Raw genomic sequence first — 229360 nt, 5'->3', positions numbered from 1 at the left:
CGCGCGATGCGGCTCTTCACCACCACCGCCGTCGAGGTCCTGGTCACCGGCGTCGTCCACCACCGCCAGTTCGCGCCGATGGTGCGGCGCGTCGAGAAGCGCTGCCTGCGCCACCTGAAGAAGCAGGTCAAGGACCCGCTGGTGCGGGAGGAGCTCACGCCGCGGTACGGCTTCGGCTGCAAGCGGCCCTCGTTCTCCAACGACTACCTGCGCACGTTCAACCGCGCCAACGTCGCGCTGCGCACCGAGCCGATCGAGCGGATCACCAAGACCGGGATCCGTACCAAGGACGGCCGCGAGCACGAGATCGACACGCTCATCCTCGCCACCGGCTTCAAGGTCTTCGACATCTCGTTCCCGATCGTCGGCCGCGAGGGCACCGAGCTCACCGAGTTCTGGCGGGCCGAACGCCGCCAGTCCTACGAGGGCGCGAGCGTGCCGCGCTTCCCGAACCTGTTCCTGGTGCCCGGCCCGTACGGCAACATCGGCCTGTCCTGGTTCCAGATGATCGACGCGCAGATCCGGCACGCGCTGCGCGTCATCACCGAGACCCGCCGCCGGGGCGCCACCCGCGCCGAGGTCCGCCCGCAGGCGCACGACCGCTACATGAGCTGGGTGACCCGCCGGATGCCCGACACCGTCTTCCTGAACGGCAACTGCGCGACCGCCAACAGCTACTACTTCGACGAGCACGGCGACGCCCCCTGGCAGCGGCCCTCCACCGTCATCGCCGCCCGCCGCCGCAGCCGCACCTTCCCGCTGGAGGACTACGAGTACACCGCCTGACCATGCGGGCACCAAGAGTCGGCCGCCTCGTCCTGGGAGGACTGACGGCGCGGGACGCGGGTGCTTCAGTGACGATGACCGGCGTGAACCGGCATCGTGAACTGGAGGCCCGCAGGTGCTCGAGCAGGACATGTACGCCGTGGACGACCCGGAGGCGCTGCGCGCCCTGATCGACGCCAACGGCTGGGCGACGATGGTCAGCGTCGGCGACGACGGCCGGCCCGTCGTCTCGCACCTGCCGATCCTCCCCGACCCCGCCCACCCCGGGGTCGCGATCGTCGGCCACCTCGCCAGGCAGGACGGCGACCACCACCGGCTCGGGACCCGCGAGATCACCATCATCGTCCAGGGCGTGAACGGCTACATCCCGGCGAGCTTCTACCAGGACGGCCCGTACGTCTCGACGTGGGACTTCGTGGTCGCCCACCTGTCGGGCACGCCCGAGATCCTCGGCGCCGAGGACACCTACCAGGTGCTGTCGGACACGATCGACCACTTCGAGGCGCCGCGGCCCCACCCGTTCAAGCTCAGCAGCGTCGAGGACTACGCGCGCGAGATCATGCCCGGTACGGTCGGATTCCGGCTCGTTCCCACCCGGATCGTGGGGAAGGCCAAGCTCAGCCAGGACAAGCCCGCCGAGATCGTCGACCGGATCGTCGACGCGTTGAAGACCGACGCCACCCACGGCGATCCCGACCTCGCCGAGGCGATCCGCGCCGCCAACGCCTGATCCGGCTCGGCGGCCGCGCTTGACCTTCACCAAGGGGCAAGCCGCAGGCTCGTCGACAACCGAACGATGAGGAGCGGTCATGGAGTTGCTGACGATCGGGGCCTTCGCCAAGGCGTCCCGCCTGTCCCCGAAGGCGCTGCGGCTCTATGACGAACTCGGCCTGGTCGTGCCCGCCAAGGTCGACCCGGCGACGGGCTACCGCCTCTATGACCCCAAGCAGCTGGAACGCGCCCGCCTCGTGGCGTGGCTGCGCCGCCTCGGCATGCCGCTGACCCGCATCCGCGCGGTCTGCGACCAGCCGCCGGCGGGCGCCGCGCAGGAGGTGCGGGCGTTCTGGGCGCGGGTCGAGGCCGAGACCGCCGAGAGGCGCGAGCTGGCCGGCTTCCTCATCGATCACCTGTCGAGAAGGGAGCCGATCATGCCTCAGAAGCTGGAGATCCGTTACGCCACCCGTTCGGAGAACGGCCTGGTCCGCGAGAGCAACCAGGACGCCGCCTACGCCGACTCGCACCTGCTCGCCGTCGCCGACGGCTACGGGCCGAGCGGGGCCTCCGCCAGCGCCGCCGCGATCGAGGCGCTGAAGGGCATCGAGTCGCTGCCCGCCGGCGACCTGCTGAACGTTCTGGACGAGGCCGTCGACCAGGCGGGCCGGGCCGTCACCGGCGTCGGCGGCGCCGACGAGTCCGGGACGACGCTGACCGCGATGCTGTGGACCGGCTCGCGGCTCGGCCTGGTCCACATCGGCGACTCGCGCGCCTACCTGAGAACCGCGAGCGGCGACATCTTCCAGGTCACCACCGACCACACCCTGGTCCAGTCGATGGTCGACGACGGCCGTCTCACCCCCGAGGAGGCGATCGTTCACCCGCAGCGCGCCCTGCTGCTCCGGGCGCTGTGGGGGAACGGCGAGGACCGGCCCGACGTCCGCCTGCACGACGCCGAGGCCGGTGACCGGTACCTGCTCTGCTCCGACGGCCTGTCCGCCGTCGTTCCGCCCGAGGACCTGCGGCGCGTCATCCTCACGGTCGGCGAGCCGGAGGACGCCGTACGGGAGCTGGTCGACCTCGCCATCGCGCAGGGCGGGCCCGACAACGTCAGCTGCGTCGTCGCGGACGTGTCGGCGGCCGGCTGAACGGCTACTGAACGGCGATTGAACCCGGCCCCTCATGCGTGGAATCTGGACAGCATGAGCAAGGTCAAGCGGATGCCGCGCGAGCTGTACGAGAAGGAGCTGTTCCGCCTCCAGGCGGAGCTGGTCGAGCTGCAGGAATGGGTGCGCGCCGAGGGCGCCCGCATCGTCGTGGTCTTCGAGGGCCGCGACGCCGCAGGGAAGGGCGGCGCGATCAAACGGGTCACCACCTACCTCAACCCGCGCGTCGCCCGCATCGTCGCGCTGCCCGCGCCCACCGAGCGCGAACGCACCGAGTGGTACTTCCAGCGCTATGTCGAGCACCTGCCCGCCGCGGGCGAGATCGTGCTGTTCGACCGGTCCTGGTACAACCGGGCGGGCGTCGAACGGGTGATGGGGTTCTGCACCAAGCAGGAGTACATGCGCTTCCTCCACCAGTGCCCGATCTTCGAACGGCTGCTGGTGGAGGACGGCATCCTGCTGCGCAAGTACTGGTTCTCGGTCAGCGACGCCGAGCAGGAGCGCCGGTTCCGCGGCCGGCGCGACGATCCGATGCGGCGCTGGAAGCTGTCGGCGATGGACCTGGAGTCGATCACCCGCTGGGAGGACTACTCCAGGGCCAAGGACGAGATGATGGTCTACACCGACATCCCCGAGGCGCCCTGGTACGTCGTGGAGAGCGACGACAAGCGGCGGGCCCGCATCAACATGATCGCCCACCTGCTGTCGACCGTCGACTACAAGGCGCCTCCGCCGAAGACGCTGGAGTTCCCCAAGCGCCCGGCGCCGAAGGGCTACGAGCGGTCGCCGCGTGACATGCAGACCTACGTCCCGGATCACGCGGCGACCCTGTCGTCGCCCTCGGCTCAGTAGCGGCCGTCGGCTCAGTAGCGGAGGCCGTGCCCGTAGGCGTACCGGCCCGCGATCGTCACCGGCAGCCTGCCGCCCGGCTGGGCGCCGAACACGACGTCGGCGGTCGCCCGCAGCATGGTCAGGTCGACCCGCTGCACGCGCGCGGTGGTGGCGTAGGAGGCGATGTAGGCCTTCACGTCCGGGTAGGAGCCGATGTCGTACGGCAGGCCGGTCGCGATCGCGGCGACCGGCTTGCCGGTGGCCTGCAGGGCGCGGACGAGCCTGGCCTGCCCGGCGGGCAGCGGGCCCTTGGCGTACGTGCCGACGATGATCCGGTCGGCGCCGCCCGCCTGCCGGACGGCCTCGGCGATCTCGGCGTCGGTCGGGTCGGGGGTGGCGGGCTGCCAGTGCGTCACCGGGCCCCGGCTCGCCTCGTCCACCGCCTGCGCCAGCTCGTTCGCCTGGGCCGCGGCGGCCACGAAGGTGCGCTGGTTCGAACGCGGGTCATAGGGCAGGACGTGATCGTCGTTCTTCACCAGCGTGACCCCGGCCTGCGCGATGCGCCGCGCCTGCTTGAGGAACGCCGGGTTGCCCGAGACGCGCTCGGCCCGTTCGGGGCTGACGAACCGGTGGTCGAACGCCCCGTACCGGCACTTGAGGTCCAGCACGCGCCTGACCGACTCGTCGATCCGCGCACGCGGCAGGTCGCCCGAGCGCACGGCGTCCAGGAGCGCGCCGACCGCGTCCACGTGGGTCTTGTACTCGCCGCTGGACATGATGACGTCCGCGCCCGCCTTGACCGCCATCACGGTGGCCTCGCGGGTTCCCCAGTTCTTGGCGATGGCGTCCATGTCCATGCCGTCGGTGACGATCAGGCCCGTGAAGCCGAGCTGCTCGCGGAGCAGGCCGGTCAGGATCTTCGGCGAGAGCGTCGCGGGCAGGTCCGGGTCGATCGCCTTGACCACCACGTGCGCCGTCATGATCGCGGGCACACCGGCCTTGATGGCGGCCTGGAACGAGGGCAGGTGAACCCGTTCCAACGTCGCCCTGTCGTAGTCCACCGACGGCAGCTGCAGATGGCTGTCGTCCTTGGTGTCGCCGTGGCCGGGGAAGTGCTTGGGCGTGGCGATCATCCCGGCCTTCTCGTACGCCCGCGCCTGCGTCTCGACCAGCTTGCTGACCAGGTCGGTCCGTTCACCGAACGACCGGACCCCGATGATCGGGTTGGTCGGGTTGGTGTTCACATCGGCGACAGGGGCGTAGTTCCATTGGAACCCCATCGCCTTGGCCTCGGCCGCCGTGATGTAGGCGGCCTCCCGGGCGAGCGCCGGGTCCCGCGCCGCGCCGAGCCCCATCGCGTTCGGCAGCGGCGTCGTGCCCTCGCGAACGTTGTGCGTCGTGCCGAACTCGAAGTCGCCCGACACCAGCAAGGGCAGCCCCAGCCGCGTGTCCTTCGACCACTGCTGGATCCTGTTGGAGTACCTCGCGGCCAGCCCCGGATTCTCCGGCTCGGAGGTGAGCACCGATCCGATCTTGAGGTCCTGGATCGACTGCCGGGTCTCGTCGTTCGGCATCCCGTCGGGCCCGTCATGGGTGATCGCCATGACCATCTGCCCGACCTTCTCCTCGTCGGTCATCTTGGCGACGTACGCGGCCGGATCGCATTGACGGGCGGCGGGCGCGGCCGACGCCGCCGGCGCCGGAACGACGGCGGCCCCGGCGGCGGTGACGGCGAACAGCGCGGCGAAAGCGGTCTTCAGCATCGGGGGGAGCTCCTCTGAACCAGGATCAGAAGCGGGGAAGGACGCAAACAGGTGCCGGAGTCTTGAGGATCGCGCCGGGCTTCAGGTGTGCGCCGTCCACATGGAACGAGGTCACGTCGCCCGACTTCTGGTTGGACACGTACATCAGCCGCCCCCGGTCGGCGAGGGTCATGTGGCGCGGCCACACACCCCCGCACGGCACGGTCCCGGTGAGCGTCAGCGACCGCCCGCCCGACCCTGTGGTGAAGACGGCCACGCTGTCGTGACCTCGGTTGGTCCCGTACACGAACCGTCCGTCGCCCGACACCAGGATCTCGCCCGGGTAGTTGTCCCCGGCTCCCTCCGGAACGGTCGACAGGACCTGTCCCGCCTCAAGCCGTCCGTGCGCCCCGTCGTAGTCGAGCACCACCACGGTCGAGTCCAGCTCACAGATCACATACAGCGTCCGCCCGTTCGGGTGGAAGGCCATGTGCCGAGGCCCGGCGCCGGGGGTCAGCTTCACGGTCGAGTGCTCGTGCAGCCGCCCGTCCTCAAGCCGGTAGACGTACACGGTGTCGTTGCCGAGGTCGGTCACCAGGATGAAGCGCCCGGCCGGGTCGGTGATGATCTGGTGCGGATGCGGAGCCTTCTGGTCGGGCCTGGGCCCCGACCCCTCATGCGCGACCACATCGCTGGCGGCCCCGAGCGACCCGTCCTCCCGGATCGGGTGCACCGCGATGTCGCTGCCGAAGAAGTTGGCGCTCAGCAGATGACGCCCGCTCGGATGCACCGACAGATGCGCGGGCGAGTCCCCATGTGTCGGCTGATGATTCAGCACGTTCAGCGAACCGTCGCGCGCCACGTCCAGCGCGTACACCTGGCCCTCGGCGACCTCGCTGACCGCGTACAGCCGCCGCCCGCGCGGTGGCGCCGCCAGGAACGAGGGCCGCTCGACATCACTCAGCGCCTTCTCGATCATCAGTGCGCCCGACTCGTCGGCCCGCGCCAGCAGAACGCCGCGTCCGCCCTCGTCCGTATAGGTGCCGATGTACGCGAGCCGTTCCTTCGTTCCGTCACTGGTCTTGGCGCTGGCCTGAGCCGACATCAAGGGGCCTCCCATCATCACCCCGCCCATCAGCCCGAGGAACCTTCGGCGGGTGGATCCGTTCGTGCCCATCGTGCCGCCTTCCATCGCCTTGACGATCGACAGACACGGTCACCCGAAGCGCCCTTGCGGCAAAGATCCGAGCCCGAAGATTCTGCATTGCACAATGTTGTGTTGCGAAGAGTTGGCGTTGCGGAGGAGCGGCCATGACGGGTGAGCGGAATCGGTCGGCGTCGTTGCGGCGGGCGCTGGGCGTGCTGGAGTACGTGCGGGCGAACGCGGGCGGCGGGCGGGGCGTTCCGCTGACGCGGATCGCCGAGGATCTGGAGCTGAGCAAGAGCACGGTGCTGCGGCTCACGGTGCCGCTCGTGGAGGCCGACCTGCTCGCGCGCGACCACGAAACGGGCCGGTTCAGGCTCGGCCCCGGGACGCTGTCGCTGAGCCAGGCTTATCTGGCTTCGCTCGACCTGCGGACGGTGGCTGCGGAGCCGTTGCGGCGGTTGCAGCATGAGGTGGGGGAGACCTGCCACCTGGTGGTGCACGACCTGCCGGACGTGGTCTACATCGACAAGGTCGAGAACGAGCATCACGTGCGGATGGCGTCGCGGGTGGGGAGCCGGATGCCCGCCTACCGGACGGCGGTCGGCAAGGCGATGCTCGCGTGGCTGGACGAGGAGGCCGTTGAGGGCGTGATCGCCGCCGGGCTGCCTGCGGTGACCGAACGGACCATCACCGATCCGGCGCGGCTGCGGGCCGAGCTGGCCGAGGTACGGCGGATGGGGTACGCCGTTGATGATCGGGAGAACGAGCCCGAGGTGCGCTGCGTGGCGGCGGCGATCTTCGACCATGCGGAACGGGTGGCGGGCGCGCTGAGTGTCTCGGGGCTGACGTCGCGGATGCGGCCGGCGCGGGTGCGCGAGGTCGGGCCGCTCGTCACCCAGGCGTGCCGGGAGATTTCCCGGGTGCTCGGGGCGGGATCCGCCACTCGTGCCCGGCGAGGGTGACCAGGAGGGCATCGCCGTCCTCGATGGCCCGGACGCCGGGGAGGGGCAGCTGGTGCTCGTTGCTGAAATGCGCCGTTCCGGCGCCGTAGATGTAGCCGCGCTGGATCTCATCGTCGACGACGCGGATGTCGACCTGGTCACCGCAGTGGGCGCAGATCCAGGAGGACGCGTTGGCGGCGCGGTTGTAGGAACGGCAACAGGCCAGGAAGTCCGGGGCGGTGAAGACGGTCCGGCAGGAGAGGCAGTCCAGGTCCATGGTCAGGTCTCCCGGAGGGCGGACATCAGGGCGTTGAGGGCGTTGGTGAAGGTGTGCTCGGGCGGTGTGGCGTAGCCGATGACGATGCCGCAGGACGCGTGGGCCGGGCGGCGGTAGAAGCCGGACAGGCCTGCGACGTCTACGCCATGGCTGATGATGCGGGTGATGAGGGCCTGCTCGTCGATGTCGCCGGGGAGCTGGAGGACGGCGTGCAGGCCGGCGGCGATGCCTGAGAGGTGGGCGTTCGGGAGCTGCTCGGCGACGGCCTGGCCCAGGCGGTCGCGTCTGCGGCGGTAGCGGGCCCGGCAGCGGCGCAGGTGGCGGTCCAGGCCGCCGCTGCGGATCAGTTGCGCGAGTGCGAGCTGGTCGACGATGCCGACGTACGCGTCGTCCCAGCGCATCACGGCGCGGAGGCGGGGGACGAGGCTGGTGGGCACGACGAGCCAGGCGATGCGCAGGCCCGGGGCGATGGTCTTGCTGATCGTTCCGGCGTAGACGACGTCGTCGGGGGCCAGGCCCTGGAGCGCGCCGACGGGCTGGCGGTCGTAGCGGAACTCGCCGTCGTAGTCGTCCTCGACCAGGACCGCCCCGGTGCGGCGGGCCCAGGCGAGCAGGCCGTTGCGCCGGGCCGGGCTGAGGGTGACGCCCAGGGGGTATTGGTGGGCGGGCGTGACGATCGCGGCGGCCTCGGTGGTGAGGCCTTCGACCATGAGCCCGTCGTCGTCCACCGGGATCGGGCTGACCGTGAGGCCGAAGCCCTCGACCAGGGCGTGGTGCTCGGGGAGCGATGGGTCTTCGAACGCGATGTGGGAGGGGCCTAGGGCGTGGCAGAGGATGCGCAGGGCGTGGGTGTAGCCGGCGGTCACGATGACGTGGTTGGCGGTCGTTACTACGCCGCGGGCGCGTCCCAGGTAGTCGGCCAGGGCTTCGCGGAGTTCGGGGTGGCCGGTGGGGTCGCCGTAGCCGAAGTCGTCGTTCGGCATGGCCTGGAGTACGTGGCGGGTGGCGGCCAGCCATTCGGTGCGCGGGAAGAGCGAGAGGTCCGGGAGGCCGGGGCGGAGGTCCATGCCCTTGGGGGGTGGGATGGCGGGTCCGAAGGGTTGGAGAACGTCGGCCACGGGCGCGCCTGGCTGCTCGGCCACGGCTATGCCTGAACGCGGCGTCGAGCTGAGGAAGCCTTCCGCGGTCAGCTGTTCGTAGGCCTGGGTGACCGTTCCGCGTGCCACGCCCAGCTCGCGGGCCAGGGCGCGGGAGGAGGGGAGCTTGGTGCCCGGGGCCAGGCGGCCGGCTCGGACTGCCTCACGGAGGGCGTGCTCCAACCCGGACCGGAGTCCTTGTCCCCGGTCCAGGGGAAGGTGCAGGTCCAGGCTGGACCACTCTTCTGCCATTGATCTGGACTATAGCCGTGGGCCAGATTCTCCGTACGTTTCAGATATGAGACATCTCGCAGCAGCCACCGGCCAGACTCGCCACTACCTTTCTACGAGCCGTACCGAGCGGCGACGACCGAGGGGGTTTCCACGGGTTTTCCGGCGGCGATGGACTGCGCGAGCCGCACGTACTGAGCCTGAGCCCATGCCAGGGGAGCCGCCGAGCCCGTCGGCTTCCCGAACACGAAACCGAACTGGTCGGCCCGATCCCAGGCCTGCTCGGGGATGAGATAGCCCGCGTTGGCCGAGTTGGCCATCGCCTGCAGGTGGGGTGCGGCCGAACGGCCCGCGGCCAGCTCGTACTCGCCGCGTTCACCCGACAGCAGGGGCCAGACCCGGCCGGTCAGGTGGCCGTGGTTCGCGGGCCAGCCGGTGCCGTCGTCCTGGCTCTCGCCGTAGGAATCGTGGTTGTAGCGGTGCCAGTAGACGCTTCCGTTGGGCGCGGTGACGGAGTCGACCTGGTCCAGCTCGGGCAGGGACGCGGTCACCTTGCCGTAGGAGGCGGGGCGGACGCCCAGGCGGACCAGGTCCAGGAACCCGCCGTCCACGATGTCGCGCTCCCACCAGGTCCCGTCGTTGAACGTCCTGGAGTAGGTGTCGTTCGGGTCGGTGTCGTGCTCGATGCGTTCGTAGTACTGGTGGTCGCCGAAGTAGCCGGTCGTGGTGAACGTCCAGCCGTCCAGGCTGGTGCGCCAGGAGTCGGCCTTGGACTCGTACGACGCGGCGCCGGCGGTGTCGCCGTTGCGGCGGGCGATGTCCCCCGCGCAGACCAGGCCGGCGATCTCGGCGGCGACCGTGGACGGCGAGATGCCGCCCTGCTCCTCCCAGCGCTCGCCCGGGGTGGACGGGCCGATCGAGACGATGTGGTCGGCGGTCAGCTTGATCTTGTTCCAGGTGGTGGCGTCGGTGAGGCCGGTCTGCCATGCGAGGACGATCGCGAACGCGTCCTGGTCGAGCTGCTCGCAGCAGCCGAGTTGCTGGGGTGACGCGCCGCTCGTTCCGGAGACGGGGGAGTAGCGGGGGAACGCGCCGGGCCCGTACCAGACGCCGTCGCCCTGGGTCCACGCGGTGATCTGCTGCTTGTTCCACAGCCACTGGGCCATCCGCTTGGCCTGCGCGGTGTCGCCGGTCGACTGCAGGGCCGTCGCCTGCTGGTAGAGGTCGCGCCCCCAGACGCGGTGATAACCGTCGTTGAGGGCGTTGCCGTCCACGTAACCGCCCCATGGCGTGGACAGGGAGGCCACATTGGCGCCGGGGAAGGTCTTGTCCTCCATGGCGTGAAGACCCATGGCGCTCACGTAGTAGGTGCGCCGTCGCAGGGTGTCGCCCGAGACGCTCGCGGGGGCCGCCTTCAGGCCGTTCACATAGCCGTTCCAGCCGGAACGGTAGGACGACTCGGCGGATGCGAACCCGGTCGTGAGGGAGGCCGATGCCGTGGCGGCCGCCGATGCCCGGTCCGCGCCGAAGCCGAGCGCCAGGGTGAACGTGGTGTCGGCCGCGACGGGGACCTGCGCGGTCTGGACGATGTTGCCCGCCGTGCTCGCGTCGTAGTCGGCCGTCAGCCGGTGATTGGCTTGAAGGTCCTTGTAGCCGTCGCTGGCGCTGCCGCTGTAGCCGCTGGAATGGGTGGTGAAGCCGGTCGAGGCCTTGAGCGCCGAGGCGACCGTGCTGCCGAAGACGGGCTGGGAGTCGCTGGCCACCATCGCCGCGTTGCCCGCGTCCCACGCGCCGGTGTCGTTGCCGCCGCCGCCCGCAAGAGACGGGTTGTACAGGACGTAGAGCTTGTAGGAGCCGCCGTCCAGGGACTGGAAGCGGGTCCTGACGAGCAGGGAGGAACGCCCAGGGTCGGTGACGTAGGTGTTGGTGATGCGGTAACGGCCGCTGCGCGCCGTATTGGTCACGGTGTACTCGAGCGCCTTCTCGTCCGGCATCGACACCGCGTGCGTGGTCGCGTCCCTCTCCAACTCGGTGAACGACGAGCCGTCGGTGACCACGTACTGCATGTCCTGGACGTTCGGCACGTCCACCCGGGGATAGAACACCTCGGAGGGCACGCCGCCCGCGACGGTGAACCACACCTTGGACTGGGCGGCCGTCGCCGTGCCGAGCGCGACCTTCTCCCCGGTCGTCCATGACGAACCGCCGCCGGGCGCCTCGCCCGCGTACGCCTTCCCTGGCATCAGGCACAGGACCGCCGAGCACAGCACCGCGACGGCCGACCGGATCGAACGTTGCCTCATCGCAACCTCCCAAGCGCCACCCCATGCTGGGAGCAGAGATCGCAGCCGTCAATCCTGCCGAGTCATTCCGGAGCCGCCGAGTCATTCCGGAGCCTCGGCGTGTGTAACCCCCCGCCCTATCTCTTTCTGAGGGCTCGCGAAGCGGGCCGTACCGGGATGGGGGCAGTGATGGGGTTGAGCACAGGAAGGTCTGCGCGTGCGCGGTGGGGCGCGGCCGCGGTGGTCGTGGGTGCGGCGATGACCGCCCTGGCCGCCTGCGGGGGATCGGGGCACGCGGCGACACCGGCGACGTCGATGCCAGGGATGTCGATGCCGGCCTCCACACCACCCGCCCCGGCCGCTCCCGTTGCGGGGAACGCGGTCGAAATCAAGAACTTCGGCTTCTCGCCCGGGGCACTGACCGTCAAGGCGGGCACCACGGTCACCTGGACCAACGGCGACGAGGACCCGCACACGGTTTCGGCCACCGGCGGACCCTTCCACTCGCCCACGCTCACCAACGGCGGCACGTTCCACTACACGTTCACCAAGCCGGGCCGGTACGCCTACATCTGCACCATCCACCCGTTCATGCACGGCACCGTGGTGGTGACCAAGTGACGGGCACCGAACAGGAGGGCATGAGCCGCAGGCAGCTGATGCGGCACGGCTCCTGGTTCGGGGCCGCCGTGGTGCTCGCGGTATCGGGCGGCGCGGTCTACAGCAAGGTCGCGGGGGACGACCATGCCGACCCCATCCCGGGCGACGCGGCACTGCGGTTCGTTCAGCTGAGCGACAGCCACCTGGGCTTCAAGGGAACGGCCAACACCGACGTGACCGGCTCGTTCTCGCGCGCCATCGCGCAGGTGAACGCGCTGCCGCACCGGCCCGACTTCGTCGTCCACACCGGTGACCTGACGCATCTGGCGACGCCGGCGCAGTTCGACCAGGTCAAGCAGATGATGACGCCGCTCAAGACCGGCAAGGTGCTCACCGTTCCCGGCGAGCACGACTCGGTCGACGACGCGGGCCAGAAGTACCGGCAGGCGTTCGGCGCGGGCACCCGGGGCGACGGCTGGTACAGCTTCGACGCGGCCGGCGTGCACTTCATCGGGGTGGTCAACACCCTGCACCTGCAGAAGCTCGGCCACCTCGGCAACGACCAGCTCGACTTCGTCCGCAAGGACGTCGCCGGGCTCGGCTCCGACACCCCCATCGTGGTCTTCAGCCACATCCCGCTGTTCGCGCTCTACCCGAACTGGGGCTGGGGCACCGACGACGCGCTGCAGCTGCTGAGCCTGCTGCGCCGCTTCTCGTCGGTGACCTGCCTGAACGGGCACATCCACCAGCTGTTCACCAAGACCGAGGGCAACGTGACCTTCCACAGCGCGACGACCACCGCCTACCCCCTTCCCGGCCCCGGCCAGGGCCCCGCCCCCGCGCCGGTCACGCTGCCCGCCGGGCGCCTCAAGCACGCCCTCGGCATACGCGAGGTCGGCTACGTCAAGGGCCGCCGTACGCTTGCGGTGCGCGAACGGGAGCTGGCGTGAGCCAGGCGGACGGAAGTGATGAGGGCCCGTCATGCGCCGATGGATCCCCGGAAACAGCAGGCGTTCCCCAGCGCCGCCGGACGCCCCGCGAGCGCCTGCGCGGCCTCGGCTCCACCTCGTCCAGGGCGAGACGTACGCGGACTGGGAGTCGGTCTATCTCGATAACGTGCACCGGATCTACCGCTTGATGTACGCCAAGGTCGGCAACAAGCCGGACGCCGAAGACCTCACCGCCGAGGTCTTCCTCACCGTGCTGAAGCCGATGCGGATGTCGGCCTCGGTCGGCGAGGTCCGCTCCTACCTGCTGGCGACGGCGCGCACCGTGCTGGCCTCGCACTGGCGCCGTACGCTCGGCCGGGAGGTCACCACGATCGACGTCGAGGACGTGGCGGCGGTGTACGAGGCCCCGCCCGCCGAGACGGGACGGACACCCGAGCATGTCGAACGCATCCTCGCCGGACTGCCCGAGCGCTACCGCAGGGTCCTCGAACTGCGCTTCCTGCGGTCCTACTCGATCCGGGAGACCGCTACCGAGCTGGGCGTCACGGTCGCCAACGCCAAGGTGCTCCAGCACCGCGCCCTCCGGCTCGCCGCCGATGTCGGCCGCGAGATAGGGAGGTCACCATGAACCGGCTGCGCCGCTACGTCGAGGGCCTCATCCAGGGGCACCGCCCCAAGCCGTTCCCCGCGGCCGAGGACGAGGCCGAGGCCGTGCGCGCGGCGATCGAGCTGCGGGCGGCCCGCCCCGGTGCCGACTCGCCCAGCGAGGAGTTCGTCGCCGGGCTGCACCGCTGGCTCGCCGAGGCGCGCGAGGAGGCCGACAAGCCCGCCCGGATTCCGGTCGGGCGCCGCCTGGTGCTCGGCGGCGCCGTCGCGGGGGCCGGCGTGGCCGCAGGGGTCTCCATCGACCGGGCGATCGTTCCGGACAAGGAAGGCGCTCCCACGGCGGGCGGCACGGTGTCGCCCGACAACGGCGTCTGGCATCGCGTCGCCGCCACCACCGACATCGCCGAAGGCGGCGTACGGGGCTTCGAGGCGGGCGGGGTCTTCGGCTTCGTCACCCGCGCCGGAGGCCGCGTACGGGCCGTGTCGGGCATCTGCACGCACCAGGGCTGCAAGCTGAACCTGGAGGCCGGGACCAAGCTGCGCTGCCCCTGCCATCGCGCGCTGTTCGCCCTGGACGGCGCCGTCATCCAGCACCGGCTCCCGATCGACCTCCCGGCCCTGCCCCGCTTGGCGGTGCGAGAGACGGGAGGCGCGATCGAGGTGTACGTGCCGGGCTCGTGACCCCAGGGGGTCAGCCGAGTGCGGGGTCGCTCAGGGAGGGGCGGCCGGTCTCGATGTGCCCGGCCATGCGCCGCACGAAGCCGTCCGAGGACGACACCGTCAGGTCGTACCACGAGGAGCTGTGGCGCAGGCTCACCGCGTGCCGGACCCGGCCGCCCACCTTGATGGTGTGCGTGGCGGCGGACTTGCGGCCGTAGGCGTCGGTGATGGAGACCTCGCGGACCTCCTTGCCGGGGTTGGCCACCACCACGTGCAGGTCGCCGCTGTTGCCGTCCCGGTCGATGATCACCTCGGGCTCGGCGTTCTTGGCGTTGCCGTGGAAGTACTGGAAGAAGCCGTTCGGCCCGTACACCAGCAGGTCGTAGACCCCGGCGGACCCGGAGGTGCTCCAGCTGTCGGAGATGGACTTGCCGCCCTCGACGGTGTAGGTCCACGGGTCGTCGGTGCGGTTGCCGGAGGTGATGTAGAACGCGGCGCCCGCCTTGCCCTTGCTGGCGAACGTGAGGTGGAAGCGGCCCGTCGCGGTGTCGGCCTTGCCCGTGACCGCCAGGTCGTAGGGGATGGGACGGGCGGGGCGCTGGCCGGGCTCCTGCTTGGGCATCGCGGGGGAGGGGAGCGCCGGCACGTAGTCGGGGTGGCGGTTCTTGTCCGGCGGGATGTAGTGGCTGGTGTCGGGAAGCGGCGCGGGCTTGGGGTCGGGCGTCGCGGAGAAGTCGAACGCCGTCGTCAGGTCGCCGCAGACCGCACGCCGCCACGGCGTGATGTTGGGCTCGGCCACCCCGAACCGCGCCTCCATGAAGCGGATGATCGAGGTGTGGTCGAACGTCTGCGAGTTGACCCAGCCGCCCTTGCTCCAGGGGGAGATGGCGAACATCGGCACGCGCGGCCCGAGCCCGTAAGGCCCGGCCGAGTAGCCGTTGCCCCCTGCGTAGATCTCGCCGGCCGTGGAGGCGGTGGAAAGGCCCTGCGCGGCAGAGGCCGGGGCGTACGGCGGAACGACGTGGTCGAAGAAGCCGTCGTTCTCGTCGTAGGTGACCAGCAGGACCGTCTTGCTCCACACGTCCGGGTTGGCGGTCAGGGCGTCCAGCACCTGGGCGATGTACCAGGCGCCGTAGTTGACCGGCCAGTTCGGGTGCTCGCTGTAGGCCTCGGGCGCCGCGATCCACGAGATCTGCGGCAGCTTGCCGGCGGCGACGTCCTTCTTCAGGACGTCGAAGTAGGTGCCGCCGTTCTTCACCGTCGTCCCGGTCCGGGCCTTGTCGAAGAGCGGGTTACCGGCCGTGGCGTTGCGGTAGTTGTTGAAGTACAGCAGCGAGTTGTCGCCGTAGTTGCCGATGAACGCGTCGTCGGTCCAGCCCCACGAACCGGGCCCGTCCAGCCCGATGCCGGAGTCCTGGTAGATCTTCCAGGAGACGCCCGCCTTCTCCAGCCGCTCGGGGTAGGTCGTCCAGCCGTACCCCTTCTCGTCGTTGCCCAGGACCGGGCCGCCGCCCTTGCCGTCGTTGCCCGTGTAACCGGTCCACATGTAGTACCGGTTCGGGTCGGTCGCCCCGATGAACGAGCAGTGGTAGGCGTCGCAGATCGTGAACGCGTCGGCCAGCGCGTAGTGGAACGGGATGTCGTTCCGCTCGAAGTAGGCCATCGTGTACTTGGTCTTGGCCGGGATCCAGTTATCGTACCGGCCGCCGTTCCAGGCGCTGTGACCGCCGTTCCAGTCGTGGTTCAGCCCGGTGAGGTACTTCATGCCGAGGTCGTCCACGTCCGGATGGAACGGCAGGACCTCGCCCGCGCCGTTCGGCTGGTGGAAGACCGTCTTGCCGCTCGGAATCGTGACCGGCCGCGGGTCGCCGAACCCGCGGACCCCCTTCATCGTGCCGAAGAAGTGGTCGAACGCGCGGTTCTCCTGCATCAGCACCACGATGTGCTCGACGTCCCGGATGGACCCGGTCCGGCGGCTCGCGGGGATCGCGGCCGCGCGGGCGATGCTCTCGGGCAGCACCGTCATCGCTGCGGTGCCGCCGGCCAGCTGCAGGAATCGTCGGCGATTCACAGAGGTCATACGGGTCTTCCTCTCGGGCGGGGCTCGGGCGGGACGCGCAAGCCTCATCTGGGGCGCAACGGCCCAGCAGATGATCGGGTGACCTGTTGACAGTGACGTTGACACAGAGGGGCCAGAACGTGAATTGGCACAAATCTCCGAAAGGGAGCGGTGAGGTGTTCGAGGGCTTTGAGGAGTTCGACGTCCCCACGGCGGACGGGTCCGTGCACGGGCGGCGCGGCGGGGAAGGGCCGCCGGTCCTGCTGCTGCACGGCATTCCGGAGACCCATCTGATGTGGCACGGCGTGGCGCCCAGGCTGGCCGAGGCCTTCACCGTCGTCGCCACCGACCTGCGGGGCTTCGGTGACAGCGCCGCCCCGCCGAGCGCGCCCGACCACGCGCCGTACAGCATGCGGGAGATCGCCCGCGAGCAGGTCGAGGTGATGAGGACGCTCGGGCACGACCGGTTCGCGGTGGTCGGGCACGATCGGGGTGCGCGCTGCGCCTACCGGATGGCGCTCGATCATCCGGAGGCCGTCGAACGGCTGGCCGTGCTCGACATCGTCCCGACCGGCGACGCCTACGCCCGCGCGGACGCCGAGTTCAGCCTCGGCTACTGGGTGTGGTCGTTCCTGGCGGCGCCTGCGCCCGTGCCCGAACGGCTGATCGCGGCCGATCCCGCCCTGGTCGTGAACCACATGCTGGACTCGTGGTCGGACGTCCCGGACGCCTTTCCGGCCGAGCTCCGGGCCGAGTACGTGCGGCCGTTCACCGATCCCGAGTCCGTGCACGCGATCTGCGAGGAGTACCGGGCGGCGGCCACGCTGGACGTCGCGCACGATGAGGCCGACCGGGGCCGCCGCAAGATCATGTGTCCGACCCTGGCGCTGTGGAGCGGCTCGGGCGCGGTCGCGCAGTGGTACGAGCCGCTGGAGATCTGGCGGGCGTGGTGCGACCGGGTGGAGGGCGGGCCGGTGGCGGCCGGGCACTTCCTGGCCGAGGAGGCGCCGGACGAGACGGCCCGCCACCTCTGGGATTTCCTCACTTCAGAGGCCTGATCGCCGGTGAAACTGTCGGAGGCGGCTGTCAGGATGGGGGCATGACCGACCGGCCGACCTTGCTGCTCCTGGACGGCCACTCGCTGGCCTACCGGGCGTTCTACGCGCTGCCCGTGGAGAACTTCAGCACCACCTCGGGACAGCCCACCAACGTGGTGTACGGCTTCGCCAACATGCTCGCCAACGCCCTGCGGGACGAGCAGCCGACGCATGTCGCGGTGGCGTTCGACGTGTCCCGGCAGACGTTCAGGGCCGAGGCGTTCCCGGAGTACAAGGCCGGGCGGACGCGGTCTCCGGACGAGTTCCACAGCCAGATGACGGTGCTGGACGACCTGCTGGCGGCGATGAGCATCGCGACGCTGCGGGTGCCGGGCTTCGAGGCCGACGACGTGATCGCGACGCTGGCCACGGCCGCGGCGGCGGACGGCTTCCGGGTACTGATCATCACCGGCGACCGGGACGTGCTCCAGCTGGTCAGCGACGACGTGACGGTCCTGTACTTCTACCGGACGGCGTCGGAGATGATCCGCTACACGCCGGAGGCCGTCCAGGCCAAGTACGACCTGACGCCCGCGCAGTATCCCGACTTCGCGGCGCTGCGCGGCGACCCGTCCGACAACCTGCCGAGCATCCCGGGCATCGGCGAGAAGACCGCCGCCAAGTGGATCCGCGAGTTCGGCTCGCTGGACGCGTTGGTGGAACGGGCCGACGAGGTGAAGGGCAAGGCGGGGGAGAAGCTCCGCGACGCGCTCGACCAGGTCCGGCTCAACCGGCGGCTGACCGAGCTGGTGCGGGACGTCGAGCTGCCGCTCGGGCTGGGCGATCTCGGGCGCGGTCCCTACGACCTGACGGCGTTCACCCGGTTGCTGGACGAGCTGGAGTTCCGCAACGCCAGCCTGCGGCAGCGGCTCTTCGCGGCCGATCCGGGCGGCGGGCGGGAAGAGGCCGCCGCGGATGAGACGGCGGCTCTGAGGGGGCGCGAGCTCGGAGCCGGTGAGCTGGCGGGCTGGCTCACCGGCAGGACCGGCGTGCTGGGCCTGGCCGCCGACTGCGTCTGGGTACGCGGCTCGGGCGGGGTGCGGCGGATCGCGCTGGCGAGTGAGGACATGGCGGTCAGCTTCGAGCCCGAGGCTTTGACCGAGGAGGACGATCGGGCGTTCGCCGCGTGGCTGGCCGATCCTGAGCGTCCCAAGGCCCTGCACGATGTGAAGTCGCTGCTGCACGTCTTTCCCGACCGCGGCTGGCGGATCGGGGGAGTGGCCGTCGACATCGCGGTGGCGGCCTACCTGCTGCTGCCCGGGCTGGCCGCGTACGGGATCGCCGACCTTTCCGCGCGGCATCTCGGCTACCGGCCGCCCGAGGAGGGCGCCGAGGGGCTGATGGTCCAGGCCCGCGCCGTGCTCGACCTGGCGGCCAAGTTCGGGCCCGAGCTCGCCGACACCGGAATGGACGCGGTGGCGCGCGAGGTGGAGCTGCCGCTGTCGGCGCTGCTGGCCCAGCTGGAACGGGACGGGGTGTTCGTCGACGACGCCCTGTTGCGCGAGCTGGAGAAGCAGTTCGAGAACGAGATGGAGCGCGCCACCGACCGGGCCGCCGAGATCGCGGGGCGCCGCTTCAACCCCGGTTCCACCAAGCAGCTCCAGGAGGTGCTGTTCGGCGACCTGGGCCTGCCCAAGACCAAGAAGATCAAGTCCGGGCACTCGACCGACGTGGACGCGCTGACCTGGCTCGCCACCCAGACCGAGAACGGCATGCCCGAGGTGCTGCTGCACCACCGCGACCAGTCCCGGCTGCGGATGACGGTGGCCGGGCTGATCCGTGAGATCGGCGCCGACGCCCGGATCCACACCTCGTTCCAGCAGACCGTCGCCGCCACCGGCCGGCTCACCTCCACCGAGCCCAACCTCCAGGTCATCCCGATCCGCACCGCCGAGGGCCGGCGGATCCGCCAGGCGTTCCTGCCGGGCGAGGGCTACGAGGCGCTGATGACCGCCGACTACGGCCAGCTCGAACTGCGGATCATGGCGCATCTGTCCAAGGACCCGACGCTGGTCGCCGCGTTCGAGTCCGGCGAGGACCTGCACACCACCATGGCCGCGCAGGTGTTCGGCGTCGCCCGCGACGCGGTCACCGCCGACATGCGGCGCAAGATCAAGGCGATGTCGTACGGGCTGGCCTACGGGCTGTCGGCGTTCGGCCTGGCCAAGCAGCTCGGCATCGCGGTCGCCGAGGCGCGCCCGCTGATGGACGCCTACTTCGCGCGGCTCGGCGGCGTCCGCGACTACCTCGAGCACGTCGTCGGCGAGGCGCGCGGCACCGGCTACACCGAGACGATTCTCGGCCGCCGCCGCTACCTGCCCCACCTGACCAGCGACAACCGCCAGCGCCGCGAGACCGCCGAGCGGATGGCGCTGAACGCCCCGATCCAGGGCTCCGCCGCCGACATCGTCAAGATCGCGATGCTGCGGGTGGACGAGGCGCTCCGCGAGGCGGGGCTGCGCAGCCGGTTGCTGCTCCAGGTCCACGACGAGGTCGTGCTGGAGGTGGCGCCGGGGGAACGGGACCGGGTGGAGGAGATCGTCCGCGACCGGATGACGACCGCATACCCCCTCAGCGTAGGCCTGGAGGTCGCGGTCGGCAGCGGCTCGGACTGGGACGCCGCCGCCCACTGAGTCCAGGCCGCTCGCGGTCGCCCGCACGCCGGTTTCCGGTGGTCAGGGCGCTGAACGCGGCCTGGAGGCCATAAATCGACGGGTTTGAGCCAGGCGTTTGACGGGCGTGGCCAGAACCTGGTCATGTTGGCCGAATGGGCCACCCACGCAAGCACATCGTCGCCGTCCTGGCTTTGGACGGAGTGGTCGCCACCGACCTCGCGCTGCCGCTCGACGCGTTCGACCGGGTCCGGCTGCCCGATGGTAGCCTCCCCTACCGGGTACGGGTGTGCGGGCCCGAGCGGGAGATCGCCGCCGAGATGTTCGGCATGACCGTCCCGTACGGCATGGACGCGCTCGCGGAGGCGGACACGATCGTCGTGCCCGGCCACGGCGCCGACCCCTCCGAGGCGCCGGCCGAGGTCCTGGAGGCCCTGCGCACGGCGGCCCGGCGTGGCGTGCGGATCCTGTCGATCTGCGTCGGCTCGTTCATCCTGGCCGAGGCCGGGATCCTGGACGGCAAGCGCGCGACCACGCACTGGATCGCGGCGAACGACATGGCCCGCCGCTACCCGGCCGTGCAGGTCGACCCGAACGTCCTCTACGTCGACAACGGCCAGATCCTCACCTCGGCGGGTGCCGCTGCCGGGCTCGACCTGTGCCTGTACGTGATCCGCCGCGACCACGGCCCGGCCGTGGCGGCCGACGCGGCGCGCCTGGCGGTCATGCCGCTGGAACGCGACGGCGGGCAGGCACAGTTCATCGTCCATGAGCACCCGGTGAAGGACGGCGCGAGCCTTGGCCCCCTGCTGCTCTGGCTGGAGGACAACAGCCACCGCGAACTGACCCTCAAGGACATCGCCGAACAGGCCTCGATGAGCACCCGCACGCTGTCGCGCCGCTTCCGCGAGCAGACCGGGACGACCCCGCTGCGCTGGCTGCACATCACCCGGCTGCGCCGCGCCCAGCACCTCCTGGAGACCACCGGCTGCTCGATCGACCACATCGCCCGGCAGGTCGGCTTCGGCTCCACCACCACGTTCCGGGAGTGGTTCCGCGAGGTCGTCGGGACCAGCCCGCAGAGCTACCGCCGCTCCTTCCGCGGCGCGAACGCCTGACCCTCACACGAGAGAAGCCTCCCCATGAACAAAGTGCTGCTCAGCGTCCACGTGCTGGCCGCCATCATCTTCATCGGCCCGGTGACCGTGGCCGCGAGCATGTTCCCGCCGCTGGCGCGCCGCGCCCTGGAGGGGGACGGCGATCTCGGGGTGCTGCGGACGCTGCACCGCATCAGCCTCGGGTACGCCTTCGGCGGGATCATCGTGCCGGTGTTCGGACTGGCCGTCGCCCTCGGCATGGGCGTGCTCGGCGACACCTGGCTGATCATTTCGATCGTGCTGACCCTGGTCGCCGCCCTCGTCCTGGCCCTGAAGGTGATCCCCGATCAAGCCGGTCTCCTCGCCGGCATGGACGGCGACGAGCAGGCCAGGGCCGCGCTGATGCCCAAGGCCAAGGCGCTGTCGATGGTCACCGGAATGTTCGCCCTCCTGTGGGCGGTGGTCGTCGTCCTGATGATCGTCCGGCCCGGTTCGAGCACGGGCGCCTGACTCCCCGGAATCGGCGGGTACCTCGCTCTGTGGAGCGAACCGGACACGAAGGGGGCCGGGATTCTCACGGAGCGCTAGACACGCGGTTGGCCTCTGGTGTCGGATGTGAACCGTCGGGGGCGACTGCCGCGTAGAGCGGGCGGTGACGCGTGCCGCCTGCGGATTGGGGTGCGTGCTGCGATGACGGCTCCGGACCCGGCGGACGAGCAATGGGCCTACCTGCTCGCCTCCCTCGAGACCCCGTGCGCGTCGTGCGGCGGGACGGGCGAGGTCGTTCCCGCCGACTGGCAGCGCTGGCAGGAACGTGCCGACGAGCTCATGGGCCTCGCCAAGGTCGCGCGCCAGACCGTGGACCGCATGCGGGGCGTCGAGGTGGGCCGCCCCGGCGGTGCCGCGGCGGCCCCCTTCACCGGCGAGCAGGGATCGCTCCACGAACCGGCCGTCGTCGCCGCCATCCAGCGGTCGATCGACGAGCACCTGAACTCACAGCCGCAGATGCCCAAGTACGTCCAGTGCGGCCGGTGCGACGGCAGTGGCAGGGCGCTGACGGCGGCCGGCGAGCGGTTCGTGGACTTCCTCGCGCGGCACGGCTTCGTCCGCAGGCGCGATCTCTGACCCTTGCGACCTCTGACCCCGGGCGACCTCTGACCCCGGGCGATCTCTGACCCCGAGGATGACTCCAGGGTTTAATTTAAGTTGTGATTGAAGCCCGTTCCACGAGGGCGGCACCGCCGCTGTCGAGCAGGTGCGCGAGCGGCAGGGTGGCGGCGCCCACCGCCACCGCCTCCGGGCCCAGGTGGCACAGCTCGATGGAGGCCTGGGCGAACGGCTGGCGCAGCGCGTACTGCGCGGCGGCCTCGCGGATCCGGCCGAGCATCCGGTCGCCGATCAGCAGCCCGGCCCAGCCGCCGATGATGATCTTTTCCGGGTTGAAGAGGTTGACCAGGTCGGCGATCCCGGCGCCGAGGTAGGCCACGATCTCGGCGCGGATCTCGGCGGCCGGCATCGCCGGGTCGTCGAGCAGCCGGCCGACCGCGTCCTCCTCGTCGTGGCCGGTCGTGCCGCCCGCCGCGCGGTAGCGCTCCAGCAGCGCGGCGGCGCCGACATAGGCCTCCAGGCAGCCGCGCGCGCCGCAGCGGCACAGCGCCCCGCCGACCCGCGCGGTGGTGTGGCCCCACTCGCCCGCGCTGCCGGTCGCCCCGCGGTACGGCGTGCCGTCGATGACCAGGCACGAGCCGACGCCCGAGCCGATGAGCGCGATCACGGCGTTGCGGTGCCCGCGGCCCGCGCCGAACCACATCTCGGCCTGGCCGAGGGCGGTCGCGCCGTTGTCCACGAAAAGCGGCAGGTCCGTCCCCGCGCGCAGCATCTTCTCCAGCGGCACCGCGTCCCAGCCGATCGTCTGGCCGTGCACGACCGCCTCCGGGCCGTGCTCGACGGTGCCCGGCACGCCGACGCCGACGCCGATGACCTCCGCCGGGTCGACGCCGCTCTCCTTGATGACCGACTCCAGGCCGGACAGGATGTGCTCGATCACGGCGCCCACGTCGTGGCCGCCGTCGCCGAGCGGCAGGTCGGCCTTGGCCAGGCGGGTGAGTTCCAGGTCGAACAGCTCGACCACCACGCGCGTCTCGCCCACGTCGACGCCGACCAGGTGGCCGTGCTCGGGCGAGGTCTTGAGCAGGATCCGCGGCCGGCCGCCGTCGGACTCCACGCTGCCCGCCTCGGTGATCAGGCCCGTCTCGAGCAGCTCGGCGACGACGTTGCTGACCGACGCCTGGCTCAGCCCCGTCTCACGGCTCAGCTCCTGGCGGGTCAGCGGACCCCCGAAATAGAGCCGCCGCAGCAGCGCGGAGCGATTGCCGCGCCGCAGGTCACGCACCGTGCGCCGGGAACCATCCGGCATCCGGGCCCCCTTTCCCGGCGGCCGGATCGGGCCGCACGTCCCCCAGATTCAGGTCTTGACCGCCCATTATGTCACTGCTTAGATCACGACATGAATAAAGATGTGATGTAAATCTCCCGTTCACCCCCGATTTCGTTCATCCACGAGGTCACCTCCGATGCGGAAGGCCGCGCAGATGCCCCACCCCTTCGTCAGACAGGCCACGGCTCTCGCGGCCGCAGGTCTTCTTCTCGCCGCCGCGTCCGCGTGCGGCGGCGGCACCTCCTCGGGCGGCGGCAACTCCGCCCCGAAGACGCTCACGTACTGGGCCAGCAACCAGGGCACCAGCCTGGAGAACGACAAGGAAGTCCTGAAGCCCGAGCTCGACAAGTTCGAGAAGCAGACGGGCATCAAGGTCCAGCTCGAGGTCGTCCCGTGGACCGACCTGCTGAACCGCATCCTCGCCGCGACCACGTCCGGTCAGGGGCCTGACGTGCTCAACATCGGCAACACCTGGTCGGCCTCGCTGCAGGCGACCGGCGGCCTGATGCAGTTCGACTCCAAGGCCATGGGCGAGATCGGCGGTGCGCAGCGCTTCATCCCGTCCGCGCTGGCCGCCGCGGGCGCCCAGGGCAAGCCTCCGACGGCCGTGCCGCTCTACTCCTCGGCGTACGGGCTCTACTACAACAAGAAGCAGTTCGCCGACGCCAAGCTGGAGCCGCCGAAGACCTGGCAGGAGCTGATCTCCGACGGGCACAAGCTCACCCACGGCAACAAGTACGGCATCGCGATCGAGGGCGCCAGCATCCCCGAGAACGTGCACAACGCGTTCATCCTCGGCCAGCAGCACGGCGCGGACTACTTCACCGCCGACGGCAAGCCCAGCTTCGACAGCCCGGGCGCGGTCGACGCGATCAAGTCCTACGTCGACCTGCTCGGCAAGGAGAAGATCGCCCCGGCGGGCAACGCCGAGTACTCGGCCAACCAGTCGCTGCGCGACTTCGCCACCGGCAGGTCCGCGATGATCATGTGGCAGTCCGCCGCCAGCAACCTGAAGAACCTCGGGATGAAGGAGGGGGAGTGGGGCGTCGTCCCGATCCCCGCGCCCTCGCCCCCGCCCGCAGGCGGACGGCCGATCTCCTCCATGGTCGCCGGCATCAACCTCGCGGTCTTCAAGAACACCGACAACCGCGACGGCGCGATGAAGTTCGTCAAGTTCATGACCAGTGACGACGAGCAGAAGCTCCTCAACAAGACCTACGGGTCGGTGCCGCCGGTGAAGGCCGCCCAGAGCGACCCGGCGTTCCAGACCGATGACATGAAGACGTTCAGGCAGATCCTGGAGAGCCAGTCCGCGCCGCTGCCGCAGGTGCCCAAGGAGAGCGAGTTCGAGACGCTCGTCGGCACGGCGGTCAAGGAGCTGTTCGCCGACGCGGCGGCCGGCCGCGCCGTGACGACCGAGTCGGTCAAGGCCAAGCTCACCACCGCCCAGCAGAAGATGGGCCAGTAAGGGTGAGTGTGACCACGCCCGGCACGACCAGGCGGGACCCCGCGGGACCGGCGCGGACGGGCGTGCTCGCCCGCCGCGCCGCCCGCCGGGGCCGCCCGCCCGGCCGCCTGGGCGGCCGGCTGCGGCGCGGCGGCCTGCCGTACCTGCTCCTGCTGCCGGCGGTCGTCGCCGAGCTGATCGTGCACCTGGTGCCGATGGTCACCGGGCTGTGGATGAGCTTCCGCGAGCTGACCCTGTTCTTCATCCGGGACTGGTCGAAGGCGCCGTCGGCCGGGCTGGACAACTACCGGGTCGCGGTCGACCTGCACGGCGCCGTCGGCAAGGACCTGCTGCGCTCGTTCGTGGTCACCGTCCTGGTCACGATCCTGGCCGTCGGGCTGTCGTGGCTGCTCGGAACGACCGCGGCGGTGCTCATGCAGGACCGCTTCCGCGGCCGGGGGCTGCTGCGCGCGCTGTTCCTGGTGCCGTACGCGCTGCCGGTCTACGCCGCCGTGATCACCTGGTCGTTCCTCTTCCAGCGCGACACCGGCATGGTCGACCACGTCCTGGTGGACCAGCTGCACGTGAGCTCGGACCGGCCGTTCTGGCTGATCGGCGACAACAGCTTCTGGGCGCTGATCACCGTCATCGTGTGGCGGTCCTGGCCGTTCGCGTTCCTGGTGCTGATGGCCGGGTTGCAGAACGTGCCGCGCGAGCAGTACGAGGCGGCCGCGATCGACGGTGCCGGGATCTGGAAGCAGGTCAGGCACATCACGATGCCCGCGCTGCGGCCGATCAACCAGGTGCTCGTGCTGGTCCTGTTCCTGTGGACCTTCAACGACTTCAACACGCCGTTCGTGCTGTTCGGCAAGGCCGCCCCCGACCGCGGCGACCTCATCTCGGTGCACATCTACCAGGAGTCGTTCGTCACCTGGAACTTCGGCGCCGGCGCCGCGATGTCGGTGCTGCTCCTGCTGTTCCTGCTGCTGGTCTCGGTGGTCTACCTCCTGGCCACCTCGCGACGGAGGGCCGCCCGTGTCTAGCCGCTCAAGGCGCACGCCCGATCGCCCGAGGCGATCCGCGCGATCGCCCATGGACCCGCCCCGCTCGTTCATCTGGACGCGGCGGATCGTGCTCACCCTGCTGACGGTCTTCACGCTGATCCCGGTGTACGCCATGGTCAGCTCGTCGCTGAAGCCGCTGCAGGACGTGCAGGGCGACTTCCGCTGGTTCCCGTCCCACCCGACCGTGCGGCCCTACATCGACATGTGGACGACCGTCCCGCTGGCCCGCTACTTCGTGAACAGCGTGATCATCGCGGGCGGTGCGACGGTCGCCTCGGTGGCGATCGCGATCCTCGCCGCGTACGCGGTCAGCCGCTACCGGTTCCCAGGCCGCCGGGTCTTCACGATCACCGTGCTGTCCACGCAGATGTTCCCGGGCATCCTGTTCCTGCTGCCGCTCTTCCTGATCTTCGTGAACGTGGGCAACGCGACGGGCCTGGCCCTCTACGGCAGCCGCGGCGCGCTGATCCTCACCTACCTGACGTTCTCGCTGCCGTTCTCCATCTGGATGCTGGCCGGCTACTTCGACTCGCTGCCGCGCGAGCTGGACGAGGCCGCCCAGGTCGACGGGTGCGGCGCGATGGGCGCGCTGTTCAAGGTGATCCTCCCGGCCGCCGTGCCCGGCCTCGTCGCCGTCACCGTGTACGCCTTCATGACCGCGTGGGGCGAGGTGCTGTTCGCCTCGGTCATGACCAACGAGACCACCCGCACGCTCTCGATCGGGCTGCGCGCCTACTCGACGCAGAACGAGGTCTTCTGGAACCAGGTGATGGCCGCCTCGCTCGTGGTCAGCGTGCCCGTCGTCGCCGGGTTCCTGCTGCTCCAGCGCTTCCTGATCACCGGCCTCACCGCGGGCGCCGTCAAGTAGCCCCGCTCTCCCGACCACCTCTCCGACCCGTGCGACCCGTGAAGTGAGGACAACTGTGCCCTTCGACGACTCCGCGCCCTTCGACGACATCGATCTGAGCGCGTTCCGGCCCGGCTTCACCTGGGGTGCGGCCACCTCCGCGTACCAGATCGAGGGGGCCGTGACCGAGGACGGCCGCGGCCCTTCGATCTGGGACACCTTCAGCCGGGTGCCCGGGGCCGTGGACAACGGCGACACCGGCGACGTGGCGTGCGACCACTACCACCGCTGGCCCGAGGACATCGCGTTGATGAGGGACCTGGGCCTCGGCGCCTACCGCTTCTCCATCGCCTGGCCTCGCGTACTGCCGCAGGGGGACGGGACGATCAACCATGCGGGCCTGGCGTTCTATGACCGGCTGGTCGACGCGCTCCTGGAGGCGGGCCTCACCCCGCACGCGACGATCTACCACTGGGACCTGCCGCAGGCGCTGCAGGACAGGGGAGGGTGGCCCGCCCGCGAGACCGCGATGCACTTCGCCGACTACGCCGCCGTCGTCGCCGAGACGCTCGGCGACCGGGTGAAGCACTGGGCCACGCTGAACGAGCCGCTCTGCTCCGCCTGGATCGGTCATCTGGAAGGCAAGATGGCGCCCGGCGCCACGGACCTGACCGCCGCCGTGCGCGCCTCCCATCATCTGCTGCTCGCCCACGGGCTGGGCGTTGGAGCGCTCCGGGCCGCGGTCCCGGACGCCAGGGTCGGCATCACCAACATCCTCACCTCGTGCGAGCCCGCGACCGAACGGGACGAGGACGTGGCGGCGGCGCGCCGCGACGACGGCCACAACAACCGCTGGTGGCTCGATCCGGTGCACGGTCTGGGCTACCCCGAGGACATGATCCGGGTGTACGGGACCGAGCCGCCCGTCGAGCCCGGCGACCTGGAGACGATCGGGGCGCCGCTGGACTGGCTGGGCGTCAACTACTACCGCCGCTCGGTCACCGTGAACGACCCGGACGGCCCCGCCCCGTACGCCCGCCCGATCACTCCCGCGGGCACGCCCCGTACCGGCATGGACTGGGAGGTGCACCCGGACCGCTTGGAGCGGGTGCTGGTGCGGGTGAACGAGGACTACGCGCCGCGCTCGGTGATGGTGACCGAGAACGGGTCGGCCTACCCCGACCTGGTGACCGCCGACGGGCACGTCCACGACGGCGAGCGCACCGCCTACCTGCGGTCGCACCTGGCGGCGTGCGCGCGGGCGGCCCGGCGGGGCGTGCCGATGGACGGCTACTTCGCCTGGTCCCTGCTGGACAACTTCGAGTGGGCCTACGGCTACGACAAGCGCTTCGGCCTCGTGCACGTCGACTTCGAGACCCAGGCCCGCACGGTCAAGGACAGCGGCCACCGCTACGCCGAGATCATCCGTGCCCACCGGCACGCGACGGCTTCCGGTGCGCCGGCCGCCGACCGGCACGCCACAGCTCCCGCGCCCACCGGCGCGGTTCCCACCCCCGAGTAAGGAGTCGCTGGTGAAACCCCTCATCCCAGTACCCCGTATCGTCGTACGGGCTGGGGCGCTCATGGTCCCCGCGGTGCTGGCGCTGGTCATGGCGCCCGGCCCGGCGACCGCGCGTTCCACGCCCACCTATCTCGACCCGGCCGCCTCCACCTCCAAACGCGTCTCCGACCTGCTGAAGCGCATGACCGTGGAGGAGAAGGTCGGCCAGACGGCCCAGCCCGCCGTCGTCAACATCCAGGGCGAGTGCGAGTGGTCGGGCGGCGAGCTCAACCAGGCCTGCATGAAGCACGTCCTCGCCGACCAGCACGTCGGGTCGATCCTGTCGGGCGGCGGCGAGACCCCGCCGCAGAACAAGCCCAGCGCGTGGGCCGAGATGGTCAACACGATCCAGAAGTACTCGATCGACAACAACCGGCTGCACATCCCGATCCTGTACGGCGTGGACGCCGTGCACGGGCACAACAACGTCCTCGGGGCGACCAAGTTCCCGCACCAGACCGGCGTCGGCGCGACCTGGGACCCGGCGGTGTCGGAGGCGATGGGCCAGTCGACGGCCAAGGCCGTCAAGGCGACCGGTCCGAACTGGGACTTCGCGCCGGTGCAGGACGTGGCGCGCGACACCCGCTGGGGCCGCTACTACGAGACCTACTCCGAGGACCCGCACCTGTCGGGCGCCATGGGATCGGCCTTCGTGAAGGGCATGCAGCAGAGCAGGCAGGTCGCGGCGACGGTCAAGCACTTCGCCGCCTACTCCGCGCCGCTGAACGGGCATGACCGGACCGCGTCGCAGCTGGACCTGCGCTACCTGCAGGACACCTTCTTCCCGTCCTACAAGGCCGCCGTCGACGCCGGGGCGCAGACCGTCATGGTCAACTCCGGCGCGATCAACGGCATCCCGGCGCACGCGAGCAAGTACCTGCTCACCGACGTGCTGCGCCGCCAGTGGGGCTTCAAGGGCGTGGTGATCAGCGACTGGAACGACGTGCAGTCGCTGCAGACCGCGTACAAGATCGCGGGCACCTACGCCGACGCGGCCGGCATCGCGATGAACGCCGGCGTGGACGTGGCGATGCTGCCGCCCGACACCGTCGACGGCTACATCGACGGCATGCTCGCCCAGGTGAAGAGCGGCAAGGTCTCGCGGTCGCGGCTGGACGACGCCGTGGCGCGCGTGCTGACGCTGAAGTTCCAGCTCGGCCTGTTCGAGCACCCCTACGTCGACCCGTCCAAGGCCGACGCGGCCGTGCTCGGCGCTGACAAGGACCTGGCGGTCAAGGCCGCCACCGAGTCGATGACGCTGCTGAAGAACGACGGGAACGCGCTGCCGCTGTCCACCGGGCTCGGCAAGGTCGTCGTCGCCGGTCCCGCCGGCGACTCGGTGCCGTGGCAGGACGGCGGCTGGACCATCGGCTGGCAGGGGATCCCCGACAACGTCACCGACCCGGGCGTCACGATCTACCAGGGCGTGAAGAAGCTCCTGGGCGACGGCAAGGTGGAGCTGGCCAAGACCGCTGACGAGGCCGTCGACAAGACCAAGGACGCCGACGCCGCGATCGTCGCGGTCGGGGAGAAGCCCGGCGCGGAGGGCGTGAACGACAGCGAGGCGCCCGAGCTCTCGGCCGACCAGCAGGACCTGGTGGAACGGCTGCAGGCCACCGGCAAGAAGGTCATCGTGGTCGTCGTCGCGTCCCGGCCGCTCGTGCTGGGCAAGGCGGCCGACGCCAAGCAGCTGGTGATGGCGTGGCTGCCGGGCAGCGAGGCGGGCACCGCGGTCGCCGACGTGCTGTTCGGCCGCGCGAACCCGAGCGGCCGGCTGCCGGTGTCGTGGCCGAAGACGATCGGCGACCAGCCGATGTTCTACCAGCAGCTGCCGGGCACCAACAGCGGGCCGAGCTCGTCCTACGACCCGCTCTTCCCGTTCGGGTACGGGCTGTCCTACACCACGTTCGGCGTGCGGGGCCTGTCGCTCGGCTCGTCGTCGGTGTCCTCGCACGGGACCGTGAAGGTGACGGTCCAGGTGAGCAACACCGGCGGCCGGGACGGCGACATGGTCGTGCCGGTGTACGCCTCGCAGCCGGTCAGCCGGATCCTGGCGCCCGCCAGGCGGCTGGCCACGTTCACCCGCGTCAGCCTGAAGGCGGGGGAGACCAGGTCGGTCACGGTGTCGTTCCCGATGTCCAACCTGGCGGTCACGCCCGGCGACATCAACGGCGCGGGCACCCCGGTCGCGCAGCCGGGGGCGTACCAGATCAGTGCGGGGGACAAAACGGCCGACCTGACCGTCCGCTGAGGGCGTCCGGTGCTGTCGTGAATGTCCGATGACACACCGCAACCCTGGATATAACGGATCGGCATGATCCCTGGTGGTCCCGTCAATGCCTCTCTCTGCGGGGCGTTGACGGGACCACTGCCATGAATTGGGCCCTTGTCGCGCCCGGTGCGGGGTGCTTTCCTGTGCGTTGGTTAGGAAAGGTTCCTAACTATGTTCCCCGCAAGGACGTCTCATGCACGCACCCCCGCCCCAGGAACGTCCCCGCCTGTCCAAAGCTCCGAGCCTGTCCAAAGCTCCGCGCCGATCCGCGGCCCTTCGCCGCACCCGGCATGTCGCGTTCGCCGCGCTGCTGCTGGCCGCCCCCGCCTTCTCCGGCGCGACCGCCTGCGCGGCCTCCGCGCACTCGGCCTCGGCGGTCGCCGCCGTCAAGGCCGCACCGGGCCTCGACGACCCGGTGAAGAAGGAGTACGCCATGGAACTGGTGTCCAGCGCGGAGAACTCCTCGCTGGACTGGAAGGCGCAGTACGGCTACATCGAGGACATCGGCGACGGCCGCGGGTACACCGCCGGGATCATCGGCTTCTGCTCGGGCACTGGCGACATGCTCGACCTGGTCGAGCTCTACACCGACCGCAAGCCCGGCAACGTGCTGGCCAAGTACCTGCCCGCGCTGCGCAAGGTGAACGGCTCGGACTCGCACTCGGGCCTCAGTGGCTACACCTCGGCCTGGAAGACCGCCGCCAAGGACTCGGTCTTCAAGACCGCGCAGAACGACGAGCGCGACCGCGTCTACTTCAACCCCTCGGTCGCGCAGGCCAAGAAGGACGGGCTCGGCACCCTCGGCCAGTTCATCTACTACGACGCCATGGTCATGCACGGCGAGATCAACCCGATCCGCAACCGCGCCCTCAAGAAGGCCAAGCCCCCGTCCCAGGGCGGCGACGAGGTCAAGTACCTCAACGCCTTCCTCGACGAGCGCGTGGTCGAGATGAAGAAGGAGGAGGCGCACAGCGACACCAGCCGGGTCGACACCGAGCAGCGCGTCTTCCTCAAGAAGGGCAACCTCGACCTGCACACGCCGCTGGACTGGAAGGTCTACGGCGACCCGTACCACATCGGCTGAACGAGCTGATCCCGCTGATCGCCGTTCGCGCGGGCGTCTCCCGGCATCCTGCCTGGGAGGCGCCCGTTCCGGTCTGTACCGTACGACCATGACCGAGCACGCCCCCGCCAAGCCCGCCTCCGCCAGGGCCGACGACGCCCCCGCAGACCTGCTGTTCACCGGCGGACCCGTGATGACCATGGACTCGGCGCGTTCCTGGGCGACCAGCCTGGCGGTCCGCGACGGCCGGATCGTGGCGGTCGGCCACGACGAGGTCGGGGAGCTGCGGGGCCCGCGCACCGAGGTCGTCGATCTGCGCGGGCGGCTGCTGCTGCCGGGCTTCCAGGACGCCCACATCCACGCCGTGATGGGCGGGGTGGAGCTCGGGCAGTGCGACCTCGCCGGGACCACTGATCCGGCCGAGTACGAGCGGCGCATCCGCGGGTACGCGACCGCCCATCCTGAACGGGAGTGGATCACCGGCGGCGGCTGGTCGATGGAGAGCTTCCCGGGCGGCGTGCCGTCGCGGGCCGTGCTCGACACGATCGTTCCGGACCGGCCCGTGTTCCTGGTCAACCGCGACCACCACGGCGCCTGGGTGAACAGCCGGGCCCTGGAACTGGCCGGGATCACCGCCGCCACGCCCGACCCCGGCGACGGGCGCATCGAACGCGAGCCCGGCGGCGAGCCCTGCGGGATGCTCCAGGAGGGCGCGATGGACCTCGTCGGGTCCCTCGTTCCCCCAGTGACCGCCGCGGACCGGCTCGAGGGGCTGATGCGGGCGCAGAAGCTCCTGCACGGCCTCGGCATCACCGCCTGGCAGGACGCGATCGTGGGCGGAACCGACGGCTACCCCGACGTCTCCGACGCCTACCTGACCGCCGCCCAGGACGGTTCCCTCACCGCGACCGTGGTCGGCGCGCTGTGGTGGTCGCGCGGGCGCGGCACCGACCAGATCCCCGCCCTGCTCGGCCGCCGCGAGCGCCTCACCACCGGCCGGCTCCGCTGCGGCACCGTCAAGATCATGCAGGACGGGGTGGCGGAGAACTTCACCGCCGCGATGACCGCCCCGTACGTGGACGCGTGCGGCTGCGCCACCGGCAACAGCGGCCTCAGCTTCTTCGACCCCGACGAGCTGAAGGAGCACGTCGCGGCGCTGGACGCCCTGGACTTCCAGGTGCACTTCCACGCCCTCGGCGACCGCGCGGTCCGCGAGGCACTGGACGCCGTCGAGGCGGCCCGCAGGGCCAACGGCTGGCGCGACACCCGCCCGCACCTGGCCCACCTGCAGGTCGTCCACCCCGACGACGTGCCGCGCTTCCGCGGCCTCGGCGCCACCGCCAACATGCAGCCGCTGTGGGCCGCCCACGAACCGCAGATGGACGAGTTGACCATCCCGTTCCTCGGGCCCGGGCTCGCCGCCCGGCAGTACCCGTTCGGCGACCTGCGCCGCGCCGGGGCCACGCTCGCGGCGGGGAGCGACTGGCCGGTCAGCAGCCCCGACCCGATCAAGGGCGTGCACGTCGCCGTCAACCGGATCGAGCCCGGCCGCGCCGCCGAGCCGTTCCTGCCCGGGCAGGCCCTTGACCTGGCCACGGCCCTTTCGGCCTACACCGCCGGCGCCGCCCACGTGAACCACCTGGACGACGCCGGTAGCCTGCGGCCGGGCAACCGCGCCGACCTGGTCGTCCTGGACCGCGACCCGTTCGACGGCCCCCCGCTCGCCATCGCCGACACCGCCGTGGCCCTCACCTTCGTGGACGGCCGGGTCGTCCACGAGGCCTGAGCCTGCCTGTTATGAGGCCTGCGCCTCCTCCTCTGGCGGGAGCTTGCCGTAGACCTTGGCGTGCACGGCCTGCTCCAGCGAGCTGCCGTCGGCCTCGTCCACCCGTTCCAGGCAGCCGTGGATCAGCGCCAGCGCCGCAGTGCCGAGCAGCGTGCGCCGCCGCTCATGGTCGATGACCAGCGGCGACGGCGCCGACAGCGCATGCACGGCGGTCCCCTCGGCGACCGCGGCGAGCATGTTGACGAAGTCGTCGGGCTGCACTCCGGGCCGCAGCTGCAGGCCTCGGTTGCGCAGCACCTCGACGAAGACGGCCCGCCACGACACCAGCGCCTCGTGGTAGAGCTCGCCGAGCGCCTCCCGGATCACCTCGTCGCCCTCGGCCGCCGCGACCGCGACCAGCCGCAGCCGGAACCGCGGCCGCGCCACGAAGATCATCAGGTTGCGGTAGCTGAGCTCGTGGATCGACTGCGCGAAGTCGGGCTCGGCGCCGTCGATCAGCTGCTCGATCGCCGCCGCCGTCTTGTCGCTCTCCCACCGCGCCGGGTGGTACTGCGACCACAGCCCGAACCGCAGCAGGTCGGCGATGAAGTCCGAGTGCGACCGCCACGTGCTGCGCAGCGTCGGCACGCTGCCGACCCGGGGGAACGGGTCGGGGTTGCGGCTCACTTCGGCGGCCACCGCACGCTGGGACAGGAAGCCCAGCAGCGGCCGCTCCACCGAGTTCTCGTCGCTCGGGTCGACCGGCGAGCGTTCGGCGCCCGGCCCGAAGTGCCGCTCGATCAGCCGCATCGCGGCCGCCAGGTAGGCCGCCGTGACCGGGTCGTTGGCGATCCGGGACTTGCTGAACAGCGTCCTGCGGTCGACCTTCCGCAGGACCTGCGACAGGTCCTGGTTGTAGGGGAAGGGGAGCCGCTGCTTGAGCGTCTGCTTCTGGTCCACACTCGCATGGTGCTCCCACGGAGCTTTCTTTCATAGGCGCGCGCCTGCGCGGTACCGCGCACCTGCGCCCTCTCACCCGCGCCCTCTCATCCGCGCACCGCGCAGCTGCGTCCGCGCACCTGGGCGCCGTGTCATGCGGCCCGTTCCGGCTTACAACGGAACCATGCGCACACCCGACAAGGGGCCGCTCCACCTCGCCGCCGTGGCGGCCCTCGCCGATGCCGTCAAGCTGCTCGTGACCGCGATGGACCAGCCCGAGTGGTCCCCGCACCGCGTGATCCTCGCTGTCGACATCGTGGGCTTCAACGACGAGTCCCACGACGACGAGGTCCAGTTGGCCCTACGCCGCGCGCTCTACCTGATCCTCACCCAGGCGTTCGAGGCCGCCCCGATCGCCTGGGCCGACACCGTCCACGAGGACCGCGGCGACGGCGCCGTGATCGTCCTGCCGCCGGACGTCCCCGCGGCGACCGTGCTCGGCCCCCTCGCGCTCCACCTGCGTGCCGCCGTACGCCGCCACAACCGCCTCGCCAGCGAGATCGCTCAGATCAGCCTGCGCGTCTCGGTCCACGCGGGGGAGGTCCACCGCGACGACTACGGCCTGGCCGGCCGCGCCGTCAACCACGTCTTCCGGCTGCTCGACGCCCCGGCGTTCAAGGCCGTCGCCTGCGGCGCCACCGCCCTCATCGTCTCCGGCACCCTGCACGACGACGTGGTCCGGCACGCCCCGGGCCTCATCGACCCCGCGACCTACCGCCCGGTCATCGCCGCCCTCAAGGAGACCCGGGCCCCCGCCTGGGTGCAGGTCTGCGAGGACGCCGACATCGTGTCACTGCCCGCCAACTCCGCTTAACCATGCCATCTGTGTCGCGGGACGCGGTCTGCCCACCCCACCCCTGATAGGCATGGCTAGGGCGATTGGGGGTTCCGGTGGGAGCGACATTCTGGAGTTCGCTGACGGACGCCGAACAACAGCACCTGCTCGGACGCGGTCGACGGGCGGACCATCCGCCCGGCACCGTCCTCTGCCGCGAGGACGACCCCGCCACCGACGTCATGGTGATCCTCCAGGGCTCGGCGAAGATCACTTCTGACGACCAGACCCTCGCCCTGCGCGGCCCGGGCGACCTCCTGGGCGAACGTGCCGTCCTCACGATCCGGTCGCGTTCGGCCACCGTCATCGCACTCGAACCCGTCGACCTCCTCGTCGTCCCCGCCGAGGACTTCGCCCGCTTCCTCAACGAGCAGCCCCACTTGGGCGCCCTCCTGGAGCAGGAGCTTTACGACCGCCTCAGCGAGCAGCGCGTCCCCGCCACCCTCCAGCGCACCTCGAACGAGCCGGACTGGTCGGGCCAGATGTGCTCGATCCTCTTCACCGACATCGCCTCGTTCAACGACCCGTCCCGCACCGACGGCGACCGCAAGGTGATCAAAGCGGCGATGTACGACGTCCTGCAGAGTTCCTTCGGCGAGTCCGGCGTCCCCTGGACCTCCTGCCACGTCGAGGACCGCGGCGACGGCGCCCTCCTCATCGCGCCGCCCTCCATCCCCACCGCCAAGCTCGTCGACCCGCTGGTCTCACGCCTGTCCGCCGGCCTGCGCACCCACAACCGCCGCGCCACCGCCCCGGTCCGGCTCCAGCTCCGCGTCGCCCTCCACGTCGGCCCCGTCTCCCGGGACGGCCGGGGCGTGGCCGGCGAGTCCGTCAGCCAGACCGCCCGCCTCCTGGACGCCCCGATACTCAAGGCCGAACTCGCCGAAGCGGGCAGCGACCTCGGCTTCATCGTCTCCGAGTTCGTCTACGACTCGGTCGTCAAGCACGCCCCCGGCGCCGTGGACCCCCGCGCCTACCGCCAGGTCAAGGTCCGCGTGAAGGAGACCAAGGCCAAGGCCTGGATCTACCTCACGGCCGACGCCGCGCCCAACACCCCTGCCGTCCGCGCCCAGAACCCTCCGGCCGCCCCCGGGGAACCCCCGCCCTCAACGGGCCCAAGGTTCGAAGGCGACCTCAGAGTCCAAGGTGACTTCGTCCTCGGCAACAAGATCATCATCCGCGAATGAACGCCGTGAGCCTCCGCCACTTCTCCGGCGACCGGCTCACCGCGAGGTTGCGCAGCACGGCATAGCGGAACATCCAGCGGACCGCCGCGTCGTCCACGTCGTAGGTGCGCCGATAGGTCTTGATGAAGCGTTCGGCGGCGCCGGACGGGTCGGTGGCGGGCTGGCGCAGGGTGAGGTGCAGCGCGGCCAGGACGGCGTCGTAGAGGAGCCGGTCCACCTGGGCCCGGTCCCAGTCGATGATCGAGACGACCTCGCGGTTCTTGACCAGGATGTTCGCGGGGCTGAGGTCCTGGTGGGTGATCCCGACGGGCCCCAGGTCCAGCCCTGCCGCGTCCTCGGCCAGTCCTTTGAGGCCCAGCCGGACGTGGTCGACCTCATCCGGCGGCCGCAGCCGGGCGTCCATGTCGTCCACGAACTCGTCGGGGCGCGTCAGCACCGTCCGAACGGGCCAGTGGTAGGGCGCGAGCTCGCCTGCCGGGGGCGCGTCGTGCTTCTGCGCGATGGAATGGACCATCGCCAGCTTGGTGGCGAAGTCCTCGATGAGCTGAGGGTCGCACCAGTCCGGTGCCGCGTCATGGTCGGTGTACGGCCTGACGAACCAGTAGTGCGAGGCGTCCTCGATCCACGGCGTCTCGTCGCGGCCGATCGGGGGATGCGCGCGTTTCACGACGCCGGTGTGCTCGTTCAAGAACCCGGTGAGCGCGAACTGCCGGTGAAAGGGCACGCGCCGATCGTCCTTGTGGACCTGGGAGAGGACGTACCTGCGCCCTTCCCAGCGGTACACGAAATGCAGGCTGTGGCACCGCAGCCGATAGTGCGAAGCAGGCACGGGATGGTGGTCGTAATGATCCGCCAGAACCCGCAGCCACGATGGTTCGACCAAGCTCTGTCTCCGGTGGCAGGTGCCTTGCCACCGGTCGGGTGGAGGGCAGTCCGGTCGGGCATCGTGTCGCCCGTGAGGGGACTAATGAGAGCACAAAATCTCGGGGTGAGCTGCCCCTTTGGGTCAATGTCAGGCATCGGCCCGGCGATCACTGACCCACTGATTCCTTCTCCAGCTGAAGGGCCTCGGCGCGTGCCCTTTCGGCGGCCTGATGGTCGCCTTGCTCGGCGCAGATCTCGGCGAGCAGCCACCACGCCTTGAGCTGGCGTTTGTGGCTGAGATGGCCGATCAGTTCCATGGCCTCTTTCATGTGGGACATGGCCGAGTGCAGGTCGCCCTTGTCGCGCAGAATCTCGACCATGGCCAGCATCGTGACCACGGTTCCGTGGCCGTCGCTGACCTCGACGGCGATGGCGCACGACCGGACCGCGGTTCGGTACGCCTTCTCCAGCAGCCCGAGCCGGTGGAAGACCTTGCACAGCACGTCCAGGGAGTCGGCCTCACCGCGCCTGTTGCCGATCCGGCGGCAGATGCGCAGCGAACGCGTCGAGCACTTGCGTGCGGTGTTGAGGTCGCCGCAGTCGCGCGTGACGAGGGCGAGGGCGCGCAGCGCGGCGGCCTCCCCGAACCTGTCGCCGATCGAGCCGCTGATCGTGAGCGCGCGTTCGGCGTCCACGCGGGCACGGTCGTAGGTCTCCAGCCGCCGGTAGCTGCGGCTCAGATTGACCAGGGCCTCGGCCTCGCCGTGCCGGTCGCCCAGCTCCTGGAGGATGTCGAGCGCTTCCAGTCCGGCCCGTACGGCACCACCCTCGTCACCGAGCCGGCGCTGAATGGTCGACAGGTAGACCAGCGCCTGCCCCTCGCCGCTGCGGTCGGACACCGACTGGCGGATGAGCAGGGCGTGCTCGACGAAGTCGCGTGCCTGCCGGTGGTCGCCGAGCCACATGTAGAGATGGCCCATGAACGCGAGGGTCTCGCCCTCGCCGTGCTGGTCGTCGATCTCGCGGCGAAGCTCCAGCGCCTGCCTGGCGTAGTCGAGCGCCGGTGAGGCCCGCCCCCAGCCGTAGTAGATGTGCGCGATGTTGTCGAGCGTCTCGGCGACGCCCCGCTGATCACCGATCTGGCGCCTGATCTCCAGCGCGTCGGAGGCCCGTTCGAACGCCCGCTGGTATTCGCTGAGGCCCTGGTGAACGCGGGCCATCGTGTCCAGGGTGGTCGCCTCGCCGTGCCGGTCCTCGATCCTGTGCCGGATGGCCAGCGCGACCCGGGTGACGCCGAGGGCCGCACGGTAGTCGCTGACCTGCAGGTGGATCCGCGCGATGTTGTCGAGGACGGCGCCCTCGCCGTACCGGTCGCGGACCTGGCGGCTCAGCTCGCAGGCGACCTCCGCCGCCGCGAACGCCTCGCGGGTCCGTCCCATCTCGCGGTAGGCCACGGCGAGGTGGTGGTGCATGAAGAACTGGGCGGGGATGTGCCCGCATCGTTCCGCGGCCTCAAGTCCGAGTCGGTGCACGGCGATGTTCTCGGGGCCGTGCCTGCGCAGCTCGAAGAAGTCGTAGAGCGCGTCGGCGAGGCCGATCGTCAGGTCGTCCCAGTGCAGCTCGGAGGTCTGGCGGCTGAGTTCGATCAGGTTGCGGTACTCGTCGTTGAACCACTCCAGCTGCCTGGCGCGTTCCGACGGCTCGATGTCCACGGTCAGCGCGGCCAGCTCCTGCCCGATGGTCCGGCGGTAGCGGTCCAGGAACCGGCCCGCCTGCTGCGCCCTGGTCAGGTACCAGGTCGCGAGGCGCTGAAAGGCCGCCTCGCGGATGACGTGGCCGTCCTCGGCCTCGGCGCGGCCCCGCGCGTACTCCCGGAGCAGGTCGTGCAGCTGATAGCGCCCCGAGGACACGGCCTGGACCAGGTTGGAGGCCTCCAGTGCGTTCAGCATGCCCTGCGCGGCCTCCGGGGTGACCGCGCACAGCGCCCCGACCGCCTCGGAGGTGAACGTCGGCCCCTCGATCAGGCCCAGCATCCGGAAGGTCGGGCCGAGCTCGGGCTTGAGGCCGCGGTAGGACAGGTCGAACGCGGCCCCGACGGCGTTGTCCAGGTCGCGGCCCACCGCGAGGTTGGAGAGCCGGTTCCCGTTCGCCAGCGTCGCCACGGCGTCGGCCACCGACTGCTGCGGCCGGGTCGCGAGGTTGGCCGCCGCGACGCTGAGCGCGAGCGGCAGCCGTGCGCAGATCCGCACGAGCTCGGTCGCCGCCTCGGGCTCGGCGTCGGTCCGTTCGTGCCCGGCGACCGTGCGGACCAGTTCGAGGGCCTCGTTCGCCGGCATCAGGTCCAGCGGGACCATCCGGGCGTGGCCGCGCGCGACCAGGCCCGCGAGGCCGTCGCGTGAGGTCACGACGACCACGCAGGTCGGGCTGCCGGGCAGGAGCGGCCGCACCTGCTGGGATCCGGCCGCGTCGTCCAGGACGATCAGGATCTTCTTCTTCGCCAGCTGCGATCGGTAGAGGCCGGTGAGCTCGCCCTCGTCGACCGGGATCCGGTCGGCGGGAACGTTCAGCGCGCGCAGCACCTGCCCGAGCGCCTCGCGTGAGGACAGCGAGGCGCGGTCGGAGTAACCCTGCATGTCGATGAAGATGTTCCCGTCGGGGAACCGGTCGGCCATGAGATGGGCCCAGTGCACGGCCAGGGTCGTCTTGCCCACGCCGGGCATCCCCGTGATGGCGAAGATGAGCGGTGAGAGCGAGTGCCGGTTCTCCTCGGCCAGGGTGTTCAGCCGGGCGAGGACGTCGCCTCGCCCGGAGAACCCATGGATGTCGAGGGGGAGCTGGCGCGGGGGAGCCTGCGGCCGGCTCGCCGGACCGCCCATGTGGACGATCTTGTCCCCGGCGACGGCGTCGCCCTCGACCTTGGCTTTTCCCGGGTAGGCCTCCACCAGAGATCCTCGCCGCCCTTGTGGGTTTTGGTGAGAGTAACTCGCCGCGTTCCAACGGATCGTGTAGCGCGACACAGTTGTTCGACGCACTCACCCGGCGTTCGGGAGGCGCTCGCGGACGCGGGTCAGGCGGCGCAGCATCAGGTCGGCTTCGTCGGGGCGGCCCAGGCGGACGTTGAGGGAGGCCAGGCGCTCCAGGGTGGCCAGCTCGCCGTGGACGTCCTCGATCTCCTGCCGGACGTGGGCGGCGCGCTCCCATAGGCGATGGGCTCCTGCGAGGTCCTCGCCGGTTTCGGCCAGTACGCCTAGGAGATGCAGGGCCATGCCCAGGCCGTAGAGGTTGTGGGTCTCCTCGCAGAGAGTCAGGGCCTCGGTGGCGTTGTGGCGGGCAGTGGTGTGGTCGCCTTCGGCGAAGGCGATTCTGGCCAGGCACTCCAGGGAACGGCTCTGGCCGTGCTTGTCACCCAGGGAGCGGGAGATTTCCAGCGCCTGGCGGGCGTCGTCGTTGGCCAGGGCGTACTCGCGCAGGTGGCGGCGGGCGCGGGCCCGGTTGTCGAGGGCTCGGGCCTTGCCGCGCAGGTCGGAGATCTCGTTCATGATGCGGAGCGCCTCGCCGCAAGAGAGTACGGAACGTGCGTGCTCGCCCAGGCGGCGCCGGCAGCGGGCCAGTTCTTCCAGGGCCGCTGCCTGGCCGTGCCGGTTTTCTATCTCGCGGTGGAGTTCTAGGGCTGAGCGGGCGAGGAGCGTGGCTTCGCCGTAGGAACCCAAGCGGCGTTGGACGCGGGCCAGGGCGATGAGGGATTCGCCTTGGCCGCGGCGGTCGCCTATCTCGCGGCGGATCTCCAGGGCCCGTTCGGCGTAGTTGCAGGACGGGGTGGCCCGGCCCTGGCGCCAGAACGCTTCGGAGATGGCGTCCAGGGTGAAGGCCTTACCGGGCAGGTCGCCGATCTCGTCGCGGATGCGCAGGGAACGCTCGTAGTGGCGCAGGGCGTCCTCGTAGTCGCCGTGGACGGTACGGACCGCGCCGATGGTGCAGAGGGTGGCGGCCTCGCCGTGGCGGTTGCCGATCTGCCGCTGGATTTCCAGGGAGGCGGCCGCGTCCTCAAGGGCCTCGGTGTAGCGGCCGAGGCTGCGCTTGATGTAGGCGATGATGTCGAGCGTATAGCCCTCGCCGTAGCGGTCGCCGGTCTCGCGGCGGATCGGCAGGGAGAGCCGGGCTGCGGCAAGGGCCTCGTCATAGTGGCCCAGGCCGTCGTGCACCACGGCGCTGTTGGTGAGGGCCTCGGCCTCGCCGCGCCGGTCGCCCAGTTCTCGCCAGATTTCCAGGGCCTGGTCCAGTTGGGCCAGGGAGTCCTCATAGCGGCCCATGCGCCAGTAGACGCCCGCGATGTTGTCCAGGGTCTCGGCTTCGCCCTTGCGCTCTCCGATCTGGCTGCGCAGGTAGAGGGCCTTCTCGCAGAGGTTCAGGGACGTGGTGTAGCGGCCGCAGAGCAGGTGGACGCGGGCCATGCTGTTGTACGCGGCGGCCTCGCCCGAGGCGTTGCCCAGGGAGCGCCACAGGCGCAGGGACAGTTCCGCGTGGTCCAGGGATTCGGCGTAGCGGCCCACCTCGCGGTAGGTGACCGCCAGGTGTTGCAGCATTTGCGCCGCGGCGCGCTTGTCTCCCTTGCGGCGGGCTTCGGCGAGGCCGTTGCGATGCAGGTCGAGGTTCTCGTCCACGTAGCGGCGCAGGTCGAGGAAGCCGTACAGGGCCTCGGCCAGCTGCCAGACGACCTCGGCGGGGCCGGTACGGGAGGCCTGGCGGCTCGCGGCGACCAGGTTGGCGCGTTCGGCCTCGAACCAGGCGAGCGCGGTCCGGGGAGAGGACGCGCGTTCGCGGGCCTCGGACACGTACCAGGTGAGGAGGCGGCGCACGGCCGACCGGACGGCTCGGGACGGCTCCTCGGCCAGGCAGCGTTCGCGCGCGTACTCGTGGAGCAGGTCGTGGAGGGCGTAGCGGCCCTGCGGACGGGCCTCCACGAGGTTGGCGTCCGCCAGGGCTCGCAGCGCTGTGCGGACCACTGCGACGGGCCGGTCGGCCAGCGCCGCCGCCGTCTCGGCGGACAGGTCGGGGCCCTCGACCAGGCCGAGCCGCCGGAAGATGCGGCGCGCGCCGGGCTCCAACTGCCGGTAGGAGAGGTCGAACGCCCCGCGTACGGCTCGTTCGGGCTCGTCCTCGACCGTCAGCAGGGCCAGCCGGTCGCGGCGTTCGAGGTCGCGGACCAGGCCGGCGACGGTGCCGTCGGGGCGTACGACCAGCGTGGCGGTCGCCAGCCGGAGCGCGAGCGGCAGGTGCCCGCACAAGCGCGCGAGGTCGTCGACCGCGTCCGGCTCCCGAGCGGCGCGGTCGCTGCCGAGCATGGCGGCGACGAGTTCACGGGCCTCGGAGGGGGACAGGACGCCGACGGTCAGCAGCGCGGCGCCCTCGGTCACCAGCAGGCCGATCAGCCGGACCCGGCTGGTGACCAGCACCAGGCACGTGCTGCCGCCCGGCAGCAGGTCCCGCACCTGCGCCGCGTTCGCCGCGTCGTCCAGAACGATGAGGAGCCGGCGGCCGTCCAGCATCGACCGGTAGAGCGCGGCCCGTTCCTCCAGGTCCACCGGGACCTCGCTCGCCGAGCATCCGAGGCCGCGCAGCAGCTGCCCGAGTGCCTCGGCGGCCGAGAGCGCGGCGCGTTCGGAATGGCCGCGCAGGTTCAGGTAGAGCTGCCCGTCAGGGAACCTGTCCTTGGCCCGGTAGGCCCAGTGGACGGCGAGCGAGGTCTTGCCCACGCCCGGCATGCCCTGGACCGCGATGACCGTCCCCGCGGGTGCCCCGGCCACGATGGTGTCGAGCCTTGACAGCAGGATCCGCCGCCCGGCGAAGCCGGCGACGTCGTGCGGCAGTTGAGCGGGTGTGATGGTGCGGCCGCCCCCGGCCGCGTTCACCACGATCTTGTCCCCCATGACCGCGTCCCCGGAGATTCGCACCTCGCCCGAGAACACCGGCCCGTTTCCCGACATGAATGACGCCTCCCATGTGCCTTGCATCGCCGGCCGGGAGGACGACCGGCTCACTGAAGTTCACCCCGTTGCGTCCACAATGCGGTGGGCGTCACACCCAACCCAGGGGCCAAAGTCCTGTGCGCTCGGGCCCATCGGAACACGCGCAACCGGATCGTGACGCGGAGTGGGGAACGGGCCGGGAAAGGGATGAACAGGGGCGGCTAGAACAGGGTGGGAGGCTCCGCCGGGACAGGCTCGGGAAGCGGCTCGACCTCGGGCACTTGAGCGCGCACCTCGGCGTGGAAGTCGCGCGCGAGCTCCAGCGCGTCGGCGTTGGAGGGCGTGTGGATGAACACGGTCGGTGAACGGCCCTCGCGCAGCCAGCCGACCGTCGTCTCGACCCAGTGCTGCCAGCCCTCGACGGTCCGGGCCCGGTCGTCACGCCCGATGTAGCGAACGATGGGGGAGCCGGTGAGGGCGCGGGTCCGGCGCGGGACACGGGGCTTCTTCATCCACGCCTCGCGCTCGGCGTCGGTGTTCGGCGGGCTCTGGAAGAGGACGACGGTGTCGAACGGCACCCACTCGGCGCCGACCTGCGACAGCGTCCGTTCGAGCGCCGTCGCCGCCCGCGCGTCCTCGAAGAACGCGCGGTGCCGCACCTCGACCGCGCAGCCGTACGTTCCGGGCAGGCGCCGCAGGAAGGCCGCGAGCGCGCCGAGGTCGTTCGGGCCGAACGAGCCGGGCAGCTGCACCCAGAGGGCGTGCGCGCGCGGGCCGAGCGGCTCCATCGCGGCCAGGAACAGCCGCAGCTCCTCCTCGCCCTCGACCAGCCGCCGCTCGTGCGTGATGGTCTTGGGGATCTTGACGACGAACCGGAAGTCGGGCGAGGTCTGCTCCGCCCACGACTCCACCGAGGACCTGGCGGGCGTGGCGTAGAAGGTCGTGTTCCCCTCGACGGCGTTGCACCAGCCGGCGTACGCGTGGAGCCGCTCCTTGGGCGGGAGCGGATGGGGGAGGTAACGCCCGTTCCACGGAGCGTGAGTCCACATCGCACATCCCACATGAAGCCGCATGGCTCAGACGTTAGCGGCGGTAGATGGTGATGGAGTGGCCGACCTCGTCGATCCGGCGGCTGCCCGCCAGAAGCGCCCGCAGCGGAGGGTCGGCCTTGTCGATCGAGGTGTCGGACACCACCAGCAGGCCGTGCACCTGGTCGGGGGAGCGGCCGCGCGGGTCGGAGGCCCGAATGCCGTAGTAGGAGGGGACTCCGCTGCCCTTGTAGACGAGCCAGACCGGCTGGTCCGGGTAGCGGTCGCGCAGCCGGTCGGCCAGCCGCCCGAGGTCCTGCCCCCAGTCGACGTTGGCGTCGTGCAGGCGCAGGTAGGTCTTGGACGGGCCGCCGAACGCCTCGTTGGAGTAGGGCAGGTAGTACGGGAACGTCCGCAGGGAGCTGACCACGACGAGTCCGAGAGCCGCTGCGGCCGCCACGCGCCATGCCTGCCGCCGTACGAGGACCACCGCGCCCGCAGCGACTCCGAGCAGCATCGGCAGGAAGATGACGTAGCGGGTGCCGAAGTCGCGCGAGCCGTACGTCGCGGCGATGGCCAGCGCGGCGGCCGGCAGCAGAACGTAGGGGGCAGCGGGGCGCAGGCGGGGCACCGCCAGCATGGTCACAATGCCCGCCGTCCAGAGCGCCAGCATGCCAAGGGGGCTCTTCACCAGGATCGCCGCAGGCAGGTAGTACCAGAGCGACCCGTGGTAGTAGTGGCCGAAGAGGAAGCCTCCCCAGACCTCGTTCTCCAGGCCGAACTGGACGCGCATCCCGTCCCGGTAGGGCTGCGGGAAGGGCATCAGGTCCACCATCAGCGCGCGCAGGCCACTGACCGCCGGGGTGCCGTCCGGCGTGCTCCAGCGCAACCGCGGATCAACGGCGAGGTAGCTGACCCACACCACCGCGACCGCGATGACCGCGACGCCCACTGCTGCCGCTGCGCCCCAGAGGAGGCGCTTGGCCTTGGGCGCGGGTGCGGGTGCGTGTGCGGATGCGAGTGCGCGCGCGGGCGCGGCGTGGACCGCCGACAGCGCCGCGAGGCCCATCAGCACCGGAATGGCCGCGAGCGTGCTCATCTTGGTCGCCAGCGCCGCGCCGAGTGCCAGCCCGGCCAGCGGTATGTACGGCAGGGGCTTTTCCCGCGCCCGCCAGGCCAGCCACAGCGCGGTCAGCACGAATCCGGCCGCGGGCACGTCCAGTGTCGCCAGCGCGCCATGAGCTATGAGATCGGGCGAGAACGCGTAGAGCGCCAAGGCCACGACGCCGCCGAGCGGGCCGACGAGGTCTCGGGCGAAGGCGAACACCACGAGCCCGAACAACAGCGTCAGGACGATGACGGGCAGCCGTGCGGCCAGCAGGATCTGGTCGGCGTCGAGGCCCTGCTCGTACAGCAGATGCCGCCCCGCCGCCTCCTGCGTTCCGGAGAACCCCGGATCCAGGCGCGCGCCCCCGGCCGCCGCCCCGGCCCCGATGAGCAGCTTGCCCAGCGGCGGATGCTCGGGGTTGTAGCGCAGGCTGTGCTCCCGCACGTAGACCACACCGCTGGCCACGTACACCGGCTCGTCGATGGTCGGCGTCTGCTGCACGGCGGTGACGACCATCGCGGCCGCCATCTCGGTGAGCAGCGCGAGAACGACCAGGACCAGCAACCAACCACGCCGCGACAAGGCTCACCTCCTGCCCTCTATACGCAGAACAGTGCCCGATCGACTCACCTGGAAGAAGCATCCGACTGAACCGGCCGCGCCGGGCGCACGTATACGCGTCCGTGGAGGAGTTCAACGACACCCCGCGCCGGAGCCGGCGGCGGATCATCGCAGCATCGACGGTGACCGCCCTCGCCGGCCTTCTGGTCCTGTTCATCCTGCTCATGCCCATCAAGTACGAGAGCCTGAAACCCGGCTCGTTCGTACGCATCCCCGCAGAGGCCCTGCTCGGCATAGGCCTTGCCGTCGTTCTGCCGCCGCGGCCTCGCCGTGTGGTGGCGATCCTGGCGGGCATCGGGATGGGCCTGCTGCTCATCCTGAAGTTCCTGGACATGGGCTTCTACGCGGTCCTGGTCAGGCCGTTCGACCCGGTGCTGGACTGGACGTTCGTCCGGGACGGGATGGAGTTCCTCTCCACGTCCGCCGGCCGCGTGGGCGCGTTCTTCACCATCGGGGCGATCGTCGTGGCCGCCGTCCTGATGCTGGCCCTCACGACCCTGTCTTCGTTGCGCCTGTCCAACGTGATGGTGCGGCACAACAGAGCCGCCACCGGTGCGGTGGCCGTCCTTGGAACGACCTGGATCGCCTGCGCCGCGATGGGCGCGCAGGTCGTGCCGGGCGTCCCGGTCGCTTCCGAAGGGGCCATCAAGCTCACCTACAAGCACCTGCAGAAGTTCCGGTCGAGCCTGCACGACGAGAAGGAGTTCGAGAAGGCCGCCTCGATCGACGCGTTCCGCAACACCCCGGGCGACAGGCTCCTCACGTCCCTGCGCGGCAAGGACGTCATGCTCACCTTCATCGAGAGCTATGGCCGTACCGCCACCGAGAACCCGCAGGTCGCCGCCACGCTCGACGACGGGACCCGGCGCCTGAAGGCCGCCGGGTTCGAATCGCGCAGCGGGTTCCTCACCTCGTCCACGGCGGGTGGCGGCAGCTGGCTCGCCCACTCCACGACGCTGTCCGGCCTGTGGATCAACAACCAGCGGCGTTACCACACGCTCGTTTCCAGCAACCGGATGACTCTGAACAAGGCGTTCCAGCGTGCGGGCTGGCGCAGCCTCGGCATCGTCCCGGGCGTCACCAGGTCGTGGCCGGAGTCGCACTTCTTCGGCTACGACAAGATCTACACCTCGCACGACCTCGGCTATCAGGGGCCGCGCTTCGGCTGGGCGACCATGCCCGACCAGTACACGCTGCAGACCTACCAGAACCTCGAAGCGGGCAAGCCGCACCCGCCGACGTTCACGCAGATGATCCTGCTGTCCAGCCACGCCCCCTGGGCGCCTCTTCCGAAGACGGTCGGCTGGGACCAGCTCGGCGACGGCTCGATCTTCAACGGCATCGCCGCGACGGCCGACAAGCGCCGCTGGGTCTGGCAGAGCAACTACAGGATCCGCTCCGCCTACATGAAATCCGTCCAGTACTCGGTCGACAGCCTGGTCTCCTACGTGGAGAAGTACGGCAAGGACAACCTGGTGCTGGTCTTCCTCGGAGACCACCAGCCCGTTCCCCTGGTCGCCGGCCAGGGCGCGAGCCGGGACGTTCCGATCACGATCGTCGCCCACGACAAGGCCGTCCTGGACCGGATCGCCGGGTGGGGCTGGCAGGACGGCATCAGGCCGAACGCGCAGGCGCCCGTCTGGCCCATGAGCGCCTTCCGGGACCACTTCCTGTCCGCGTTCAGCCCGAACAGCAGCGGCCCCCAGGCAGGCAGGTGAAGCCGAACGGACGCTGGACCGCCCCAGGTAAGCGCCCCTAGTACGATCGCTCCCGTGAAGTGACGTCCCCGCACGCCCTCGAGGCGCCGTTCGAGCTCAGGCTCCGGCGTCCGGCGCGGCGTGCCAGGTGAGTTCCTCTTCCACTTCATACGATCGGACTCTCATGACCGACGACCTCTTCCTCGACCCTGTCGCCGACCGCCTCGCGGACCTGCCCGGCGTGCGCGCCGTGTCCCTCGGTGGCTCGCGCGCGCAGGGGACGAACGAGCCCGGCAGCGACTGGGACCTGGCCATCTACTACCGGGACGCGTTCGACCCGGCCGACCTGCGCGCCGCCGGATGGGAGGGCGAGGTGTCCGAGATCGGCGGCTGGGGCGGCGGCGTCTTCAACGGCGGCGCCTGGCTCACCATCGACGGTCGCCAGGTCGACGTGCACTACCGCGACCTCGACATCGTGGAGCACGAGCTGGCCGCGGCCCGGGAGGGGCGGTTCCACTGGGAGCCGCTGATGTTCCACCTGGCGGGCATCCCCAGCTACCTCGTGGTCGCCGAGCTGGCGGTCAACCGGGTGCTGCGCGGCGAGCTTCCGCGTCCCGGCTATCCCGAGGCCCTGCGCGAGTCGGCGTCGCGGATGTGGGGTGAACGGGCGGCCATGACGCTCGACTACGCCAGGAAGGCCTTCGCCCCGCGCGGCCAGACCACCGAGGTCGCCGGAGCGCTCGCCACGGCGGCCATGCAGACCGCGCACGCGGTCCTCGCGGCGCGCGGCGAGTGGGTCACCAACGAGAAGCGCCTGCTCCAGCGCGCAGGCCTGCGCGGCGCCGACGACATCATCGCCAATCTGAGCCCCGACGCCCTCCCGGACGCCATCACCGAAACAGAACGCCTCTTCGCCGCAGCCCGAACCGCCTGATCCGTCTGAGGCGATCAATTTCGGCTCTCTCAGGGGCCGTCGATCGGCTGTTCGTGCAGGTCAAAGGCGAATGTGAACAGGGTGTTCGCGTTTGCTTCCGCGCTGTGGGCATGTTCAGGATGGGTCATCCGGATCTTGGAGGAGATGTCCGTGACCATCCTGATGACCGGCGCGACGGGCGAGATCGGGCGGCGCGTGGTGGCGCGTCTCGTTGAGGCGGGGACGCCGGTGCGGGCGATGAGCCGGCGGCCCGAGGAGGCGGCGCGGCTGCTGCCGGACGGGGTGAACGTCGTGCCGGGAGACCTGGCCGAGCCCGCGTCGTTGCGGGGAGTTTTGGAGGGAGTGGAACGGCTGTACCTGTTCCCCGTCGCGGCCACGGCCAAGGAGGTCGTTGGCATGGCCGTGGCGGCGGGGGTACGGCGGATCGTGACGCTGTCGTCCGGCGCGGTCGAGGGCGGGTACGACACCGACTTCCATCTGCCCGTCGAGCAGGCCGTGGAGGCGTCGGGCGTGGAGTGGACGCACGTGCGGCCGGGCGAGTTCATGCTGAACAAGCTCTGGCTGTGGGGGCCGTCGATCCGCGCGGAGGGCGTCGTGCGCGACCCGTTCCCCGAGGCGAGCTGGTGCCCGGTGCACGAGGACGACATCGCCGACGTCGCGACCGCGGCGCTGCTGGAGGACGGGCACGCGGGCAGGGCGTACATGCTGAACGGGCCGGAGTTCCTCAGCCATCGGCAGCAGGTCGCGCTCTTGGACGAGGCGCTCGGCGGCGGGGCCCGGTTCGAGCAGGTCACGCCGGAACGGGCGCGCGCAATCTACCGGGCGCAGGGCGGGTTCGCGGCGGCGAACGCCGACTTCCTGCTGGGCTTCGAGACGTACTCGGGCGCGGAGGCCGAGCCCGACGACCGGGCGGAGATCGATCTGTCGGCCGCCGGGCCCCTGCCGACCGCGCGCGAGGTGACCGGGCGTCCCGCCCGTACGTTCGCCCAGTGGGCGCGGGATCACGCGGCCGACTTTCGCCGGAGTTGAGCGGCGCTAGGCCAGGTCGAGCTTGGCCGCGAGGGCTTCGAGGAGCTCGACCTGCCGTTCGGCACTCACGCCCATGAGGTTGGTCCCGATGTGCATCTGGTCGGCGCCGACCGCTGTCGCCCGGTCGAGGTTGGCCAGGACGGTGTCGAGGAAGTCGGGGGTGGCGACGTCGGTGCCGGGCGGGCCGGTGAACGTGTTGATCGCGACTGTGCCGCTGCCTCCGGCCTCCCGGTACCAGCGGACCTGGGTACGAGTGTCGTCCCAGTTCACGGCGGTGGTGATGAAGCCGTCCCCGATGCGGGCGGCTCGTTCGATCGTCGCCTGGGTGATCGCGCCGAACAGCAGCGGGATGCGTTCGCCCCACGGCTTCGGGCCGACCCTGGAGGCGGGGATCGTGTAGTACTCGCCGTGGAACTCGACGGGGTCGGGCGCCCAGCAGGCGCGCATCGCGGCCACGTGCTCGACGAACCCGGCGCCCCGGCGGGCGGTCGGCACTCCCGCCGCAGTGAACTCCTCGGGGATGTAGTACGGCGGCAGCCGGGTGCCGCCGCCCTGCCCGATCCCGACGTCCAGACGTCCCTTCGACAGCCGGTCCAGCGTCGCCAGCGTGCGGGCCAGGACGGCGGGCGGCTGGAAGATCGTGTTGAGGATGCTCGTGCCGACGCGGATCCGCTCGGTGTGCGCGGCGGCCCAGCCGAGCACCTGGAGTGTGTCCCACACCGCGGTCTCGGGCACACCCGCGTCGTTGTCCCAGTGCGGCCCGACGGGGAGCAGCAGCCGGTCGCTGACCGACAGCGAGTGGAAGCCGAGCCGTTCGGCCGCCTGAGCGACGGTGACGATGGCCTCGGGACCGGCGTGCGGGCCGAGGTGCTGGAGGGTGACGCCGAGGCGAGGCAGGCTCATGACATAGTCTCCGATGACGGTCGTTGGTCGTGAACGCCCAGGTGAGGGCGCGTCTTCGGGGATGGGTCGGAGCCGGCGGCGCGTTCTTGCGCCTCCTCGCGTCCTTCTCGCGATTTCTCGCGCTCCGGACGTCAAGGTCGCCGGATCGGCTCCGACGTACCCCCGAATCGCACCGATGGAGGAGACGACGTGAAGTTCCTTTTGATCATGCACATGAACCCGGCGATCTGGGACGCGCTGACCGAGGCGGAGCGCCAGGAGGTGATGAGCGGCCACGGCGCGTTCATCGAGACCATCAAGAGGTCGGGGGAGATGATCAGCACGGCCGCGCTGGCCGACCCGGCCGAGAGCGCCGTCGTCGGGACCCGCGGCGGCGTCCCGGCGGTGACCGACGGGCCCTACCTGGAGGCCAAGGAGTTCCTCGGCGGCTACTACCTGGTCGAATGCGAGAGCAGGGACCGCGCGCTGGAGCTCGCCGGGCTCATCCCTGACAGCAGGGTCGAGGGCCTCGGCATCGAGGTGCGCCAGGTGATCTTCGAGGAGACGTACGGCGGGCACGGCGGGCCGGGAGAGGCGGGCAGCTGAGCGCGTCCGACCGGCTCGGGGACCTGCTGCGCGAGCACGCGCCGCAGGTCCTCGGCGCGCTCCTGCGCCGGTACGGCGGGTTCGAGGAATGCGAGGAGGCGGTCCAGGAGGCGCTGATCGCGGCGGCCGCGCAGTGGCCGGTCGAGGGCGTTCCCGACAGCCCGCGGGCGTGGCTGATCACCGTCGCGTCCCGCCGCCTCATCGACCAGGTGCGCAGCGAGCAGGCGCGTCGGCGCCGCGAGGTCACCGCCGCCGTACGGGAGGCACCCGACGCCGAGGCGATGACCGCGCCGGGCGGGACGAACCCGGGTGACCACGACGACACCCTCATGCTGCTGTTCCTGTGCTGCCATCCCGCGCTGACGCCCGCGTCCCAGGTGGCGCTGACGCTGCGCGCCGTCGGCGGCCTCACCACCGCCGAGATCGCGCAGGCCTTCCTGGTGCCCGAGGCCACGATGGCGCCGCGCATCAGCCGCGCCAAGCAGCGGATCAAGGCCGCGGGCGCGACGTTCGCGATGCCGGAGGCGGGGGAGTGGGCGCAGCGGCTGGGCGCGGTGCTGCACGTCCTCTACCTGATCTTCAACGAGGGGTACGCCGCCAGCTCCGGCCCCGACCTGCAGCGCGGCGAGCTCACCGCGGAGGCGATCCGGCTCACCCGCATGGTGCACCGGTCCCGGCCCGACGACGGTGAGATCGCCGGGCTCCTCGCGCTGATGCTGCTGACCGACGCCCGGCGGGCGGCCCGCGCCGCGCCGGACGGCACGTTCGTACCGCTGGCGGAGCAGGACCGCAGCCGCTGGGACGTAGCCGCGATCGCGGAGGGGACCGCGCTGGTCGCCGGAGCGATGGCCACCTCGTCCCTGGGGCCCTATCAGCTGCAGGCGGCGATCGCCGTGCTCCATGACGAAGCCCCGCGCGTCGAGGACACCGACTGGGAGCAGATCCGGATCCTCTATCAAATCCTGAGCCGGATCGCGCCGAACCCGATGGTCACCCTCAACCACGCGGTCGCGGTCGCTATGACGCAGGGGCCCGAGGCCGGGCTCGCGCTGCTGGAGCCTCTCGACGATGACTCCCGCATGGCCCGCCACCATCGCCTGTACGCCGTGCGGGGGCATCTGCAGGAGATGGCGGGGGATCGTTCAGCCGCGTACGACAACTACCGCCGCGCGGCCCGGCTCACCCTCAGCGTCCCCGAACAGCGCTACCTACAGCGGAGCGCGGACCGGCTAAGCCCGGGGGAGTAGCCCACGAGCCTCCCCTTGGGGGACGCACGGGCATGAACACAACGGAGACGGTTTCTCTCATCGCTTTCACTGGCCGAAACGAGAGGAATCACCGATGCGTCCGCACCGGATCGTCGCGTTCACCCTGCCCGTCGCCGCGGCGGCCTCCCTGACCGGCACCGCGACCGCGACCGCCGCCACGGCCGCGGGGGCGAGCGCCGAGCCCCGGCCCGTCGCGTCCTGGATCACGCGGAACGCCACGCCGCTGTCCACCATCGATCCGCGGGCGCCGCTGACCGACCTCGCTCCGCTGCGCCGCACGATCGGGGACGCGACGATCGTCGGGCTCGGCGAGTCCACGCACGGCGCGAGCGAGGAGGCCAAGCTCAAGCATCGCGTGCTGAGGCTGCTGGTCGAGCGGATGGGTTTCCGTTCGATCGCATGGGAAGAGGACTGGACCCTGGGCCTTCAGCTCAACGACTACATCCTGACCGGCAAGAGAGACCCGGCGGCGCTGTTGAAGAAGGGCGACTGGCAGTCGCAAGAAGTCCTGGACGTTCTGCACTGGCTGCGTTCCTTCAACAAGGCGCATCCGCACGACCCGGTGCGCTTCTTCGGCGTGGAGTACTACGCGACGCAGCGGTCGGCCTATGACGCGGTCACGGCCTACACCGCGAAGAACGCTCCGGATCGGCTCGCCGAGGTCAAGCGGCAGGTGGAGGCGATCCTCCCCTGGACCGCCGACATCGGCGCTTACGTCCAGTGGCTTTGGAAGGACGCGAGCGATGCCGACAAGCAGCGCTTCGCCACCCATGCCCGCGCGCTGTATTCGCTCGTCGAGAGGCTTCCTCATAGGCGCGGGTACGAGGTGACCCTGCACGCGGCCCGCCAGATCCTCTCGTTCTACGAGCACTACGACCTCAAGGACAACAACGCCTACCGCGACGAGCACACCTCCCAGAACCTGCGCTGGTGGCGTTCGTTCAGCCACGACAAGGTCGTCTACTGGGCGGCGGCGCCCCACTCGGCCAACGCCCCGCACGTCCGCCTCAGCGCGGCGCCCGGCCCCGACATCACGTTCGCCGGCGTCGGCTCGTTCATGCGCCGCTGGTACGGGGAGCGCTACCGCTCGATCGGCTTCACGTTCGACCACGGCTCGATCGCCGGTGACCCGGGCGGCCCGGCCCTCCCCGCGCCCCCGCCGCCGGAAGGCTGGGCCGAGCACCCCCTCGGCCGCGTCCCGTACGCCCAGTACGCGATCGACCTGCGCAAACCCGCGCCGCCCGCCGTCACCACCTGGCTGACCTCACCGGCCACCACGCGCGGACTCATCTGGGTGCCCTCGTCCACCTGGACGGGCGGCAGCCTGCGCCAGTACTACGACGCGATCGTCCACCGCCAGACCATCACTCCGCAGCACCCGCTTTAAGGCCCGGATTGTCGGGCGTCGCCGCTAGGTTGCGGTGCCATGGTCGAGACGGCGGACATTCTGGTCGAGTGGCGCGAGCACATCCATCCCCGGCATGGCGGCGCTCCCGGGCCCGCGGTCGTCATGGACGAGGACGCCGCGCGCAGGGCACGCGAATGGGAGCGCACGGCGCGTCCGATCGTCGAGGAGATGCTGGAGCACGAGCGCACCCCCGCCGATCTGGCGGCGGCGACGCGGGCATGGCTGGACGGTAAGCCCGACCCGGTCGGCGCGGCGGCGACCGCGACCGTCGTGGCGAAGTACCGCGACGAGGCCGACGGCGCCGAATCCGCGGCCTTCCTGGACGCCTGGGTGCTCGACCACGGGCTCGCGTTCGCCGCCTGCGCGGTCACCGAGGCGTCCTCCATCGCGCTCGGTCCCGCACCGGAGCCGGTGCGGCCGAGCGCGGACGGCGTCATCCGGATGGTCGCCTACACCTACGCGGACGGCCCGCCCAAGGGGTGGCGCGGCGAGATCCGGCGTACCACCGCCGCCACGGCCCGCTTCACCATGGGCCACTGGATCGCCGAGGACCAGGTCGTCAAACGGCTCCGAACGCTCCTCGCCGCGGCCCCCGAGGCCGAGTACCAAGAAGTCGTCGCGCGCATCGCGGCGCACCGCGACGACGTGCCGAAGCGCAGCACGGCCTCCTACCTGATCCCGACCGAGACGGCCTGGACGGACGAGACGCTCGACGACTGGTCGGGGCTGAGCGTCCTCGATCACGAGCACCTGCTCGCCTCGCTCTCCACCGCCGCGCACGCGAGCCGGATCGGCTGGATCCCGGTGAGCCCCGCCGTGATCGGCACCCTGCTCGACGGGCTGGGCGCGGACGCGCTCACGCTGTTCAGCAGGGCGATCGGCTACGACTACATGGACGCCGGAACGGACGAGACGCACCCCGTCATCCTCAAAGCCGTCCTGGAGATCGCCGACGAGGCCGTCTTCCCCGTTCTCCTCGACCACATGGGTGAGAAGCGCGTGCTCGCCGCCCTGCATGAGGCGGTCAGGCGCTACCCGGACCACGCGCTCCGGGCGCTGGCTCCGCTGGTCGGCCAGGGAACGACAAAGGGCCTCCAGGCGGCCGGGCTCGTGCTCGAACTGCGGCCCGCCGACCACTCCACGCCCGACTGCGACGACCTGCCCGCCGTTCTGCGGGGCAAGCCCACCCGCAGCGCGAAGGTCGACTGGGTCGACCCGGCGCTGCTCCCACAGATCCTCACCCGCACCCGCGACCGGGCACTGCCCGCCGACGCGACCAGGCGCCTCCTGACCCTCCTGGCCAAGAAGTCACCCGGGCCCGCCGAGGCCGCCGCGATCGCCGAGGTCCGCGCGTTCTGCGACCGGCACTCGCTGGCCGAGTTCTCCTGGGCGGTCTTCCAGCGCTGGCACGCGTTCGGCGGACCCACGCGGCACAACTGGGCGCTGGCGCAGCTCGGCCTGATCGGCGACGACACCACCGTCCGGCGGCTCAGCCCGCTGATGAAGCACTGGCCGGGCGAGGGCCGCGCCGGACGCGCCACCGCCGCGCTCGAGGTCCTCGCCCGGATCGGCTCCGACGTCGCCCTCACCCACCTGTTCGAGCTGACCCGCGGCGGCCGGTACAAGGGCCTCAAGGCCAAGGCCGCCCAGAAGATCGACGAGATCGCCGCCGCCCGCGGCATCACCCCGGACGCCCTCGCCGACCGCGCCGTCCCCGACTTCGGCCTCGACGCACGCGGAACGCTGGTCCTGGACTACGGGCCGCGCCAGTTCACCGTGACGTTCAACGAGCAGCTCGCGCCCCTCGTCGTGGAGCCGAACGGCAAGGTCCGCAAGAGCGCCCCCAAGCCCGGCCCCAAGGACGACCCGGCGCTCGCCGCCGCGGCCCACGCCCTGTTCACCGGCCTCAAGAAGGACCTGCGGACGATCGCCGACCAGGAGATCAAACGCCTCGAAAACGCCATGACCACCCGCCGCACCTGGACGCCCGACGACTTCCACGCCCTCTTCGTCACCCACCCCCTGATGGGCCACATCGTCCGCCGCCTGGTCTGGATCACCGACGGCGGCACCGCGTTCCGCATCGCCGAGGACCGCACGTACGCCGACGTCAACGACGACCCGTTCACCCCCGAAGGCCGCATCGGCATCGCCCACCCGATCGTGCTGGACGACCTCGACGCCTGGGTGGAGCTGTTCGCCGACTACGAGATCCTGCAACCGTTCGAGCAGCTCGGCCGCCCCGTCTACCGGCTCACCGACGACGAGCGTTCCGCGCGCCGCCTCACCCGCTGCGAGGGCCTCACGCTCTCCTACGGCAAGGCCAAGGGCCACTCTCAAGGCCGCTGGGAGTCCCTGCACGCCAACGGCGAGTTCTCCGGCTCATGGCTGTCCCGCCGCGACCCCGCGGGCCTGCACGTCGTCGCCAACCTCACCCCCGGCCTCTACTACTACATGTACGGCGAAGGCGAGGACCAGGAGATCTCCATCCTCTGGGCCGGCCCCTCCCCGGCCAACGTCCCCCAGGACTCGGTCCCCCTCGGCCAGGTCGACCCGGTCACCATGAGCGAAGTCATCCACGACCTCTCCCGCAGCGCCACCTGACCAGCGGTTTCAATTCGTGCCCGGGGGAACGGGGCAGGGGAGAGCCATTTCAACCTGGGAGGCCGAAATGCCGCAACAGGCCTGGAGCGACAAGCGCGAACGCCAGTACGAGGACATCAAGAAGAGCCAGAAGGAACGGGGCGCGAGCACCGAACGCGCCGAGGAGATCGCCGCTCGGACGGTCAACAAGAACCGCGCTCGGTCGGGTGAGGCGAAACAGAAGAGTAAAACCTCGACAAAGGACATCTCTCCGCAGCGGCGCGGAGGCAAGCGGTCAGGGAAGTCCGGTCCGCGCGGGCGCACCAAGGAACAGCTGTACAACGACGCCAAACGGCAGAACATCCAGGGCCGTTCGAAGATGACCAAGGCGCAGCTGGAGAAGGCGCTCGGCGCCTGACGGCGGACGGAACGAGCCATGAATCGTCCTGCCGAGGCGCTGCTCTGGTGGGTCGCACTCACCGCGGGCTATCTCGGGATGGTGTCGACCATCTCGCTGACCGAGTTCGTGGTCGGGGCCACCGGATCGGCGGTCGGGGCGGCCGCGGCGATGGGGGCGCGGCGCGTTCTGGCCGCTGAACGCACCGGCGCCTCGTCCGTACCGCCCAAGGCGCTGCTCTGGCTGCCGCCGCAGATCCTTGGCGACACCGTGCGCGTCCTGTGGTCTCCGCAGGGCGACTGGGGGGAGATGCGCATGGGACAGGGGCGCCTGGGAGCGGTCACGCTTCTGGTTTCGGTGGCGCCCGCCTCGTACGTGGGGGAGGCCGACCCGGAGAGCGGGCGGCTGGTCCTTCATCGGGTGGACGGACGCCCTTCCGCCCTGGAGAAACGGCTGGCGGGAGGGACATGACCCTGGTGGCGATCGTTCTGCTGGCCGGGGCGCTGCTTCCCACGTTGCTCACGACTATGTACGGGCGGCCGGTCGACCGGCTTGCGGGCCTGATGCTCGCGGGGCCGCTGGTGACCCTGACGCTGATCGTCCTGGCCGCGGCCTACGGGCGTCCGGCCTACCTGGACGTGGCGCTGGTCTTGGCGGTGCTGTCGTTCGCCGGCTCGCTGGTCTTCGCGAGGTTCCTCGGGAGGACGCTGTGAGGGAGGCGGTCGGCGCCGTCCTGGTCTGGGCGGGCGCGGGGCTCGCGGTGCTGTGCGGGGTGCGGTTGCTGTTCACCCGAGGCCCGGCCGCGCGGCTGCACGTGATCGCGCCGGTCACGGTGCTCGCGGCGCCGCTGGTGGCGGTGGGCCTGGCGCTGCGTTCGTGGTCGTCCTGGCATGACGTGGCCAAGCTCGCGCTGATCGCCGCGCTGCTGGTCGCGACCGGCCCGGCGACCGTCGTCACGGCCGGGCGCGCGGTGAGGAAGAACGCGCGGTGAGGAGAACACGTGAGTGAGGTCCTGCTGGGCGCGGCCCTGGCGCTCGTGGTGGTGATGGCGACCGCGGTGACGCTGACCCGCGAGCCGGTGCGGCAGGCGATCGTGCTGTCGGCGTACGGGCTGAGCCTCGGGGTGCTGTTCGTCGTCGTCCAGGCGCCCGACGTGGCGATGTCCCAGCTGGCGGTCGGCACCGTCGTGCTGCCGCTGATCGTGGTGCTGGCCGTGCACGCGGCCCGGCGGCACGGAGAGGATCGATGAGCCGCCGATGAGCCACCGGGCAAGGATGGCGGTGTTCGCCTTCGGGGCGCTGGGGACGGCGGTGCTGTTCGTCGCCGGGGCGCTGCGGCTGCCCGACTTCGGCGCCGCGTTCCACCCGTACGGCGACCGGGCCGTGCGCGAGGCGGTACTGCATCGGACGCCCAACGTGATCTCTTCGATCAACTTCGACCAGCGGGCGTTCGACACGGTCGGCGAGGAGCTGATCCTCTTCGCCTCGGCGCTGGGCGCGGTGGTGCTGCTGCGCGTGGTCGGCCGTGAGGAGACCGAGTCGGGCGTCCGCCACCGGCACGGTGCCGCCGAGGTGTTCGACGCGCTGCGCCTGGTCGGCGTCGTGCTCCTGCCGATCACGCTGGTGACCGGCGTGTACGTCGTCGCGCACGGTCATCTGTCGCCGGGCGGGGGATTCCAGGGCGGCGTCGTGCTCGGCACCGCGATCCATCTGATCTACCTGACCGGCGACTATCCGGCGCTGGCGCGGCTGCGGCCGATCCCGCTGTTCGAGGCGGGCGAGGCGATCGCGGCGGGGGCGTTCGTGGCGCTGGCCCTGCTCGCCGCGGGTGCCGTGCCCGCGCTGAACGTGGCGGTGGGCGTGGAGGTCGGCTGCGCGCTGGTGATGCTGGTGGCCAAGTTCTTCGATCAGGCCCTGCTCGTCCGGGAGGTCCCCGAATGAGCCAGGTCATCGACCACCTGCCCTACCTCGCCGCGGTCTGGATCATGCTCATCGGCGTGTACGGCATCGTCACCAGCCGCGACCTGATTCACGCGGTCGTGTGCCTGTCGGTGACGCAGTCGGGCACCTACGTCCTGCTGCTGGCGATCGGATACCAGCACGGCGCCACGGCGCCGGTGTTCTCCGACATGCAGCACGGGAGCAGGCCGGTGGTCGATCCGGTCGTTCAGGCGATGACGCTGACCGACATCGTGGTCGGCGCGACCGTGACGGCGCTGCTGCTGGCGCTCACGGTCCTGGTCGCCCGGCGGCGCGGAACGCTCGATCCCGACGCGCTGAGGTCGCTCGAACCGTGATCCTCCAGCTGCTGATCGCCCTGCCGGTCGGGATCGCGGTACTGCTGGCCGCCGGAGGCCGCTGGCTGCCCCGGCCGGTGGTCGACGCGGTCACCACGGCCGCGGTGATCGCCGTGACGGTGCTCGCGGCGGTCGTTCTGGCGCGGTCGACCGGCTCTCCCCAGGTGTCCTGGCTCGGCGGGTGGAAACCGGCGACGGGTGTGGGGATCCCGCTGGTCGCCGACCCGTTCGCCGCCGGGCTCACGCTCACCATCGCCGTGCTGACCCTGGCCGCACTGGTCTTCTCCTGGCGCTTCTTCACCGAGGTCCACGCGATCTTCCACACGCTGATGCTGCTGTTCCTGGCGGCGATGAGCGGGTTCGCCTTCACCGGCGACCTGTTCGACGCGTTCGTGTTCTTCGAGCTGATGAGCGTGGTCGCGTTCGTGCTGTGCGGCTACCGGTCGGAGGAGCCGGCCACCGTGCACGGCGCGCTCAACTTCGGGATCGTCAACTCGCTCGGCGCCTATCTCACGCTCGCCGGTATCGGGATCATCTACGCCCGTACGGGCCAGCTCGGCTTCGCCCAACTGGGCGAGCTGATGCCCCGGCACGACGACGCGCCGGCGACGGCGGCGTTCGTGCTCATCTGCACGGGCTTCCTCGTCAAGGCGGCGGTCGTCCCGTTCCACTTCTGGCTCGCCGACGCGCACGCGGTCGCGCCGAGCCCCGTCTGCGTCCTGTTCTCCGGGATCATGGTGGAGCTGGGCGTCTACGCCGTGGCCCGCACGTACTGGACGGTGTTCGACGGGCTGGTGCCGCTGCGCGGCCTGGCGGTGCTCGGCGTCGCGGCGGCCCTGCTCGGCGGGGTGATGTGCGTGATGCAGCGGCACATCAAGCGGCTGCTGGCCTATTCGACGATCAGCCATGTCGGGCTGATGATGACGGCCGTGGCCCTGGCGCAGCCGCATGCCCTGACCGGCCTGGCGTTCTACGTCATCGGCCACGCCGGAGTGAAGGGCGCGCTCTTCCTCGGGGCGGGCGCGCTGCTCAACCGGTTCGAGTCGGTGGACGAGCAGGACCTGCACGGCCGTGGGCGGGACATGCGCTTCACCGGTGCGGTCTTCCTGCTCGGTGCGCTCGGGCTGGCGGGCCTGCCGCCCTCGGGGATGTGGGCCGGGAAGTCGCTGATCGAGCACGCGTCGCTGGAGGCGGGTTGGTGGTGGCTGATCCCTGTCGCCGCGCTGGCGTCCGCGCTGACCGCGGGCGCCGTGCTGCGTGTGTGGGCGCGGGTGTTCCTCGGCGCGGGGCAGCGAGCGGCCGTCGCGGACTCCGAGGAGCACGAGGACCCGGAGACGCGTACGCCGCTCCTCAAGCTTCCGTGGACGATGCTCGCCCCGGGGCTCGTCCTGCTCGGCGGGGCGCTCGTTCTCGGGCTGCTGCCGGGGCACGGATTCGCGGTGGCCGCGGAGGCGTTCGCCGACCCGAAGGCTTATCAAGCGCTCGTTCTGCACGGCGTTCAACCGGCTGGCGCCGCCGAGAGCCCGCATCCGTGGACGATCGACAGCCTGCTCGCCGCAGCAGTTTCGCTGGCCCTGGCCGCGGGCGTGGCCGCTTGGGGGTTGCGCCTTCGCCACCCCTGGCCGGTCGTTCGGCGGGTCAGGGAGCGCCTGCACGACCTGCACTCGGGCCACGTCGGCGACTACGCGGCCTGGCTGACCGCCGGGGTGGCGGTGCTCGCGCTGTTGACCGCCTCGGGGTGCGTTCTCCGGTGAATCACGGGTAGGCGGGGCGCATGACGCTCCAACAGGCACTCCAGGCGCGGGTGGACGGCGAGGTGCGCTTCGACCAGGGCTCTCTGGCCGCCTACTCGCACGACTCCTCCAACTACCGGCAGACGCCGGTGGGGGTGGTGGTGCCCAGGAGTGTCGAGGCGGGCGCCGAGACGGTGCGCGTCTGCCGGGAGCACGACGTGCCCGTCCTGTCGCGCGGCGGGGGAACGAGCCTGGCCGGGCAGTGCGTCAACCACGGTGTGGTGATCGACTGGTCCAAGTACTGCCACCGGCTGCTGGAGGTGGACGGGGACACCGTGATCGTCGAGCCGGGCGCCTGTCTCGACGACCTGAACGCCGAACTGGCCGACCGGAAGCTGATGGTCGGGCCCAGGCCGTCCACGCACGACACCTGCACGATCGGCGGGATGATCGGCAACAACTCCTGCGGCGCGTCCGCCCAGGCGTACGGGAAGATGGTCGACTCCGTGCTGCGGCTGGAGGTGCTGACCTACGACGGGGAACGCTTCTGGGCGGGGCCGACGTCGGACGAGGAGTTCGAGCAGATCCTCGCCGCGGGAGGCCGGCGGGCCGAGATCTACCGGGCGCTGGGCGACCTCAGGGACGACGGGCTTGCCTTGATCCGGACTCGGTATCCGGACATTCCGCGGCGCGTCTCGGGCTACAACCTCGATCAGCTGCTGCCCGAGAACGGCTTCAACGTGGCGCGGGCGCTGGTCGGCAGCGAGTCGACGCTGGTGACCGTGCTGAGGGCCGAGATCAAGTTGTTCCGCGTTCCGCCGCACCAGTCGCTGGCCGTGCTCGGCTACGACGACATCGCCACGGCCGGGGACATGGTCCCCACCGTCGCCGAGCACCGGCCGCTCGCGCTGGAGGGGCTCGACCATGAGCTGATCGACCTGGCCCGGGTCGAGCAGGTCGCCGGGCCGGCCGTGCTGGACAAGCTGCCGGACGGGTCCGGGTGGCTGATGGTCCGGTTCGGCGGCGACTCCAAGGAAGAGGCCGACCGGCGGGCGCAGCATCTGGTCGACGCCGTACGGGAGAACGACGACCATCCGGTGCACACGGCCTACCTGGACGATCCCTCGGTCGAGGAGGAGGTCTGGCGCGTACGCGAGGCCGGGCTCGGCGCCACCGCCTACCCGCCCGACAACCCCGACACGCACGAGGGCTGGGAGGACGCGGCCGTACCGCCCGAGCGGCTCGGCGACTACCTGCGAGACTTCCGTTCACTGCTGCACGAGTTCGGTTACGAGCACTGCTCGCTCTACGGGCACTTCGGGCAGGGCTGCGTGCACACGCGCATCCCATTCGACCTCGAAGACCCCAAGGGTGTGGAGACCTACCGGCGCTTCGTCGAGCGTGCGGCGCGGCTGGTCGCCTCGTACGGCGGGTCGCTGTCGGGCGAGCACGGCGACGGTCAGTCGCGCGGCGAACTCCTGGGCCTGATGTTCGGAGACGAGATCGTCGACCTGTTCGGGCGCTACAAGGCGATCTGGGACCCCGCAGGGCGGATGAACCCCGGCAAGGTCGTCGATCCGTACCGGCTGGACGAGAACCTCGACCACCTGGACTACGACCCGCGGGAGCCGGTCACGTTCTTCTCCTTCCCGGACGACGGCCACCGGTTCACGCACGCGGCCTCGCGCTGTGTCGGCATCGGGCAGTGCCGGTCCAGCTCGGGCGGCGTGATGTGCCCGAGCTACCGGGTCACGGGGGAGGAGGAGCACAGCACCCGGGGCCGCGCCCGGATCCTGATGGAGATGATGCGCGGCGAGACGATCACCGACGGGTGGCGTTCCACGGAGGTCCATGACGCTCTGGACCTGTGCCTGGCGTGCAAGGGCTGCAAGACCGACTGCCCGGTGAACGTGGACATGGCCACCTACAAGGCCGAGTTCCTCTCCCACCACTACCGGTGGCGCCCGCGGCCGCCGCAGCACTACTCGATGGGCTGGCTCCCGCTCTGGGCGAGGCTCGCCTCGGTCGCGCCGAACGCGGTCAACAAGGTCGTGAACGCGCCGCGCCTGAGCCGGATCGTCAAGGCGGCAGGAGGGGTCGACGAGCGCCGCGACCTGCCGCGCTTCGCCTCACAGCGCCTCACCGACTGGTTCAAGGAACGCGGCGAGCAGGGGACGGGCGAGCAGGAGACAGGCGGGCAGGCGAAGGGCGACCGGGTCGTGCTGTGGCCGGACTCGTTCACCAACAACTTCCATCCCGAGGCGGGCAAGGCGGCCGTACGGCTGCTGGAGGCGCACGGCTACCGCGTCGAGATGCCGCCGGCCGCGCTGTGCTGCGGCCTCACCTGGATCTCGACCGGCCAGCTCAACATCGCCCAACGGGTCCTGAAGCGTACGGTCGGGGCGCTCGCGCCGAGGCTGCACGCGGACGTCCCGGTCGTCGTCCTGGAGCCGAGCTGCGCCGCAGTCTTCCGATCGGACGCGCCGGACCTGCTGCCCGACGAGCCCGACGTGAAGCGGCTGGCCGACAGCACCATGTCGCTGTCGGAGGCCCTCGTGGACCGGGTGGAGGTCGCCCCGCAGACGGGCACCGGTGTCCGGGCGCTGGCTCAGCAGCACTGCCACCAGCACGCCATCTGGGGCTTCGACGCCGACCGCGAGCTGCTCGACAAGGTCGGCGTGGAGCTGGACCTGCTCGACGAGGGATGCTGCGGGCTGGCGGGCAACTTCGGCTTCGAACGCGGCCACTTCGAGGTGTCGACCGGCGCCGCGGCTCTCGGGCTGTGGCCTGCCGTCGAGAAGGCCGGCGACGACACGCGGATCCTGGCCGACGGCTTCTCCTGCCGTACGCAGATCGAGGCGGGCACCTCGGCCGAGCCCGTTCATCTGGCCGAGCTCCTCGCCGAGCTGCTTCTCTAGCTGCCTGCGGTCAGGTCCGGTACTTGTCCGCGTCGGCGCGGCGGAACGTCAGGCCGTGGCCCCAGGCGTCGGGGTGCGGCCTGATCTTCCCGCCCGCAGGGTTCAGCACGCCGTCGAAGAACAGGCTCTCGATGCGGGTGTGGTCGTGGAACCACTCCAGGTGCCGGAGGTTCGGAGTGGCGGCGGCGACGTGGGCGTGCAGGTGCGGGGCGCAGTGCCCGGAGACCTGGAGCCCGTGCGCGGCGGCGACCGCCGCCGCGCGCTGCCACTCGGTGATGCCGCCGCAGCGGGAGACGTCCACCTGCAGGCAGTCCACCGCCCCCGCCTCGCACATCCGCTGGAAGTAGACCAGGTCGTAGCCGTACTCGCCTGCCGTGACGTCGGCGCGGACCGCGTCGCGCACCTCCCGCAGACCGGCGAGATCGTCGGAGGAGACGGGCTCCTCGAACCACCGAACGTCCAGGTCGGCTGCCTCGTTCATCACCCGGATCGCCTGCTTGCGCGAGTAGCCGCCGTTGGCGTCCACGTAAAGCTCGACGTCGTCGCCCACGATCTCGCGGGCGCGGCGCATCCGCGCCACATCCCGGGTGGCGGCGCCGCCCCACGACTCACCGATCTTGATCTTGACGCGCGGGATCGACAGGCCCGACGCCCACTGGTCCAGCTGCTCGGTCATCCGGGCGTCGTCGTAGGTCGTGAAGCCGCCGCTGCCGTACACGGGCACGTCGGCGTGGACGGCGCCGAGCAGGCGGTGCAGGGGCAGCTCCAGCAGCCGGGCCTTCAAGTCCCACAGGGCGACATCGACGGCCGAGAGGGCATAGCCGATGGCGCCGGGGCGGCCGTCGTTCCGCACCGCCCGGACCATCGCCTCCCAGGTCCCGGGGACGTCGAGCGGCGAGCGGCCGAGCACGACGTCCGCGAGCTTGTCGTCGATGGCCGCCGCGCACGCGGGCGAACCGTAGGTCCAGCCGAGGCCGGCGGTGTCGCCGGCCCGGACCTCCACGACGACCATGGTCGTGGAGTCCCAGGCCAGCGTTCCGTCGGCCTCCGGCGCGTCGGTCGGCACGGCGTAGACGCCGGTGGTGACCGAGCCGATGACGGGGTCGATCATCGGGACGCCCTCACTTGGGCGCCTTGTCGCCCCGGTGCGGCAGGAACTCCTGGACCTTGGTCTTCACGCCCTCCTTGATGACGCCCCAGCGGTCCTCGTCGCCCTTGATCAGCGACTCGGCGGCGTCCTTCATCTGCTCGAACGACGCGTGCGGCGGCACCGGCGGGACATTGGGGTCCACGTGCACGTCCAGGACCGCCGGCCGGTCGGCGGCCAGCGCCTCCTCCCACGCCGGGCCGATCTGGTCGGGCTTGTCCACCCGGATCGCCAGCAGGCCCGCCCCCGCCGCGAACGCCGCGTAGTCGCAGTCCGGCAGGGTCTGCGACTCGGGGAACTTCGGCGCGCCCTGCATGGCGCGCATCTCCCAGGTGACCTGGTTCAGGTCGTTGTTGTGCAGGACGGCGACGATCAGCCGCGGGTCCGCCCACTCCTGCCAGTAGTGCTTGATGGTCAGCAGCTCGGCCAGCCCGTTCATCTGCATGGCGCCGTCGCCCTCGAAGATGATCACCGGCCGGTCGGGGTGCCCGAACTTGGCGCCGATGCCGTACGGGACGCCGGGTCCCATGGTGGCGAGGGTGCCCGACAGCGACCCGCGCACGTTCCCGCGGAAGCGCAGGTTGCGCGCGTACCAGTTGGCCGCCGAGCCGGAGTCGGCCGCGACGATCGCGTCGTCGGGCAGCCGCTCGGACAGCTCGTGGAACAGCCGCATCGGGTTGATCGGGTCGGCCTCGACCATCGCCTCCATGCCGACGGTCTCCCACCAGCGGGTCACGTTCGCCTCGATGCCCTCGCGCCACGCACGGTCGTCCTTGCGTTCCAGCAGCGGGATCAGCGCGCGCAGCGTCGCGGCCGCGTCGCCGACGAGGTTGACCTCGTTCGGGTAGCGCATCCCGATCATCTTCGGGTCGATGTCGATCTGCACGCCCCGCGCCTGGTCCAGGCCGGGCATGAACTGGGTGTACGGGAAGCTCGACCCGACCGTCAGGAGCGTGTCGCAGCCGTTCATCATCTCGTAGCTGGGGCGGGTGCCGAGCAGCCCGATCGAGCCGGTCACGTACGGCAGCTCGTCCGACAGCACGTCCTTGCCCAGCAGTGCCTTGGCGACGCCCGCGCCCAGCAGGTCCGCGACCTGCTCGAGCTCCTTGGCCGCGCCGCGCGCGCCCTGCCCGGCCAGGATCGCCACCTTGCTCCCGGCGTTCAGCACGTCGGCGGCACGGCGGATCGCCTCGTCGTCGGCACCGACCGCGGGCCAGTCGATCCCGAGGCTGGACGGGACCATCTTGAACGCGTGCTCGGGCGGGCTGTACTCCAGCTCCTGGACGTCGGCCGGGATGATGATCGCGGTCGGCGCCTTCTCGGCCATCGCGACCTTGATCGCCCGGTCCAGCACGTTCGGCAGCTGCTGCGGCACGGTGACCATCTGCACGTAGTCGCTGGCCACGTCCTTGTAGAGCGACAGCAGGTCGACCTCCTGCTGGTAGGAGCCGCCCATGGCGGTCCGGTTGGTCTGTCCGACGATCGCCACCACCGGGACGTGGTCGAGCTTGGCGTCGTACAGGCCGTTCAGCAGGTGAATGGCGCCGGGGCCGGACGTCGCCGCGCACACGCCCACCCGGCCGGTGAACTTGGCGTAGCCGACCGCCTCGAAGGCCGCCATCTCCTCGTGCCGGGCCTGAACGAACTTCGGGTCGTCGCCCGTCTTCCCCCAGGCCGCCAAGAGCCCGTTGATGCCGTCACCGGGGTAGCCGAACACCTTTTCGATTTCCCATTCGCGCAGGCGTGCTAGCAGATAGTCGGCGACGTTCATCGATGCCATGGACTGTGCTCCTTTCGGCTTGTCGGGCCTTACTCGGCGCCTACCCGAGGAAATGAGGACGTACCTATGTTCCGCGTCAAATCGGGCAGGGGCCTTGGATGGGTGTGTTGCACAGCGGTCCGCATGCGCTTCGTGAGTACGCCGTCGTCGCGGATGGCGAACGTGCCGTTCTTCTTGGCCCTGACGGGGATTGCGCCTGGATGTGCTTTCCGTCCTGGGACTCCCCGGCGGCCTTTGACGCCCTGGTCGGCGGTTCGGGCGGTTATTGGGTCAGGCCGGAGACCGAGTGGCGCGTGTGGGGCGGGCATTACGAGGAACGCAGCCTGATCTGGCGCAGCCGCTGGATCGCCGGTGATCACGGGGGAGTGGTGGTGGAGTGCCGGGAGGCGCTCGCCCGGCCGGCGAGCCCGGACAGGGCGGTGCTGCTGCGCCGGGTGACGGCGGTCGAAGGTCCGGCCCGCGTGCGGGTCGACCTGGACGTCCGGACCGCGTTCGGCGCGCACACGATGGACGACCTGCGCGAGTCGGACGGGGTGTGGCACGCCCGCAGTGGCGACGTTCACATCCGCTGGACGGGCGCGGGCGAGTCCAAGCCAGAGGGGGAGCGCCTGACGCTGGTCATCGACCTGAAGCACGGCGAGAGCCACGACCTGGTCCTGGAGCTGGCAGGCCGCGAGCAGACCGGGCCGCTGAACGCGTCCGAGCTGTGGGCAGCCACCGAGACCGCCTGGCTGAAGAGTGTGCCCGCGTGCGACGACACGATCGCCCCGCGCGAGGCGCAGCTCGCCTACGCCGTCCTCACCGGGCTGACCGCCTCGACCGGAGCGATGGTCGCGGCCGCCACCACGTCCCTGCCCGAACGCGCCGAGGCGGGACGCAACTACGACTACCGCTACGCCTGGATCCGCGACCAGTGCTACGCCGGTCAGGCGGTGGCCGCGCATGGCGGCTGCCTCGACCTGCTGGACTCGGCGGTCGGCTTCATCAGCGAACGCATCGCCGCCGACGGCCACCGCCTGCGGCCCGTCTACACGGCGACGGGCGCACGCGTGCCGGAGGAACGGGCCGTCGACCTGCCGGGCTACCCGGGCGCCGACCGCGTCGTCGTCGGCAACCGGGCCTCGGAGCAGTTCCAGCTCGATGTCTTCGGCGAGGTGCTGCTGCTGTTCGCCGCCGCTCAGCGCGCCGGACGGCTCGGTGGTACGGCGGCCCAGGCGGCGCGTACGGCGGTGGAGGCCATCGCCGAGCGCCGGAACGAGCCGGAGGCGGGCGTCTGGGAGACCGAGGACCGGCAGTGGACCCACTCCCGGCTGATCTGCGTCGCGGGCCTGCGGGCCGCGGGCGACACGATCGCGACGGCCGCCGAACGCCTGGAGTGGCATCGGCTCGCGAACACGATCCTCGCCGAGGCCACCCGCACGTCGCTGCGCCCGTCCGGTGGCTGGCGGCGCGCGCCCGACGACGACCGCACCGACGCCGCCCTGCTGCTGGCAGGCATCCGCGGCGCGCTGCCGCCGCACGATCCGCGCGTGACGGCGACCCTGCGTTCGGTGCGCGAGTCGCTCGTACGGGAGGGCTTCGTGTACCGCTACCGGATCGGGGACCGGCCGCTCGGCGAGGCTGAAGGCGCGTTCTCGCTAGCGGGCTTCCTCCTGGCCCTCGCCGAACGCCAGCAGGGCCGCACCACCGAGGCGCTGCGCTGCTTCGAGCGCATCCGCTCGGCATGCGGCACCAGCGGGCTCTTCACCGAAGAGTACGACGTCGAGCAGCGGCAGCTCCGTGCGAACCTCCCCCAGGCCTTCGTGCACGCCCTGCTCTTGGAGAGCGCCACCCGCCTGGCCCGGTGAAGGGTGTCTCTCAGCGGGTCATCGCGCGCAATCCGACCAGGCCGAGGGCGGTGCCGCCCGCGACGGCGAGCTTGCGGCGGTGCTTGACCATCCAGAGCTGGTAGCTGCGCGGATGCGACCTGTCGTCGAACGAGCCGTGCGCCCCATAGTCGTGTCCGGGCTCCTGGTCGGCGGGTTTCCAGAGGTTGGACGGCTGCGCCGGGTCACGCCGTTCGCCGGTCTGCTGCGAGCCGTAGCCGGTACGGGCCAGGTACCGGTCCAGCAGCCCGGGAACGAACTTGTTGGCCAGCAGGGTGCCGACCGTGCTGCCGCCGACCCAGTACTCCCGCTTGCCGGGATGATCCGCCGCGTACACCAGCGCGCGGGCCGCGACCTCGGGCTGGTAGATCGGCGGCACCGGCTGCGCGTTCTCCGGCAGCCGCGACACCAGCCATTCGAACTGCGGAGTGTTCACCGCGGGCATGTGCACGATCGTCGTCTTCACCCCGCTGCCGCGATGCAGCAGCTCAGTGCGCAGCGACTCGTGGAAGCCCTGGACCGCGTGCTTGGCGCCGCAGTACGCCGACTGGAGCGGGATGCCGCGCTTGGCCAGCGCCGATCCCGTCTGCACGATGACCCCCTTGTCCCGGGGGATCATGAGGTCGAGCGCGACCCGCGTGCCGTGCACGAACCCGAGGTAGGACACCTCGGTGACCCGCTTGAACTCCTCCGGCTCGATGTCGGTGAACTGTGCGAAAACCGAGCTGAACGCCACGTTCACCCAGACGTCCACCGGCCCGAGCTCGGCCTCCGCGCGCCGCCCCGCGTCCCGTACGGCCTCGTAGTCGGCCACGTCGGCGGGCAGGACGAGAGCCTCGCCGCCCGCCGCGCTCACATCGCCCGCCGCCGCGCGCAGCCCGGCCTCACCGCGGGCGATCAGGCCCACCTTCGCGCCGCGCGCGCCGAACTCGCGAGCGGTGGCCCGGCCGATGCCGCCACTGGCTCCGGTGATGACCACGACCTGCTGGTCGACCTGCTGCTCCATCGTCATGAGAAGCCCTTCTTGCGCAGCTGGGGCAGGACATGCTCGGCGTAGAAGCCGAAGAAGCCCTCCTGGGTGCCGGGGCCGATCTGGCTGACGTAGATCTCGTCAAAGCCCGCGTCGGCGAACTGCTCGATCGCCTTGATGTGCGCGTCGGCGTCGGAGCCGCACGGCACCTGCTCGGCGACCATCTCCTCGGTCACCAGCTGCGAGAGCTGGCGGAAATGCCGGGGGAGCGGCAGCAACTGCGCGGCCTCCCCGGGGAGATGGTCGTTGGGCCAGTTCCGCAGGGCCGTCGCCCGCGCCTCGGCGGCGTCCGCGCCCCAGCAGACCTTCAGCCCGCCCTGGACGGGCTTGCCCTGGCCGCCCGCCTGCTCGAACGCGTTCACCAGGCCCGAGTCGGGCGCGATCGACATGAGCCCGTCGGCGACCCGGCCCGCCGTCCGCGCGGCCTTCTCGCCGAACGCCGACATGTAGATCGGCGGTGGCCGCTCGGGAAGCGTGTAGAGCCGTGCGGTGTCGACCGTGTAGTGCTCGCCGCGATGCGTGACCAGCGCACCGGTGAACATCCGCCGGATGACCTCGACGGCCTCCTCCAGCATCTCCAGCCGTTCCTCGGCAGGCGGCCAGGCCGACCCGGTCACGTGCTCGTTCAGCACCTCGCCGGTTCCCACGCCCAGCCGGAACCCGCCCTCACAGAGCGCGGCGCTGGTCGCCGCCGCCTGCGCGACGACCACCGGGTGCGTGCGCACCAGCGGGCACGTCACGGCGGTGGTGATCGGCAGCGAGCTGGTCCGCGCGATCGCCCCGATCATCGACCAGACGAACGGGCTCTGGCCCTGCTCGTCCAGCCAGGGATGGAAGTGGTCGGAGATCCACAGCCCCTCGAAGCCGGCGAGCTCGGCCAGCTCGGCCTGGCGCACGAGCTCGGCGGGCGAATGCTCTTCGCTGGAGAGGAAGTATCCGAGTTTGATCATCGTTTCCCTCCTTCCCGCGGCCCCTACCCGAGAAGAAGGGCTCAATCTGCCGCGTGCCGACCGCCTGGCGGCGGCGGTGGGTCACCGCTCGGCGAGCAGGCCCTGGCGGAGGCGTTCCAGCGTGCGCCTGAGCAGCCGCGACACGTGCATCTGCGAGCAGCCGACCTGGTCGGCGATCTGCGCCTGGGTCTGGTTTCCGTAGAACCGCAGCAGCACCACGGTGCGCTGGGTCTCGGGGAGCTCGTCCAGCAGCGGGGCCAGTGCCTCGCCGTCGACGACGTGCTGCAGCTCCGGGTCCTCGGCCCCCAGGGTCTCGCCGAGGGTCGCGGCGTCGCCCTCGTCGCTCACCGGCGCGTCCAGCGAGCTCGGGCTGTAGGCCTCCGAGGCCGAGATGACCTCGACGGTCTCCTCCTCGCTGATGCCGAGCGCGACGGACAGTTCGGCGACCGTGGGGGAACGGCTGTGGTCGCGCATGAAGTCCTGCCGGGTCTTGTTGAGCTCGGCGCGGAGTTCCTGAAGCCGGCGGGAGACGCGGATCGCCCACGTCCTGTCCCGGAAGTGCCGCTTGACCTCGCCCTGCATGACGGGCACCGCGTAGCTGATGAAGCGGTCGCCGATGCCGGGGTCGAAGTTGTTGATGGCCTTGACCAGGCCGAGGTAGGCGGCCTGCTCGATGTCGTCGATGGGCTCGCCGCGATGGGCGTAGCGAACGGCGATCTTGTGAACGATGGGTGCGTGGAGGGTGGCCAGCTCGGTCCGGATGTCCTCGCGGCGCACCGTTCCGGTGGCGGAGGCGCTCATCTCGCCCAGCAACTGCTCGGCGGAGCCGTCGCGGTAACGGTCGGTGTTGGCGGTCCGGGGTCTTGCCGGGGTGTCGGCGTGCGGAATCATCATCCGCTCCCTTGAGGGACTGGCGGCGAAGATCCGATTCCAGCCCCGGATGGGCTCCAGCCGGAGCCCACCTCCTCTCACTATGCGTCGCGGTGGCCGTTCTGCAAAATCGCCGGGCGAGATGCGCCGTTCTGTGAGCAGACCAACACCCGCGCCGCATCTCTGTCATGATCGTCCGATTGCCCGGGAGGGAGCACGAGGATGCGCAACGGCGTCGCCGCGGTGGCGGTCCTGCCGGTGCTGATGCTGGTCACGGCCGACGGCGGGCATGGCGAGTACGTACCGCACGCGGGGCCGATGGAACGGCACGCGCTCGCCGCGTTCCGGGACTGGGTGGACCACCGCAGCACCGCCCGCCTCACGTCCTCCACGCGCATGTCCGGCACCTTCAGGTCGCAGCCGATCTCCTCCCGGCAGAGCTCCAGCGGCGTTCTGGACTTCCGCACCCACAGCGGCCGGTTCACCGGCACCTCCACCAGTGTGAACACCGACGGCCGCCCCTCGACCCAGCCGGTCGACATGATCCTGCTGGGCAGGCTCCAGTACACCCCGGCCTTCTCCACCGGCCGGTGGCTGGCCACCGACAACTACCAGTGGAACAGCTGGACCGGCCACGAGAAGGTTCTGACGTATGTGAGAGACAAAGGGGCCGTCCGGCTCGGCGGCGTTCCGGCGCACCGCTTCGAAGGACTGGTCGACACGCTGAGAAACCGGACCCTCTTCGCCATGCCCAAGCCGGGATGCTTCTCCTCGGTGACGGCCATGGACCTCTACATCGACGATCGGACCGGAAGCCTCGTCCGCTATGACCGCCGGGTGCTGTATCCCGGGCCCCAGAACGAGGGCGATTGGAAGGCCCTGAGCGTCACCGGCCTCGACAGCTTCTCCGACTTCGGCGTTCAGGCACCTCCGCCCGCCATGCCACCCGAAGATCAGGTGGAGCGGCCGAACGACTCGAACACCGTCAAAGGGGCGACCACCATCAGGATCAGCACCACGTCCGGTTGCTGAGGAACGGCCGAGGCCGAGGCGGGTCTCCTGGGAGGTAAGAGGAGCCGCCCCGGCCTTCGGGTGGGCTGAGGGGCGGAGGCCCTCGCCCACGTCCCGTGTGGTCCCGATAGAGGATTCCAAGGTCTGCGCCGGGTATCGACACGCTTTTTGTTTATGATCATCCAATGCCGCTTGTCGAACCGGGGGAGCTGGAGACGTTCCTGATCCTGGCCGAGGAGCTGCACTTCGGCCGTACGGCCAGGCGCCGTCAGGTCACGCCGCAGCGCGTCAGCCAGCTGATCCGCGCGCTCGAACGGCGCGTCGGCGGGGCGCTGTTCGAGCGCACCAGCCGCCGGGTCGCGCTCACCGACCTCGGCCGGAAGCTGCACGCCGACCTGCACCCGCACTACCAGGGCATCCGCGACGCGCTCGAGAGCGCGGCGGCGTCCGCGCGCGGCGTCAGCGGCACGCTGCGTGTGGGCTACATCAACGCGCTGTGGGGTCACGTCTTCGTCGAGGCGGCGGAGACGCTGCACATGATGCAGCCCGGCACCCAGGTCATCGCGCAGGAGCTCCTGGCCGGTGACGCGCTGCAGCCCCTGCGCGACGGCGATGTGGACGTGATGTGCGCGGGCTACCCCCTGGACGAGCCGGACGTCACCATCGGGCCGGTCCTGCTCCAGGAACGGGCGATGCTCGTCGTCAACGCCGACCATCCGTTCGCGGGCCGTGAGAGCGTCTCGCCGGAGGACCTCGCGGCCGTCCGGCTGCTGAGCGCGCCGACCATGCCGGCGGCCTGGATACGGGCGCGCTGCCCCGATGCCACCCCGAGCGGCGTCCCGATCCCGCGCGGCCCGGTGGCGACGTCGGTGCACCAGGCGCTCGCGCTCATCGCGCTCGGTCAGGGTGCGTTCATCTTCGGCGACCAGTGCATGTCGTACCACCGTCACCCACGGCTGGCGACCGTTCCCATCAGCGACTTCCCCATGATCGAGTGGGGCCTGGTGCACCTGGACGGCGCCCGGACGCCACTGCTCGAGGCGTTCGCCCAGGTCCTCGCGGCCGTCGCCCACGACCACACCACCACGTCCGGCTGACACCCGCGCGGGAGCCGGCCGCCGGCCGGAGGGCTGGGCGCCCGTCAGAGCTCCCGAACGCGCTGCACGACGAGCGCCGCATGCGAGAGCGGAGTCCGCAGATCGGCCACGTCCCCGTTGGTCGTGTAATCGAGCAGCACGACGGCCCGCCTCTGACTCAGCTCGCGAAGCTCCGCGACGAGCTCGGTGACCTTGTGGTCGAGCACCCACCGGTAGGTCGGCAGGTAGACGACGCGCCGAGCCTCCTCGTACCCAAGCAGCCGCTCGCCGAGCCGGTGCCCGAGCGGCGGCCCGAGCCGCCGCACCGTGCGCTTGATCCCCTTCATCGTCGTGACGTCCAGCTTGCTGAAGTCCTCCTCCTCGTCGGTGAAGACCTTCAACGCCTGCCAGACGCCCTCGACGGACTCCGACGTCAGATCCGGGTGGCCGGGCACGGGGATGCCTCCGTGCGGGTAGAACGGGCTGAGGCGGACCCAGGGCTCGGCCGCCCGGGACGTCACATCGAGGATCAGTGCGTCGGGGAAGTCCTGGCGGAGGTTCCTGCGGCGGCGGCTCGCGACGTGGAGGGACATGCACGGAGCCTCCCAACGCGGGGCCGACAGTTCATCTCAAACTGAGACTTACCCGCGCGGTCAACCACGCGGCCGTCCGGGTGTGAGGGCGGTCGCGATGGCGGCGGCGACGGCAGAGGAGATCGCCGCGACCGTGAAGCCCCGGGTGAAGCCGTCCAGGGTCGTTCCGATCAGGCTCGCCGCCGCGACGCTCGACACCACGGCCGCGCCCAGCGAGGCGCCCAGTTCGTGAAACGTGCTGACGATGCCGGACGCGATGCCCGCCTCGTGCGGCGAGACCTGCCCGAGGGCGGTCGCCGAGGCCACGACGAACATCGCGCCGGTCCCTGCTGCCGCCACCGCCACGCCGACGACCACCGTCACGGGATGCATCGACACTGCGGGAACGGCCATTCCAACGGCCGCGAGCACCAGCCCCGCCAGCGCCGGGAGGCGTCCGCCCACACGGCCGATCACGCGGCCCGTCATGTCCGCGCCGATCATCGTCGCCAGCGCCACCGGCAGGAACAGCAGGCCCGTCTGCCAGGCGTTGTAGCCGCGAGCGTGCTGGAAGTAGAACGTCCCCAGGAAGAACACCGCGATCATCAGGGCGGTCGCCATCAGGATCAGGAACGCCCCGGTCGCCACCGGTCGCCTGGCCAGGAGCCGTACGTCCATCAGAGGCGACCGGGCCCGCCGCTGCCAGGCCACGAACAGCACGTAGCCAAGGGCCGCCGCCAGCAGCAGCACTCCCGTCAGAAGCGTGAGCCACCCCTTCTCGCCCGCAGCGATCAGCGCGTAGATGACCGCCGCCGAAGAGGCCGTCACCAGCGCCGCCCCGAGCACGTCCAGCCGAGGCCGTTCACCAGGCACGCCGCCCCCGGACGGCAGCAGCACCGCCAGCACCACCGCGATCACGATCCCGATGGGCACGTTCACGAAGAACACCCACGGCCACCCCGGACCCGCCGTGAGCAGCCCGCCCAGCAGTACGCCCAAGGCGGCGCCCCCGCCCCCGAGCGCGGACCACACTCCGAGCGCCTTGTTCCGTTCATCCCCGTCAAAGAGGGCGACCACCAGCGACAACGCCGCCGGTGACATCATCGCGGCGCCGACGCCCTGTCCGACACGCCCGCCCACCAGCACGCCCGCCGATTCGGCGAGCCCGGTGACCAACGAGGCCACCGTGAACAGCAGCAGTCCCGTGAGCATGACCCGCTTGGCGCCCAGCAGGTCCGCGAGCCGCCCGCCGAGGAGCATCAGCCCGCCGAACGTCAGCGTGTAAGCGCTCACCGTCCATGTCAGCGCCTGACGGCTGAGCCCCAGGTCGGCCTCGATATGCGGCAGCGCGATCGCCACCACCGTCACGTCGAGGATCAGCATCAGCTGCGCGATGCCGAGAAACCCCAGGATCCGCCACCGCGCCGGGTGTGCGGTCCGTTCCGCCTCCTGAACCATCTGGTCCTCCATCTCCATAACTCGTACTCACATGTACGAGTTGTGGAGCCCACTATAAGCCGTACTTTGCTGTACGAGTTAAGCTGTGGACATGACCACATCCGGCACCCGCCCGAAGCGCCGCGCCGACGCCGAGCGCAACATCGCCCGCATCGTGTCCGCGGCGCGCACCCTCCTGAGCGCCGACCCCGACGCGACCACCGACGACATCGCGCAAGCCGCGGGCGTGGGCCGGATGACCGTCTACGGGCACTTCAAGACCCGCGCCGCCCTGGTCGAGGCCGCCATAGCCGAGGCCCTCCAGTCCGGCGAGGAGACCCTCTCCTCCGTAGACCTCACAGGCCGAGCCGACGAGGCGATGACCCGCCTCCTGGCCTCAAGCTGGCAACTAGTAGAAGAGTCCGCATCTCTCGTGGCCGCCGCCGAGGGCGTACTCCCCGCAGGCCGAGTCCGCGAGCTCCACGACAAGCCCGCCCAGCGCATGATCGACCTCATCGAACGCGGCCAGGACCAGGGCGTCTACCGCACCGATCTCCCCGCCACCTGGCTGGTCAACGTCGTCCACCACATCCTGAACGGCGCCGCAGGCGAAGTCCGCGCCGGCCGCATCCCCAAGTCCGAAGCCGCCGACGTCATCACCAAGACCATCCAGCCCATGCTCGCCCGCTGACCACCTCTCAGCGCGCGAGCATGGGTTGGAGCATTACCTGGTCAGCAGATGGGCGATCCCGTTGTTCTGCAGACGGGTGACGGGTGCCCTCGATAGCGGTTGGTGACGGTGACCGTGTAGGCCCTGCCGTTCGGTAGGGCGATGAACGTGCCGGGGAGCTTGAGCGGTTTCTGGCTTCCGTTGTTCGCCAGCCGAGTTGAGGTGCGGACCTTGGAGCCTGGGCGCGCGCCGGTGGCGGTCTCGCGGACGGAGCACTTGGCCGGCTTCATCAGGTAGAGGGGCTTGGGCAGGCGGGCGGTGGTCGCGCCGGGCTCCAGCACGGTCCGGCCCGCCGAGCCGTTGGTGCATCTGATGTCGACCACCACGGGCTTGGGCCGGTGCCCCTTGGCGACCTTGACGACGTCGACGGTCGTGGACCTCACGAACCGGTACGTCGCCGTACAGTCGCCGAGCGGGGCGTCCTCGGCCAGCGTCACGTCGACAGCGCCGCGCGAGGCCCGGCGCCAGTGTCCGATGTCGCAGCGGAACGACACCAGCCGCCAGCTGCCCTCCTTGGTGGCGAGCGGAGACAGCGTCAGCAGCTCGAAGGTCTTGAGCTGCAGGCCGCCGGACGGGTCACCGTGGGCGAGGGCGGGCTTGTCGGACTGAGTGGTGGTGGCCTGCTGCCGTCGCCAGTGGTCAGGGGCGGTGTCGGCGGCGGGGTGTCCCAGGAAGCCGCCCTGGGCCGTTCCGCCCTCGGTGACCAGGTGCAGCAGGATCTCGCCGCGCGGCCTGAACCTGTTGACGAACGTGCACTGCCTTTGGTCGTTGGTCTTCAGCGTCAGCTTGACCGAGTCGCCGTTGACCAGGGGCTGCTGCTTGCCGTCGCACAGGACGTGGTCGAGCTGCCAGAAGCCCGCGGGGCTCGTGTCCAGCGTCTCGGTGATGGTGTAGTCGCCGGCGGGCAGGCTGGACAGATCGTCGCCGGTCGCCGTCACCGCGACGCCCTCCTTGGCGGTACGGGCGGCGACGGTCTTGTCGGGCGAGCCGGTCTTGCGCACGTCGTAGCGGAAGTAGCCGCGGTCCTTGCCCAGGGCGACCTTGTCGATCCGCAGGCCCGGATCTCGTGGTGGCGCGTTGGTGTAGACGCAGGTCACGTGGTCGTTGTCGCCGAGAGTCACCGAGGCCCGGGTGCCCGACGTCGTCCAGGTGCTGGTCACCGTGCCGCTCGGGTTGGTCGCCGAGCACGAGATCCCCGACAGCGTCCAGCCGTCGGGCGTCTGCTCGTCGAAGGTGTACGGGCCGCCGAACGCGTCGCTGGTCGCGCGGGTGAACGAGGTCTCGGCGGTGTCGCTCCCGTTGACCGCGAGGTCGAACTGCCCGTTGGAGTTGTAGGTCGCGTTCGAGGCGAACGGGAAGGTCTGCTGGTACGAGCCTCCGGGCGAGATCTTCTTGCGGATGGTCAGCGTGCCGTATCCGGGCTCGGGGTTGACGTAGTAGGCGTAGCAGTACAGGTGCCGGGCGTCCGGCGGGAGCATGGCGTCCTCGACGTTGTCACCGTTCAGGTTGTCGACCGAGCAGCGCAGTGCCCCGAATCCGAAGGTGCCCTTGCCGAACTTCTTGGTCATGAGCGGGTCGTCCGGCGTGCCGCCCTGCACCCACAGCGCTCTCGCCTGCAGGAGGCCGGCCTCCTGGGAGTTCAGCGTGATGGTCGTCGCGCCCTGCAGGTCGCCGCCGGTCGGGCTGCCGGACGGGTCGAGCTCCGGAACGGTCGCCGTCGGACCGGCGTCGCCGGCGGTGCCGGTCACCGTGCTGTAGGTGCCGTTCTTGGTGAACGAGCCGCCGAGCGTGAACTGCCAGCCGTTCAGCGGCTTGCAGGCCGGATCGTTGGGCTCCTCGATCTCGGGCGAGATCGGCTGACCCGCCGAGTAGACCGAGTCCTTGCCGAGGTCCTGGAGGCTCTCCTGGATGTCGTTGCGCGCCCGGTTGGACATGATGTCGCTGTACTTCTCGCACTGCCGCGCGACGAGCGTCATCTGGTAGGTGGGTGCGGGCGACCGCGAGAACGGTTGCGGATCAGCCGCCCTCGCGGCCGCCGTGTCGACGCCGACCAGCGACAGGACCATGGCAAGACCGAGCAGAAGCACGCACAGCAGCCTCGAAGCACCCCTCATGCTGATCAACTTCCCAGCACGGAGAGTGATTACTCGCTACGTTGCGTCGATATTGATCTCTGATGGCGCGGCGGGTCAGCGGGTGACAGTCCAGGTCCGCGTGTCGGTCAGAGCGGCGCGGAGCTGGGGATCGCGGACGGACGGCGTCCGGTCGGTCGCGGTCGCCGTGACCTCGTGAACGCCCTTGGCGAGATGGAGTCCGGCCAGGTCGAGCTCGTTACCCGTGCCGGCGGGACGTCCGTCCACCCGCCACGTGGTCGAGACGGTGGGGGAGGAGATCGGCCGTACCCACAGGCGCTGAGGCGAGGACGGGGCCGCGGCCGTGCCCGCGAGGACGGTGCTGGAGTCGATGAGGCCGGTCTCGCGGTCGAACGCGGCGACCATCGCCTCCCGGCTGGGGAGGTTGAACTGGCGGCCGAGCGTTCGCATGATCGAGTTCTGGCTCGGGCGGTAGATGCCGCGCGCGTAGTAGCGGGCGCCCTCGTAGGTGTCGATCACGCCGCCGTCCGGGGTGGCCTGGCCGAGCCACTGGTACCACTTGAGCCGGTACTGGCTCATCGTCGCGCGCGGATAGATCGAGACGTTGCCCTCGCCGACCTCGGAGCCGGTGTACTGGCCGCTGCCGTAGTCGTACTCGTCGGCGAGCCCGCCGATCGAGTGGCCGAGCTCGTGGACGGCGATCTGCCCGGACGAGGCGTTGCCGCCGGACGCCGTGGCCACGCCGCCTCCCGCGCCGCCGTACTTGGTGCTGTTGGCCAGGGCCAGCACCTGGTCGACGTCCGGTGCCTGCGCGGCGTACTGCTTGGCCTTGGTCTCGTTCACGCAGAGCAGCCGCTCGGTGTTGCCGCACCAGAAGCCCATGTCGAGCGCGGTGTCGCGGCGGACGCCGTTGCTCGGGTCGTTGTCGACGCCCGACTCCGGCGACGCGACGTTCACCTGCCAGGCGTTGAACTGCTTGCGGTGCGACTTGAAAGGCTCGACCGACATGAGCTCGTTGAACTTGCTCTGGACGTGCTGGCTGAACGTGCCGAACTGCGAGCTGGTGTAGCCGTCGCCGACGAACACCAGGTCGAAGCGGCTGGCGCTGGGCCCGTTGACCTCGATCGGGATCACCTGGGCGGCCCTGGGCGCGCTGAACGGTGCGGGCGACTCGTCGGCCTGGCGGGTGACCTGGACGCGCTTGATGGTCCCGTTCGGTGAGAACACCTCCCGCCATTCGGTACGGGACGGCTTCGGAGCGGCGTTGGCTGCGTTGGCTGCAGTGGGAAGGGCGACGGGAACGGCGACCGCGGCGGCGGCGGTGGCGGTGGCGGTGGCGGTCAGGACGGCGAGGATCGCTTTGGCAGGCACGGGGCGCCTCCTTCGGGGGGATTGCCCGAAGTGTGATCACGGGGTCGCCTCGTGCCTTATCCCAGCTTCTGATAACTCCCGTGTGATGTCGGTACCTGGATCTGGACATCCCATGTGTCGCGAGTTTCTGGATCAACCCACCCGGCACTCACCTGGCTTGATGTCATCTTCGTGCAGATCGCGAGGGCGTTGACATCCCATGTGTGGCGATTTACGTTCCGGGTGGCTGGCTGGCCTCCTGTCCACCCCCCATCGCTTCAGGAGCAGTTCATGTCCGTGCGCCACCCCTCCATCCGGGGTCTTGTTCTGTCCGGTGTCGTGCTCGCCGCCTCCTGCCTCTCGGTCACCCCGGGATCGGCGGCCGCAGCGGGCGGTCCCGGCACCAACTACGCCTCCGACGATCCGTTCACCTCCTCCCGTACGGCCTGGTGGCGGGACGCCAGGTTCGGGATGTTCATCCACTTCGGCGACTACTCCAACTGGGAGGGCGAGTACACCCGCCCCGACGGCACCGTCTGCCGCGACGCCGAGTGGATCAAGCGGTCCTGCACCATCCCGATGGCCGAGTATGAGCAGAAGGCCGCCACGTTCAACCCGAGGAACTTCGACGCGAACGCGGTCGTGGCGGCGGCCAAGAGCGCAGGTCAGAAGTACATCGTCATCACGTCCAAGCACCACGACGGGTACGCGATGTGGCCGACCAGGCAGAACGCGTGGAACTTGCGCGACCACTCCTCGTTCGACAAGAACCGCGACATCCTCGCCGAGCTGAAGAAGGCGGCCGACGCGGCCGGGATCAAGCTCGGCTTCTACTACTCCATCTGGGACTGGCACGACCCGGACTTCGTCGCCGACTTCGCCGCGTACAAGCAGCGGATGTACGCCCAGCTCAAAGAGCTGGTCGACGGCTACCACCCGGCGCTGCTGTGGTTCGACGGCGAGTGGACGACCGACAACCCGACCAACAACTGGAACAGCCAGGACGGCGAGGCCCTGGAGGCGTACCTGCGCGGCCTGGACCGGAACCTGATCATCAACAACCGGGTCAACAAGCGCCGCGTCAGCGACGGCGACTACGGCACCCCCGAGCAGGAGATCCCCGCCGCGCCGGTCGACGGGCAGCTCTGGGAGAGCTGCATGACCATCAACGACCACTGGGGATTCGCGCGCTACGACACCAACTGGAAGTCCGGGCCGACGCTGATCCGCAACCTGCTCGCCACGTCCAGCCGCAGCGGAAACTACCTGCTCAACATCGGCCCTGACGGCCTCGGCCGGGTGCCCGCCGGCGCCGCGCAGCAGCTCAAGCTGATCGGCGACTGGTCCGGAACGGCTGGTCAGGGCGCCGCCGTCTACCGCGCGGGCTACCCGGGCGTGGTCGCCGAACCCGGCTGGGGAACGGTCAGCCGCCAGGGCAACGACCTGTACGCCGCCGTCACGCAATGGCCCGGCGCGGGCAGGCCGCTGCACCTGACCGCCACCGCCCCGTTCACCGTGACCAGCGCGAACGTGCTCGGCAGCGGTCAGAAGGTCACCGTCGCCAAGGCCGGTGACGGCTTCGACGTCACCCCGTCCGGCAACGCCACCAACGCGGCCGCGACGGTCATCAGGCTCCGCATCGCGCCCGCGGCGGCCGCGGGTCCCGGCACCGGGACCGGTCTGAAGGCCGAGATCTTCGACAACGACCAGCTGTCCGGAACGCCCAAGGTCACCCGCACCGACCCGGCCATCAACTACGCGTGGCGGTTCGGCGGCTCCCCGGCGGCCGGCATCCCCGCCGACCACTTCAGTACGCGGTGGACCGGCTCGATCCAGCCCCGGCAGAGCGAGACGTACAAGTTCACGACCGTCTCCGACGACACCGCGCAGGTCTGGATCGACGGCAAGCTCGTCATCAGCAACACGACGCCGCACGGGCCCGAGGTCAACAGCGGCAGCATCGCGCTGCAGGCAGGCCGGAAGTACTCCATCAAGGTCGAGCACACCGAGCAGACCGGCGAGGCCTACATGAAGCTGCTCTGGTCGAGCCCGAACACGCCCCAGCAGATCGTCCCCAAGGAGCAGCTCTCCACCCCATGATGCCTAGAGTGTCCCGGTGAGCGTGACCGCGTCCGCGCCGTGCGAGGCTTCGTACGGCGCGGACCCGGCGGGTGAGAGGCGCGGATGGCCATTTCGGAAGACGTGATCGAGAAGATCAAGGCGATGATCATCTCGGGCGAGATCCGGCCGGGGGAGCGCCTGCCGCGCGAGCCCGACCTGGCCGAACGGCTCGGCGTCGGGCGCAACACGCTCCGCGAGGCCGTGCGCGCCCTCATCGCGATGCAGATCCTGGTCATCAAGCGTGGCGACGGCACGTACGTGTCCAGCCTCGAACCCCACCTGCTGCTGGAGAACCTGGCGTTCGCCGCCGACGTCTCGTCCGGCCGCACCGCCCAGCAGCTGCTGCAGGTCCGCCGCCTGCTGGAGCCTCAGGCCACCGCGCTGGCCGCCAGCCTGGTCACCGACGGCGACCTGCGCACGCTGCAGAAGATCCTCGACCGGTGCGGCGCCGCGACCAACCCCGAGGAGTTCGTCGCGCACGACTCCGAGTTCCACCGCACGATCGCCGACATCGTCGGCAACCCCGTCCTGTCGACCCTGCTCTCGACCCTCTCGACGCACACCCAGCGCGTTCGCGTTCTGCGCGGCGCCAAGGCCACCGACGCGCTGAGCACGGCCCATCGCGAGCACCAGGCCATCCTGCGGGCCCTGGCCGCACGCGATCCCCAGCTCGCCGCCTCGACCTCCGCCGTGCACATCGCCGCCGTCGAACAGTGGGTCCAGGACGCCTCCGAGGACTGACCGACGTCCGAGCTCACCCCCTGCCTCACCCTGCCTCGCCCTGCCTCACTCCCGGACGAGCGTGACCAGCCGATCGAACACCGCCGCGTCCTGCCCGAGCCCGTCGTGGCCGAACTCGTTGGTGATCCACGGCCGCAGCCCGCGGATCGCGGCGGCCGTGGCCAGCGACGTCTCGCGGTCGACGTACATGTCGTCGTAGTAGATCGCCGCCGAGACCGGCACCGTGTTGGCGGCGAGCCGGTCCAGGTCGTACAGGCGCGGCCAGTGCGCGTAGGCGGCGATCTGCTCGGCGCACACGACCAGCGGAGCCAGCGCCGGGTCCTCGTCGAACAGCCACGGGTAGATCATCTCGCCGGTGAAGCGCGTCGGCCCGCCGCCACCGCCGCCCAGGTCGAACTGGGGGAACCCGGCCCGCGCCCGGTGCGCCGCCCACGACGACGACGTGCCCTGGCAGTAGACCGACTCGTGCATCAGCGCGTAGAGCGGGTATTCGGCGAAGGTCAGCGTGTTGTCCACGCGGCGCAGGAACACCTCCGACAGCCGCTGGTCCCCGCCGACGTCGACGAACGCCTCTTCCAGGAGGTTGTGCAGCCCGTCGAATCCGGTTCGGGAGCCGAGCCCGAGCCCCAGCATCTGAAAGCGGCGTGGGCTGAGCCGATCCCCGCTCGGCAGGAGTACCTTCTCCGAGTCCAGGATCTCCACGACCCGGTCGGCGACCTTCTGGTCGTCGGGATAGCGCTCGAAGTAGCGCTCGTTCGCCGCCAGCACCCGCGGATAGGCCGCCCGGTAGACGTCCTCCGTCGATCCGTACAGAGGCGGCAGACCGCCCGCGATCATCACCTCGCGCAGGCTCTCGGGCGCGTACGAGAGGTAGGCGACCGAGCAGAAACCGCCGTAGCTCTGCCCCAGCACGCTCCACGGCCGGTCTCCGGCCAGGTGCTCGCGGAGCATCTCGGCATCGCGGACGATGCTGTCGGCGCGGAAGTTCAGCAGGTAGGCGGCGGGATCGCGCCGGCGGGCGAGCGTCTGCCGGGTCGCGGGCGCGCTGCGGCCGGTGCCCCGCTGATCCATCAGCACGACCCGATACCGCTGAACGGCCCGCCACAACCACGGCGGGAGATGCCGCGGGGCGCGGCGGCCCGGCCCTCCCTCCAGATAGAGGAGGAACGGGAGGTCGCCGGGGTCGCCCGGCCTGTCGGCGGCGGACACCTCACGTGCGAAGACTTCGATGCGCGCTCCGCCGGGATCGCGGTGGTCGACGGGAACAGGCAGGGTGTGCTCGGTGAACACGAGGCCCGAATGGCGATAGGTCACCCATCCACCATGGCGGATCGCACCCGTGCCGGACCAATCCCGATCATCTATATTTCGGGTCTTATGGCATTGGCATGGGAGTTGGTCGAGACATGCAGCTCGAGCTACGGCACCTGCGGACCCTGTGCGTGATCGCCGACGCCGGCAGCCTCAGCCGGGCAGCGGCCGTGGTCGGCGTCTCGCAGCCCGCGCTGACGGGCCAGCTCCACCGGATCGAGGCGGCCCTCGGCGGGCAGGTCTTCCGCCGCGGCCGTAAGGGCGTCACGCTGACCCCCTTCGGCCAGTTCGTCCTGCGCCGGGCCCGGTCGATCATGGTCACCGTGGACGAGCTGCTCGGCGGCGCCGAGTCGGAGTCCGGGGCGAAACCGGGCGCTGCGGCGGCGGGCCTGCGCATCGGCGGCTATCACACGCCCGTGCTGACCGGGCTGCTGCACCGGCTGTTCGAGATGCCCGGCGCCCCGATCACCGTGCACACCGAGTACTCGCCGCGCCTGCTGCTGGACCTGCTCGTCTCGCGCCGTCTCGACGTGGCGACGCTGGTCGACTACCCGGGGCATGAGCTGCCCGCCCTGCCGACGGTCGGCACCCGCGTGATCGCGGTCGAGCCGGTCGCGGTCGCCCTGCCCGCCGGGCATCCGCTCGCGGGTCTCGACGAGATCCCGCTGTCCGAGCTCGCGGACGAGGACTGGCTGGTCTCGCCGCCAGACGGCGCAGGCTGGCCGGAGTGCTTCTACACCGCGTGCCAGGAGGCGGGCTTCGTTCCCCGCGTACGGCACATGCTGACCGAGCACGAGATGATCCGTTCACTCGTCGCCGAGGGCCGCGCGGCCGCCCCCTGCCAGGTGACGCTGAACGGTGGGCCGAACGTGGTGGTGCGCCCGCTGACCGGCCCGACGCTGTGGCTGCGGCACGTGCTGGCCTGGCGGCTCGGCGGCCCGCTCGACGACCGCGTCCCCGAGCTGGCGGCCCTTGCCGTGGAAGCGCACGAGGCGGCCGTCGCGGACGTCCCGGGACTGGCCGAACGGCTGGTCCGGGGCGACACCGCCCTGGCGAGCTCCTAGCGGGCCAGCCCTTCCATCACTCGGGAGTTATGCCCCTTCGGGATGGGACCGGTGACCGCGATGTCCTGAATGATCCTCCCCGGGAGGACTCATGTTCAGACGCACCGCGGCCGCCCTCACGGCCGCCCTCATTCCGCTGACGCTTCTCGCCGTGCCGCCGGCGCAGGCCGATGACGCCCCCGAGGCGACGGTGGTGCCCGTCCAGGTCACCGGCGACCCGGCCAAGCGCTTCAACCTGGTGATCCTCGGCGACGGCTACACCGCCGCGGACATGGCGGCCTTCCGGCAGAACGTCGACAAGCACCTCAACGTGCTGTGGAGCATCGAGCCGTACAAGACCTACCGCAGCTACTTCAACGTGTACCGGGTCGAGATCCCCTCGAAGGAATCCGGTGTGAGCTGCGACCCCAGCCTCTCGGCCCCCAAGCGCGACACGCCCCTGCAGATGTCGTTCTGGAGCGGCTGCCGCTCCGACGGCATCCAGCGGCTGCTGGTCATGGACGACGACGCCGCCAACACCTACGCGAGCATGGTCCCCGGCGTTCCGGCGGCCAACCGGCAGATCCTCGCGCTGGCCAACAGCTCCACCTACGGCGGGGCCGGAGGCTCCTATGCCACCGCGTCCGGGGCGAACGCGATGTCCGCCCTGATCTCCCCGCACGAGCTCGGCCACTCACTCGGCGGGCTGCAGGACGAGTACGACTACTACCAGCGCGGTGTGCCCGGTGGCACGTACACCGGCGCGGAGCCCGACTCGATCCACCACACGCTGCTCACCGAGGAGCAGATGCGCTCGCAGCACGCCAAGTGGTGGCGATGGCTGGGCGAACGCAGCGAGGCCGGTGGCCGGATCGGCCGCTTCGAAGGCGGCATGTACTACAGCAAGGGCGTCTGGCGGCCGAGCCAGCACTCGATCATGAAGACGCTCGGCTACAACTACGACCAGGTCGGCCGCGAGCGGATGACGCAGGCCATCGCCAAGAAGACCAGCCTGATCCAGGACGCCACTCCGGCCGGAACGGTCGGGGCGGACCGCGTCCTGTGGCTGGAGACCCTGCACCCGGTCAGCCACCCGCTGCGCGTCACCTGGACCGTGGACGGCAAGCCCGTACGCGGCGGCAAGGACGTACGCGGCGGCAAGGACGTCCGCGGCGGCCACGACCTGCAGCTGAGCCGCCTGCACCTGAGCCGCGGCAAGCACACCGTGAGCGTCCGCGTCGACGACCCGACCGAGTTCATCCGCGATCCGGCCGTCCGCGACTCGTTCGCCCAGACGCGTTCCTGGACCGTCGACACCTCGCTGCCGCGCACGTCACCCGACACGAAGGCCCCGACGTTCAGCGGTACGACGGCCACCGACCGGCCGGTGGGCGCCGACAGCGTGATCTACGCCGAGACCACCCACCCCGCCACCAGCGCGCCGCGCATCACCTGGCGGATCGACGGCCACAAGGTCAAGGCCGACCGCGACCTCCAGCTGAGGCACCTGCGTTCGGGCACCCACCACGTGACCGCCACCGCCGGCACCACGACCAAGACGTGGACCGTCGACGCCACCCCGCCGTCGGTCACCTACCAGGCGACGCAGCCGCCCGCCAAGGACCAGGCCACGCTGAAGCTGAACCCGGCCGATGACCAGGCCGGATACGTCGTCGCCGAATTCCGGGTCGACGGAGACGGTTGGTACAACTACTTCGGCTGGCCGACCGACTCCACCAAGCCGTTCCTGTTCACCAAGGACGGCACCAACATCGACAACCTGGTCTACGGCAAGCTCGCCGCCGGGCGTCACACGGTCGAGTACCGCGCGATCGACGCCGCCGGCAACTACAGCAAGCCGCGCAGCTTCCGCGTCACCCTGCGCTGACCCGCGGGTGCCGCCACCCCGACGAACCCGCCGCTCATCAACCGGCGGGTTCTTCGGGTGCCGTGGCCAGGCGGTAGGTCTTGATCGCCAGGTGCAGCAGCAGCCGGTCCGCGCCGGAATCCATGTCCAGGCCGGTCAGCGCCTTGATCCTGGACAGCCGGTAGTAGAGCGTCTGCCGGTGGATCGCCAGGGCCTCGGCGGTGCGCTGGGCGTGCCCGGCCTGGTCGAGGTAGGTCTCGGCGGTGTGGAGCAGGTCGGAGCGTGCGGGCTGCAGGAGCGGGAGCAGCGCCGGATCGGCGTCCGGCGCGGCGGGCGTGGCCAGCGGGGGAGCGGCGATCAGCCGGTAGGCGCCCAGGCCGTCCCAGCTGGCCACCGGCCCCAGGCGAGGCTCGGCGCGCGCGGACCGTACGGCCAGCCGCGCCTCGCGCCACGAGTGAGGCACGTCGAGCAGGTCGGTCCGGGCGCCGCCGATCCCCGCGAGGACCTCGTCGCCGCCTGCAGTGATCAGGCTCGCGGCGACCGTACGGGCGGGGGAGACGTCGGCGGGGTCCGGCAGCGGCACGAGAAGGGCCAGGCCGTCCAGGCTCCGATGGGCCGGCACGCCGTCCGGCAGCCGCGCCGGGTTCAGCTTCGGGGCGGGACTCGCCCAGACGACGGTGACCGAGGCGGCCGTCGCCGCCGGGTGCTTCAGGCCGGCGAGCGTGCGGGCGGCCCCGGTACGGTCGGTGGCCGAGCCCGACAGCAGTTGCGCGAACGCCAGCGGGGCGGCCTCGCGCTGCCAGGTGTCGGCGGCCAGGAGCCGCCCGGCCCACGTCGCCAGCGTCATCACCCGGTCCAGGCGGGGATCGGCGGGGTCGATCGTGCCGTCGTCCAGCAGCCACAGGTAGCCGTAGACGGCGCCCTCGTGGCGCGCGGGCACGCACAGCCGCGCGCGGATCCCCTCGTCCGGGTCGGCGGGGGTACGGATCGGACCGGTCGCGCTCGCGATCCCGAAGCTCTCGAACCAGGCCCGGACGGCCGGTGAGGAGCGGCGATGCAGGATCGAGCGGGTACGGACCGGGTCGAGATCGTCGTCGTGGGAGCTGAAGGCGATGAGGGCGAACTCGCGGTCCTCCAGGGTCACCGGGGCCTGGAGAAGTGCCGACACCTCGTCCACCAGGCTCTGGTAATCGCTCACTTCATACAAGTGTACAAGGCGGGGCCTCCAGGGTCGTGACCGCTGTCGATGGTGACCGCCCCGCCCGGCTCGTACGTTGCAGTTGCGATCACTACTCGACCTGGGAGGTTGCCAGTGCTGGGCCCTGTTCTGCTCGCCGCCTCGCGCAGCGACCGGATGCGCCGGCTCGTCAGCCGGACGCCCCTCACCCGTCCGGTCGTCGACCGCTTCGTCGCCGGGGACGCTCTGTCCGGGGCGCTCGATGCCGTCCAGGCGCTCACGGCGGACGGCATCGACGTCACCCTCGATCATCTGGGCGAGGACATCACCGACGCCGCCCAGGCCCGCGCCAACCGCGACGCCTATCTCGCCCTGCTGGACGCCCTCGGCCACAAGGGCCTGGGCAAGCGCGCCGAGGTCTCGGTGAAGCTGTCGGCGTTCGGCCAGAGCCTGCCCGGCGGCCATGACCTCGCCTCGGCGGGCGCCCGCCGCGTGGCCGAGGCCGCCGCCGAGATCGGCACCACCGTCACCCTCGACATGGAGGACCACACCACCGTGGACTCCACCCTGGCGATCCTCGCCGACCTGCGCCGCGACTTCCCCTCCACGGGCGCCGTTCTGCAGGCCTACCTCTTCCGTACCGAGGACGACGCGCGGGCCCTGGCCGTCGAGGGCTCGCGCGTACGGCTGGTCAAGGGCGCCTACAAGGAGCCCGCGTCCGTCGCCTACCAGGGCAAGGACGACGTCGACCTGGCCTACGCGCGCGCACTGGGCATCCTCATGGCGGGCGACGGCTACCCGATGATCGGCTCGCACGACCCCCGGATGATCGAGCTGGCCCTCCAGCTCGCCGACAAGCACGACCGTACGCCGGACACCTACGAGTTCCAGATGCTGTACGGCATCCGCGACGGCGAGCAGCACCGCCTGGCCGCCGAGGGGCACCGGATCCGCGCCTACGTCCCGTACGGCGCCGACTGGTACGGCTACTTCATGCGCCGCCTGGCCGAGCGGCCCGCGAACCTCGCCTTCTTCCTGCGTTCGTTCACCACGCGCCACTGACCCCGAGGAGGTTGCTTCACTTGGACGCCATCACCCGTGTGCCCACGCCGGTCAACGAGCCGGTGCACGACTACCGGCCCGGCAGCCCCGAGCGCGCCCGCCTGGAGGCCGGGCTGTCGGCCCTGGCGGCCGGCGACGCCGAGCTGACCTGCACGATCGGCGGCGCCGAGCGGATGGGCGGTGGCGAACGGATCCCGGTCGTTCAGCCGCACAGCCACCGGGACCTGCTGGGCACCACCGCCAACGCCGACCACGCCGACGCGCAGGCCGCGCTGGCCGCCGCCCGCGAGGCCGCCCCCGGCTGGCGCGCCCTGGACTTCGACGACCGCGCGGCGATCCTGCTGCGCGCCGCCGACCTGCTGTCGGGGCCGTGGCGCGAGACGATCGCCGCCGCGACCATGCTGGGCCAGTCCAAGACCGCCCAGCAGGCGGAGATCGACGCGCCCTGCGAGCTCGCCGACTTCTGGCGCTTCAACGTCGCCTTCGGCCGCGAGATCCTGGCCGAGCAGCCCGTCTCCTCGCCCGGCGTCTGGAACCGCGCCGACCACCGCCCGCTGGAGGGCTTCGTCTACGCGGTCACCCCGTTCAACTTCACCGCGATCGCCGCCAACCTGCCGACCGCGCCCGCCCTCATGGGCAACACGGTCATCTGGAAGCCGTCGCCCACCCAGCAGTTCGCCGCGTACTTCACCATGCGGCTGCTGGAGGAGGCCGGCCTCCCGCCCGGCGTGATCAACATGGTGACGGGCGACGGCCGCGCGGTCTCCGACGTCGTGCTGACCGACCCCGACCTCGCGGGCGTCCACTTCACCGGCTCGACCGCGACGTTCCAGCACCTGTGGCGGTCCGTCGGCGACAACCTCACCCGCTACCGCTCCTACCCGCGCCTGGTCGGCGAGACCGGCGGCAAGGACTTCATCGTCGCGCACCCGTCGGCGGATCCGGCGTCGCTGGTCACCGCCTTGATCCGCGGCGCGTTCGAGTACCAGGGGCAGAAGTGCTCGGCCGCCTCCCGCGCCTACATTCCGCGCTCGCTGTGGTCGCAGATCAAGGACGAGCTGGTCGCCGAGACCGAGGCGCTCACCTTCGGGGACGTACGGGACCTGCGCAACTTCGGCGGCGCCGTGATCGACGCCCGCTCCTACGCCCGGCTCCGCGACGTTCTGGAGCAGGCCGCCAAGGACCCGGCCATCGACGTCGTCGCGGGCGGCACCTGTGACGACTCCGAGGGCTACTTCGTCCGCCCGACCGTCCTGGTCGGCGACGACGCAAGCCACGACGTCTTCCGCAGCGAGTTCTTCGGCCCCGTCCTCGCCGTCCACGTCTACGACGACGGCGACTACGAGGCGATGCTGAAGCAGATGGAGTCGGTCAGCCCGTACGCCCTGACCGGCGCGATCTTCGCCCGCGACCGCGCCGCCATCGCCCGCGCCGCCGAAGTCCTCCGCTTCGCCGCCGGCAACTTCTACATCAACGACAAGCCCACCGGCGCGGTCGTCGGCCAGCAGCCGTTCGGCGGCGGACGGGCGTCGGGCACCAACGACAAGGCCGGTTCCGCTCAGAACCTCCTGCGCTGGACGTCCACCCGGACGATCAAGGAGACCTTCGTTCCGCCGACCGCCCACGGCTACCCGCACATGGGCTGATCTCTCCTCAAGCTGCAGGCCCCGCACAACGGCGTGCGGGGCCTGTTCGTTCCCGGCGCCGTCACGCTCACGGCGCGACGGCCGCCAGGGCACGGGCCTGGGAGACCATGTGGGAGGCCCAGGCTCCGCTCTGCGGCCCGGCCGGGAACTGCACGGTGTGGTGCAGCCCCTCACCCGTGACCGACACCGAGACGAACCCGGCGTACCGGCGGCTCTTCATCAGCAGGAACAACAGGCCCAGCAGGCAGAACCACACGAAGATGATCGTCAGCACGATCGCGACCGGCGGGATCCCCTCGATCACCTGGGTGGAGTCCTGCACCGTCCACATGGTCCCCCGCAGCCGGAACTGCCCGTGCGGCACTATCACCGTGGAACTTGTGACACCGATGTCCCCGATCTGCAGGAGCACGGGCTGGTTCATCGGCTGATACAAGCTCACCGACGTTCACCTTCCGTCGCGACGTCGAACCACGCCCGATATCCCCGCGGGCATGCACCCTCAAGCAGTAGCGCGGAATGGTCCTCGAAGGTGAGACCTCGCCGACTTCGACCCGTGACCACTGTCGGCCGAGCGGTCTGAGCCGCGGGGGTCAGTTGTCGCCTTCCAGTTCTTTGGCGGCGCCGAGGAGGTTGCGGAGTTCCACTTCTTCGCGCTGGACGTCGGTGGGGTCGAACAGCCACTCCGAGACCGGCAGCCCGGCTTCCTGATCTGGGGCGCTCGACTCGGCGATGGTCAGCTCGGTCTCGACTTCCGCCTCGAATTCGATCTCGAACTCGTGGTCTCCGGGCCTGGTCATTCGTCCTCCGGTGGTGCCAGGGCCTTCGCCTGGTCATCAGCTAAGACCGGGCAGCCGCCCGTCCTGTGACAAGACGCCGCACATTGGGTCCACGGGAAGGACCACGGGTTCGACCACGGACTTCCGGGGCGCGATGGGCGCCGTTCGCGACGAGATTGGCCTCAGTCGTGAGCGAAGGGGCCGGAAGGTGAGCACAGCAGCGCTGGAGGACGACCGGGCGAGTGCCGACCTCGACAGCTTCATCCGCGCGTGCCCGCGGTTGTTCTCGATCGCCTACCGGATCGTCGGCAACGTGCACGAGGCCGAGGACATCGTGCAGGAGGTCTGGGTGCGCTGGAACCGGGTGGACCGGACGAGGGTGATCAACGTCGAGGCGTTCCTGGTGATGGCGACCGTGCGGCTGGCGATCAACCTGGTCCAGTCCGCCCGGCGGCGGTACGAGACCTCTTTCGCGCTCTGGCCGGACGAGCGGTCGGCGGGCCCCGAGGCCGACCCGCTGACGGAGACGGAACGGGGTGAGGCGATCGAGATGACCGTCGGCCTGCTCGTCGAACGCCTTCCGCCGTCGGAACGGGCCGCCTACGTGCTGAGAGAGGGCTTCGAGTATCCGTTCCAGCAGATCGCCAGGGTCTTGAAGATCGGTACGGCCAACGCCAGGCAGCTGGTCAGCCGGGCGCGGGCACGGCTCGCCGCGGACCGGCGCCACGCGGGTGATGCGCTCGCCGACAGGCGTCTCGTCCGGGCGTTCGCGGCGGCGTCGCTCGTCGGTGAGCTGACAGGACTGGAGAACGTGCTCGCCGCCGACCTCAAACGGGCCGGGTAAACGATCTCGGCTGCCGGACCCCTTCTATCGCGAAACGGTCATCGGTTCTAACCTCGGACCGAGAGGGGTCAGAGCGATGACGAGTGGTGCGGCGGCGCCCGAACTCCGTGGTCGGCGCGCGGAGCGCGTGGTCCTGGACCAGGCGCTCACCGACGTCCGCTCGGGCCAGGGACGGGCCTTGCTGATCCGCGGCGAGGCCGCGCTGGTCGCGGAGATCCAGGCGATCGGGGAGGCCACCGGGGTCGCGCTGGCACCGTACGGCGAGCTGGCGCTGGCGGCCTGGCGCGGCGACGTGGCCGCCACCCCGCTGTTCGAGGCGAGCATGGCCGATGTGACGGCGCGCGGCGAGGAGACCGGGGTCATGGTCGCCCACTGGGCGCGGGCCCTGATGCTGAACGGACTGGCCCGCTACGAGGAGGCGATCCCCGCCGCCCGTGCCGCGACCGGCCACCCGGTCGAGTCCGCCGTCATCTACTGGTCACTGTCGGAGCTGATCGAAGCGGCCGTGCGCAGCGGCCGGCCCGACCTCGCGTCCGGCGCGTACGAGCGCCTGGCCGCCACGGCGCGGGCCAGCGGCACCGACTGGGCGCTCGGCGTCCTGGCCCGATCCGGCGCCCTGCTCGCGACCGGCCGTACCGCCGACGCCCTCTACCGGCAGGCGATCGACCACCTCGGCAAGACCCGGATCCGGATGGAGCTGGCCCGCGGACACCTGCTGTACGGCGAGTGGCTGCGCCGCGAGAACCGGCGGCAGGAGGCCCGCGCTCAGCTCCGTACCGCCTACGACATGCTCGCCGCGGCAGGCGCCGACGCGTTCGCCGACCGCGCCCGCCACGAGCTCGCCGCCACCGGCGAGTCGGTCGCCGAGCGCACCGCGCGGGCCGGCGACACCCTGACCCCGCAGGAGGCGCACATCGCAGGACTCGCCGGCAGCGGGCTCACCAACGCCGAGATCGGCGCGCAGCTCTTCCTCAGCCCGCACACCGTCGAATGGCACCTGCGCAAGATCTTCAGCAAGCTGGGCATCCGGTCCCGCAGGCAGCTCCGCCCCTCATCCGCCGGTGGCCGGGAGAACGCCGGCTGATCACCCGGAGCCGACACGCGCGGTATTACCCGGAGAGGCGGTCGACGAGGTCGCGGACGTACTTCTGGGTGAACGTGGTGGACGGGCCGTTGATGGAGACCTCGCCGCCCGCGATCGGGCCGCTGACGACCTGCGGCGCGGACAGGACCCGGCCGTCCACCACGATCGCGATCTGGCTGCCCGGTGAGCCCGGGTTCTGCTGGTAGTTCTGGGAGGCGGTGCGGCTGATCTCGGCGAACTTGGCCGCGTCGGCGGCCGTGAACGAGATCTGCAGGGTCCATCCGGTCTGGCCCTGCTCGGGCTTGGGCGCCTCGGGACGCATGTCCTTCACCTGGGTGACGTCCATGAGCTGCGAGCCCAGGCGGTAGCACTTGCCTTCGAGGTCGGCCAGCATCCCGGCCTGGCAGGGCGGCTGGCCGATCTCGCTCACGATCTGGAAGCGCACCGGCCTCTTGAGCTGCGCCGATCCCGTGCCTTCGGTGCCGTCCGACCCGTCGTTGTCGACGATGAGGAACACGGCGACCGCCAGGATGGTGACGACGACGAGGGCCGCCGCGGCCAGGCCGACGATCAGGCCGACGTTGCGGCGCGACGGGGGCGGCGGAGGCGGGTAGTACTGCGGTCCCCCTGGATTCGGTTGCCCCATCGGCTCTCCTCGTCGGGTCAGGCGGTGCGGGACACTCCACCGATCTTCGCAGGATTCATCATCCACAGGACCTGGTCGATGCGATCCCCGGCCACGCCGACGCTGAGGACCGTGAACACCTCGCCGTCGCGGGTGAGCAGCGCCACCGGCTGCCCGTTCACGGTGGCCGCCTCCACCTCGACGCCGGTCCAGAAGTGGCTCGCGAACGCGCGGAGGTACTTGGCCACGCGTTCCGCGCCCACCACGGGGAACTTGGACGCCCTGACCGCGCCGCCGCCGTCGGAGTAGCTGACCACGTCCGCGGCGAGGATCTTCTCCAGGCCCGCGAGGTCACCGGCGCGGGCGGCGGCGACGAAGGCGTCCAGCAGCCTGCGCTGCTCGGCGTCCGACACCGTCGTGCGGCGTTCGGCCCGCACGCGCTTGCGGGCCCGGCTGACGAGCTGCCGCGCCGCCGGCTCGCTGAGCTGGACGATGTCGGCGATCAGCGGGTACGGGTAGTCGAACGCCTCGCGCAGGACGTACGCGGCGCGCTCGGTGGGGGACAGGCGTTCCAGCAGGAGCAGGACCGCGAAGCTGAGCGCCTCCCCGCGTTCGGCCCCCAGGTAGGGGTCGGCGGCGGTGTCGACGGGCTCGGGCAGCCAGGGCCCGACATAGGTCTCGCGCCGTACCCGGGCCGACTGCAGGACGTTGATCGCCAGCCGGGTGGTCGTGGTCGCCAGGAACGCGGCCGGTTCGGCCACGGTCGAGCGGTCGTAGGACTGCCAGCGCAGCCACACGTCCTGCAGCAGGTCCTCGGCCTCGGTGGAGCTGCCGAGCATCCGGTAGGCGATGCCGAACAGGCGCGGCCGCACGCGCGCGAAGACCTCCAGGGCGTCGTCCAGGCCCTCCGACCCGTTCGGATGGCCCGCAGGCTCAGCCTCCACCACGATGATCGCCCCCGCTCCGAGATCCCCGAGACCACTCGTTGGGATCTTCCCGGTCCTCGTGGGGCTTAGACAAGGCGGCCTGGCATCGGTTTTCCGGGACGGCAGGGGGCACGAGCCGTCCACGACGGCTCGTGCCCCCTGCTCCAGGCCTGCCTCACTCCCCGCCAGGACGGTCCTCGGGCGCCACGTACTCGAAGGTCGGCCCGGCGGTCGTCTCGTCACCGTCGGGCATCTGCATGAGGGCCACCGCCTCACCCTTGAGCTTGAACATGGTGGGAACGGCCTCCCTCAGCATCTTCGGCTCGCCGTTGAACGCCTGCTCCAGCTGCCCCAGCAGGACGCAGTAGTTCAGGTTGAACTTCTCCTGCGCGGTACGGATCTCGCTCCCCGGCGGATGGTCGGCCAGGCGCGGGTTGGGCCGCATCGGCAGGACGCCGTCGTAGTCCACCGTGACCTTCTCGCCGGTCGGCCCGGAGCGCGGGTTGTCGCCGCGCCGGTAACGCCGCCCGGCCCGCAGTTCCTGGAACCGGTAGTAGTGCGCGACCTCGTCCCGGTCGGGGTGGTGAACGTCCGGGTCGCCGTCCCAGACCGCGCCCCGGGACGTGCCCTCGCCCTCCTCCACGATCTCCTCCAGCGCCTTCAGCGCGGAGGCGAGGCCGGTGACCTCGACCATGTGACCGGCGGTGTGCCGGAAGGAGGTGGCGGTGATCTGGCGGGCCGGGTCGCCGCTGAAGACCTCCCGTTCGCCGAGCCGTTCGCACAGGTCGCGCAGCCCGGCCTCGATCGCCTCGTAGAACTGCCCGATCGTCTCGTAGCCGTCGCCCTCCGCCGGACCGCCGCGCGGCGCGGGCCGTTCGAGCCGGAGGAACATGTCGAGCGCGTCCGGCCCGAACGGGAGCAGCGACATCCGCAGCGACGGGTCCGCGTGCGGCATCGGCCGCGGGAACGGCGTCAGCAGCCGCGCCGGGTCAAGGCTCGGCCGGCCGCCGACGGCGTTGAGCAGGTTCGCGGCCAGCGCCAGGTGGAGCATCTCCTCCACGAAGACCCCGGCCACCGCCTCGGCCGCGTCGGGATTGAGCTGCGGGTCGAGCGAGTAGAGCGCGCACAGGTAGGGCGGAAGGGTCGTGTGCTCCAGGTCGACCGCCCATTGCAGATGCTCGCGGAGATCGTCGACCGTGGTGATCCCGCCGACGGTCGTGATCTCGTCGGACGTGGTGATCCCGCCGGCCGTCGTGGCCTCGTCGGCCATGGTCACCGGGCGTCCTGGCCGGCTAGCCAGTCGGCGTACTTGATCTGGCCGAGGGTCGCGTCGTCGCCCGGAACCAGGTCCCGGTCGTGCATCTCGGCGCCGAAGTAGTGCGCGTGCGGGTCGGTGACGACCTCGCGCTCGTCCTTCCAGGCGGCCAGGGCGTCCCGGAAGAAGTCGTCCATCTGGAACTGCTCGGGCCCGGCGATCTGCAGCTGCCCGTTGAGCGGCGTGCCGGACGCGGTCCGGCCGACGGCCTGGGCGACCTCCTCGCCCGCGATCGGCTGGAACCGCACGGGCGCGATCCGTACCTTGCCCTCGACCGTGCCCTCGTCGGCGATCCGGCGCGCGAACTCGAAGAACTGCGTCGCGTGCACGATCGAGAACGGGATGCCCGACTCCTCGATCAGCTTCTCCTGGGCGAGCTTGGCCCGGAAGTAGCCCACGTCCGGCCGCCGGGCCGTGCCCACCACCGACAGCGCCACGTGGTGGCGGACCCCGGCCTTCTTCTCCGCGGCCAGCAGGTTGCGGGTGGAGGTCTGGAAGAACTCCAGCACCGCGGCGTCCTCGAAGGACGGGGAGTTGGACACGTCGATCACCGTCGACGCGCCCGCCAGCACCTCGTCCAGCCCCTCGCCGGTGAAGGCGTTCACGCCCGTGTTCGGCGCGGCGGGAACGGCCTCGTGGCCGTGCTCGCCGAGCCTGGTCACCAGCTTGCTCCCGATCAGGCCGGTGCCCCCGATAACCACGATCCTCATGATTAGGCCTCTCTGGTAGTCCGGGACGTTCCTCACCGCCCGGTCGCCAGCTAAGACCGAGTGACCCGTGATCCTGTGACAGCTCGGCGATAAATCTTTCTCAGCGGTCGCCCAGGATCGCGATGGCCTCCGGGAGCCCCATGTACTGCAGGCGAGCCTCGGCCATCTCGTCGGTCCACCGTTCGGCGATGTCGTAGCGTTCGGCCGCGCCGGTCTCCAGGAGCTTGCGGCCGGGGAACACCTCGTAGCCGTCCAGCAGATCGGCGTGTTCGCGCATGCCCTCCTGGAAGAGGTTCTCGCGGCGCAGCACGTACTTCAGGACCGGCACCTCGTCCCAGAGCTTGCGGCCCTCGGTCACGATCTCCAGGGCCCGCGACTTGTAGCCGGGGTCGTTGATCAGGTGCTCGCGGACGATCGAGCTCCCCACGGTCAGGTGCCGGATCTCGTCGATGCCGGCGCCCCGGGCGATCTCGCCCGCCGCCGGGTCGAGCAGGTCCCACTTGCGCTCGCTCAGCTCGGCGGCGGGCGCCAGCACCCCCTCCACCACGATCGTGAACGCGGCCACGGCGCCGACGAAGTCGCCCTCGTCGCGGACGGTGCGGACCACGAAGTCCTCGATGGGCGCGAGCACCTCGGCCCGGTAGTCGGCCGACAGCTCCGCGATGGTCTCGTGCAGCTCGCCGGCGGGCACGCCGAGCTCGACCAGGTGATTGCGGAAGACCATCGCGTGCCTGGCCTCGTCCAGCACCTGCGTCGAGAAGAACTCCATCTCCGGGACCCCGGGCGCCTCGACCACGAAGTACGACAGCGTGCGCGCCGCCCGGTCCTCGGCGACCGAACGCCAGCCCAGCTCCAGGATCAGCGCCTCCCGGAGCGGGCCGTCCTCGCGCATGAACGCGGGCGTGGCGGCGACCGAGGCGTGGCCCGTCTCGGCCCGTCCGCGCAGGGTGCCCTGCGCCACGGCCGTCAGCCAGTACGCCAGGTCGCAGTCGCGCGTGGTCATGGTCAGGTTCATCGCGCCTTCGAGCAGGTTGGGCGCCTGGTCGAAGTCAGCTTCCCGCGGCACTGAACGCGTCATGCCGTCCTCCTCTGTGATGGTCGCCGTTCTGGGGGTGGGTGGCCTCGCGCGGCAGGACGCGGAGCATCCCGTCGTGCAGGCGGCCGGTGAAGTGCAGCAGCGGACCGCCCTCGCCGTCGCGGGCGGTGACGACCTCGCCGATCAGCAGGTTGTGGTCGCCCGCCGGGACGGTCGCGGTGAGATGGCAGCCGAGCGAGGCCAGCGACCCCGCGATCCACGGCGCTCCGCTGAACGCGTCGGGCTCCCACTCCAGTCGGTCGAACTGGGCGAGCCCGCGCGGCCTGGACGGGTCGGCGAACCACCCGGCGAGCGAGGACTGCCGGGTGGACAGCACGTTCACCGCGAAGCGCCGCGCCTCGCCGATGAGCCCGCCGAGGTTGGACCCCTCGCGCAGGCACACGCCCACCAGCAGCGGGTCCCGCGAGATCGCGGCCACCGAGGAGACCGTGGTGCCGTGGGCGTCGTCGCCGTGCCACACGGTCAGCACGGCCACGCCGGTCGCCAGGCGGCGGACCGCCTGGCGCAGCACCACGTCCAGGTCGTCCGACGTCATTGGACGGGCACCCCGGTGGCCCCGGTGGCCGGGGCGGACTGCGAGGCGGGCTCGTCGATCGGCCGCCCGTAGGAGATCGAGCCGATCAGGCGGCGGTAGCCGGGCGTCTCGTGCGGCTCGAACGGCAGGTCGTACGTCTTGAGGAAGTTGCCCCAGATCCCGCGGTCGCCCCAGATGTGCCACGGGATCGCCAGCAGCGCCCATTCCCAGCCGATCGTCAGCCCCCAGGTCACGATGACCGCGCCCTGCGTGATCTGGCTGTGCAGGATGTTGTAGGCGATGTAGTAGTTCTTGGAGATCCAGCCGTTCGAGCTGCGCCGGAACGCGATCGCACCGGGGATGTAGCCGATGAGGTCGATGTAGGCGAACAGCACGATGGCCGGGAGCCAGTGGATCTCGCTCCAGTGCATGATCAGCAGCACGTTCACGGCGACCCAGGCGGCCACGTACTCGGCCCGGTGCAGCCGGAAGGTGTTCGGGCTCTCAAAGGGGTTCTTCACATCCATGGCGGTTCCTCCGGGGTCAGGTCAGCCGCAGCGGCCGGCCGGTGAAGTAGTCGACGAGGGCCTCCGCCATGGCCGTCCGCGACGGCGGGTGGTAGGCCAGCGGCCGGACGGCGGCGATCAGGTAGGCGATGTCCGGCGAACGGATGAACGCGATGCCGCCGAGGAGTTCGGCCGCCATGTCCGAGGCCTCCCGCAGCGCCTGCTGTGCCGCGAACCTGGCCACCAGGACCGCCGACACGGCGGCGTCGCCGGTGAGGCCCTCGTCCAGGGCACGGGCCGCGCCCTCGACCAGCGCGACGGCCGACTCCAGCTGGAGCGCCGCCTGAAGCCGGTCGGTCACGCTGCCGCGGCCCCTGGCCAGCGCCTGCTCGACCAGGGCGCTCGCGGCGCCCACGTAGACCGAGGTCGCCAGCATCTCGAACCAGGCGAACCCGGTCGTCTGGAGGTCGTCCAGCCGGTCCGGGGTCTCCGGCTCGGTCCGGATCACCATGTCCGACGGGACGAACACGTCGGTGAGCCTGACCTCGTGGCTCTCCGCCCCGGCCAGCACGTTGCTCAGCCAGAACCGGTGCACCGAGATGCCCGGCGAGGTCGCCGGGATGAGCAGCAGGGCGAGCGTCTGGCCCCCGTCCACCGGCAGCGCGACGCTGGCGGTGAGCAGGTCCATCGACTGGGCCAGGCTGCACGGCTTCTTACCGCCGTTGACCAGGAAGCCGCCCTCGGTGACGCGGGCGGTCGCCGCCGGGATGACGATGTTGGCGCCCGGCTTGCCCTCGGCCCATCCCGAGGCGACGAGCCTGCCCGCCGGTGCGATCTCGGCCAGCAGGTCCAGCTGCCGCTGGTTCAGGCGGCCCGCGCTCTTGGCGAGCGAGAACAGGGTCGCCGTCGTGTAGTGATGCATCGTGGTGGCCGCGCCCAGCGAGGGCGAGTACGACGACATCGCCCGTACGACACGGGCCGCGCTGAGCGCGTCCACGCCCAGGCCCCCGTACTCGGCCGGCACCAGCAGCCCGGGCCCGCCGAACTTGCGGAACAGGTCCAGCACGGGCCCGCCCGGAGCCTCACGTTCGGCCAGGGGAACGTCCGCGAGGGCGCCGCACAGGCCGGGGTGGTGGCGTTCGCACACGTCACGCGCTTCATCGAGGGAGCGCATCGATCAGTCTCCGATCCATTTCCGTACTTCCCTTGCGTTCGTTCCGGCTGCGTTCAGTCCAGTGGCGGGGCGATCGTCGCGATGACCTCGTCGACGAGCTGCTTGGTGGTCTCGGGGTGGACGAAGCAGAGCCGCGCCACCGGCTCGCCGTCCCATTCGGTCGGCAGCACGTAGGCGACCTGGTCGGCGAGGACGCGGTCCGACCACTGCTCGTAGTCGTCCCAGCCCCATCCGTCCCGCCGGAACAGGACCACCGACAGCTCCGGCTCGCACAGCAGCGTGAGGCCGTCGGTCCCGGTGACGCGGTCGGCCGCGTAGCGGGCCATGGCCAGGGTGTTCTCGACGGCGTCGCGGTAGGAGTCGGTGCCGTGGACCGCGAGCCCGAACCACAGCGGCAGGCCGCGCGCCCGGCGGGTCAGGTGATGGGCGTAGTCGCTCGGATTCCACACGCCCGCGTCGTCGTCGTGGATGGCGTCCAGGTAGGACGCCCGCTGGGTGTGGACCGCCTTCGCCGCAGGCGGGTCGCGGTAGAGCAGTGCCGCACAGTCGAACGGCGAGAAGAGCCACTTGTGCGGGTCGATGACGACGGAGTCGGCCTGCTCGACGCCGTCGAAGAGGTCCCGCACGGACGGCGCCAGCAGACCGGCGCCGCCGTACGCGGCATCGACGTGGAACCACAGCCCTCGCTCCCCGGCCACGGCGGCCACCCCTGCGAGGTCGTCGATCAGTCCGCCGTTGGTGGTCCCGGCCGTCGCGACCACGGCCACGACGTCGTCGCGTTCCGGCTCACGGGCCAGCGCCTCACGCAGCGCGGCGCCCGTCAGCCGGTGATCGCGGGTGGGCACCGGCAGCGGGTCCATGCCCAGAACGTGGAGAGCCTTCCCGACCGAGCTGTGAGCGTCGGCCGTGACCGCCACCTTCGGCCGCGCGATCCGGCCGCCGCGACGGCTCACGCCGATGTCGCGCGCGACCAGGAGGGCCGACAGGTTGCCGCTGGAGCCGCCGGACACGAAGCAGCCGCCCGCGCCCGCGGGCAGCCCGGCGGCGTCGGCGAGCACGCGCAGCGCCTGGTTCTCCGCCGCGACGGGACCGGCGGCCTCCAGCCACGAGATCCCGTGCAGTGTGAACGCCGAGACCATCAGGTCGAAGAGGATCGAGGTCTTGGACGGCACGCACGACACGAACGCCATGAAGCGCGGGGTGTCGCACGCCAGGATGGCCGGGGCGACGTTGCGGAGGAACGCCGACAGGACCGTCTCGGGGTCGTTGCCAGAGGGCCCGATGAGCCCCTCCAGCCGTCCGGCGATGCGGTCCCTGTCCCCGCCCGTCTTCAGCGGCACCTCGTCCAGGCTGAGCTGCCGGAGGCACTCGTCGAAGACGCGCCGCGCCAGCTTGTGGTCGAGATCGTGCATGGAGCGCGTGGCCTGTGGGTCGACGTTCACGGCTGCCTCGCCGCGGTGACGATCTCGGTCAGCCAGGTGCTGAACGCCGCCATGCCCTCGTCCAGCCTGGCGAGGGCGGCGGAGCCGATGATGATCCCGTCGCAGGCGCCCCCGGAGCGCAGTTCCTCGACGTCCGCGGCCCGGCTGATGCCGAACGCGGCGCACACCGGCAGGTCCGACCGGACGGACCGGATCTGCTCCCGTTTCCGCTTGAGGTCGGCGGGGGAGGCGGCCCGCTTCCCGGTCTCCGGCCCCAGCGACGCGTACACGAACCCGCCGCCGAGCGAGAGCAGACGCCGGTCGTCCTCCGACAGGTCCACCACGGTGGCGTCCACGGCCGGAATGATGACCGCGCCGTCCTCGGCGGCGGCCTTCGCGTAGGGCGCCAGATCCGGCGGGTCGCTCTCGAACAAGTACCCCGAGACGCCGGTACGCAGGGGGAGCGGCGCCTTCCAGACGCCGGGCGTCGGCCAGGCGCTCCCGTACGCGACGGCCACGCGCACGGGGGCGCGCAGCAGCCACTCGGTCGCCATGGCCTCGGAGTAGGGCTCGGCCTGCCGCAGTGCCCGTACGAGCATCGGGCCGGTCCTGGGGGACCACCGCGGCTCCGCCATCGCCGGGAACTCGATGAAGTCCACGCCGTGGCTGAGGCACAGGTCGAGCGCCTCGATGCTCGTACCCCAGTCGGGGAAGCCCGGCACGAGGTACATCCCGATCCCGAGACCGCCTCGTTTCGCGTGCCCGGAGATGACGTCCGACAGCCGTGTGGGGTTCATCGCGCGCCTCCACTGGTAGCGGCGAGCCCGTCGGTGGCGGCGAGCCTGGTCAGGACGCGCAGCGCGCAGTACGACTCCCACAACGTGGCGTCCTCGCGGGCGCCGAAGCCACCGTCCTGCTTGGCCAGGCGCCGCACCGCGGGCCCGAGCCGGTCGGTCCAGACGGCGGCGTTCAGCACCTCGCCCGCGCGAAAGCCCCAATAGGTGGCGGCGAGCGAGGGAGCGTCGTCCTGCGCGGTCAGCGTCGCGAGACCGGTGGGCGTGTCGAACCGCGCCCTGAGCCAGGTGGCGATCGCGTGGGCTTCGGCGGTGCCGAGCGGTTCGCCCAGGAGGGCCAGGCTGCACACGGCGCAGTAGGTGTGCTCGGTGTCGGGCGGCTGCCCCGGCGCTCCGGCGTAGCCGCCTTCGCCGGTCCTGCAGCTCTTGAGGAAGTCGATGAGCGAGCGCGTCACCTCGGGGCCGAGCAGGCCGAGCGTGCCCAGCTGTTCGAGCGCGCGCAGCACGTAGAACATCTCGTCGATGTCGAACGTGGCGGGCATCCCGGGTGTGGACACCTCGCGGACGAACCAGTGGGACAGCGGGCCCGGGATCTCGTCCTGCAGGCCGCTGAGCGTGAGCGCGCGCACCGCGTAGTAGCACGCGTTGCGGGCCGGCTCGGGATCGGCGGCCGTGATCGCGAACGTGCCGCCCGCCCGGCGGCACTCGGCGGCGAACGGGCCGGGCGTGACGGGATCACCCGACAGCAGCGCGGTGATCTCGGCGGCCCACCGCAGCGCCTCCATGGTCGGCTCGTCCTCGCCCGTCTCCAGGTAGGCGCCCGGGCCCTGCCTGCGGGAGGCCAGGAAGCGCAGCGTCGCACCGGCGGGAAGCAGCGTGGAACAACTGGCGGCCGGAAGTGTCATCGGGAATGCTCCTCAGGTTGTCGCGAAGACACGGGAATCAGCCGCTGACCGTGCCGAACACGTGGGACTGCGGCGGGATCTCCAGGAAGTCGAGGTCGGCCACGGAGGCGGCCGACGGCACGCTCTTCGGCGTCGGCTCGTCGAAGGGAAAGCCGCTGCGCAGCTCACTGCGGTGCGTGGACAGCTCGTAGGCCCGGAACAGCAGCCGCACCTGCTCGTGAACGTCGGTCAGCCGTTCGGAGTCGAGAAACGCGCTCGCCTTCGCCAGGCTCTGCATCTCACTGAGAACGGCGATCGAAACGGTGAAACTGACGAGATCGCTCAGCTCCACCATCGACCGGTCGTGCCGATGATATTGATAGGGCTTCGGCATGGCCTCGAGCAGATCTCCCGCATAAATGACGAAGTCGCCCGCGCGGTTCATCGCCTCCGGGCTCGTGACCATGTCCTTGGACATCACATAGTTCACGTAACCGAACAGCCGGGGATTCCTGCTGTAATAAAAGAGGGTGGCCGCGCCTTCCCGGTGAGCGTTTTCGACAAGGGCGCCGCGCCGCTGCTGGAGTTCACTGATCAGCGTCCCGTAGCACCCCGAGTCGATCAGGGCGATGGACGGCCGGCGGAGAATCGAGTTCACCGTCACCGGGTCCGGGCCGACCGCCCGCGACACGTGCGCCAGGTGCAGGTGCGGGCCCTGCTCCAGAGCGGACGCCGCGACGTAGAACGGCAGTGCGTCGCGCGCCAGGAAGACCAGCGTCTCGATCGAGTTCTGCCGGCTCCAGCGCAGCGCCCAGTCGGTGAAACTGAGCCAGACCGGCGTCCACGGCCGGACGAGGTTGAGGAACCGTTCGGTGGTGCCGCACAGCCACGCCGCGAGCTCGTCCTCCAGGCCGAACGTCCGGTTGCACACCTGGTCGACCTGCAGCTCGGAGAGGTCCTCGGCGGCCAGCATCCCCTCGCGGAACTGCGCGCCGGCCTCCTCGACGGACGGGACCGCGGCGCCGGGATGGGCGGCCAGCCACTTCTCCAGGCAGTAGTCGACGACCGCGCGCGTGTAGTCCGCGGTGTAGCGGTACTCGGTGGGCTTGGGCAGGTCCCGCAGCAGGGTCGTGAGCCACTGGTGGACGCCGGAAACCGGGATCGAGGCCTCGCCTCCCTGCGCCGGCCGGTCCGACCCGGGGGGCCGGCCGGCCCCTAGAAGCACGGTCTCGTCTGCGGCTGTCTCGCCCACTGATCCTCCTCGGGGTGCGCCCACGGGCGCCCGGCGGAACTGTCGAAAACAAAGCGACAAGCGGAAGAGGCGCGGTGCCTCTTCTGCTTGTCTTTGCGGAGAGGGCAGGATTCGAACCTGCGCAGGTGCCTGGGCGACACCTTCCCGGCTTGCGCCGAGCCCCATTAGGCCACTTTGGGAACCTCTCCCTGCGTTGCCGCTTCTTTGTCGCTAAAGCCATCATGCCCGATGGTGCTGATGGGTCGCTGACTCGCAACTGACCCTTTCTTCCCCTTGATATTCGCGCACGTCCATGGGGTAAATTCGACAGAAATGCCGTGTCAGGAATGGGGCACCACGATGACCGAGACGCTCACGATGCCGGACCTCGCGCTGGACGCCATCAGGCGATATCCGGACGCGGACAATCCCAGCTCGTTCCTCGCGGTGAACGGGGGCAACCACTACCTGCGGCTGCCGGACGCGCCGGGCGTGATCGTCTACCGGCCGACCGGCCGCTACCTGGTGCAGTTCGGTGGCCCGTTCGCGCCCAAGGAGTCGCGGGCCCGGCTGCTGCGCGCCTTCCTCGACCTGGCCGCCGAGCAGGACCGTGAGATCGTCGCCATCCAGCTCCAGGGCGCCGACGCGGCCGAGTACCTGGACGAGGGCTTCACGGTCAACCAGATCGGTGGCTCGTACGCGCTGCGGCTGGACTCCTTCAGCCTGCGCGGCACGGCGTTCATGCAGCTCCGCAACAAGATCGCGCGAGCGCTGCGCAGCGGCATGGCGATCAGCGAGGCGCCGCTGGACGCCTGGCACGACCGGATGCGGACGCTCGACACCGCGTGGCTCGGCTCCAAGGGCGGCGCGAGGCCGCTGGAGTTCCTCGTCGGCGAGTACGGCGGGCCGTACCAGGACCTGCGCCGGCTCTTCGTCGGCGCGCACGGCGACGAGCTGACCGCCTACATCTCCTATTCGCCGGTCTACGGCTCACGGCCCGGCTGGATGCACGACCTCAGCCGACGCCGGCCCGACTCCCCGCCCGGGGTCATGGAGGCGATCAACAAGGCGGCCATCGAGACGTTCCAGGCCGAGGGCGTGGAGTGGCTCCACTTCGGCTACACGCCCTTCTCGGGCCTGTCGGCCGAGCACGAGTTCCCCGGCCACAACCGCGGCTTCCAGTGGTTCATGAAGGAGCTCTGGACCAACGGCGAGCAGATCTACCCCGCGCAGACCCAGTACGCCTACAAGGAGAAGTGGAAGCAGGACGTCGTCCTGCCCGAGTACATCGCCTTCCAGGGCGAGGCCAGCATCCCGGCGCTGGTGCACGTCTTCCGCGCCTGCAACGCCGTCTGAGCAGCGCCGTCTGAGCAGCGCCGTCTGAGCAGCGCCGTCTGAGCAGCGCCGTCTGAGCAGCGCCGTCTGGAACGTGGGAGGGAAAGACATGGAGAACGAACGAGATGAGATCGCCGCGGCCGGAGCCAAGGTCGTCGAGATGCTCGGCGCCTGCGCGGCGGCCCCCGACGACCTGGAGGTCGGCAGGGCCGCCGACGAGGCGCTGATGGACCTCGACCGGCTCCTGACGTCCACCGACGCCACCTAGCCCGCGAGCAGTCCGGCCCGCGATAGGCCACCGCCCGTTCTGTCAGCGACAGAACGGGCGGTGGCGTTCGCACCTCCAGGGCTAGCGAGCGGTCGTCGCGCTCGCGATGTCGGAGTTCCCGAAGTTCGCCGGGCAGTCCGCTTGCGGCCATGGCGCCGGGGTCAGCACCGTGCCCGCCTCCAGCGACTTCTGCCGCCACTGGTCGATCGCCGGGCAGTCGGCCGTACGGGACACGTCGGTCCAGGCCCCGGCCCCGTAGCGGCGGGTCGCGACGGCCGAGACGAAGTAGCCGAGGAACTCTGGATAGTTCCAGGTGGTGAAGCTGGTTCCCCGGGCGTCGCCCGTACGCCCCGTGTAGTCGGTGGTCCAGCCGACCGGCTCACCGCGCCTGCCGACCGCCGCCGACCGCATGACCCCGTGCAGCAGCCGTGGAGCGGCCGTCGTCGGGCTGAACGGCGTGGTGAACGAGTTGTAGCTCAGATACACGCGTGAGGCGTCGGGTGCGATGGCGACGGCGGTGTACAGCACCCGTTCGCCCGGCAGCGACACCTTCGCCGGAGGAGACCACGTCTTGGCCTGGTCCTTCGAAGATGAGAGGAGTGCCGCCTCCTTGTTCTGGCCGAACCGGCCGTCGGACCAGGCGAGCATGATCTCGTCCGTGGCGCCGGCCCCGGTGGGGGCGCCGTTGGCGATGCTGACGCTGGGCCCGGGTTCGTTCGCGGTCCCGGCCGGTCCCTCCTGGGTGCAGCGGTCGCCGATGCGGTCCACGTAGTAGCAGCCGGTGTTCATCGGCATGAAGTCGACCGGCCGGGTCCACGTGGCGCCGCCGTCGAACGACTTCATGACCGACTGCGCCCCCGCCGGCTCGAACGAGGGGAACTGCCCCGAGAGGTGGTTGAAGAACGCGTAGACCACACCGTGGCTGTCCGTACGGACCGTGCACGACATGCGGTAGCCCTCGCCGGCCGAGTTGACCGGCGGGGCGACGTCATGGGTCGACCACGTCCGGCCACCGTCGCCGGACGAGGCCACCGTGGGCTGGATCGGGCCGTCGCTCCCCGTGAGCTGGAAATCGTTGTAGCACGCGTACACGTGACCGAAGAACCGGCTGCTGCTCGCGTTGTCAGCCCAGATCTGGCTCTCGGTCGGGCGTGAGCCGGCGGGTGCGCGCTCGGGAACGATGACCGGCGCCGACCAGTTCGCCTGGTCGGCGAGCCGTGCCGGCGTCGCGTCGTCGATATGCGACACCATCACGGCCCTCTTGGAATCGATGCGACCCGGCTGGATCGGCGTATTGGTCAAGGTGGCGCCCAGCGTCGACAGGTACAGCCGCGAGCCGTTCGACCAGGAGAACGTGCCGTTCCGCAGCACCGGGCCGAAGGCCACGGAAGCCCCGCCCCGCGCGGCCAGGCCGTTCTCGTAGTAGTTGGGGACGGTGTGAATCGGTCCAGGCTTGGGCGTGCACGGCTCCACCACCGCGTCACATCCGGCCGCCGTCAGCCCCTTGTAGGTCGGCTGACTCCACCGGCGGCCACTGTCGTACGAGAAATACACACCGCTGAAACCCACTCCGGCGTTGAACGACCCACCTGCGGCCGGGCTCGCCGGGAGGCCGCACGCCGCTCCCCTGGTCGCGGCCTCCTTCGAGCACGGCTGCATGTCCACCAGGTCGTTGCCGGTCGCCGCCAGAACGTTCGGATCGACGGGGTCGACGGCCATCGCCGGCATGTCCTGCACGTTCCGCTGGAACGGCGCAGCCGGGCTCGCCACGTTCATCAAGGCGCTCATCGCCCGGGAATGCGGCACCGCCGCTGTTGCCTGGGCCTGTGGTGCGGCGGCGAGGGCGACGGCCATGCAACCGACCGCCGCCAGTGTTGTGGATCCTCGAATTCTGCGCACGCTCATACACCTCTCCTTTCGTTGGGTGAACGGGTTGCCTCGCTATTGCCTCGGCCGCTATGCCTCAGGCGCCGCGGGCAGGTCTCTGCTGCGCTTCAACGGTCCGATGAACAGCAGGACGTCGGTGAGGATGTTGGCGATCGTGAGGATGAACAGCGCCGTCCGGACGTCGAAGACGGTGCCGAGCACGCCGCCGAGGAGGCTGCCGATCGGCCAGACGCCGAAGATGATGAACCGGACCGTCATGGCGACCCGGCCGCGCATGCCGGGCGGGCAGTAGGCCTGCCGGAACGCGCCGCCCGTCACGCTGCGCACGACGATCCCGACGGCCCAGATCAGCGTTCCGGCGAGCGCCAGGAACAGCAGCGGGCCGCGTCCGGCGAGCGGGAACAGCAGGAGGAAGCAGTCGGTCACCGGGGCCGTCAGCAGAGTCCTCGCGCTTCCCAGCCTCCCTGCGACCTTGGGCGCGATCGAGGCGCCGAGCAGCCCGCCGACGCTGATCGTGATCGTGGTGGCGCCGACCGCCCAGGGGCTGAGCCCGGCGCCCTTCACCAGGAAGACGACGACCAGCGCCTGGATGCCGCCCATGAGCAGGTTGGTGCTGGCGTTGCTCGCGGTGATCACCCGCAGGTAGGGGTCCCGCATCACGAAACCGATCGCCACCCGGATGTCGGCCCGGACGGTGCTCCGCGGCTGATCATCCCCGGTGCCCGTGCGGTCGGACGGCTCGCGCCCACGGATCGCGCGCAGGCAGGCGGCCGAGACCAGGAAGCTGCCCGCGTCGACGAACAGCCCGAGAACGGCCGAGGAGAGCTGAGTGATCACTCCGCCGATCCCGGGACCGGCGATGTTGGCGGCCTGCTCGCTGCCCAGCAGGCGCGTGTTGGCGTCCAGCAACTCGCTCTTGCCCACCAGGAACGGCAGGAACGCGTGATAGGCCGCGGTGAAGATGACGTTCGAGCACCCGGCCGCGAACGCGATCGTCAGCAGATACCCCATGGTCAGGGCGCCGAGCCAGGCCAGCACCGGAACGCTCACGATCAGCACCGCCGAGGCGATCTGACAGCCGATCATCAGCGGCCGCAGGCTGTGCCGGTCCGCCCAGGCGCCCGCGTGCAGCCCGATGAGCAGCCACGGCAGCCAGACCATGGCGTTCAGCACGCCCATCATCAGCGTGTTCGCGCCCAGCGTCTGCAACGCCACCAGGGGCAGCGCGAACGTCGTCACCGCACTGCCGGTCTTGCTGATGGACTCCGCCGCCCACAGCAACCGGAAGTCGCGCCCCCGTACCACGCCGCCGGTGGCGGTGTCGGCGGCGGCCGTGTCGGTGGCCATCAGGTCGCCATCCTGGCGGCGAGCAGCGCGCCGATCTCGGCGGCCGGGCCCGGCCTCATCATCTCGAAGTGGCCGCAGTCGACGGTGCTGTGGTCGACGATCCCGTTGACGTACGGCTGCCAGAGCTGCGATGCGCTGACGTCGCCGAGGAGGGTGCCCGCCGCCTGAACGAAGACGGGATCTCCGTGGAAGACCTCGTGCTCGTCGTTCTGGGCGACCCGGATGAGGTTCCCGGACGCGCGCGGAAGGTCGGCCAGCATCTGCTCGGGGAGACCGAAGCCCTTGGCGACCGCCTGCCTCATCCGCTCGCGCGATCCCGCATCGTCGGCCGTCTCGACGTCGAGGCCGAGATCCTGCGCCATGGTGACCAGGATCGCCGTCTCGATTTCGCCCTGCATGGTGACCGGGTCCATTTCCAGGAGCCAGGGATTGGTGGGGTAGGCGTCCAAGAGGGCCAGGAACTCGACCTGCTCGCCCTCGCGTTGCAGCCTGCCGGCGACGGCGTGCGCGATGGCTCCGCCCAGGGACCAGCCGAGGAGGCGGTAGGGGCCCGCCGGCTGAACCTCCCGTATCCGGGCGGCATAGCTAGCGGTGAGCTCGTCGAGGTTCCGGGGCCGCGCCGGCTCGTCGGCCATCTCCAGTTGAAGGCCGTAGATGGGGACGTCGGCGGGCAGATGCCGCTGCAGACCGGAGTAGCACCAGGCCACCCCGGACACCGGATGCACGCAGAACAGCGGCGGCTGGTCGCCGGACGTCCGGATCGGCACCACCGGGTCGATGCGTGCGTGCGTTTCCGGGTCCGCCGCGAGCGACTCGATGACTCCGGCCACCGTGGGCGCCTGGAGGAACAGCCGGACGGACAGGTCCGTTCCCAGCGTCGCCCTTATCCGGCTCACCAGCCTTGTCGCGAGCAATGAATGGCCGCCCAGGGCGAAGAAGTTGTCGTCCGCCCCCACCGACTCCAGGCCGAGGACCTCGGCGAACAGGCAGCACAGCGCCTCCTCGCGGGCGGTCCGCGCGGCATGGGATCCGGACTCGGAGGCCGCCGCCCCGAAGTCGGGGTCGGGGAGGGCGTTGCGGTCGAGCTTGCCGTGCGGATTCAGCGGCAGAACGTCGAGAGTGACGAACGCCGTGGGGATCATGTACTCGGGGAGTCTGGTCATCGCGTGGCGGCGCAGCTCACCGAGGTCGAGCGGACCGGCCGCGTCGGCGGGCACCAGGTAGGCGACCAGCCTGTCGTCCTTGGCGACGACGGCGGCCTGGGCGACCAGCGGGCTCTCGGCCAGAACGGTCGTGATCTCGCCGGGCTCGATCCGGAACCCGCGTACCTTCAGCTGCTGATCGGCCCGGCCCTGGAATTCCAGGACGCCGTCGCGGGTCCAGCGGGCCAGGTCACCGGTCCGGTACATGCGTTCGCCGGGCATGCCGAACGGGTCGGCCACGAATCGTTCTGAGGTCAGCGCGGGACGGCCCCAATACCCCTGGGTGACCGGTTCCCCGGCTATGTAGAGGGCGCCGGGCACCCCGATCGGGGCCGGGCGCAGCCACTGGTCCAGCACGTACACCCGTGCGCCCGCCATCGGACGGCCGATCACCGGCCGGTCGCCGCTCACCCGGGCGAACACCGAGTCCACCGTGCACTCGGTCAGGCCGTAGAAGTTCCAGGCCATGACGCCCTCGGCCTGCCCGGCCCGCTCCCACAGACCAGGGCCGACCCCCTCACCGCCGAAGATCAGCACCGACGCGCCACCCTGCCCGAGCAGTCCTTCGGCGATCAGCTGCTCCGCGTAGGAAGGGGTGACCTCCAGGACGTCGACGCCGTGCTCGTGCACGTAGCCGACCAGCGCGTGCGCGTCGCGGCGAACGTCATCGTCCAGCACGTGCAGCTCGTGACCGTTCAGCAGCCACAGCACCATGACCCAGACGGCGTCGAACGACAGCGCCGTCACCAGGCTCACGCGCAGCCGGCGCGCGGCTTGCCGTTCCGCGGGCTCGATCACCTCGCCGCGCATGGACGCGGCCAGGTTCGCCAGGCCCTGATGGGTGGCCACCACGCCCTTCGGACGGCCCGTCGAGCCGGAGGTGAAGGTCAGGTGCGCCGGGTCGGACGGCTTCAGGATCCTGCGGCGCTCGGCAGCACCGATCGGGCCGTCCGCCAGCCTCGCCAGTTCGGCTTCCGCGTCCGCTGAACCCAGCACCAGCATCGGGACACCAGGCCTTGCGAGACCGGCCGCAGACTCGGCGTTGGTGATCACTACGTGCGGCTCGACGTCCGACAGCATGAACCGCACCCGGTCCGCGGGAAAGGACAGGTCGACCGGCACGTACACGGCCCCGGCGGCCAGCACGCCCAGCATCGCCACGATCGAGTCCGCCGACCGCGGCAACGCCACGACGATCGGGTCTCCGGGACCGGCGCCCGCCGCGGCGAGCCAGCGGGCCAGCCGGTTCACGCGGCTGGTCAGTTCGCCGAACGACAGCGCGACGTCCCCGCACACCAACGCGGTCAGCTCCGGCTCGACCGTCGCCGCCTGCGCCGCGAACAGCTCCGGCACCAGCTCCGTTCCGGCCATCGTCGGGCCGCCCTGGCCGAGGTCCAGCAGGGCTTCTTGCTCCTGCGCGGTCAGCAGTTCCATGCGGCTCACCGGGACCTGCGGCGCCGCCACGGCCGCCTCCAGCACCCGCACCAGGCCATCTGCCAGTGCCTCCGCGGTCTGCCGGTCGAACAGGTCGAGGGCGTAGGCGACGTTGACGTCCAACCCGGCCGGGCGGCCATCGGGGGAGAAGCGCTCCGTCAGCGTGAAGTTGAGATCGACCTTGGCGGTCGGCGTGAGCACGGCCTCCGTCTCCGCGTTCAGCCCGGGAAGAAGGTCCGCGACCGCCGGCATGACCAGGACGTTCAGCATGACCTGGAAGAGCGGGTTGCGGGCCGGTGACCGCTCCGGGTTGAGGTGCTCGACCACCAGCTCGAACGGCGCGTCCTGGTTCTCCAGCACGTTCAGCGTCGTCTCGCGGACCCGGCCCAGCAGCTCGGCGAACGTGGGATCGCCGGACAGGTCCGTACGCATGACGACCGTGTTGAGGAAGAAGCCGACCAGGTCGTGCAGCGCTTTGTCGGTACGGCCCGCCAGCGGTGATCCGACCGCGATGTCCTGCCCGGCCCCTCGACGGCTCAGCAGCACGGCGAGCGCGGCGTGCAGCACCATGAACAGCGTCGCGCCGCTCTTGCGCGCCAGGCCGGTGAGACGTGCGTGCAGCTCCGCGTCCACCGTCAGCGAGACCGTGTCGCCGCGATGGCCGGCGAACGGGGGCCGTGGCCGGTCGGTGGGCAGCGGCAGGCATTCCGGCGCGTCTGCCAGCTCTTTCGCCCAGAAGGCCAGCTGGCCCGCCAGAACGCTGCTTGGGTCGTCGGCCTTCCCGAGCAGTTCGGCCTGCCACAGCGTGTAGTCCACGTACCGGACGGGCAGCGGCTCCCAGTCCGGCGCCCGCCCCTCGGAACGTGCCTGGTAGGCGAGCCCGACATCGCGCAGGAGCGGCGCCGTCGACCAGCCGTCCCCGGCGATGTGATGCATCACGATCATCAGCACGTGCTCGTCCGGGCCGGCGGCGAACAGCGTCGCGCGGATCGGCGGCCGGTCGGACGACAGGTCGAAGACATGGCTCGCGGCCCGGAACATCGCCGCGGTCAGGGCGGCGGGCTCGGGCTCGGCGATCTCCAGATCCAGGCGCGCCCGGTCCATGTCCAGGACCTGCTGGTGGGGCTCGCCGTCGATGTCCGGGAACACCGTCCGCAACGGCTCATGCCTGCCGACGACATCGTTCAACGCGGCCGCCAGCGCCTGGCGGTTCAGCGGTCCTCGCAGCCGTACCGCTCCGGGGATGTTGTAGGTCGCGCCGGGGCCTTCCAGCCTGTTCAGGAACCAGAGCCGTCGCTGCGCGAACGACAACGGGATCATCGCGTCTCCTCAGATCATCGCCGGATCGGTCATCGGGCGTAGCGCGGGACGAGCGGGCCGGGCGTCGGCGAGCTGGGCGCTGAGGCCGGCCACGGTCGGCGTCTGGAACACCGCCCGGACGGGAAGCTCGGCGCCCAGGTCGCTCCGGATCTGGTTGACCAGCTTGGTGACCAGCAGCGAATGACCGCCGAGCTCGAAGAAGTCATCGTCGATCCCGATCGGCTCGCGGCCGAGCAGCTCGGCGAACAGCCCGCACAGGACCTCTTCCCGGTGGTCGCGAGGGCCCCGGCCGGTGGGGGCGTGCGATGCGGCAGGCGCGGGAAGGGCGTCGCGGTCGAGCTTGCCGTTCGACATCAGCGGCAGCGCGTCGAGCGTCACGAACGCCGCCGGGACCATGTAGTCGGGCAGCTCGCTCGCCGCATGACGGCGCAGCTCGCTCAGGTAGGCGGTGCCGTCGGTGCCGTCGGTGCCGTCAGCGGCGTCGGTGCGGGTCACGTACGCGACGAGAGCGTCGTCGCGGACGACCACCGCGGCCTGGCCGACCAGCGGGCTCCGAGCCAGGACGGCCGCTATCTCGCCGGGCTCGATGCGGAATCCGCGCACCTTGACCTGGTCGTCGGCCCGGCCGAAGAACTCCAGCACGCCGTCGCGGGTCCAGCGGGCCAGGTCGCCGGTCCGGTACATGCGTTCGCCCGGACTGCCGAACGGGTCGGCGACGAACCGTTCGGCCGTCAGACCCGGACGGCGCCAATAGCCTCGCGCCACCTGCGCACCGGCCACGTACAGCGCGCCCGGGACGCCCACAGGGCAGGGACGGAGCATGTCGTCCAGCACGTACACCCGGGTGCCGGGCAGCGGACGGCCGAGGACCGGCCGTTCACCGGCGACCCGGGCGATCAGGGCGTCGACCGTGCATTCGGTGGGGCCGTAGAAGTTCCAGGCCGTCACGTCCTCGGCCTGCTTGACTCGCTCCCACAGGCCAGGCCCGACCGCCTCGCCGCCCAGGATCAGGACCGAGGGGTCGCTGTGCCCGTTCAGGAGGCCGTCTTCGACGAGCTGCTCGGCGTAGGAGGGGGTCACGTTCACCACGTCGATGCGGTGCTCGCGGACGTAGTCGACGAGGGCGTGCGCGTCGCGGCGAACGTCGTCGTCCAGGACGTGCAGCTCGTGACCCGCCAGCAGGCACAGGACCATGTCCCAGGACGCGTCGAACGAGAAGGCCGTCACGAGGATCGCCTTCAGCCGCCGCGCGCTCTGCCGCGCGGCGGGCTCGATGACCGTGCCGCGCATGAACGCGAACAGGTTGGCCAGGCCCTGGTGGGTGGCGACGACGCCCTTGGGCCTGCCAGTCGACCCCGAGGTGTAGATCATGTACGCCGGGTCCGAAGGCTCCGGCGTCGCCGTGACCTTGCTGCCCGCCGGCCACCCGTGCTCGGCCTCGGCGAGCTCATCCGCCGTGATCACCAGCTTCGGTGCGGCGTCCGCCAGGATCGACCGCACCCGTTCGGCGGGCTGGGACGCGTCCACCGGCACGTACATCGCCCCGGCCGTCAGCACGGCCAGCATCGCCACCACCGCATCCGCCGACCGTGGCAGCAGCACCGCGACGGGGTCTCCCGGGCCGGTCCCCGCCGCGATGAGCCATCGGGCGAGCCGGTTCACGCGTCCGGCCAGCTCGCCGAACGACATCTCCGCCTCGCCGCACACGAGCGCGGTCAGCTCCGGGTCCTTCGCAGCCCGCGCCGCGAACAGGTCCGGCACCAGGCCGCCCGGTCCCGTCGCCGTCGTTGCCGCCGGTTCGCCCTGCCCGAGTTGCAGCAGGTCTCGTCGTTCCTCGGCGGTCAGCACGTCGAGCCGTCCGACCGGAAGGTCCGGTGTCGCCACGGCCGCCGCCAGCACGCGTACGAGCCCTGCCGCCAGTGCTTCGGCGCTCTCCCGGTCGAAGAGGTCGAGCGCGTACTCGAGCTCGCCCGTCAGCCCGGCCGGTCGGCCGCCCGGACCGTGCTCCTCGGTGAGGGTGAACGAGAGGTCGACCTTGGCGGTCGGTGTCCGTACCCCCTCCATCTCCGCGTTCAGCCCGGGCACCAGATCGGCGTCGCGCGGCGCGTTCTGCAGCGTCAGCATGACCTGGAAGAGCGGGTTGCGGGCCGGTGAGCGCTCCGGGTTGAGGTGCTCGACGACCAGTTCGAACGGCGCGTCCTGGTTCTCCAGGGCCGCCAGTGCCCGTTCGCGCACGTCGTCCAGCAGCTCGGCGAACGTGGGGTCCCCGGACAGATCCGTGCGCACGACCACGGTGTTGATGAAGAAACCGACCAGGTCGTCCAGGGCCTCGTCGGTGCGTCCGGCCAGCGGCGACCCGACCGGAATGTCCTGCCCGGCGCCTCGCTGGCTCAGCAGCACGGCCAGCGCGGCGTGAAGCACCATGAACAACGTCGCGCCGCTCGACTGCGCCAGTTCGGTGAGGCGACCGTGCAGGCCGGGGCCCACGTTCAGCGGCACGGCATCGCCGCGGTAGGTGGCGGCCGCGGGCCGGGGCCGGTCGGCGGGCAGCGGCAGGCATTCGGGCGCGCCCTCCAACTCCTCCGCCCAGAACGCGAGCTGGCGCGCGAGCACACTGTCGGGATCGCCGGCCTCGCCCAGGAGCTCGTTCTGCCACAGCGTGTAGTCCGCGTAAGTGACCGGGAGCGGCTCCCAGTCCGGCGCCCGCCCCTGGGATCGTGCCTGGTAGGCGCGTCCGACATCGCGCAGCAGCGGCGCCGTCGACCAGCCGTCCCCGGCGATGTGATGAGCCACGATCATCAGTACGTGCTCATCCGGGCCGACGGCGAACAACGTCGCCCGGAACGGCGCCCGTTCGGCGGCGGCGGTCAGGTCGAAGACGTGGTTCGCGGCCCGGTGCATCGCCGTCGCGAGGTCACCGGGCTCTGGACCGGGCTCGGAGACCTCCAGGTCGAGACGAGCCCGGTCCATGTCCAGGATCTCTTGGTGAGGCTCGCCCTTGAGCTCCCGGAACACCGTCCGCAGCGGCTCGTGCCGTTCGATGACGTCGTTGATGGCGGCCGCCATCGCCCGGCGGTCCAGCGGTCCCCGCAGCCGCAGGGCTCCGGCCATGTTGTACGTCGCGCTGGGGCCTTCCAGCTTGTTCAAGAACCACAGCCGTCGCTGCGCGAAGGACAGCGGGATCATTCGTTTCTCCTCAGGTCGTCGCCGCACGGCGCATCGGCCGCAGTGCGGGACGGGCAGGACGTGCGTCGGCGAGCTCACCGCTGAGACCGGCCACCGTCCGCGCCCGGAACACCGCCCGGACCGACAGCTCGGCTCCGAGTTCGGTCCGGATCCGGCTGGTCAACCGGGTGGCCAGCAGCGAGTGGCCGCCGAGGGCGAAGAAGTCGTCGTCGATCCCGATCGGCTCATGGCCGAGCAGTTCCGCGAACAGGCCGCACAGCACCTCTTCCTGCTTGCTGCGCGGCGGCCGGACGTCCGCGACCCGCGAGACACCCGGGTCGGGGAGGGCGTCGCGGTCGAGCTTGCCGTTGGGCGTGAGCGGCAGTGCCTCCAGCGTCACGAACGCGGACGGGACCATGTGGTCGGGAAGTCTGGTCGCGGCGTAGCGGCGCAGATCGTCGGCGTCGGCGGTGCCGTTGGCGGGCACCAGGTAGGCCACCAGGCCGCCTTCACGAGCCAGCACGGCGGCCCGGCCGACCAGCGGGCTTTCCGCCAGAACGGTGGCTATCTCGCGCGGCTCGATCCTGAACCCGCGAACCTTGACCTGGTCGTCGGCCCGGCCCAGGAACTCCAGCTCGCCGTCACGGGTCCACCGCACCAGGTCGCCCGTGCGGTACATCCGGTCGCCGCCGATCCCGAACGGGTCGGCCACGAACCGTTCCGCGGTCAGCGCGGGACGGCCCCAATATCCCTGCGCCACCTGCGCACCGGCCACGTACAGCGTGCCGGGGACTCCCACCGGGGCCGGCCGTAGCCACTCGTCCAGCACGTACACCCGGGTGCCGGGCAGCGGACGGCCGAGCATCGGCCGGTCACCGCTGACCGGGGAGATCAGGGCGTCGACCGTGCACTCGGTCGGGCCGTAGAAGTTCCAGCCCGTCACGCCCTCGGCCTTGGCGACCTGCTCCCAGAGCCCGGTCCCGACCGCCTCGCCGCCCAGGATGAGCAACGGCGGCCGGTTCCGCTCGTCCAGGAGCCCGTCTTCGACGAGCTGCTCGGCGTAGGAGGGGGTCACGTTCACCACGTCGATGCGGTGCTCGCGGACGTAGTCGACGAGGGCGTGCGCGTCGCGGCGGGTGTCGTCGTCCAGCAGGTGCAGTTCGTGACCGGCCAGCAGGCACAGGACCATGTCCCAGGACGCGTCGAAGGACAGCGCGGTCACCAGGATCGCGCGCAGCCGCCGACCTGCCTGCCGTGCCGCGGGCTCGATGACCTCGTCGCGCATGAACGCGTAGAGGTTCGCCAGGCCCTGATGGGTGGCGGCCACTCCCTTCGGCCGCCCCATCGACCCGGAGGTGTAGATCATGTACGCCGGGTCGAACGGCACCAGCAGCCCTTGGCGCTCGGCCGCGTCGACCGGCCCGTCCGCCAGGGCCGTCAACGCGAACGCGGTTTCGGGGGAGTCGAGCATCAGCGGCCGCGCACCGGGCACCCGGCGTGCGGGCGCCGCCAGCTCCGCCGTCGTGATCACCACATGCGGTCCCGCGTCGTTCAGCATGTACCGCACCCGCTCCGGCGGGTAGGACGCGTCCACCGGCACGTACATCGCCCCGGCGGTCAGCACCGCCAGCATCGCGACGACCGCGTCGGCCGAACGAGGAAGCAGGACCGCGACCGGATCTCCCGGGCCGACTCCGGTCGCGATCAGCCATCGGGCCAGGCGGTTCACGCGCCCGGCCAGCTCACCGAACGACAACTCCACGTCGCCGCACACCAGCGCCGTCAGCTCCGGCTTCGCCGCCGCCCGCGCCGCGAACAGGTCCGGCAGCAGCTCCGGCCCGGCCGCCGCCGGTCGGGTCCGGCCCAATTCCAGCAGCGCATGCCGTTCCTCGGGCGCAAGCACCTGGACCCGGCTCACCGGGGCTTCCGGTGCCGTCGCCATCGCGTCCAGCACCCGGACCAGCCCCGCCGCCAGGTCCTCGGCCCGGTCCCGATCGAACAGACCGGGCCGGTACTCGACGTCCATGTCGATCGCGTCGCCCGACGCCGTCACGGCGATGCTCAGTGTGTAGTTGGTCGAGACGTCCGACTCCACGTCGGACATCGGGAAGCCGCCCGTGGTCCCAGCCCCGGGGAAGTTCTGGTACGACAGGTGGGCGTCGAAGAGCTCGGGCTGCCCCGCCGCGCGCCGGATGTCGACGATGCCGAGATGGTGGTGCGCGATCAGCCGCGACTGCTCCGCCTGGACGCGCGCCAGCATTGCGGCGACCGTCTCGGTCCCCGCCGGCTCCTGGCGGACCCGGACGGGCACCGTGTTGAGGAACATCCCGGCCATGTGCTCGACGTCCGGCACGTCCGGGGAACGGCCGGTGACCGTGCCTCCGAAGACCACGTCGCTCTGGCCGGTGGCGGTGCCGAGGGCGAGCCCCATCGCGCCCTGGAAGACGGTGTTCATCGTCAGGCCGTGGCCGCGCGCGAAGTCCCGCACCCGCGCGACCAGCTCGGTGGGCACCTCGACGCGGAACTGCTCGCTCGTGGTCAGCCACCGTTCCGGACCCGACGGCGCCAGCAGGGTCGGACCCGCCAGGCCCGCGAGCGAGGCCCGCCACGCCTCCTCGGCCGCCGCACGGTCCTGCTTCGCCAGCCAGCGGTAGTAGTTCTCGTACGGCGGTGGCGTCGGCAGGCCGGTCGCGTCGCCGCCCCGCTCGTACAGCTGCGCGAGATCGCCGAGCAGCAGCCAGGACGACCAGCCGTCCAGCACCGAGTGATGGGTGCACAGGATGAAGCGGTGCTCGTCCGGCGCCAGCCGTACCAGCACGAACCGGGTCAGCGGCGCCTTGGTGAGATCGAAGCGCTCCGACCGTGTCTCCTGGGCGAGATCTTCGAGCCGTTCGGCACGTTCGGGCCCGGGCAGGCCGGACAGGTCGATCTGCCGCCACAGCAGCGGCACCTCGCGCAGAACGACCTGAGCGGTCTGGTTCTGGCGGTTCTGGCGGAAGCAGGCCCGCATGCACTGGTGCCGGGCCAGCAACTGCGCGCACGAGGCCCGCAGCGCCGCGACGTCCAGCGGTCCGGACAGCCGCGCCGACAGGTACATGTTGTAGAGGCTCGGTCCGGCCTCGTCGAACGCGGCGTGGAACAGCTGCCCTTCCTGCAGGGGAGTCAGCGGCAGAACGCACTCGATGCTGGAGCGGCTCACGTGCTCGTCTCCCATTCGGTCTCGGCGCCGGCGGTCTCCTCGGCTTCCTCGGCCACTTCGGCCTCGAACTCGCCGAACTCGTCGTCGGTGAAAGCCACCAGCGGAGAGTCCTCGGCGTCGGCGGTGCCGGCTTGAGCGCCGTCCTCCGCAGGAACGGCGGGACGGTCGCCGATCGCGGCGGCGAGTGCGGCGGGGGTCTGGTGGTCGAACAGCTCGCGCACGTTGAGGTCGATGCCGGCCTCGCGCACGCGGGCCACGACCTGGACGGCGAGAACGCTGTCGCCGCCCGCCTCGAAGAAGCCGTCATCGGGACCGACCTCGTCCACGCCGAGGACGTCGGTGATGATCCGGCGCAGCGTCGCCTCGGTCGCGGCGGTGACGTCGATCATGACGCGTCCGCCTGCCGCGGCACGGGGACGGCGACCGGGGTCTTGGGGGCGATGTCCGTCCAGTTCGCCGCGACGTAGGCCAGGCACTCCTGCCGCCCGCCGCCGCTGAACACCACCCGCCAGCCGGACGGAACCTCGATCGCCTCCGGCCACAGCGAATGCTGACCCAGGTGATTGGCCAGAACGAGATAGCTCGCTTCCTCACTGTCAAAAGGATCATTCACGACAGCACTCCAGAATGGTCGTCATCGCCTTTGCGGAATACTCGCAGAGCCTTCTGATCACCGGCTGACGCCGTTCTGACAAAGGGGAGACGCGGGCGATGTCAGCCGTGGAGCAGCCGCGCATCAGCGTCGCCTGCGACATTGGCTCCCATGACGATCGAGGCTGAGTTGGCGGCGGCACGCGAGATCATTCGCGACTACGAGTCGCGGATACACCGGCTGACCGAGCGCAGGACCGAGCCCATCGCGATCGTGGGCGCCGGTCTCCGCCTGCCCGGAGGCAGCACGACCCTCGGTGGCCTCACCGAGTACCTCGCTTCGGGGCGTTCGGCGACCGGCCCCATTCCGGAGGCGCGGCGGCAGGCCGCCGAGTTCGCCCGGGCCGACAGCCAGGACAAAGGACGCATCAGTTCGGCGAGCGGCGGATTCCTCGACGAAATCGATCTGTTCGACGCGCCGTTCTTCAACATCTCCCCGAAAGAGGCGCGCTGCATAGATCCGCAGCAGCGCATCGCCCTCGAAACGTCCTGGGAGGCGCTGGAGAACGCCAATATCGACCCCACCCGGCTACGGCGCGGGAATGTCGGCGTCTATTTCGGCGCCAGCTCCGTGGACTTCGCGTGGGAGGTCGGCGCGCTCGCGGCCGAGGACATGGAGGGCTACCTCGCGAGCGGCGTGCTGAACGCGGCGGTCGCCGGGCGGATCTCCTACTTCCTGGGCGCTCGCGGCCCCTCCATGTCGATCGATACCGCGTGCTCGTCGTCGCTGGTCGCGCTGCATCTGGCGGTCAAGGGCCTGCGCGACCGCGAATGCGAGATCGCGCTGTGCGGCGCCGCCAGCGTCATCCACCACCCGTTCAGCAGCATGCTGCTGTCGGACATGCAGGCGCTGTCGACCGACGGGCGCTGCAAGACGTTCGACGAGTCCGCCGACGGTTACGGCCGCGCCGAGGGTTGCGGCGTGATCGTGCTGAAGCGGCTCAGCGACGCGCGGCGCGACGGCGACACCGTCCTCGCGCTGGTGCGCGGCACCGCGGTCCGGCAGGACGGCGAGAGCGCCGGGTTCACCGCCCCGAACGGCCTCGCGCAGGAGGCGCTCATGCGCGCCGCGCTGGCCGACGCCGAGCTCGGACCGGGCGACGTCCAGTACGTGGAGGCGCACGGGACCGGCACGCCGCTCGGCGACCCGATCGAGATGGGCTCGATCGCCGAGGTGTTCGGGCCCTCGCACAGCGAGCAGGACCCGCTCCTGGTCGCCTCACTCAAGACCAACATCGGGCACATGGAGGGCGCGGCCGGCATCGGCGGCGTCATCAAGACCGTTCTGCAGCTGCGGAACGGCACCGTGTACCCGCACCTCAACTTCGACAAGCCGTCCAGCCGTATCGCCTGGGCGACCTGGCCGGTCCGCGTTCCGACGCAGGTGGAGCCGTGGCGGGCCGACGTCCGGCGCGGGCTGGTGAACTCGTTCGGGTTCACCGGAACGATCGCCTCCGCCGTTCTGGAGGAGGCGCCGAAGCCGCTGTCGCTGGTGCGGCCCGCGCCGGAACCGGGGGAGGGGCACGTGCTGACCGTCTCCGCCAAGTCGGCCCCGGCCCTCGCCGGGCAGATCCGCCGCTACCGGCAGCTGCTGAACGGCGGCTCGGGGTCGCCGGTCGACGTTGCCGACCTGTGCCACACCACCAACGTCGGGCGCGCGCACTTCCGCCACCGGGTGTCCGCAGTGGTGACCGGCCGCGACGACCTCGCCGTCCAGCTGGAGGAGCTGCTCACCACTGTTGAACGAGGTGAGCTGCCGGGCCAGGCGTCCCGCAAGGTCGGATTCCTCTTCTCGGGCTTGGGGGCACTGCGGCCTGGCATCGGCGCCGGGCTGTACAGGCGGCACGAGGTGTTCGCCGCCGAGCTGGACGCCTGCGACGAGGCCCTCACGCCGCTCGTCGGCCGTCCGGTCAAGGAGATGGTCCTCGGGACCTGCGGAAGCGAGGACGCCGAGGCGCTGGGGCTGGCGCGGTACGGGCAGCCGGTGCAGTTCGCGATCGAGTACGCGCTGGCCCGCCTCTGGATGTCGTGGGGCATCCGGCCGACCTCGGTCGCGGGTCACAGCATGGGCGAGATCGCGGCGGGCGCGGTGGCCGGGCTCTTCAGCCTCCAGGACGCCGCCACGCTGATCTCGGCGCGGGCCCGCCTGATGGACTCGGTCCGTACACCCGGCTGCATGGTCTCGGTCGGCGCGGGCGCGGACACGGTCGCCCCGCTGCTGGCAGGCCACGACGACGTCGCGGTCGCGGCCGTCAACGCGCCGCAGCAGTGCGTGATCTCCGGTGGCCGCGCGTCCATCGAGGCGATCACCGCCGAACTGGCCGCGCGCGACGTCGACTTCACGATGCTCGCGGTGTCGCAGGCCTCCCACTCGCCCCTGATGACCGAGGTGGCCGAGGAGCTGCGGGAGGAGATCGCGGGCGTCCGGTACAACGAGCCCGAGATCACCCTCGTCTCGACGGTGACCGGCGAGGTCGCCCGGCAGAACGACTTCGACGCCGGCTACTGGGTGCGGCAGTTCACCGGCCCGGTGAACTTCATGGCCGCCATGCGGACGCTGGACCGGCGGGGCAAGCACGTCTTCGTCGAGGTCAGCCCGTTCGCGACCCTCACCTCGCTGGGCCGGCGCTGCGTCCCGGCCGGACGGCACCTCTGGCTGGCCAGCATGCACCCCTCCGACGAGGACGGCCGGGTCATCCTGGAGTCGGTCGCCAAGGCCTACGCGGCCGGTCAGCCGATCTCCTGGCCCGACTTCCACCGGGGGCGGCACGGCCGGAAGATCGAACTCCCGACGTACGCGTTCGACCGCAAGCCCTACGCGCTGCCGGCCGGCGTCGCGGCCGGCCGGCCCGTTCCGAACGCCGTCCAGGCCGCCGTCGTCGCGCCCCCGGCCGTCGCGGACGGTCCGGTCGTGGAGACGCTGCCGGCCATCCCGGAGAACGGCGACCCGCGTACGACCATGACCGAGGTGATCCGCCGGGAGGCCGCGGCCGTGCTCGGGTTCGCCGACTCCGCCGACGTCGGGACCGACGTCGACTTCACCGACCTGGGGATGGACTCGCTGCTCGCGGTCAGGTTCCGCAAGGAGCTGTGCGCGGCGCTGTCGGTCACGTTCGCCACCCCGGAGATCTTCAACTACCCGACGCCCCGCGCGCTCGCCGAGTTCCTGGGCGAGCAGCTCGAGAAGGTGGGATGACGATGGACACGACGACGAACGCGCTGGGGCGGGCCGCCGCCCCGGCGGGCGGGAAGTGGTTCAGCCCCGCGCAGCCGCCCGAGGAGGCCCGGATCCGCCTGTTCCTGATGCCGCACGCCGGCGGGGGAGCGGCGTCGTACCGCGGCTGGAACCGCCTGCTGCCCGCCGACATCGGCGTTCAGGCGCTGACCTTGCCGGGGCGGCAGAGCAGGCGCGCCGAGCCGCTGGCCATGGACTGGGAAGCGCTCCTCGACGACCTGCACGAGGCCCTGCTGGACAACCTGGACGACCGCCCCTACGCGTTCTTCGGGCACTGCATCGGCGCGATGCTCGCCTACCGGCTGGCCGTCCGGCTGGAGGACGGCGGCGACCCGCCGCCGTCGCTGCTCGGCATGTCGGGATGGGCGCCGGAGGGCTTCTACCAGGGGCCGCCCGATCGCAAGAACCTGTCGATGGAGCAGGTCGGCGAGCTGCTCAAGGGCCTCGGCGCGTTTCCCGAGGAGCTCTGGAGCGACCCCGACATGCTGGAGCTGGTGATGCCGCCGGTGATCGCGGACATGCGGGCGGCGATGCAGTACGAGGACGACGGCGCCGTGGTCGAGTGCCCGCTGGTGTCGTACGCGGGCCAGTCGGATCCGCTGGTGGTCGAGCCGGACGCGATGGCGGCCTGGCCCGAGCGCAGCCGCCGCTACCTGGGGCACAACGAGTATCCGGGCACCCACTTCTACATCGGCGAGCACACCGCGGCCGTGATGTCGGACTTCGCCCGGCGCCTGATACGAATCACCGACGACCGCTAGGACAGCGGCCGCCGGTGCACTCGGGGAAGGGCCTGGGGCTCAGGCGCGCAGCACGGCGTGGTCGGCGCCCAGCCGCAGGGCCGGGTCGTGGTTGAGGATCGCGTTGTGGAGATTGCGCAAGGTGATGGTCGGCTCGACGCCGAGCTCGGCGTCGAGCCGCTCGCGCATCCGGCTGTACGAGCTCAGCGCCCGCGCCTGCTGCCCGGACCGGTACAGCGCGATCATCAGCTGCTCGCAGAAGCGCTCGTTCAGCGTCGGCGCCTCGACCAGCTCCGACAGCGTCGGGATGATGTCGGTGTGCCGCCCGCTGCGCAGCTCCAGGTCGAACAGCATCTCCAGGGCCACGAGCCGGGCCGTCTCATAGCGTTGAGCGACCGTCCGGCACAGCGGCCCCTGGGACACCAGGCCGAACGCCTTGCCGCGCCACAGCGACAAGGCTTCGCGTAGCGCGTCGGCCGCGGCGCCCGGATCGGTGGTGCCCAGGACGCGGGCGTAGTCGAACTTGTGCATGAACACTTTGGCGTCGACGGTGTCCTCATCGGTCCGCAGACAATAACCGGAATGCTCGATGACGAGGCGGGCGGAACGGCCGCCCGCGACGGTGTCGATCCTCCTGCGCAGCCGGCTGATGTGCGCCTGCAGCGCGTTCTCCCAATGCGGGGGAGGCGAGTCCGCCCACAGTTCGGTGACCAGCGAGTCCGCCGAGACCGGAGTCCCTTCGGCGGCCAGCAGGGTCGCGAGCAATGCTCGTTGAAGCGTTCCGGTTATCGTCACAGCACGGTTGGCCGACCGGCATTCCAGCGGCCCGAGGACAAGGAATTCCGCCATGTGAAGCCCCCTTTTAGTCGTCTGTCGAACGCCCATCACGGCAAAACGGCCGTGATGGGCCACCCCGGTTTGGTGTTCCGTGCCGCCGGACCCGCCGATCCGGCACACGCACGTCAATCACGCGTACGCGTGCTCGTACGGCACGCGTCCGCGCTCGTCCCCACTCGTTCTTCAGGTGTCTCCGCGACCGTTCTTCAGGCGTCCGCGCGCAGCATCCGGCGCAGGACCTTTCCGGTCGGGTTGCGTGGCAGGTCGTCCACGAAGCGGTACTGCGTGGGGATCTTGAAGTCGGCGATGCGGCCGCGCAGGAAGAGCATCAGCTCGCGCGCGCTCGCCCGCTGGTCCCCGTCGAACACGACGACGGCCTTGACCGCCTGCCCCCAGCGCTGGTCGGGTACGCCGACCACCGCGGACTCGGCCACGGCCGGGTGTTCGGCCAGCGCCGCCTCGACCTCGGCCGGATAGATGTTCTGGCCCGCGACGATCACGGCGTCGTCCAGCCGGTCGAGGACGAACAGGTAGCCCTCGTCGTCCAGGTAACCCGCGTCCGGCATGCAGAGCCAGCCGTCGATCAGCGTCTTCCGGCTCGCCTCCGGCTGGTTCCAGTACTCGATGAAGTTGGCGGGGGTCCAGGCGCGGATCTGCCCGACCTGGCCCGCGGGGAGGGACTCCCCGGCCGAGTTCACGATGCGCACCTCGTTGCCCGGGCAGGCCCGCCCGGCCGAGTGCAGCTTCGGGTTGCCCGGCCGGTGCTCCTCGGCCGTCAGGCACGTCACCACGCTGCCCGACTCGGCCGCCGCGTACATCTGCACGAGATCGCAGCCCAGCCGTTCCATGCACTGGCGCAGCAGCGGCGGCGCGATCGACGACCCCCCGTAGGTCACCTTGCGCAGCGACGCGAGCGCCTCCTTGGTCGCGTCCGGCTCGGCCAGCAGCATCCGCAGCATCGCCGGGGCCGCGAACATCACCGTGACGCCGTCCTCGTGGATGCGCCGCACCGCCTCCTCGGCGACGAACGTCCGCATGACCACGTTCGTGCAGCCGGCCGCGAAGCTGACCATGAACCAGCCCATGCCCGCCGAGTGCAGGCCGGTGAAGCAGCTCATCGACCGGTCCTCGGGATGCCAGTCGAACCAGTCGAGCCCCGCCCCTGTCAGGTGCTCGACGAGCGTGAAGTAGGTGCGGTGCGCGAGCACGACGCCCTTGGGCAGGCCCGTCGTCCCGCTGGTGTACATCTGCACGAAGGCGTCGTCGCGCCCGGTGCCGGGATCGAGATCGCCGTCGGGGTGGCCGGCCCGCCACTTCAGGAAGCCGTCCGCCAGCGAGCCTGGCGTGTCCATTTCGATGACGGTGTCGGGCAGGACCGCTTTCAGCCGTTCCGCCACGGGCCGGAACTCCCGCTCGATGAACAGCAGCTCGGCCTTGGAGTCGCGTAGCACGTGGTCCACCTCGCGTGCCGTCAGCCGCCAGTTGATGGGCACGAGCACGGTCCCGCTCTTGGCACAGCCGAGCGCGATCTCGAAATAGTGTTCCGACTCACGGCCGAGATAGGCCACCCGGGCCCCCGGGCCCAGCCCCTCGGCCAACAGCGCGTGCGCGGTCTGGTTACTGCGGCGATGCAGTTCCGCATAGGTCACCACACGGCCCTCGCACACGATGGCCGGATGGTCGGGGCGCCGCCGGGCATGCTCGGCGGAACTAAAGGTAAGCGTTTGCGCGTCGTTCACTTCCTGGAGTCCCTTTCATCTGCTGTCGGCACTGACAGAGAGCCGAAGAGGTCCGCCAGGACCTCGTCGGCCAGATAAGAAATGAGGCGTTCCATGGTCGGGCTGTTGAAGAACACGTTCGTGCTCACCCGGCGGCCGAGCTGTGCTTCGAGCCGCTCCTTGATCTCGGTGAGCCCCAGCGAGGTGAAGCCGAGTTCGAAGTAGCTCATGTCGAACGGCAGGTCCTCGTCGTCGGCCATCATCAGGGTCGTCCTGAACTCGGTGACGACGATCTCCTCGAGCCCCTCGCGCCGTTCGGACGGCGGCAGCGCATGCAGCTTCTCGATCGCTTGCATATTCTCCGATTTCTTTCTCGCGCACCAAGAAGAACCGAAGCTCGAATTCCTGGCGGGGGCGAACAAATGACCTCTATCACCTGCTCGCTTTCTACAGAAAACTTAACCCGAGTTGCTGACGCCGTCCTGACACCGCATTGAGCCCTCTTCGGGCACGGCCAGACCCCCGCGTCCCGGGTCATCGATCCCCCCTGATCAATGGCGAAGCCGACTCGGCTTCCCACTTGTACGCTCACGTACGCCGAGCCCATCCGGTTCGGCGTCGGCCCCTAACGGCGATTTCGGGCCCCCCGGTTTGACTATGGGTTTCCACGTGGTCAACGTTCACGAAGGAGATTCGCCCGTTGCCCGCCTCCGGATGCCGCGGAGGCGTTTATGCGTCGCCTCGTGGCCAAGGGTGGACCCGCTGCGCTTTTCGGGTCTCAATGGCAGGAACGCCCCTCACGCTCCCCGGGAGAGACCGATGTTCCGAACTCTCGTCTTCCTCACCGCCACCGCCGTTACCGCCACCCTGGCGACCCTGCCCACGACCGCCACTGCCGCTACTGCCGCCTCAGCCGCTTTTGCCGGTCCAAGGACGGCCGCGGTCTACGACGTACGGGGCGGCGACATGTTCACCACGGCGGGCTCAGGAGGCCGGTGCACGATCGGATTCTCGGTGACCGGCGGCTATGTCACGTCCGGCAAGTGCGCCCCCGTGGGCGAGTCGACCATCGGCTACAACGGGGTCGCGCAAGGCACCGTCGCGGCGTCGTCCTACCCGGGCCTGACCAGCGCGTGGGTACGGACGAACGCCGACTGGCGCCCTCGTGGCCTGGTCAACCGCTACGACGGAACGTCCGCTGCCGTTCACGGCTCCACCCCGGCCCCGGTCGGCGCGGCCGCCTGCATGTCAGGCCCGGTCAGCGGCTGGCGCTGCGGAACGATCACCGGCAGGAACCTCACCGTCAGCTTCCCCGAGGGCGCCATCACCGGCCTGATCGGCACCAACATCTGCGCCTCCGCCGGCGAGGTCGGCGCCCCGCTCATCGCGAACGACCAGGCGCAGGGCATCCTCGTCGGCTCGTCCGGCTCCGGCACCTGCACCTCGTTCTTCATCCCCGTGGCCCAGATCCTCTCCGCCTACGGCCTCACCCTCGCCACCGAATGAGGCGGAGGCTCCCAGGCTGAGTCGCGAGCCGCTGTCGAGGGCTCAGATCATGCGGCGCAGAGCGGTCTCCACGGCATCGATCAACGGATCGCCTTCGGTCCGCGGGTGCCGTGTGAGGCCGAGGTCAACGTCCGGCAGGGCGGGGAGGCCGCCGGTGCCGCTGCCGGTGTCGTGGCGGGCCATGGCCGGCTCGACGTTGGCGGGCATGAGCGCCGCGACGCCGAGCCCGGCCCGTACGGCCGCCAGCACGCCGATCAGATTGTTGCTCTCGAACGCGACCTTCCAACGTCGATCTGCGCGCTCCAGCGTTTCCAGCACCGGCGTACGCCAGGAGCACGGACTGGAGAACAACACCACCGGCAGCGGATCGGCGTCCACGTCCAACCCCTGACCGACCGCCCAGACCAGCGGACGGCTCACCGTCCAACGCGGCGGCCCGGGAAGATCGGGCACCGCGTCGAGGACGAGGTGAACGCGCCCCGCGTCGTAGGCCTGCCGCATCGCGCCGGCCGACAGGCTGAGCACCTCCAACGTCGCGCTCGGGTTCAGCCGGGCAAGGTCGGCCAGGGCCTGCGGAAGCCGGGAGGCGGCCAGATCCTCAAGCAGCCCGACGCCGCAGTGCCCGGTCAGCGCGCGTCCGGTCTCGGTGAGCGCCTGCGCGGAGAGGGCCAGGATGCGTTCGGCGTAGGGCAGGAGCTCCTCGCCCGCCCGCGTCGGCGAGACACCGGCCGGCGACCGGTGGAGCAGCGGACTGCCGACGGCGCTCTCGAGCCTGCGCAACTGCTGGCTGAGCGCGGGCTGGGTATGCCCGAGCGCCGTCGCCGCGCGGCTGATGCTGCCGACCCGTACCGCGGTGACGAACGACCGCAGCAGCACGATCTCCAAATCTCTGGCCATAAGAACTCATTATGTCCGTTCCAACCAATTAACCAGTTCCTATGGCGTAACGAATGATCTAGCGTCACGCAGATGACCGGGTACCGACGTGTCCTCGCCGTGCCGGGGATGGCGCCCCTGCTGAGCGTCTCGTTCCTCGCCCGCACCGCGATCACGGCCGACGTGATGGCGCTCACGATGTACGTCGTGCTGGGCCTGGACATGAGCTACGCGGCGGCGGGCGGCGTAGCGGCGGCCATGACCGCCGGGATGGCCCTGGGCGGCCCGCTGCTGGGCCGCGTGATCGACTGGCGTGGCCCGCGCATGGTCCTGCTGGCCACGGCCACCGCACAGATCGCGTTCTGGCTGAGCGTGCCGCGTCTCCCGTACGGCCTGCTCCTGGGAGCCGCCCTCGCGGCGGGCCTCCTCATGGTGCCCGCCCAGGCCGTGACCAGACAGGCGATCGCCGCCACGACCCCACCGGCCCAGCGCCGGGCCGCGTTCGCCCTGGAGTCGATCCAGGGCGAGCTCTCGTACATGGTGGGCCCTCCCATCGTGATCCTCTGCGCGGCCCAGGTGTCTCCCGGCCTGGTGGCCTGGGCCGTGGGCGCCGCGATCGTCGCGGGCGGAGCCGGAATCGCCCTGCTCGACCCGCCCCTCCGCGCCGCGAACGAGGTGGCCCCCGGCGACTCCCACCACCCCTCACACCGGGAATGGCTGGGCCCCGGCATGATCGCCGCGCTGGTCATGGCGTTCGGCACCACGGTCCTGCTCAGCGGCACCGACCTGGCCATCGTCGCCACCCTGGAAGCGGCCGACCAGGTCTCCTGGGCGGCCATTGTCGTGGCGGTCTACGGCGTGGCCTCCATCACCGGTGGCCTGATCTACGGCGCGCTCCCGCGCCCCCTCCCCACGTGGCTCCTGCTCAGCCTTCTCGGCCTGGCGACCATCCCCGCCGGGCTGGCTCCCAGCTGGCCATGGCTGTGCGTGGCCGGAGCCTGCGCCGGCCTGCTAGCCGCCCCGACCCTCTCCACGGTCGCCGACACCGTGAGCCGCCTGGCCCCCGCCGGTGTGCGAGGCGAGGCGACAGGCCTCCAATCCTCAGCACTCAGCGCCGGCTTCGCCCTCGGCTCCCCACTGGTCGGCGGGGCGATCGACCTCTCCGTCCCCGCAGGCGGCTTCGCCGCAGCCGGTGTGGCAGGTCTGGCCGCCGCCCTGACCGGCTACCTCCTATCCCGCCGTTCCGCTCAATCACTCCACCCGCTCGAACCTGCTCCGGAAGGCTCGCCTGTTCACGCTTGAGCGGCATACGGAGATGCCGGCCGGGGATCGACCGTGTGCCTCAGAAAAGCGGGTTGGTCGCGGTTCGACGTTCGATGAGGATGACATCGCGCCAGCGGTCGTGATGAAGGCCGAGACGTTCGCGGGTTCCGACGACGCGGAAGCCCGCCCGTTGGTGGAGGCGCAGGCTGGCGGTGTTCTCGGGAAAGATGCTGGATTGGACGGTCCAGATGCCGGCCGCCTCGGTTGAAGCGATGAACGACCTGAGCAGGGCGATGCCGACACCGCGGTTGCGGATTTCTGGGTGGACGTACACGGAATGCTCGACGACGCCTCGATAGACACAACGGCCGGAAACGGGGACCGCTGCTATCCAGCCGAGAATGTCGCCGGTCGTGGTGTCGGCGGCGACGTAGCGGTGCTCGGGGAGTCTGGCGTCGTCGAAGTCCTGCCACGCGGGCGCGGAGGTTTCGAAGCCGGCGTCGCCGGTGTCCAGGCCAGCCTGGTAGATGGCGAGCACCTGGTCGGCGTCGGTGGCGCGCATGCGGCGGACGGTGACGCCCTCGGGCTCGGTCGCGCCGGCCGGTTTGGCGGCTTGGACGATGGCGGACCGGAACCTGTCTCCGGCCCGGCCGATGGGGGTGATGGCGATGTCGATGAACCCGGCGTGGGTCAGGATCTCCCGGTAGACGTCCGGGGTGAGGGCGCCCGCGGTGCAGCCGATGCGTTCCTCAGCAGCCGCGCGAAGAGCGCCGTCCTCGCTGTCGGCGATGACATCGCTGACGCCCAGCCGGCCGCCGGGGCGCAGCACGCGGAAGGCCTCGGCCAGCACGCGGGGTTTGTCGGTGGACAGGTTGATGACGCAGTTGGAGATGACGACGTCGATGGTCGCGTCGTCGAGGGGGATTTCCTCGATGTGGCCGTGCAGGAACCGGGCGTTGGCGACCTCGGCCTCGGCGGCGTTGGCGCGGGCGAGCTCGAGCATGTCCGCGCTTGCGTCCAGGCCGTAGGCGATGCCGCCCGGCGCGACCCGGCGGGCGGTGATGAGCACGTCGATGCCCCCGCCCGAACCCAGATCCAGAACGGTGTCGCCGGGCCGCAGGTCGGCGACGGCGGTGGGGTCGCCGCAGCCGAGGCTCGCTCGTACGGCGCCGTCGGGCAGGCCGGTCGTGTCGCCGTAACCGGCGGCGCCGAAGCACCCGTCGGCGAACGAGCCGGGCTCGCAGTCGATGATCTGCAGGCCTTCGGACGCGGCACGGGCGAGCGCGCCGTACCGGTCGACGATCTGATCACGCGATGGAGGTTGCCGGTCGTGCGTGCTCATGGCTCTCCCAACTCGATGGCTACCGCGGAGCCGATCCAGGCGGCGCCGGCTCGCAGGCGGGCGGGGGTGGGGCCGGGCGCCCCATGACGACGTCGGCGGCGGACGGGAAGCAGCTCACGCAGGCGTCGTTGATCCGGTAGTAGGCGGCGGTGCCGCGCCGCTCGACCAGCACGAAGCGGACCTCGGCCAGCACCTTCAGATGCGCGGAGACCGTGGACTGCACGACCTCGACCGCCTCGACGATCTCACCGACGTTCATCGGCCGGCCCTGGCGGGCCAGCAGCGAGACGATCTGAATCCTGGTCGCGTCGGCCAGGGCCTTGAACCAGGAGGCGTACTCGGCGGCGGTGGGCCGGTCCAGCGGTCCCTTCTCACTATCCATCGTTCATCGACGATAAACGATGAAAAGCGCTCCGGGAAGCGTTCGGCGTGCACCGCCTCCCGGTCCCAAGGCTGTGACCGCTGCACGGCCCCACGACCTCTCCGGCGACGGACGATCTCCCAGCGCGTCGTAGCGCTACTCACGACGGTAGCCCCCTGATCGGCCGGTGATTCGGCTGCCATCGGCCATCTTCGAGCGAAGCCGGTTCTGGCGGGCGGACGCGCGCGCCGAGACCTCCAGCACCTGACCATGGCGCGATGTTCGAAGAGGCCGACCGGGCGGCGGGCGGTCGTTAGGGTTCGATTTATGAGCAGTGGTTCAGATGAGCATGCGTTCGTGGACATCGACGGGTGTGCGGTGCGGGTGGTCGACCGGGACCGTGTCGCCACCGTGGTGGCGTCGATGCCCGACGACACCGACGTGGTCGAGCTGGCCGATGTCTTCGGGCTGCTGGCCGATCCGGCCCGGCTGAGGCTGCTCGTCGCGCTGCTGGAGGGCGAGATGTGCGTATGCGACCTGGCGGCGGTGGCGCGCACGAGCGAGTCGTCGGTCTCGCATCATCTGCGGCTGCTGCGCGCCCACCGGGTGGTGGTGGCGCGGCGTGCGGGCCGCATGGCCTACTACCGGCTCGCGGACGGCCATGTGCGCATGCTCCTGGACCTCGCCCTGACCCACATCGAGCACGCCCCGGCGGCGGCTCACCCCGAACACGACTCCTCCTCCCAGGAAGGCAATGCCTCGTGAGCAGCAAGGATCTGCACGAGCATCCGGCCGCCCAGTCGCAGGACGAACACGGCCACGACGAGCATGACCACGACGAGCACGGTCATGACGAGCACGGCCACGATGACCACGGCCACGACGAGCATGGGCATGGCGGTCATGGGCACGGTCACGGGCATGGCCATGGGGTGAGCGCGGACGCCGATCGGCGGTGGCTGACCGGCGCGCTGGCGGCGATCACGGTGTTCATGCTGGGCGAGGTCGTGGTCGGCCTGATGGCGAGCTCGCTGGCGCTGCTGTCGGACGCGGCGCACATGCTGACCGACGCCGCCTCCATCGTGTTGGCGCTGGTGGCGATGCGGCTGGCGGCCAAGCCGCCCAGTGGCGGGTTCACCTATGGCCTCAAGCGCGCGGAGATCCTGTCGGCGCAGGCCAACGGCCTGACGCTGCTGCTGCTGTCGGGCTGGCTGGGGTACGAGGCGATCCGCCGCCTGATCGAGCCGCCCGAGGTCACCGGCGGCCTGGTGCTGGCGACCGCGCTGGTCGGCACGGTGGTGAACGTGGCGGCCGCGTGGATGCTCTCCAAAGCCAACCGCACCAGCCTGAACGTCGAGGGCGCGTTCCAGCACATCCTCACCGACCTGTACGCCTTCATCGCCACCGCGATCGCCGGTCTGGTCATGGTACTCACCGGCTTCGCCCGCGCCGACGCCATCGCCACCCTGGTCGTGGTCGCGCTGATGCTCAAGGCGGGCATCGGCCTGATGCGCGAGTCCGGGCGGATCCTGCTGGAGGCGGCCCCGGCCGGGCTGGAGCCGAGCAGGCTCGGCCCGGCGCTGGCCGCGCACCCGCATGTGGCCGAGGTGCACGACCTGCACATCTGGCAGATCACCTCAGGCATGCCGTCGGCGTCCGCGCACGTGCTGGTCGAGCCGGGCCAGGACTGTCACGCGGTCCGCGCCGAGCTGGAGAAGCTGCTGGGCGAGTACGGCATCACCCACACCACCCTCCAGGTCGACCACGCCCCCGACCCCGTGCTGAACCTCCCCGGCACCGATCCGCACTGCGACGACTCCCACGGCCCCGTCCACCGAGCCCCCGACGAGGACACGACCACCCCCTGAGTCAGTGCGTGAGCCCGGTCAGCGTGCTGACTGGGGTCGACGGTCTTCGAGGTTCTGCCGTACGTGTTGGTTGGCCAGCGCGAGGACGACCAGGAACGCGGCGACCGTTCCGAGGGCCAGAGCCAGTACCCCGCCTGCCTGCTGGTCGTGCAGGGGAGCCGGTCCCCAGGCACGTCGGAGGCCGACATACCAGCGTGATGCCAGAGGGCTGTCGGAGGTCATGAGTAGCTTCCCGAAGAGGACGTGGAACGGCAGGACCGCAGCGGGCAGCAGGATGCGCATGGCGGGGCGCAGCCGGTGCGGGCTCTGCTCCGGGCTCAGGATCGGCCAGAGGAAGAGCAGCCCGGCGAGGGTGAAGACCGCCATGGCCAGTGAGTGGAAGGCATGGTTGCGGAGTGACGTCTCGAACAGGGAGGTGAAGTAGAACCCGTACAGAGTCGCGACCAGCAGGGGCGTAGCGACGAGAGGGTGGCAGGCGATGCGTACCGCGCGGCTCCGCAAGGCCGCCGGCAACAGGTCTCGTGTCGGGCGACCGGTGGCGGCTCCCGTGGGCAGGACGCGCAGGCCGAGGGTGAGCGGCGCGCCGAGCAGGAGCAGGGGAGGGGCGAGCAGACTGAGCGTGAGGTGCTGCACGATGTGGGCGCTGAACAGCACCATGCTGTAGCGGGCCAACCCGCTGCCCGTCGCGGCGAGCAGGGTGAGGAGCCCGGCATACCAGGCGAGGGTCCGGGCGATCGGCCAGGATCCATCGTGGCGCCGATGGCGGATGAGCGCGGCGGCGTACAGGACGGCTCCGGCGAGGATCGCGGCCGTGAAGAGCGGGTCGAGCCGCCACTGCAGGAGGTAGGACTGGACGCTCGGAGGGCCGGGGAGCGGGAATCCCAGCTGGAGTTGGGTGAGGTTGAGCGTGTTCGGCGCGACCTCGGGCGGCGGTGTTCTGGAGAGGCCGGTGGCCAGTCCCATGGTCGCCGCCATGACCAGGACCTCGACGCTGGCGATGCGGACGAAGACTGCGGCGCCCGCTCCGTCGCGGAGAGCGGGGATGCCGGTTCGCCGGTGCCACCATCCGAACGTGCCGAGGGCGGCGAAGGCGACGGTCTTGGCCACGACCAGCGCGGCATAGCTTGAGCCCAGATGGAGGCCGCCCAGCCTGATCCACGCGCTGATGAGGCCACTCGCCCCGACGACGGCGAAGCACACGCCCGCCAGCGTGCTGTAGCGGGCCACGATCTCGGGGAGCCGGTCGCGAAGCGGCCAGGCCGCGGCGACCAGGACGACCAGGCCGCCGACCCAGACGGTCGCGCCGAGGATGTGCGCGGCGAGGCTGTAGACGGCCAGCGCGTGGTCGGCGGCGTCGGCGGCATGGCCGGTGAAGACGGGCGGCAGCAGTCCCAATAGCGTGAGGGCGAGCAGGTAGCCGGTCCCGCCCGGGGTCTTCGGCAGGTACGCGGTGACGGCCACCAGGGTGGCGAGCGCGGCGACGAGCAGGAGTGCCCGTCCCTGGGTGAGCTCCACCAGGAAACTGCGCACCAGCGTGCCGGAGATCCCGGTGATCGGCGACACCCCGAAGACGTCGGCGACCGAGAACAGCACCACGGCGAGCGTCGAGACGGCCCAGGCGACCGCGCTCAGCGACGCGGCCCGCAGGCACCGCCGGCCCTGCGGCGACAACCGGCCGTCCGGGCCCGCCTGCAGGAACACCGAGGTCAGCAGCAGCCACCCCACCGTGACCGCCGCCGACACGTTCATCGCGAGCTTGGCCGTGGACAGCCCGCCCAGCGTGAACGCCGCGAGCCTGGTGAGCCCCGGCACCACCTCCGGACTGACCGCGCCGCCGAACCGTACGACCACGGCCAGCACGACCATGGACACCGCCGCCATGCCCATCCATAGCGGACCTGACCGCTGAACGGGGGAGACCTCATCACGTTCGGCCTCCGAAACCCGGCCGTGCTCGATGTCAGAGACCATCACGACCCCGCCGTACACCCATGACGATCGCGGCCAGCAGTCCCGCCGCCAAGATTCCCAGCCCGATCGGAAGCCACGCGCCGCTCGCCGATGAGCCGGCCTTCTGTGGCTTGCCGGCTCGTGCCTGGTCGGCGGCGGGCGCGCGGGCGGGGCTCGTGCCGGGCGCGGTGGCCTCGGCGGTCGCGGAGCTCGTGATGGTGAACTCGCGTGTGCCGCTGATCGCGTGGCCGTCGACCGACACCGTGCGGTAGGCGATCTGGAAGCGCCCGGTTCCGGGTACGGCGCGAAGGTCCTGGCGTACCACCGGGCCGTCCACCGCCGGGTCGCCGTCGTCGGCCCTCGCCCCCGACGGGCCGACGACCTTCACTCGCGTGAACTTGCCGTGCACGGGCTCGCTGAACGTCAGCGTGATGGCCGCGGGCAGCACCTCGCGCACCGACTTGTCGGCCGGATCGACGCTTCTCAGCTCGGCATGGGCGGCGGCCGGGAGGGGTGTCAGTCCTACCGTCGCGCCTGTGGCGATGGCACAGCTCAGAGTCCACAGAGCGCGCCGGTACCGCCGCATACGACCTCCTGCTCGGTCAAGAGCGGCCGGCCGCGAGGGTGGCCCGACCGCATGCGGTGATACGCATCCGGTGCAGGACGGGTTCAACGTTTCTTCGTGTGGCTGAGGGGCGACCGCGCGGTTCACGGCTCGGGGACCGCGACGCTGCCGGCGAAGGTGCAGCAGATCAACAAGCTCGGCGGCAAGCGCCTCACACCCAGCCACTACGGAAGTCACGGCACCGGCTGAGCCTCACCATCCTGCGCGGCATGCTCGCCGCGAGCCGCGCGATCCGCCAGCACGCCGAGGTGGCGCTGGGCGTCTTCGAGAACACCGTTCAGGACGCCGACAAGCACGCCGCCGACCTGCGCAGGCTGCGGCAGCTGGCCGCGGACGCGAGCACCGCCGCCGACTACGCCGAAGGCCTGCTGGAGGCCGACCCGGACCCCCGCCTGCATGAGGAGATCGAGCAACGCCTGCAGCGCGCCCTCGAGTCGTACTACCACCTCGGCCAGCTCACCGCGATGCCCACGCTGATCTCCCAGTACCAGACCGGCGACTTCGGCGCCGCCGCACACCAACTGCCCGCGCCCAAGTCGGCCTCGTTCGACCCCTGGTGCCTGACCTCCCCGCGCGACCGTGCCAAGTGGCGCCGCGACCCGCGCGCCCAGCAGTCCATCAAGGAGTTGTGGGAGTTCGACCCGGCGCCCAAGGCCACCCTGCGCATCCAGGCCGAGATCGACGCCGCCAAGAAGCAGGGCGCCATCGACTACGCCACCGACGCCTCGGGCAAGGCCCTCGGAAGCTACTACTGCTGCCCGTGGGGTGCGGTCTACGTCGCCCGCAGAACGGTCACCCTCGGCGGCCGTCGCGTCCTTCAGGGCCAGCAGTTCACCTACGAGGTCGACGCCGACGAGGTCCCCAAGGGCGGCGCCTTCGTCCGCCGCATCATGATCGGCAACTTCTCGCCGACGAACGAGGTCGAGTACTCCGACCCCGATGGCGAGCACGGCGACTGACCGTCCCTACGGCCTCGAAGGACCGCGACGTCCTGCCCACCGGTGGGCAGGACGTCGCGCTTCTTGAGGGGCTTGACCGATCACCTTCGAGAGCTATCATTCCACCATGGCGATTGATTCCGATTGTGGAATGACATCCATCGAGGGTCTCGCTCCGGCGGCGGCGCTGTTCCACTCGCTCGCCGACCCGGTGCGGTTGTCGATCGTTCAGCGGCTGGCCCGAGGCGAGGCCCGCGTCGTCGACCTGACCCGCGAGCTGGAGCTGGCACAGTCCACGGTGTCCAAGCACCTGGGCTGCCTGCGCGGCTGCAAGCTGGTGGACTACCGCGCCGAGGGCCGCCAGTCGTTCTACTTCATCGACGCCCCCGAACTCCTGGACCTCCTCCGCTCGGCCGAACACCTGCTCTCGGCCACCGACCGCGCCGTGGCGCTCTGCCCGACCTACGGCACCGCCGCCGACCAGGAGCTCGGCGCCCGCACCCCCGAGGTGCGGGCATGACCACACTCTCGCTGGGTCCGTCCCCTCAGCGCCGAGCGGCGCTGGCACGCCGCGTCCGATGGCTGGTCGCGGCCACCATCTCCTACAACGTGATCGAGGCCGTCCTCGCGGTCACCGCAGGAACCCTGGCCTCGTCCGGAGCCCTGGTGGCGTTCGGGCTCGACTCGGTGATCGAGGTCGCTTCCGCCGCCGCCGTCGCCTGGCAGTTCTCCGCCCGCGATCCGGACCTGGTCGAACGCCGCGAAAAGCTGACACTGCGGATCATCGCCATCTCCTTCTTCGCGCTGGCCACCTACGTCACCGCCGATTCCGTACGCACCCTGGCCACCGGCAACGAGGCCGGCCACTCCACCCCCGGCCTGGTGCTGGCCGCCCTGAGCCTGGCGATCATGCCGCTGCTGTCCGCCGCACAACGCCGCGCCGGCCGCGAACTCGGCTCGGCCAGCGCCGTCGCCGACTCCAAGCAGACCCTCCTGTGCACCTACCTGTCGGCCGTCCTGCTCATCGGCCTGGCGGTCAACACCCTCTTCGGCTGGGCCTGGGCCGACCCGATCGCCGCCCTCGTCATCGCCGCCGTCGCCGTCAAGGAAGGCCGCGAAGCCTGGCGCGGCGACGCCTGCTGTGCCCTGCCCGCCAAGGACGAGTGCGCGACCTGCGGGCCCGGCTGCGCCTGCTGCTCCTGACAACCACCGGAGGACACCGTGGCGATAGCAACGCTGACCCGCGTGTTGCCCAGCCCGCCCGCCAAACCGGTGCCCCCATCCGACACCACCGCGATTCTGCGCACATTCGCGCGCGACCTGGCCGCCGGACACCCATGGACCCCCGAAGCCGCGAAGTTCTTCACCGACGTGTTCGACGAGCTCGCTGCCACCTGGGACACCGGCCAGGCGACCGGCCGCGACGAACCCCTCCGCGACGCCCTCACCCGCGGCGGCCCCCTCCCCACGGGACCGTGCCTGGAGATCGGGTCGGGCACCGGCGCCCACACCCGCCTGCTGACCACCGCGTTCCCCGCCGTGATCAGCCTCGACCTCTCCGAACAGATGCTGCGCCAAGCAACCGGACGCTCCCCAGCCAGAATCCGCGCCGACGCCGCCGCACTCCCCATCGCCGACGCCTCCATCACCGCAGTGGTCGCAGTCGACATGCTCCTGTTCCCCAGCGAGATCGCCCGCGTCCTAGCCCCCGATGGCGTCCTGCTCTGGATCAACCAGCTAGGCCCCGACGGCCCCCTCTACCTGCCCGCCACCACCGTCGCCGCCGCCCTCCCAGGCCACTGGCAAGCCACCGAGTCCGAAGCAGGCTGGGGCACGTGGGCCGCCCTCCGCGCTCCCGGCTGAGTTCCAAAGACAGCCTGACGGGCGGATCTGAAGACCGAAAGAAGGGCTCCGGAAGACCGACACGAGGTCGATCAGCGATGCGAGGGAGGTCCTGAGCCTGCACCTCAGTGCTCGCCGGTCCCCAGAGGTGCCCCGGTTGCGGGGTGGTCTGATCTTGGGGAGCACACGAGCGGGAAATGAAAGAGCCCTGTTGACCTTGGCTTATGCCTCGATCGACAGGGCTTCGTGCTCTGTCGGGACGGCGGGATTTGAACCCACGACCCCTTGACCCCCAGTCAAGTGCGCTGCCAAACTGCGCTACGTCCCGGCGCCCGGCTGAGCGGGCGTGATTACTGTAGCGCAGTCTGCGGGGTCATGCGTACCGAGATACGGCGAGGCGGGCGGTGGCTGGATCTGGTAGGCATGGCCTGGTGATCTCGTTGGTGGCGCGGGTCGGGCTGGCGGTGGGCCTGCTGGTGGTGTGCGGGTGTGATGGGGATGCGAAGAAGCCTGCGGCGGGGTCGGTGACTCCGTCGGCGCCCGGGTCGGTGGAGCCGACTCCTACGAAGTCGAAGGCTCCCGTTAAGCGTGTGGTGAAGGTGCCGTCGGGGGTCATGGCGGGATACGTGGTCTTCGATCGGGAGGCTCGGAAGGTTCTGGTGCAGCATGACGTGCATCAGACGTTCCGGTCGGCTTCGGTGGTGAAGATCCTGCTGGCGCTGGACTACCTGGAGCGGCGGGGGAAGCCTGAGGGTAGTGAGCTTGAGCTCATGCGGGTGATGCTCCGGTCCAGTGATGATCACGCGGCCACGCATTTCTGGGCTGAGGGTGGGAAGGGCGCGATCATTGAGCGGATGGCCCGGAAGCTGGGGTTGACGGAGACCGCGCCTCCGCCTGCGGACAAGCCTGGGTTCTGGGGGTATACCGCGTTGAGCGCGGCGGATGTGCTCAAGACTTATCGGTATCTGGTTGAGCGGGCTCCTGGAGAGGATCGGGAGTTTGTCGTTGGGCAGTTGAAGCGGGCCACGCAGTGCGGGACCGATCACTTTGATCAGTTCTTCGGGATTCCGCGGGCCGTGCCTAAGCCCTGGGCCATCAAGCAGGGGTGGTCGGGGTTCGGGGATGTGCCTGCGGAGGCCTGTCGGGAAGGCACGTTCCGGCCTGTGTCGGGGCCCTTCCTGGGGCTGGGACGGCCTGTGCTGCACACGACCGGGCTGCTGGGGGACAACAAGATCATGGTCTTGCTGACCTTGCATCCGGCGGGGAGCACGTATGCGGAGGCCAGCAAGACGATCACGAAGCTGGCGGGAGAGATATACCGGGCTTCGTCTTGAACGGGCGCAGGCCTCGCTTGCGGTAGTTCGGCAGCGCGTTCGGGTGATCCTGGGTCGAGGTGTGCAGCCAGACGCGGCTGATCGTGGGGGTCAGGGTCCAGGCGCGTTGGAGGGTGAGCGTGAGCGCGTGGGCGCCGATGCCCTTGCCCACGAACTCGGGGACCAGGCCGAACGTGGTGACCTCGACCGTGTCGCCGGTGACCTCGTAGTCGGCCAGGCCGGCGGGCTGGTCGTTGGACGTGATCATCCAGGAGTCGGTGCGGGCCAGGTAGTCCGACCATTGGGCGTCGGTGAACGCGGCGCTGTCCCAGTTGTACTGGGTGCCGATGCGGAGGGTCAGCGCGCGGGTCTGGGGGCCTGTCGCGGGGACCAGGGCGATGGTCGGGAGGACCGTGGCCGGGTTGAGGTCGTCGGGGCTGGTCATCTCTAGGTAGGTGACGAGTTCCTGCAATTGTCTCCTTTAGGCGGTGCGGAGGCGCTCGGCGGCTTCCTCGGGGCTCACGTCGTTGACGAACGCGCCCATGGCGGATTCTGACCCGGCAAGGAACTTGAGTTTGCCGGGGGCTCTTTGGATGGAGAACAGCTCCAGGTGCAGCCAGGCGATGTCGCGGTCGCGGTTCACGGGGGCCTGGTGCCACGCGGAGACGTAGGGGAGGGGGAAGCCGAAGAGGCGGTCCAGTTTGCCGAGGACGTCGAGGTAGAGGTCGCCGAAGGCTTCGCGGTCGTCCTGGTCTAGGACCGTGAGGTCGGGCATGGGGCGGTGGGGGAAGATGTGCAGCTCGTAGGGGTAGCGGGGTGCGCGAGGGACGAACGCCGTCCATAGGTCGTTGCTCGCCACAACGCGTTCACCCTGCTTGCGTTCGGCGGCCAGTACGTCGGCATAGAGGTCGCCGGGGTAGTTGCGGGCCACGTCCAGCATCTGGCGCGTCCGGGGGGCGACGAAGGGGTACGCGTAGATCTGCCCGTGGGGGTGGGAGAGCGTCACGCCGATCGCCTCGCCGCGGTTTTCGAAGCAGAAGACCTGCTCTACGCCGGGAAGGGCAGAGAGCTCGCGGGTCCGGTCCGCCCAGGCTTCCAGAACGGTCTGCACCTGAGCAGGGGGAAGTGACGCGAACGAGGCGTTGTGGTCGGAGCTGAAGCAGACCACCTCGCAGCGGCCACTGGGCATGTCTGTGCCCGCGGGACCGTAGGACGGGAAGCGGTTCTCGAAGACGGCCACCTCGTAGTCGGGGGAGGGGACCTCGGTGAGGTGTCCCGGCGAGGACGGGCACAGGGGGCAGTCGTTGGTGGACGGCAGGAACGTGCGGTCCTGGCGATGGGAGGCGATGGCCACCCATTCGTCCAGCAGGGGGTCGTGCCGCAATTGGGAGGGGGCCGGCCGCGGCGGAAGGGAGCGCTCGTCGGCGGCGCTCCGGTCGACGTCATCGCGGCGGTCGAAGTAGATCAGCTCGCGGCCGTCGGCGAGCCGGGTCGCGGTGCGCTTCATTCGAGTCCCTCGATCATGTGTTCAGCCTGCCATGGAGCACGGCGGTGGGGTGACACTCTTTTCGAGAGATGTTTCTATTAGGAATACTCAAGGAGGGTGCGTTCATGGAGATCAGGCTCGACGGGAAGGTCGCCATCGTCACGGGCGGGGCGCGTGGGCAGGGCGCGGTCGAGGCGCGGCTGCTGGCGGAGGCGGGCGCGCGGGCGGTGGTGACCGACCTCCTGGACGAGGGGGAGAAGGTCGCCGAAGAGGTCGGTGGCCTGTTCGTCCGGCATGACGTGGCCTCGGCGGAGTCCTGGGGCGAGGTCGTCGAGGGCGCGCTGGAGGCGTACGGGCGGATCGACGTGCTGGTCAACAACGCCGCGATCTGGCGGACGGCACCCGTCGACCAGGAGACCGAAGAACGCTTCGAGCAGATCCTGCGGGTCAATCTCATAGGGCCGTTCCTTGGCATCCAGGCGGTCGTCCCGGCGATGCGGAGGAACGGCGGGTCGATCGTGAACATCTCCTCGACGGCCGGGCTGCGGGGCATTCCCGGGCACAGCGCGTACGGGGCGTCCAAGTTCGGGCTGCGCGGGCTCACTCGTTCGGCGGCGCTGGATCTGGCGGCGGACAGGATCAGGGTCAACTCCGTACACCCGGGTGCGATCGACACGCCGATGGTCGCGGCCTCCGGATTCGAGCGCGGCGAGGGGAAGTTCGACCGGGCGCCGCTCGGGCGGGTCGGGCTGCCCGAGGACGTCGCGGGGCTCGTGCTCTTCCTCGCCTCGGACGCGTCCTCCTACATGACCGGGACTGAGTTCGCGGTCGACGGCGGGCTCACTACGGGATAGCGGCCCACGGGTAGCGCGCTATGGAGAAGCGGCCTGCGGGATGTGCGGCTGCGGGGTGGCGGCCTCCGGGAAGCGGCTTAGGCGGTGGTGGTCGCGGGCTCCTTTTCCTCGATGAGCATCTCCGGGTGTCCGGTGGCCAGCAGCCAGGCGGGCAGTACGGCGATGCAGGCGACCGGGAGCAGCCGGGTGTCGCCGACGATCGCCAGGGCGGCGAAGAGGCTCAGCCAGCCCTGGCGGGTGATCGCGACGAGGACGCCCAGGACGCCGCAGACGACGGCCAGCGAGACGGGGATCGAGTCGACGAGCGCGACGCTGAACATGCCGATCGCGACGCCGATGAACATCGCCGGGAAGATCCGTCCGCCGCGGAAGCCGCAGGTGGCGGCGATCAGCAGTGCGGCGATCTTGACGATGATGATCAGGAAGAGGTGCGGGCCGGAGTAGCCGGCCGCCAGGAGCTCCTTGGTCTCGTCCAGGCCCTTGAAGAGCGTGACCTGCCCGCCGATCATGCCGAGGACGCCGAGCAGCGTGCCGCCCAGGGTGATCATGACGAACGGGTTGGAGACGTGCTGGACGCGCTGGAAGAGCGCGTACGCGTGCGGGAAGACGTAGACGGCGGCCAGGCCGATCGCGCACGCGGCCACCGCGATGATCGAGCCGCTGACCAGGTCGATCAGCTCGACGCCGCGGTAGGCGGGCATCTTGAACGCGATCATCGGCGAGGCGATGACGGACGTGGTGATCGCTCCGGCGGCGGCCGCCACCAGCGGCGCGAAGAGGCGGTCCCACAGCGGCAGGCTGGACTTGCCCATCGGCATCTCGGACAGGATCAGCGCGGCCGCCACCGGGGTGCCGAAGAGCGCGCCGACCGTGCCCGCCGCCGCCATGGCCAGCCACATCTCGCCCGAGATGGCGGGAATGAGGCGGGCTCCGATGGCGAAGGCCAGCGCGATGTTGGCCGCCGTGATCGGGTTCTCGGGGCCGAGGCTGACGCCACCGGCGAGGGCCAGGCCGGTCACCAGGAACAGGCTCGGCAGCATCCTCGGCGCCATCGGCGGCGCGATCAGGCCCTCGGTGGCCGGGTCGGGTCCGCCATGCCCAGGGACCTTCCAGACCACCAGGCCCACGGCCGCGCCGGTCGCCATCAGGATGACCAGCGTCCACCACGCGCTCGATCCGTCGGCGCCGATCGCGACCGGCAGGTGGTCCCACAGAACGTCCTGGAGCCACTCGGCGACCGCGCTCAGCGCGAGCAGCACGAGGCTGGAGCCGATGCCGACCGCCAGCGCCGGGATCACGAGCGGCAGCAGCGCCTTGGCCCGCGCGGTCAGGATGGGGCCTGTCGGGATGCGGCCGGACGGCGCAGCGCCGGGAGGGGGTGAGCCGTTCTCGCTGGGTCCGGGCGTCGTGGGGCCGGGCGGTGTGGCGTCGGACGGTGTGGCGTCGGACGGTGTGGCGTCGGACGGTGTGGGGCCGGACGGTGTGGGGCCGGGCTGGGGGGAGCCGGGCTTGTTGGGGGCCACCTCAGACCGGCGGGAGGTTGGGACGGGTGGCGGACGCGGCCACGGAGTTCAGCAGCATGCCGATCGCGACGCCCATGACGCCCGCGATCGCGGCCCCGGCGATCTTGCTGGCCAGCGACATCCCCGTGGTGAACGGCCAGAGCACCGCGATGAGCGTGGCCAGCATCACGATCCAGGTAAAGAACTGCCGCGGGCTCGGCGTCGTGACGAGCAGCAGGTGCATGAGGGCTGTCGCCACCAGTGCGGCGAACGCGCCCCAGACCGCGACCTCGGCGGCCGTGGCGTCCACCACGCGGTGCTGGCCGTCGGGGAGCCACACCGGGATGTCGAAGATCCCGCGGGTCACGAAGAGCCCCACGATCCCGACGGCCGCGGCCACCACGGCGGTGGCGACACCCCCGGCCCACAGGCGGCCGGCGTTGACCGGCGGCCTCCGGGGCGTCTGCTGCTGGTACGGCGAGCCGGTACCGGTGTTGTAGGCCATGAATGCAAAATTCCCCCGCGCGGGCCCACGGCGACGCCCGGCGGACAATCTTGACCAGGTCTTGGGGCCTGGGAATGGTCCGGGATGGCCTGCGTGTTGGGGTCTTGCGGCTTCCAAGGAAGATTCTTTGGAGTCGATTTGCCATCTCGTTGAGGTTTGATACCTTCTGTCTGAAATTCGCGACGCGTCCCATGCGTCGCCGCAGGTCACGCACGCCCTAGGAGGCCGTGACCGCCCGGATGACCCGAAGGTCGTCCGGCCCCCCGCGCGGCGAAAACCCCCGCGCCCCCTCATTGCCGAGATCCATCCGAATAAGCGGGCACCCGTCCCATGCGATGCCCGTGGCCGAGTCCGCGTCCCCCCAATGGACGCGGAGCCGGGGACCCACGTTTCAGGGGTGAATCGGCGCCGCCAATGAGCGCGCCGTAGGGCTCTTCCATGCCCGAATCCGTCAGCTAACCCGGTAGGCGACATGGGAGATATAAGGAGTTCTCTTCATGCTCGATCGCAACACTGTGAAGTCCGCGTCGGACGAGCCGAACGTCGTCGTGGGCGTGGCCGTCGGAGCGGTGCTCGCGGGAGCGCTCGGCCTGGCGGTCCTCAACCCGTTCAGCGCCGACGACGCCAGCGCGGACGCCAAGCCCGCGGCCAAGGCCCAGGGTGCGGCGGCGGCCGTGGCCGAGAACAAGGCCGGCGCCGCGAAGGGCGAGGCCGCCAAGTCCGCCCCCGCCAAGGTCAAGGCCGCCAAGCCGATCAAGGCCGCGGACGCGATCAAGCTCGCCGAGAAGCAGATCGGCATCTCCGAGGGGCCGGGCGGCCACACCAAGTTCGCCGACTGGTACACCTCCACCAACGAGGCCAAGCTGACCGCCAAGCGCGACGGCGGCAACCCCGGTGAGTACAAGGGCGCCGAGTGGTGCGACATGTTCGTGTCCTGGATCGGCGCGCAGACCGGCGTCAAGGGCATGGGCTGGGACGCCTACACCGTCCAGCACGCCAACTGGCTCGACAAGACCAAGCGCTGGGGCAAGAAGGCCAAGCCGGGCGCGCTGGTCTTCTACAGCTGGAGCAAGGGCGACAAGGGCTCGACCGGCGACATCGACCACGTCGGCATGGTCGTCAAGGACAACGGCAACGGCACGATCACCACGATCGAGGGCAACACCAACAACAAGGTCGAGAAGAAGGTGCGGAGCAAGTCGGCGGTCGTCGGCTACGGCTACCCCGACTACGACGGCTGATCACCCCCGATCCCGGCCTCGCCCCTTCCCCCGACCCCCGAAACCCCCTGGCACCCCCCGACCCCCCAGCCCCAAACCAGAAGGCGTCCGGCATACCGCCGGACGCCTTCTGGCGTTTCGGGGCCGCTCAAGCATTTAGGGGCTCCTCAAGCGCTTCGGGGGACTCGCCGGGGCCTTCGCGAATGTCGGGTAATGCGAATCATTCGCATGCTTTGCTCCTCCTTAGCCCCCTGACCGGCGGTTCCTGGAAAGGAATCCGGCACGGCCATACGTGGAAGGGGGCCCTGTATGCCGGCACGTCCGGATGTCAGCGTCGTCGTGATCGCCTACAACGACGAGCGGCGGCTGCCGCGGGCGGTCGGCTCGGTTCTGGCGCAGTCGCTCGGCAGCGTCGAGGCGGTGGTCGTCGACGACGCCAGCACCGACGGAACGGGGGAGACGGCCGACCGGATCGCCGCCGCTCACCCGCACCGGGTCCGCTCGTTCCGCCTGCCGTCCAACTCCGGCGGCTGCGGCGGGCCGCGCAACGCCGGCATCGAACGGGCGCGCGGCAAGTACGTGATGTTCCTTGACAGCGACGACCTGCTCGATCCGCATGCCTGCCTCAACCTGCTCTCCGCCGCCGAGGAGAGCGATGCCGACCTGGTCTCGGGGCTGTGCGCACGGGTGCACGTCGGCCGCCACGCCAACAAGGAACGCCCCTGGTACCCGTGGCTTTACAAGAACAGGGCGGTCTACGGCTCGCTCAAGGAGAACACCGATCTCCTCTACGACACGCTGTCGACCAACAAGGCCTACCGCCGCGGCTTCCTGGAAGAGCAGGACCTCCGCTTCGTCGAACGGCTCCACTACGAGGACCTGCTGTTCAGCGCCGAGGCCTACCTGAGCGCCCGTCGTACGGCCCTCATCCCGCACCGGGTCTACAACTGGCTCGTCGAGCCGAGCGGCGCCGCGTCCGCACCCTCGATCTCCAACCGGCGGGCCGAACTGGCCAACTTCGCCGACCGCCTGGAGATCCACCGCCGCATCGACACGCTGTTCCGCCGCCACGACGCCGCCGACCTGAAGCTGGCCAAGGACGCCAAGTTCGTCAACCACGACCTGCTCCTTTACCTTCGGGAGCTGCGCAGCCGCGACACCGTCTACCGGGCGGCGTTCCTGGAGCTGGCCGCCGGTTACCTGGGCGAGCTGGACCCGCGCGTGTTCGAGGACGCCCACGCCGTCCCCGCGATCGCCGCGTTCCTGCTGCGCGAACGCGACCTGCCCGGCGCGCTCGCCGCCGCCGACTACAACCGCGGACGCCTGCCCGAGCTGCGCACCGACCTGGTCGAACGGGACGGACGGATCTACTGGGGCGCCACGCCGCCGCAGGGAGACCAGGCCCGCAGCGTCCTCGACGTCACCGACCTGGACTTCCACCGCCGTCCCCTCTCCGGGCTGCGGCTCGGCAACGTGGTCACGAGAATGCGGCTCGACGACGGTGGCCGCGCCGTCATCTCCGGCTACGTGCTGAACCCGCTCGGCCGCGTGCCCGCCGACGCTGAGATCAAGGCCAGGCTCGAGCTCGCCGATCGCCGTCGTCCCGGGCGGGTGCGCCGCGTCCGCGCGACCGTCGAGCACGCGGGGGACCGCCTGCTCTGGCGCGCGACCTTCGATCCGATGCGCAAGGTGAGGCCGCTGGGCTTCGCCGACCCGGTGTGGACCCTGCGCCTGCGCCTCGTCGTCAACGGCGAGACGATCCAGACGTTCCCCGGCCCTCAGGACGACGAGACCGAGGCGTCCACGGACGGGCTCAGCCTCCCCGTGCGTCCCCGCCTCACGCGCCTGGCCGCTGACCGGATGCGCTCGTACGTCACCTCGGCGGGCCACGTGGCGTTCAGGCTGGACGGCGAGGGCCGCCTCACCCGCCTCTCCCGCGGCCTGGTCCACCGCGCCGCCGCCACCTCGACCGGCCGCCGCGCCTGGAGGCGGATCAGGAGCGTCGAACGCGCTGTGAAACGCAAGGCCGGGTCGCGCAAGACCAAGGTCGCCGTCTTCAACCGCGTCCTCACCAGGCTCCCGGTCCGCAAGGGCAGCGTGGTGTTCGAAAGCCACCTCGGCAAGCAATACAGCGACAATCCCAAATACATCTACCGCGAGTTGCGCCGCGCCCGCCTGCCGGTCCACGCCACGTGGTCGTACGCGTCGTCTTCCCGGGGCTTCCCGGCCGAGGCGGACCTCGTGCAACGCGGTTCCTGGGCGTACTTCCTCAAGCTTGCGCGCGCGCAGTTCTGGGTGGACAACCAGGGTTTCCCCGACGGTCTCCGTAAGAGGCCCGAGACGACCTACATCCAGACCTGGCACGGTTCGGCCCTGAAGCTGATGGGGGTGGACCAGCCGCAGCTGAAGAGCGGCACGCTCGCCGAACGCAAACGCCTGAAGCGGATGGTGGAACGCTATGACGGTTTCCTGGTCCGTTCCCAGCACGACGTCGACACCCTGGCCAAGGGCCTCGGTGTGCAGTCAGAGCTGCTGACCACCGGTTACCCGCGCAACGACCCGCTCGTCACGCCCGATCCCGACCTGGAACGCGATGTCGCCGCCCTCCGCGCCAAACTCGGCCTCAAGCACGACAAGCGCCGCGTGGTCCTCTACGCGCCGACGTTCCGCAAGGGCCCCGACGGCCGCCCGGTGCGCCGCATCGATCCGCCGATCGACCTGGACCGCTTCGCCCGCGAGCTCGGCGACGACATCGTGCTCCTGGTCCGCCCGCACTACTTCTGCACGCTCGCCCTCCCGCCGCAGGGCGACGGCCGCCGCCGCTCGATCATCGAGGTCGGGAACGTGCAGGACGTCACGCTGCTGCTCCTGCTCGCGGACACGCTCGTCACCGACCATTCCTCGATCATGTTCGACTACGCCCTGCTCGACCGGCCGATGGTCTTCCACCTCCCCGACGAGCAGCGGCTGGGCCGCGGCTACTTCGACCTGATCGAGGAGGCGCCCGGGCCGATCACGCGGACCGAGGACGAGCTCCTCGCCGCCCTGGTCGCGCTCCCGCACCAGCCCGCCTACACCGAACGGCGCAGGGCGTTCGCCCGCCGCTTCGGGGAGCACGACCACGGCGACGCAGCCAAAGCCGTCGTCGACCGCTACTTCAAGGACCGTGACTTCAAGGAGGGGAGCCGGCGTGGCTGAGCCGCGTGACGTCTTCATCGTCTGCAACAACACCGACGCGATGGGCGGCGTGCAACGGTGGGCGCACCACCTGGCCCGCCTGCTGGTCGGGCGCGGGCACCGCGTCACCCTCATCGGCGTGACCTACGCGGCCGAGCCGCAACTCTACCGCTCGGACGAGTCGTACGACGTGCGCGTGCTGCACTACGACTGGCGCCCGCCCTCGCTGGCGCACCGGCCGCGCAGGCTCTCCCAGCGGCTGAACGCCGCCGCCTGGGGCCGCGACCTGTGGCGTACGGCCGAGATGCGCAAGGGCGTCGAGCAGCTCTCGGCGATCTTCGCGTCGGCGCGCCGCCCCGGCGGCGTGATCATCGGGGCGCAGGTCTGGGCGATGGAGTGGGTCGCGCGCGCCGACACCCACGGCATGAAGGTCATCGGGATGAGCCACGAGTCCTACGGCGCCACCCGCCGCTCGTCCCGCTACCGCCGGGTCAAGGAGTTCTACGCCGGCACCGACCGCTTCCTGGCCCTTACGGCCGAGGACGCCGACGCCTGGGCCAGGGACGGCATGACCAACGCCGACCACATGCCCAACCCGCTGCACGTCTCGCCCAACGGCTTTCCCACGCTCGCCGAGCCGGTCGTCGCCTGCGTCGGGCGGCTCTCGTACGAGAAGGGCGTGGACATGCTCCTGGAGGCGTGGGAGCGGGTCGCGCCCGAGCACCCGGAATGGCGGCTGCACATCTACGGCGACGGCCCCGCCGGGCCTGATCTGCGCGACCAGGCCCATTCCGCCGGGCTATCCGGCTCGGTCGAATTCAAGGGCGTGACCGACGACATCGAGGCGGCGCTGACCGAGGCGTCGATCTTCGCGCTGCCGTCCCGCGACGAGGGATTTCCGATGTCGGTCCTGGAGTCGATGGCCTACGGGCTGCCGACCGTCGCGTTCGACTGCGCGCCGGGCGTCCGGGAACTGCTGAACGAGGAGGAGAACGGTCTCCTGGTCGAGCGCGGGGACATTTTCGGCTTCGCCGAGGCACTTGACCGTCTCATGGGGGACGCCGCGCTGCGCCGCAGCATGGGGGCCGCGGCCCGCAACTCCGTGCTGCGCTTCCATCCCGACACCGTGCTGGACCGATGGGAACGGCTTTTCTCGCTTCTGCACCGGGACAGCTCCGCCGACGAATTTCCATCCACCTTGCCTGCGATGCCGGTCGAAACCGAAACGGCGCGAACTCCGGTGAATGTCAAGGTTGACTCTTGACCGTCCATTTAAGGAAACACGCGTGGGTTTGTAGCTCGGTGCGGCCAAAGGTCGTCGCTGGGAACAGTAGTCCGACACGTGCCCATATATTTCTGGGATGGACGGGACGACGCTGGGACCTGGAGGTGCCGGGCTTAATTTGCCGGGCCTGGAGGATCTGCGCGCGGCCATGCGCGAGCGGGCCGTCGTGGCGGAGGCGCGCGTGGTGCTGGCCGATCGCCTCGGCTGCCATGAGGACGAGGCCCTCCAGCACCTGATCTGGCTCGCCCGGGACCTGGGCACCGAGCTGGAGGAGACGGCGGCCCTGCTGGTGACCGAGGATGCCGCCAACACCCAGCCGCAGACCGCGGTGAACGGGTCGCCGCGGCTCACGGTCGGCGATGTCGACGAGGCCATCCGCCACATCCGTTCCCGCGCGGACGATCCCACCGATCCGGCCGGACCCGCCGGGATCGCCGACCGCGCCGAGGAGGTCGAGGCGCTGCTCGGCGGCCTGACCGACGAGGACGAACGCGCGGACCAGGAACGCCTGGCCGCGGCGCCCAACGACCCGGCGGCGCAGGCGGTGCTGGACTCGGCGCTCGGCTCGTCGAGCCACCTGATCCCGGTCCGGGCCGACGACGGCCACGTGGTCGACTTCCTGCACCGCGCCTTCGGGGAGGCCGCCGAGGACATCTTCGGCCGCCCGCCCGAGGAACTGCTCGGCCGCCGCATGCTGCGCATCGACCCGGGCGCGCTGCTGAACGGCCTGTTCCCCGAGTACGTGAAGGTCCTGGAGACCGGTGAGCCGTTCGCCTGCGGCCCGATCGACTACTCGACCGTCCACCACGGGACCTCCCGTTCGGCCAGGCTGAGCATCAGGTGCGTCCAGGTGCCCACCGGCATCTGCCTGACCTGGCGCCACCACGATGACGACGATCGGGTCCGCCGCCGCCTCGACCGGTCCGAACGCCTCGCCAGCATCGGCTTCGGCGAGTGGGACCTGGCCGCCGACGAGACGGTCTGGTCGCCGCAGATGCTCGCCAACTACGGGCGCGGCCCGAGCGACGAGCCGGTCGGCGCCGACGACTTCCCCAAGATCATCGCCCCGGAGGACCTGCCGCTGTTCGAGCAGGCCATGCACGTGCTGTTCAGCCGCCGCGAGCCGGTCCAGGTCGAGTACCGGATCCGTACGCCCGGCGGCTCGGACCGGCACCTGTGGCTGAACGCCGAGCCGATGCTGGACCGGGCGGGCCGGCTGACCGGGATCAGTGCCATCACCCAGGACGTCACCCGCCGCCGTTCCATCGAGGGCGCGCTCGCCGAGACCCGCCGCGACCTGCTGCGCCTGCAGGGCGAGAGCGCCCGCGAACGGCAGGTGGCCCTGACGCTGCGGCGCGCGATCCTGCCGCCCGACCAGGTCCTCGCGGGCGCCCCGGGCCTCAGTGCGGCCGTCCGCAGCATCCCGGCCGAGAACCCGGCACGCATCGGCGGCGACTGGTACGTCACCCGCGTGCTGCCCAGCGGCCGGTCGCTGCTGGCGATCGGCGACGCCAGCGGGCACGGCCTGGCCGCGACCGCCGACATGGCGCGGATGCGGCACGGGCTGCTCGGCCTCGCCTACACCGGCGAGTGCTCCGGGCGGCTGCTCGGCTGGCTGAACGACATGACCGACGGCCTCGGCCCGGCCACCACCGGCACGGCCGTGGTGGCCCACTTCGACCCCGAGACCCGGCAGCTGACCTGGTCGAGCGCCGGGCATCCGCCGCCCATCCTGGTCCGCGACGGCCGGGCCGAACGGCTGGCGGCGGCCGGCGACCCCGACCCGCTGCTCGGCGCGTTCCCCGGCATGGAGTACGCCACCAACGCGACGCCGCTGCGGGACGGGGACGTCGTCGTCCTCTACACCGACGGCCTGGTGGAGCGGCGGGGCGCCGACCTGGACGCGCAGATCGACAAGCTGGCCGGGATGGTCGAGGGCCACGGCGACAACCTGCACCGGATGCTGGACGACGTGCTGCAACGCATGGGGCACGACCGCTTCGCCGACGACACCACCCTGTTCGCCTTCAGAGTCGGCGGCTGATTCTTTCTAACAACTGTTTGGTAGAGTCCCCGGTGTGACCGAGAACGAGACCCCCGAGGACCGGGCCTTCCGTGCCGAGGTCCGCGACTGGCTCGAGGCCAACCTGTCGGGCGACTTCGCGCACGCCCGCGGGCTGGGCGGCCCCGGCCGCGAGCACGAGGCGTTCGAGGAGCGGCTCGGCTGGGAGCGGCACATGGCCGCGGCGGGCTGGACCTGCGTCGGGTGGCCGAAGGAGTACGGCGGGCGCGCCGCCTCCGTCGAGCAGCAGGTGATCTTCAACGAGGAGTACGCGCTCGCGGGCGCCCCCGCCCGGGTCGGCCACATCGGGGAGAACCTCCTCGGGCCCACGATCATCGCGTTCGGCACCGACGCGCAGCGCGAGCGGTTCCTGCCGCCGATCGTCCGCGTCGAGGAGCTGTGGTGCCAGGGCTACTCCGAGCCGAACGCCGGCTCTGACCTTGCCAACGTGCAGACCCGGGCCGCCCTCACGGGCGACGGCGCCCAGTGGCGCATCGACGGGCAGAAGGTCTGGACGTCGCTCGCGGTCGAGTCGGACTGGTGCTTCGCCGTCTGCCGCACCGAGCCCGGCTCCGCCCGTCACAGCGGCCTGTCCTACCTGCTGGTCCCGATGAAGCAGGACGGCGTCGACATCCGCCCGATCGTGCAGCTGACCGGCACCTCGGAGTTCAACGAGGTCTTCTTCGACGACGCCCGCACCGACGCCGCCAACATCGTGGGCGCGCCCGGCGAGGGCTGGAAGATCGCCATGGCCACGCTCGGCTTCGAACGCGGCGTCGCCACGCTCGGCCAGCAGGTCGGGTTCCGGCGCGAGCTGCAGGCGGTCATCGACCTCGCCCGCCGTACCGGCGCCATCGACGACCCGCTGCTGCGCGACCGCCTCACCCGCGCGTGGATGGGCCTGGAGATCATGCGCCTGAACGCGACCCGCACGATGGCGGGCGTCGCGGCGGGAGCGCCGGGCCCCGAGTCGTCGATCTCCAAGCTGGTCTGGGGCCAGTGGCACCGCGACCTCGGCGAGCTGGCCATGGACGTGCTCGGTGCGGCCGGGCTGGTCGCCGACGGAGAGCCCTACGACCTGAACGACTGGCAGCGGCTGTTCCTGTTCTCCCGTTCCGACACCATCTACGCCGGGTCGAACGAGATCCAGCGCAACATCATCGCCGAGCGCGTCCTCGGCTTGCCCAGGGAGCCCCGCCCATGACCCCGCCCCCCGAATACGTGACCGGCCACGACCTGCTCAAGGACAAGGCCGTCGTGATCACGGCCGCGGCCGGGGCCGGGATCGGCGGCGCCACCGCGCGGCGCTGTCTGGAGGAGGGCGCCAAGGTCCTCATCTCCGACGCCCACGAACGGCGCCTCGGCGAGTCCCAGGCCGCGCTGGAGAAGGAGTTCGGCGCCGACCGGGTCGCCGCGCTGCCCTGCGACGTCACCTCCGAGGAGCAGGTCCAGGCCCTCTACGACCTGGGCGTGCAGCGCTTCGGCCGCCTCGACGTCGCGGTGAACAACGCGGGTCTCGGCGGCACGGCCGACCTGGTCGACATGGCCGACGACGCCTGGAACCGCGTCCTGGACATCACCCTCAACGGCACCATGCGCTGCACCCGCGCCGCCCTGCGCATCATGCGGGGCCAGGAGGGCGCGGGCGTGATCGTCAACAACGCCTCGGTGATCGGCTGGCGGGCGCAGAAGGGCCAGTCGCACTACGCCGCCGCCAAGGCCGGGGTCATGGCGCTCACCCGCTGCGCCGCGCTGGAGGCCGCCGAGCACGGTGTACGGATCAACGCGGTGTCGCCCTCGCTCGCCATGCACCCGCACCTGGTGAAGGTCACCTCGGAGGACCTGCTGGACGAGCTGACGCGCCGCGAGGCGTTCGGCCGCTACGCCGAGCCGTGGGAGGTGGCCAACGTTATCGTCTTCCTGGCCAGCGACTACTCGTCGTACATGACCGGCGAGGTCGTCTCCGTCTCCTCTCAGAAGGCCTGACACACAGATGAGTCCACGACGGCGTGACGCCGAAGGCACCGCCGCCGCCCGCGCGGAACGGCGGGCCGAGCTGCTCGCCACCGCCGCCGAGGTGTTCGCCTCCCAGGGGTACGCCGCCACCACCGTGCGGAAGGTCGCCGACGCGGCCGGGATCCTCGGCGGCAGCCTGTATTACCACTTCGACTCCAAGGAGTCGATGGCCGACGAGATCCTCTCGACGTTCCTCGACGAGCTGTGGGCCGCCTACGACCGCGTGGTCGCCGCGGAGCTGCCCGCGCGCGAGACCCTCGAGGCCTTCGTCGTCGAGTCGTTCCGCTCGATCGACCGGCACCGCCCGGCCGTCGTGATCTACCAGAACGAGTCCAAGCACCTGGCCATCAGCGAACGCTTCCACTACCTCCTGGACTCGCAGCGGCGGTTCGAGGAGATGTGGACGGCGCTGCTGGACCGGGGCGTCGAGGAGGGCGCGTTCCGCCCCGACCTCGACCGCGTCCTGGTCTACCGGTTCATCCGCGACACCGTCTGGGTCGCCGCCAACTGGTACCAGCACGGCGGCCGGCTGTCCGCCGAAGAGATCGCCAAGCAGTACCTCGCCATGGTCCTGGAAGGGATCCAGGCGAGCCCTCCCCCCGCGTAAGGAGACACACCATGGCCGAGGCCTACATCGTCGAAGCGGTCCGCGCGCCCGTCGGGCGGCGCGGCGGCGGGCTCGCCGGTGCCCACCCGGCGGACCTGGGCGCGCACGTCCTGGCCGAGCTGATGCGGCGCTCGCAGGCCGACCCGGCGGCGGTCGAGGACGTGGTGTTCGGCTGCGTCGACAACGTGGGCCCGCAGGCCGGCGACATCGCCCGCACCTGCTGGCTGGCCGCCGGGCTGCCCGAGGAGGTGCCGGGCGTGACCGTCGACCGCCAGTGCGGCTCGTCCCAGCAGGCCGTGCACTTCGCCGCGCAGGCCGTGCTGTCGGGGACCTCGGACCTGGTCGTCGCGGGCGGCGTGCAGAACATGTCGCAGATCCCGATCGCGTACGCGATGACCGCCGCCGAGCCGCTCGGCTTCGACAAGGGCCCGTTCGCCGGGTCCAAGGGCTGGGTGCGGCGGTACGGCGAGGGCGAGGTCTCGCAGTTCGCGGGCGCCGAGATGATCGCGCGTGACTGGGACATCTCCCGGGAGGAGATGGAGGCGTTCGCCTACGAGTCGCACCAGCGCGCCGTCCGCGCGATCGACGAGGGCCGGTTCGAACGCGAGATCGCCCCGTACGAGGGCGTCACCACCGACGAGGGGCCGCGCCGCGACACCACCCTGGAGAAGATGGCCGGGCTGAAGACCCTGATCGAGGGCGGCCGCCTCACCGCCGCGCTGTCCTCGCAGATCTCCGACGGCGCCGCCGCGCTGCTGATCGCGTCCGAGCAGGCCGTCAAGGACCACGACCTGACCCCGCGCGCCCGGATCCACCACGTCTCCGCGCGAGGCGAGGACCCGATCCGGATGCTGTCCGCGCCGATCCCGGCGACGGCCTACGCGTTCAAGAAGACCGGCATGAAGATCGACGACATCGACGCCGTCGAGATCAACGAGGCGTTCGCCTCGGTCGTGCTCGCCTGGCTCAAGGAGACCGGCGCCGACCCGGCGATCACCAACCCGAACGGCGGCGCGATCGCGCTCGGCCACCCGCTCGGCGCGACCGGCGCCCGGCTCATGACCACGCTGCTGCACGAGCTGGAGCGCACCGGCGGCCGGTACGGCCTCCAGACCATGTGCGAGGGCGGCGGGCAGGCCAACGTCACGATCCTTGAGCGGCTCTGAATCCGACGAAGTCGGGTGGGGGGTCGTCCCCCCCTCGGGAGGGTCTGACACGATCAGGGCATGCTTGGCATGCTCGAAGGCCTGCGGATCGTCGAAGTCTCCAGTTTCGTCGCCGCGCCGCTGGGCGGGATGACCCTCGCCCAGCTCGGCGCGGACGTGATCCGCGTCGATCCGCTCGGCGGCGCCGCCGACACCTCCCGCTGGCCCCTCGCCCCGTCCGGCACCAGCCTGCTGTGGACCGGGATGAACAAGGGCAAGCGGTCGGTGACCGTCGACTTCCGTTCGCCCGAGGGCCGCGAGGTCGTGACGCGCCTCGCGGCGGACGCGGGCATCGTCCTCACCAACGCGGTCGGGCGCGGCTGGCTGGGCTACGAGGCGCTGTCGGCCGTACGTCCCGACCTCATCCACCTGCAGATCGAGGGCCGCCCGGACGGGAGCGCGGCCGTCGACTACACCGTCAACGCCGAGATCGGCTTCCCGCTGGTCACCGGCCCGGTCGATCACGCCGGGCCGGTCTCGCACGTGCTGCCCGCGTGGGACGTGGCCTGCGGGTTGTACGCGGCGGTCGGGCTGCTGGCCGCCGAACGGCGCCGGGCCCGGAGGGGCGAGGGCGCGCAGATCAAGCTGCCGCTGTACGACGTGGCGCTCGCGACCGCGGGCAACCTGGGCTTCCTCGCCGAGGCGCAGCTGGGGGAGGAACGGCCTCGGATCGGCAACTACCTCTACGGCGGGTTCGGCCGCGACTTCGCCGTCGGCGACGGGCGGGTGATGGTCGTCGCCCTCACGACCCGGCACTTCACCGACCTGTGCGAGGTGACGGGCGTCGCCGAGACGGTCGCTGAGCTCGGACGGATGCTGCGCGCCGACTTCTCCGTCGACGGTGACCGCTACCGGCACCGCGAAGCCCTCGCCGCGCTGCTCGCCCCCTGGTTCGAGTGCCGCACGCTTGCCGACGTGGAGAAGGCCCTCGCCGGGACCTCGGTCCTCTGGGCGCCCTACAAGCGCTTCTCCGAGCTCGACCTGGAGGGCAGCCCGCTCATGAACGAGATCGACCAGCCGGGCGTGGGCCGCGTCCGCGCACCCGCCATCCCGCTGAACACCGGTGAACGGACCGCCGTCCCGGCACCGGAGCTCGGCGAGCACACCGACGCGGTCCTGGCCTCGCTGGGCATGGACGCCGACGAGCTGCGGGCCAGGGGTGTGGTGGCGTGATCGACATCGAGGGCTGGGCGCCCGAGCCGGTCGAGACCACCGAGATGATCGACGCCGCTCCGGCCGCCGCGCTCGCGGGCGTGCTGGACGTGACACCGCCGGACGGTGCGCTGCCGCCGCTGTGGCAGTGGCTGCACTTCCTGGACCGCGTTCCGCAGAACGAGCTCGGACCCGACGGGCACCCGCGTGGGGGCCGCTTCCTGCCGCCCATCCCGGACCGCCGCCGCATGTTCGCCGGTGGGCGCTTCACCCTGCACGAGCCGATCCGCTTCGGCGACACGGTGACGCGCCGCGACGAGCTGGCCGCCACCACCGTCAAGCAGGGACGCAGCGGCGAGATGCTGTTCGTGACCGTACGGCACACGTTCCTGCGCGACGGAACGGCGATCGCGCAGGAGGAGCAGGACCTCGTCTACCGGAGCGGGGACGCCGCCTCCAAACCGCCCGAGGTCTCCTACGAGACGCCAGAGACGACGACCGCTGACTGGCAGCTGTCGTTCACGGCCGATCCGGTGTCACTCTTCCGCTTCAGCGCGCTCACCTACAACGCCCACCGCATTCACTACGACGAGGCGTACGCGACCCAGATCGAGGGGCACGCGGGCCTGGTGGTCCACGGCCCGCTGCTGGCGATCCTGTGCCTGGAGCTGCCGCGCCGGGCCGGGCATGCCGTACGCGAGTTGTCGTTCCGCGCGAGCAGGCCCGTCTACGCCCGCCAGCCGATCATCGCCGCCGGATCCGCCGGATCCGCCGGGGGAACGCTGGCCATCGAGGCTCCGGGCGGCGTCACCGCGATGACGGCGACGTTCTCCTAAGCGTTCAGGCTCCTAGACCTCAAGCTCCGGGGCCGAAGGCGAAGACGGCGCCGGTCGCGTTCCGCATCTCGCAGCGGTTGGCGTAGCTCTTGGAGAAGCTGACCTGCCGGCCGTCCCAGGTGCCCAGCGCCGCGACCGTGATCGGGGCGTACTCCCGGGTGCAGATCCCGCTCCCGTTCATCGCCTCGAACTCGCCGCCCGCCTTCGTGATCGCCGCACAGGCGTCCCTGGCCTTCGGGTGGTCGCCCGAGTCAGGCGAGCACTGCAGCATGACCGTGGCGGTGTTCTCGCTGAACGACTCCCCGCGCGAGGCCCACAGTTGCAGGTCTCCGCGCGGCGTCCCGGCCGCGGTGGCGGCCGCCGTCGCGGACGCCACCGTCAGGCAGGCGATCGCCGCCGCCGCGGCGCAGGTCAGCACTTTGCTCATGATCGAATATTACCGTCAGTGACGACAAAGTCACGTGACGCGCGGTCGTCAGACCGCGTAGTTGCGCAGCACGCGCAGCGCGGTGGCCGCGTGCGGGCCGATCGCGCTGAGCGTGGTGTCCTCGGGGGCGACGCGGCGCGCGCCGACCCGGCAGAACTCGCCCGCGGGGCCGCTGATGACCGACGGCGCGTCCGCGTCGCCGAACTCCCACTCCTCGCCGTCCGGACCGGTGAGCTTGCAGTGCACCGGGCCGCCCTCCTCGCCCGCCACCGTGAACGCGTACGGCAGCGTGCGCTGGCCGAGGCGCGCGATGTGCCACAGCCGCGCGGTGTCGGGGTAGTCGATGCCCAGTGGCACCGTGACGTCCAGCGCGTGCGCCCAGTGCTCGGCCAGCCGGGTCGTCGCGAGCGTGCGGGGCGGGAGCGGAACGGTCGCCCAGGCGATCTTCTCGCCGGGAGGGCAGGCGCTCAGCGTCGCGTGCACCTCGCTGGAGGCCTTGCGCCAGCGCGCGAGTATGTCGGCGCCGGACGCGCCGCGTTCGGAGGCCACCGCGCGGTCCATGACGTCGTCGAGGTCGTTGTCACCGTCACGGAAGTTGTGCTGTGCCTGTGAGGAGACCGAGGCCAGCACGAGTTCCTCGGACTGGGCCAGGTGCAGGATCACATCGGCGACCGACCAGCCGTCGGCGAGGGAGGGGCGGGCCCACAGGTCCGGGGTGAGGCCGGAGAGCACCGAATCCAGGGCGGCGTATTCGGCGGCGAGATCATCGAGGATGTCCACGTTCGCCACGATAACCGAATCTAGTTCGGTTTCGCCCCGGTTTCGCCTCTAGTTCGGCAGGACGAGCGTCCCGACCGCCGCCGCGTGCACCAGCTCGCGGGAGACTCCGAGCGCGGCCGTACGGACCGCCGGAGCCAGCCGGGGCAGGTCCAGCCGGGCCGACTGGCCGGTGATCGAGACGGCGGCGATGACCCGGCGCCGATGGTCGTAGACCGGCGCGGCGACCGCCGAGACACCCGCCTCCGACTCCTCGCGGTTGATGCCGTAGCCCCGTTCGAGCGTGCGCTCCAGCTCCTGGCGGAGTAGGCCGGGCATGGCGATCGTGTGCGAGGTGTGCCGGGTCAGCCCGGCGGCCAGCACGCTGCGCAGCCCGTCCGGCGGGCCGAACGCCAGGAACAGCTTGCCCGTCGCCGTGCAGTACGCGGGGAGCCGCCCGCCGACACGGGAGATGATCGGCGTCGAGCGGCGCCCGCTGACCTTCTCCAGGAACAGCGTGTGCACGCCGTCGGGAACGCAGAGATGGATGTTCTCGTGCGTCGCCTCGTACAGATCCTCCAGGTAGGGCAGCGCCGCCTCGCGCAGCCCGCGCGACCGGGAGACGCGCTGGCCGAGCATGAACAGTCGCATGCCGAGCCGGTAACCGGACGGCGTGCGTTCCAGCGCGCCCCACGTCACCAGCTCGCCGAGCAGCCGGTACGCGGTCGTCTTGGGCAGGCCCGTCCGCGTCGCCAGCTCCGACAGGGACAGCTCGACATCGGCGGGGGTGAAGGCGTCCAGCAGCATCAGGCCGCGCGCCAGAACCGACCGTGGGACGCTCATCTCCGGATGGTCCCCGGACTCCTCGCCGGGATCAAGCCCCGTCATCGGCCGTGTGCCGTCACCGGCACCTCCACCAGCAGCGGGCCGCCCAGATCGGCGGCGCCCGCGACGAGCGCGTGCAGGCCTCCGGCGTCCTGTACGCGGCGCCCCTCCAGGCCGAACAGCTCGGCGGCGGCGAGCCAGTCGAGTCCCGGTGGCCCCAGGTCGAGACCGGTGTAGACGCCCGTTCGCTTGCGTTCGTCCATCGTGTCCTTCAGGGTGCGGTACTCGCCGTTGTTCATGACCAGGAACAGCACGGGCAGCCGGTGGCGCGCCGCCGTCCAGAGGCCCTGCAGTCCGAACATCGCCGACCCGTCGCCGAGCACCGCCACCACCGGCCGTGAACGGTCGGCCAGGGACGTGCCGACGGCGGCGCCGATGCCCCAGCCGAGCCCGGCGCCGACCGTGTGGACGTAGGAGCCGGGACGGTCCTGCCGCAGCACCGAGCGGAGCTTCACGCCGACCGTGATCGCCTCCTCCACCACGACCGCGTCGGCGGGCAGCCCGGTGGCGATGGCGTGCGCGGCGGCCAGCGGATCCAGCGGCGCGTCGCCGTAGGCGGCGCGGGCCTGCCGGTCGAGCGCGGCGACGCGGTCCCGTGTGGCCTGGGCGGCGCGTTCGAGCCGTGCCTTCGCCTCGGGCGGCTGTTCGCCGAGCGCGGCCACGACCGCGCGCAGGTTGACGCCGACGTCGCCGACCAGGCCGACGTCGATCGGGAAGTGGCGGCCGATGTCGGCGGGATCGGCGTCGACCTGCACGATCGCCAGGCCGTCGGGCACCGGGAGCCCCGGCGTGTAGTGGTGCGGGTTGAAGCCCTGGCACCCGGCCAGCAGCAGCACGTCGTGGGGCGCGAGCGCCTCGCGGACCACGGTGTTGCGCGGCGCGAGCATGCCCTCGTTCAGCGGATGCGTGCCGGGGAAGTTGACGCCGTCGAACATCGGCTGCTGGAAGACCGTCGAGCCGAGCCGTTCGGCGACCTCGACCAGCTCGCCGTTCGCCGCCGCCCGCCCGATCCCGTCACCGGCGACGATCACCGGGCGCCGCGCCGCCGCCAGCAGCGCCGCCGCCCGCCCGACCTCCGAGGCGGGCGCGCGCCCGTGGACCGGTACGGGTGAACGGTCGGGCACGGTCACCGCACCGTCCTCCTCCAGCACGTCCATCGGGATCACCACCAGCACCGGGCCGGCGGGCGGCCGCACCGCCTCGGCGAACGCCCGGCGCATGACCAGCGGCAGGTCGTAGGCGTGCCGGACCTCCATCGCCGTCTTCACCCCGGCCGCGCCGATCGCGGCGACGTCGCCGCCGAGCATCGGGTCCTGGAGCAGGTGCCGCCGGTCCTGCTGCCCGGCCGTGATCACCATCGGGGTGCGCGAGCGGCGGGCGTTCAGCATCCCGATCAGCCCGTTGGCGACGCCCGCCGCGATGTGCAGGTTGACGAACGCGGGCCGCCGGGTGGCGCGGGCGTACCCGTCGGCCATCGCGACGACAGGTCCCTCGTGCAGGCCGAGGACGTACGTCAGATCGGTGGCGTCGCCCAGCGCCTCCAGCAGCGGCAGCTCGGTCGTGCCCGGGTTGCCGAAGATCCGCGTCACGCCCTCGCTGCGCAGGATCTCCAGCAGCGCCTCCGCCGGCCTCATCGCCGCACCCCCGTGCGGCTCGCCTCGGCGTGTTCGCGGACGAGCCCGGCGGCGACGCGGGCGGCCAGCGCCATGATCGTGAGCGACGGGTTCACCGACATCGACGCGGGGATCACCGAGCCGTCGGCGACGTGCAGCCCGGCCACGTCGTGGCTGCGGCCCCACGAGTCGACCGCCGACCGCACCGTGTCCTCGCCCATCGGGACGCTGCCCTGCATGTGCGTCGTGCTGAGCCCGGTCCAGATCACCTCGCGCGCCCCGGCCGCGCGCAGCGCCGCCGAGGCGAAGGCGAGCCCCTCGTCCATCCGGTCGCGTTCGGCGCGGCTGAAGCGCTTGGTGACGATCGAGCCGCCGTCCAGTGCGGGCTCGATCACGCCGGTGTTCTCGTCGCCGGCCATCACCAGCACGCCCGCCCAGTGCCGGTACGCCCGCGCCGCCGCGGCCAGCCGCTCGCCCCACAGCGGCCGCCCGGCCTCGTCGACCAGGCTCTCGGCGAACGAGACGGGATCCTGGATGGTGGTCCCTTCCAGCACGAAGTCCTCCTGTCGGTCCAGGCAGTGCGCGGTGATCGGGTAGACGCGGTGGCAGTCCTGCGGCTCGTCGAACCGCCCGTACACCAGGCGTGCGGGATGCAGGCCGAGCGTGCGGCCCACCGGGCGGTCGAAGCCGGGGCTGGACAGCAGGATCCGCGGGGTGTTCAGCGTTCCCGCCGCCAGCACGACCGTCCGCGTCCGCACGGTCTCGCGTCCGCGCGAGGTGCGGCAGACCACGCCCGTGACCGCGCCGTCCTCGATGAGCAGGCTCTCGGCGGTGACCCGGGTGGCGAGGCGGATCTCGCCGCGGCCGAGCGCCGGGGTGATGAACGTGTTGAGCGCCGACTTGCCGGCGTTGGTCGGGCAGCCCTGCAGGCACGACCCGCAGCGCGTGCAGTTGTGGTCGGTGTAGGACCGCACCGGCTCCAGGGAGGCGCCGAGCGTGCGCAGGCCTTCGCGCAGCCGGTGAACGCTGGGCGTCCAGTCGGCGCGTTCCCGCACGCCGAGCCACCGTTCGACCAGCCCGTACCAGGGGTCGAGATCCTCGGCGAGGCCCGTCTGTGCCCGGAACCGCGCGAGGTCGGACGGCGCCGCCCGCATCGCGACCTTGGTGTTGATGACCGTCGACCCGCCCACGCAGCGCCCGGCCAGCAGCGCGACCGGTTCGTCGTCCTCGCCGGTGTCGGCGAAGCGGGCCGGCCACCACAGCCGATGCCGCGCCTCCAGCTCGAACCGCGTGTGCTCGGAGGCCTGGTGCAGGCCGCCCGCCTCGATGACCAGCACGTCGTGGCCGTTCTTGCCCAGCTCGGCCGCGACCAGCCCGCCGCCCGCACCCGACCCGACGACCACGGTGCCGACCGTGTCAGGTAGCGGATCGGAGGCGGGCTCGGGCTCGGCCAGGAACGACCAGTCCCTCGCCAGCCTGCGGGCCTGCGGGGCATTGAAGTCGATCTCGTCCCAGCCGGTCGGCCCGCTGTGGTCGGGCGCCGCGAACCCGCCGTAATAGGCCTCGATCGCCAGCCGCCGCACCAGCCCGAACGCCGCCGTCGCGGTGAGCGGCGCCAGGGCCTCGGGCCGCGTGATCGAGGCGAGCAGCCCGATCGCGGCGTGCAGGTCGTCCTCGGTCCGCTGCGGCATGCCCGCGATCGCCAGCTCGATGTAGAGCTCGGGGCCGATCGCCGAGGAGCCGGGCACCACCAGTTCGCACAGGTCGGCGAGCACCGCGGCCTCCGCCGGGCTGAGTACGCTCCGCATCACGCTCCCCGAATCCTCAGTGCTTGGCCGATCCGCCGTCGACGTTGATGGTCTGGCCGGTCAGGAACCCGCTGCCCTCGTCGCACACGTACAGCAGCGTCGAGACCAGGTCGCCGGGCATCTCCTGCGCGGGCACCGCCTGCAGCTCCCGTACGCGCTCGAACCCGCCGTCCGCGCCGGTGCTGCGCGCGGCGGTCTCGGTCCGGGTGAGGCCGGGCGAGATCGCGTTCACCGTGATGCCCTCGCCGCCGACCTCGCTCGCCAGCGCCCGCGTGAAGCCGACCAGGCCGGCCTTGGACGTCGTGTACGCCACCAGGTCGGGCGGGCCGAGGAAGACGACGGCCGAGACGATGTTGACGATCCGGCCCCAGCGCGCGGCCCGCAGGTGCGGCAGCGCCGCCTGCGTCACCAGGAACGGGCCCTCCAGGTTCAGCCGCATGATGCGGCGCCAGTCCTCGAGCGTGGTCTCCTCGAACGGGATCGGCGGGTAGATCCCGGCGTTGTTCACCACGATGTGCAGGCCGCCGAAGTACCCGGCGACCTCCGCGACCGCCTTGCCGACCGCGACGGGATCGGTGACGTCCACCTCCACCGGGTGGAACCGGTCGCCGCCGACGCGCCGCGACGTCTCGGCCTGGTCGGCGACGTCGAACCCGGCGACGAGATGACCGCGGCCGGCCAGCGCGAGGGCGAACTCCTGACCGAGCCCGCGCGCGGAGCCGGTGACGATCGCGATGCGCTCCATGCGCGGCAGCCTGTGCCGCCGCGCGGCCACGGGCAAGGCGGCCATTCCGCTGAGTGAAACGACTCGCTTGTCCGCCTGTAGACAGCCGTCTCATGCTCGCCACCATGTCAGCATCGCCCGAGGGGGGCCGACCCCCCACACCCCCCGGGCCGACTACGTCGGGGACGGTCACCCCGCCCGCCACCACGAGCCGCGAAGGCCCGGGCGCCCGCCTGCTGAGCGGCGGGCGCGGCGGTCTGCGCGTCCTCGCCCGGGACGAGACGGTGGTGATCGTCGTCCTGCTCGCGCTCGTCTTCGGGGTGGGGCTCGCGCACCCGGAGTTCCTGCGCAGCGGCAACCTGCTGTCGACCGCGCACAACGCGGTCTACGTCGGGCTCATGGCCTGCGGGATGGTGTTCCCGCTGGCCATGCGCGAGGTGGACCTGTCGGTCGGCGGGCTCTTCGCGATGGGGGTCGTCACCGGCGCGGTGCTGATCACCCACGGGATGGACCCGTGGCTGGCCGTCGTGGTCATCCTGGTGATGTCGCTGGCGCTCGGCGCCGTGAACGGCGCCGTCACCACCGTGATGCGGCTGCCGTCGTTCATCGTCACCCTCGCGACCTCGATGCTGTTCCGCGGCATCGGGCTCGCGCTCGCGGACGGCAAGCAGGTCGGCGGGCTGCCCGCCGAACACGCGCTGTTCGTGAAGGTCGGCGGGGACCTGTACGGCGTGCCCACCGCCGTGTGGGTCTTCGCCGTGGCGGTCGTGGTGCTGACCGTGGTGCTCACCCGGGGCCGGTTCGGCGCGCGCGTGCGCGCCATCGGCTCCAACCCGGAGGCGGCCGAGTTCACCGGCCTGCCGATGACCCGTACCCGGATCGCGGCGCTGGCGCTGTCGGGGCTCATGGCGGGGGTGGCCGCCGTCCTGGCGCTGTCCTTCTTCACCGCGGGCGACCCGACGATCGGCCAGGGCTACGAGCTGACCGCGATCGCCGCCTGCATCATCGGCGGCACCCCGCTCTCGGGCGGGCGCGGCTCGGTGATCGGCGCGGCCGTCGGCACGCTGATCTTCAACGTGGTCGCCTCCGCGCTCGTGTTCTTCGAGGTCCCCATCAACTGGACGACCTTCGCCGCCGGCGCCGTGATCCTCATCGCGGTCGCCGTCGGCTCCACCGTCCGCCGCCTGCGCGGCGGATGAGGCTTCACTTCCGGCCGTGCGGGGTGAACGGCCCAGACGTCACGGGAGGTCCCGATGTTCCGCCGTCGCCCGCGAGCCGCGTTGTCGGCCGCGCTCGCCCTGACCCTCGCCGCAACGGCCGCGTGCGGCGACTCCTCGGGGTCGGGGAAGAAGAACGAGAAGCTCAAGATGGGCATCGCGGTCGCCAACTACAGCCTCAACTTCGCGCGCTCGATGTACCAGGGCGCGCAGACCGCGGCGCAGCACGCGGGCAACATCGACTACAAGGTCGTCGGCCCGCCCAACACCGACGGGCCCGCCGAGGTCCAGCTGTTCCAGAACCTCACCGTGACCCATCCCGACGGCGTCGTGCTGGAGAACCTCGCGCCGCCGCTGTTCACCCGCCCGGCCGCGCAGGCCGTCGACAAGGGCACCCCGATCGTGGCGCTGGACACCGCGCCGACCGACGGCAGCAAGGTGGAGTTCTACGTCGGCAACGACAACTACGCGCTGGGCGCGCTGCTGGCGTCCGAGACGGTGAAGAAGCTCGGCAAGGACGCCAAGGGGACCGTGGTGGTCGGCGTGCCCAACCCCGGCACGCCGGTCCTGGACAGCCGTGCGCGCGGCATCAAGGAGACACTCGCGCAGCAGGCCCCCGGGATCAAGGTGGTCGGCCCGTTCCAGACCTACAGCGATCCCGCGCAGAACTACGGCGCCTGGCAATCGCTCGTGCACGCCAACCCGGGTGCGCTGGCCTTCCTCGGTGTGGGCGACGCCGACAGCTACGACCTCGCCAAGATCAAGGAACAGGAGAAGGGGAAGTACCTGACCGCCGCGTTCGACGTCGACCCGAAGTCGCTGGACGCGGTCAAGAAGGGCACCAACTTCGTCGGCATCGACCCCGAGCACTTCCTCAAGGGCTACGTCGCCCAGGCCGTGCTCGGCAAGACCGTCCGGGAGGGCGGCAAGCTGCCGGAGGGCTGGTTCGTCATGCCGGGCCTCGCGGTGACCTCCGCCAACGTGGACCAGATCATCCAGCGTGAGACCTCGCCGGAGGCCGCGTACACCTGGTACAAGCCGCAGATCGACAAGCTGCTGGCCAACGTGCAGGCCGGGATCAAGCCGCTGAAGGAGGCCCGCTGAGATGCTGACCGCGACCGGACTCGTGAAGCGCTTCGGCGGGGTGCACGCGCTGAACGGCGCGGGCATCGCGCTGGAGCGCGGCCAGGTGCACGGCCTGGTGGGGGAGAACGGCGCGGGCAAGTCCACCCTGGTCAAGATCCTCTGCGGCATCGTGCGGCAGGACGCCGGGACGGTCGAGCTGGAGGCCGGTCCGATCGCGATCGTGTCGCAGGAGCTGATGATCTTCCGGGATCTCACCGTCGTGGAGAACCTGTTCCCGCACGGCGGCCCCGGCCGTGCGGGGCTGGCCGACCGCCGCGCGATGGCGCGGCGCGCGGCGCCGGTCCTCGCCGAGCTCGGCCTGGAGGTCTCCCCGTACGAGCGGGCCGGTGCGCTGTCGCTCGCCGACCAGCAGCTGCTGGAGATCTGCCGGGCCCTGCTCACCGAGCCGCGCGTGCTGATCCTCGACGAGCCGACCAGCGCCCTGCCGCGCGCCGCGGTCGAACGGGTCGAGGAGACCACCCGGCGGCTCGCCGAGCGCGGCCTGGCCGTCCTGTACATCTCGCATTACCTGGAGGACGTGCTGCGCATCGCCCAGCGGGTGAGCGTCCTGCGCGGCGGCCGTACGGTCCTGGCGGGGGAGGACGTCTCCCGGGTCAGCCTGGACTCACTGGTCGCGGCCATGCTCGGTGAGGCAGCCCCGGAGGCGACGGCGAAGGCTCCGGCACCGACGCTCCGCAAGGGACGGACCCTCACGCTGGACCACGTGACCGTGCCCGGCGTCCTGCGCGACGTCCTGTGCAACGTCGAAGGCGGGGAGATCGTCGGCGTCGCCGGTCTGCAGGGCGCGGGTCACCTCGGCGTTCTGGACGTGACGTGCGGGCGCGTCCGCCCCTCCTCCGGACGGGTCCTGCTGCCGAACGGGGTGACGCCGCGTTCGCTCCGCCACGCGGTCGGCGCCGGGGTGGCCTACGTGTCGGGCGACCGCCAGGGCCGCGGGTTGATGCTGCGGCAGCGGCTCTGGGAGAACATCACCGCCGTGCAGAGCGTCGCCCTCGGCCGCGACGGCGTGCTGCCCTCGCAGCGCAAGCTGGCCGAACGCGCCGCCGCGCTGGCCGAGCGGCTGCGCATACGCGGGAACGTGCACAGCCCCGCCTCGTCCCTGTCCGGAGGCAACCAGCAGAAGGCCGTCCTCGCCAAGTGGCTGGACGCCGATCCGTCCGTCGTGGTCCTGGACGACCCGACGCGCGGCGTCGACGTCCGAGCCCGCCTGGAGGTGCACGATCTCATCCAGGGGCTCGCCGCCGACGGCAAGGTCGTGCTGATCGCCTCGACCGACCTCCTCGAGCTGGTCGCGCTCAGCCACCGCGTCCTTGTCTTCCAGCACGGCCGCATCACCTCGGAGCTGGAGGGGGAGCGGCTCACCGAACACGACATCAGCCTCGCCATGAACGCGGGCTTCGCGCTGCCGTGAACGCCTCCTGATCCGCCCGGTCAGATCTCGACGCCCATCCGGTCCACCAGATGCACCAGGTAGGCGCGGATCTCGGCGGGCGTCAGCTCGTCCGGATGCACCAGCACCCGGTAGAAGGCCGTGCCGATCAGCATGTCCATGGTCACGTCGCGGTCGTCGTCGCCCCGCAGGAGCGCGCCGCCCAGCTCGCGGCGCGGCCCCAGATAGTGCTTCCAGTAGGTGGCCAGCAGCGACGGATGGGTCTGGCTCGAGCCGATCAGCTGCGCCAGCAGCCCGCGGGCCCGGGGATCGGCCAGGGTCGCCGACACCGCGTCGAGCACGATGTCGATGGCGAGCTTCTCGCCGCTGTCCCAGAGCTCGACGTCCGGCATGTGGCTGCGGGCGTTCTCGATCGCGGCGGCGAGCAGCTCCTCCTTGGTCTCCCACCGCCGGTAGAGCGACAGCTTGCCGACGCCGGCGCGCCTGGCGATCTGCTCGATGCTGGTGGCCTCGGCGCCCTTCTCGATGAACAGCTCCAGCGCGGCTTCGAGGATCGCCTCGTCCACCTGCGGATCGCGCGGGCGCCCGCGGCCCCTGCTCTGTGTCAACGCACGCGTCCCTTTCGCAGCATGTCCGCCAGCCCCTCGCGGTAGGCCAGATGGCCGTCCGGGCGTACCAGCATGCCGTGTCCGTGCCCGTTCAGCGGAGACAGGACCGACACGCGGTCGCCCAGCAGCTCGCGCACGCGGGGGTCGGGCTCGCCGAGCAGTACGAAACCGCGGCCCAGTTCCGCGTACAGGCGGGTGCGGCTGCCGTCGGCGCGCAGGCAGGCCCGGTCCGGAACGCGGTCGCCCGGCTGCAGCCCGCGCCGCCCGCGCCGCCCGCCCCACGCGCGCGGTGCGTGCCGTCGCAGCACGCCGCCGGGGGAGAGCGGGCCGGAACGGTAGGACAGGCCCAGCTGGGACGCCTTGTCCAGCGCGAGCCGGTGCACGGCGGGCACCCCGGCGGCCGAGGCCAGCCGGTCGCGCACCGTGCGGACGATCGGGTTGGCGCCGAGCAGCAGGCGGGTCACCGCGGTCGTGCCGGTGAGCGCGCCGGCGGCGGCGGGCCGGCGTTCGTCCCGGTAGGTGTCCAGCAGCGCGGAGTCGGCCTGGCCGCCGATCACGAGCGCGAGCCGCCACGCCAGGTTCTCGGCGTCCGCGATGCCGATGTTCATGCCCTGGCCGCCGATCGGCGAGTTGATGTGGGCCGCGTCCCCGGCCAGGAGCATCCGCCCGTTCCGGTAGTCGCCCGCCAGCCGCCGGTGGATGCGGAAGACCGACGTCCACTCGGTCGCGCGGATCGCGGGCCCGGCGCCGCCCGTCCGGTCCCGGAAGATCTGGGTGAACGCCGCCGTCACGTCCGGAACGTCGTCGGTGCCGGGCTGGAGACCGGCGATCAGCCGCCACAGGTCCGAGGCGCCCGGCAGCGGGAAGGCCAGCAGCAGCCCGTCGCGGTGCAGCCACGCGGCCGTCGTGTGCCGGTCGGCGTCCCACTTGGCGTGCACGTCGGCCAGCAGGAACCGTTCGCCCAGCGGAACGCCGGGGAAGGGCACGCGCGCCAGCGCGCGCACCCGGCTGTGCGCGCCGTCGCAGCCGACCAGCCACCCGGCCCGGGTCCGCTCGACGTCGTCGAGGCCGACCGTGACGCCGTCCTCGTCCTGGGTGGCGCCGGTGACCTCGGTGTTCCACTCGATCTCGCCGCCGAGCTCGGCCAGCCTGCGGCGCAGCGCCGCCTCGACCTCGGCCTGCGACACGATCATCGGGGTGGACGCGCGGGCCTGATCGAGCGCCACCTTCGCCACGCGGGCTCCGTTGGCGTACACCGCGACGCCCTGGACCCGGATCACCCGGTCGGGCAGGTCGCCCAGCGCGCCGAGCCGGTCGAGCACCTGGACGCCCCGCGCGTGCAAGATCAGCGCCCGGGAGGTCGTCGCGGGCCCGTCCGCCCGGTCCACCACCCGCACCGGGACCCCCTGCCCGAGCAGGGCGCAGGCCGTCACCAGCCCGGTCGGTCCGGCCCCCACCACCATCACGTCGTCCATGTCCGCCCCTTTTTATTTACGGTACGGTTCCGTTAATTAAATAGCGGGCGCGCGGAGAAGTCCAGACCTCCGGCGGGAACGGGGATCAGATCCGGTTGCGCTCGATCAGCTGGCGGACGATGACGTTGCGCTGGATCTCGTTCGTGCCCTCGCCGACGATCATCAGCGGCGCGTCGCGGAAGTAGCGCTCGACGTCGAACTCCGTGGAGTAGCCCGCGGCGCCGTGGATGCGGACGGCGTTCAGCGCGATCTCCATCGCGGCCTCCGAGGCGTACAGCTTGGCCATGCCCGCCTCCATGTCGCAGCGTTCGCCCGCGTCGAGGCGGTCGGCGGCGTCGAGGGTGAGCAGGCGCGCGGCGCTCAGCTTCGTGGCCATGTCGGCGAGGTAGTTGCCGACCGACTGGTGCTGCCAGATCGGCTTGCCGAACGCCTCGCGCTCCTGCGCGTAGCGCAGCGAGTCCTCCAGCGCGGCGCGGCCGACGCCGAGCGCGCGGGACGCCACCTGGATGCGCCCGACCTCGAGCCCGCGCATCATCTGCGCGAAGCCGCGCCCCTCCTCGCCGCCCAGCACGGCCTCCAGTGGGGTCTCGTAGCCGCTGAACGACAGCTCGCAGCTCTCCACGCCCTTGTAGCCGAGCTTGGGCAGGTCGCGCGAGACCGTCAGGCCCGGCCCCTTCTCCACCAGCAGGATGCTGATCCCGCGATGGCGCGGCTCGGCGGCGGGATCGGTCTTGCACATGAGCGCGATGAGGCCGGACCTGCGCGCGTTCGTGATCCACATCTTGGCGCCGTCGATCACGTAGCGGTCGCCCTCGCGGCGCGCGGCGGTCGTCATCGCCTGCAGATCCGAGCCGCCCGACGGCTCGGTGAGCGCCATCGTGGCGCGCAGCTCGCCGGTCGCCATCCTCGGCAGGTAGCGCTCCTTCTGGTCCTCGGTGCCGAAGGTGGCGATCAGGTGCGAGACGACCGTGTGGCCGCCGAACGCTCCGGCCAGCGACATCCAGCCGCGCGCCAGTTCCTCGGTCACCAGGGCGTAGCAGCGCTTGGAGACGGCGGTCTCGCCGTACGGCTCGGGCACGGCCAGGCCGTAGACGCCGAGCTCCTTCATGCGCTCGATCAGCCGTTCCGGATAGGTGTCGGTGTGCTCCAGGTCGCGGGCCACCGGCCGGACCTCCCTGTCGACGAAGTCGGCGACGACCTCGACGATGGCGCGTTCCTCGTCGTTCAGCCTGAACACCGGGCCGGGCTCCTTTCCAGAACGTGGTTCTAATACCGTATAGAGGTGGGCAGACTGCAGCAGACGCACGGGCTATCGGACGAGCAGCGGGAGATCCTGGCGACCGTACGGTCCTTCGTGGACAAGGAGATCCTCCCGGTCGCCACCGAGCTGGAACACGCCGACGCCTACCCTCAGGCGATCGTGGACGGGATGCGCGGGCTGGGCCTGTTCGGCCTGATGATCGACGAGGGGCACGGCGGGCTCGGCGAGTCGCTGCTGACCTACGCGCTGGTCGTGGAGGAGCTGTCGCGCGGCTGGATGAGCGTGTCGGGGATCGTCAACACCCACTTCATCGTGGCCTGGATGATCTCCCACTACGGCACCGAGGCGCAGAAGGCGCACTACCTGCCGAGGATGGCGACCGGCGAGATCCGGGGCGCGTTCTCGATGTCCGAGCCCGGCTGCGGGTCCGACGTCTCGGCGATCCAGACCCGCGCGGTCCCCGACGGCGACTCCTACGTCATCACCGGCCAGAAGATGTGGCTGACCAACGGCGCCACCGCCAACCTCGTCGCGACGCTGGTGAAGACCGATCCTGAAGCCGGGCATCGCGGGATGACCACGTTCCTGGTCGACAAGGAGCCGGGCTTCGGTGAGGTCGCGCCCGGCCTGACCGTCCCGGGCAAGATCGAGAAGATGGGCTACAAGGGCGTCGACACCACCGAGTTGCTCTTCGACTCCTACCGCATCCCCTCCGGGCAGATCCTCGGCGGCGAGCCCGGCCGCGGCTTCTACCAGATGATGGACGGCGTCGAGGTGGGACGCGTCAACGTCGCCGCGCGCGGGTGCGGGGTGGCGCGGCGCGCGTACGAGCTGGGCCTGGACTACGCCCGCCAGCGCGAGACGTTCGGCAAGCCCATCGCCGAACACCAGGCCGTGATGTTCCGGCTGGCCGAGATGGCGACCAAGGTCGAGGCCGCGCACCAGATGATGGTGATGGCCGCCCGCCGCAAGGACTCCGGCGAACGCAACGACCTGGAGGCCGGGATGGCGAAGTACCTGGCCAGCGAGTACTGCAAGGAGGTCGTCGAGGCCTCGTTCCGCATCCACGGCGGCTACGCCTACTCCAGGGAGTACGAGATCGAACGCCTCTACCGGGAGGCGCCGATGCTGCTGATCGGCGAGGGCACCGCCGACATCCAGAAGATGATCATCGGTCGCCGGCTCCTCGACGAGGCCTGATGCTGCCGCTGGATGGCATCACGGTCGTCGCGCTGGAACAGGCCGTCGCCGCGCCGTTCGCCAGCCGCCAGCTCGCCGACCTCGGCGCCCGCGTCATCAAGGTGGAACGCGTCGACGGCGGCGACTTCGCGCGCGCCTACGACAGCGGCGTGCGCGGCGGTCTCGGCACCCACTTCGCCTGGCTCAACCGCTCCAAGGAGTCGATCGCGCTCGACCTCAAGCAGGACGAGGGCCGCGCGATCCTCGCCGAGCTGGTCGCCGGCGCCGACGTCTTCCTGCAGAACCTCGCGCCCGGCGCCGCCGCCCGCCTCGGCTTCGGCGCGGACTCCCTCCGCACCCGCCACCCCCGCCTGATCGTGATCGACATGTCCGGCTACGGCTCGCGCGGCCCGTACCGGGACAAGCGCGCCTACGACATGCTCGTCCAGGCCGAGGCCGGGCTGATCTCGGTGACCGGCACCCCCGAGACGCCGGTCAAGGCCGGGTCGCCGCTCGCCGACATCGCCGCCGGGATGTACGCGTTCTCCGGCGCCCTGGCCGCGCTGGTGCGGCGCGGCACCACCGGCGAGGGCGCGGCGATCGAGGTCACGATGTTCGACGCGGTCTCCGAGTGGATGGGCCAGGCCCTCTACTCCACGCTCTACACCGGCCGGCCGCCCCGCCGTTCCACCCTCGGCCACCCCGTCATCGCCCCGTACGACGCCTACCCGACCGCGCATGGCGAGGACGTCGTCATCGGCGTGCAGAACGACCGCCAGTGGGTCGCCCTCGCCACCCGCGTCCTGAACCTGGGCGCCCTCGCCTCCGACCCCGGCTACGCCACCAACCAGGCCCGCGTCCGCAACCGCGACGAGCTCGACGCCCTCATCGCGGGCGTCACCGCCGCGATGCCCCGGCCCGAACTGGTCCGCCGCCTCGACGAGGCCGGTGTCCCCAACGCCTCCCTGAACGACGTGCACGCTCTCGTCGCCCACCCGCAACTCGCCGACCGAGATCGCTGGCGCGACGTCGGCTCCCCGGTCGGTGATCTGCGCGCGATCCTGCCCCCGATCACGTTCGCGGACGCGGAGGCCCGCATGGACCCGATCCCCGAGCTCGGCCAGCACACCGACACCCTGCTGGCCGAGCTGGGCCGGACCTCAGAGGCCGTCGCCCGCCTCCGCGCCTCGGGAACGGTCGCCTAGGCCTTCACCCAGTTCGACTTCTCATAGCCGCTGTCGATGTGGAAGATCTTCTTCTGCCCCGAGGTCCCGATCATGATGTTCCAGACCCCCACCGCGCACTCGATCGTGTAGGCCGACATCGGAACCTGGCCGCCCTGGGTGAAGAGCTTCCCCGCCTCGACACAGGCCACGACCATCTCCTCGAAGTACTTCTGGAGCTTGGCGGCCGTGGCGCCGGGCCCGACCTCCTCAGCGACGTGCTTGATGCAGGCGTCGTCGGTCGAGACCGTTCCCTTGCTGAAGGCGCGCGGGAAGCGGACGTCCCCGATGAGCTGCCAGCCGAACGGCGTCACCTCCTTGGCCACCGTGATCGCGTTCTTCGGGCCCTGGATGATCTTGATGCAGGAGTCCTTGACGTCGGTGCCCGTGCAGGCGAGCTCCATGAACCTGACGATGAGCGGGGACGACGACCTGGCCGGCACCTGGTTGACGAACTCCTGCTGGATGTCGGGCCACAGGGTGATGACCTTGGCCTTCTTGTCCGGGCTCTTGAGCGAGCACACCGCGACCCAGCCCTGGAAGCCGTAGACGGTCAGCAGCTTCAGGAAGCCGGCGGGGTGGTGGTTCTTGGTGAACGCGGGCCTCAGCGCGTTGAGCGTCCCGTCCGACATCCAGGCCTGGATGCTCTTGGCGTCGAGCTCGCAGAGCGTGCTGAGCTGCGTCACCGGGCCGCAGACCAGGCGGATGTCATCGGCCGTGATCTTGCTGAGCGTCCGGCCCTGGAGCTTGAGGAGGCAGGTGGTGAACGCCGCCGGTGTGCAGCCCTTCAGCCGTACCTCGATCTCGTCGATCGAGGAGTTCAGCTCGCTGAGGAGCGGTCCGACGCACTGGCCGAACAGAGCGTCCTTGCCCACCAGCACGAGTTGCTGGCGCGTGTCGGCGATGGTGCCGGGCGCGGACTTGCCCGCGTTGAGCATCGTCGTGAGGACGAGGTCCGCCGCCGTGTTCAGCTCCTTCGCCTTGGCGACGAGCGCCTCCACCTCCTTCTGCGCGTCCTGCACCCGCGCGCCGCACCACTTCCAGTCGGCCGTGACCTTCACGAAGTTGGTGAAGAGGCCGGCGTAGTGCTTTCCGAGGTCGGTCTTGAGGAATCCCGCCACCGTGACGTTCTGCGACACCAGGTCGACGACCTCCGCATCGGTCATCTGGAGGGTCGGATACACATAGCCGTTCATCACGTCCTTGATCGCTTCGGTGGCGACATCCGGCGCCTTGGCCCGGAGCTTGGGCGTCAGGGCGGCGGCGTTGGCCTGGGCCTCGGCCTTGACCAGCGATCTCCACGGTTCGGGCAGTGCGGCGATCTGCTCGTCGAACGGCTTGGTGACGAGCGGAGTGATCTTGGCGACCGTGAGCTCGCTCTCGGCGACGAACTGCAGTGCCGCCTTCAGGTGCTGCTCGGTCGGGCCCTTCTTCTGCGCCATGGCCGCCTCCCCAAGGTTGCCGGGTTTGGGAGGTTCATTCGAATTCGGGTGGCCACGCGGCAACAAGCGCGATCACGCCAGTCTGCGCTGTCCTCGCGGGCAGGCGGAGCTGACGGTTCGCTGCCGCGTGGCCACGTTCGGTCACTCCAGGGAGGCCACGGCGATGTGCGGACGGCCGGTGATGGGGTGCTCGCCTATGTGGGCTCGGACCCCGAAGACGTCCGCGACGAAGGCGGGTGTGAGCACTTCAAGCGGTGGCCCGGCGGCCTTGACCCGGCCGTCCTTGAGGACGACCACGCGATCGCAGTAGGCGGCCGCGTGGTCGAGGTCGTGGAGGGCGGCCAGGAGCGTCAGGCCGAGTGACCGGATCAGGTCGAGCAGGCCGAGCTTGGCCCGCACGTCGAGGTGGTTGGTCGGCTCGTCCAGCACCAGCAGCGGCGCCTCCTGGGCCAGGGCCCGAGCGACCAGGACTCGCTGGCGTTCACCGCCGGACAGAGTTGAGAACAGGCGGTCGGCGGCGGGCAGCATGTCCACCCGCTTGAGCGCGTCGGCGATCACCGCGCGGTCGGCGGTGTCCTCGCGTTCGAGCAGGCCCTTGTGCGGCGCGCGGCCCATCGCGACGACCTCGCGGACGGTGAACTCTGCGGTCACGTCGCCGTGCTGGGTCACCACGGCCCGGCGCAGCGCCGCGCGGCGGGCGGGCATGCGCCACAGGTCGTCCCCGTTCAGCGAGACGATGCCGGCGGCGGGCCGCAGCGAACGGTAGACGGTCCGCAGCAGTGTCGACTTCCCGCTGCCGTTCGGGCCGATCAGGCCGACGAACTCGCCCGGTTCGGCGACCAGGTCGACGCCGGACACGATCGGCGTGGACTCGATCTCGGCGGTGAGACCCTCGATGGTCAGCCGCATCAGGCGCTCCCGGCCGCTCGGCGCCGCAGGAGCCACAGGAAGAACGGGACGCCGAGCGCGGTGGTGAAGATGCCGACCGGCAGCTCGTTCGGCCGGTCGACCGTGCGCGTGGCGAGATCCACCAGCACCAGGAAGACCGCGCCGAGCAGCGCCGCCACCGGCAGCAGCCGCCGGTGGTCGGCGCCGACCAGGAACCGCGCCGCGTGCGGCACCATCAGGCCGACGAACCCGATGCCGCCGACCACGCTGACCGCTGTCGCGGTCAGCAGCGAGGCGATCATCAGAAGGGCGACGCGGAGCGCCTGCACCGGGACGCCGAGCGAGGCCGCCGCGTCCTCACCGGCCATCAGGGCGTTCAGGCTCCGGCCCTGGAGCAGCAGGAACGCCATGCACACCGCGATGACCGCCGCCGGGACGCCCAGGTCGGACCAGGTGGCGCCCGCGACGCTGCCCATCAGCCAGAACATCAGCGCGTGCAGCTCGGTCGGGCTCACCTGGAGCTGGATGTAGCTGGTCGCGGCCGAGCACAGGTAGCCGACGGCGACCCCGGCCAGCACCAGCCGCGAGTCCAGCAGCCGCCCGCCGCGCTGCGCCAGCACGTACACCAGCAGCACGGTCAGCACGGCGGTCGCGAACGCCGCGCCGGTCACGCCGAGGCCGCCGAGCGCGGTGGCGCCGAACGAGACGACCAGGACCGCGCCGAGCGAGGCGCCCGAGGAGATCCCGAGGATGTAGGGGTCGGCGAGCGGGTTGCGGACCAGCGCCTGCAGCGCCACGCCCGCGACGCTCAGCCCGGCGCCGACGAGGGCGGCGACCAGGACGCGCGGCGTGCGGATGTCCCAGATCACCTGGTCGCGCAGCGGGTCGCCGGGGCCGGAGCCGGTGAGCCGGGCGCCGATCACCTTCCAGACCGAGGCGAGCGGCAGGTTCACCGAGCCGATCGAGATCGACACGGCCGAGGCCACGACCAGCGCCACGGCCAGGCCCGCGACGAGTGCGACGGTACGGAGCTCAGGCACCGGGCTGCACCACCTTGGCGAGCTTCTCGGCGGCGACCGCGTTCAGCGGGCCGAGGAAGACCCCGTCGGCGACCGTCGTGTAGGTCCCGGTCCTGGACGCCTTCCACTGCGGGTACTCGGCGAAGAGCTTGCGGGCCTGCTCGGCGGGGTTCTCCGACGGCTGGAACGCGCCGACCACCAGCACGTCCACCTGGGCGGCGGCCAGCTGCTCCTTGTTGATGCTGCTGACCGCCTCGGAGGGCTGCCCGCCGAACGAGTTGGTCCCGCCGGCCGCCTCGACGACCTCGTCGGCGACGCGGCCGGTCCAGACGGCGGGCAGGCCGTTGGCGTTCATCATCGACATGCCCGGGTAGGCGATCAGCACCTTCTTCGGCGGCCTGCCGGCCGTGCGGGCCCGTACGGCGTCGAGCCTGCGCCGCAGGTCACCGGCGACCTGCGCGGCCTTGTGCTGGACGTCGAAGATCTGGCCGAGCAGCCGGATGAACTCCTGCGAGGACGCGATCGACACGTTCGCGTACGCCCGCTTCTCGGCCGGTGAGGCCTCCGGCTTGCCGAACGCGCAGTTCACGGGGTTGACCAGGGTGTTGATGCCCGCGGCGGCCAGTTGCCCGCGGGTCGCCAGGCCCTTCTTGGGGTCGAAGCCGCCCGACCAGTACGACACCACCAGGTCGGGCTTGGCGGCCAGGACCTGCTCGGCGGGCACCTCGAAGTTCTTGTTCATCTTCAGCCCGCCGGTGGGCATCGCCTTGATCGCGGCGACCATGGCGGGATCGTCGGACACCCCGTACGACTGGGCGTTGGCGAGGACGTGGCGCTGCAGGCCGAGCACGACGAAGCTCTCGACCTCGGCGACCGACGTTCCGTTGAGGATGAGGACTCGCTTCGGCGGCTCCTTGAAGGTGACCTTCTGGCCGCAGTTGCTGATCGTGAGGGGATAGGCGGTCTTGGCGGGGGTGGCCGGGGCGGTGCTGGAGGTGCCGTTCGCGGACGTACCGCACGCGGCGGCGGTGAGGGCGAGCGCCGCGATTGAGGGCAGCACGAAACTGCGTGTGAACATGGGGGTTCCTTGCTTCCGATGGAGTGAGAGATCAGACGGCGTGAAGCCGTTCCATCGGAGGGCCGCGCCGCCGGACGGCACGGGCCAGCAGGACACCCAGGCGCGGCGGCGCGTCGTCGGCGACGATCACCGCCCACGGCGGCCGGTGGATCTCGACCGGCCTCAGCACCAGGCGGGTGAACGCGATCGCGAAGACGGCGCCCAGCAGCCACCACAGGGCCCGTTCGGCACCCGCGAGCAGCAGCGCGGCGGCGACCGCGGCGGCCGCGTGGCCCGCCAGCATGGACAGGCCCATGCCGGAGCGGACGCCGGGCGAGGGCACGGGCGCCGCGCTCATGTGGTGGGCCCCGGCCGGTCCCGGGGCCGCCATCGTGAACGCCACGTGGAAGGCCACCTGGGCCCAGCCGACCACGACCAGGATCTTCCAGAACGAGAGCATCCGGCTCGCGAGCGCCACGCAGAGCAGGCCCACGACGGCACCGGTCGCCAGCACGGCGGAGATCGGCGGCAGGCAGCAGGCGCCGCCCAGCGCGTGTCCCGCGAGGGCGAGGAGCGTGCAGACGGCCGCGAGGAACCCGCCCCGCACCAGCCGCGTGATCTGCACCCGGCCAGCCTATGGGGCGGTCCCGACCTGCTGATCTTGGGGCTTGGGGTCGGCCGATATCCTGGCGATATGGCCAGTCCGACCCCGTCCGCCCGCAACGACCGCCGCCGCGAGGAACTGCGCGACTTCCTGCGCACCCGGCGAGCGCGCCTCACGCCCAAGGACGTGGGGATGCCCGAGGCCGGGCGGCGCCGGACGCCGGGGCTGCGGCGCGAGGAGGTCGCCGTGCTCGCCGGGGTCGGGGTGTCCTGGTACACCTGGCTGGAGCAGGGCCGCGACATCAAGGTGTCCGAGGAGGTCCTGGACGCGATCGGCCGGGCGCTGCGGCTGGACGATCCCGAACGCGCCCACCTCTACCTGCTGGCCGGGCTCAACCCGCCGCGGGCCGAGGTCGCGCCCGCGATCCCGGTGACGCCCGAGATGCAGCGGATCCTGGACGCCTGGGCGCCGCGGCCCGCCTACGTGCGGGACCGCTACTGGAACTTCATCGCGATCAACGACGCGGCGCGGGCGGTGTTCGGCTACGGCGACACCGACCACAACTGCCTGGTCTCGTTCTTCACCAACGCCCGCTACCGCGCGATGCACGGCGAGTGGGAGGCGGCGGCGCCGGACGTGGCGGCGGGCTTCCGCGGCGACGCGGCGCGGTTCCCCGACGACCCGGAGTTCGGGCGGCTCGCGGACGACCTGTGCGAGGTCAGCCCCGAGTTCGCCGAGCTGTGGGCCAGGCACGACGTGATCGAGCACACGCAGGCGGTCAAGGCCGTGCGGCATCCCGAGGTCGGCGAGCTGATCTTCGACTCGACGGCGCTGCCGCTGCCGGACCGCCCCGGACACCACCTGATCTTGCACAACCCCCGTCCGGACACCGGGACCGAGGCCCGGCTGGAGCGTCTGATGACCATCCGCCTGGCCGAGGCGGGCTGATCATTTCGGCCTCCCAGGGTGGTGGTGGCAGACCCAGGTTAGAGGGGCACTGTTTGGCCGCCGGCGGGTGCAGCACGATCGTTCACATGACGAACGCACTGAAGAACACCGCGCTGACCGGCCGTTTCGAGGACAGGATCGCCTTGATCACGGGCGGGTCCAGCGGCATGGGCCTGGCGGCCGCCGCCCGGCTGCTGAGCGAGGGCGCCCACGTGATCATCACGGGCCGTGACCAGGCCCGGCTGGACGCCGCCGTCAAGGAGCTGGACGCCGGCGACCGGGTGCTGGCCGTGCGTGCCGACGCGGCCGACCTGAACGACCTGGACGCGGTGGCGGCCACGATCAAGGAGCGGTACGGCCGCCTGGACGTGGTCTTCGCCAACGCGGGCGTCGGTGTCTTCAGCTCAGCGGCCGAGGTCACCGAGGACGACTTCGACCACATCGTGGGCGTCAACTTCAAGGGCGTGTTCTTCACGGTCCAGAAGAGCCTGCCGCTGATGAAGGCGGGCGGCTCGATCGTGATCAACGCGTCCTGGACGCTGAACCGCGGGCTGCCGATCGGCTCGGTCTACTCCGCGTCCAAGGCCGCGGCGCACAACCTGTCCCGCACGTTCGCCGCCGAGTTCGGCCCCGCGGGCATCCGGGTCAACTCGGTCAGCCCGGGCTTCATCGACACCCCGATGTTCCAGGGCGCCGCTCCCTCCGACGAGGAGCGCGACGCGTACGCGAGCCAGGTCGTCAGCGGGCGGCTGGGCACCTCGGAGGACATCGCCGACGCGGTGGCCTTCCTGGCCTCGGACGAGGCCTCCTACATCAACGGGCAAGACCTGATCATCGACGGTGGCCTGGTGGCCGCCATTCCGGGAGGGAACTGAACATGAAGACCCGTACTTTCGCAGGCACGCAGGTCGGCGCCATCGGTCTCGGCTGCATGGGCATGAGCTGGGGCTACAGCGTGGCCGACCGGAACGACGACGCCTCGGTGGCCCTCATCCACGAGGCCATCGACCTCGGCGTCACCTTCCTCGACACCGCTCAGGTCTACGGCGACGGGCACAACGAGACGCTCGTCGGCAGGGCCCTCAAGGACCGCCGCGACGAGGTCGTGCTGGCCACCAAGACCGGCATCACCGTCGACCCGGTGACCTACAAGAACACCCGTGACGGCTCGCCCGCGAACGTGAAAAGCAAGGCCGACGACAGTCTGCGCCGCCTCGGCACCGACGTGATCGACCTCTACTACCTGCACCGGATCGACCCGGACGTCCCGCTGGCCGAGACGTGGGGCGCGATGGCCGAGCTGGTCGCCGAGGGCAAGGTCCGCCACCTCGGCCTGTCCGAGGCGACCGTCGCCCAGGCCGCCGAGGCGCACGCCGTCCACCCGGTCGCGGCGATCCAGTCCGAGCTGTCGCTGTGGACCAGGGACCCGATGGGCGTGACCGCTGACGGGGTCGGCGACGTCGTCGGCTGGTGCGCGGCCAACGGCGCGGCGTTCGTGCCGTACTCGCCGCTCGGCCGCGGCTTCCTCACCGGCGCGATCACCAGCGCCGACTTCGAGGACAGCGACTTCCGCGGCGGCAACCCGCGCTTCCAGGACGAGGCGCTCCAGGCCAACCTCAAGATCGTGGACGTGGTCAAGGCCGTCGCCGAACGGCACGGCGCCACCCCGGCGCAGATCGCGATCGCCTGGACGCTCGCCCAGGGCGACCACGTCATCCCGATCCCGGGCACCAAGAAGTCCAAGTACCTGAACGAGAACGCCGGCGCCGACGGCATCGAGCTCACCGCGGCCGACGTGGCCGAGCTCGACTCCGTACCCGCCCCGGTGGGGAGCCGATACTGATGAAGGCCGTCACCATTCCCGAGTTCGGCGCGGCGGACGTCCTGCGGCTCGACGAGGTCACGACGCCCGAGCCGGGCCCCGGCCAGGTGTCCATCGACGTCGCGTACGCGGGCGCCAACTTCGCCGAGGTCCTCTACCGGCAGGGCGTCGTGGACGTGCCGCTGCCGTTCGTCCCCGGCATCGAGGTCTCCGGCCGCGTCCGCGCCGTCGGCCCCGACGTCGAGGGGCTGAGCGTCGGCCAGCCGGTCGCCGCACTCACCATCGTCGACAGCGGCGGCTACGCCGACGTCGTCGTGACCGCCGCCGAGCTGGTCGCCCCGATCGAGGCCGGGCTCGGCCTGAACGTGGCGGCCGCCGTTCCGTCCAACAGCACCACCGCGTTCCTGGTCCTGGACCGGGTGGCGCGCATCGAGCCGGGCGAGAGCGTGCTGGTGCACGCCGCCGCCGGGGGAGTGGGCAGCCAGCTCGGCCAGGCCGCCCGCCTCCTCGGCGCCGGCCGGATCGCCGGAACGGTCGGGAGCCCGGCCAAGGTCCAGGCCGCCAAGGAGTTCGGGTTCGACGAGGTCATCCTGCGCGACGAGTTCGCCGCGCAGGGCGAGTTCGACGTCGTCGTGGACATGGTCGGAGGCCCCGCCCGCCGCACGAGCCTGGACGCCCTCGCCCCGATGGGCCGCATGGTCGTCATGGGCAACGCCTCGGGCGCCGATGACGTCGGCCTCCCGGCGAACGAGCTGTGGTTCACCAACAAGACCGTGTCCGGGTTCAACCTGGCCGCGTTCTCCGGTGCGTTCCCGGCCGACGCGGGCCGCGCGCTCCGCCGCGCCGTCGGGGCCGCCGCGGCGGGCGACCTCAAGGTCCAGGTCGAGGAGCTGGCGCTGACGCGGGCCGCCGACGCCCACCGCCGCATCGAGTCCGGCTCCACCACCGGCAAGCTGGTCCTCAAGGTCTGAGTGCTCAGAGCCTGACGCCGGTGACCAGCCAAGCGGTGCTGCGGAGGCGGACCGCGCCCTCCCTCTCGTAGGGGCGCGCCGCCTCCGTCAGTGCCGCTCGCGCGTCCGGGTCGCCGAACGCGCCCCACCGCGCGATGAAGTCCCCGGCCTCCTCGGCGCTCGCCCCCAGCTCGATCGCCGTCTCCACGGCCCTGATCTGCACGTTGACGAACCCGGCGTCGCCGAGCACCTCGCGAACGCGGTCCGGGTCGGAGAGCGAGTGCACGACCCCCGCCGCGGGCGCGACCGCCGAGACGATCGTCGGCAGGTCGTTGGTCTCCGGCGGCCCGATCGTGGTGAAGACCAGCCGCCCGCGCGGCCGCAGGGCCCGCCCGAGGTTGGCGAACGCGGCCACCGGATCGGCGAAGAACATCACCCCGAACCGGCTGATCGCCACGTCGAAGCCGCCCGCCGGGAACGGATGGGTCTGGGCGTCGCCCTCCTCGAACGTGATGTTGCGCAGCCCTTGGGCCTGCGCAGCGGCCTTCGCGTGCGCCAGCAGCGGCTCGGCGATGTCGTTCCCGACCACGTGCCCGTCCGGCGCCCGGACGGCCGCCAGCCGCGTCGTTCCGCCGTAGCCGCAGCCGACGTCCAGCACCTTGTGCGCGGGCCGGATGGCCGCCGCCGCGAACAGGTGCATGTTGAACCCGCCGCTGACGACCTCGTAGCGTTCGGCGTCGCTGCCGCGGTCCACGACGGTCATCGGGTCACCGCCGGGGTCTTCGCGGCCAGCTCCAGCAGCTCGTCGACCGACCACTGGTCGTAGGCGTGCTCGCCGTACTTGGTGGCGATGACATGGCCGTCGGTGCCGATCAGGAAGTCGCCGGGCAGGCCGTACCGCCCGCCGTCGGGGAACGTCGCCGGGCCGCGCTCGCGCCGGCGGATGATCCCCCAGGTCTGGCGGCCGACGGCGCGCACGATCGTGCCCCACACGCGCGGGTGGAGCAGGGCGCGGCGCGAGGCCTCCACGCCGAACTCCCGGTAGAGGCGCTTGCCCGGGTCGGCGATGATCGCGAACGGCAGGTCGGCGGTGTGCTCGCGCAGCTCGTCGGGGGAGGAGTGGAAGACCACCACCTCCCGGATGCCCGCCGCCTCGATCTCGTCATGGCGGCGCACGATCGAGCGCAGGTGCAGGTTGCACACCGGGCAGCCCGCGAACCTGCGGAACTGCAGATGGACGAGCCGGTCGCGGCCGGGCACGGCGACCAGGCGGCCGATGACGGGGGCGAGCTCGCGGGCCTCGATCACGGCGCCGGGTTCGAGACGCATGGCGGATCTCCTTCGTAGGTGTACGTCATACGCTTACAGTTTTAGGCGTATGCCGTACGCTGTCAACCGCCATGCCACGCAGACGATCCATCAGCCACGACCAGCTGGCCGCCGCCGCGCTCACCGTCATCGACCGCGACGGCCTCGCCGGCACGTCCATGCGCGCGGTCGCCAAAGAGCTCGGGATGAGCACGATGGCCCTCTACCGCTACGTGGAGGACCGCCGCGAGCTGGAAGGACTGGTCGTCGAGCTGGTCCTCAGCGCCGTGGATCCCGAGCGGCCCCCGCCCGGCCCGTCCTGGCGCGAGCGCCTCGAGACGATGGTGCTGCGCATGCGCGACGCGCTCGCCGCCCATCCCGAGGTGGTTCCCCTCACCGCCGTTCACCGGCACGGCTCACTCAGCCTGCTGCGCTGGTCGGAGACCGTCGTCGGCCTGCTCACCGAGGGCGGCATCGAGGGCGAACGCCGCGTCATCGCCCTGCGCGGGATGCTCTCCTACGTCATCGGCGCGCTGCAGCTCGAACACCTCGGCCCGCTCTCGGGCGAGGGCACGAACGTGATCGCCTCCCTCCCGCGCGACGAGTTCCCCGGCATGGCCGAGACCGCCGCGTCCGCCCGCGGCGTCGACCCCGAGACCGAGTTCCGCGGCGGCCTCGCGCTGCTGCTGGACGGGATCGAATCCCAGTCGACGGGCTAGGCCAGGAAGGACTGCCCGGCCTTGATGCGTGCGGCGGCGGTGGTGACGATGCCGTCGATGAGGTCCTCGCAGGTGGGGAGGGCGTCGATGAGCGCGACGACCTGGCCGGAGGCCATCACGCCGAGGTCGGGGCGGCCGTCGACCATCGCGGCCTTCAGCAGCATCGGGGTGTTGGCGGCCATGAGCACCTGCGACCAGGACAGGTCCTTGCCGTGCTTCATCGCCTTGCCGTCGGCGATCATCTCCCGCCACGACATGCCGGAGATCTTCTTGAAGCGGGCGCCGTTGCGCAACGCCCGGACCAGGCCGGAGAGCCGTCCGGCCCGTTCGAGTTCGTCGACCAGCTCGCTGCGCAGCACCCGGTGCGGCATGCCGTCCACCTGCCGGGTGACGACGGTCTCCTTGGTGCCCAGGTAGACCTTCTTGACGTCCTCGGGCACCGAGCTGTCGGCGGTCAGCAGGAAGCGCGTGCCCATGGCCACGCCCCCCGCTCCGTAGGCGAGCGCGGCGGCCAGACCGCGGCCGTCGAAGAAGCCGCCCGCCGCGATCACGGGGATGTCGACCGCGTCCACGACCTGGGGGAGCAGCAGCGTGGTGGCGACGGCGCCGGTGTGGCCGCCGCCCTCACCGCCCTGCACCAGCACCGCGTCGGCTCCCCAGGCGGCGACCTTCTCGGCGTGGCGCCGCGCGCCGACCGACGGGATGACGACGACGCCCGCGTCCTTGAGCTTGGCGATGAGCTCCTGCTTGGGCGCGAGCGCGAACGAGGCGACCTTCACCTGCTCCTTGATGAGCAGGTCGATGCGGTCGCCCGCGTCCCCGGCGTCCGCGCGCAGGTTGACGCCGAACGGGGCCTCCGTACGGTCCTTGACCTCGTGGATCGCCTCGGTGAGCTGTTCCAGCGTCATCGTCGCCGAGGCGAGGACGCCGAGCCCGCCGGCGTTCGCCACGGCCGAGACCAGGCGCGGCCCCGCCACCCAGCCCATGCCGGTCTGCACGACGGGATGGCGCACACCGGCGAGGCGCGTCAGCGGCGTGTCGAGCACCTGGTCGATCACTGTGTCCCCCGCTCGCCTCCGGCGCGCCCTTTGGCGCGCGCTTCCCTCGTCGCAGGCTCCTCGGTCCAGCGCGCGCCGCGCGCCTCCGGCTCGCTCACGACGGGACCTCGCGTTCGCGCAGGCCCTTCGGGTCGAGCACCTCGCGCATGATGCGCAGCTCGTCCTCGGTGGGCAGGCGGGTCTCGGGGACCTGCGCCGGAACCTCCAGGTCGAAACCGGTCGCCTCGACGACGTCGGCGATCGTGACGCCCGGATGCACCGAACGCAGCCGCATCCGGCGGGCGGGGGTGGCGAAGTCGAGCACGGCGAGGTTGGAGACGACCGCGCGGATCTCGTGCGCGCCCCGGTCGTGCCCGACGCCGCCCACGAAGTCGACCGAGTCGGTGAAGACGCGGGTCGAGTGCTTGGGCACCCAGTAGCTCGTGGTGTTGAGCCGGGTGTTGCCGGGCCCGCCGCGCACGCCGAGGAGCTGGCGCTTGGGCCGTTCCCAGTCGCCGATGCAGGAGATGTTGGTGTTGCCGTACGGGTCGATCTGCACCGGCCCCATGAAGACGTGGCGCCGACCGTTCAGCACCAGCCAGAGGTGGTCGCGGAACGGCAGCCAGCCCTCGACCTCGGTCGCCGGGCGGCCGAGCGGCATCGGCTCGGCGCTCAGCGCCGGCCCGCCGTCGGTGGTGAGCAGGTCCGGCTCGAACGTGGCGCGGGCCAGGCGCGCGCCCAGCATCGGCACGAAGCCCGCGACCGCCGCCGCGACGATCTCGCCGTCGCCCCGGAACAGCTCGGCGCACGCGACCGCGCAGATCTCAGCGCGCGTCGCCGAAGTGGTGGTGGGGGTGCTCATTTGGCCTCCTCCTCGCGCCACGTGCGCACCGCGCCCTGGTAGGCGGCCTCGTCACCGGACAGGAACCGCTCGCGGAACGCCGCCCAGTCGTCGGGATCGGCGGCCGCCTTGGCGTAGAGCTTCTGGAACGCCTCGTCGCGGTCGTGGTCGGGCTCGCACGCGGTGAAGTGGGCGCCGTTCGGCGTCTCGACCACCCCGGCCACGTGGGCGCGGCTGATCAGCAGCGACTGCAGCGGGCCCTCCTTGAGCAGGTCGCCGGTGTCGACGAGGCGTTCGCACGAGACGTAGGTGCGGCCCGCGGCCTTGGCGTACAGGTCGTCCATGTACGGGTCGGGGCCGAGGTACTGCGCGTTGCCGCGGGCGTCGGCGCGGTTCATGTGCACCAGCGCCACGTCCATCGTCAGCGCCGGGACCGCGACGAGCTCCTCGCCGTCCTCGTAGGGAGAACGGATCGTCTTGAGGTGGGGGTTGACCTTGAGGACGTCCGAGCCGAGCCCGGCGGGAGTCGGGAGGAACGGCAGCCGGTGCGCCGCCGCGTACAGCCCGAACATGAACATGCCCTCGTCGTACTCGGTCAGCTCGATCTCGCCGTTCTGGCGGGCCTGCCGGAAGTGCGGCTCCAGCGGGATCGAGTCCATGGTGACGAACGCGGTGACCAGCCGCCGTACCTTGCCCGCCGCGCAGAGCAGGCCGACGTCGGGCCCGCCGTAGGTGACGACCGTGAGATCGGTGAGCGGCGAGTTGCAGATCGCACGGACCAGGGCCATGGGCTTGCGCCGCGACCCCCAGCCGCCGATCCCGATCGTCATCCCGCTCTCCAGCGAGCCGACGATCTCCTCGATCGTGGTGACCTTGCTCATTGGCCGTCCTTCCGCACGAAGGCGTCGCGGTGCGCGTCACCGGCGCCGACCAGGTTGAGCTCGAAGGTGAAGCCCTGCTCGAAGCGGTAGCTGCGCTTGACGTCGATCGGGTCGATGCCGTTCAGCGACTCCTTGGCGCGCCGGATCACGTACGGGTCCTTGGCGGCGATGTTCTCCGCGACCTCGAACGCCTTGGCGCGCAACTGGCCGGGCGGGACGACCTCCAGCACCGAGCCGTGCCGGTGCAGCTCCTCGGCGCTGACGTTGCGGCACGTGTAGACCATCGCGCGCATGAGGTGCTGCGGCACGAGCCGGGCCAGGTGCGTGGCGGCGCCGAGCGCGCCCCGGTCGACCTCCGGGAGCCCGAAGTAGGCGTCCTCGGCGGCGATGACGATGTCGGCGTTGCCGACCAGGCCGATGCCGCCGCCCAGGCAGAAGCCGTTCACCGCGGCGACGACCGGGACCTCGCACTCGTAGACGGCGGCGAACGCGGCGTAGCAGCCGCGGTTGGCGCCGACCAGCGCGGTGTGGCCCTCGGTGTTCTGCATCTCCTTGATGTCGACGCCCGCGTTGAAGCCGCGCCCTTCGGAACGGAGCACGACGGCCCCGACCTTCGGGTCGCGTCCGGCCGCCAGCAGCGCGTCCGCCAGGTCGTACCAGCCCTGGACGGTCAGCGCGTTGACCGGGGGCGCGTCGACGACGACCTCGGCGACCCCGCCCTCATGGGTCGTGGTGGAGATTCCCATGCGCTACCTTTCCACCAAACATTTGTTAGAACAGACCGTAGCAGAGCCGATGAGGGAGGGCCGATGCCTCTTTCGCTGGATTTGAGCGGCCGCCTGGCCGTGGTCACCGGGGGCGTGCGCGGGGTCGGCCTCGGCATCAGCCGCGCCCTCCTGGAGGCGGGCGCGGACGTGGTCGCGGTGGCCCGCCGCGAGTCCGCAGAGCTGCCCTCCGCCGGCGGCCGGACGGCCCGCTTCGCCTCACTGGACGTACGCGATCCGGACGCCGTGCAGGCCTTCTTCGACGGACTCGACCGGGTGGACGTGCTGGTCAACAACGCCGGTGGTGCTCCGTTCCTGCCGCTGGCCGAGGGCGAGCTGCGCACCCACATCAAGATCATCGAGCTCAACCTGACGGCCGCGCTGATCATGTCCCGCGCCGCCAACGCCCGCATGCAGAAGCAGGACGAGGGCGGCTCGATCATCATGATCGGCAGCGTCAGCGGCGTGCGCCCCTCGCCAGGGTCGGCCGCCTACGGCGCCGCCAAGGCCGGGCTGGACAACCTCGCCACCTCGCTCGCCGTCGAACTGGCGCCGCGCGTCCGCGTCAACACCCTCACCCTCGGCATGGTCCGCACCGAGCAGGCGCACCTGCACTACGGCGACGAGGAGGGCATCGCGGCGGTTTCTCACACCGTCCCGCTCGGCCGCCTCGCCGACCCGTACGAGGTCGGCGCCGCCTGCGCGTTCCTGGCCTCCGACCTCTCGGCCTACATCACCGGCTCGTCGCTGCTGCTGCACGGCGGGGGAGAACGCCCCGCCTTCCTGGACGCCGCCAACGTCAACAAGGAGGACCAATGATCTGCAAGGACCGCGTTGTCGTCGTCACCGGAGCGGGCCGCGGCCTGGGCCGCGCCCACGCGCTGGAGTTCGCCCGCCAGGGCGCCAAGGTCGTCGTCAACGACCTCGGCGTAGCGCGCGACGGCACCGGCGAGGCCACCGAGGGCCCCGCGCACGACGTCGTCAAGGAGATCGAGCAGCTCGGCGGGCAGGCCGTCGCCAGCCCCCACGACATCGCCACCGACGACGGCGCCGCGGCCCTCATCGCCCTCGCCGTCGAGACGTTCGGCCGCCTGGACGTGCTGGTCAACAACGCCGGCTTCCTGCGCGACCGCATGCTGATCAACCTGTCCGAGGACGAGTGGGACGCCGTCATGCGCGTTCACCTGAAGGGCCACTTCCTCCCGCTCAAGCACGCGGGCCAGTACTGGCGCGCCGAGAGCAAGGCGGGCCGCCCCGTCGACGCCCGCGTCATCAACACCTCGTCCGGTGCGGGCCTGCTCGGCAGCGTCGGCCAGGGCAACTACTCCGCCGCCAAGGCGGGCATCGTCGGCCTCACCCTCGTCGCCTCAGCCGAAATGGGCCGCTACAACGTCACGGTCAACGCCATCGCCCCAGCGGCCCGCACCCGCATGACCGAAGAGGTCTTCGCCCAGACCATGGCGGCCCCCGCCGAGGGCGAGTTCGACGCCATGGCCCCCGAGAACGTCTCGCCCCTGGTCGCCTGGCTCGGCTCGACCCAGTCCAAGGGCATCACCGGCCGGGTCTTCGAGGCCGAGGGCGGCAAGATCTGCGTGATGGACGCCTTCCGCCATGGCCCCACCGCCGACAAGGGTGCCCGCTGGGACCCCGCAGAACTCACCCCCGTCATCACCGGCCTCCTCGAAGAGGCAGGGAACCCCGAGCCGGTCTACGGCGCCGGCTGACGCACGCCCGCCGCCGCGCCGCCTGCGCTCGCGCGCAGGATGGTGCTGGGGGGCTCGCCGCGTACGCGCTTGAACGCGTTGCTGAAGGCGAAGCCGTCGGAGTAGCCGACCTTGCGTGCCACCGAGGTGACGCTCGCGCCGTCCTCGCGCAGCAGGTCGGCGGCCACGGCCATCCGCCACTCGGTCAGGTAGGCCAGCGGCGGCCGGCCGACGAGTTCGGTGAACCTGCGGGCGAAGACCGCGCGCGACATCCCGGTCTCGGCGGCCAGTCCGGCGACCGTCCACGGCCGCGCGGGCTCGTCGTGCAGCAGCCGCAGCGCCCTGCCGATCTGCGGGTCGCCGAGCGCACGGTAGCCGGCGGGCGGTTCGACGTCCGGGCGGGCGAACCAGGCCCGGACCACCCGGACCAGGAGCATGTCGAGTAGCCGGTCGAGGATGACCTGCTGGCCCGGGTCTTCGAGGGCGATCTCGGTGGAGAGCAGGTCGAGCAGAGGCGTGAACGCCGGTTGGGCCGGCACGACGACCAGCTCGGGCAGTGCGCGCAGGAGCCGTTCGCAGACGTCGCCGCGCATCGCGTACTCGGCGGTCACCAGCAGGTCCGAGCCCTTGGACGTCAGCCCGTACGTGCGCGGGCCCAGCAGGAAGTCGCACCCGTCGCTGTCGGGCCCCTCGGCGGTCAGCCAGCACCGGTCCGCGCCCTCGACCACGATCTGCGCCTCGGTCTCGGGACGATCGCCGACCACGAACGACCGGTGCCCCCGTACCAGCACGATGTCGCCCTCGCGCGCCCGTACGGGCTCCGCGCCGTCCGGCGTGATCCACGCGTCGCCCTGCAGCATCGCGCCCAGCACCAGGGGCGTGTCGGAGGCGAAGCGGACCGCCCAGGGCGGCTCGGCCACCGACCGGCAGAACGTCGCGCCGCGCGCCCGGACGCCGGACAGCAGATCATCGAGCAGGTCCATGGGTGAGACGATCTCACATGCGAATGAGATGCGCGACCATGGATCGTCTCGCCGCGGGTTGGTCAGATGATCCACATGACCGATGCACCGATTCTCGTCCTCGGCGCCCGCGGCAAGACCGGCCGCCGCGTCGCCGACCGCCTGAGCGACCTCGGCCGTCCCGTCCTGGCGGCCTCGCGCACCACCGGCTTCGACCTCGCCGGCCCCGCCACCTGGGACGCCGTCCTGGAAGGCGTCGACGCCGTCTACCTGGTCCCGATGAACGAATACGTCGACCAGTCCGTGATCTCGGGCTTCGCCCGCCGGGCCGTCGAGCTGGGCGCGCGCCGCCTGGTGCTGCTGTCGGCGAGGGGGACAGGCGGGGAGCCGTCGCCGTTCCAGACGGCCGGTGAGAACGCCGTCCGCGCCTCGGGAGCCGACTGGACGATCCTGCGCCCGTCCTGGTTCGCGCAGAACTTCAGCGAGGACTTCCTGCTGGACCCGATCAGGTCGGGCGTTCTGGCCCTGCCCGCAGGAGACGGTCGCGAGGCGTTCATCGACGCGGGCGACATCGCCGACGTGGCCGTGGCCGCCCTGACGCAGGACGGTCACGCGGGCCAGGTCTACGAGCTGTCCGGACCCGAAGCCCTCACGTTCGCCGAAACCGCCGCGATCATCTCCGAGGCGAGCGGCAAGGAGATCGGCTACGCCTCGCTCGAACCGTCCGAGTTCGCCACCGCCCTCACCGGGCAAGGCCTGCCCGCCGAGCTGGTCGAGGTGATGGGCGAGCTGTTCGCCAACATCCGGGACGACGCGGGCGCTCACCTGAGCGACGGCGTCCGGCGCGTGCTCGGCCGCGAGCCCCGCCCGTTCGCCGACTACGCCAAGGAGGCCGCGGCCTCGGGCGTCTGGTCGTAGACGTCGCGCGCCGCGCGGATGGCCGCGTCGTGCTCGACCGCCCACCGGCCGAGCGCGAGCAGCGGCCCGCGCAGCGAACGGCCGAGGTCGGTGAGCGCGTACTCCACCCGCGCCGCCCGCCCCGGCAGGGCGGTCCGGCTGATCAGGCCGTCGCGTTCGAGCGTGCGCAGCGTACGGGTGAGGACGCGGCGGCTGAGGCCCTCGACGGCCCGGTCCAGCTCGTTGAACCCGTACGGCCGGGCGGCCAGGAGCGAGAGCACCAGCACGCTCCACTTCTCACCCACCCGCCGCATCACGTCCGTCGCGGGGCACATCGCGTGCTCGGCGACGGACACCGGGGCGGCCAGGCCCTCGTCAGTGGACATCAAAGTGCCTTCTTCCGGCGGCTGATCGGCTCCGCGCAGGATCAGCGTACGCAATGACCACGACGAAGGAGCCGGCTCATGATCGCTGTCTGCGGGGCCTCCGGAAACCTGGGCGGCCGCACCCTGCGCCACCTGCTCGACCGCGTTGACGCCGACCGCGTCCTCGCCCTGTCCCGTACGCCCGGCCGGGTGACCGCGCCGGTGGCGGCCCGGGCCGCCGACTTCGGTGACCCGGCCGGGCTCGTACGGGCCTTCGAGGGCGTGGAGCGGCTGCTGCTGATCAGCGTCGACGCCGTGACCGGCCGCGTGCCGCTGCACGCGAACGCGGTCGAGGCGGCGGCCCAGGCCGGCGTCGAGCACGTCGTCTACACCTCGACGGTCCGGGCCGGGGACCCGGGCAACCCGAGCGGAGTCGCCCACGACCACCGGGAGACCGAACGGCTCCTGGCCGGGTCGGGCCTGCGGTTCACCTCGCTGCGCTTCAACGTCTGGCCCGAGATGCTCACCTATCTCGGCGTCGCCCAGCGGGTCGTGGCCTCCGGCGAGCTGCCCAGCAACTCGGGCGCGGGAGGCGTCGGTTACATCGGCAGGGACGACAGCGCCGCGGTGGCCGCGGCGGTCCTGGCCGAGGGCGGGTCCGAGGGGCAGTTCCTGGAGGTCACCGGCCCCGCCGCGGTGACCGACGCCGAGCTCGCGGACGTGCTCGCCGACGCGACCGGACGGCCCGTCCGGCACCGCCCGGCCACCGACGCGGAGATGCCGTCTCTGCTGATCGCCCAGGGGATGCCCGCGCCGCTCGCCGAGGCCTGGACGGGCGCCGGGATCGTTCGCCGGAACGGCTGGTTCGACGTGGTGACCCACGCGGCCGAACGCCTGACAGGGCGTCGTCCCGCATCTCTCTCCGACCTCCTCGTCCAGGACCGGCCCGCCCTCCTGGCCCCGGCCGGATCGGGCTCGAGGTGAGGCCGACAGCGGCCATTCGTGCCGGTCATGGACGGTTTTGCCTACCGTGGAAAGCGGCCTTGACCGGGACGTAGGCGACAAGTCATATGGCAGGCGTAAAGGGGAGGGCCGTGTAGCCGAACTGACCGGTGACGGGACGCGTCGTAAAGGCCACAGGTTCGTACTAACGATCCGAGAGGCCGGTGCAGGCGGAAGATGGCTCCCGACCGTCGTTCGTCCCCAGAGTCCTCCGCCTACGAGCGGGACCAAGGGAGGCGGAGGCTCGCACACGAGGGGACCAGGGGTTTCGGCGTGGGCACCGGGTCCTCGCGCCTGCCGCTGCGGCGGCGCACGGCGGCCCGGCGCGCGACGGCCCGGCGGGTGCGCGTGCCCGTGCGGTTGCTCGCGGGGTGCGTGACGGTGGGCGGGCTCGGCGTCCTGGTCGGCATGTCGATCTCGATGGGCTGGATCGGCCCCGCCGGAACGGCCGTCGGGCACTTCCTGGACTTCTACGGGGGAGTCTTCACGCTGGTGCCGCTGTCGCTGGCGGTCATGATCGGGCTGCTGGCGACCGATCGCGCGATCCTCAGCCCCCGGCATCGCATCCACGCCCAGTCGATCCACCGCGCGCTGGCCTTCCTGGCCGTGTCGATGCTGGTGGTGCACGTGACCTCCCAGGTGGTGGAGCACCGGGTGGGGCTGGCCGGGGCGCTCGTGCCGTTCGGCTCGGGCGCCGCGGCCGTGGGCTTCGGCACGCTGGCCTGCTATTCGATGATCGTGGCGGTCGCGAGCGGGATCGCGCGGGGCCGGTTCGCGCTCACGGACCGGCCGTGGGTGTGGCGGGCCCTGCACCTGACCGCGTACGCGGCCTGGCCACTGGGGATCTGGCATGGGCTGACCGCGGGCCGCCATCCGAAGACGTGGGTCACGGCGAGTTATGCGCTGTGCTTCGCCGCCGTCGTCTTGGCGCTGCTCGCGCGTCCGTTCCTGCGGGGGAGGGGAACGCCATGACCGCGATCGCCGTACGCCAGATCGGCCCGGCCCGGCTGACCCGGGGGCTGGAGGGGGCGGGGCGCGTCGACTGGAAGGCGCATCGCGAGCTTCACCCCGACCCGCATGCTCTCAAGGCGGATCAGCTGATCGCGCTGGCGGAGGAGGGGCGGCTGTGCGGGCGGGGCGGTGCGGGCTTCCCATTCGCGCGCAAGGTCCGGGCCGTGGTCGACAGTGCCGTACGGCGCAAGAAGCGCACGATCGTGGTGGTGAACGGGACGGAGGGGGAGCCCGGCAGCGCCAAGGACAAGGTGCTGCTGAGCCGTACGCCGCACCTGATCCTGGACGGCGCCGCGCTGGCGGCGACGGCGCTCGGCGCCCTGGAGATCGTGATCGGGGTGACCGACGAGGACGCGGCGCAGTCGATGGAGCTGGCCATCCACGAACGCGAGCTGGGGTCGCGGGCGCGGGTCGTACGGCTGCCGGAGCGGTTCATCACGGGCGAGAGCGGGGCGCTCATCCGGGGCATCAACGGGCGGCGCCCCATCCCGCCGGGCCGCAAGGGGCACGCCTCCACGCGCGGCGTCGACGGCCTGCCCACGCTGCTGTCGAACGCTGAGACGTACGCGCAACTGGCCGTGCTCGCGGCGCTCGGACCGCGCCGTTATCGGAAGGTCGGCACGCCTGAGGAGCCCGGGACCGTACTGCTGACCGTGACCGGGTCGGCGCGCTTCCCGGCCGTCGTGGAGACTCCGGCAGGCGCGCCGCTGGCCCATCTGCTCGACCTGTGCGGGAGCCGGGCGGGTGAGGGCGTGCTGGTCGGCGGCTACCACGGCGCGTGGCTGAGCGGCGAGGTCGCGACCCGTACGCAGGTGTCGCGCGAGAGCCTGAAGGCGGCCGGGGGAACGCTCGGCGCGGGCATCGTGATGCCGCTCGGCCGTGGCACCTGCCCGCTCGGCGAGGTCGCCCGGGTCGCGCGCTACATGGCCGCCGAGTCGGCCGGGCAGTGCGGGCCGTGCCGCCTGGGCCTGCCCGACCTTGCCGGGTCGCTCGCGGCGCTGGCGGGCGGGAAGGATCCTGCCGCGGCGCTGGACAACCTGCGGCGCGTCTCGCGGATGGTGGTCGGCCGAGGCGCGTGCGCCCACCCGGACGGGGTCTCGCGCTTCGTGCTGTCGGCGCTGGAGGTGTTCGCCGACGACGCCGCCCTGCACGTGGCGAGCGGCGGCTGCGGACGGCCCGTGCTGGGCGTGCTGCCCGCCGAGACCGACGCGCAGCTGCGCATGGAGGTCGACTGGAGCCGCTGCGACGGGCACGGGCTGTGCGCCGACATCATGCGCGGCACCGTGCGGATGGACGAGTACAACTACCCGGTGATCCCCGCCGAGCCGATCCCCACGACGATGGAGACCGCGGCGCGCAAGGCCGTCGCGATGTGCCCGGGACTGGCGCTGCGCCTGGTCTCGCGGGTGCCCAAGGAAGCCCGAAGCTAGGGCCTCAAGGCTGGTAGTCCTCGATGTACTGGTGGACCTTGTCGGTGTAGGCCTTCCACTTGGCCGGAACGCCGTGGGCCTGCACGACCTTCTTCGACGAGCTCCGGTAGGTGGCCGCGAGGTTGAGGGCCGGGTCACCGGGGACACCCTTGAGGTCCTTGCCCCAGTAGCACATGTACCTGCCCATCGCCGGAATCGACAGCTCCGGCGTGATCTGGGCGGGCGTCGGCTCGGGGTTGTTGAGGCCGCCGGGCTGCCAGAAGACCAGGATCTTGGGGGTCCACCGGGCGATCCCGTACTCGTCCTTCTGCGGGTCGGCCAGGGTGGGGTTGAAGCCGCTCTCGGCCTTGAGCATGGCGGCGATGAGGGCCGGGCTCATGCCCTTCTGGTCGCACCAGCTGCCCGCCTCGATGATGAGGGAGCGGTACTTCTTCGGGATGTCGGTGTTGGTGCGCAGCAGCCGCCCGTGCGGGTCGCCGTTGGCCGGGATGCCGTTCGCGCCGTCGTCGCCGCCCTGCAGGGCCATGGCGGTGCCGCCGCCGGCGAGCGCGAGCACGGCGACGCCCGCCCCCGCGTACAGCCAGACCTTGCGGCGGCGCTTGCCGCTCGCCTTCTGGTCGGACACCGTCGGCTTGGCCGGCGGGAACACCGGGTCGGTGTCGGTGCGGCCGAGCGTCTGCGACAGCGCCCCGGCGAACTCCGAGGCCGTCGGCCAGCGGCGTTCCCGGTCCTGGTCCAGCGCCCGCAGCACGACCGCGTCGATGGTGTGCGGAACGGTGTTCTGCAGCTCGCTGGGCGGCCGCGCGGGCGTGCCGGGCGGCTCGCCGGTGAGCATGTGGTACGTCAGGGCGCCGAGCCCGAACACGTCCGCCCGCGCGTCCGGGGCGCCGTCGATCTGGGCCTGCTCGGGCGCCATGTAGCCGGGTGACCCGGCGGGCATCGTCAGGCTGGAGATGCGGTCGCCGGTCCGGGCGATGCCCAGGTCGGAGATCATGAACCGCTCGCCCCCGGCGGTGGAACGGATCAGCACGTTCGACGGCTTCAGGTCGCGGTGCACGATGTCGCGGCTGTGCAGGGCCTGGACGCCGCGCGCGATGGCCTGTGCCGCGCCGAGCGCCTCGCTCAGCGGCAGCGGCCCCGCCGCCAGGCGCTCCTCCAGCGTGCCCCGGTCGGCGTAGCTCATCACGAAGTACGGGCGGCCGTCGTCCAGCTCGCCGATGTCGAACACCTGGACGAGCTGGTGGGAGTCGACCTGGCGGAGCAGCCGGGCCTCCTGCACGAACCGTTCGCGCACGTCCGAGCGCTGCGCCCAGTGGTCGGCCAGGATCTTGATCGCGACCGGTGAGTCGAGCTCGTCGTCGTGGCCCAGCCAGACCGTGGCGAACCCGCCCGTGCCGAGCATCCGGTCGATCCGGTAGCGACCTGCGGCGGGGGGAGTCTCCATGGTCGCCCATGATGGTTGATGAGATCGGGTTCCGGGAGACCCTTTGCCGCCATCACCGCTGTGACCAGCGGGTCAGTAAGGCCTGGGGCGCTGCGTACCGGGGCCGTCACGGGATGTCGGCGGGGGCGGAAATGCCCAGCGGGACTGGGATGTTGCACGGAGGGGCGACGTGGCTCCCGTGGCCGGGGACCTGGGCGAACCGCCGGGTAAAAAATGGATCGCTTACGGCGGAGGGCGGCGGCTACGGTTCGAAGGTTGGGGAGATCGTGCCGGATGATCACCGGCTGACCGCTGCCCGACCACCGGGCGACGACCAGGCCCGTCACCCCGGAACCCTATTCTTAGCGACTGTATGAGGACGCCAGTGAAATCGCCGCTCGCCGACCTGCGCGCGCGCCTGCCCGAGCTGATGCTGCGTGATCAGCATCGGCTCCGCCGCCGTATCGACGGCATCCAGAAGATGCGGGACGCCCGCCGGCGGGACAAGATCACTGGCGAGATCGCCGCCGACGTCGAGGCGGCCGAGCGCCGGATCGCCGGGCGGCGCGCCGCCGTGCCGAAGATCACCTATCCGGCCGAGCTTCCGGTCAGCCAGAAGCGCGAGGACATCCTGGCCGCGATCCGCGACCACCAGGTCGTGATCGTCGCGGGCGAGACCGGCTCGGGCAAGACCACCCAGCTGCCCAAGATCTGCCTGGAGCTCGGGCGCGGGGTCGCCGGGTCGATCGGGCACACCCAGCCGCGCCGGCTGGCCGCCCGCACGGTCGCCGACCGGATCGCCGAGGAGCTGAAGACCGAGGTCGGCCAGGCGGTCGGCTACAAGGTCCGCTTCACCGACCACTCCAGCGACGACACGCTCGTTAAGCTGATGACCGACGGCATCCTGCTCGCCGAGATCCAGACCGACCGGCTGCTAAGGCAGTACGACACGCTGATCATCGACGAGGCGCACGAGCGCAGCCTCAACATCGACTTCCTGCTGGGCTATCTCAGGGAGATCCTGCCCCGCCGCCCCGACCTCAAGGTGATCATCACCTCGGCGACCATCGACCCCGAGCGGTTCTCCGAGCATTTCAGGGGGTTCGGGGGATCGTCCCCCGATGGGCAGAGCGGGAACGCTCCGATCGTCGAGGTCTCCGGACGTACGTACCCGGTCGAGGTGCGCTACCGGCCGGTCGTCGACCCGGAGGACCCCGAGGCCGACCCGGACCGCGACCAGGTCCAGGCGATCCTGGACGCGGTCGACGAGCTGGCGCTCGAGGCGCCCGGGGACGTGCTGGTCTTCCTCAGCGGTGAACGGGAGATCCGCGACACCGCCGACGCCCTGCAGAAGCACTTCCAGGGCCGTCGCGGCGGAACGACCGAGGTGCTGCCCCTCTACGCGCGCCTGTCGGCCGCCGAGCAGCACCGCGTCTTCCAGCCGCACCGGGGCCGCCGGATCGTGCTGGCCACCAACGTCGCCGAGACCTCGCTGACCGTTCCGGGCATCAAGTACGTCATCGACCCCGGCACCGCCCGCATCTCCCGCTACAGCACCCGCCTCAAGGTGCAGCGGCTGCCGATCGAGCCCGTCTCGCAGGCGTCCGCCAACCAGCGCAAGGGCCGCTGCGGCCGCGTCTCGGAGGGCGTGTGCATCCGGCTCTACTCGGAGGAGGACTTCGAGTCCCGGCCCGAGTTCACCGACCCCGAGATCCTGCGCACCAACCTCGCCTCGGTCATCCTGCAGATGACCTCGCTCGGCCTCGGCGACATCGCCGCGTTCCCGTTCGTCGAGCCGCCGGACCGCCGCAACGTCAAGGCGGGCGTCGACTTGCTGCACGAGCTCGGCGCGATCGACCCGGCCGAGCAGGACCCGCGCAAGCGCCTCACCGAGCTCGGCCGCCGCCTCGCCCAGCTGCCGGTCGACCCGCGCCTGGGCCGGATGGTCCTGGAGGCGGAGAAGAACGGCTGCGTACGCGAGGTGCTGATCATCGCCGCCGCGCTGTCCATCCAGGACCCGCGCGAACGCCCTGCCGATCACCAGCAGGCGGCCGACGAGAAGCACGCCCGCTTCGCCGACCCCACCTCCGACTTCCTCGCCTACCTCAACCTGTGGAACTACCTGCGCGAGAAGCAGCGCGAGCTGTCGGGCAGCCAGTTCCGCCGGATGTGCAAGAACGAGTTCCTGCATTTCCTGCGCGTACGCGAATGGCAGGACCTGCACTCGCAACTGCGGCAGGTCGCCAAGACGCTCGGCGTGGCCCCCGGCAGCACCGACGCCGAGCCCGACCGCGTGCACCTCTCGCTGCTGTCGGGACTGCTGTCGCACATCGGGCTCATGGACACCGACAAGTCCGAGAAGAAGGACGCGGGGAAGAAGGACGCGAACCCGCGCCGGCGCGGCGTGGAATACCTCGGCGCACGCGGCGCCAAGTTCGCAGTCTTCCCCGGCTCGGCGCTGTTCAAGAAGCCGCCCCGCTGGGTGATGGCCGCCGAGCTGGTCGAGACGTCCCGGCTGTGGGGCCGCATCAACGCCAGGATCGAGCCCGAGTGGATCGAGCCGCTCGCCGATCACCTGGTCAAACGCTCCTACAGCGAGCCGCACTGGTCCAAGAAGCAGGCCGCCGTCATGGCGTACGAGAAGGTCACGCTCTACGGCGTGCCGATCGTCGCGCAGCGCAACGTCAACTACGGCGGCATCGACCCCGAGCTGGCCCGCGAGCTGTTCATCCGGCACGCGCTGGTCGAGGGCGACTGGGAGACCCACCACCGCTTCTTCAAGGAGAACCGCGACCTGCTGGACGAGGTCGAGGAGCTGGAGCACCGGGCGCGGCGCCGCGACATCCTCGTCGACGACGAGACGCTGTTCGAGTTCTACGACGAGCGGGTGCCCGACGACGTCGTGTCGGGCCGCCACTTCGACGGCTGGTGGAAGAAGGCCCGCCACACCGAGCCCGACCTGCTGAACTTCGAGAAGTCGATGCTCATCAACGAGAGCGCCGACGACGTCAGCGAGGCCGACTACCCCGACGTGTGGCAGCAGGGCCCGCTGCGGCTCCGCCTGACCTACCAGTTCGAGCCGGGCAGCGACGCCGACGGCGTGACCGTGCACATCCCGGTGCAGGTGCTCAACCAGGTCCGGGCCGACGGGTTCGAATGGCTGGTGCCGGGGCTGCGCACCGAGCTGGTGACCGAGCTGATCCGCTCGCTGCCCAAGCAACTGCGGGTCAACTTCGTTCCGGCGCCCGACTACGCGCGGCGCGTGCTGGAGCGCATCTCGCCCCGTACCGAACCGCTGCTGGACGCGCTCGAACGCGAGCTGCCCACCATGACCGCCACGGCCGGGGTGCAGATCGCGCGCGAGGCCTGGGACCTGGACCGCCTGCCCTCCCACCTGCACATCACGTTCCGCGTGCTGGACGACCGCAAGCGCACGCTCGCCGAAGACCCCGACTTGGACGCGCTGAAGCGCAAGCTCAAGGGCAAGGTGCGCGGAACGCTGTCCCAGGCGGCCTCCGCCGGGGGAGTCGAACGCGAGGGCCTGCGCGAGTGGAGCATCGGCGAGCTGCCGCGCACCTACGAGCGCAAGCAGTCGGGCTACGACGTCAAGGCGTTCCCCGCACTGACCGACGAGGGCGACACCGTCGCGGTGCGGATGTACGAGACCGAGGCCGAGCAGCGCCACGCCATGTGGCTGGGCACCCGGCGCCTCGTTCTGCTGAACGTGCAGTCCCCGGCCAACCAGATCCAGAAGAACCTCAGCAACCGCGGCAAGCTCGCGCTCAGCAGCAACCCCGACGGCTCCATCGGCGCGCTCTTCGACGACTGCGTGACGGCGGCGGCCGACAAGCTCATCGCCGACGTCGGGGGACCGGCGTGGGACGAGGCGGGCTTCACGCGGCTGTTCGACCACGTGCGCGCCGAGCTGTACGACACCACGGCCGCGATCGTGACGCAGGTGGAACGGATCCTGGCCGAGTCCCACGAGATCGACCGCCGGGTGCGCGGCACGGCCAGCCTGACCCTCGTACCGTCGCTCACCGAGATCCGCGACCGGCTCGCGGGGCTGCTCCCGAAGGGCTTCGTGACGGCGACCGGCTGGCACCGCCTGCCCGATCTGCCGCGCTACCTGCGGGCGCTTCAGGTGCGGCTCGACAAGCTCCCCGAGAACCCGAACCGCGACCGCCAGCTCTCCCACCAGGCCGTGGTGCTGGAGCAGGAGTACGACCAGCTGCTGCGCAGGCTGCCTCCGGCTCGTCGTAGCGACGAGGCCGTACGGCAGATCCGCTGGATGCTGGAGGAGTACCGGGTGAGCCTGTTCGCGCAGCAGATCGGCACCCGCTACCCGGTTTCGGACAAGCGCATCCGCAAGGCTCTGGCTAGTTTTTAAGCCCGGCCTACGGCCCTCGCCTAGCGGCTCGGCCCTAACCGTGCTTTGGCGAGCGCTGCATCGCTTCGCGATCTAGCCTCGTTCCTCGGCTAGACCTTCGGCCGCGCTCGCGCGGGCTTGGCTTCAGACGCGATGGCCCGGGCATCGCGCTCCGGGGGGAAATGGGCGCGATGCCCGGGCCATGCGTTCCGGTGCCAGGGCGGCGGCGGTAGGCACCGGAGTCTGTGGGCTATGAGGTGATGTCGCGGCGGCGGAAGCCGTACAGCCCCACCGCGCCGAGGCCGAGCGCGACGACCAGCAGCCAGATGATCGGCGTGTAGGTCATCTCAGCGCCGGGCAGCCGCGGCGTGTGCGCGAACGGCGAGACGTCCATCACGCCCTGCGGCAGGTCGAACGCCGGGCCGAGCTCGCCGAGCAGCAGGAACGCGACCAGGAACGCCCAGCCCGCGACGACGAACCGGGGCACGAACCCGAACGCCAGGACCACGATCGAGACGATGACCCACGCGGCCGGGATCTGGACCAGCGCGGCCCCGAGCAGCCGTCCGACCTGGCCGCCCACGTCGTGCTGCGCGCCGCCGAACGTCAGGCCCGCGCCCAGGCCGACGGCGAGCAGGATGAGCACGATGCCCGCGAGCGCGACGGTCAGGAAGCCGGAGGCCCAGCGCAGGCGGCTCACCGCGGTCGCCAGGACGGGCTCGGCCCGCCCGGTCGTCTCCTCGGTGCGCATCCGCATCGCGACCGACACCCCGAGGATCGACGAGAACACGCCCACGAAGCCCAGCTCGGTCCCGAGGAAGGCGTCGGTGAGCCCGGAGGCGCCGCCCAGCTTGGTGATGAAGTCGCGCGACTGTGAACTGCCCGCCAGGTCGCCGACGTTGCTGGCGATGCCGCCGAACAGCAGCCCGCCGACGAACGCGGCGATCGTCCAGCCGATGACCACGCCGCGGTTCAGCCGCCACGCCAGCCCGAGCGGGCCGCTCAGCGAGGCCGAGGCGGTCGCGCGGCCCGGCCGGTCCGGCAGGATGCCCGCGCCGAGGTCGCGCCGGGCGACCAGGACGTACGCGCCGGCCGCGGCCACGGCGGCGAAGGCCAGCGCGATCAGGGCGACCCACCAGCGGTCGCCGGCGAACGGGCGGAACTGCTGCGCCCAGCCGAACGGGGACAGCCAGGACAGCCAGCGCGGCCCGTCCTCGCTGGAGGTGTCGCCGATCGCGCGGACCAGGAAGAAGCCGCCGAGCACCGCCGAGGAGTAGCCGATGGCGGCGCGCCCGGTCTCGGTGAGCTGCGCGACCACCGCGGCGATCGCGCCGAACGCGATGCCGACGCTGGCCCAGGCGAGGCCCGAGGCGAACGAACCGCCTGCCGACAGCCCGGCGCCGACCAGCCCGAGCGCGGCGAACAGGCCGATGACCAGGTTGGTGGCGACCATGATGACCAGCGCGGCGGTGAGCGGCGCGCGGCGGCCGATCGCGGTGGAGCCGACCAGCTCCAGCCGCCCGCTCTCCTCCTCGGTACGGGTGTGCCGGACCACGATGATGATCGACAGGATCGCGGCCATGATCGAGCCGAGGATCATCAGCTTCAGCAGCGTCGCGCCGCCGAGCGAGGTCGTGTCGTACACCCGGCCGTAGATCGCCACCAGCGAGGTGTTGTCGTTGGTGCTGGAAGCCAGCTCCACGCGGTCCTTGACGGTGGGGTAGAGGCTCTTGGTCGAGGACGCCGTGGAGGACGCGGTCAGCAGGAAGATGACCGTCCACACCGGCAGCAGGATCCGGTCCCGGCGCAGTGCCAGCCGCACCAGGCCCCCGGTGCCCGTGAACGCGCTCATCGCGAGCCCTCCGAGGCGTTCGTCGCACTGCTTGCACCGGCGCCCGCGCCGGCACCGGCGGGCTCCAGGTCGTCCTGGTAGTGGCGCAGGAACAGCTCCTCCAGCGTCGGCGGCTGGCTCGTGAGCGTGACGACGCCCGACTTCACCAGCTGCTGCAGCGCCTCGTCGAGCCTGACGGTGTCCACGTCGAACTTGACCTTGTTGCCGTCGATCTCGATGTCGTGCACGCCCGGCAGGTTCGACAGGCCGTTCGGCGAACTGGCCAGCACCGCCTCGATCGAGGTGCGGGTCAGGTGTCGCAGCTCGGTGAGCGTGCCCGACTCGACCGCGCGTCCCTTGCGGATGATCGTGACGCGCTCGCAGAGCTTCTCGACCTCGCTGAGGATGTGGCTGGAGAGCAGGACGGTACGGCCGTTGTGCCGCTCGTCCTGGATGCACTCCTGGAAGACCTCCTCCATCAAGGGGTCCAGGCCCGAGGTGGGCTCGTCCAGGATCAGCAGCTCGACGTCGGAGGCCAGCGCGGCGATCAGGCCGACCTTCTGCCGGTTGCCCTTGGAGTAGGCGCGGCCCTTCTTCTTCGGGTCGAGCTCGAACCGTTCGATCAGCTCGTCGCGGCGCTTGCGGTTCATCCCGCCGCGCAGCCGGCCGAGCAGGTCGATGACCTCGCCGCCGGTCAGGTTCGGCCAGAGCGTCACGTCGCCCGGCACGTACGCCAGGCGCTTGTGGAGCTCGGTCGCCTGCCGCCACGGATCGCCGCCGAGCAGTTCGGCGGTGCCGCCGTCGGCGCGGAGGAGTCCCAGCAGGACGCGGATGGTCGTCGACTTGCCCGCGCCGTTCGGGCCGAGGAAGCCGTGCACCTCCCCGGTGGTGACGGTGAGGTCGAGCTCATCGAGCGCACGCGTGCGGCCGAACGTCTTCACGAGGCCGCGCACAGAGATGGCGGTGTTCATGCTTCATAACCTACACTAGTTTCACGAAAGTGTGAATCTAATGAATCCGTTAAAGTGATACACCGGCTGACCTGAGGAGATGATGCCGAGTGACCGACCTTGCCCCTCCCGTTCGCGACGAGGCCGTCTCGCGTTTCGTCGAGCGCTTCGCGTCCCTGCTGACCGACGCGGGCATGCCGCGCATGGCCGCCCGGGTGATGATGGCGCTGATGGTCACCGAGTCCGGTGCGCTCACCGCCGCCGAACTCGCCGAGCGACTGCAGGTCAGCCCCGCCGCGGTGTCGGGGGCGGTGCGCTACCTGACCCGCGTTCACCTGGCCGTGCGCGAACGCGAGCCCGGATCGCGCCGCGACGTCTTCCGGGTGCGCGACGACGAGTGGCAGGACGCCATCACCAACCGCGGCCAGATGCTCAAGCTGTGGGAGCAGGGCATGAACGAGGGCATCGTCGCCGTGGGCGGCGACGGGCAGGCGGCCCAGCGCCTCGCCGTGGCGATGGAGTACTACGCCTACCTGCGCAAGGAGCTCGCCGACATGCGCGAACGCTGGCAGGACCACCTCGCCGGCGTACGCGACGGAAAGATCGACCCGCTGAGCGACGGCCCTCACGCCCAGATCCTCCGCGAAGGCCCCGCAGAACGCTGAACGCCGCGGACACGGCGTAACCGGGTGGCGGACACCGCGTAACGGCCGGTGTTGCGGGAGAGGGTGGTCTCATATACCCCCCAAGTCTCTGCAGTACCGCCAAAGAGTGCGTAAGGTGCATCCCATGCCTAACAGCGATGAGCGCGACAATGGCGGCCCTGAGGAGAAGGCCACCGGCGCCGATGCCGCGGTTCCGCAGGGTGATGCACAGCACGAACGCAGGCCTGGAACGGGGCCGGGTCCCGGTCCGAGCACCGCGTTCGGAGCCATGACGCCCGAGCCGAAGACCGAGGCCGCCGTCGCCCGGCTGGGGGACCCCGTCACCGTCTGGCCGTGCGCCAACTGCGGCCGCCCGGTGCCGCAGCCCGTCGGTGCCGTCCGCGCCATCCGCTACTGCCAGGACAACGACGGAGCCTGCGCCCGCGACGCGCGCGACCGCCGCGAGCGCGGCCGGGACGCGCCCGGCCTCACCGGCCAGGTCGCCTCCACATGGGAGATGGTCGAGCGCCTGGAGAAGACCGCCGACCTGCTCGCCGAGTCGCTGGCCTCCGAGCTCAGCGTCGCGGGCGTGGAGAAGCGCGTCGCCGAGGTGCGCGCCGAGGCCGCCCGCGAGCTGTCCACCGCGCAGACCGAGCGCGACGCCTCCCAGCGCAAGGCCGAGGAGGCGCGGCAGGAGGCCACCTCCGCCCGCCAGCGCGTCGACGCGGCCGAGAAGGAGGCGACCCGCGCCCGCGAGGAGTCCAAGCTCGCCACCGCCAAGCGCGACGCCGCCCAGCAGGCCTGGGAAGAGGCCCACCAGATCGCGCAGCAGTCGGTGTCGGCCAAGCTCGCCGCCGAGAGCGAGCGCGACCGCATCGCGGCCCGCGAGACCGAGCTGCTGGCCGCCCTCGAGGGCGCCCGCGCCGAGCTGGTCACCCTGCACGCCAAGATCGCCGAGACCGAGGGCGCCGTCGAGTCGCAGCGCGTCGAGGCCGCCGTCGCCCGCCAGGGCGCCGAGGACCTCCGTACCGCCATGCGCGACACCGAGGTGCAGCGCCAGCGCGCCATGCAGTCGGCGAGCAAGGCCGAGGCCGAGCGCACCACCGCCGTCCGCGCCAAGTCCGAGGCCGAGTCCGAGGCGGCCCGCGCCGTCGCGCGCGCCGAGGAGGCCGTGAAGGACCGCGACGCCGCGCAGGCCTCCGCGCAGGCCGCCGTCTCCGAACGCGAGGAGCTGTCGGCCAAGGTCAACGACCAGGCGATCCAGTTGCGCCAGCTCTCCCAGTCGGTCGCCGAGCAGCAGGCCGCCCTCACCGCCCTCGCCGAGGAACGCGACGCGGCCCGCGCCGAGGCCGACCGGGCCCGCCGCCAGATAGACCAGTTCACGCACAACACGCTGTCGTCGAACCTGTCGCCCAGCCAGAGCATGCCCGCACAGCAGCCGTCGTCGCCCCTGGGCGCACCGCCGCCGCCGAACGGCCGCTCCCTGCACGGCGGCTACACGCTCCCCAACCCGTCCTCATCAGGCCCGTCGCCGGTGACGCCGCCCTCCTCTCCCATGGGCGCCTCCGGCCCCATGCCGATGAGCTCCACCTCATCAGGCCCCATGCCCCCCATCAGCCCCACCGGCACCGGCCCCTCCCCGTCCATCCCGTCCGGCACAGGCCCCCTCCCGGGCCCCAGTTCCCTGAACGGCATGGACCGAGAAGACCCCCTCTTCACCGGCCCCTAACCGCAGCCCCTGCACAAGGTTGAACGGCCCACGGCCCACGGCCCACGGCCCACGGCCCACGGCCGGCCGTGGGTGATCAGGTGTGGGGCGGGTTGGGCGTTGCCGGGGGCGGCCGATCGGACTTGGCCGATCGGCCGTACCTGACCGGACCTGGCCGGACCTGGCCGGTGGGGTGATTTCGGTGTGGTGTGCGCCCGGCGTTTCAGCCGTGCCGGGCAATGAGGAAGATCACCAGGATCGCGATGCCGACGATGATGATGGCGTGCAGCCGCTCCCTGGCCGCCGCCTGCTTGAGGTTCGAGACGCGCTGGCGTCCGACCTTCACGTCGAAGAACGCGCGCCGGGCCCGCTCCCACGAGCTACCCATGTAGGCCGCGAGCGCCGCCACGCCAAGAATGAGGAATCCGCTTCCGCTCATATCTGGCCCGACCTCCGTTGGTCGCGGGGTGCTCAGATTTGACCGCATAGTGCACCCGACCGGCCGTGTCAGGCGACACATTTTTCAACATTCCATCCAAGAACGGGACGGAGGTCCCCACGGACGCGGGCCGAGGGTCCCGCCGTCAGCGGGACTGGATCCAGATCTGTTCGGCGCGGCCCAGCAGCCTCCCGTCCGCCCCGTACGCGGCCGTCGCGGCGTGCAGCTTGCGTCCCTCGCGGCTCCGCGCCAAGCCCATCACCACGCATCGCTCGCCGTCCCGCGGCAGCTCGACGACCTGTGCGGTCATGGTGCCGAGCAGCGCCGGGCGCTCGGGCTGGAAGCAGGACCATCCGCCGGGGCAGTCCAGGGCCGCCCACAGCAGCTCGTGCGACGGGCTCTCGGCCGTCCACGGGCTGGCCACCAGCCCCTCGCCCACGGGCCCCGGCTCCAGCCCCATGCCGCCCATGCCGTCCTCCCGTTCGGGACCGCAGACGAAGCAGCGGGGGAACGGGTGGCTTTCGGCCGCCCGGTATTTCTCCGCCCCTTCGAGGGCCACCTCGTACGGCACGGCGGGCACCTGCGGCACCACGATCGCACCGGTGAACGCCTCGGCGATCAGCCGTTCCCCGTCGAAGAGCCGGACCCCGTTGCCGCTCTCGTCGCGGTCCAGTCGCAGCTCGTGCGCCAGCGGCGGCGGCTGCCGCAGCGTCACGGTCACCGTGTGGGCCGTCAGCTCCTTGGACAGCAGCCCCGCGACGTATCCGCCGTTCCCCGATCCATCAGGCCCGCAGTAGCGCGCGTCGATGATCATCACTACCCCCGATCCATCACAAACGGGGTAGAGCTTAATGAGGACGTCGGACATTCTTCCGCGCGGGGTCACAATCCGGCATGAGTGGCCCGCCCCATGGTTTCTCGCCCGAACTGGTCGGTATCAGCCGGTCAGCTGGTCGGAATCGGCAGGTCAGAGGGCGCGGGACGGCTGGGGCCGGCCTGGCCGGGTGGTGAAGAAGACCGACAGCGAGCCCTTGAGGCGGGCCCGTACGGTCTCCTCGTCGACCGGGCCGTCCGCGGGGACCGGCGTGCGCTCCAGGGCGCGCTCGATCAGCACGTCGATGTTGCGGTCGGCCACCAGGACCGAGCACGTGTCGCAGGAGTACCAGGGGTAGAGCATGTTCAGCACGGCGACGGCCGTGTCGTCGTCGGACAGCTGTGTGGTGTCGAGCTCGACCTCGAACATGTCGGTGTCTTCGGGGTCGAGGGTCGGGTAGTAGAGCCAGCTCGGGCCCGAGGTCCCGCAGAAGTCGCAGGACTGGGCCTGCGGAGCGGCCTCTCCCACGGCCAGCTCCAGTTCGTGGTCCCAGGGCTCCACCCGCTGGTTGTGGCGGTATCCCACCCCGTCCAGCGTGCCCTCGCGATTGTGTGTGACGTCGTGCACCTCGCCGCCGCAGCGGGCGCACATGAAGCCGATCTCCTCCATGCCCCCTCCGGTGATCGCTCTGGCACCGGCTCTCACAGTATCCGCCAACGGCCCTCAGGCGTAGCCAGCACCACGGAGCGTTGGTCTACGGGAAGCCCTCGCCTACCTGGTAAATGTTGGGCATGACGGACATTACGGTGCTTGAAGTGCCCCAGTGGCAGGGCTCGGGGGTCGCCCGGGCGCGGGAGTTGAGCAAGGGCGCGGGACTGCTGGCCGGGACCGTTCCCGCCGGTCGGCACCTCGTCGCGGAGGTGCCGGATGAGCGGGCGCCGCTGCGGAACGGGGTGGAGGGGCTGGAGACCCTGACCGCGATCGCGGCGAGTGCGCGGGCGTGCCTGGCGGAGGCGGGCGATGACCTCGTGGTGACGGCCGGCGGTGACTGCGGCGTCGAGTTGGAGCCCGTGGCTGCGGCGTCGGCGCGGTACGGCGATTCCCTGGCCGTCGTGTGGTTCGACGCACACGGTGACCTCAACACCCCGGAGGCGTCGCCCTCGCACGCCTTCCACGGCATGGTGCTGCGCACGCTGGTGGGGGAGGGGCCCAAGGAACTCCTCCCCGCCCGGCCGCTGCGGCCCGAACAGGTGGTCCTCGCGGGCGGACGTGTTCTCGACGACAGTGAACGCGAGTTCGTCGAACGCAGCGGGATGCGTCACGTTCTCCCTGCTCAGGCGGTCGACGCGGTCGCCGAGACCGGCGCGACCAGCGTCTACGTGCACATTGATCTCGACGTTCTGGACCCGGGCGCGTTCGCCTCGCTGAGCTACCCGGAGCCGGACGGCATCACGCCCGATGAGCTGCTCGCGGCCGTTCAGGCGCTCACGGCCCGCTTCACCCTCGTGGGCCTGGGCATCACCGAGTACCAGCCGGAGAACGAGCAAGATCAGCAGACACTCCGAACCCTCGTCCCGCAACTGCTGGGCGTCAGCTGACCCCGGGGCAGTGGGCGTGAGCTAGCGCCTGGGCCCGGGCGTGAGCAGACGCTTCAGCCTGGGCGTGCGCTGACGCGCCTGGGCGTGCGCTGACGCGCCTGGGCGTGGCGCGGTCTCGCATGCTCAGTGTGTGAGGGGCAGGAACGCCTTGGCGATCTCCTGGTAGCCGGTCGGGTTGGCGTGGATGTCGTTCCGCGTGCACATGTACGTCCAGGTGCAGATGCGGAACACGTTCCGCGGGACCTGACCGACGCCGGGGAGCGTCTCCTGGTGAACGAAGTCGTTGGTGGCGAACCGTGTGGCCACGTCGGCCACACGGAAGCCCGCGCCGGTGTAGATCGAGGTCTCGAGCCCGTTCAGGGCGTTGCTCAGCAGCACCGACAGCCCCGCGACGCTCTGGCCGCTCGACCCGGTCAGCCAGGCGGCCAGGAACGGGTCGTAGTAATTCATGCCGAGCAGCTTGGTCCGGACGCCCGGCCCGGCCGCCGCGCGCAGTGACGAGGTGATCTGCGTCAGGTTCCCGGCGAGCGTGGTGAGGCCGCGCAGCACACAGGTGGTGTCGATGCCGCCGCCCACCGCGCAGCCGTCCACATCGTTCCCGCCGATGTCGATCGTCAGGTAGCGGACCGCGCCGCGATGGGCCCGCAGGAACTTCTGCGCGGCGTCGAGCTGGCTCGACGCGCCGTCGTACGGGCAGTGCCCGCCCTTGATCATGGTGGTGGAGTCCTCGCCCGCACACCCCAGTTTCACCAGCTTGAGCGCGGGATCCTTCGCCTTCAGGGACGCATAGAGAACGTCCACGTATCCCTGGTCGGTATTGCCCTGACCAGGCTGGTAACCCGTCGACAGCGAGTCGCCCAGCGACACGTAATAGCGGGCGCCGGTGGCCGCGGCCGGGGACGCGAGGGCGGCGACCAGGCCAAGTGCGGCAAAACCCGCGACGACCGTCGAACGAGCGCGCATACCGGCCTCCTCGGCTTGGGGTGAACGGAGTATGGACCCGCGTGTCAGCCCTGTGAACCCCTCAATCGGCGTAGATCGCCTGGTACACCCGGGTGCGAGGCACCGTTCCGGCTCCGCTACGGTGAAGATCGTCCCCTTGACGCCCGCGCCCCGGCGATCCCGGTCGGCCTCCGTCATCTCCCGCCGCCACGGCCGCCGCCCATCCCGCGCGAGCCCCGTGCCGACGAGCCGCGAACAGGAGGTGCTCCATGTCCCTCGTCCCAGCGATCCGTTCCGACATCGTGCTCAACGCCGACAAGGTGGATCTCGTACGCGAGCGGCGGCTCCTGCTCGACCAGGTCTCGATGACCGTCCTCACCGGCGAGCACTGGGCCCTGCTCGGCCCGAACGGCGCGGGCAAGAGCACGCTCCTCGGCATCCTGGGCGCCTACAATCACCCGACCCGCGGCACCGCCGAGATCCTCGGCCACCGCATGGGCCGGGTGGACGTGCACGCCCTGCGCCCGCTGATCGGCCAGGTCAACCCGCGCCACCCGCTGGAGTCGGCCCGTACGGTCCGCGAGATCGTCCTCACCGGAGCGACCGGCACCATCGAGCTCGTTCCCCGCTGGACCCCGACCGAAGAACAGCTCCGCCGCGCCGACGAGCTGATCGAGCTCATGGGCCTGGACCGCATCGCCGAGTCTCGCTGGCCCGCGCTCTCCCAGGGCGAACGCGGCCGCACCCTGATCGCGCGGGCCCTGATGCCCGAGCCCCTTCTCCTGCTCCTGGACGAGCCCGCCACCGGCCTGGACCTGGCCGCCCGCGAACGCCTGCTGGCAGCCCTCGACGAGATCCGCGCCAGGCAACCCGAGCTCACCACGGTCCTGGTCACCCACCACCTGGAAGAGCTCCCCGCCACCACCAGCCATGCCCTCCTCCTGCGCGAGGGCCGCGTGTTGGCCGCAGGCCCGGCGGACGAGGTCCTCACGACCGACCTGGTGAGCGCCTGCTTCGACCACCCGGTCGCCATCGTCCGCAACCACGGCCGCTGGGCCGCCACCGCCGCCCCCGCCTAACCCCAAGCACGAACAGGCGCCCGCCCGGCCGGGGCGTGGGTCGAGGCATTGGGTCGGGTGGGGACTGAGCGTGGGGCCCGATGTGGGCGAGGCGCAGGCTGGGCAAACGGCACCGGCACCGGTTGCAGGCCAGCGCGGCCGTGCGCCGATCCCGGGGTGCGGGTCTGGCGCGAGTTGAGCCTGGGCCGGGCGGGGGTGAGTTAGCTGTCGGAACGGATGGTGTGGGCGGCCAGGTGGGCCAGGACGGACTGGTTGGCCTCCCAACCGTCCGGGAACTTGATCGGGACGCCGAGGTGGACGGGCTCGGTGGACGGGTGGGCGTCCAGGAGCTCGGGGATCCCGGCGCGCGCGACCACGATGCAGGCGTGCCGGTGGCGTGAGGTGAGCACGCACAGGCGCCCGGACTCCAGGTGGAACGCGGTGGCGTCGCGGCGGCCCGACAGCGGGTGCAGGACCACGGTGACGTCGTACTCTCGGCCCTGGAGCCGGTTGGCGGTGTCGACCGTGATGCCTTCGCCGTGCGGGCCGAGCGCGGCTCGGATCGCGGTGACCTGGTCGCGGTGCGCGGCGCCGATCGCGATGCGGTCGGCGCCGACCGGGGCCGAGCCGTGTTCGGAGTGGGCCACCGCACCGCGCTGGAGCAGCCGTACGGCAAGGGCGGCGGTCGCCTGAACGGCCTCGGCGTCGGTACGGAGCGCGTGCCGCGCGGGCAGCTCGTACAGCGCCCAGCCCGAGGCCGCGGCCTCGTCCAGCGCGCGGTCGTAGGTCGTGCCCATGCCGCCGGCCGAGTACTCCAGCCTGCGGTCGCCCGGCCCGGTGCCCGACCGGAATCCGGTGAACGGGTAGAACGCGGCCGACACCACCGGCGCGGCGGAGGCCGGCAGGCGCCACGACACCGGCAGCCGGTGAACGGGCAGGTCGGGATTGTGCGCGAGGAGCACCGAGACCGCGCTGCGCATCGGGTCCCACGACAGGCCCGCCCACCGTTCGACCTCGACGGTGGAGAACGGGTCGAGCTGCCCCGGGTCGCCCACGAACAGGGCCCGCTCGAAGCGCCCGGCGATGCGCAGCAGCATGTCCGAGCGCATCTGGTACGCCTCGTCGACGATCGCCCACGGCCACGAACCGTCCGAGAGCGTCGCCCACTTGGCCGCGGTGGCGATCACCACGGTCCGTTCGGCCAGATCGTCGCCCTTGGTGGCGACGCGTACGGAAGCGTGCGCGGTCACGCGAGCGGCGGGAACGTAGGAGGCGGCCGACAGCCGTCCGAGCGTGATGTCGGGGTGCTTGCCCGCGATCCGGTCGATGAGGTCGTCCACCTGCTCGTTGGTCTGCGCCACGATCATGAGCCGTTCACCGGCCGCGGCCAGATGCGCGGCCGCCCGCACCACCAACGTGGACTTGCCCGCACCGGGCGGCGAGTCGACCACCACGCCGCGATGATCGCCGTCCAGGTCGGCCAGCACGGCGTCCACGACCTCGTTCGCGGCCGTCCCCGGGTCGGCGACCTCCTCCGGCAGTTCCACCGCGATGTCCAGGCTCATCTGCAGGTCAACGGCACCTTCCGGCGCCACCCGCGGCGCCGGAGGCCCACCCGCCGCGTCGGCGCCCTGCCCGGACGCCCGGGATGCGGCGGACGCGCCGGACGGGCCGGGCGTACGCGGCGCGGCGGGCGTGCCGGGCGTGCCCGACGTCGCGGACGTGGCGGACGTGGCGGGCGTCCGCGGTGTGCCCGGCGTGCGCGATGAGGCAGACGTTCCCGAGGCGCCGGAGGCGCGTGGTGCGGCGGGCGCGCGCGATGTACCGGGCGTGCGGGAGGTGGCGGATGCGAAGTCGATGATGTTGTTCGGCGGAGCCGACGGCTCGGTCATGACCACTCCTCCGCGGCGTCGTTGTCGGTGGGCACGTAGTCCTCGGGCGGGCCGCCGTGCGTCCAGGGGGTGTCCTCGCGTTCGGGGAACTTGGCCGCGCCGAACGACCCGTCCGTCAGCGAGGTGAAGCACACCCGTTCCCCGGCCTCGGGCACGACACCGGGCTCGGGAACGAGCTTGCGTCCCATCCCGCCCGTCAGCTCGATCAAGATCCCCTGTGCGGGGCCGGGCGCGGCGAGCTCGATGATCTTTCCCTTGAGTGCGGGCCGGGCGGCGAGGCAGACCGTGGCGCCGGCCTCCAGCTGAACGGGATCCTCGGTCTGAACACGCACGTACGGGCGGAGCTTCGGCCGCTTGCCGGTCTCGTCGAGGCGGGTCGGGTCGGACTCGGTGACGATGCCGCCGAACGCCTGGCCGGACAGCCGGTGCTCGGCCATGACCAGCGGGTCGTCGAACGCACGCTGCGCGTCGTAGGAGTCCTGCGCCCGCTCCAGGTCGTGCAGGCGCCGCGCGGCCCGTACGGCTGGGTCGCGGCGAGCCTGCGGGTGGCCCTCGTCGAACGTCGAGTGATGCCAGGTGAAGGCGTCCCGTTCGCGCTCCCACCGCCGGGCGACGCTGGCGCCCTCCGGCAGCGCGCGGAGCAGGTCGATCGCCCGCCACATCAGGTCCCAGGTGGGCGTGAGCTGGCTGCCGACCGCCTTGCGGACGCGTTCATCCTCGCCGGTCGCGTCGTACGCGGTGATCGCGGACGCCAGCACGTCGTTGTCGAACGCGGGGTCAGTGGTCGGCCCGGCCGGCGGGCAGACCGCCGGATCCTCGGCCAGCGCCGCCGCCGCAGGCCCGTCGAGACCCTCGGGCGGGTCGATCCAGCCGAGCAACGCCCCGAGGTTGCCGTCCTCCAGAGAGCTCTGCCCGGTCGCCCAGTGCAGGCGCAGCGCCTCGGTCATCGTCATCAGCAGCCCCGCGCCCGGATGATCGTTGCGGTCGGCGAACCACGTCAGCCACCGCCCGAGCACCGGCACCGAGGGGTCCACCGCGTACGGCCCGTCCGTACGCCTGAAACGCGTCGATCGCCCGAGCATGCGCAGGAACCCGACCCCGGCGCGGTTCGGCACCAGCAACTGCGGGGCCTCCGCGTACCGAATCCGTTCCTCGCCGTCCTTACTGGGCGCCAGCTCCTCGACCGCGCTGCTCCCGGCCGCCTCGATGTGCGCCAGAACGGCCTTGGCCAGGTCGGCCGCGAACGCGAACCGCAGGTCACGGTTGCGCGGCTGCGGAACGGCCAGCAGCGTCGGCTCGTCCCGTACGGTCCCCAGCATCACCGCCAGCGGCGCCGCCGCCTCACCCGCCAGCTTCAACGGCACGATGACCAGCGGCGCCTCGGCCAGATGACAGTGCCTCACGGTGGCCAGCGGCTGCGCCCGCCGAGCCGCGACCGCCTCCAACTGCGCAAGCGACCCCAGCACGCTCACCCCGAGCCCCCCACCCGCACCCGCGCAACCGCCACCCTCACGCCGCTCGCCACCCTGACACCGCTCGCGTTCCTCACGCGGCTCGCGTACGTCATGCGGCTCGCGTTCCTCACGCGGCTCGCGTACGTCATGCGACTCGCCGCGCCATTGCCGCTGGCCGCGCCGCTGCCGCTCGCGGTCCGTTCACCGCGAGCCGCCATCGTCGGGCTCGTTGTCCCCATGCCGTTCGCCGTGGTCATGCGGGTCCTGGGGAGGCGGTGGCGAGGGCCTCGTGGCGGAGGCGGGCGGCGGTACGGAGGCGGGCGGCGGTCTCGGCCAGATCGCCGGACGGGTTCAGGGACCCGTCGGCGAGGGCGAGGGCGGTGCCGATCGAGTCGATGCCGCCGAGGTCGTCGCGGATCGCGCGGCCCAGCGTGCCGGTGGAACCGCAGTCGCGCGCCTCACGGCGGCAGAAGAAGGCCATCTCGCAGCTCGACATGCATTCGGGCGCGTACCGGGCCTCGACGGCGCCGACTGAGCCTGGCAGGCGCTCGTCGTCGAGAGCGAACGTGAGGTCGTCCGGCAGAGTCTCGATGAGGTCGCTCACGCGGGTGAGCCGGGCGAGCTGGCGTTCCAGGACGGCCAGCTGCGGGCGTACGTCCATCGGCGTCGCGGTGGGGCGGTTGGAGAAGTTCTCCGGACAGACCAGGAAGACCTCGTGCGACACCCGCCCGGGATCGCCGCCCAGCTCGGCCACCAGGCGCCGCATCGCCAGCACGTACACCGCGGACTGGCGAGCCGCCGCCGCTACCTGTTCGGGCTCGGCCTGCCCGTCGATGACGGCGAACGACTTGATCTCGATGATGTGGAAGCGGCCCTCCAGCTGGAACGCGATCACGTCCGGTTCGAGGTAGGCGGGCTGCCCGGCGATGTCCAGGCGCAGCAGCGGATGGTCGAACAGCGTGCCCTCGCCGGTGTCCAGGGCCCGTTCGACCATCCTCCGGGTCCGGGCATGGCGCCCCTCCCGGCTCTCGTCGCCCGCGCTACGTTCAAGATCGTCATAGTCTGCCGCGGGCACGTCCAGGCCGAGGCGTTCGCGCAGGAGCTCCAGCAGCTCGGCGCAGCCGTCCGCCTTCACCTGCGCCTCGAACGCGTTCCCGCGCGTAATGGCGAACTGCGACTGGCCGAACGGCGCGGGGAACCCCAGGCTGCGGGCGACGGCGTCCTTGTCGATCCCGGCCGCGTCCATGACCCCGCGCCGCGCGCACCCGGGGTTGGCGGTGAGCGCCGCGATCGTACGGGCGTCATGGTTGCGCGGGGGAGCCCCGGCGCGCAGCCGTTCCATGGCCGTGTCGTTCGTCATCGATGGTCGTCTCCGTCACTTGCGCCGCCACCGTTGCGCGCGGCGCGTTCGACCGTACAGCCCGCCCCTGACGCCGCGCCGGGAATGGCAGCCGCGAAACGCCAGAACGGGCCGCGGCCCCGGCGGAGGAGCGTACCGAAGTGTCCGCCGCATCCCCGAATCGGGCGATTTCAGGATTTGCCTGCCGGAGGAGATCCCTTTGCCCCAGTGCTCCCGGATGTGGGCGATCGTGGGACTTGCGGATGATCTCTATCAAGGGGGAAGCATGGCCATGGCACGCGACATCATGCACCTGGGCGCCGAGTGCATCAACGAGGACGAGACGCTGCTCGCGGCGGCCCAGAAGATGCGCGACCTCGACGTCGGCTCGCTGCCCATCTGCGGCAACGACGACCGGCTCCGCGGCATCATCACCGACCGTGACATCGTCGTCCGCTGCTGCGCCGACGGAAGCGACCCGGCGCAGGTCAAGGCGGGCGAGTTCGCCCAGGACCAGCTCCACCTGGTCAGCGCCACCGACGACGCCGACGCCGTCGTACGGATGATGGAACGCCACCAGATCCGCCGCGTCCCGGTCATCGAGGACCGCCGCCTCGTCGGCATGATCAGCGAAGCCGACCTCGCCCAGCACCTGCCCGACGACCAGCTGGCCCGCTTCGTGGAGAACGTCTACGCCCCAGGCCGCAACGCCCACTGACTCCCTCCGCCCTCCCGGGCGTTCCAGGCACCGCCGCGTCCGCAGCTGCGCGGACGGCGGCTCCGTGCACGGCTGCGCGGACGGCTCCGCATGCGCGGCTCCGCACGTGACCGCATGCGAGGCTCCGCAGCGGCTACGCAGGCGTCCGTGGCGGCCCCGTGGCGGCTACGCAGGTGGCCTCACGCGGCTCCGCGCGGCTGCGCGGACAACAACGCAGGCGGCTGTATGTACGGCCGCGCGGGTGGCTCTGAACGCAACTGCGTGGTCAGCTCCGAATGTGCGCCTCCGGGCGTGACCGCATGCGCGGCTCTGTGTTGGCTACGTGGGCGGCCGCTTGCGACTGCGCGGGCCACTGCGCGGGCCACTGCGCGGGCGGCTGCATGCACGGCTCCGCACGCGGCTGCGCGGGCGGGGCTGCGCGGGTGGGGCTGCGCGGGGCCGGGTGGGGCTGCGCGGGGCGGCTCCGCATGCGCGGCTCGGAGTGTGACCGCGTGCGCGGCTGCGTACGGCTGTGCGGGCGGGTCCGCATGAGCGGCGACGCGCGTCTGCGGGCGTTCCGCGCATGGCTGTGTGCACGGCCGCGTGGGTGGCTCCGGGCGTGGCTACGCGGGGGCGGCGGCTCCGTACGGTTTCGGGCTTAGCTGCGTGGGTGGGTCAGGTGCGGGGCTTGCGCCAGGCGATCGAGTAGCGCCACAGCATGTGTCGGCGGAAGACGGCGCCCGGCAGCAGTTGCTGGGCTTCGGCGCGAACCTCGGCCCACGTCATGTCCGGGTCGAGGGTCGGCGCCGCCGGGTGGCCGGCGCGGCGCAGGTTGCGGAGCCGATGGAAGTGGTGCGCGCCGAGGCCGCCCACGCCGACGAGGCGATCCTTGAGGCCGTCGTCTTTGGCCAGGCTGATGATGATCAGGCTGCCGCCAGGGCTCAGCGCGTCCCGCATCGCGGTGACGGCCGCCGCGAAGTCCATGTGATGAATGCTGGCGACGCTGCACACGAAGTCGTAGCTCTCGGGCTTCAGGTCGTACGACAGCAGATCTGCCTCGACGAAGTCCACGTTCGGCACGCCCTCGCTCTGCCGTCGTGCCTCCTCGACCATGTCCGCAGACTTGTCGATCCCGGTGACGTGCACGGCCCTGGCGGCGAGCTTTCGCGCCAGAAACCCGTCCCCGCAGCCCACGTCGAGCGCTTCCCCGCACCCGCGCGGCACCGAGGCGAGCACCAGCCCGTGATAGTGCGTGTTGTGGTTCCAGTATTCGTCGGGCCGCGATCGTGACGCCGGACGGGCCATTACGGCGACCTCCTCCCATAGCCGACGTACCGAGGCTAATCGCTCCAGGGCCGCGCCAAGCCCCCGCCACGCAGGGTCTGCAGGGGTTGGGTGATCTGGAGAGCGTGAATTGATCGGCGGCGGGTGCGGCGTGCGGCGTGCGGCGTGCGGGGTGCGGGGTGCGGGGGTGGCTACTGGCGTTGGTCGCGACGGAGGGGATGGTCCGCGGGCACCTCGACGATCACGATCTTCACGCCGTCCGGGTCGGTGATCCACATCTCGATGAGGCCCCAGGGCTCCTGGCGGGGCTCGCGCGTGATGGTGACGTCGGCGGCCGCGAGACGTTCATGCTCGGCCCGTACGTCGCGGACCTGCAGCCAGATCATCGGCGAGGCGGCGGCCCCGCCGGGGGAGTGCCCGGACACCTCCAAGAAGCCCGGCCCCAGGAAGAACACCATGCCCGGGTCGTCCGGCGGCCCGAACTCGCGGTAGACGGCCAGTCCCAGCGTGTCGCGGTAGAAGCTCCGGCTGGCCGCGAGGTCGGCGGGCCGCAGCAGGATCCGGCTGCTCAGTACCTCCATCGTCGTACCTCCCACCGCCATCCTCACACCCCTGCCCCGGCTCTTCCGAGCCAGGGGGAGGGCATGCCAGCCTGGCGGCATGATCGAACTGGCGCAGGCACGGGCATGGCTGATCCGACACGGGGAGAGCGAGTCGAACGCGGGCCTGCCGACCAACGGACCTGGAGGGTCGCCGCTGACGGCGTTGGGTCGTGACCAGGCCGAACGCGTCGCGGCGTCGTTCAGCGGCACGCCCGCGCTCATCGTCAGCTCTCCGTTCGCGCGCGCCCGCGAGACCGCCGCACCCACGCTCGCGCGCTTTCCTGATGTGCCATACGAAGAGTGGCCCGTTCAGGAGTTCACCTACCTGGGCGAGCTGCACGGCCCGAACACCACCGCGGAGGAACGCAGGCCGTACATGGAGGCCTACTGGCAGCGCTCCGACCCCGCGTACGTCAACGGCGACGGCGAGTCCTTCCACACCCTGGTCGCCCGCGCTCACGCGTGCGCGGAGCGGATCGCCGAACGTCAGGATGAGGGCGCGATCGTCGTCTTCACGCACGCTTTGTTCATGCGGGCCGTGCTGTGGTCGATGTTCACCGGGATCACCGACCCTGACGGGCAGGACATGCGCGCCTTCCGGCGCTTCGTCGACACCTGCGAGATCCCGAACGCCAGTGCCCTAGGCCTTCGTCGCGCTGCCCAGGGCCTTCGCTTCCTCGGCAGCTCGATCGCCCACCTGGCCCCCGTTCAGACCACCTCGCCAGCACCAGACCCCACAACCCGCACCGCCTGACGCCCCACGCACCCGACCCCGCCCACCCGCACCCTGAGGCGTGCGCCCCTGTTCCAGGATGCGCGTGCCCACGCTGAACGCCTACTCGCAACCGGATGCGCGTACCTGCACCTGGCCCCGGCGACATGCACTCGGACGCGTGCACCTGCACCCGGATGCGTCTACCTGCGCTCGGACGCTCGTAGCTACATTGCGATGCGACGCGCTTGCGCTCGGATGCGCGTTCCTGCTCCTGGACGCGTACCTGCGCACGCATTCGCGATCCACGAGTTCGCCCATTTCAACGCGAGCTCGCGGAGGGCCGCCTGGGGATCGAGGCCAGGTGGCTCCGCATGGGCGCGCTGGCGCTGTCCGGCGGGATCATCGAGGTGCTGGTCGCTTACCTGCATCCGGGTGCGCCTACCTGCGCCCGCATGCCCGTTCCTGTGCCCGACGCGCCTACTTGCATCCGGACGCGGCCTACCTGCGGCCGCACGCGCCCTGCCGCGCTGTACGTCAGGGGCAGAAGCTGGCGAAGTAGGTCGCGGCCATGTCCTCGTCGCCGTGGCCGAGGGCGAGGGCCCTGCGGAAGCGTTCCCCGGCGCCCTCCGCCATGTCCAGGCGGATGCCCGCCTTGGCAGCCGCTTCGGTGATGAGGCGGGTGTCCTTCTCGGCGTTCCGTACGGCGAAGCTGGGCTCGAAGTCGCTCGCAAGGATGGCCTTCATCTTCGCCTGCAGGTAGGGGCTGTCCATGGGGCCGCCGGTGACGACCTCGCCGAAGAGGGCGGGATCGATGCCGAGCCCCTTCGCCAGGGCCAGTGACTCGGCGACGATCGAGGTCATGGAGATCCCGTAGCTCACCGCGGCCAGCTTGAGCCGGGTGGCGGCGCCGCTCGCGCCGTCCTCGTCCAGCCAGAGCGTCTTCTTGCCGACCGCGTTGAACGCGGGCTCCAGGCTCGCCCGGACGGCTTCGGGACCGGCCGCCAGGATGACCAGCTGGCCCTGTTCGGCGGGCTGCTTGGTGCCCTGAACGGGCGCGTCGACGAACGTGAGGCCGTGACCGGCGGCGAACGCGGCGAGGGGCTGCAGGGCAGACAGTCCGACCGTGCTCATCTGCGCCCAGACCTGCCCGGAGCGGAGCGCGGGCTCGGCGGCGGAGATGGCCGACAGCACCGCGTCCCCGTCGTTCAGCATCGTGATGATGACGTCGGCGCCCTCGACCGCCTCGGCGGGGGAGCCGGCCACGGTCGCGCCGTCCTGCTTGAGGGCCTCGGCCTTGGCGGCCGTACGGTTCCAGACCCTCACCTCCAGGTTCGCCTTGAGGAGGTTGCGGGCCATCGGCGCTCCCATGAGCCCGGTTCCCAGCAGTGCGACAACGGTCATGATCGTAAGCCCTTTCTTGATCGGTCGTTCAAGTATGAGTGGAGCGTCACATCGCTCCTCTTGCCCCTACCCGCTCAGCGGCAGGGCTTGCAGGGCGACGTCGACGATCGAACCGAGCCGGCGCCTGTCCGCCCCGGTCTTCCCGTGCACGCGCAGGCCCTGGATCGTCGCCACGATGAAGTCCGCCAGCGCCGTCACGTCGGCGTCCTGTGGCAGTTCGCCCTTGTCGCGGGCCCGCCGCAGCGTCACCGTGACCGCCTCGGCGATCGTGTCGAACGCGCCGCCGACGATCCGGCCGGCCACCGCGTCTCGGGGGAGACGTTCGACCGCCGTGTTCGTCATCAGGCAGCCCTTGCGTCCGGGATCTGCGAGGGTGTCGTCCACCAGGCCCATCAGCAGATCCCGAAGGACCTCCCGCACGGGCTCATCTCGATCCAGTTGCGCGATCAGGCCGGCGGTGGACTGCCCGGCGTAGCGGCGGAGGGCCTCCTCGTAGAGGCCGTCCTTGCTGCCGAACGCCGCGTACAGCGATCCGCGCCCGATCCCGGTGGCCTCGACCAGGTCCTGAATGGAGGTCGCCTCGTAGCCGCGGCGCCAGAAGACCTCCATCGCCCCGGCCACCACCACGTCGGTATCGAACTCCCGCGTCCGTCCCATGCCCTCGACGCTAGCCATTACTGTAACGATCAGTCAAGTTAGCTGAAGTACAGGCTCGCGGACCTTGCACGCGAAGCTGAGGTTGCACTGGCCCGACGAACGACGAACGACGAACGACGAACGACGACCGACGACCGACGAGACCTCAGATGCGGCACCTCGCGGCCGAGCAGCCGCGGTCCTCGCCGCCGACGGCCAGGCACATGTCGCCGTCCAGGGGGCGCCTTGTGCGGCGGCACGGCATCGTCGGCGAGCTCGGTCGCGACCAGCCGCGGCCTTTGCGGCGTCTGCCAAATAACGGCGAGTCCGGGTCGGCTCGATCGGGTGAGACGCCCCTGGCATCGTTCGCGCCTGGAATCATGCGCCCGCTGCTGCTCGTCCCTGAGGAATCGGCCGAACGCGTGGGAGCGCCCAACGTTCACAGCCTGCGGTTGCCCGCCAACTTTCGTTCGCAGCGGGAAATGCACTCATCGCAGCGCAGGGCGCCTAACCGTCCGTCTGCCCTAGCCGTACGCGGGGCTCTCGGCGGGGATCTCCGTGTAGGGAGCGGCGAACGCGTCGAGCGTCCCGTCGAGGTGGGTGGACCACCAGACGACGACTCCCGGCAGCAGCCCAGGCTCGTGCTCTTCGCGATCGTCGTCGTGATCCATGTAGCGGCTGCGCAGCGGCGAGACGTCGCAAAGCCGTTCCCACCATTCGCGGTGAACGGCCCCCTGAATCTGCCCCGCGTCCAGGGGATAGGCGGTGCGGTGGCCGCGGATGAACGCCTGCACGCGATCAATGTCCAGGCCCCGGTCATCGTCGCAGGCAAAGAGCAGCGCCGCAGCCCGTACGACCTCGCCCGCGATCGGGCCGGTGGTGAGGCCCTCCCAGTCCAGAACAGCCGTTACATTGCCCGCGCCGCCATACCGCAGGTTGCCCGCGTGGAACGAACCGTGCAGATGGCCGACCGTGCTTACCTCCAGCTCAGGCGGCTGATGGTCGGCGAACTCGGTCAGCAGATCGCGCCGTTCACGCAGGCGCCGCTCGGTCAGCGCGTCGAAGTCGTTCCCCTCGCCCGGCAGAGCGTCCAGCATCCGATCGATGAGCTTGACCGCATCGCGAGCGCGCGGCGTCGGGATGAGAATGCTCTGCTGAACCTGGGCGGTCAGACGGTCAAGCTCGGCGTGCAGGCGCCCGAGCAGCTCGCCGAGCAGTTCGCACTGGCCGAACGTCAGCTCCAACCCGCCGCGCTGCCGCCCGGAGACCCACGGCTGCAGCACGTACCCGCGCCCGCCCGCGACGACCAGTGTCCTGCCGCCGCGAGCGGGCATGGGGGCGAGCACGGGCAGGCCAGCCGCGTCCAGCGCGGTGGTCACCGAATGCCGGAACAGCATGCGCCGCCGGTCGTAACCCTCGTACTCCCGCAGGAAGTACGAACCGTCCCCGGTATCGACCCGCCAGCACCCGCGCCCCAGTGGCATCGGCACGCCCGGCTCGCCGATCTCCCACCGCCGCAACAGCCGCGGCGGGAGCGATTCGGTGTCGGAATCGTTCTGAGACGTCGGCACCTCAGCACCTCGAGTCAACGGCTGATCGAACGAATGTTCACATGCCGACGCTACACGTACGAGCCCGCAGTGCGAAAGCAGAACCACCACTTCGCCGAGTCGCGCTCCCCAGCGACTCCGCGCCGAGCCTCTCCGCGCGAAGGCCCAACACCCCCGACACCAACGCCGGCCGCTCCCTACCAAGCCTCTTCACGCGGAAGGCGCCACGCGCCGATACCTAACGCCGGGCCCTCTTCACCAAACCCCCGCTAGGCACCGCCACGCCCTAGCCCAGCTCAAGTCCGGCCGGGTTGGCCCACGCAAGCCCCCAAACCGGTCTCCAGCACCGGCGCCTGCCGTCAGGGAGCAGGAAGCCTTGGATCTGGTGGCGGAACCGCACCAGCTCAGGGCGATCCTGCTCAGGGCGATCCTGTCGGTAGGCCCCCGGCATCTCGGCCACCGCCGAGGCCGTACCCGCTGGCCTCCTACCGCGAGGCCAGCGGCGAGTGTCCTGGAGGCACGTTGCCAGGCTCGTCCTCCGGCCCTTGCCCAGGTCAGGATTCTTAGCACTCACGCGCCAAGAACCTCAACGAACCTCAACGCGTGTGCGTTCGGCCGACTTGCAGGGTCAACGTGCATCTCAGACCCGATCCGTTCGCAGCCTAAGCTGAGAGCCACGTGGCGGGCCAGATCTCAGCGGCTGCTCGGCGCCAGGCCGTTCTGTAAGGGCGAACCCAAGCCTGCCGCCACTCTTGGATCAGCGCCCCCGAATGCGTCTCATCCGGGGGCGGTCTACATGCTCGTCAGGCGCGCTCAAGGACGACGACCGGGATCTCCCGGTCGGTCTTCTTCTGGTACGAGTCGTAGTCAGGCCACGTCGCGGCCATCTTGGCCCACAGGGCGGGCTTCTCCTCGGGCGTGGCCGTACGGGCCCGCGCCGAGAACTTGTCGTCCATCACCTGGACCTCGACGTTCGGGTCCGCCTCAAGGTTGAGATACCAGGCGGGAGGCGTGGGCGCGCCACCGTTCGACGCCACCACGAGGTAGTCGTCGCCCTCCTGCTGGTAGATCAGCGGCAGGGTCCGAGCCTGGCCACTGCGGCGCCCGGTCGTCGTCAGGAGCAGGGTGACCGTCCCGTTCCAGTCGTGACCCTCGGCACCGTCGGTCTCCTGGTAGCGCTTTACGTGCTCTTGCCCGAACAGCATCGGTGTGTCCTTCATCTTTAGGCGGTACGGTGCGACGCCGTACCGGAAATCGGCTGCCCGGAAAGACCTTCCCACTCCCGAGAGGATCAATACGCTGGGCGGGTGAGTGACGCGGCTGAGCTGGCGCGCCGATGCGCCGAGGCGATGTACGAACGGGACCTGGCAGTGCGCCATCTGGGCATCGAGATCACCGATATAGGCCCTGGCCTGGCAAGGGCTCGCATGACCATCGCCCCCGAGATGGTCAACGGCCATGACGTCGCCCACGGCGGCTACCTGTTCCTCCTGGCCGACACCGCTTTCGCCTACGCCTGCAACAGCTACGACACGGTGGCCGTAGCGGCTGCGGCCGAGGTGGTCTTCGTGGCTCCCGCGCATACGGGCGACCTGCTCGAGGCGCACGCTGCCGAACGCACCCGCTACGGCCGCAACGGCATCTACGACGTCACCGTACGCCGCGTGGAGGACGAGTCCGTCATCGCCGAATTCCGCGGAAGCAGCCGCAGCCTCCGCGACCGCGTCATCGCCGAAGACACCGAATAGCGCAGCCCCAGTCCCGGCTGGACGGCCTCGCCCTGTCACGGACGATCGACGGCCACACCCGCTCAGTCCGCAGGCCCCACCATGGCCGACAACTCGGCGATGGCGGCGTCGACCCGTCCGATGATCTCGGCGGCGCCGGTCGGGATGCACATGGTCTGGGCGCGCCCCCGGCGACCTCGCCCCGCAGCCCCTGGGCACCACCTGCGCCTCGACGCGTTCGTCGTCCGGCGCCCCACCCCCGAATGCCTGCCGTCCGGCTAACCGCGTGATCAGCACCAATCTCCACCTGCCGGATCCAGACGATCTCCTACCCGACCTGGTGGCCCTGGTGCGTTCACCGACCTGCACGGCGATCAGCCCGGAAGCACCACCGCGCTATCCGACCTGGCACGCCGCTCAAGCACGGCCGACTTCCAGGTACTCGCCCTCACCACGGCCGCCGCTGGTGACAAGAGCCCCGGCCTAAGGCCCTCGATGCTTTCAGACAGCAAGCCCATCCCGTGAACGCCTGCGATGCCACGGACACCGATCGGGCGGCCCTCTCCTAGGCCAGCACATCCGTTAGGCCAGCACATCCGTCACAAGACCCCGACCGGTCAGGGCGGCGCGAGCCGAAGGCCCTCATCCAAAGTCTCAGAGCGTTCAACCGTCCGGCTAATTCAGGAGCATGCACATCCAGGACCCCTGAAGACCCCGCCAGGCGAATATCACCACAGGCCGTTCATCTGAACTGACCCTGCTCGCCCTATCAGCCCGACAATTGCTCAGCGAGGTCGGCAAGCCCAGCCGCATGCAGATCGAACTGATCCGACGGAACCGGCGGGTCGCCAACCGGGCGGGCAACGTAGGCAGTACGCATGCCAACCTTCTGTGCCGCCCGCAGGTCCCAAGAATGCGTGGCGACCATCAACAGCCGCTCCGGCGGCCGCCCCGAGGCCCGGACAGCCAGCTCATAGACCGCTGGATCTGGCTTGTACGTCTGGGCATCCTCCGCGGACAACGCCTGATGCCAACGCAGCCCAGCGTGCGCGTTGAGTTCCAGCAACGCGGTCCGGCTCGCATTCGACAGCCCGATCAGCGGGAACCGTTCAGCGAGCCGAGCAAGCCCTGCCACACTGTCGGGCCAAGGCGAAAGTCGCCGCCCAGCCGAAGCAAGCGCCGCAACAGCCCTCGCATCCTCAACTCCAGCGCTCTCTGCCACAACCTGGGCAGCTTCCAGATCAAGAACGTCGCTGGGCGCGTAGGCCCGGCCCCCGCCAACGATGCGCCGCTGCTCGCCCTCCACATGTTGCTCCCACAACAATCTGAGCTTCTCCACCTCAGAGTCCTCGAACGAGCGCCCCAGCAATCGAAGCCCGGCCCGAATCCCGGAAGGCTCATCGACAAGCGTGCCGAGCACGTCGAAGACAACCGCATCGATCTCCAGATCTGACATGGGCAAGACCTCCAAGCCGCTTGGGCATCCCCTCAAGATCAGCCCACACCCACACAGCTGATCCAGATCGGGTCGCACCCCAGCGCATGTAAGGGTTAAAATGACCGTTAGAGGAAAAGTAACGGAGGCGTGTAAGGCATGCAAGTCGCTTTTGACGATTACGTCTGGGCGGCCGGGGTCGCGACCGAGCTGGTCAACACCACCGCCGAGGTCTGGCACGGCGCCGACCACCTACCCGATCTGGCAGCCCTGGTCGAGTTCACCGACCAACACGGTGATCAGCCCGGAAACAGAACCGCGCTCTCCGACCTGGCACGCCGCGCAAGCAAGGCCGACCTCCAAGCCGTCCACGCGCTCCGAACGACCGTCCGCGACCTGATCGACCACCCCACTCGCGACCAACTCATCGCCGGCGCCACCACCCTCACAGCGCCCGCCCTAGGAGCCACCCTCGTCCCCGACCCGGCTCACCATGACCGCACCCGATGGGCCGCCCCCCTCAACGAGAAGGCCACCGTCGCCGACGCCCTCTCGTTGGTCTGCGGCATCGGCATCCTCGGGGTCGTCCACACTCTCGGCGAGCAGCGATTCCGCCCCTGCGGCTCACCCACCTGCCGAGGAGCGTTCATCGACACGACCCGCCCAGGCCGCCGCCGCTACTGCATGCCCGGCCTCTGCGGCAACCGAGTCAACGTCGCCAACCACCGAGCCCGCCAAGCCGCAACCCGAGAACGCAGCACCACCCAATAGGCCCGGCACCCCGACCGGCCCTTTCCTGGCAAGCCACCCCGCCCCGTCACCCAACACTCAGTGCGTGCGACCACCGCAGCAACCTCAAGCGAACTCAGCCTGGACGCCGATGCCGACTCACCTCACGTCCAGGCCTCAAGCCAGGCCCAGCCCGTGCGGAACGGCCGCTCCCAGGTCCAGATCAGGTCTGCTGGAGGATGTCGTTCAGGATGGTGACGGTGTCGTCCGGCCGGGCGGCCGTGATGCAGGTGTTGTTCATGGCCTGCATGTAGGTGTCGACGTCGGCCGGCTTGTCGAGATACAGAGCGCTCGTGAGCTGCTCGAGGTAAACGACGTCCGACAGCGCCGGCTCCGCGAACCGAAGGATTGTGAACGGTCCGCCCGCGGCGGCGTGCCCACCGGCCGAGAACGGCACCACCTGCAGGGTCACGTTGGGCAGCTCGGCCATCGTGATGAGGTGCTCGAGCTGGCCGCGCATCACCTCGCGCCCACCCAGCGGACGCCGCAGCACGGCCTCGTCCAGGACCGCCCACAGCGTCGGCGCGCCCGGCGCGGTGAAGCGCGCCTGCCGCATCGTCCGAACGCGCACACGCCGCTCGACGTCGTCATCCGACGAGTCGGGGAAGCCCAGCCGTACGACCGCCCGCGTGTACTCGGCGGTCTGCATCAGCCCGGGCACGAACTGCACCTCGTACGCCCGGATCAGCGAGGCCGCCTCCTCCAGCCCGAGGTACACCTCGAACCAGCTCGGCAGGATGTCGCCGTACCGGTGCCACCAACCGGGAGTGTTGGCCTCCTTGGCCAGCTCCAGCAGGGGTTCCCGCTCCGCGGGGTCGTCGACGCCGTAGAGCGTCAACAGGTCGGCGATGTCACGTTCCTTGAACCCGACCCTGCCGAGCTCCATCCGGCTGATCTTGGAGTGCGATCCGCGGATCTCGTAGCCGGCCTCTTCGGTGGAGATGCCGCGTGCCTCACGCAACCGCCTGAGCTGCGAGCCGAGGAGGATGCGGAGAACTGTGGGACCGCCACGGCGGGGATAGTCGATCAACAGTCCGGATTCTGAGTCGCCCTCGGCCGGAGGGATGTTGACAGCTGCATCCTGGGGCAAAGGGGGTCACCAGCCAGTCGATGGGCCCGCCCGCAGGCGGAACGGCACCCGCTCATCCTAGAGGATCAGGACGTGATTTTGGGAAGAATGAAATAATCACTCTCGGCATCCGCCCACATCCATGGTATACGTCCGCCCAGGACGGATCGCCTCTGTTCGCGTCCGCTACGTTACGCCTATTCGTGAGCTGCGTCAGTCCCCTGGGCACTCCTTCGGTGATGAACGTCTCGTCCCTTCCGGCGATCAAACCCCCTCTCCTTGAGGTCTCCTAATAAGGAGCCGCGAATCCGTGCGGCCGCGGTGTGACCGAAGACCGCCGCAACCCTTGGGGGATCCATGAACGCGACCATCTATGACCTGCCTGAAATCCGCTTCCTGACGTCGGGCGACGTCACCGACGACCAGCGCGAGGCGACCCAACGTGCCGTCCGCGCGGCCCTCTCCGGAGCCCAGGCCAACGTGAAGTCCGTCCGCGCGACGCTCAGCGTCATCGCGGACCCCTCCCTACCCCGGCCGGCGCTAGCCCAGGCCGTGGTGGAGCTCGACGGCCGCCGCCTCCGAGCCCAGGCCGCCGCCCCCGACCTCACCGAGGCAATCGACCTCCTGCAAGACAGGCTGGCCCTCCGAGCCGCCCACCATCGCGCGAACTAACACCCGCGCAACCTAACCAACCGTAACCACCGCTGGCAGGGGCGGCCCGACCAAGGCCGCCCCTGCCCACGCCTCTCGAACCCGTCACAGCAAGCCCTCCGCCGAGCCTGCAGAGGCCACGCACCCAAGCTCCGCGGAGTACATGCCAAGCCGGGCCTGCCCATCTCGCTACGCCGCAAGGACGACGGCCGGCCGCACCTCCGCTACCCAGATCGCTAGGAGGGCTGGCCCCGCCGCGTTCGTCCTGCGCCGCGTTCGTCCTGCGCCGTGTTCGTCCTGCGCCGTGTTCGTCCTGCGCCG

At 71.0% G+C, this 229360-nt stretch carries 202 protein-coding genes, 2 tRNA genes and 1 riboswitch (1 of these 205 cut by a window edge); of the genes, 103 read left to right on the top strand and 101 right to left on the bottom strand.

What is annotated here, in order from left to right; all coding sequences use genetic code 11:
• The 4 genes from J4573_RS20900 to ppk2 form a co-directional block, all read left to right on the top strand.
• Positions 1-786: the 3' portion of a flavin-containing monooxygenase gene (locus J4573_RS20900; RefSeq protein WP_208257452.1), read on the top strand. It extends 681 nt beyond the left edge of the window; the window shows 786 of its 1467 coding nt (coding positions 682-1467); its start codon lies beyond the left edge, outside the window; it ends in the stop codon at positions 784-786.
• A gap of 115 nt (positions 787-901) precedes the next feature.
• Positions 902-1516: an FMN-binding negative transcriptional regulator gene (locus J4573_RS20895; protein ID WP_208257451.1), complete on the top strand. Its 615-nt coding sequence runs from the start codon at positions 902-904 to the stop codon at positions 1514-1516.
• A gap of 79 nt (positions 1517-1595) precedes the next feature.
• A complete protein-coding gene (locus J4573_RS20885; RefSeq protein ID WP_243773330.1) occupies positions 1596-2648 on the top strand; it encodes a MerR family transcriptional regulator in 1053 nt (350 codons plus the stop codon).
• 54 nt (positions 2649-2702) lie between these two features.
• Positions 2703-3518, top strand: a complete 816-nt coding sequence (ppk2, locus tag J4573_RS20880) for a polyphosphate kinase 2 (protein ID WP_208257450.1) — start codon at positions 2703-2705, stop codon at positions 3516-3518.
• An 11-nt stretch (positions 3519-3529) separates the two neighbouring features.
• Here the strand turns inward: ppk2 and J4573_RS20875 are convergent, their stop codons facing one another.
• Both J4573_RS20875 and J4573_RS20870 read right to left on the bottom strand, forming a co-directional pair.
• On the bottom strand, positions 3530-5260 hold the full coding sequence (locus J4573_RS20875; RefSeq protein ID WP_208257449.1) for a glycoside hydrolase family 3 protein: 1731 nt from the start codon (positions 5258-5260) through the stop codon (positions 3530-3532).
• A gap of 25 nt (positions 5261-5285) precedes the next feature.
• Positions 5286-6416: a lactonase family protein gene (locus tag J4573_RS20870; RefSeq protein ID WP_208257448.1), complete on the bottom strand. Its 1131-nt coding sequence runs from the start codon at positions 6414-6416 to the stop codon at positions 5286-5288.
• Between the two features lie 134 nt (positions 6417-6550).
• Between J4573_RS20870 and J4573_RS20865 the strand changes: the two genes are divergently transcribed.
• A complete protein-coding gene (locus J4573_RS20865) occupies positions 6551-7348 on the top strand; it encodes an IclR family transcriptional regulator (protein WP_208257447.1) in 798 nt (265 codons plus the stop codon).
• On the opposite strand, the gene J4573_RS20860 is transcribed toward J4573_RS20865, so the two are convergent.
• The 3 genes from J4573_RS20860 to J4573_RS20850 all read right to left on the bottom strand — a co-directional run bounded on the left by J4573_RS20860 (position 7278) and on the right by J4573_RS20850 (position 11274).
• Positions 7278-7604: a hypothetical protein gene (locus J4573_RS20860; protein ID WP_208257446.1), complete on the bottom strand. Its 327-nt coding sequence runs from the start codon at positions 7602-7604 to the stop codon at positions 7278-7280. The two genes, J4573_RS20865 and J4573_RS20860, sit on opposite strands and share 71 nt — an antisense overlap.
• Before the next feature lie 2 nt (positions 7605-7606).
• Entirely contained in the window at positions 7607-8992 is a 1386-nt protein-coding gene (pdxR, locus tag J4573_RS20855) for a MocR-like pyridoxine biosynthesis transcription factor PdxR (protein WP_208257445.1), read from the bottom strand.
• A gap of 92 nt (positions 8993-9084) precedes the next feature.
• On the bottom strand, positions 9085-11274 hold the full coding sequence (locus J4573_RS20850; protein WP_208257444.1) for a glycoside hydrolase family 15 protein: 2190 nt from the start codon (positions 11272-11274) through the stop codon (positions 9085-9087).
• Positions 11275-11511: 237 nt separating this feature from the next.
• Between J4573_RS20850 and J4573_RS20845 the strand changes: the two genes are divergently transcribed.
• From J4573_RS20845 to J4573_RS20830, 4 genes are read left to right on the top strand one after another with little or no spacing between them, the layout of a single operon-like run.
• Positions 11512-11874, top strand: coding sequence for a cupredoxin domain-containing protein (locus J4573_RS20845; RefSeq protein WP_243773329.1), 363 nt, complete (start codon positions 11512-11514; stop codon positions 11872-11874).
• Positions 11871-12803, top strand: coding sequence for a metallophosphoesterase family protein (locus J4573_RS20840; RefSeq protein WP_208257442.1), 933 nt, complete (start codon positions 11871-11873; stop codon positions 12801-12803). The genes J4573_RS20845 and J4573_RS20840 overlap by 4 nt, the downstream gene beginning before the upstream one ends.
• 31 nt (positions 12804-12834) lie before the next feature.
• A complete protein-coding gene (locus J4573_RS20835) occupies positions 12835-13431 on the top strand; it encodes an RNA polymerase sigma factor (RefSeq protein ID WP_208257441.1) in 597 nt (198 codons plus the stop codon).
• Positions 13428-14090: a Rieske (2Fe-2S) protein gene (locus tag J4573_RS20830; RefSeq protein WP_208257440.1), complete on the top strand. Its 663-nt coding sequence runs from the start codon at positions 13428-13430 to the stop codon at positions 14088-14090. The genes J4573_RS20835 and J4573_RS20830 overlap by 4 nt, the downstream gene beginning before the upstream one ends.
• Before the next feature lie 10 nt (positions 14091-14100).
• Here the strand turns inward: J4573_RS20830 and J4573_RS20825 are convergent, their stop codons facing one another.
• The gene (locus tag J4573_RS20825) at positions 14101-16149 is read right to left on the bottom strand and encodes a phosphocholine-specific phospholipase C (RefSeq protein WP_208257439.1); all 2049 of its coding nucleotides are present in this window, start codon (positions 16147-16149) and stop codon (positions 14101-14103) included.
• A gap of 155 nt (positions 16150-16304) precedes the next feature.
• Here J4573_RS20825 and J4573_RS20820 point away from each other — a divergent pair, with 155 nt between their 5' ends.
• From J4573_RS20820 to J4573_RS20800, 5 genes are all read left to right on the top strand, one after another.
• Positions 16305-17186: an alpha/beta fold hydrolase gene (locus J4573_RS20820; RefSeq protein WP_208257438.1), complete on the top strand. Its 882-nt coding sequence runs from the start codon at positions 16305-16307 to the stop codon at positions 17184-17186.
• A 41-nt stretch (positions 17187-17227) separates the two neighbouring features.
• Positions 17228-19858 (top strand): DNA polymerase I, encoded by a 2631-nt coding sequence (gene polA / locus J4573_RS20815; RefSeq protein WP_208257437.1) that lies wholly within the window; start codon positions 17228-17230, stop codon positions 19856-19858.
• A 134-nt stretch (positions 19859-19992) separates the two neighbouring features.
• Positions 19993-20955: a GlxA family transcriptional regulator gene (locus J4573_RS20810; RefSeq protein WP_208257436.1), complete on the top strand. Its 963-nt coding sequence runs from the start codon at positions 19993-19995 to the stop codon at positions 20953-20955.
• A 24-nt stretch (positions 20956-20979) separates the two neighbouring features.
• A complete protein-coding gene (locus tag J4573_RS20805; protein ID WP_208257435.1) occupies positions 20980-21444 on the top strand; it encodes a hypothetical protein in 465 nt (154 codons plus the stop codon).
• 180 nt (positions 21445-21624) lie between these two features.
• On the top strand, positions 21625-22059 hold the full coding sequence (locus J4573_RS20800; protein ID WP_208257434.1) for a hypothetical protein: 435 nt from the start codon (positions 21625-21627) through the stop codon (positions 22057-22059).
• A gap of 76 nt (positions 22060-22135) precedes the next feature.
• On the opposite strand, the gene J4573_RS20795 is transcribed toward J4573_RS20800, so the two are convergent.
• Entirely contained in the window at positions 22136-23350 is a 1215-nt protein-coding gene (locus tag J4573_RS20795) for an ROK family transcriptional regulator (RefSeq protein WP_208257433.1), read from the bottom strand.
• Positions 23351-23507: 157 nt separating this feature from the next.
• Between J4573_RS20795 and J4573_RS20790 the strand changes: the two genes are divergently transcribed.
• From J4573_RS20790 to J4573_RS20760, 7 genes are all read left to right on the top strand, one after another.
• On the top strand, positions 23508-24839 hold the full coding sequence (locus tag J4573_RS20790) for an ABC transporter substrate-binding protein (protein WP_208257432.1): 1332 nt from the start codon (positions 23508-23510) through the stop codon (positions 24837-24839).
• 2 nt (positions 24840-24841) lie between these two features.
• Positions 24842-25861, top strand: a complete 1020-nt coding sequence (locus J4573_RS20785; protein ID WP_307796752.1) for a carbohydrate ABC transporter permease — start codon at positions 24842-24844, stop codon at positions 25859-25861.
• A 49-nt stretch (positions 25862-25910) separates the two neighbouring features.
• Complete coding sequence (locus J4573_RS20780) at positions 25911-26750, top strand: carbohydrate ABC transporter permease (RefSeq protein WP_208257431.1); 840 nt, start codon at positions 25911-25913, stop codon at positions 26748-26750.
• A gap of 55 nt (positions 26751-26805) precedes the next feature.
• A complete protein-coding gene (locus tag J4573_RS20775) occupies positions 26806-28251 on the top strand; it encodes a GH1 family beta-glucosidase (protein WP_307796750.1) in 1446 nt (481 codons plus the stop codon).
• Positions 28252-28261: 10 nt separating this feature from the next.
• Positions 28262-30541: a glycoside hydrolase family 3 N-terminal domain-containing protein gene (locus tag J4573_RS20770; RefSeq protein WP_208257430.1), complete on the top strand. Its 2280-nt coding sequence runs from the start codon at positions 28262-28264 to the stop codon at positions 30539-30541.
• 214 nt (positions 30542-30755) lie between these two features.
• Entirely contained in the window at positions 30756-31646 is an 891-nt protein-coding gene (locus J4573_RS20765) for a chitosanase (protein WP_208257429.1), read from the top strand.
• A gap of 88 nt (positions 31647-31734) precedes the next feature.
• Positions 31735-33411 carry an amidohydrolase gene (locus J4573_RS20760; RefSeq protein WP_208257428.1) on the top strand — a complete coding sequence of 559 codons (1677 nt, stop codon included), beginning with the start codon at positions 31735-31737 and terminating at the stop codon, positions 33409-33411.
• Positions 33412-33420: 9 nt separating this feature from the next.
• Here J4573_RS20760 and J4573_RS20755 read toward each other — a convergent pair whose 3' ends face one another.
• The gene (locus J4573_RS20755) at positions 33421-34350 is read right to left on the bottom strand and encodes a TetR family transcriptional regulator C-terminal domain-containing protein (RefSeq protein ID WP_208257427.1); all 930 of its coding nucleotides are present in this window, start codon (positions 34348-34350) and stop codon (positions 33421-33423) included.
• A gap of 163 nt (positions 34351-34513) precedes the next feature.
• Between J4573_RS20755 and J4573_RS20750 the strand changes: the two genes are divergently transcribed.
• Entirely contained in the window at positions 34514-35203 is a 690-nt protein-coding gene (locus tag J4573_RS20750) for a nucleotidyl cyclase domain-containing protein (protein WP_208257426.1), read from the top strand.
• 77 nt (positions 35204-35280) lie between these two features.
• Positions 35281-36411 carry a cyclic nucleotide-binding domain-containing protein gene (locus tag J4573_RS20745; protein ID WP_208257425.1) on the top strand — a complete coding sequence of 377 codons (1131 nt, stop codon included), beginning with the start codon at positions 35281-35283 and terminating at the stop codon, positions 36409-36411.
• Here the strand turns inward: J4573_RS20745 and J4573_RS20740 are convergent.
• The 5 genes from J4573_RS20740 to J4573_RS20720 all read right to left on the bottom strand — a co-directional run bounded on the left by J4573_RS20740 (position 36398) and on the right by J4573_RS20720 (position 45959).
• Positions 36398-37195, bottom strand: coding sequence for a phosphotransferase (locus J4573_RS20740; RefSeq protein ID WP_208257424.1), 798 nt, complete (start codon positions 37193-37195; stop codon positions 36398-36400). The two genes, J4573_RS20745 and J4573_RS20740, sit on opposite strands and share 14 nt — an antisense overlap.
• Positions 37196-37442: 247 nt before the next feature.
• Positions 37443-40217 (bottom strand): tetratricopeptide repeat protein, encoded by a 2775-nt coding sequence (locus tag J4573_RS20735; RefSeq protein WP_208257423.1) that lies wholly within the window; start codon positions 40215-40217, stop codon positions 37443-37445.
• 90 nt (positions 40218-40307) lie between these two features.
• Entirely contained in the window at positions 40308-43259 is a 2952-nt protein-coding gene (locus tag J4573_RS20730; RefSeq protein ID WP_208257422.1) for a tetratricopeptide repeat protein, read from the bottom strand.
• Positions 43260-43462: 203 nt separating this feature from the next.
• Complete coding sequence (locus tag J4573_RS20725; protein ID WP_504740198.1) at positions 43463-44314, bottom strand: DUF72 domain-containing protein; 852 nt, start codon at positions 44312-44314, stop codon at positions 43463-43465.
• 10 nt (positions 44315-44324) lie between these two features.
• On the bottom strand, positions 44325-45959 hold the full coding sequence (locus tag J4573_RS20720; protein WP_208257420.1) for an ArnT family glycosyltransferase: 1635 nt from the start codon (positions 45957-45959) through the stop codon (positions 44325-44327).
• Between the two features lie 161 nt (positions 45960-46120).
• On the opposite strand from J4573_RS20720, the gene J4573_RS20715 reads away from it, so the two are divergent.
• Both J4573_RS20715 and J4573_RS20710 read left to right on the top strand, forming a co-directional pair.
• Positions 46121-47716, top strand: coding sequence for a sulfatase-like hydrolase/transferase (locus J4573_RS20715; RefSeq protein ID WP_307796749.1), 1596 nt, complete (start codon positions 46121-46123; stop codon positions 47714-47716).
• 163 nt (positions 47717-47879) lie between these two features.
• Complete coding sequence (locus tag J4573_RS20710) at positions 47880-48629, top strand: nucleotidyltransferase domain-containing protein (protein ID WP_208257419.1); 750 nt, start codon at positions 47880-47882, stop codon at positions 48627-48629.
• Between the two features lie 29 nt (positions 48630-48658).
• Here the strand turns inward: J4573_RS20710 and J4573_RS55420 are convergent, their stop codons facing one another.
• Entirely contained in the window at positions 48659-48787 is a 129-nt protein-coding gene (locus J4573_RS55420) for a hypothetical protein (RefSeq protein WP_279575533.1), read from the bottom strand.
• Between J4573_RS55420 and J4573_RS20705 the strand changes: the two genes are divergently transcribed.
• On the top strand, positions 48780-49658 hold the full coding sequence (locus tag J4573_RS20705; RefSeq protein WP_307796747.1) for an NAD(P)H-binding protein: 879 nt from the start codon (positions 48780-48782) through the stop codon (positions 49656-49658). The genes J4573_RS55420 and J4573_RS20705 overlap by 8 nt on opposite strands.
• Before the next feature lie 6 nt (positions 49659-49664).
• Here J4573_RS20705 and J4573_RS20700 read toward each other — a convergent pair whose 3' ends face one another.
• Complete coding sequence (locus J4573_RS20700) at positions 49665-50561, bottom strand: TIGR03619 family F420-dependent LLM class oxidoreductase (RefSeq protein WP_208257418.1); 897 nt, start codon at positions 50559-50561, stop codon at positions 49665-49667.
• 189 nt (positions 50562-50750) lie between these two features.
• On the opposite strand from J4573_RS20700, the gene J4573_RS20695 reads away from it, so the two are divergent.
• From J4573_RS20695 to J4573_RS20635, 13 genes are all read left to right on the top strand, one after another.
• Entirely contained in the window at positions 50751-51146 is a 396-nt protein-coding gene (locus J4573_RS20695; protein ID WP_208257417.1) for a YciI family protein, read from the top strand.
• Positions 51143-52393 (top strand): RNA polymerase sigma factor, encoded by a 1251-nt coding sequence (locus J4573_RS20690; protein WP_208257663.1) that lies wholly within the window; start codon positions 51143-51145, stop codon positions 52391-52393. Before J4573_RS20695 ends, J4573_RS20690 begins: the two co-directional genes overlap by 4 nt.
• 94 nt (positions 52394-52487) lie before the next feature.
• A complete protein-coding gene (locus J4573_RS20685; RefSeq protein ID WP_208257416.1) occupies positions 52488-53801 on the top strand; it encodes an erythromycin esterase family protein in 1314 nt (437 codons plus the stop codon).
• A gap of 39 nt (positions 53802-53840) precedes the next feature.
• On the top strand, positions 53841-56426 hold the full coding sequence (locus tag J4573_RS20680) for a DUF4132 domain-containing protein (RefSeq protein WP_208257415.1): 2586 nt from the start codon (positions 53841-53843) through the stop codon (positions 56424-56426).
• Between the two features lie 67 nt (positions 56427-56493).
• Entirely contained in the window at positions 56494-56823 is a 330-nt protein-coding gene (locus J4573_RS20675; protein ID WP_208257414.1) for a plasmid stabilization protein, read from the top strand.
• Positions 56824-56841: 18 nt separating this feature from the next.
• A complete protein-coding gene (locus J4573_RS20670) occupies positions 56842-57273 on the top strand; it encodes a hypothetical protein (protein WP_208257413.1) in 432 nt (143 codons plus the stop codon).
• Positions 57270-57515: a monovalent cation/H+ antiporter complex subunit F gene (locus J4573_RS20665; RefSeq protein ID WP_208257412.1), complete on the top strand. Its 246-nt coding sequence runs from the start codon at positions 57270-57272 to the stop codon at positions 57513-57515. The genes J4573_RS20670 and J4573_RS20665 overlap by 4 nt, the downstream gene beginning before the upstream one ends.
• Positions 57512-57793, top strand: coding sequence for a monovalent cation/H(+) antiporter subunit G (locus J4573_RS20660; RefSeq protein ID WP_208257411.1), 282 nt, complete (start codon positions 57512-57514; stop codon positions 57791-57793). The genes J4573_RS20665 and J4573_RS20660 overlap by 4 nt, the downstream gene beginning before the upstream one ends.
• A 9-nt stretch (positions 57794-57802) precedes the next feature.
• Positions 57803-58051, top strand: a complete 249-nt coding sequence (locus J4573_RS20655) for a Na(+)/H(+) antiporter subunit B (RefSeq protein ID WP_307796745.1) — start codon at positions 57803-57805, stop codon at positions 58049-58051.
• 7 nt (positions 58052-58058) lie between these two features.
• Positions 58059-58742: an MnhB domain-containing protein gene (locus tag J4573_RS20650; protein WP_208257410.1), complete on the top strand. Its 684-nt coding sequence runs from the start codon at positions 58059-58061 to the stop codon at positions 58740-58742.
• Positions 58739-59098: an NADH-quinone oxidoreductase subunit K gene (locus tag J4573_RS20645; RefSeq protein ID WP_243773327.1), complete on the top strand. Its 360-nt coding sequence runs from the start codon at positions 58739-58741 to the stop codon at positions 59096-59098. The genes J4573_RS20650 and J4573_RS20645 overlap by 4 nt, the downstream gene beginning before the upstream one ends.
• Positions 59095-60852: a complex I subunit 5 family protein gene (locus J4573_RS20640; RefSeq protein WP_208257409.1), complete on the top strand. Its 1758-nt coding sequence runs from the start codon at positions 59095-59097 to the stop codon at positions 60850-60852. Before J4573_RS20645 ends, J4573_RS20640 begins: the two co-directional genes overlap by 4 nt.
• A 20-nt stretch (positions 60853-60872) precedes the next feature.
• Entirely contained in the window at positions 60873-63749 is a 2877-nt protein-coding gene (locus tag J4573_RS20635; protein ID WP_208257408.1) for an FAD-binding and (Fe-S)-binding domain-containing protein, read from the top strand.
• Positions 63750-63759: 10 nt separating this feature from the next.
• On the opposite strand, the gene J4573_RS20630 is transcribed toward J4573_RS20635, so the two are convergent.
• Both J4573_RS20630 and J4573_RS20625 read right to left on the bottom strand, forming a co-directional pair.
• On the bottom strand, positions 63760-64860 hold the full coding sequence (locus J4573_RS20630) for an enolase C-terminal domain-like protein (protein ID WP_208257407.1): 1101 nt from the start codon (positions 64858-64860) through the stop codon (positions 63760-63762).
• Between the two features lie 10 nt (positions 64861-64870).
• Positions 64871-66676 (bottom strand): thiamine pyrophosphate-requiring protein, encoded by a 1806-nt coding sequence (locus J4573_RS20625; RefSeq protein WP_208257406.1) that lies wholly within the window; start codon positions 66674-66676, stop codon positions 64871-64873.
• A 98-nt stretch (positions 66677-66774) separates the two neighbouring features.
• Here J4573_RS20625 and J4573_RS20620 point away from each other — a divergent pair, with 98 nt between their 5' ends.
• A complete protein-coding gene (locus tag J4573_RS20620) occupies positions 66775-68523 on the top strand; it encodes a glycoside hydrolase family 15 protein (RefSeq protein WP_208257405.1) in 1749 nt (582 codons plus the stop codon).
• 10 nt (positions 68524-68533) lie between these two features.
• Here J4573_RS20620 and J4573_RS20615 read toward each other — a convergent pair whose 3' ends face one another.
• The 3 genes from J4573_RS20615 to J4573_RS20605 all read right to left on the bottom strand — a co-directional run bounded on the left by J4573_RS20615 (position 68534) and on the right by J4573_RS20605 (position 71415).
• Positions 68534-69547, bottom strand: a complete 1014-nt coding sequence (locus J4573_RS20615; protein ID WP_208257660.1) for an SDR family oxidoreductase — start codon at positions 69545-69547, stop codon at positions 68534-68536.
• A 2-nt stretch (positions 69548-69549) separates the two neighbouring features.
• Positions 69550-70521, bottom strand: a complete 972-nt coding sequence (locus J4573_RS20610) for a TIGR03557 family F420-dependent LLM class oxidoreductase (RefSeq protein WP_208257404.1) — start codon at positions 70519-70521, stop codon at positions 69550-69552.
• Between the two features lie 81 nt (positions 70522-70602).
• Positions 70603-71415: a SigB/SigF/SigG family RNA polymerase sigma factor gene (locus J4573_RS20605; RefSeq protein ID WP_243773326.1), complete on the bottom strand. Its 813-nt coding sequence runs from the start codon at positions 71413-71415 to the stop codon at positions 70603-70605.
• Between the two features lie 198 nt (positions 71416-71613).
• On the opposite strand from J4573_RS20605, the gene J4573_RS20600 reads away from it, so the two are divergent.
• Together J4573_RS20600 and J4573_RS20595 are read left to right on the top strand one after the other, a co-directional pair.
• Positions 71614-72423 carry a hypothetical protein gene (locus tag J4573_RS20600; protein WP_208257403.1) on the top strand — a complete coding sequence of 270 codons (810 nt, stop codon included), beginning with the start codon at positions 71614-71616 and terminating at the stop codon, positions 72421-72423.
• Between the two features lie 164 nt (positions 72424-72587).
• Positions 72588-73499 carry a LysR family transcriptional regulator gene (locus J4573_RS20595; RefSeq protein WP_208257402.1) on the top strand — a complete coding sequence of 304 codons (912 nt, stop codon included), beginning with the start codon at positions 72588-72590 and terminating at the stop codon, positions 73497-73499.
• A 44-nt stretch (positions 73500-73543) separates the two neighbouring features.
• On the opposite strand, the gene J4573_RS20590 is transcribed toward J4573_RS20595, so the two are convergent.
• Both J4573_RS20590 and J4573_RS20585 read right to left on the bottom strand, forming a co-directional pair.
• Positions 73544-74071 (bottom strand): DUF6939 family protein, encoded by a 528-nt coding sequence (locus tag J4573_RS20590; RefSeq protein ID WP_208257401.1) that lies wholly within the window; start codon positions 74069-74071, stop codon positions 73544-73546.
• Between the two features lie 60 nt (positions 74072-74131).
• Positions 74132-75508 carry an MFS transporter gene (locus tag J4573_RS20585; RefSeq protein ID WP_208257400.1) on the bottom strand — a complete coding sequence of 459 codons (1377 nt, stop codon included), beginning with the start codon at positions 75506-75508 and terminating at the stop codon, positions 74132-74134.
• Positions 75509-75599: 91 nt separating this feature from the next.
• On the opposite strand from J4573_RS20585, the gene J4573_RS20580 reads away from it, so the two are divergent.
• Positions 75600-76178 (top strand): TetR/AcrR family transcriptional regulator, encoded by a 579-nt coding sequence (locus J4573_RS20580; RefSeq protein ID WP_208257399.1) that lies wholly within the window; start codon positions 75600-75602, stop codon positions 76176-76178.
• A gap of 41 nt (positions 76179-76219) precedes the next feature.
• On the opposite strand, the gene J4573_RS20575 is transcribed toward J4573_RS20580, so the two are convergent.
• Complete coding sequence (locus J4573_RS20575) at positions 76220-78304, bottom strand: prealbumin-like fold domain-containing protein (RefSeq protein WP_208257398.1); 2085 nt, start codon at positions 78302-78304, stop codon at positions 76220-76222.
• Between the two features lie 102 nt (positions 78305-78406).
• On the bottom strand, positions 78407-79681 hold the full coding sequence (locus J4573_RS20570; protein ID WP_208257397.1) for a M64 family metallopeptidase: 1275 nt from the start codon (positions 79679-79681) through the stop codon (positions 78407-78409).
• 270 nt (positions 79682-79951) lie between these two features.
• Here J4573_RS20570 and J4573_RS20565 point away from each other — a divergent pair, with 270 nt between their 5' ends.
• Both J4573_RS20565 and J4573_RS20560 read left to right on the top strand, forming a co-directional pair.
• Positions 79952-81760, top strand: a complete 1809-nt coding sequence (locus J4573_RS20565) for an alpha-L-fucosidase (protein ID WP_208257396.1) — start codon at positions 79952-79954, stop codon at positions 81758-81760.
• 84 nt (positions 81761-81844) lie between these two features.
• Entirely contained in the window at positions 81845-82522 is a 678-nt protein-coding gene (locus tag J4573_RS20560; RefSeq protein ID WP_208257395.1) for a FadR/GntR family transcriptional regulator, read from the top strand.
• Positions 82523-82567: 45 nt separating this feature from the next.
• Here the strand turns inward: J4573_RS20560 and J4573_RS20555 are convergent, their stop codons facing one another.
• Positions 82568-83836, bottom strand: coding sequence for an alpha/beta fold hydrolase (locus tag J4573_RS20555; protein WP_208257394.1), 1269 nt, complete (start codon positions 83834-83836; stop codon positions 82568-82570).
• 92 nt (positions 83837-83928) lie between these two features.
• Between J4573_RS20555 and J4573_RS20550 the strand changes: the two genes are divergently transcribed.
• Positions 83929-84897: a LysR family transcriptional regulator gene (locus J4573_RS20550; RefSeq protein ID WP_208257393.1), complete on the top strand. Its 969-nt coding sequence runs from the start codon at positions 83929-83931 to the stop codon at positions 84895-84897.
• A gap of 91 nt (positions 84898-84988) precedes the next feature.
• The gene (locus tag J4573_RS20545) at positions 84989-86764 is read left to right on the top strand and encodes a M64 family metallopeptidase (RefSeq protein WP_208257392.1); all 1776 of its coding nucleotides are present in this window, start codon (positions 84989-84991) and stop codon (positions 86762-86764) included.
• Between the two features lie 37 nt (positions 86765-86801).
• Here the strand turns inward: J4573_RS20545 and J4573_RS20540 are convergent, their stop codons facing one another.
• Entirely contained in the window at positions 86802-87941 is a 1140-nt protein-coding gene (locus J4573_RS20540) for a PucR family transcriptional regulator (RefSeq protein WP_208257391.1), read from the bottom strand.
• Between the two features lie 114 nt (positions 87942-88055).
• Between J4573_RS20540 and J4573_RS20535 the strand changes: the two genes are divergently transcribed.
• Positions 88056-88982: a proline dehydrogenase family protein gene (locus J4573_RS20535; protein WP_208257390.1), complete on the top strand. Its 927-nt coding sequence runs from the start codon at positions 88056-88058 to the stop codon at positions 88980-88982.
• Positions 88983-89002: 20 nt separating this feature from the next.
• A complete protein-coding gene (gene pruA / locus J4573_RS20530; RefSeq protein WP_208257389.1) occupies positions 89003-90628 on the top strand; it encodes an L-glutamate gamma-semialdehyde dehydrogenase in 1626 nt (541 codons plus the stop codon).
• 67 nt (positions 90629-90695) lie between these two features.
• Here pruA and J4573_RS20525 read toward each other — a convergent pair whose 3' ends face one another.
• Together J4573_RS20525 and J4573_RS20520 are read right to left on the bottom strand one after the other, a co-directional pair.
• Positions 90696-91070, bottom strand: a complete 375-nt coding sequence (locus J4573_RS20525; protein ID WP_208257388.1) for a hypothetical protein — start codon at positions 91068-91070, stop codon at positions 90696-90698.
• A gap of 151 nt (positions 91071-91221) precedes the next feature.
• Positions 91222-91428, bottom strand: coding sequence for a hypothetical protein (locus J4573_RS20520; RefSeq protein ID WP_208257387.1), 207 nt, complete (start codon positions 91426-91428; stop codon positions 91222-91224).
• A gap of 187 nt (positions 91429-91615) precedes the next feature.
• Between J4573_RS20520 and J4573_RS20515 the strand changes: the two genes are divergently transcribed.
• Together J4573_RS20515 and J4573_RS20510 are read left to right on the top strand one after the other, a co-directional pair.
• Entirely contained in the window at positions 91616-92251 is a 636-nt protein-coding gene (locus J4573_RS20515; protein ID WP_208257386.1) for a sigma-70 family RNA polymerase sigma factor, read from the top strand.
• A 76-nt stretch (positions 92252-92327) separates the two neighbouring features.
• The gene (locus J4573_RS20510; protein WP_208257385.1) at positions 92328-93335 is read left to right on the top strand and encodes a helix-turn-helix transcriptional regulator; all 1008 of its coding nucleotides are present in this window, start codon (positions 92328-92330) and stop codon (positions 93333-93335) included.
• 25 nt (positions 93336-93360) lie between these two features.
• On the opposite strand, the gene J4573_RS20505 is transcribed toward J4573_RS20510, so the two are convergent.
• The 13 genes from J4573_RS20505 to J4573_RS20445 all read right to left on the bottom strand — a co-directional run bounded on the left by J4573_RS20505 (position 93361) and on the right by J4573_RS20445 (position 104740).
• A complete protein-coding gene (locus J4573_RS20505; RefSeq protein WP_208257384.1) occupies positions 93361-93981 on the bottom strand; it encodes a SecDF P1 head subdomain-containing protein in 621 nt (206 codons plus the stop codon).
• A 17-nt stretch (positions 93982-93998) separates the two neighbouring features.
• The gene (locus J4573_RS20500) at positions 93999-94904 is read right to left on the bottom strand and encodes an RNA polymerase sigma-70 factor (protein WP_208257383.1); all 906 of its coding nucleotides are present in this window, start codon (positions 94902-94904) and stop codon (positions 93999-94001) included.
• Between the two features lie 157 nt (positions 94905-95061).
• Complete coding sequence (locus tag J4573_RS20495; protein ID WP_243773356.1) at positions 95062-96156, bottom strand: ferritin-like domain-containing protein; 1095 nt, start codon at positions 96154-96156, stop codon at positions 95062-95064.
• A 2-nt stretch (positions 96157-96158) separates the two neighbouring features.
• Complete coding sequence (locus tag J4573_RS20490; protein ID WP_208257381.1) at positions 96159-96911, bottom strand: SDR family oxidoreductase; 753 nt, start codon at positions 96909-96911, stop codon at positions 96159-96161.
• A gap of 100 nt (positions 96912-97011) precedes the next feature.
• On the bottom strand, positions 97012-97989 hold the full coding sequence (locus J4573_RS20485) for a ferritin family protein (RefSeq protein ID WP_208257380.1): 978 nt from the start codon (positions 97987-97989) through the stop codon (positions 97012-97014).
• Positions 97961-98542, bottom strand: coding sequence for a flavin reductase family protein (locus J4573_RS20480; protein ID WP_208257379.1), 582 nt, complete (start codon positions 98540-98542; stop codon positions 97961-97963). Before J4573_RS20480 ends, J4573_RS20485 begins: the two co-directional genes overlap by 29 nt.
• The gene (locus J4573_RS20475; RefSeq protein ID WP_208257378.1) at positions 98539-99048 is read right to left on the bottom strand and encodes a hypothetical protein; all 510 of its coding nucleotides are present in this window, start codon (positions 99046-99048) and stop codon (positions 98539-98541) included. The genes J4573_RS20480 and J4573_RS20475 overlap by 4 nt, the downstream gene beginning before the upstream one ends.
• 16 nt (positions 99049-99064) lie before the next feature.
• The gene (locus J4573_RS20470) at positions 99065-100201 is read right to left on the bottom strand and encodes an acyl-CoA dehydrogenase family protein (RefSeq protein ID WP_208257377.1); all 1137 of its coding nucleotides are present in this window, start codon (positions 100199-100201) and stop codon (positions 99065-99067) included.
• Positions 100202-100254: 53 nt separating this feature from the next.
• Entirely contained in the window at positions 100255-101643 is a 1389-nt protein-coding gene (locus tag J4573_RS20465; RefSeq protein WP_208257376.1) for a pyridoxal phosphate-dependent decarboxylase family protein, read from the bottom strand.
• On the bottom strand, positions 101640-102419 hold the full coding sequence (locus J4573_RS20460) for a tryptophan synthase subunit alpha (RefSeq protein ID WP_208257375.1): 780 nt from the start codon (positions 102417-102419) through the stop codon (positions 101640-101642). Before J4573_RS20460 ends, J4573_RS20465 begins: the two co-directional genes overlap by 4 nt.
• Positions 102416-103321, bottom strand: coding sequence for a prenyltransferase/squalene oxidase repeat-containing protein (locus tag J4573_RS20455; protein ID WP_208257374.1), 906 nt, complete (start codon positions 103319-103321; stop codon positions 102416-102418). The genes J4573_RS20460 and J4573_RS20455 overlap by 4 nt, the downstream gene beginning before the upstream one ends.
• 37 nt (positions 103322-103358) lie before the next feature.
• The gene (locus tag J4573_RS20450; RefSeq protein WP_208257373.1) at positions 103359-104552 is read right to left on the bottom strand and encodes a hypothetical protein; all 1194 of its coding nucleotides are present in this window, start codon (positions 104550-104552) and stop codon (positions 103359-103361) included.
• 96 nt (positions 104553-104648) lie between these two features.
• Positions 104649-104740: transfer RNA gene (locus tag J4573_RS20445), tRNA-Cys, on the bottom strand.
• 151 nt (positions 104741-104891) lie between these two features.
• Here J4573_RS20445 and J4573_RS20440 point away from each other — a divergent pair.
• Positions 104892-105887 carry a bifunctional lysylphosphatidylglycerol flippase/synthetase MprF gene (locus J4573_RS20440; RefSeq protein ID WP_208257372.1) on the top strand — a complete coding sequence of 332 codons (996 nt, stop codon included), beginning with the start codon at positions 104892-104894 and terminating at the stop codon, positions 105885-105887.
• Positions 105888-105975: 88 nt separating this feature from the next.
• Entirely contained in the window at positions 105976-106134 is a 159-nt protein-coding gene (locus J4573_RS20435; RefSeq protein WP_208257371.1) for a hypothetical protein, read from the top strand.
• Between the two features lie 81 nt (positions 106135-106215).
• Here the strand turns inward: J4573_RS20435 and J4573_RS20430 are convergent, their stop codons facing one another.
• Genes J4573_RS20430 through J4573_RS20400 form a run of 7 tightly spaced genes read right to left on the bottom strand, consistent with a single transcriptional unit; the run spans position 106216 to position 120301 of the window.
• Positions 106216-108039, bottom strand: coding sequence for a sialidase family protein (locus J4573_RS20430; RefSeq protein WP_208257370.1), 1824 nt, complete (start codon positions 108037-108039; stop codon positions 106216-106218).
• 51 nt (positions 108040-108090) lie between these two features.
• Entirely contained in the window at positions 108091-109368 is a 1278-nt protein-coding gene (locus tag J4573_RS20425; protein ID WP_208257369.1) for an MFS transporter, read from the bottom strand.
• Complete coding sequence (locus tag J4573_RS20420) at positions 109368-113324, bottom strand: non-ribosomal peptide synthetase (protein WP_208257368.1); 3957 nt, start codon at positions 113322-113324, stop codon at positions 109368-109370. The genes J4573_RS20425 and J4573_RS20420 overlap by 1 nt, the downstream gene beginning before the upstream one ends.
• Before the next feature lie 9 nt (positions 113325-113333).
• Entirely contained in the window at positions 113334-116510 is a 3177-nt protein-coding gene (locus J4573_RS20415) for a non-ribosomal peptide synthetase (RefSeq protein ID WP_208257367.1), read from the bottom strand.
• Between the two features lie 10 nt (positions 116511-116520).
• Positions 116521-119688 (bottom strand): non-ribosomal peptide synthetase, encoded by a 3168-nt coding sequence (locus J4573_RS20410; protein WP_208257366.1) that lies wholly within the window; start codon positions 119686-119688, stop codon positions 116521-116523.
• Positions 119685-120077: a phosphopantetheine-binding protein gene (locus tag J4573_RS20405; protein WP_208257365.1), complete on the bottom strand. Its 393-nt coding sequence runs from the start codon at positions 120075-120077 to the stop codon at positions 119685-119687. Before J4573_RS20405 ends, J4573_RS20410 begins: the two co-directional genes overlap by 4 nt.
• Positions 120074-120301 (bottom strand): MbtH family protein, encoded by a 228-nt coding sequence (locus tag J4573_RS20400; protein ID WP_208257364.1) that lies wholly within the window; start codon positions 120299-120301, stop codon positions 120074-120076. The genes J4573_RS20405 and J4573_RS20400 overlap by 4 nt, the downstream gene beginning before the upstream one ends.
• A 150-nt stretch (positions 120302-120451) precedes the next feature.
• On the opposite strand from J4573_RS20400, the gene J4573_RS20395 reads away from it, so the two are divergent.
• Positions 120452-123535 carry a type I polyketide synthase gene (locus J4573_RS20395; protein WP_208257363.1) on the top strand — a complete coding sequence of 1028 codons (3084 nt, stop codon included), beginning with the start codon at positions 120452-120454 and terminating at the stop codon, positions 123533-123535.
• A 2-nt stretch (positions 123536-123537) separates the two neighbouring features.
• The gene (locus J4573_RS20390) at positions 123538-124335 is read left to right on the top strand and encodes a thioesterase II family protein (protein ID WP_208257362.1); all 798 of its coding nucleotides are present in this window, start codon (positions 123538-123540) and stop codon (positions 124333-124335) included.
• 39 nt (positions 124336-124374) lie between these two features.
• On the opposite strand, the gene J4573_RS20385 is transcribed toward J4573_RS20390, so the two are convergent.
• The 3 genes from J4573_RS20385 to J4573_RS20375 all read right to left on the bottom strand — a co-directional run bounded on the left by J4573_RS20385 (position 124375) and on the right by J4573_RS20375 (position 127225).
• Complete coding sequence (locus J4573_RS20385; protein WP_208257361.1) at positions 124375-125163, bottom strand: AfsR/SARP family transcriptional regulator; 789 nt, start codon at positions 125161-125163, stop codon at positions 124375-124377.
• Between the two features lie 194 nt (positions 125164-125357).
• A complete protein-coding gene (locus J4573_RS20380; RefSeq protein WP_208257360.1) occupies positions 125358-126890 on the bottom strand; it encodes a long-chain-fatty-acid--CoA ligase in 1533 nt (510 codons plus the stop codon).
• Positions 126887-127225, bottom strand: a complete 339-nt coding sequence (locus J4573_RS20375) for an acyl carrier protein (RefSeq protein WP_208257359.1) — start codon at positions 127223-127225, stop codon at positions 126887-126889. Before J4573_RS20375 ends, J4573_RS20380 begins: the two co-directional genes overlap by 4 nt.
• A 463-nt stretch (positions 127226-127688) precedes the next feature.
• Here J4573_RS20375 and J4573_RS20370 point away from each other — a divergent pair, with 463 nt between their 5' ends.
• Positions 127689-128375, top strand: a complete 687-nt coding sequence (locus tag J4573_RS20370; protein WP_208257358.1) for a S1 family peptidase — start codon at positions 127689-127691, stop codon at positions 128373-128375.
• Positions 128376-128417: 42 nt separating this feature from the next.
• Here J4573_RS20370 and J4573_RS20365 read toward each other — a convergent pair whose 3' ends face one another.
• Positions 128418-129272 (bottom strand): LysR family transcriptional regulator, encoded by an 855-nt coding sequence (locus J4573_RS20365; RefSeq protein ID WP_208257357.1) that lies wholly within the window; start codon positions 129270-129272, stop codon positions 128418-128420.
• A 72-nt stretch (positions 129273-129344) separates the two neighbouring features.
• Between J4573_RS20365 and J4573_RS20360 the strand changes: the two genes are divergently transcribed.
• Positions 129345-130553, top strand: coding sequence for an MFS transporter (locus J4573_RS20360; RefSeq protein ID WP_208257356.1), 1209 nt, complete (start codon positions 129345-129347; stop codon positions 130551-130553).
• A 40-nt stretch (positions 130554-130593) separates the two neighbouring features.
• Here the strand turns inward: J4573_RS20360 and J4573_RS20355 are convergent, their stop codons facing one another.
• Together J4573_RS20355 and J4573_RS20350 are read right to left on the bottom strand one after the other, a co-directional pair.
• Positions 130594-131856 carry a GNAT family N-acetyltransferase gene (locus J4573_RS20355; protein WP_208257355.1) on the bottom strand — a complete coding sequence of 421 codons (1263 nt, stop codon included), beginning with the start codon at positions 131854-131856 and terminating at the stop codon, positions 130594-130596.
• Between the two features lie 19 nt (positions 131857-131875).
• Positions 131876-132238: an ArsR/SmtB family transcription factor gene (locus J4573_RS20350; protein ID WP_208257354.1), complete on the bottom strand. Its 363-nt coding sequence runs from the start codon at positions 132236-132238 to the stop codon at positions 131876-131878.
• A 306-nt stretch (positions 132239-132544) separates the two neighbouring features.
• Between J4573_RS20350 and J4573_RS20345 the strand changes: the two genes are divergently transcribed.
• Complete coding sequence (locus J4573_RS20345) at positions 132545-132982, top strand: ArsR/SmtB family transcription factor (RefSeq protein ID WP_208257353.1); 438 nt, start codon at positions 132545-132547, stop codon at positions 132980-132982.
• Positions 132979-134085 carry a cation diffusion facilitator family transporter gene (locus tag J4573_RS20340; protein WP_307796740.1) on the top strand — a complete coding sequence of 369 codons (1107 nt, stop codon included), beginning with the start codon at positions 132979-132981 and terminating at the stop codon, positions 134083-134085. Before J4573_RS20345 ends, J4573_RS20340 begins: the two co-directional genes overlap by 4 nt.
• Positions 134086-134103: 18 nt before the next feature.
• Here the strand turns inward: J4573_RS20340 and J4573_RS20335 are convergent, their stop codons facing one another.
• Both J4573_RS20335 and J4573_RS20330 read right to left on the bottom strand, forming a co-directional pair.
• Positions 134104-136056 (bottom strand): bifunctional copper resistance protein CopD/cytochrome c oxidase assembly protein, encoded by a 1953-nt coding sequence (locus tag J4573_RS20335; protein ID WP_208257352.1) that lies wholly within the window; start codon positions 136054-136056, stop codon positions 134104-134106.
• On the bottom strand, positions 136046-136621 hold the full coding sequence (locus J4573_RS20330; RefSeq protein ID WP_208257351.1) for a copper resistance CopC family protein: 576 nt from the start codon (positions 136619-136621) through the stop codon (positions 136046-136048). Before J4573_RS20330 ends, J4573_RS20335 begins: the two co-directional genes overlap by 11 nt.
• Before the next feature lie 96 nt (positions 136622-136717).
• On the opposite strand from J4573_RS20330, the gene J4573_RS55415 reads away from it, so the two are divergent.
• The 5 genes from J4573_RS55415 to J4573_RS20310 all read left to right on the top strand — a co-directional run bounded on the left by J4573_RS55415 (position 136718) and on the right by J4573_RS20310 (position 139461).
• On the top strand, positions 136718-136849 hold the full coding sequence (locus J4573_RS55415; RefSeq protein ID WP_279575532.1) for a hypothetical protein: 132 nt from the start codon (positions 136718-136720) through the stop codon (positions 136847-136849).
• Between the two features lie 20 nt (positions 136850-136869).
• Entirely contained in the window at positions 136870-137619 is a 750-nt protein-coding gene (locus J4573_RS20325; RefSeq protein WP_208257350.1) for a hypothetical protein, read from the top strand.
• Positions 137620-137749: 130 nt separating this feature from the next.
• Positions 137750-138118 carry an ArsR/SmtB family transcription factor gene (locus J4573_RS20320; RefSeq protein ID WP_243773323.1) on the top strand — a complete coding sequence of 123 codons (369 nt, stop codon included), beginning with the start codon at positions 137750-137752 and terminating at the stop codon, positions 138116-138118.
• Positions 138115-138801, top strand: coding sequence for a cation efflux transmembrane domain-containing protein (locus tag J4573_RS20315; protein ID WP_208257348.1), 687 nt, complete (start codon positions 138115-138117; stop codon positions 138799-138801). Before J4573_RS20320 ends, J4573_RS20315 begins: the two co-directional genes overlap by 4 nt.
• Before the next feature lie 42 nt (positions 138802-138843).
• A complete protein-coding gene (locus tag J4573_RS20310) occupies positions 138844-139461 on the top strand; it encodes a class I SAM-dependent methyltransferase (RefSeq protein ID WP_208257347.1) in 618 nt (205 codons plus the stop codon).
• A gap of 233 nt (positions 139462-139694) precedes the next feature.
• Here J4573_RS20310 and J4573_RS20305 read toward each other — a convergent pair.
• Positions 139695-139768, bottom strand: a tRNA-Pro gene (locus J4573_RS20305).
• Positions 139769-139871: 103 nt separating this feature from the next.
• Between J4573_RS20305 and J4573_RS20300 the strand changes: the two genes are divergently transcribed.
• The gene (locus J4573_RS20300) at positions 139872-140774 is read left to right on the top strand and encodes a hypothetical protein (RefSeq protein WP_307796739.1); all 903 of its coding nucleotides are present in this window, start codon (positions 139872-139874) and stop codon (positions 140772-140774) included.
• Here the strand turns inward: J4573_RS20300 and J4573_RS20295 are convergent.
• On the bottom strand, positions 140734-141225 hold the full coding sequence (locus J4573_RS20295) for a GNAT family N-acetyltransferase (RefSeq protein WP_208257345.1): 492 nt from the start codon (positions 141223-141225) through the stop codon (positions 140734-140736). The genes J4573_RS20300 and J4573_RS20295 overlap by 41 nt on opposite strands.
• A gap of 9 nt (positions 141226-141234) precedes the next feature.
• Positions 141235-142260, bottom strand: a complete 1026-nt coding sequence (gene galT, locus J4573_RS20290; RefSeq protein ID WP_208257344.1) for a galactose-1-phosphate uridylyltransferase — start codon at positions 142258-142260, stop codon at positions 141235-141237.
• A gap of 104 nt (positions 142261-142364) precedes the next feature.
• Between galT and J4573_RS20285 the strand changes: the two genes are divergently transcribed.
• Positions 142365-143093: a glucose 1-dehydrogenase gene (locus J4573_RS20285; protein WP_208257343.1), complete on the top strand. Its 729-nt coding sequence runs from the start codon at positions 142365-142367 to the stop codon at positions 143091-143093.
• A gap of 77 nt (positions 143094-143170) precedes the next feature.
• Here the strand turns inward: J4573_RS20285 and J4573_RS20280 are convergent, their stop codons facing one another.
• On the bottom strand, positions 143171-144616 hold the full coding sequence (locus tag J4573_RS20280) for an ion channel protein (protein WP_307796738.1): 1446 nt from the start codon (positions 144614-144616) through the stop codon (positions 143171-143173).
• A 1-nt stretch (position 144617) separates the two neighbouring features.
• Entirely contained in the window at positions 144618-145100 is a 483-nt protein-coding gene (locus J4573_RS20275) for a DUF6069 family protein (RefSeq protein ID WP_208257342.1), read from the bottom strand.
• Between the two features lie 333 nt (positions 145101-145433).
• Positions 145434-145584, top strand: a riboswitch (cyclic di-AMP (ydaO/yuaA leader).
• 13 nt (positions 145585-145597) lie between these two features.
• On the opposite strand from J4573_RS20275, the gene J4573_RS20270 reads away from it, so the two are divergent.
• From J4573_RS20270 to J4573_RS20225, 10 genes are all read left to right on the top strand, one after another.
• A complete protein-coding gene (locus tag J4573_RS20270; protein WP_208257341.1) occupies positions 145598-146341 on the top strand; it encodes a CHAP domain-containing protein in 744 nt (247 codons plus the stop codon).
• 288 nt (positions 146342-146629) lie between these two features.
• A complete protein-coding gene (locus J4573_RS20265; RefSeq protein ID WP_208257340.1) occupies positions 146630-149518 on the top strand; it encodes a bifunctional glycosyltransferase/CDP-glycerol:glycerophosphate glycerophosphotransferase in 2889 nt (962 codons plus the stop codon).
• Positions 149511-150761, top strand: a complete 1251-nt coding sequence (locus J4573_RS20260) for a glycosyltransferase family 4 protein (RefSeq protein WP_307796737.1) — start codon at positions 149511-149513, stop codon at positions 150759-150761. The genes J4573_RS20265 and J4573_RS20260 overlap by 8 nt, the downstream gene beginning before the upstream one ends.
• Before the next feature lie 97 nt (positions 150762-150858).
• Positions 150859-152826: a SpoIIE family protein phosphatase gene (locus J4573_RS20255; RefSeq protein WP_208257339.1), complete on the top strand. Its 1968-nt coding sequence runs from the start codon at positions 150859-150861 to the stop codon at positions 152824-152826.
• Between the two features lie 34 nt (positions 152827-152860).
• Entirely contained in the window at positions 152861-154048 is a 1188-nt protein-coding gene (locus tag J4573_RS20250; RefSeq protein ID WP_208257338.1) for an acyl-CoA dehydrogenase family protein, read from the top strand.
• Positions 154045-154830 carry an SDR family oxidoreductase gene (locus tag J4573_RS20245; RefSeq protein ID WP_208257337.1) on the top strand — a complete coding sequence of 262 codons (786 nt, stop codon included), beginning with the start codon at positions 154045-154047 and terminating at the stop codon, positions 154828-154830. Before J4573_RS20250 ends, J4573_RS20245 begins: the two co-directional genes overlap by 4 nt.
• A gap of 7 nt (positions 154831-154837) precedes the next feature.
• Positions 154838-155467 (top strand): TetR/AcrR family transcriptional regulator, encoded by a 630-nt coding sequence (locus tag J4573_RS20240; RefSeq protein WP_208257336.1) that lies wholly within the window; start codon positions 154838-154840, stop codon positions 155465-155467.
• 11 nt (positions 155468-155478) lie between these two features.
• Positions 155479-156633 (top strand): acetyl-CoA C-acetyltransferase, encoded by a 1155-nt coding sequence (locus J4573_RS20235; RefSeq protein WP_208257335.1) that lies wholly within the window; start codon positions 155479-155481, stop codon positions 156631-156633.
• A gap of 60 nt (positions 156634-156693) precedes the next feature.
• On the top strand, positions 156694-157845 hold the full coding sequence (locus J4573_RS20230; protein ID WP_208257334.1) for a CoA transferase: 1152 nt from the start codon (positions 156694-156696) through the stop codon (positions 157843-157845).
• Entirely contained in the window at positions 157842-158660 is an 819-nt protein-coding gene (locus tag J4573_RS20225) for an HTD2 family dehydratase (protein WP_307796736.1), read from the top strand. Before J4573_RS20230 ends, J4573_RS20225 begins: the two co-directional genes overlap by 4 nt.
• Positions 158661-158679: 19 nt before the next feature.
• On the opposite strand, the gene J4573_RS20220 is transcribed toward J4573_RS20225, so the two are convergent.
• From J4573_RS20220 to J4573_RS20195, 6 genes are read right to left on the bottom strand one after another with little or no spacing between them, the layout of a single operon-like run.
• Positions 158680-159087, bottom strand: a complete 408-nt coding sequence (locus J4573_RS20220) for an SSI family serine proteinase inhibitor (protein ID WP_208257333.1) — start codon at positions 159085-159087, stop codon at positions 158680-158682.
• Positions 159088-159135: 48 nt separating this feature from the next.
• Positions 159136-159867, bottom strand: coding sequence for a maleylpyruvate isomerase family mycothiol-dependent enzyme (locus J4573_RS20215; protein WP_208257332.1), 732 nt, complete (start codon positions 159865-159867; stop codon positions 159136-159138).
• Positions 159868-159915: 48 nt separating this feature from the next.
• Entirely contained in the window at positions 159916-160686 is a 771-nt protein-coding gene (locus J4573_RS20210; protein WP_208257331.1) for an IclR family transcriptional regulator, read from the bottom strand.
• A gap of 41 nt (positions 160687-160727) precedes the next feature.
• The gene (locus J4573_RS20205; protein WP_208257330.1) at positions 160728-162362 is read right to left on the bottom strand and encodes a thiamine pyrophosphate-binding protein; all 1635 of its coding nucleotides are present in this window, start codon (positions 162360-162362) and stop codon (positions 160728-160730) included.
• Positions 162359-164149 carry a GMC family oxidoreductase N-terminal domain-containing protein gene (locus J4573_RS20200; protein WP_208257329.1) on the bottom strand — a complete coding sequence of 597 codons (1791 nt, stop codon included), beginning with the start codon at positions 164147-164149 and terminating at the stop codon, positions 162359-162361. Before J4573_RS20200 ends, J4573_RS20205 begins: the two co-directional genes overlap by 4 nt.
• 16 nt (positions 164150-164165) lie before the next feature.
• On the bottom strand, positions 164166-164894 hold the full coding sequence (locus J4573_RS20195; RefSeq protein ID WP_208257328.1) for an SDR family NAD(P)-dependent oxidoreductase: 729 nt from the start codon (positions 164892-164894) through the stop codon (positions 164166-164168).
• A 104-nt stretch (positions 164895-164998) separates the two neighbouring features.
• Here J4573_RS20195 and J4573_RS20190 point away from each other — a divergent pair, with 104 nt between their 5' ends.
• Genes J4573_RS20190 through J4573_RS20180 form a run of 3 tightly spaced genes read left to right on the top strand, consistent with a single transcriptional unit; the run spans position 164999 to position 168647 of the window.
• Entirely contained in the window at positions 164999-166072 is a 1074-nt protein-coding gene (locus J4573_RS20190) for an ABC transporter permease (protein WP_208257327.1), read from the top strand.
• A gap of 54 nt (positions 166073-166126) precedes the next feature.
• The gene (locus J4573_RS20185) at positions 166127-167194 is read left to right on the top strand and encodes a sugar ABC transporter substrate-binding protein (RefSeq protein WP_208257326.1); all 1068 of its coding nucleotides are present in this window, start codon (positions 166127-166129) and stop codon (positions 167192-167194) included.
• Position 167195: 1 nt separating this feature from the next.
• On the top strand, positions 167196-168647 hold the full coding sequence (locus J4573_RS20180; protein ID WP_208257325.1) for a sugar ABC transporter ATP-binding protein: 1452 nt from the start codon (positions 167196-167198) through the stop codon (positions 168645-168647).
• Between the two features lie 20 nt (positions 168648-168667).
• On the opposite strand, the gene J4573_RS20175 is transcribed toward J4573_RS20180, so the two are convergent.
• The 3 genes from J4573_RS20175 to J4573_RS20165 form a co-directional block, all read right to left on the bottom strand.
• The gene (locus J4573_RS20175) at positions 168668-169234 is read right to left on the bottom strand and encodes a TetR/AcrR family transcriptional regulator (protein WP_208257324.1); all 567 of its coding nucleotides are present in this window, start codon (positions 169232-169234) and stop codon (positions 168668-168670) included.
• Positions 169231-170709 (bottom strand): FAD-dependent monooxygenase, encoded by a 1479-nt coding sequence (locus J4573_RS20170; RefSeq protein ID WP_208257323.1) that lies wholly within the window; start codon positions 170707-170709, stop codon positions 169231-169233. The genes J4573_RS20175 and J4573_RS20170 overlap by 4 nt, the downstream gene beginning before the upstream one ends.
• A gap of 85 nt (positions 170710-170794) precedes the next feature.
• The gene (locus tag J4573_RS20165; protein ID WP_208257322.1) at positions 170795-171946 is read right to left on the bottom strand and encodes an acyl-CoA dehydrogenase family protein; all 1152 of its coding nucleotides are present in this window, start codon (positions 171944-171946) and stop codon (positions 170795-170797) included.
• A 45-nt stretch (positions 171947-171991) separates the two neighbouring features.
• On the opposite strand from J4573_RS20165, the gene J4573_RS20160 reads away from it, so the two are divergent.
• Positions 171992-173170, top strand: a complete 1179-nt coding sequence (locus J4573_RS20160) for an acyl-CoA dehydrogenase family protein (protein ID WP_208257321.1) — start codon at positions 171992-171994, stop codon at positions 173168-173170.
• Positions 173170-174354 (top strand): CaiB/BaiF CoA transferase family protein, encoded by a 1185-nt coding sequence (locus J4573_RS20155; protein WP_208257320.1) that lies wholly within the window; start codon positions 173170-173172, stop codon positions 174352-174354. The genes J4573_RS20160 and J4573_RS20155 overlap by 1 nt, the downstream gene beginning before the upstream one ends.
• On the opposite strand, the gene J4573_RS20150 is transcribed toward J4573_RS20155, so the two are convergent.
• The 5 genes from J4573_RS20150 to J4573_RS20130 form a co-directional block, all read right to left on the bottom strand.
• Positions 174351-175814: a hypothetical protein gene (locus J4573_RS20150; protein WP_208257319.1), complete on the bottom strand. Its 1464-nt coding sequence runs from the start codon at positions 175812-175814 to the stop codon at positions 174351-174353. The genes J4573_RS20155 and J4573_RS20150 overlap by 4 nt on opposite strands.
• Positions 175815-175955: 141 nt before the next feature.
• Positions 175956-176723: an ABC transporter ATP-binding protein gene (locus tag J4573_RS20145; protein WP_208257318.1), complete on the bottom strand. Its 768-nt coding sequence runs from the start codon at positions 176721-176723 to the stop codon at positions 175956-175958.
• Entirely contained in the window at positions 176723-177742 is a 1020-nt protein-coding gene (locus J4573_RS20140; protein WP_208257317.1) for a FecCD family ABC transporter permease, read from the bottom strand. Before J4573_RS20140 ends, J4573_RS20145 begins: the two co-directional genes overlap by 1 nt.
• Positions 177735-178799: an ABC transporter substrate-binding protein gene (locus tag J4573_RS20135; RefSeq protein ID WP_208257316.1), complete on the bottom strand. Its 1065-nt coding sequence runs from the start codon at positions 178797-178799 to the stop codon at positions 177735-177737. The genes J4573_RS20140 and J4573_RS20135 overlap by 8 nt, the downstream gene beginning before the upstream one ends.
• A gap of 31 nt (positions 178800-178830) precedes the next feature.
• Entirely contained in the window at positions 178831-179403 is a 573-nt protein-coding gene (locus J4573_RS20130; protein WP_208257315.1) for a hypothetical protein, read from the bottom strand.
• Between the two features lie 69 nt (positions 179404-179472).
• Between J4573_RS20130 and J4573_RS20125 the strand changes: the two genes are divergently transcribed.
• From J4573_RS20125 to J4573_RS20110, 4 genes are all read left to right on the top strand, one after another.
• The gene (locus J4573_RS20125; protein ID WP_208257314.1) at positions 179473-180330 is read left to right on the top strand and encodes a helix-turn-helix transcriptional regulator; all 858 of its coding nucleotides are present in this window, start codon (positions 179473-179475) and stop codon (positions 180328-180330) included.
• 86 nt (positions 180331-180416) lie between these two features.
• Entirely contained in the window at positions 180417-181205 is a 789-nt protein-coding gene (locus J4573_RS20120; protein ID WP_208257313.1) for an SDR family NAD(P)-dependent oxidoreductase, read from the top strand.
• Positions 181206-181207: 2 nt separating this feature from the next.
• Positions 181208-182173, top strand: coding sequence for an aldo/keto reductase (locus tag J4573_RS20115; RefSeq protein ID WP_208257312.1), 966 nt, complete (start codon positions 181208-181210; stop codon positions 182171-182173).
• Positions 182173-183123: a quinone oxidoreductase family protein gene (locus J4573_RS20110; protein ID WP_208257311.1), complete on the top strand. Its 951-nt coding sequence runs from the start codon at positions 182173-182175 to the stop codon at positions 183121-183123. Before J4573_RS20115 ends, J4573_RS20110 begins: the two co-directional genes overlap by 1 nt.
• Positions 183124-183127: 4 nt before the next feature.
• Here the strand turns inward: J4573_RS20110 and J4573_RS20105 are convergent, their stop codons facing one another.
• Together J4573_RS20105 and J4573_RS20100 are read right to left on the bottom strand one after the other, a co-directional pair.
• Complete coding sequence (locus J4573_RS20105; RefSeq protein WP_208257310.1) at positions 183128-183865, bottom strand: class I SAM-dependent methyltransferase; 738 nt, start codon at positions 183863-183865, stop codon at positions 183128-183130.
• Positions 183862-184431, bottom strand: coding sequence for a peroxiredoxin-like family protein (locus J4573_RS20100; RefSeq protein WP_208257309.1), 570 nt, complete (start codon positions 184429-184431; stop codon positions 183862-183864). Before J4573_RS20100 ends, J4573_RS20105 begins: the two co-directional genes overlap by 4 nt.
• A 71-nt stretch (positions 184432-184502) precedes the next feature.
• Between J4573_RS20100 and J4573_RS20095 the strand changes: the two genes are divergently transcribed.
• Positions 184503-185129 (top strand): TetR/AcrR family transcriptional regulator, encoded by a 627-nt coding sequence (locus J4573_RS20095; RefSeq protein WP_208257308.1) that lies wholly within the window; start codon positions 184503-184505, stop codon positions 185127-185129.
• On the opposite strand, the gene J4573_RS20090 is transcribed toward J4573_RS20095, so the two are convergent.
• The 4 genes from J4573_RS20090 to J4573_RS20075 all read right to left on the bottom strand — a co-directional run bounded on the left by J4573_RS20090 (position 185126) and on the right by J4573_RS20075 (position 188634).
• Positions 185126-186184 (bottom strand): NAD(P)H-dependent flavin oxidoreductase, encoded by a 1059-nt coding sequence (locus tag J4573_RS20090; RefSeq protein WP_208257654.1) that lies wholly within the window; start codon positions 186182-186184, stop codon positions 185126-185128. The two genes, J4573_RS20095 and J4573_RS20090, sit on opposite strands and share 4 nt — an antisense overlap.
• Before the next feature lie 97 nt (positions 186185-186281).
• On the bottom strand, positions 186282-187028 hold the full coding sequence (locus J4573_RS20085; RefSeq protein WP_208257307.1) for a CoA-transferase subunit beta: 747 nt from the start codon (positions 187026-187028) through the stop codon (positions 186282-186284).
• Complete coding sequence (locus J4573_RS20080) at positions 187025-187888, bottom strand: CoA transferase subunit A (protein WP_208257306.1); 864 nt, start codon at positions 187886-187888, stop codon at positions 187025-187027. Before J4573_RS20080 ends, J4573_RS20085 begins: the two co-directional genes overlap by 4 nt.
• On the bottom strand, positions 187885-188634 hold the full coding sequence (locus J4573_RS20075) for an enoyl-CoA hydratase family protein (protein ID WP_208257305.1): 750 nt from the start codon (positions 188632-188634) through the stop codon (positions 187885-187887). Before J4573_RS20075 ends, J4573_RS20080 begins: the two co-directional genes overlap by 4 nt.
• Positions 188635-188697: 63 nt before the next feature.
• On the opposite strand from J4573_RS20075, the gene J4573_RS20070 reads away from it, so the two are divergent.
• Both J4573_RS20070 and J4573_RS20065 read left to right on the top strand, forming a co-directional pair.
• Entirely contained in the window at positions 188698-189471 is a 774-nt protein-coding gene (locus J4573_RS20070; protein ID WP_208257304.1) for an SDR family oxidoreductase, read from the top strand.
• Positions 189468-190376, top strand: a complete 909-nt coding sequence (locus tag J4573_RS20065; RefSeq protein ID WP_208257303.1) for an SDR family oxidoreductase — start codon at positions 189468-189470, stop codon at positions 190374-190376. The genes J4573_RS20070 and J4573_RS20065 overlap by 4 nt, the downstream gene beginning before the upstream one ends.
• On the opposite strand, the gene J4573_RS20060 is transcribed toward J4573_RS20065, so the two are convergent.
• Complete coding sequence (locus J4573_RS20060) at positions 190361-191338, bottom strand: AraC family transcriptional regulator (RefSeq protein ID WP_208257302.1); 978 nt, start codon at positions 191336-191338, stop codon at positions 190361-190363. The two genes, J4573_RS20065 and J4573_RS20060, sit on opposite strands and share 16 nt — an antisense overlap.
• A gap of 75 nt (positions 191339-191413) precedes the next feature.
• On the opposite strand from J4573_RS20060, the gene J4573_RS20055 reads away from it, so the two are divergent.
• Positions 191414-192235, top strand: coding sequence for an NAD(P)H-binding protein (locus tag J4573_RS20055; RefSeq protein WP_208257301.1), 822 nt, complete (start codon positions 191414-191416; stop codon positions 192233-192235).
• Here J4573_RS20055 and J4573_RS20050 read toward each other — a convergent pair.
• On the bottom strand, positions 192196-192600 hold the full coding sequence (locus tag J4573_RS20050) for a winged helix-turn-helix transcriptional regulator (protein WP_208257300.1): 405 nt from the start codon (positions 192598-192600) through the stop codon (positions 192196-192198). The two genes, J4573_RS20055 and J4573_RS20050, sit on opposite strands and share 40 nt — an antisense overlap.
• A gap of 78 nt (positions 192601-192678) precedes the next feature.
• On the opposite strand from J4573_RS20050, the gene J4573_RS20045 reads away from it, so the two are divergent.
• From J4573_RS20045 to J4573_RS20035, 3 genes are all read left to right on the top strand, one after another.
• A complete protein-coding gene (locus J4573_RS20045) occupies positions 192679-193563 on the top strand; it encodes an NAD(P)H-binding protein (RefSeq protein ID WP_208257299.1) in 885 nt (294 codons plus the stop codon).
• 291 nt (positions 193564-193854) lie between these two features.
• Entirely contained in the window at positions 193855-194553 is a 699-nt protein-coding gene (locus J4573_RS20040; protein ID WP_208257298.1) for a hypothetical protein, read from the top strand.
• Positions 194550-196022, top strand: a complete 1473-nt coding sequence (locus tag J4573_RS20035) for an NADH-quinone oxidoreductase subunit NuoF family protein (protein WP_208257297.1) — start codon at positions 194550-194552, stop codon at positions 196020-196022. The genes J4573_RS20040 and J4573_RS20035 overlap by 4 nt, the downstream gene beginning before the upstream one ends.
• A gap of 4 nt (positions 196023-196026) precedes the next feature.
• Here J4573_RS20035 and J4573_RS20030 read toward each other — a convergent pair whose 3' ends face one another.
• The gene (locus J4573_RS20030) at positions 196027-197466 is read right to left on the bottom strand and encodes a serine/threonine-protein kinase (RefSeq protein ID WP_208257296.1); all 1440 of its coding nucleotides are present in this window, start codon (positions 197464-197466) and stop codon (positions 196027-196029) included.
• Between the two features lie 352 nt (positions 197467-197818).
• Here J4573_RS20030 and hrpA point away from each other — a divergent pair, with 352 nt between their 5' ends.
• Positions 197819-201835 (top strand): ATP-dependent RNA helicase HrpA, encoded by a 4017-nt coding sequence (gene hrpA / locus J4573_RS20025; RefSeq protein ID WP_208257295.1) that lies wholly within the window; start codon positions 197819-197821, stop codon positions 201833-201835.
• 229 nt (positions 201836-202064) lie between these two features.
• Here hrpA and J4573_RS20020 read toward each other — a convergent pair whose 3' ends face one another.
• The gene (locus tag J4573_RS20020; protein WP_208257294.1) at positions 202065-203666 is read right to left on the bottom strand and encodes an ABC transporter permease; all 1602 of its coding nucleotides are present in this window, start codon (positions 203664-203666) and stop codon (positions 202065-202067) included.
• Complete coding sequence (locus J4573_RS20015; protein WP_208257293.1) at positions 203663-204616, bottom strand: ABC transporter ATP-binding protein; 954 nt, start codon at positions 204614-204616, stop codon at positions 203663-203665. Before J4573_RS20015 ends, J4573_RS20020 begins: the two co-directional genes overlap by 4 nt.
• A gap of 89 nt (positions 204617-204705) precedes the next feature.
• On the opposite strand from J4573_RS20015, the gene J4573_RS20010 reads away from it, so the two are divergent.
• Positions 204706-205260 (top strand): GbsR/MarR family transcriptional regulator, encoded by a 555-nt coding sequence (locus tag J4573_RS20010; RefSeq protein ID WP_208257292.1) that lies wholly within the window; start codon positions 204706-204708, stop codon positions 205258-205260.
• Between the two features lie 124 nt (positions 205261-205384).
• Positions 205385-206968 carry a coiled-coil domain-containing protein gene (locus tag J4573_RS20005; RefSeq protein WP_243773322.1) on the top strand — a complete coding sequence of 528 codons (1584 nt, stop codon included), beginning with the start codon at positions 205385-205387 and terminating at the stop codon, positions 206966-206968.
• Positions 206969-207170: 202 nt separating this feature from the next.
• Here the strand turns inward: J4573_RS20005 and J4573_RS20000 are convergent, their stop codons facing one another.
• The 3 genes from J4573_RS20000 to J4573_RS19990 form a co-directional block, all read right to left on the bottom strand.
• A complete protein-coding gene (locus J4573_RS20000; protein WP_208257291.1) occupies positions 207171-207356 on the bottom strand; it encodes a hypothetical protein in 186 nt (61 codons plus the stop codon).
• Between the two features lie 175 nt (positions 207357-207531).
• Positions 207532-208200, bottom strand: a complete 669-nt coding sequence (locus J4573_RS19995) for a hypothetical protein (RefSeq protein WP_208257290.1) — start codon at positions 208198-208200, stop codon at positions 207532-207534.
• A 153-nt stretch (positions 208201-208353) separates the two neighbouring features.
• Complete coding sequence (locus tag J4573_RS19990) at positions 208354-208869, bottom strand: hypothetical protein (protein WP_208257289.1); 516 nt, start codon at positions 208867-208869, stop codon at positions 208354-208356.
• A gap of 146 nt (positions 208870-209015) precedes the next feature.
• Between J4573_RS19990 and J4573_RS19985 the strand changes: the two genes are divergently transcribed.
• Positions 209016-209798 carry an arginase family protein gene (locus tag J4573_RS19985; RefSeq protein ID WP_208257288.1) on the top strand — a complete coding sequence of 261 codons (783 nt, stop codon included), beginning with the start codon at positions 209016-209018 and terminating at the stop codon, positions 209796-209798.
• A gap of 123 nt (positions 209799-209921) precedes the next feature.
• On the opposite strand, the gene J4573_RS19980 is transcribed toward J4573_RS19985, so the two are convergent.
• Entirely contained in the window at positions 209922-210761 is an 840-nt protein-coding gene (locus J4573_RS19980; RefSeq protein ID WP_208257287.1) for a GDSL-type esterase/lipase family protein, read from the bottom strand.
• A gap of 248 nt (positions 210762-211009) precedes the next feature.
• Here J4573_RS19980 and J4573_RS19975 point away from each other — a divergent pair, with 248 nt between their 5' ends.
• Positions 211010-211819, top strand: a complete 810-nt coding sequence (locus J4573_RS19975; protein ID WP_208257286.1) for an ABC transporter ATP-binding protein — start codon at positions 211010-211012, stop codon at positions 211817-211819.
• A 200-nt stretch (positions 211820-212019) separates the two neighbouring features.
• On the opposite strand, the gene J4573_RS19970 is transcribed toward J4573_RS19975, so the two are convergent.
• The 3 genes from J4573_RS19970 to J4573_RS19960 form a co-directional block, all read right to left on the bottom strand.
• Positions 212020-213690 carry an AAA family ATPase gene (locus tag J4573_RS19970; RefSeq protein ID WP_243773320.1) on the bottom strand — a complete coding sequence of 557 codons (1671 nt, stop codon included), beginning with the start codon at positions 213688-213690 and terminating at the stop codon, positions 212020-212022.
• Complete coding sequence (locus J4573_RS19965; RefSeq protein WP_208257285.1) at positions 213687-215162, bottom strand: hypothetical protein; 1476 nt, start codon at positions 215160-215162, stop codon at positions 213687-213689. Before J4573_RS19965 ends, J4573_RS19970 begins: the two co-directional genes overlap by 4 nt.
• A 235-nt stretch (positions 215163-215397) precedes the next feature.
• Positions 215398-216504 (bottom strand): hypothetical protein, encoded by a 1107-nt coding sequence (locus J4573_RS19960; RefSeq protein WP_208257284.1) that lies wholly within the window; start codon positions 216502-216504, stop codon positions 215398-215400.
• Positions 216505-216769: 265 nt separating this feature from the next.
• On the opposite strand from J4573_RS19960, the gene J4573_RS19955 reads away from it, so the two are divergent.
• On the top strand, positions 216770-217201 hold the full coding sequence (locus J4573_RS19955; protein WP_208257283.1) for a CBS domain-containing protein: 432 nt from the start codon (positions 216770-216772) through the stop codon (positions 217199-217201).
• Between the two features lie 654 nt (positions 217202-217855).
• Here J4573_RS19955 and J4573_RS19950 read toward each other — a convergent pair.
• Positions 217856-218485 carry a class I SAM-dependent methyltransferase gene (locus tag J4573_RS19950; RefSeq protein WP_208257282.1) on the bottom strand — a complete coding sequence of 210 codons (630 nt, stop codon included), beginning with the start codon at positions 218483-218485 and terminating at the stop codon, positions 217856-217858.
• Positions 218486-218655: 170 nt separating this feature from the next.
• A complete protein-coding gene (locus tag J4573_RS19945) occupies positions 218656-219045 on the bottom strand; it encodes a VOC family protein (RefSeq protein WP_208257281.1) in 390 nt (129 codons plus the stop codon).
• Between the two features lie 79 nt (positions 219046-219124).
• Between J4573_RS19945 and J4573_RS19940 the strand changes: the two genes are divergently transcribed.
• On the top strand, positions 219125-219820 hold the full coding sequence (locus J4573_RS19940) for a histidine phosphatase family protein (protein WP_208257280.1): 696 nt from the start codon (positions 219125-219127) through the stop codon (positions 219818-219820).
• Positions 219821-220315: 495 nt separating this feature from the next.
• Here the strand turns inward: J4573_RS19940 and J4573_RS19935 are convergent, their stop codons facing one another.
• From J4573_RS19935 to J4573_RS19920, 4 genes are all read right to left on the bottom strand, one after another.
• Positions 220316-221182: an NAD(P)-dependent oxidoreductase gene (locus J4573_RS19935; protein ID WP_208257279.1), complete on the bottom strand. Its 867-nt coding sequence runs from the start codon at positions 221180-221182 to the stop codon at positions 220316-220318.
• 66 nt (positions 221183-221248) lie between these two features.
• The gene (locus J4573_RS19930) at positions 221249-221839 is read right to left on the bottom strand and encodes a TetR/AcrR family transcriptional regulator (protein WP_208257278.1); all 591 of its coding nucleotides are present in this window, start codon (positions 221837-221839) and stop codon (positions 221249-221251) included.
• A 503-nt stretch (positions 221840-222342) separates the two neighbouring features.
• On the bottom strand, positions 222343-223389 hold the full coding sequence (locus J4573_RS19925; RefSeq protein WP_307796732.1) for a phosphotransferase enzyme family protein: 1047 nt from the start codon (positions 223387-223389) through the stop codon (positions 222343-222345).
• 782 nt (positions 223390-224171) lie between these two features.
• Entirely contained in the window at positions 224172-224573 is a 402-nt protein-coding gene (locus J4573_RS19920) for a nitroreductase family deazaflavin-dependent oxidoreductase (RefSeq protein ID WP_208257650.1), read from the bottom strand.
• A gap of 102 nt (positions 224574-224675) precedes the next feature.
• Here J4573_RS19920 and paaI point away from each other — a divergent pair, with 102 nt between their 5' ends.
• Positions 224676-225116 (top strand): hydroxyphenylacetyl-CoA thioesterase PaaI, encoded by a 441-nt coding sequence (paaI, locus tag J4573_RS19915; protein ID WP_307796730.1) that lies wholly within the window; start codon positions 224676-224678, stop codon positions 225114-225116.
• 81 nt (positions 225117-225197) lie between these two features.
• Entirely contained in the window at positions 225198-225377 is a 180-nt protein-coding gene (locus tag J4573_RS19910; protein WP_208257277.1) for a hypothetical protein, read from the top strand.
• Between the two features lie 487 nt (positions 225378-225864).
• Here J4573_RS19910 and J4573_RS19905 read toward each other — a convergent pair whose 3' ends face one another.
• Positions 225865-226551 carry a haloacid dehalogenase type II gene (locus J4573_RS19905; RefSeq protein WP_208257276.1) on the bottom strand — a complete coding sequence of 229 codons (687 nt, stop codon included), beginning with the start codon at positions 226549-226551 and terminating at the stop codon, positions 225865-225867.
• Positions 226552-226689: 138 nt separating this feature from the next.
• Between J4573_RS19905 and J4573_RS19900 the strand changes: the two genes are divergently transcribed.
• Positions 226690-227301, top strand: coding sequence for a CGNR zinc finger domain-containing protein (locus tag J4573_RS19900; protein WP_208257275.1), 612 nt, complete (start codon positions 226690-226692; stop codon positions 227299-227301).
• A gap of 181 nt (positions 227302-227482) precedes the next feature.
• On the opposite strand, the gene J4573_RS19895 is transcribed toward J4573_RS19900, so the two are convergent.
• On the bottom strand, positions 227483-228349 hold the full coding sequence (locus tag J4573_RS19895; RefSeq protein ID WP_208257274.1) for a Sco1979 family transcriptional regulator: 867 nt from the start codon (positions 228347-228349) through the stop codon (positions 227483-227485).
• 396 nt (positions 228350-228745) lie between these two features.
• Here J4573_RS19895 and J4573_RS19890 point away from each other — a divergent pair, with 396 nt between their 5' ends.
• The gene (locus J4573_RS19890) at positions 228746-229060 is read left to right on the top strand and encodes a hypothetical protein (RefSeq protein ID WP_208257273.1); all 315 of its coding nucleotides are present in this window, start codon (positions 228746-228748) and stop codon (positions 229058-229060) included.
• The last annotated feature ends 300 nt before the right edge of the window (positions 229061-229360 follow it).

Origin of the sequence: Actinomadura barringtoniae (genome assembly GCF_017573505.1) — a bacterium.
Taxonomy (GTDB): Bacteria; Actinomycetota; Actinomycetes; order Streptosporangiales; family Streptosporangiaceae; genus Spirillospora; species Spirillospora barringtoniae.
Note: the sequence above shows the minus strand (reverse complement) of the source record. Positions and strands in the feature narration are given on the sequence as shown.

Coding starts and splice junctions, on each gene's coding strand:
- J4573_RS20680 (WP_208257415.1), top strand. CDS start 53,841: ATGGTCGAGACGGCGGACATTCTGGTCGAGTGGCGCGAGCACATCCAT.
- J4573_RS20480 (WP_208257379.1), bottom strand. CDS start 98,542: ATGACGTCGGACGACCTGGACGTGGTGCTGCGCCAGGCGGTCCGCCGC.
- J4573_RS20760 (WP_208257428.1), top strand. CDS start 31,735: ATGACCGAGCACGCCCCCGCCAAGCCCGCCTCCGCCAGGGCCGACGAC.
- J4573_RS20710 (WP_208257419.1), top strand. CDS start 47,880: ATGACCGACGACCTCTTCCTCGACCCTGTCGCCGACCGCCTCGCGGAC.
- galT (WP_208257344.1), bottom strand. CDS start 142,260: ATGAAGCGCACCGCGACCCGGCTCGCCGACGGCCGCGAGCTGATCTAC.
- J4573_RS20355 (WP_208257355.1), bottom strand. CDS start 131,856: ATGAGCACGCACGACCGGCAACCTCCATCGCGTGATCAGATCGTCGAC.
- J4573_RS20095 (WP_208257308.1), top strand. CDS start 184,503: ATGCCACGCAGACGATCCATCAGCCACGACCAGCTGGCCGCCGCCGCG.
- J4573_RS20275 (WP_208257342.1), bottom strand. CDS start 145,100: ATGGCCTACAACACCGGTACCGGCTCGCCGTACCAGCAGCAGACGCCC.
- J4573_RS19995 (WP_208257290.1), bottom strand. CDS start 208,200: ATGATCATCGACGCGCGCTACTGCGGGCCTGATGGATCGGGGAACGGC.
- J4573_RS20170 (WP_208257323.1), bottom strand. CDS start 170,709: ATGGACGACGTGATGGTGGTGGGGGCCGGACCGACCGGGCTGGTGACG.
- J4573_RS20180 (WP_208257325.1), top strand. CDS start 167,196: ATGCTGACCGCGACCGGACTCGTGAAGCGCTTCGGCGGGGTGCACGCG.
- J4573_RS20825 (WP_208257439.1), bottom strand. CDS start 16,149: ATGACCTCTGTGAATCGCCGACGATTCCTGCAGCTGGCCGGCGGCACC.
- J4573_RS20870 (WP_208257448.1), bottom strand. CDS start 6,416: ATGGGCACGAACGGATCCACCCGCCGAAGGTTCCTCGGGCTGATGGGC.
- J4573_RS20455 (WP_208257374.1), bottom strand. CDS start 103,321: ATGACACTTCCGGCCGCCAGTTGTTCCACGCTGCTTCCCGCCGGTGCG.
- J4573_RS20075 (WP_208257305.1), bottom strand. CDS start 188,634: ATGGGAATCTCCACCACGACCCATGAGGGCGGGGTCGCCGAGGTCGTC.
- J4573_RS20390 (WP_208257362.1), top strand. CDS start 123,538: ATGGACACGACGACGAACGCGCTGGGGCGGGCCGCCGCCCCGGCGGGC.
- J4573_RS20070 (WP_208257304.1), top strand. CDS start 188,698: ATGCCTCTTTCGCTGGATTTGAGCGGCCGCCTGGCCGTGGTCACCGGG.
- J4573_RS20830 (WP_208257440.1), top strand. CDS start 13,428: ATGAACCGGCTGCGCCGCTACGTCGAGGGCCTCATCCAGGGGCACCGC.
- J4573_RS20545 (WP_208257392.1), top strand. CDS start 84,989: ATGTTCAGACGCACCGCGGCCGCCCTCACGGCCGCCCTCATTCCGCTG.
- ppk2 (WP_208257450.1), top strand. CDS start 2,703: ATGAGCAAGGTCAAGCGGATGCCGCGCGAGCTGTACGAGAAGGAGCTG.
- J4573_RS20120 (WP_208257313.1), top strand. CDS start 180,417: ATGACGAACGCACTGAAGAACACCGCGCTGACCGGCCGTTTCGAGGAC.
- J4573_RS20235 (WP_208257335.1), top strand. CDS start 155,479: ATGGCCGAGGCCTACATCGTCGAAGCGGTCCGCGCGCCCGTCGGGCGG.
- J4573_RS19980 (WP_208257287.1), bottom strand. CDS start 210,761: ATGCGCGCTCGTTCGACGGTCGTCGCGGGTTTTGCCGCACTTGGCCTG.
- J4573_RS19950 (WP_208257282.1), bottom strand. CDS start 218,485: ATGGCCCGTCCGGCGTCACGATCGCGGCCCGACGAATACTGGAACCAC.
- J4573_RS19975 (WP_208257286.1), top strand. CDS start 211,010: ATGTCCCTCGTCCCAGCGATCCGTTCCGACATCGTGCTCAACGCCGAC.
- J4573_RS20490 (WP_208257381.1), bottom strand. CDS start 96,911: ATGAGGATCGTGGTTATCGGGGGCACCGGCCTGATCGGGAGCAAGCTG.
- J4573_RS20650 (WP_208257410.1), top strand. CDS start 58,059: ATGAGCCACCGGGCAAGGATGGCGGTGTTCGCCTTCGGGGCGCTGGGG.
- J4573_RS20750 (WP_208257426.1), top strand. CDS start 34,514: ATGCGCACACCCGACAAGGGGCCGCTCCACCTCGCCGCCGTGGCGGCC.
- J4573_RS20105 (WP_208257310.1), bottom strand. CDS start 183,865: ATGACCGTCGTGGACCGCGGCAGCGACGCCGAACGCTACGAGGTCGTC.
- J4573_RS20625 (WP_208257406.1), bottom strand. CDS start 66,676: ATGGCATCGATGAACGTCGCCGACTATCTGCTAGCACGCCTGCGCGAA.
- J4573_RS20015 (WP_208257293.1), bottom strand. CDS start 204,616: ATGAACACCGCCATCTCTGTGCGCGGCCTCGTGAAGACGTTCGGCCGC.
- J4573_RS20630 (WP_208257407.1), bottom strand. CDS start 64,860: ATGATCGACCCCGTCATCGGCTCGGTCACCACCGGCGTCTACGCCGTG.
- J4573_RS20050 (WP_208257300.1), bottom strand. CDS start 192,600: ATGTCCACTGACGAGGGCCTGGCCGCCCCGGTGTCCGTCGCCGAGCAC.
- J4573_RS20585 (WP_208257400.1), bottom strand. CDS start 75,508: ATGGTTCAGGAGGCGGAACGGACCGCACACCCGGCGCGGTGGCGGATC.
- J4573_RS20550 (WP_208257393.1), top strand. CDS start 83,929: ATGCAGCTCGAGCTACGGCACCTGCGGACCCTGTGCGTGATCGCCGAC.
- J4573_RS20210 (WP_208257331.1), bottom strand. CDS start 160,686: ATGAGCGTCCCACGGTCGGTTCTGGCGCGCGGCCTGATGCTGCTGGAC.
- J4573_RS20230 (WP_208257334.1), top strand. CDS start 156,694: ATGCTTGGCATGCTCGAAGGCCTGCGGATCGTCGAAGTCTCCAGTTTC.
- J4573_RS20440 (WP_208257372.1), top strand. CDS start 104,892: ATGACCGAGACGCTCACGATGCCGGACCTCGCGCTGGACGCCATCAGG.
- J4573_RS20460 (WP_208257375.1), bottom strand. CDS start 102,419: ATGAACCCCACACGGCTGTCGGACGTCATCTCCGGGCACGCGAAACGA.
- J4573_RS20615 (WP_208257660.1), bottom strand. CDS start 69,547: ATGGAGCAGCAGGTCGACCAGCAGGTCGTGGTCATCACCGGAGCCAGT.
- J4573_RS20565 (WP_208257396.1), top strand. CDS start 79,952: ATGTCCGTGCGCCACCCCTCCATCCGGGGTCTTGTTCTGTCCGGTGTC.
- J4573_RS19905 (WP_208257276.1), bottom strand. CDS start 226,551: ATGTCAGATCTGGAGATCGATGCGGTTGTCTTCGACGTGCTCGGCACG.
- J4573_RS20265 (WP_208257340.1), top strand. CDS start 146,630: ATGCCGGCACGTCCGGATGTCAGCGTCGTCGTGATCGCCTACAACGAC.
- J4573_RS20850 (WP_208257444.1), bottom strand. CDS start 11,274: ATGAGGCAACGTTCGATCCGGTCGGCCGTCGCGGTGCTGTGCTCGGCG.
- J4573_RS19990 (WP_208257289.1), bottom strand. CDS start 208,869: ATGGAGGAGATCGGCTTCATGTGCGCCCGCTGCGGCGGCGAGGTGCAC.
- J4573_RS20780 (WP_208257431.1), top strand. CDS start 25,911: ATGGACCCGCCCCGCTCGTTCATCTGGACGCGGCGGATCGTGCTCACC.
- hrpA (WP_208257295.1), top strand. CDS start 197,819: ATGAGGACGCCAGTGAAATCGCCGCTCGCCGACCTGCGCGCGCGCCTG.
- J4573_RS19920 (WP_208257650.1), bottom strand. CDS start 224,573: ATGCTGTTCGGGCAAGAGCACGTAAAGCGCTACCAGGAGACCGACGGT.
- J4573_RS20080 (WP_208257306.1), bottom strand. CDS start 187,888: ATGAGCAAGGTCACCACGATCGAGGAGATCGTCGGCTCGCTGGAGAGC.
- J4573_RS20560 (WP_208257395.1), top strand. CDS start 81,845: ATGGCCATTTCGGAAGACGTGATCGAGAAGATCAAGGCGATGATCATC.
- J4573_RS20385 (WP_208257361.1), bottom strand. CDS start 125,163: ATGGCGGAATTCCTTGTCCTCGGGCCGCTGGAATGCCGGTCGGCCAAC.
- J4573_RS20150 (WP_208257319.1), bottom strand. CDS start 175,814: ATGGCGCAGAAGAAGGGCCCGACCGAGCAGCACCTGAAGGCGGCACTG.
- J4573_RS20190 (WP_208257327.1), top strand. CDS start 164,999: ATGTCAGCATCGCCCGAGGGGGGCCGACCCCCCACACCCCCCGGGCCG.
- J4573_RS20060 (WP_208257302.1), bottom strand. CDS start 191,338: ATGGACCTGCTCGATGATCTGCTGTCCGGCGTCCGGGCGCGCGGCGCG.
- J4573_RS20670 (WP_208257413.1), top strand. CDS start 56,842: ATGAATCGTCCTGCCGAGGCGCTGCTCTGGTGGGTCGCACTCACCGCG.
- J4573_RS19940 (WP_208257280.1), top strand. CDS start 219,125: ATGATCGAACTGGCGCAGGCACGGGCATGGCTGATCCGACACGGGGAG.
- J4573_RS20205 (WP_208257330.1), bottom strand. CDS start 162,362: ATGAGGCCGGCGGAGGCGCTGCTGGAGATCCTGCGCAGCGAGGGCGTG.
- J4573_RS20145 (WP_208257318.1), bottom strand. CDS start 176,723: ATGCGGCTGACCATCGAGGGTCTCACCGCCGAGATCGAGTCCACGCCG.
- J4573_RS20240 (WP_208257336.1), top strand. CDS start 154,838: ATGAGTCCACGACGGCGTGACGCCGAAGGCACCGCCGCCGCCCGCGCG.
- J4573_RS20045 (WP_208257299.1), top strand. CDS start 192,679: ATGATCGCTGTCTGCGGGGCCTCCGGAAACCTGGGCGGCCGCACCCTG.
- J4573_RS20325 (WP_208257350.1), top strand. CDS start 136,870: ATGCTCGCCGCGAGCCGCGCGATCCGCCAGCACGCCGAGGTGGCGCTG.
- J4573_RS20100 (WP_208257309.1), bottom strand. CDS start 184,431: ATGCGTCTCGAACCCGGCGCCGTGATCGAGGCCCGCGAGCTCGCCCCC.
- J4573_RS20200 (WP_208257329.1), bottom strand. CDS start 164,149: ATGCGGAGCGTACTCAGCCCGGCGGAGGCCGCGGTGCTCGCCGACCTG.
- J4573_RS20610 (WP_208257404.1), bottom strand. CDS start 70,521: ATGATCAAACTCGGATACTTCCTCTCCAGCGAAGAGCATTCGCCCGCC.
- J4573_RS20885 (WP_243773330.1), top strand. CDS start 1,596: ATGGAGTTGCTGACGATCGGGGCCTTCGCCAAGGCGTCCCGCCTGTCC.
- J4573_RS20110 (WP_208257311.1), top strand. CDS start 182,173: ATGAAGGCCGTCACCATTCCCGAGTTCGGCGCGGCGGACGTCCTGCGG.
- J4573_RS20505 (WP_208257384.1), bottom strand. CDS start 93,981: ATGGGGCAACCGAATCCAGGGGGACCGCAGTACTACCCGCCTCCGCCG.
- J4573_RS20360 (WP_208257356.1), top strand. CDS start 129,345: ATGACCGGGTACCGACGTGTCCTCGCCGTGCCGGGGATGGCGCCCCTG.
- J4573_RS20605 (WP_243773326.1), bottom strand. CDS start 71,415: ATGATGATTCCGCACGCCGACACCCCGGCAAGACCCCGGACCGCCAAC.
- J4573_RS19900 (WP_208257275.1), top strand. CDS start 226,690: ATGCAAGTCGCTTTTGACGATTACGTCTGGGCGGCCGGGGTCGCGACC.
- J4573_RS20085 (WP_208257307.1), bottom strand. CDS start 187,028: ATGAGCACCCCCACCACCACTTCGGCGACGCGCGCTGAGATCTGCGCG.
- J4573_RS20430 (WP_208257370.1), bottom strand. CDS start 108,039: ATGAGCGTGCGCAGAATTCGAGGATCCACAACACTGGCGGCGGTCGGT.
- J4573_RS20485 (WP_208257380.1), bottom strand. CDS start 97,989: ATGACGCGTTCAGTGCCGCGGGAAGCTGACTTCGACCAGGCGCCCAAC.
- J4573_RS20665 (WP_208257412.1), top strand. CDS start 57,270: ATGACCCTGGTGGCGATCGTTCTGCTGGCCGGGGCGCTGCTTCCCACG.
- J4573_RS20875 (WP_208257449.1), bottom strand. CDS start 5,260: ATGCTGAAGACCGCTTTCGCCGCGCTGTTCGCCGTCACCGCCGCCGGG.
- J4573_RS20685 (WP_208257416.1), top strand. CDS start 52,488: ATGCGTCCGCACCGGATCGTCGCGTTCACCCTGCCCGTCGCCGCGGCG.
- J4573_RS20285 (WP_208257343.1), top strand. CDS start 142,365: ATGGAGATCAGGCTCGACGGGAAGGTCGCCATCGTCACGGGCGGGGCG.
- J4573_RS20315 (WP_208257348.1), top strand. CDS start 138,115: ATGACCACACTCTCGCTGGGTCCGTCCCCTCAGCGCCGAGCGGCGCTG.
- J4573_RS20435 (WP_208257371.1), top strand. CDS start 105,976: ATGGAGAACGAACGAGATGAGATCGCCGCGGCCGGAGCCAAGGTCGTC.
- J4573_RS20865 (WP_208257447.1), top strand. CDS start 6,551: ATGACGGGTGAGCGGAATCGGTCGGCGTCGTTGCGGCGGGCGCTGGGC.
- J4573_RS20125 (WP_208257314.1), top strand. CDS start 179,473: ATGGCCAGTCCGACCCCGTCCGCCCGCAACGACCGCCGCCGCGAGGAA.
- J4573_RS20115 (WP_208257312.1), top strand. CDS start 181,208: ATGAAGACCCGTACTTTCGCAGGCACGCAGGTCGGCGCCATCGGTCTC.
- J4573_RS20220 (WP_208257333.1), bottom strand. CDS start 159,087: ATGAGCAAAGTGCTGACCTGCGCCGCGGCGGCGGCGATCGCCTGCCTG.
- J4573_RS20470 (WP_208257377.1), bottom strand. CDS start 100,201: ATGCGCTCCCTCGATGAAGCGCGTGACGTGTGCGAACGCCACCACCCC.
- J4573_RS20030 (WP_208257296.1), bottom strand. CDS start 197,466: ATGGAGACTCCCCCCGCCGCAGGTCGCTACCGGATCGACCGGATGCTC.
- J4573_RS20370 (WP_208257358.1), top strand. CDS start 127,689: ATGTTCCGAACTCTCGTCTTCCTCACCGCCACCGCCGTTACCGCCACC.
- J4573_RS19935 (WP_208257279.1), bottom strand. CDS start 221,182: ATGACCGTTGTCGCACTGCTGGGAACCGGGCTCATGGGAGCGCCGATG.
- J4573_RS20700 (WP_208257418.1), bottom strand. CDS start 50,561: ATGAGCCTGCCTCGCCTCGGCGTCACCCTCCAGCACCTCGGCCCGCAC.
- J4573_RS20395 (WP_208257363.1), top strand. CDS start 120,452: ATGACGATCGAGGCTGAGTTGGCGGCGGCACGCGAGATCATTCGCGAC.
- J4573_RS20595 (WP_208257402.1), top strand. CDS start 72,588: ATGCCGCTTGTCGAACCGGGGGAGCTGGAGACGTTCCTGATCCTGGCC.
- J4573_RS20365 (WP_208257357.1), bottom strand. CDS start 129,272: ATGGCCAGAGATTTGGAGATCGTGCTGCTGCGGTCGTTCGTCACCGCG.
- J4573_RS20810 (WP_208257436.1), top strand. CDS start 19,993: ATGGGCCACCCACGCAAGCACATCGTCGCCGTCCTGGCTTTGGACGGA.
- J4573_RS20520 (WP_208257387.1), bottom strand. CDS start 91,428: ATGACCAGGCCCGGAGACCACGAGTTCGAGATCGAATTCGAGGCGGAA.
- J4573_RS20730 (WP_208257422.1), bottom strand. CDS start 43,259: ATGTCGGGAAACGGGCCGGTGTTCTCGGGCGAGGTGCGAATCTCCGGG.
- J4573_RS20035 (WP_208257297.1), top strand. CDS start 194,550: ATGACCGCGATCGCCGTACGCCAGATCGGCCCGGCCCGGCTGACCCGG.
- J4573_RS20510 (WP_208257385.1), top strand. CDS start 92,328: ATGACGAGTGGTGCGGCGGCGCCCGAACTCCGTGGTCGGCGCGCGGAG.
- J4573_RS19890 (WP_208257273.1), top strand. CDS start 228,746: ATGAACGCGACCATCTATGACCTGCCTGAAATCCGCTTCCTGACGTCG.
- J4573_RS20600 (WP_208257403.1), top strand. CDS start 71,614: ATGCGCAACGGCGTCGCCGCGGTGGCGGTCCTGCCGGTGCTGATGCTG.
- J4573_RS20375 (WP_208257359.1), bottom strand. CDS start 127,225: ATGCAAGCGATCGAGAAGCTGCATGCGCTGCCGCCGTCCGAACGGCGC.
- J4573_RS20335 (WP_208257352.1), bottom strand. CDS start 136,056: ATGGTCTCTGACATCGAGCACGGCCGGGTTTCGGAGGCCGAACGTGAT.
- J4573_RS20420 (WP_208257368.1), bottom strand. CDS start 113,324: ATGATCCCGTTGTCGTTCGCGCAGCGACGGCTCTGGTTCCTGAACAGG.
- J4573_RS20320 (WP_243773323.1), top strand. CDS start 137,750: ATGACATCCATCGAGGGTCTCGCTCCGGCGGCGGCGCTGTTCCACTCG.
- J4573_RS19955 (WP_208257283.1), top strand. CDS start 216,770: ATGGCCATGGCACGCGACATCATGCACCTGGGCGCCGAGTGCATCAAC.
- J4573_RS20725 (WP_504740198.1), bottom strand. CDS start 44,314: ATGCGGCTTCATGTGGGATGTGCGATGTGGACTCACGCTCCGTGGAAC.
- J4573_RS20475 (WP_208257378.1), bottom strand. CDS start 99,048: ATGGATGTGAAGAACCCCTTTGAGAGCCCGAACACCTTCCGGCTGCAC.
- J4573_RS20330 (WP_208257351.1), bottom strand. CDS start 136,621: ATGCGGCGGTACCGGCGCGCTCTGTGGACTCTGAGCTGTGCCATCGCC.
- J4573_RS20005 (WP_243773322.1), top strand. CDS start 205,385: ATGCCTAACAGCGATGAGCGCGACAATGGCGGCCCTGAGGAGAAGGCC.
- J4573_RS20765 (WP_208257429.1), top strand. CDS start 30,756: ATGCACGCACCCCCGCCCCAGGAACGTCCCCGCCTGTCCAAAGCTCCG.
- J4573_RS20790 (WP_208257432.1), top strand. CDS start 23,508: ATGCGGAAGGCCGCGCAGATGCCCCACCCCTTCGTCAGACAGGCCACG.
- J4573_RS20155 (WP_208257320.1), top strand. CDS start 173,170: ATGCTGCCGCTGGATGGCATCACGGTCGTCGCGCTGGAACAGGCCGTC.
- J4573_RS20805 (WP_208257435.1), top strand. CDS start 20,980: ATGAACAAAGTGCTGCTCAGCGTCCACGTGCTGGCCGCCATCATCTTC.
- pdxR (WP_208257445.1), bottom strand. CDS start 8,992: ATGGCAGAAGAGTGGTCCAGCCTGGACCTGCACCTTCCCCTGGACCGG.
- J4573_RS20800 (WP_208257434.1), top strand. CDS start 21,625: ATGACGGCTCCGGACCCGGCGGACGAGCAATGGGCCTACCTGCTCGCC.
- J4573_RS20845 (WP_243773329.1), top strand. CDS start 11,512: ATGACCGCCCTGGCCGCCTGCGGGGGATCGGGGCACGCGGCGACACCG.
- J4573_RS20495 (WP_243773356.1), bottom strand. CDS start 96,156: ATGGCCGACGAGGCCACGACGGCCGGCGGGATCACCACGTCCGACGAG.
- J4573_RS20675 (WP_208257414.1), top strand. CDS start 56,494: ATGCCGCAACAGGCCTGGAGCGACAAGCGCGAACGCCAGTACGAGGAC.
- J4573_RS20835 (WP_208257441.1), top strand. CDS start 12,835: ATGCGCCGATGGATCCCCGGAAACAGCAGGCGTTCCCCAGCGCCGCCG.
- J4573_RS20195 (WP_208257328.1), bottom strand. CDS start 164,894: ATGGAGCGCATCGCGATCGTCACCGGCTCCGCGCGCGGGCTCGGTCAG.
- J4573_RS55420 (WP_279575533.1), bottom strand. CDS start 48,787: ATGGTCACGGACATCTCCTCCAAGATCCGGATGACCCATCCTGAACAT.
- polA (WP_208257437.1), top strand. CDS start 17,228: ATGACCGACCGGCCGACCTTGCTGCTCCTGGACGGCCACTCGCTGGCC.
- J4573_RS20255 (WP_208257339.1), top strand. CDS start 150,859: ATGGACGGGACGACGCTGGGACCTGGAGGTGCCGGGCTTAATTTGCCG.
- J4573_RS20185 (WP_208257326.1), top strand. CDS start 166,127: ATGTTCCGCCGTCGCCCGCGAGCCGCGTTGTCGGCCGCGCTCGCCCTG.
- J4573_RS19930 (WP_208257278.1), bottom strand. CDS start 221,839: ATGGGACGGACGCGGGAGTTCGATACCGACGTGGTGGTGGCCGGGGCG.
- J4573_RS20795 (WP_208257433.1), bottom strand. CDS start 23,350: ATGCCGGATGGTTCCCGGCGCACGGTGCGTGACCTGCGGCGCGGCAAT.
- J4573_RS20350 (WP_208257354.1), bottom strand. CDS start 132,238: ATGGATAGTGAGAAGGGACCGCTGGACCGGCCCACCGCCGCCGAGTAC.
- J4573_RS20415 (WP_208257367.1), bottom strand. CDS start 116,510: ATGATCCCGCTGTCCTTCGCGCAGCGACGGCTGTGGTTCTTGAACAAG.
- J4573_RS20620 (WP_208257405.1), top strand. CDS start 66,775: ATGGGTGTGTTGCACAGCGGTCCGCATGCGCTTCGTGAGTACGCCGTC.
- J4573_RS20055 (WP_208257301.1), top strand. CDS start 191,414: ATGACCGATGCACCGATTCTCGTCCTCGGCGCCCGCGGCAAGACCGGC.
- J4573_RS20635 (WP_208257408.1), top strand. CDS start 60,873: ATGACGCTCCAACAGGCACTCCAGGCGCGGGTGGACGGCGAGGTGCGC.
- J4573_RS20135 (WP_208257316.1), bottom strand. CDS start 178,799: ATGTTCACACGCAGTTTCGTGCTGCCCTCAATCGCGGCGCTCGCCCTC.
- J4573_RS19910 (WP_208257277.1), top strand. CDS start 225,198: ATGGCCGACAACTCGGCGATGGCGGCGTCGACCCGTCCGATGATCTCG.
- J4573_RS20580 (WP_208257399.1), top strand. CDS start 75,600: ATGACCACATCCGGCACCCGCCCGAAGCGCCGCGCCGACGCCGAGCGC.
- J4573_RS20345 (WP_208257353.1), top strand. CDS start 132,545: ATGAGCAGTGGTTCAGATGAGCATGCGTTCGTGGACATCGACGGGTGT.
- J4573_RS20245 (WP_208257337.1), top strand. CDS start 154,045: ATGACCCCGCCCCCCGAATACGTGACCGGCCACGACCTGCTCAAGGAC.
- J4573_RS20065 (WP_208257303.1), top strand. CDS start 189,468: ATGATCTGCAAGGACCGCGTTGTCGTCGTCACCGGAGCGGGCCGCGGC.
- J4573_RS20590 (WP_208257401.1), bottom strand. CDS start 74,071: ATGTCCCTCCACGTCGCGAGCCGCCGCCGCAGGAACCTCCGCCAGGAC.
- J4573_RS20645 (WP_243773327.1), top strand. CDS start 58,739: ATGAGCCAGGTCATCGACCACCTGCCCTACCTCGCCGCGGTCTGGATC.
- J4573_RS19945 (WP_208257281.1), bottom strand. CDS start 219,045: ATGGAGGTACTGAGCAGCCGGATCCTGCTGCGGCCCGCCGACCTCGCG.
- J4573_RS20405 (WP_208257365.1), bottom strand. CDS start 120,077: ATGATCGACGTCACCGCCGCGACCGAGGCGACGCTGCGCCGGATCATC.
- J4573_RS20860 (WP_208257446.1), bottom strand. CDS start 7,604: ATGGACCTGGACTGCCTCTCCTGCCGGACCGTCTTCACCGCCCCGGAC.
- J4573_RS19960 (WP_208257284.1), bottom strand. CDS start 216,504: ATGACGAACGACACGGCCATGGAACGGCTGCGCGCCGGGGCTCCCCCG.
- J4573_RS20270 (WP_208257341.1), top strand. CDS start 145,598: ATGCTCGATCGCAACACTGTGAAGTCCGCGTCGGACGAGCCGAACGTC.
- J4573_RS19970 (WP_243773320.1), bottom strand. CDS start 213,690: ATGACCGAGCCGTCGGCTCCGCCGAACAACATCATCGACTTCGCATCC.
- J4573_RS20020 (WP_208257294.1), bottom strand. CDS start 203,666: ATGAGCGCGTTCACGGGCACCGGGGGCCTGGTGCGGCTGGCACTGCGC.
- J4573_RS20425 (WP_208257369.1), bottom strand. CDS start 109,368: ATGGCCACCGACACGGCCGCCGCCGACACCGCCACCGGCGGCGTGGTA.